Origin of the sequence: Mycobacterium lepromatosis (assembly GCF_000975265.2) — a bacterium.
Taxonomy (GTDB): domain Bacteria; phylum Actinomycetota; class Actinomycetes; order Mycobacteriales; family Mycobacteriaceae; genus Mycobacterium; species Mycobacterium lepromatosis.
On record NZ_CP083405.1, the window covers coordinates 2,883,245 to 3,113,930 of the forward strand.

The following is a 230,686-nucleotide window of genomic DNA, read 5'->3' on the forward strand; positions in this document are numbered from 1 at the left end:
TCTAGGAATAACGGTGCAGCATTATTGAGCCACTTCGCGACCTCATGTTCTTTTTACTGCTAATTGAATCACGTTGTTAAGGAGCCTGGTTATGCCTTGTTTTGTTAGAGAAACTCCTTCTTCCCGATGGTTGGCCCGATCAGATAGCGAAGCAGGTTAAGGATGGGAACTCGGTGGTGGGTCGACAACGCTGGCCACCATCCCCAGATCGAACAGTCGTCGGCAATAAATGCGTTGTTAATAAATGAGTTGTTGTTGGACTTTTCGGGGGATTCTCCGACGACTGGAGGCTGTAGTTAAGCAGGTTCGTCATTCTGGTTAAGGATCTTAGGAATCAAAATTGCAAGCGCTAAGAATTTTTGGCATGTCGTGTGCGTGGTTTAAGTATCCGCCGTGGTCAATCTGAATACAAGCTGGAGTGCCCAGTTTACACCACAAACTGACGTTGCGGGAAGCCCCAGTTCGGGTTAGAGACGACATAGTTCAGCAGGGTCTGCATACCGGATTCTTGATTCTAGGTGTTGTTGCAGTGGAACATCCGTGTTCCCGGGTTATTGACAACCAGCACGGCGTCGATTTTCCGTTTCTACGGCACAATGAGCTTATTCTTGTGGGGGTTGGGGCTACTGTCGTCCCTAGTTACCTGGAAGGCATAGCCGTGCAAGTACGTCGGATGCCGCATAATTGCGGTTTTATCGAACTTTAATGTGGGACGTTGGCCCAGTTAGTTGTACCTTCAGCGGATTAGTTTTGTTATACGGTTCGCTGTTGATTTGTCCAGTTGTGTCGCATCACGTTGTCATCCAAGACTACCGCCAGATTCAAGTTTGGTTGGGTGGGACCTAGGTTTGACGACTGTTGTCGAGGTGAACATCTCGATGACACCCACCTGTTTAGTGAGCTTTGTCGGCAGAAATTGCGGTCCCGAAGGTGTCGCCTGACTCGGTTACGGGTAATGCACGCGCAACGGCGTTTTTCCTTTCCACTGGTGCAATCGATGGGAAGACGCGGTCGGTGGCGGTCACGATGAGTTGTAGCTTTTGGCCATGCCGATTAACAGGGTGTCGATCTGGGTAGGAACCACGGGGTAACCGTCAGAGCGCGTGACCTTCATCGAATGCCTCACTTTGAGCAATGCGCAACGTGTTATTGGAGCCGGTTTTGATAAACCGGATTTGGATTTGCTGGCACTGACTCGCTTTGAATGTCTTCGTAGACAGCGGCATTCGTACGTTGAACAGGTAGTAGGGGTAAGCTCTATGTCCGACGTCACCATCCAGCGTCCCAGGTATTTTGGTTGCCGAGTTCGTACTGCTCGCCGCTGGCGCAGGTGAGATGGTCGACGTCGTCGGACTGGTTTTGGTCATGTTCGACTTGTTGGGCGAGGTTAGATCATCGTAGATGTTGTTGCGGGCTCTTCTCGACACCGTCGTCTAATCGTCGATGACGACAATCCATTTGGTGTCGTAGTTACCCGACTTGCGCGGATCGTAGACTATATAGTCATAGTCCTGTATCAGCATGCAGGCCTAGTGTGCGGATGGGCCCATTAAGTGCTCACGTTCGGTACCTAGAACCGATAAGTAAAGTTACGGCCAGTCGGGCTGCTCGGCATGGCGGGATCGGCGCCGTCCATGTCGTTGGGCAGCGCGACACCGTGTCAGTGCACCGACGTCGGATAGTCACGCCGGGTCGTCACGATGACCGTAAGTTCGTCGCCGATGTTGGCCCGGATCGCCCTTCCCAGGACAGTGTTTCCTTCGGCAAGTGTCCTGGCGGTCACCCCATCTAGGTCGATCTTCATCTGCTGGGGAGCCAAAGTCGTGGTCGCGGTGTGCTCACTGTGTGGCCAGGCTGCCTCGGCGGCCGCAATTGCATTAGCCATTTCGGCGGCCACCACGCTCTGTGGCAGCAGAATGTTAGATTGGCTGCAAGCGGCCAGCGCGGATCTGCCGGCGATGCTCGCGGCCATGAAGCTGTGCAGGGTGAGCTGCGCCCCATGAAGAGCAGCTCGCTCGTGGACAGCACAGGAATTGACTACTCCTTATCTATCGTCCGTAGATTCCGGCGCATTACACCCTGTTTGGATATCGCGTAAATCATAACCGCAACTGTGAGGTTCTTGATTTAATACCATCCTTTACATCATACCCATCTAGGGTATGTAGGAGGGGCAGGTAAAAGATTGAACGGGTGGTGTGGATGCGGGGATCCGTGCTAGTCGCGGTCGCCCTGACGTGGGTGCTTGCTATTAACGGGCGCAATGCGTGTTTCTGCAGTACCAGACCATGCAGGCCACCTGAAACACTCGTTGGCGATGTCGCTCGGTGGTGAGTTCGCGATCAATGTTTGCCATGTGCACCTATCGGACAACTCGAAGTTGGAGTGCCCAGATCGGTTCGGGACAGTTGTGCTGCCGAGGTCGACCACTTCGGCGATCGTATTGGCCGCCGTGTTAGCGGTTGTGAGCATCACAGCTGCGTTCATCAATCTCGTCGTGTCGAGTGGGCTCAGACCACCAGCCGCACTGGCGCGTATTCGCACCGGGCAAGACTTACTGACTCGGTCTACCTAACTCGTTGCTGACCAGTCAGAGCTAGACAGTGGGTCTTTATCCCGTGGCCGGTGACCGCTGACTCACATCAAAGTGAAACTGCCGCGATGGAATTTCGTGGCCCGATGCAGAAGCCACGATACCATAAACAACGTTTGGTCCTTCGACAGCTGCGACCCGAAAAACTCGCTAAAACTTGTTGCTGCGTAGTATAATATCGTCTTAAACCGGCTCCCGGCAAACCCAAGACCGGTATCACCTCACCCCCCCCCGGTCGGGCTCGCCAGCCAGGCACTACGATGGGCAACATCCCGGTGCTCTGGATGTCTGGGCTCTAGGGGATTGCCAATTCCTTGGGCGCAGCAAGCCGTGGTTTTTCGGCCAGGCTTTAAGGATGCACTCCCGGTGGCGTGAAAAACCGTCTTGCCATCCACATGGTTGAACGAGCCGACGCCCGAGGTGAGTTGTCTTTTGGGGTTTCGATAGTTAAATCAACCAGCGGAACATTCGCATTTGGGGCGTACTCTGGTCGGTAATGTCTACCGATACCCAGTCAAGTTGGTTACCGATCTGTGTCTAGAACTGACCATCCAGCGGATGCTGATTCCCTACAGGACCAGCGTCGCGGTAGTCACCGAGCCGTACTCGGTCGACGGATGGCAGCAGGTACGCAAATACCTTGTCGCGCAGCTTATGGCAGCCAACCCTGGATCCTGGAATCCCAATCAGTACAACTATCCTGATAACGTCAATGCTTACCAGCTGCTGACGCTGGAGTTGGCTTCCCCGCTTGGGTGCGTCGATGTGCTGGTGTGCTCAGTGGGAACCGGGGGCGTGGCCCAGGTTTGCGTGAGTTCAACCGGAGATGAGGTTGATAGGCGTGAACACTATCGGGTCGACAATCTTCGGGCAGCTAGCGTCGAGCGGGCTGATGTGTGGGCTGGTCTTGAGCTTTTATCCCAACCACGTTGATTACCGTATGTTAAACTTAATACACCGCGCTGCTGCCGAAGCGACCTGAGCGTAACGCACCCTGGCCGCGATACTCTATACTAGCGATTAATGGAGTGTAGGAGCAGTGGCCTTGGTGGTCCATTGAGTAGCATGCACGTTCCCGCCCGACACCACCACCATCGCCGCGGTCTTCGCGGTCTTCCTCGACAACCCGCAGCGCTATTTGGAGGCCATACTACAACGACGAGCACTGCAACCAACACCAACTGCTCAGCGGTGAAAACCCGACGGAGAACAACATGCTCGGACGCGGTGGTCACCCGATGGACACGTGACACCACGGTAATTAATCTGGCTCTGGCAGTGGTGTGGTGGTAGCGTGTTTTGATGTTGTTTTAATCTATTGATTGGTTTCATAACCATAACAACGGGTGTCAGCGATAGCTTTGATTTTATGCGGTCGCCGCCGATTAACTTGTTTTGTGGTCAATGCACTTGTCGGTAAGATGGTTATTGCCCCAACCGGTCGTCAGGTACCGGTCTGTGACACGGTGGAGCGATTTTCGGCTGAAGAGAAGCAGGTTGGTTGTCATGGCCGACGTGGAAAGTGACGAGGTTGAGGCCCGGGCGGCAAAGTTGGTCACCAACGCGCTTTGGACGTTTCCAATCCCGAATAGGTGGAAGCGGTGGTGGATACTGCCGTCGAGAAATTCGTTGTGCTGCAAGTTATGTGTGAACAACATGCGAGTTTCAAGCGCCATGCACAGACGATTCCTCGTCGACGGTGTTGGATGGTAATGATGGCAGCGCATCCAGGTCGATCTTGCCCCACGTGCGGGTAGGGCAGCTCGTGGACTCGAACAGTCGTGACACCAGTGCGGTGGACAGCTGCTAGGCGAGCTGGCTGCGGGCTTCGTTAATATTGAACGATGGGTCCGCGCTGACCACGTAGCCAACCCGCACCGGCGCGCCGGTAAAGGTACGGCGAACCGCGCCGAGCCGACGCGACACCCGGCAAGTGTACTAGCGCACCGTAGACCTCACCGAGCTCGATGCGGCGAAATCTATTTTCAACATGACTTTGATCGGTGGGATCCAAGCCGGCGGTGGTGTGATGACGTGCGGTGTTGCCAAAGCGGCGGTCATCTAATCCACCAAGTCTGTGGCAATCGAGTTGGCGTAATATGGTATTCGGATGAATGCCACCGCACTAAGCAACATAACTACGTCTCTGTTAGCGACGTCGGCGGCCACTATGGATCAGAAAGTGATTGAGCGTTAGACTGCGGGAATTCGTGAAACGATGCGAACTGACCGTCCACTGAAGCGCGAAGGTACACTCGATGACATCCCGGAGGCTGAACTGTATTTCGCCGGTAAACGGTCACGCTATGTTAGCGAGACCGTCCTGCCGGTGGATGGCGAGACTAGTGAAAGTAAAGCGATCCGGTCCAAGAAAAGCGAGGAAGACCGGCGATCTTGGGCGTGACGTTCGGTGTGGTGCCTCCATTTGATTAATTTACTCGCTTGATTGCATGCCTTTATGTGCGCCTCACATAGGTGTATGACCGCGGCTGGCAGGACTCTGCGTACTGAACGGGCCACTTTTCACCCAGGAGTCGATCTTGGCCGGTGGCCGAGCAATTGTATGTCGAGCACGGCATAATTTGCGGTGTCCAATCGGCAAATCAGCCAGCCCGCTGTTCAGGGCAATGTGCCGTGTAGGCTGCCATTTCGGCGCCAAGGTCGACCTGATCCGTGCGATCGACGAGAAAAATCGTGTGCTCGTCGAACCGCTACGCGACCACATGGTGGCCGAGCTGTTGGCGTCCAAGGCGTCCGCCGAAATGCAGGAGCGGGTGACCTTCCTGGTGCACCCGCTCACCGAGATTTAACCTGGTATGCGACGGTTGCGCGGCTCAAGCAGTAACTGATCCTGCCTAATATCACATTATCGTCAAGGGCGCGCTTGGCGCGTCGTAGCTGGTTCAGGTGGTCGACGGTGTCAACCGCTGTTTGTCCGCCTTGTCCACTGCGGTGCGCTACGAACGTAGCGTTATGCATGGCCCACAACCTGTTGATGCACACCTGCGCCGATCTTAAACGAGCGCTCGCCGTGAGCGCACCAATGCGGTCTTGGCGGACCGCTGGTTCCGGTCTGACCTACGCGATCGTGGGCCTATTACTAGCGCTGCTGACGCCGAATCGATGAAGGATCGAAGGATGAAAATAACTGTTGACCAAGGTAATCGCACGTAATCGGGTAGCTGTGTAATGAATGCAGCCGAGGTGTTCGACCAGTAAAATGAGGACGGAATCATTGTCCTACGAAATGCGCATCCGTCGGTCGAGTAAGTCGATGGCGCACACCGGGCCGCTGTGGCGTGCTTGTTGCCGGCCATGCACATTGAGGATGAAAAGATGCAGACACACATCCCTGAATGTGACCCGGACTGGAGCTACCTTCGCGGAGCTCGATCGGGTTGCAACCGCAGCCAACGACGGCACCCGGTCGGGGCTGCCGCATTTTTACTTGGGCCACGGAATCAGCTCCAGTGCAACTGAAAGGCCTATGGTTGAAACCGATCTCGGTGAAGAGTTTGACGAGAATTTTGTCCTCCAATCAGGGATGGTGTTGGTCTTGGAACCAGGGATATGGGAGGACGGCACCGATGGCTATCGTCGCTAAGAGGTCTTTGTGATCGCTGCGGAAGGCTGGACACGCTTGACCGGACTACCTCTATGGCAACTGAAGTTCTTCCCGACGATCGTGCTCTGTGCTCGAGTCGGCAGCGGGCGCTGGACCAGATGGCAGCGCACGATCTCGATATCCTGGTTCTCGGTCGCCAGCCAACGTCCGGTACATCTCTGGTGCGCTGCAACTGTGGGTTGCCGGGACCTGACCATTTGGCACGACATGTGTGCTGGCGCGCGACTGGCTCAGTACATGGGATGAAAGTGTCCCTGACGACGTCCCGTACGAGCATTTGTATAGCCTCTCGTGGAATCAATCTGATGAACACCATCTCGGTGCTGCAGCGCATTGATGGCGCGACCACCGCTCGGCGCGTCGGAACCGATGGGCTATCACCAGTTGTCTTCCACCTGCTACTGAGTCGGTCCAAAGACACTGCTGGGCCATTGGTGGAGGCGTGCAGCAGGGCTCACCAGCGGATAATTGCAGCTATAGCGCGCTATCGATTGCGCTAGGAATACTCTGCTAACGCGCTAACGTCGACTGTTATTGACATCTGTATGAACCGTTGTTTAGCCCCTGCTATTCGGGTGATCAGCGGTATATAAATCATAATCCAGCTGGATACAAAGTACGGCTGGGACGCAGCACCCACAAGTCAACTGGCTTGCCGTTTGCTGATGTGCGAACCGTGACCGGGTCGATACTAATGCACTCGTCGACGCTCGATCTCTTTTGGTAGATAGCTTCTGGCGGGACCCGAGAGAGAGAAGTCACGGATTTATGCCACCGAGAATGATTAATAAATTAATAAGTAGGGAAGTTGGTACCCGTGTTAGACGATGAGAGCACATCTGGATCTCCCATCAGTTCGTCGAAATGCCATAGTATAGTATGATATACACCGCTCAACTACATGTGAGGGATCACTATGGAGCATCGGCTCTGATCCTCACTCAGATTAGCATTTGGTGAAGTCCGTGCCGCGCAGATCGGCTACATCAAACCTAACGTTCCTCAAGTCCACGCCGGTGAAATTACCCACGACAAGTTCTTGCGGTTGGCTATCCAGCCAAGGCACCTGGCAGGGTGCCCCGCGTCCCCGGGTGCATAATATGTGCCACCCACTCAAATCTTCCGATGCGGCGACCACGCCACTAGAACCGGCCATTAGAGCAACAACGACACCTGTCCTCAACCCTGCAGAACCCCGCCGACTACCAAGCCCACCACTCATGTGACTCCTGCACATTAAATTTCTTTTGTCCCTTTTTAAATTTCTTTTGTCCCTTTTTCAAAACTATTTCAAACGCATTTGATCTCACATCGCACAGTCCACAGCGACAGCAGCGCTAGGATCACTCATAGGCAGTCGACATCGGGCACCTCCCCGAACTAAATCCAGCAGAACCCGGTCGACAGCACGCTCGCACGAGCCCAGCCGTCGTCGTTGTGTTGGGTTTTGTGGTCTTGCTGAGGGGTAGCGTGTCTTGGAGCAGTGAACTTGCCGTTACCAACGCCATTCGACCCGGTTGCTAGTTTTCGTATTTATTGACTGCTGGTGGTGTACTCGGCTGCTTGCTAACTACCTTGGTAGAATAAATTGGCTCCCTAGTACCATGTTGTCATTATGTTAATATTTTATGGATCAATGCATTTAAGTGATCACGGCATTGTGGATAGTCGCACACTGTCAGATCACGATCACCATCGTTGTTGCAGCCAAAGCCGAAGTACGATGCGGTTAAAGAATTCAAGATTATGTGAGAAGACATTGGGTGTTCTCGACTTGATCTTCCCAGGATAAACGTGTTGGTAACTAATTGCAGTCACAGTGTTGACGCTCAAGAATCGTACACAGCCTACGAGGTCGTCAAGTCGGTACAAGCCGGCATAGCCGATCGACAAAGATTCATATTCATCAACACGCGTATCACCTCGACCAAAGTCTAATTGCAAGTTACCTAATATACTTAGTTCTGAGCTTGATGTATTGCGGCACAACTTGTTGTTTTGATTTTGATTTCGTCCAAATATACGGCAAGTTACTAGGCTACTTCGATGGCTAACGATGCACGGAAGAAATCGATTTTCAGGCAGTTACCCGCATCGAAGGGAAGAGTGACTCCGTTGATGTAGCGTGATTTGTCGGCAACCAAGAACAGCATCGCATTGCTGATGTCCTTTGGCTCCATCTACAGAGTCGGCAGTGTATGGAACAGTTGATAGACCGGCGCCACGTCGTCCTGTCCGGAGTCTCCTAGATTCGAGTGGAGCAACCGAAAGGGGCCCTCGTTTATTGTCATCGGGGTTATAACGTGCTTGTGGTGCACCGAGTTGACTCGATTCCTATAACCAACTCAACTGTCAAGGCGGTCATCAGCCTGACAACACCATGTTTGGCGGACACATAATGGCGGGTATGCGGGTGAGACTTGAGTCTGCTGACCGGGCTGGCCAGAATATGCCGAACATCGGCTTCCACGCTTTGATGGCAATGATGTCGACTTCAACGAGGTGTTTTTCACAGAAGTGCATGCTCCGGAAGAGAATTTGATTGGTTCAGCTCAATGGGGTATAATGTTGGGGTAACAGATCCCTCGGCCATGAAGGCGGCATGTTGTGGACGAGGTACACTGACCTGCCGCATGATCTGACTATCGATTTCGATCCCTCGGAAGTGCTGAAGTGGGATAGCTTTACGCCACCTTGGTGATGGATTGGCAGGCGCTGCGCCTGTTTAGGTACGCGGCTTTGGTGTGGGTGGCTTGTGGGGAAGAGGATGTGTCCACTTAATCAATGCTTCCGCTCCTGGGCTCGGGGTTCTGCAACGTGCTTGCGAGCACGCGCTGAACGCCGCAAGCGTCAACGGGTTCGTGCACCGTGCAATCACCGCCCCGTTCGCTCCGCTGAACCTAGACCACTACTACGGTGGCTGGTTCGACCGTTACATCCGTAACTTTGCCACGACCATCGTCGTCGATACTTCTGATGAGAACCAGCCGAATATCATCCCTGAACGGATACTTGGTTACCGTGCAATTAGCGGACCTCAGCAGCGTGTGTACCGTCTAGTGACCAAACATTGGCGGTAGTAGCCAGTCTAGCCGGCGTTCGATTGAGCGTAGAGGCTCACTGCGACGAGCGTTGCCACCGATCGATACCGTACCTAGATCAATGCCGAGCATTGCAACTCGGGAGTTGTGGGCTTCGCCGCGTTGCACTCGTTTTCGGGCGATATCGCCAGTCAACACCGCTGCAATACCGAAGGCGATCCCAACCAGGAGCCAGTAGGTGATGAGCGGGACCACGCCCAAGATAAACGATGCGACACCGGATTCGTTACGCGGGAAGGATTGACTCAGCATGTGTCGATGTTAGACGCTGCAGCGCGCGAAGTGTTAGTTGGCCCAGGGCCAGTCGCAGCGTAGATCCTTTAGTGCACAACGTTGCTACGGCATCCTGGGTCAGTTCGGGCGCTGTCGAGCAATTCGTCTAAGGTCAGCGAACACTTGATATGTCGGTGCAGCTGGTGTTCGGCGGTGAAACCGATCCCGCAGAGCACCTGCTTGCAGTGCCGTGCGGCGATGAGCGCTGCTTGGTCGGCTGCGGCCTTATCCAGCAAAGCGGCTAGGACACCGGAATTGTCCGAGTTTTCTGGCATATTGCCGGCGGTGTGCACCGCCGCCTCGGCGCCTTCGATCGCGACATGCTTCTCGACCAGCCGGTGCCGGATCGCTTGACACGAGCCGATTGTTCCGGCTAAAACTTAAAATGTTCCAGGATGTTGCTGGTGCCGAATCGCTACCGAGCCAGGTAGTGCCCCTACGGCTATCGTGGTTAGCGGGACTGGATTCCCTTCTGGTGCGATGCATGGGACGATTGCTATCGTGTGCAGAACCGCAATAGTGGTTGCGTTTCCAGACCACCCAGTCGTCGTCCACGAACGGCATCGTCGTAGTTTTGGTGGTCCGGCGTAACGTAATTATGGGTGCCTGGGCCGCGGTAGCGCGCAGGGGTGACCTCTTCTTCGGCATCCACTACCGAGATGGGCATGCTGGCGCCGGAGCCTTACCCCTGGGAGCGGGTGTGATCCGCCGGGGATCGGGCACGTCCCCCCGAGTCGTCGCGCTGTTCGCCACACGGGTAGGCATCAGCTACCTCCGGCGAAGCGCCCGTGTCCGGAATCCATGAAGTGCTGAGCACGTGCTCGGCATGACGATAATGTCGTGTTCAAGGTTGGTCCACTCGGGCAATGAAGTGACGTGGCCACGATCAGCGTTGGCCGACTTGGAACGTCCACAGACCTTTGAGCGAACAGTGAGAGTTGTGGGGTGAGGGCATGACATCGACGAGAAGAATCGGGGCACCGGATGCTAAGAATCGCGGCCTGTTGCTCTATGCGGCCGAGCAATTGATGCCCGAAGCGGGGCTACGTCGCGGCGCTTCGGGAACAGGGCGTAGCTGAAGCCTCGGCTCGTGCATGACTACTTCTACTTCCGCACCATGGAGAGCTGTTTTGGCGGCCTTCTGCCCCTGTGTCGAAGAAGGTCTTCGGGTACAGGTCAAACGCTGTACTCTCCTCAGCTGTTGTGAGAGCTGTGGTTATTTGGTACCGATCCCGCATCGAATCCAGATTTCGATGGAATTTATGGACTTGGCAAATTACCGCAAGGAAATGGTGGCTGAAATTACTTACTAAGCTGAATATGTCCGCGATGAACAGTGCCGTGCGGTGACGGCTGCACTGCGGCGCTATGAATTAGATACCCGCGACATGCCACTAGTGGTGTGGGAGGTGCTCATGTCCAGATTGTCGCGGTTGCTAGTGCTCGAACAGGGGGTTGGAATGTTTGCTGGTCACGCCGAGATCTTTGCGCTGGTTGAAAATTATCTTCACGGCCTGGAAGGTGAGTTGCAGCTTATTCCGGATATACTCCAAGTCTGAGTGGTTTCACCAGTTTCGCAGCAAACAAAGCGTGCTTCGAGGACCGTTTTGGAGACGACGATGACCCCGTCTGCGCCGACATCGCAGCGAAACTGCGGCGCGCCCAGCGCAGCGCCGGTATTGACTTAGCCCATCGCCCACTTTCTTGAGGTTTGCCAAGTCGAGTTCGTATCGCCCCGGGCGATTTTGATGTTGATGTGTGACACATATACTGGTAGGGATTGTGGCTTCAGTCGGAGAAGATCAGAAGATCGTTGGCTCTTGATCCAGATAATATGCTGTTGGCCCAGATTGGCTTGGACGCGGTGATGGTGTATCGGACATGATGTATTATCGAGTCGTCGGCGTGTTACGCGCTCGAGTGTAGGGACGGAACCAGAGGTGCTGCGAAAAGCGTTGCCGCAATGCCTCTTGGGAAGGTAGCAGTCGGGCTATTTTTGGCGTTCATCATGGTCGGTGCTCCGTTTTGTCTGGGCACTGGTGCTATTCTGGCTTAGCACCCGATCGGTGGCGAGCTAGTGCGCATCGTCGACCCAATAATCGCGCGAACTGTGCAATCGCTTCGTCGGTGGACGTTCCTCTGATGATGTGTTTGATACCGCGTGCTGCCCGAGTCGAGAGCGCTGTGGCGATTTCGCGCCAAGCCCTGCTCGAAGGACCGCCGCGACAAAACCCGGTCTACAAGTCCGATGCGTTCGGCCTCGGTTGCGTCGAGGGCAGTGCCGGTGCCCGCCGAGCAGCAGTGTGCGGCTTTTGTCGACCAGTGCGGCCAACCGCTCCACGCCTCTCCAAGCTGGCATAATTCTCGAGTTTCACTTGTTTGAAGCCAATCTTGATGTCCTCGACGACCTCAGCACCTCCGCCGAGCGCGTGACCGTTGAGCACGGCGATCACCAGGCGAGAAACCCCGCCAGTCGATCGCAGATCGTCCGTATTTGCCAGGCCATGGCTGCGGATCTGCTTCAGTTAGGATTGTTCTGAGCTCCTTGAGGTCGCCGTCCGAAATCATTGCTCGATTGCCGGCACCTCTGATGACCACGACTCAGGCCCCTTCCGCGGCGTCAAGCTGCCCTATATTCTCTATTCTTCAGTGAAATGGCATTGTGGATGTGTGGATGGTCGATGGTGCAGACCGAAAGTCCGTAATTGAATTTCTAGTTAACCATGCGCGGCTCCTACGATATTCACATTCTTGTGCAGGGTGAATAATATCACCTGCGGATTTCCTACTCTTGCTTTGTTCCTAGCGTACACTATTATCGGAATGTATCTCCGGTCAGTCAGTCAAGAGTTTAACCTCTGTTCCGAAGTCTGGCGCGACAGTTCGCTACGACACTTTATTGACAAAATTTTTCTTGTAAATAGAAATGGAGGATTTTCTATTAGCAATAGACTCGATCTATTCGTTGCTCGACGCTGACAATCACCTCTACGAGACGTAGGATTCGCTACACCAATTAGTACCGCGACGCGATCCAGTACATACAGGTGAATGGTCGAGCCAATATCGCGATATATAGTCACATCGGTGACTAAATTCCAATTCTAAGTTCGAGGTGTTTGCCTATCCCCGAGACTATGTAGGAGTACTTCAAAGATGGCAATCTGGAAGGTAAGAACTGCCGGCAGATATTTGGCTAGCAGATACGCTTGATCCCGGCTTTTCACGAGCTCGGTCCCCGGCTAGAGCTGATGAATGATTTAGGCGTCGATCGCCAATTGATGTTCCCGACTCTGGCTCGTTTGGTTAAAGAGCGAATGCATGATGACGCGGCGTTAATGCGTGTGGTGGTGTATGCGCTCAACCAGTGGCTCGACGAGGTGTGGAGTTTTAGTTACCATGACCGCATTTTTCACCGTTCTGTTCGGTCAGTTTGCCGATTGTCGATAAGGCGATTGAGAAGCTGGACTGGGTGGTGCGACGCGGTGCGCAGGCGATCCTGGTGCGGTCGACCTCCGTTACCGGATATTGTGTTCCGCGCTCGTTCACGGTGCTGAAGTTTGATCCGTTTTGGTAGCTATGTGTCGACCATGACGTAGCTGGTAACGATGCATTCGTCGGATAGCGGCTATGCCCGATACACCCCGAATGGGGGCGGCGGCAAGGAGATGTTTCCGTTACAGACGAATGCGTTCGCCATGCTCAACAAGTGGCGACCGGTGCAGGACACTCTGGCGCTCTGAGTGATTCACGGCGCGTTGTATTGTTTCCTATGATTGAAGGTCGCGGTCATCGAGTTCGTATCGAAGTGACTGTTCCCCTTGCTGGATCAGCTGGTTGACGTTTACAAGAAAACGCCCGCAGGTTTCCCCGGCGGTGACTCGGTCGAAGAGGTCAAGCACCGCATCCACATCAATACGTCTACAAAGACGTCATCAGCGACCTGGTCGGTCTCATCGGGGTGGATCGGGTTTTCTACAGTTTGGATTTCCCGCGCCAGGATGGCCTTCCGCAGCCCGGGTATTACGCGGATGCACTGTGCAGTACTTGCGTGTTGATGAGCAAGCAAAGATCTTGGGCGGCAATTTCGCTCGATTCATGTCGGTATGACAACCGCGAACTGCTGCTATGAGTCGGTCTCGCAAAATTGGACAGCCATTCCTGCTATGGTATTAAGTGCGGAAGATTTTTTCGGTGGCGCAGAAATGGTCGCCGACGGCTTCTTACTCTTGAGCTTCACTCAGATCGTAGACCGAATCCGTTGTGCTGCCGTTTCTTGCGTGTCATCCTGTATTGACGAAGGTGATTGGCTAGCCATCTAGGCGTCCAATTCCGCCGAATGGATAGTTGCGGAGGTCGGTCTGCTAACCGTGGGAGCGGTGCTGGTTCCTGTCAATACCAGATTCAAGAAGATCGAAACCATCGACATCATCCTTTGCAGCGGGGCGAAGTTGGTTATGTTTGAAACATTCTTCTTGGGACATGATTTCGCTGTTCCCACCGATGTGGCAGCGATCGATGTCGAGTCGAATTTTCTGGCCAGTGGTTTGTCTTTCGAGCGACAGGTCAACGTCACCGACATCACGGATGTGATCTACACTTCGGTCACCACCTGACGGGCCAAAGACGTGATGATGAAACACTGGCAGAAAATAAAGTTCTACGCTGATTGGTGCGACCTTGCCGAACTCCGTCAAGGTGACCGCTACTTGATCGTCAACTTGTTCTTCCACACCAAGACGGGCTACATCTCATTAATGTTTCCGTATTCTAGATCAATCGTGTGCTGGAGCTGATTGAGCGTGAATGAATTACTAGGGTTCCTGGACCGCCGAAGCTCTAATCATTCGCTGCTGCCTGCCTCGGGCAACCACGATCTGTTGTCGTTGCAGGCAGTGGTGACCGACTCTTTTGACATCCCCGTGAAACTCATTCGTTGCTTAACCAACGAATGAGTTTCACGGCCATCCTGGCCGATTACGTCCTGACCTAAGCGGCAACGGTGACGGTTGTCACGACGCAGGGATTCCTTTGATTATATCGCTACAACCGCCGGTACGCCGTGCTATGGGCTCGAGGTACACATAGCCTACGGTGGAGAGGCCTTGATCTGTGGGTGCAGAGTCATGCAAGGCTATCTCAATTACCCGGTTGCCACCGTGGAGACGATTGATGACTAGGGTTATTTGCACACCGGCGATCTGGTCACCTTGGATTTAGCGATAACGGCTGAGGATTAACTGGTGTGAGAAGGGCGTGTTCATCGTAGACGGCTTCAACGCGTACTTAGTAGAGATCGAAGGTTTCCTGCTCGAACACCCAGCTGTCGCGCAAGCCGCAGTAGTAAGAATTATCGACGAGAGACTCGTTCAGGTGGGTAAGGCGTTTGTTATGCCGTAGCCCTACTCCCTCTGTCCCAGGTTGATTTGATTTCGTGGTTCCGAAAGCAGATGGTGGGATGAAGGATGCCGAGATCCATCGCTTTTCTCGACGAGCTTCCACTCAATGCCGTCTAAAAAGTGATGAAAGACTAGCTTCGGTGACAACCGGAGACATACACTCGGTGGTGATTGCCTCTGATTATCGCGTGCCCGATCCCACCCGGGTGTGAGCTGTTGCTGTAGCGTACTGGTTAGACTCTTGTCGGCATTGTTGCCCAACATGTTCTGGTTTACCTATCTATCCATGACTATGGCCGTGTCCTGATGATGATCAGTAGTCAGAGTCGTGAGCTGTCTTGGAGTTGCTGTGCTCGCAGGTATTGTTCGATTGGTTCGATGCTGTTGATGTTGAAGACATCCCGACCTTTTCCGCCGGTTAGATCATCGACAGTTTCGTCGCGGCGACTCCGATGTCTGAATTAGTTCCCACCGTGCCTGGGGTTGTGGTCACTATCGCATCTGTTGACGACGTGCAGACCATGACCGCGGAGGTCAGCTGTGCGATAGACAGGTTCACCGCGGCCGATATCCGAAAACATGGATTTTCTGAGATTTAGATGATGATCACGAAGTCTTGATCTTGCAAGAGTTTTCTGACGAATATGGGTACCAGAACTGGATCGATCATCCCAGCGTCGTGGCACAGTGGTTATTCAGAGCGGGAGTGTGTTACCACCCCCGCTGTTCGTTGTCCGGTTGTTCGACATGATGCGCATCGAGGAGGCAGAGTAAGCGGATCACTACGATGTTTGTCTATCGATGTAACCGAGCCTGTTTCAGTTGTCCCATTCTGGGCTGGGCAACTGAAACATCTGATTGCTGTCCCACGCTGGCCGTGTCAATTCAGTCAGTAGGCCTGGAAGATCCAGCCTCGGCACAACGACTTCGACGAAAACCATCTGATCCTTACGCTCGGCGGCGACAGTGAAGGCCTCGTCAAGCTCACCGTAGGTTTCTGCACGGAAGGCCGAGTGATTGGCTACCCCCAGCACACCGGGGATGTCGGTCCAACGCCAACTGACAATGTTGTTGTAGGGAGCCGTCTCTCCATGTATCGCCCGTTCGATTGTGTAGCCGTCGTTGTTGACCACCACAATGACCGGTGACAACCCCTCGCGGCAGAAGGAACCGAGCTCCTGGACCGTCAGTTGTGCGGCGCCGTCACCGATCAACAACACCGTCCTGCGGTTGCGATGCGCTAACCCTGCTCCGAGTGCCGCGGGAAGCGTGTAACCGATTGAACCCCAGAGGGGTTGACCGATGAAAGTCACTCCTCGCGGCAACCGGTGTTCCACTATGCCATAGAATGCTGTCCCTTGATCGGCTAGTACCACGTTTCCCGGTGTGAGCGCTGCACAGAGCCTGTCCCACAAGATCTGTTGGGTCAGTGGTCGATCGGGTGAAGGTGTGTCCGTATTCGGGTTTCTAGGAGGTAATTCCACTGGTGGCGAACTGATGCCGCGGCGCACTAAGATTGACGACAATGCCTCAAGCGCGGCGCCCATTTCCAGTGGAGCGAAAACCTTATCGGCCACGCTACTCTGGTACTGCCCGACGTCGATGGTCCGGGCTGGGTCGATTCGCTGGCTGAAGAAACCACTGACCATGTCGGTAAACACCACCCCGGCGGTCACCAGAACAGGTGCCTGTTCAATCGCCGCGCGGACCGCTTCGGTGCTAGCCGCCCCGGCATAGACCCCCAGGAAGTTAGGTGAGCTCTCGTCGAGCAGACTTTTGCCCCACATCAACGTGGCGTATGGTACTACATCGGCCGTCAGCAATGTCTCGAGTTCTTTGACCACTTGCAACCGATGGACCAGCAAGTCCGCCAGCACCGTCATCCGCTTATTGGCAATCATTTTGGTGGCGGCATCGATGAACAGCGACAGCGCACGCGGACTGGTGCCGCCGGTATGGCGCGGTAATGGGGCGTCGGGTGGTTCGGTGGGTAAGCGAGCTACGTCGGTGGACAGTAGTATGTAGCCGGGACGCTTGTGCTCCCGCACCTCGCTGAGTACCTGATCAATCTCTCCACATGCTTTCTCTGTTGTGAGATTAGCTTGTGCGCAAGTTATTTCACGGCTGATTCGAAAGAAGCGCTCGAAGTCCCCGTCGCCGAGCGAATGGTGTAGCGCTCGGTGGGTGCTTTGTGCGTTTTTGGGGGGAGCGCCGACAATGTGCACGACAGGTACATGCTCAGCGTAGCTACCCGCTATCGCGTTGGCTGCCGAGAGTTCGCCAACTCCGAATGTCGTTACTAAAGCGGATATTCCGCGCAAACGTCCATATCCATCTGCAGCGTATCCGGCGTTCAGTTCGTTGGCGTTGCCTACCCATCTGATGGTCGGATGAGCAACGATATGGTCGAGAAATTCCAGGTTGTAATCGCCGGGTACACCAAAGATCTCTGTGACGCCGAGTTCGGCGAGGCGGTCGAGCAGGTAGGCGCCGACGGTATAGACGGTTTCAATCTTGGTGGTGGTCACGAAGACGACGGTACGCTTGGTAGAAAACCACTCCCGACTGGGAGCCGGCTCTCTATTGTGCGAGCCACGGCAATCAACGGATCCCGCGACGTCGTAATCGAAGCAAGTCCTGATTAGGTTCTTGACTTCATCGCCGCTATCGAAGCGGTGCCCAGTTGTTGGCTACACATCAGAGCTCTTAGGTACCCGAGACTGGCGAGGACGGGCGACCCAGTAAAATGAAGATGAAAGTCAAGGACGTGGGCATCACCGACTAACGTAACAGGTGGGGTCATACACCTGAAGTGACAACGGCGATGAGCTGGATGCTGGTCAGCTCCTCGGCACAACGCTCGTAAACGCGAAGTAATTTTAAGTCGCCCCTCAAGGGTGATAGCACCGTAGTCAAGTTCGAGATCAGCATCAACCCGGTGTTACCATTGCCCGGCTTCGTACTCAAACGCGTGGTAAACGGGTCGATCGAGACGGCGATCGAGGCGATACGCAAGCCGGTGCTGCAGGTGATGAGGGGTCAATACTCACCGTGGCTTTTGGTAGGTTCCCTGGCCAGAGTCAAGTTAATCGAATTACGGTGGCATCGGACCGGGGCCGCACGCCGGGATGGTGCTGGCCGACCTAGGCGTTAAAGGGGTGCGGGTGCACTGTCCCAGCGGGCTGACGATGCCTTCCGAGAATCGCGATCTGCTGCACCGTGGAAAGCGGGTCGTCGACCTGGACGTTAAGACGCTATCGGGCGTTATTGACGCTGGGAGCCAAGGCCGATGTATCGTCAGATTGTTTCCAGCCTACACCTGCAAGCGATTTGGTATCGGTCCCGACGAGTACGCGGCGATTAACCTTTGACTGAATCTTCGCACGTATTACCGGTTGGGGACAAGACGGGCTGTTGGACTCAACGGCGGGTCACGACATAAACTACCTCCCGCAGACCGGTACGCTGTTGGCGCTGGGATACCGCGATCGGCCACCGATGCCGCCGCTGAACCTGGTCATCGACTCCGGCAGCGGCTCGATGCTGGTGCTGCTGGGCAGCGTGGTAGCGCTGTATGCACTAAAACGTTCCGGTAGGGGGCAAATCATCGACGTCGCGATGGTCGACGGGGTCAGCGTGCTTGCCCTAGATGAGGTGGACCATGAAGGTTGACCTGCGCTCTGCGTGATGAGCGCGAGTCATTTCTGCTCTCCGGTGTGCCTCGTTTGCTCGTTGCTATGAGACAGCTGGCGGCAGATACATGGCTGTCGGCGTCATCGGTCCTGCTTGACATCGCTTCGTATCAGCAGATGAACGAGATCACCTCGCACATCAGCCAGTGCCCCGGCCGTGCCGGTTCCGCGGTTTTCTCACATACCCACCTGACCGGTCGGTCCGCCTTCTCCGGCAATCGCATCGATGGCCGTAATTGGTTGGTAACAAAATCGTTGCCCATTCGTCCTGTGCAGGAAGGGCCTCGTTGTTAGCCTGGAAGTAGTGGCTGTACAAGCACCGCGGGAAATCATCATTTATGCTTCCCTGGAAAGGATTCTGGACACGCTAGCTTATATCGGATCAGTGCCATTGTGGTCGTTGGTGCACAAGAAGGTTTGAAGGCATCGACACCCAATCCCGATGGGCGGCCGCGCCATGTCAAGGTGATCAGGATCGCCGAATCGGGAACTGTTCGGATTCTTTTGGTGACCCGACTGGGTGGTTGTTAAATACCAGCATAGCCAGCACTTCGCGTACACCCTGCGATCGGTGAGGGAGGACAAGACGCGGGTACGTTTCACCATCACCCTAGACCCGTTGGCACCACTGTCGGAGTTTCTGCCTAAGTGAGGTCTTAAAGAAAGTTCTCAAAGCCGCAACGGAAGGCCTGCGGGACTTCGTCATGATGTCGGGATTGTACGGACGGGTCTTAAGTAGTGGATCCGTTGTTGAGCACGGGGAGTGGCCTGATTGCCTTATCGAGAGCATCGTCACTGTTGCAGAAGTTAAAGCTTACCAGGTGATTCCACACGTCGGCTTGTTTTGAGGTGTGCTCGGCTGCCGGATCGCAGAATGCCGACATCGGGATGGCGGCTACTCCAGCCTTTCCGGCAAGGCCGCGTAGAACGCCCCGCTGTCGTCGTAACCCAGCGTACGCGCGGGACGGCGCAGAGGAAGTACGTGCTGTAGCTGTTGTGCACTTCGAGACCGATCTCGGTCAGCCCCGACGCCAGCCCGATCGTGTATGGCTTGCAAAGAACTCCGAAGTGCGGCCACCTGGGTGTCTTCGGTGTCCAACGCCAGGGCGAACGCTGGATGAAACGGCGCGCCGCCAACGTAGTTCAGGCACTATTTTGCGAACCGCACGCCAGCGATGAGATCGAACGGGCCGCAGGCCACCCGATGTAGTTGAACATCTTGGCCGCGGTGGAAACGGTGATTGTTCGTTCAGCCATGCTGTCAAACCCTGCGAACGGCAGGTGCTTTCGGTTCTCGAACACCAGGTTTTCATACACCTCCTCGGTAATCACCAACAGGTCTGCCGCCACAGCGAGCTCCGCTATCTCGGCCAATTCCGTCGCGCTCAGCACCGCGCCGCTGGCGTTGCGCAGTGGTGGCCTGCCGCAGCCCAGCGATGCCTATCCTCGATGGGTACTGGTTCACTCCGCCGGTGATGACGTCTTGCACGGGCCTAAGCATCGCTGGCGATCCGTCCGCGTCGGGAAAGCCTTGCCCGAGGTTCACTGCGCCGATGCATGCGGCCAGAGCTGACATTTCGGCGAACATCGTGGTCGCGTAGGGCCGTAGAGCCGCTGTTATGTCAATTGAGCTTAGGGGTATCGCCGCCAGCACGACCGCAGCGCCATGTTCGGTCGCTGACCAGCACAGCCTTGTCCAACTAACAGGTTGGCCGAACCCCTTAAAAGTTTTTCAGTGTTCCTGTTACTGGCCCTAGTCTTTCAAGACGGATCTAACCTCCTATATACTTGACTAAATATAGTAATTTGTAGTCCTTAATAAATTTAACCCCTTCCATATTATAATAAAAATATATTTTTACGAACAGGAAGTTGACATGTCCGAAGAAGCTTTTATCTACGAGGCCATCCGCACTCCTCGCGGTAAACAGAAGAACGGATCGTTGCACGAGGTCAAGCCGGCAAGCTTGGTCGTTGGGCTAATTGAGGAGTTGCGCAAACGACACCCCGACCTCGATGAGAACCTGATCAGCGACGTCATCTTGGGGTGCGTCTCACCGGTGGGTGACCAGGGTGGTGACATTGCCCGCGCCGCGGTGCTGGCTGCTGGCCTGCCGGTCACTGCAGGCGGGGTGCAGCTCAACCGGTTCTGCGCATCGGGGCTTGAAGCTGTCAACGTCGCTGCGCAGAAGGTGCGCTCCGGCTGGGATGACCTGGTTCTAGCCGGCGGTGTGGAGTCGATGAGCCGGGTGCCGATGGGATCCGATGGCGGCGCGATGGGCTTGGACCCGGTGACTAACTACGACCTCATGTTCGTCCCACAGGGCATCAGTGCCGACCTGATCGCCACCATCGAGGGCTTCTCACGTGACGACGTCGACGTCTATGCGTTGCGTAGCCAGGAGAAGGCCGCGGCCGCATGGTCGGGTGGCTACTTCGCCAAGTCGGTGGTGCCGGTGCGAGACCAGAATGGCCTGTTGATTCTCGACCACGACGAGCACATGCGGCCCGACACCACCAAGGAAGGCCTGGCCAAGCTGAAGCCCGCCTTCGAGGGCCTTGCCGTGATGGGTGGTTTCGACGACGTGGCCCTGCAGAAATATCACTGGGTTGAGAAGATTAACCACGTTCACACCGGCGGTAACAGCTCCGGCATCGTCGACGGCGCGGCACTGGTGATGATTGGTAGCGAGGCTGTTGGCAAGTCCCAGGGCCTGACCCCGCGGGCGCGCGTGGTAGCTGCCGCTACCACTGGGACCGACCCGGTAATCATGCTGACCGGCCCCACCCCCGCCACCCGCAAAGTGCTCGACCGCGCCGGGTTGACTGTCGATGACATCGACCTGTTCGAGCTAAACGAGGCATTTGCGTCCGTGGTGCTGAAGTTCCAGAAAGACTTGAACATTCCGGATGAGAAGCTCAACGTCAACGGCGGTGCTATCGCGATGGGCCACCCGCTGGGTGCCACCGGTGCGATGATTCTCGGGACCATGGTCGACGAACTGGAACGTTGCAACGCGCGGCGTGCGCTCGTCACTCTGTGTATCGGCGGCGGCATGGGTGTTGCTACCATCATCGAGAGGGTTTAGTTTAATAGCATGGCAGACAATGCAATTCAGTGGGGTAAGGACGTCGATGGGATTGTCACGCTGACAATGAACAACCCGTCCGGCTCGACCAACGTTATGAACGAGGCCTACATCGAATCGATGGGCAATGCGGTGGATCGTATTGTTGCGGAAAAGGATTCGATTATCGGTGTGGTGATAACCAGCGCTAAGAGCACTTTCTTCGCCGGCGGTGACCTCACCGTGATGATCAATACTGGACCAGAAGAGGCCGAGCAGTTATTCGACACTGTCGAGACGGTCAAGAAACAGTTGCGTACCCTGGAAACGCTGGGCAAGCCGGTCGTTGCCGCTATCAACGGTGCCGCGTTGGGCGGTGGCCTGGAGATTGCGTTGGCATGTCATCACCGGATTGCTGCCGACGTCAAGGGCAGTCAGCTCGGTCTGCCTGAAGTGACGCTGGGGCTGTTGCCGGGCGGCGGTGGGGTGACCCGCACGGTGCGGATGTTTGGCATTCAGAACGCATTCGTCAACATTCTGTCGCAGGGCACCCGCTTTAAGCCTGGCAAGGCTAAGGAGATCGGGCTGGTCGACGAGCTGTTGCCAACGGTCGAAGAGCTGGTGCCCGCGGCTAAGGCGTGGATCAAGGCCAACCCGGAAGCGCACGAGCAGCCGTGGGACAAGAAGGGCTACGAGATGCCCGGTGGTACTCCGTCCTCACCAGGGCTGGCAGCCATTTTGCCGTCATTCCCGTCGCTGCTACGCAAGCAGCTCAAGGGCGCGCCGATGCCAGCCCCTAAAGCCATCTTGGCCGCCGCGGTCGAGGGCGCGCAGGTCGACTTCGAGACCGCTAGCCGTATTGAGAGCCGCTACTTCGTTTCTCTGGTCACCGGCCAGGTGGCCAAGAACATGATCCAAGCGTTCTTCTTCGATCTGCAGCACATCAATTCCGGTGGTTCTCGACCCGGCGGCATTGGTAAAACCCCGATCAAGAAGATCGGTGTGCTGGGTGCGGGTATGATGGGCGCCGGCATCGCCTACGTTTCCGCCAAGGCGGGTTACAACGTGGTGCTTAAAGATGTGAGTCTTGAAGCCGCGCAGAAGGGCAAGGGCTATTCGGAGAAACTGGAAGCCAAAGCGCTAGAGCGGGGCCGTACTACGCAGGAGAAGAGCGACACCCTGCTGGCGTGCATCGCCCCGACGGGCGATCCTGCTGATCTCCAGGGCGTCGACTTCGTGATCGAAGCCGTCTTTGAGAACCAGGAACTCAAGCACAAGGTGTTCCAGGAAATCGAAGACATCGTCGAGCTCAATGCAGTACTCGGGTCGAACACCTCGACGTTGCCGATTACCGGTCTGGCGAACGGCGTCAAGCGGCAGGAGGACTTTATCGGGATCCACTTCTTCTCTCCGGTCGACAAGATGCCACTGGTCGAAATCATCAAGGGTGAAAAGACCTCGGACGAGGCGTTGGCCCGGGTGTTTGACTACGTCCTGGCCATTGGCAAGACACCGATCGTCGTCAACGACAGCCGTGGCTTCTTCACTTCGCGGGTGATCGGCGCTTTTGTCAACGAGGCGCTGGCGATGCTCGGGGAGGGGGTGGAACCGTCCAGCATTGAACAGGCCGGTGCGCAGGCTGGCTACCCGGTGTCGCCGTTGCAGTTGTCTGACGAGCTCAACCTGGAGCTCATGCACAAGATCGCGACTGCTACCCGTAAGGGTGTCGAGGACGCCGGCGGCATGTATGAGGCGCACCTGGCAGAAGCCTTAGTGGAGAAGATGATTAAGCTCGGCCGGTCCGGGCGCTTGAAGGGTGCCGGCTTTTACGAGTATGTTGACGGCAAGCGGTCCGGGTTGTGGCTGGGTCTGCGGGAGACGTTCAAGTCGGGCTCGTCGCAGCTGCCATTGCAGGACATGATCGACCGGATGCTGTTCGCCGAAGCGCTGGAAACTCAGAAGTGCCTCGATGAGAACGTGCTGACGTCCACTGCTGATGCCAATATCGGGTCCATCATGGGTATCGGGTTCCCGCCGTGGACTGGTGGCAGCGTGCAGTTTATCGTCGGCTACTCTGGCCCGACCGGTACCGGCAAGGAGGCCTTCGTGTCCCGCGCCCGTGAGCTGGCGGCCAAGTACGGCGATCGCTTCCTGCCTCCGGAGTCGTTACTGTAGTCGCTTTGGTTTCTGGTAGCGTTCAGCCCGGCTCTAGCGTCGAAACATAAACTGGGGCGGCGCACGGAAATAACCATCTGCCGTTCGTCGGCCACGGTAGTCTCCGTTCGCCTACTAGGCTAGCACGTAGGGCGGCCGGGTACCGAAAGATTGGTGCTGCCACCCACCCGCCGGCCCCGGGCAGTAGCTGGCGTGACCGGTTAGCATGATTCGTCCGCGCGACCAGCTGGCCAGCTGCAACTGGGTGATCGATTCGAAGTAAAATGCGGGTATACGGTCGAGTTCGCTAAGCCAGCTGTTCACCTGCGTATGCATTTCCGTGAACGCCGCGCGCAGCAATTCCTGCTGAAACAAAGGTGTCTCGGTAGTGATACTCGAGTGTGTTTTCGTTGCGGAACAAGAATATTGCGCGCATCGTCTAGGGGTTGCGCGGTGTAGATCGCCGCTGGATGGTTAGAGTCGACGTGACTGATCACATTTGGTCTTCGTGGGCAAGCGTTTTTGGCAGTGACTCCACCGCCCGGTACCCGCCAAAGAACTGAGGGTTATACACTGTTCCCGGAATCCTCCCCGAAAACCAGGGGACGAGTGTTTGAGTGCAGTCTGCCGGCGCCGACCACGAGGGCGAACTTGCGTGGCGTCGTGCGCTCGAATGTCACCTTGCCATCGGAGGGATGCCGTGATCCAGAGTCACCGAATAGGTACTCGATGTGGTAGCAGTCGGTGTCGCGAGTAAGTCTTAGTTGATGTCGTCGCGCACGATTTCCACGTGACGGTCGGATACGGCGCCTACAGCCTTAGTGATATCGATGCGGACCGATCGGCACGTGCCCTCGCGACCAAATCGTCTCGGCGTTCGTTCCGGTGGTTAGTGCCTCGATCCGCGGCAGCACGCCCAACTTCGCCGAATCCTCCGACGAGTTCCTTTACCTACTTAAGGTTTGGTAGACTTACCATCCGTGCTTACCTATCGGTAAGTCAGTTACGCTCGTTGTAGCGAGTAGCCTCTGTGAGGCAACCGACGGCGCATCCAAGAAAGTCGTTCGGGACCTGTTTCTTCAGCAGGGTATGCAGCTTGCCTGCATGACATCGCCGACAAGCTGGGGATCATCGAACCCGCGTTGTACTATCACCTTGCCTCGCGAGAAGACTTGGTGCACAGCATCTTGGTTACGTTGATCGACGGTGGTGAGCAATTCGTTACCGACCCTAGGAAATCTCGGCTACACCGATGCCTGCGAGTTGCTTCAGGGCTATTTCAGTTTCCACTACCTCCACCGTGGAGGACCCTCGTGCTGATGCTGTCGCAGCCACCCGCTGCACCGTCTTACCCGACACCACCAGCGTCGACACCGCCGGAACAAGGCGCAACGCCGAACCAGGTGCCGGCATGAAGCCAGTTATTGTCCTAGTCAGTAGATATTTTAGGAAATCTTTTCTGGCACAATGATCCTTGTGCGATCGTACACCACGCTTCAGCTCTGCTTCTAGGCTGCGACGCTGAATAGTGCGAGCGTAGCACCGGTTAACACCGCTTGTATTAAACAGATTTTTTGCCGGCGAGCATCGGCTAAAGTGATTTAACTCCTATTGCTGATTATGGTTATACAGTATATTAATGGCAGCGCTGTCAGAAACTAGGTTAGGCTCTTGTTATCGATCTGCGCTGAGGCCCTGATGGCACAGATAGTTGCCTAGACTGTAGGCGGGTTCAGCCTAGATTGTCCACCTTGTGAAACGATCTCTGTATGGGTGTCATACTTAGCAGGCTAACAACAAACTAGGTCGCGCCTAGACTATCGATGACGCATCCTCGACGCTAGTTAGCGCTTTAGCCAAACCCGCAGCGTCGATGGTGACTGCGGACTGGAGCTCTACACGGAATTCGTTGCGCGGAGCGGCTTAAGAAACATTCCTGATGGTGGCGAGTTATACGTGTGCTACACTGTTGCTACCAGCAAGTTGTTGAGTAGCACGTTGGCAATATAGCAATTTGTCGTAATTGGAATCTGCCTTCTTTGTTGTAAGTAAGATCATTTGGTGTCCGGTGTGTTTCGTGGATTTCTCTGGTTCGGTCCAGCAACTGGTGGGCGGCCGGCGACATTGTTGAGTTGCGCGAGATATACGACGTCGTCATTGTGGAGGTTTAGGGCAATTACGGGGTTGTGGACTAGTACACCAGCACCGGAGCGTCCCATGGACTAGGGTCTCCGGCAAGGCCGATCTGGAATAGTCGGTATCCGGGTTGTGGGAAGTTTACAGCCCGACTTGTCACCCTCGGTGGCGCCCCAGGCCGCTAACGGTAACCATGAAGGCTGGTGCGCCGGCTGGACACGGGGGGCTGACGAGCCGCGATTTGTTTGGACACCGGATCCCACTATGCCGTGGCCATAGGCTGGGTTGGTGCTATTAGAGAAGGTTGTGAGCGCTATTGTTTATTGATACCAATACATTTTATGTCGGTTGCAACATTTACTAATACCACCTTAGCGTTGAGCCCATCGGGGTTGTGTAATAGTCTCGGCGTATACCGCGAGGTCGTAAAAGATATGTTGATCAACACAGTTGGGCCAGATTGCCTCTCGGGCAAATCTGAACTTTCTGTGAGGCTCGACAAATTCTTCAAAGATCATGCGAAGCCTCACTGGGCCAGTGTGGTCTAAAAGCTGAAACCGCGGCGGCGATAACCAAACAGACCGGAGTATCGAGCATCTCGGCTTATATGTCGCAGCAGTGCGCCAGAGTCAAAAATGAACTGGCCGTAAAGCATCTTCACGCTATCGACGAACTCTTTGGTTTCTCAACGTCTTACTTGATTGACCTTGACATCAATTCGTGTATAGATGTCAATACTAACCTCGTCTAAGTGCTATGTGATAGCGGGGTATGTGACCTGGCAGTGGCTTTCCTCCGGATTAACTCCCCAGTACCGCAACAGCTTGGCAGCAATGGTTGATCATGTGCGCCAACTTGAGTAACTTCTTCCGGTCGTCCCTTCCCAGGGAGGCTACTTCGATGGCAATGCCTAATGCCGATCTGATTCTATTCGCTCTATTAGGTACGTTGCCGATCCCTGTGCACTGGAACAGTGATGTCTTCATTGAGACCCGTGCCTGTCAAAGAGGTCGGCCCATCCAGCTAATACTCACCTATACCTCGGAATTAACCGAAAATCCTTGCGAGTTATGGTTACCCAGCGCCGCCGACCTGATCTTTTACCAAGCCAGGACGTCGAAGTACCACATAGATCAAATCATGTGTCACGAAATCGGACACATGGCGTTGGGACATGCCGGAGGTCGACAAGCCGATATCAAAAGCACACCAAACGTCGAAATGTTCCGCAAACTGCTACCTGACATCGATCCCACCGTCGGGCAAAGCGTGTTGGGGAGCAAAGTTTTTGTGGACGATCAAGAGCATGGGACTGAAGTGTGCGCGAATATGTTGGTGATCGCCGTAGTTGAAGCCGTCAACCAAACTTCGATGATGCGCAACGTTTTCTTCACAACGCGCTTGATTCAGGAAATCTATTGATGCTCTCGACAGTGTCAGGTGTGATCGCCTAGCCGTTGATCATGTTTACGGTGATCATTGTCGTCGCGCACTATCGATAGTTCAACAACAACCTGTATGGCGTATGCCGCAACAACCTGATGGCATTGACGCTATTGACTCAGCTTCTGCATGAGCACTTCGTGCAAAACACACTGTCCATGGTTCCTGTTGACTCCCCAGCAACATATATGACGTTGTGTTGGTTTGGCTGTCACTGAGATTTATTGGGTGCATTCTGCTTGGACGGGGTTGTCGCCGGCCAAAACGTGCTAAGGCAACGGTACTGTCCGCCTGGCCGTGCTGCCTCTGTTCGCGGCATATCTCATTTGTGGCAACCGCGCTCCGACCTTCAGCGAGTCTTTTGACGCCGCCGGTGGTTGGGACTGCGTAGTCGCCCGAGCCTTCTGCATTATTCTTATCATGGTCTTAGGCTTGAACCTGCTCTGGAATTCTCTGCTTGAGCCGTGTACTGTCACTCAGCGCCGCGAACGTCTCATCACCATCAGCACACTGCTACTACTGAGTGCACTGCTTGCATTGACCGTTCTGCAAGACGGTGGTCCTTGCAGATTTCCGACCAACTTGGCTGCACTGACACCGCTGATTACAGGCTGCGGTTCCACAGGTCTATTAACTTCTGGACGGTGTTCGGCATCTGCATGGCCAGTGCAGCTGTTGCGGCAGAGTATGGTAATTGCGGTCTCAGGATGTGCATTCACCTCGACATCGACGACCATTGACACCTTCAAACCACGTTGCAACGACACCAAACCGTTGTCGAAATTCGTGACGCCATCTTATAGCTGCTCTCTTTTTGCAGTGGAAATAGCCCGGCCTGAGCTAGTCCGGTTCCTCTAATGCTGCGCCGGCTCGAGAACATGACGCCGCAATTGAGGTTATGCATCTGACTCAGGCTGTCAGAGACAAAACCGCCGGAGCCACGCCTGAACCAGGCCACGTAGCGCTGATCGGGCCATAGCGGGCAACAACTTTGGCGGAGGAAGCACCCCTGCTATTGAAGTTGGCGAAATGGTGACCGGTCGCCTATGCCGCCACTGAACACATCGACACACTATCCGGACTCGATACGATGAAAGTGAGTCCGTCAGTATGACGCTGTCTATCGGCACGTCGATTCTGTGTTTGTGTTTGTCTATTGTTGGTGATGTATTTACCATCTGTTTCGCCAAACCCGCCCTAGGGACTGACCGTTGAGTTCGGCAGCGGAATCATCAAGCAAAACATCTCTGTCCTGTCGATCATCGTTCTGGCCGATCCCATTATTTAACTGATAAGATCAATGAATAAACTGTGTGGGAAAAGCACATCGGACCCGTTACACGCAAACTGTGCCTCCGTATGGGTGACGGGCTGTTTACCGCTTACAACGAGGAATCTAACTGGCGCAAGGCGCACAACATTCTAATGCCCGCTTTTACCAAAACAGCTATGGTGGTTAACAGAGCACCACAGCTGCTGCTGTGCGTGAATTCATCGAGTTCTGGGATACCGATAGATCCTGGATCGACATCCAAGCTCAAGCTAAACGGCTCACCATCGAAGTCATCACCAGTGCCGTACTGGACTACTCCTGTCCTGCAGCAAACTCAGTAACCCCAGTGGCAACGCATTTGTCGCCGTTGTTGCATGTGTACGCAGCTACTTCAAACTTACCTCCTGCACCGATACCGTACCGTTTTATAACAAACTCTTCGGACAAAACCCCACACAACAGCAATGTCACAAGCATGTCACACGACAATGCCTACATCCGTCGGCACGTCTGCGACATTGTCTAGGTTTGCTGTCGTCACCCGACAGCAGGTCAGTACGAAGACATGCTCGACATCATGTTGCATAGTGTCGATCCCAACATCGTCGAGTAACTCGACACTGAATAATATCGTTAACCAGGTCCTCGCGCTGCTCGCCAGCGGCAGTGACACATTGGCCAACGCCATCGCTTTCGCCCTGCACTCTCTCCTCACCATCCATCTTGACATCGCCGCTCAAATCCGCCGCGAAATCGACCAAAACCGGTCAGATCGTGGCATCGCCGACTTACGTATTGTGCGGCGATGTCGTTAGGCTGCGATGCCTACGCCGCGTCGTCAACGAAACTCTGCGGCTATGGCCGGTGGCGCCCTGCTACGTGCACCAGGTCGGCCATGACAACACCCTCGGAAACAGCACATCCCTTTTCCGCAAGGGCCAGTGGGGTGATCGTCCTGTTCACTGCGCCGATGCCTGGGGCCCCGACGCTAACGTAATTCAAACCCGACCGCGTCCTGCCAGAAAATTTGCACCAAGCTGCCCCCCTGATAGCTATCAACCCTTTGGGGCCGGGAGGCCCAGCGCCTGCATCGGTCGCCGATGCACCCTCACGAAATAGTGTTGGAGTTGGCGATGATCGTGCATCAATACGACCCAGAGCCGACCCGGATACTGTCTCTCGATCTCCGAAGCGTTGACACTTAAAAACGCCGGTCTGCAACTTCGGCTACACGTTCACAGTTGTTTCTAAACCAAAATTGCTGCTGACTGCATACAACGAAACTAGCGTTGAACTTGAGCTTTCTGGCTAAGTGGTTCTTGCGTTGAGCTAAATATCGGTCGTGATGTACTTCGTTTTGACCAGAAGCGCGACCAGTAATAAAGGCAGTTCTGTTCACCCTTCGCTGGCACGAAATATGCGGTATGCTTTGCTCTGCTCGATTGTGTCCCAGAGTTCGTAGATGATCCGGTGTGCTTCGTCGTCCTGATCGACGAGCACGCCTCGGTGCAGAGGTTCCCGTCGAACGCTTGAGTGTTCCTGCAACACCTAGCCTATGCCGTCGCGGGTCGCTTGCGCTGCTTCCGGCTTGAATTTCAGTTCGAATAGCACCTTAAACTGCATGGTCATCTCTATAAGTTGCAACTGCGATTTCAAGGTAGCTGTCGTTGTGCGGTTGCTTCATCGGCCTCGCATGCCCACATGGATATTGCGCGGGGGAGCATAATGCTATCTAGGAAATTGATATCCCTACTTCCGGGGGACACTTGTTAGTCGGCGCGGTGCGCCGAGACGGCGACCGGGCATGCGGGCTACAGCAAATAAGAACTCAATTTCTGTTTTTTTGTGTGACGCTGTTATACTTTTTCGTGAGCTTGTTTTGTGCTGTGGACGCTCCTTGGAGGATCTCTCGATTCAGAAGACACTTTGTCCCCCAAATCTCGATCTGGTTTGCCGAGAACTCACAGTTGATCGGCGGTCAGTGCGGTGACTGTGGCGCTACCGCCTTTTCTGCACAGCCGAGATGTCTGCGTGGCAGTGGCGGACAGGTGAGCGAGTTGTTGTTGCCGCACTGGCAGGACTGTGGTGGCTTGGACAACCCAGGGTTTCCTGACCGGATCGCCGTTATGCTTGCCCGGACTGGCACGAATTTCGTGCCAGTCGGCATAGCCCTGGTCCAGCTGAGCAGCGTGACCCGGGTCGGGGATCGGCAGACCTAGAACAACCCGGTCAAGTTACAATTTGGCTAGGAGCTAGAGCCCGCCATGGTGTCGCTCACCACTGACGAAGGCGGCAACGAAATCCTTACTATGTGTTCGCTCCGTTCGGGGCTGGAGATGACTAAATGATGTAGCTACCGTTGGCGTGGTTCTGCATCCCTTTGGGAGGTTCGACAAGACGCGATGCAGATGGGTGACACAAGGCTATCCAAGCCGCACTTACGGACACCGGGTGCGAGTGTGCGTCACAGCGGCTAGCGTTATTCAACAGGACGTCGACACTATTCGGTTGGGCAAGTACGACATCGGCGTCATCATAGGTCTGGACGCGTAAACCTCGCGGAGCCTTCGCTAAGGATCCCGCTAAGTTGGCGCTGCCGCAGTGGTACGCGCAGAACGGACAGGTCGTCACCACCAAGTTCTTCGGAATGAAGGCCAACAAGTACCTGCACTACTACAGCATTTCCCAGGCCACGCTAGCCAAAGTCGCCGCCAAGAACTACTGCAACGGTGCAACTGAATACAAATGTGTTTCGTCGCAAGCCGATTCTTGCGGACAAGATCCTTAACGCCATGGATGTTCTGTGTGCCCGATAAGGGTGACTCCGCCGTGATCGTGTGCTGTGGTGATATGGTGCACAACTTCACCGACAAATCGGTGCGTGTGCGTGTTACCGAGATCCGCACCCGGCGTTATGGCTCCTACGAGGTGCATGCCACGTTTGCTCCGTTAGTGGAAGACGCCTCGCCTACGGGTGTACGGCAACCAAGGCTGTCTAACGGGGACGGCAGGCATCGGACCCGAGGACATCGACCTCGTCCAGTTGCAGGAAACCAATGCCGGCGCCAGAGGTCATTCACATGTACGAGACGGTCCTGTGCGCCGACGGTGAGTAAGAAACACTGGGAGCTGGTGCGTCAAGTTGCAAGGCGAGGCGGGCGAGCGTCAGGTGCCCGGCAACTCGCGTGTTGCTCTGGTCCAGGTGTACGGCGTGCCTGGTACCTCGTTAGCGATCACCCTGTCAGTTTAGATTGCCGGGCCTAGCAGGTCGTCGGCGTCGCGGATGATGTAGCTGTAGCCTTGCTCGGCTAAGAATCGCTGCCGGTGTGCAGCGTACTCGGCGTCCAGGCTGTCGCGGGTAACCACGGAGTAGAAAATAGCTCCGCCGCCGGCTGCCTTAGGTCGCAGCAACCGGCCCAGCCGCTGCGCTTCCTCTTGACGTGAGCCAAAAGTTCCCGAAACTTGCACCGCAACAGCGGCTTCCGGTAAGTCGATGGAGAAGTTGGCAACCTTGGAGACCACCAGTGTGGAGACTTCACCGAGGCGGAAAGCGTCGAATAGCGCTTCGCGTTCCTTGATTCTCGTCGATCCCTGAATTACCGGAGCGTTGAGTTCGGAACCAAGCTCATCGAGTTGATCCAGGTATGCACCAATCACGAGAGTTTGCTCGCCGGGGTGTCGGCTCAATACCGACTTTACCACTGCAATCTTCGAATGCGCTGTTGAGCAGACACGGTAGCGTTCTTCGGCTTCAGCGGTGGCGTAGGTCATCCTCTCGTTATCCGTCATCGTGACCCGGACTTCGACGCACTCTGCTGGCGCAATCCAGCCCTGCGCCTCGATGTCCTTCCACGGCGTGTCATAGCGTTTCGGGCCGATCAGGGAAAATACGTCACCCTCGCGGCCGTCTTCGCGGATCAACGTGGCGGTCAGGCCCAGCCGCCGCTTAGACTGCAGTTCAGCGGTCATCCGGAACACCGGTGCCGGCAGCAGATGCACCTCGTCGTAGACGATCAGGCCCCAATCTCGGCTACTGAAGAGTTCCAGATGACGGTACTCACCTTTGGTGCGGCGGGTGATCATCTGGTAGGTCGAGATGGTCACCGGTCGGATTTCTTTGCGCTCTCCGGAGTATTCGCCGATCTCGTTCTCGGTCAGCGAGGTGCGCGCGATCAGCTCGCGCTTCCACTGTCGGGCAGCCACGATGTTGGTGACTAAAATGAGCGTCGTCGCACAAGTTTTCGCCATCGCGGCAGCCCCCACTAGCGTTTTGCCAGCGCCACATGGCAGTACCACCACCCCAGAGCCGGCAGACCAGAATGAATCGGCTGCCAGCCGCTGGTAATCACGCAGCTGCCAACCGTCTTGCTGCAAGATAATCGGGTGTGCCTCACCGTCCACGTAACCAGCGAGATCCTCTGCTGGCCAACCGATCTTAAGCAAAAGCTGTTTGACCCTGCCGCGTTCGCTGGGATGAACGACGACGGTGTCGTTGTCGATGCGGGCGCCCAACATCGGTGCGATCTTCTTGTTATGCAACACCTCCTCGAGTACCCCGCGATCCAGGCTTACCAGCGTTAGACCGTGGGCAGGGTTCTTGACCAGCTGCAGCCGCCCATAGCGGGCCATGGTGTCGACGATGTCGACCAGCAGAGATTGCGGCACCGCGTAGCGCGCATGACTGATCAACGTGTCGACGACTTGTTCGGCATCATGGCCGGCGGCGCGAGCGTTCCACAACGCCAGTGGTGTGATGCGGTAAGTGTGCACATGTTCGGGTGCGCGTTCCAGCTCGGCGAACGGTGCGATGGCTACACGTGCCGCATCGGCTAGCTTATGGTCCACTTCGAGCAGTACCGTTTTATCGGACTGCACTATCAACGGCCCGTCGGTCATTATCCTGCTCCTTCTCATCGTTTCGTGAGAGTCCATTATTGGCCGTCGGACGACACCACCGACGTGATGCGGTGGATGACAAAGTCACGTAGCCGCCCAGACCCCGAATCGAAAGCCACCAGCTGATCCCCCCGTATGGCGATCGGCGATATCACCCACTGGGTGGCAATGCCGACGGCGTCGAGATAGCCGATCACTAGCGTGGTCTTTTCTCTTGTGGCGCGTTGCAACAGCGATATGGTGACGGTCGGGTCGACGCGGATATTGTCAAACGGTGTAGCAGTCACTTTAATTTTAATGTAGTACCGCAATTTTAATGTAGTACCGCGATGACCGCGTTGAGGGTCTCAAGGTTGGGGCGCTGTAGTGGGCGGTATGGCCGCCCATGCTGTGGGGTGGGCAATCTCGCTCTGCGAGGTCGGACGTCGACGATGGAGCCGGAGGAGTCTTCGACTGCTGGGGCGAACCCTGCGGATTGTAACGCGACGAGGACTTCGACGATGGGGGCGGGAGACACCGCCACCGTCGGAGCTAGGGCCCGTAGCTGCAGTTCCTCTGTGGCCGCCACCGTCTGGGTTAGCAGCGCCGGGTCCTCGCACCGGACGAACGATGTGGCCATGCCAATTCGGAGCTGGCCATGTCGGCGCGCAACATCATCGATGAGATATGTGAGCCCTTGTGGAACCGGGGTTTTGGAGTGATTCGTGAAGAGTGCATGTATCCAGTCGCGAGTCTTGCCGATGTCGAGTGCATGCCGAATCGACCGTTCGCTGATGCGGTACACCATCGCCGTGCCGGCTGATTCGATGGTGGCCACCGTGCGCACCTTCTCCGCAAGATCACGTTGCAGTGGCCCGGGTACCACGACCGTCAGGTCGGCTTGCACGAAAAAGTGGTCAATTGGTTCGGGCAGCGCCCGCATCATCGCAGCGACCGTGGCGGCTGGGTCGGCGGAGGCAATGACCTCGTCCAACAGCGCGCGTCCAGGTGTGCTGATTGCACCGCGACCCACCAGGCCCATCGTGTGGCCCTCGGCTAACAGATCGGCGACCGGTCCGGGCTGCAGCCGCCTGGCCCAGCGCGGGCGCCGCCAGATCAGCGCCGCCGACGCTTCGGCTGCTTCGACACCGGCTCCGACTGGTAGTTCGGCGAGCATGCCGAGTAACAGCCTGCGATCCAGTGGTGCCGCCGTCGAGTACAACGAATCTGACAGGGCGCCGTAAGGCTTAGCGTCTGGTCCGCGGCTACCGATCAACGCGGGCCGGCATTGCAAGTCAAGCCAGGTGCTGGCCAGCAGGTGCCAACGCTCCGCGGGAGACATCGCGGTGAATCGGTCGGTGGCCATCGTCGGCGCCCAATAAGGGCCGTCGCCAGTGGTTGGCTCTGGGTCGGGCATGCCGCTGGCGATCAATCCTGCCGCGGCCGCGACCTCGAGGAGCAAGCCCAGTCGTAGTTCGTCGATGCCGGTAGCTTTGGCTAGCCGCTTGACTTCACGAATTCCCAATCCGCCGTTGCGTAGCTCGGAAACCGGTGCTCTGCCTAGGGTCTCGAGCAAAATATCGAGTTCGTGCAGCGCCTCGATGACTGTCCCGGCTGCCGCGGCGTCGGCGTCGTTGGGTGCGGTTACCGAAACCACCGGATACGGCTGCGTCAGCTGCGTTGGACCGGACTGCTCGCCGCGCAACACCTGCCCGATGTGGCGAGGCAGAATCACCGTTTCGGCATCGATGCGTCGTAGCAGACCCATTGCGAGCAGTTGTGGCACTGGTCGATCGTGTGGCGCTTCGGGCGCGGCATCGCGGGTGCGCCCCAGTGGGGACTCTTCGAGCAATTTCTGCAGTACGTCCCGTTGCGTTTGGTCGAGGCGAGCGATCAGCTCGGCGATTTGTTCGCCGGTGCGTGAGGTGTCTTCAAATGTGACTTGCCCCGGATGCCACGGCAACGCTACGGCAGCGGCAGCAGCTATCCGGACTGTGGTCTCACCCCAAGCCAGGGCCCGGTGCCGAAGGTGATCTAGTGCGCTGACCACGTCGGCCTGGGAAGCGCGATCGCCGATCAGCGCCTGTAGCTTGGCAGTCGATACCGGCGTGCTATCGGCCTGCAGTACCAGCAGTGCATCAATCACAGCGAGTTGCAGGAAATTGAGCTCGTCGGCGACAGCTTGGATTGATTGACGGGCCTGCGCCCGCGCAGCTAGTGCCGCGATACTGCCAGGTGGCGGTTGAACCAGGTCGGGCCGCAACTCCAGTAGCTGGATCAGCCGCTCGTCGGACAAGTCGGCCAGCCAGGACCCCAGCGGGATATCCGGGGTGTTGTCGGTCATTGCTGACTAGCGTAAAGCAGCCAAGTGTGACGCAATGTTCAGCGACTCAGCAGGCAAGCAAGACCTGCAGCGCGATGTTTAGCGTCACATGCGAGTATGGATCTGTAAGAATATATGTCGTGGCTGACATTGCTGAAAGCAAGGCGCATAAAAACAGATGCGTAGACAACAGCTGGCCGACGACTGATCCAGACGACCACGCGGTAAGCGAATTGGTGACCGATCGCACTGGTGCGTTGTCGCCATTTGGTGACCTGGACTTTCCGGTGCCCGCCGACGACTTGCCCTACGTGCACCCGGTCACCGTCGTCAACCGGTCGGGTCGCTGAGATTGCTAGGGCTTCAGAGGCGCTTAGGTCTGCTGCGACATGCGCGTGGAGGAATTCCGTTCGGGCCTGTTGTCTCAATCTTGAATGAACGGGGGGGCGGTGTTCATGGTCGGACGTTACCGAGAAGGTCGCCATAGGTGTACTGCTGTTGCCGCGGGAGCCTTGCACACCTCGGCGCATGTGGTGGTGATGATCTCAACCGGCACCCTGCCCAGAAGGCGATGCGCTGGCTACCAAGCGGGTGGCGAGCCTTCTGGCGGCCAAACCTACCGGTGACCTGATCCCACTATACCACCAGTTTGCCCTCACCGGTGTCGACGTGGATTGCACCGTCGTCGAATACGGATATCGAGATCACCGCGGACGGTGTACACTACTGACTGTGCAGGCGTGATGATGGAGGCGCTGACCGTCGTCAGTGTGGCCGGACTAACCACTCGACGACATAGCCAAAAGCGGTTGACCCCCCGCACGACAACATTCGGGTGCTTCGCAAGGAGGACGGCAAAAGCGGAACTTGGGCACGGTAATGTGCGGCTGATCCGCCCGGATGATACCCTACTCATATTCGGGGGTCGGCCGGTGGATATGACGACCAATGCGAGTTAATTATCGGTGGAATGTCTTGGACAACATGGTTTTTCGCCAGTGTAACCGTGGTTTTTGCCGACGAGAACCCGGTTTGACGAGGCACTGCGCGATGGGGTCGACGTGATAATCACCCCGGGTGGTACCGGTATCTCGCGTAGTGACAGCCCCTGGACCAGACTGCGGCTGTGCTGGATTACATGATCCCCGGGCTGGCCGACACTAGCTGTCGCAGCGGATTGTCGAAGGTACCGACGTCGGTGCTATCGCCCAGCGGGTGCGTGACGGTCTTGCCGTATTCGCTGATGTTCTAGACCACGTGCTCGATCAACTTGTCGGCGGAGATCGCCGCGATGACGCTGCTGCTGCGCGCCGCTATAAACGATCAGCCGATCTCACTGCCGAGCACGAGGATTTAGATGTAGTGAGTTATCAGTCGGTCGGAGCTATCGTCGGTTTCGTTGGAATGATTCGCTACTCTGACGACAGACGTCGGGTGTTGCCGTTCGGGTATTCCGAACATCCGTCGGCCGCACAGGTGTTCATTGATGTGGTGGTCGAAGTGGCTGATCAGTCCAACCCGGTGCGTGTGCCCGCGGCCCGCCCATCGACAAGGGGGCATTCGCCTAATCTGTTCGGCACTATTAAGGCGCGGCTACCGGTGTGGAAGCACTAGTTCTTTGATGATGGTACCGGGCGAGTGAGCGGGTTCGGCCTAGCGTTAGCTGAGGATGGCCGTCTGAGCTGGGCGCTACGTACCCGCCGCCTCCTGCGCCACCAGTCGGTAGTTCTTACCCGCTACCTCCGCCGCCCGGATCGTTTGCCACAGTTTCTGTGTGTAGCCGACGCTCGAGGTCTGCTGTGGTTGTGCGGGGGGCGGGGGCACGTCGGCCGGTGCCGGCGGGAAGTTGTTGGCCGACGGCTGGGGTGGAGCGGAGTCCGCAGGTGGAGGGGCGTCAACGGGTGGTGGGGCTAGCGGTGCGGGCGCACCGTTAATCCAGAGCGCGTCCATCCCGGCAGGAAGAACTTCTCGCGGGGTCGGGTCCGATAACCCGTGGCCGCAGGCAGGCCAGGCGCTGCTACCCTGGGTCGCCAGCACGCGCTCAGCGACGGCAATTTGCTGTTCCCTGGTAGCAAGTTGAGCCGATGGCGCGTACTCGCCACCACCATGCGAAGCCCAGGTACCTTGCGAGAACTGAAGGCCACCGAGGTATCCGTTACCGGTGTTTATTGACCAGTTCCCACCGGACTCGCAACGGGCGACCTGATCCCATTCGCTGTCGGTGGCTGCGCCCGCCTGGCCGGTCAGAGCGATGTTGCCGCCTAGCATCGCCCCGGTGAGGACGATTTTAGCGACGATGATGCTCGATTTAGTGGGTTTATGGTGACGTTCACTCATATGCCAGGTATTCCTCTCGATACGCGCCTGCGAAGTCAGTTGTCGGATTCGGGTTGGAGAGGCTGCCCGGCTGGCGTTGCAATCATCAGAGAAACGGCGTCGGCTTCATCCCAAAGGCCGTGAGCGGCCCCGGCCCGATCTCGGCGGACTGGTGAGTCCTCCGCCTCCATCCACGGTTTGTGTCTCCGCCTACCGTGGATGGAGCTCAGCGCTTCAGGGAGGGAGGAAAGCCACTGGATTAGCTTGGCGAGCCCTCGCAGTAAGGTAGCGCCTACAGGCGCTCTAGTCACGTGTTGAGCAACTTGGCGTTTCACGTGTTGTCATGCGATAAAATTTCAGTATCTGAGGTTATTAACCCAGCCTGCGAGGGGGTCGATGCCATCCTGTTTGCACGTCATTATTTATTATTTCCCTTATGTGCTGAAGGTCGTAGCCTCATCCGCCTGCAAAAGGCGGCAAAGCGTCAATTGTGTATTGAAGCGCAGTGCTATGGTCTGGTCGCGAACCGTGATGCCGTAGCGCAGACAGGATTATCGGCTCAAAATCTTGGCGAGGCGCGAACCCCTGGGCCACAAGGCTCGCTACCAGCTCGGTGACCGTGACGCCTGGCCGCAATGTCACTGTCTCCGATTCGGTACCTGTGGCTACCTGCGTGGGTGAGAATTATAGCGCATTGACTCGAATTTCGACAGATTGGCCGGGTGTCTTAAGCCATCGATTACACTCATCGGGCAATTGGGCTGGACGAAGTTGGGCTTGTGTATGCTCTGACCAGCAGGCTGCGAAGGTCGCTCTCCTGACTAGATAACGAAAACTGCGGATTTGGTTGTTGGCTGTCAGTTAGAGTGCAGTTACAGCTTGCGCAGAAAGCGGGCGGCACCGAGTCGATTACGCAAAACTTTCCGGACGGTGTGGCAGGGCTCGTGTTGAACAACTAGAGTTCGGCCGGAGTCGAACCGTGGGCGCTGGGTTCTGTCGCCGCTGAGGAAATGGGGTCGTAGTGCCGCTAGCACGTTATCAGAGGTCAGCGCGTCCTCACGTCGTCGTTGGTGCCCAGCGTCCAGCAGTATCTGCTTGATGACCCGCACCTGATAAGCTCTGGTTCAGACAGAACCGCAACCGCTCGACGATATCCTTGCTGTCCCTCGTCCGGTCCAACACCGACTTCGCCTTGACCAGCGGAAGATCTGCTTTATTGGCGGCGGCTAAGCCGGGCATCACGTCAGCGAGTTGGTCGCGACGGGTGGTGGCCGCAAAGTCGGTCTGGTCTATGCTGTTCATCGACACGTCGACCCGGCCCAGGCCTGCGTCAGCCCTTCCCGAGCCAGTCCTACACCACTGGTGGTTAACGAGCTCGCCGGGCCGGGTCGCAGACTGGCCGCTGCTGCGATTACCTCTTCGAATTGGCGGGCCAACACCCCGCTCACTACCAGTGAACCGAATGTTGGTGACGGCTAGCCCGGTGACCGCGATGCTCATGATCCTGGCATACTTGTCGAGCTGTGGCAAGTTACTGGCCCCGTCGTTATTCCAAGTCTGCTGTTGGTATTCAACTAAGTGCAATGCAGAGTTGGTGCGTGATATCTGCAGTTCGTTGGCTCTCTTGCCGCGTGTAGTCCATTAGTAGGTCATCGCAGCACGTCCCGAGCGGCGACGTGGTCGTTCGTCCGGTTCTGCGTGTGGCTACGTACTGTCGGCACTTCCAACGCGGTCAGCGTCATACGGGTACCCGTTCGAATCGAGTTTACGAGCTGATTTCGACGATGTCTTTGCCCGGCGGAACCAGCGAAACCGGGATGAACTTGGAGTTAAACAGCGTCAGCGGAATACCGACGATCGTGACCGCCGTCGTTGCGGCACTGAGCAGGTGCCCGATCGTCAACCATAACCTGAACGGCAGTACTCAGATGGTGTTGCTGACGAGAGCTCCCGTCCCGGCGCCCGGCTTGTTGACTATCGTCTGGTCGAATGGCCGCAATGCGTACGACGCTATGCTCAGAGCTGTGAAGCCGGCTGATAATTGCTGCGCGTAAGTGGCCGAAGACCAGCCAGAGGCTGCAGAAAGCCAGCTAGGTGACGTTCAGGACCAGGTGCAATTCCTTCAACGGTAATGCCATCCTACCGGGTAACGGTTTATCTGGGTGCTTCGCGGGCAACTGCCCGAGTAAGATTGCACACCAACGTTGTGTCCCGCCTATGCAGGCGGGACGTTTGTTCTGTTGTCCATCTTAGTGATCTGTCAGACAAGCAGGTGAGACCAGTGCCGACCGGCAAGGTGAAGTGGTATGACGCCGACAAGGGGTTTGGCTTCCTTTCGCAGGAGGATGGCGAAGACGTCTATGTTCGCTCGTCGGCGTTGCCCGCGGGTGTCGAGGGGCTCAAAGCCGGGCAACGGGTGGAGTTTGGCGTGGCTTCTGGCCGGCGTGGGCCGCAGGCATTGAGCCTCAAGCTGATTGATCCGCCGCCGAGCTTCGCTCGCCAAGCGCGCCGCGAAGCGCTGGCCGAGCACAGGCACAGCCCGGATGAAATGCACGGCATGGTCGAAGATATGATCACATTGCTGGAAAGTACGGTGCAGCCCGAGTTGCGTAAAGGCCGCTACCCGGACCGCAAAACGGCCAGACGGGTATCTGAGGTGGTTAAGGCGGTGGCCCGTGAGTTCGACGCATAGTGGAGATCCGACCGGGCTGATTATTATCAAGGCAGCACTGCGCAGTGTCGTGTGGTTCTCATCGTGGCTGGCTTCTTTTCTTAGCGTGCCCTGACCTCGTGTGCCGAGGACAGCCGGGTTGCGCCAACGTACCGAGTTGGCCTCCGATAGGTCAGCCTCATCGACGACAGCAATCTTTAGCGTGCGCGGCACCTGGCGTTGAACGTCTTTTCCCCGACTCAAAGCCCAGGTCTATCGGACAAGCCGTTTCCACAAAACTGGACTTCTACCACGAATTGCCGCCGGTGCTCGACGGTTACCGGCATCCGCTGATCTGGTTCTCGTACAGCCGCGGAAGTAGCGGACTGTAGTACGTGTGGTGTGTCTAGGCATTGGCCAGTCGTGGGTACGTGGTGGTTGCAATCAATTATTATTATTATCTTGCCAACACCTATGACTCCATCATCTAGTACCTAACCAACAAGCTGTGGCAGCGGCCAAAGAATTTGACCTTTACCGTGCATTTCTTTGTTGGCAAATCATTTTGGAAGTCTATTGGTGGACTCCAAACGGATTTGGGTGGCCGTACCATTCGCAGGGGGATCCCGTCGCTGTGGATCGGCGGTACGCGAGTCGACATCGAGAAATGCCTGCCCTTCCAGTAGGGCGTAAAAACCTTTGGTGATCCAAGCGGACAGCTACCGCTGGACGCCGCCCCAGCGTTTAACGTCGCATACCCACGAATCAAAGTAGTTTTTGTGATGGCTCCCGGTGTTCTCCAGGACTTAGGTATGGACGAGGCTGGACTTCATCGGTTGAGAGTGCCCGGCTATATCGCTGTTGGCGCCTATGACACCAGCCATCCCCCAGGTGGAACACTGAATTCGCGGCTTACAATTTTTTCCGGCTCCCTGCCTAATGTTCTACCCGGCGATGTCGACCACGAAGTTTTCGGCAATGAATGCACCCAGGGGGACGCGACGAGTTTTCTGAAGCATGTATCGATGCTCCGAGCGTGGACTGCCACGCAATCCACACCGAAATTGCCGAGGCTGAAGCCCAGTTTTTCGCCACCGCGTTCGGTGGCCGACTAGCTCATTTCTGGGCCTATGGCGGTGTGTCACAGTCCGTCGACTTCGGTACACGCAGCTTCGACACGACTTATCCACTCAGCTCGGCAGCGACACGCACCAGCTGACAGCTGGCGGAGGAACTCATACCTATCTTTTACCTATCTTTCGACATCGGTGCGTTGTAGTCTGCGGTCAGAGCGTGGGGTACCCAAACATTGCGCGAAGTCGTTAGTGATGGGGAAGCAAGCAGAAGTTCTTGCCGAAACATCCCGTGAAATTTTTTGGGATAAAATGCTCTTAGCCAAGAAACTTTTCCTTGGTCGCTTTTTGCTCCAACTCATACAACCGTAGTCTAAGCTGTTTCGATTTCTAAGGGGTGCGCACGGCCGCTTTTTGGACCAGCTGTAGCAGTTTCTTGTCACCGTTGACTGGAGTGTCATCGACCGCGATGCGCAGATTCTTGATAGAATACTTTAAAGACTTTGCCGGACTGGGTTTTTTCGGCATGAATATACAGACCGGAGTAATGGCGGTTTGTATATGTCGTAAGTCGACTACAGCTGTGCTCTACTGATGGTTATCAGCGTTTATCCCAGTGTCGGCGTACTGTTACGGTCCACTAGTTGATCGGAATAGCTGAACCACTCAAGCTTGCTGAGCTTTCGCAACAGAAGCGGAAGTGCGTGCTGTGGTGTGCCGCCGGTGCCGTTTCTGCTTACCGAACTGGACATGGGTTCCGATCCGACCCACCTGGCCTCGATGTCTACGCTGGTCTAAGCTAGGCAAGCTTATGACTTAGAAGGTGTTAAGTTGCGGAACATTGACGGTGTGGTTGCCGAATTGCTGGTGCTCATGGCCCGGGTATCCCGCAACGAAGGGCATCGAGAGGGAGTCCAGCCGTCTTCGTTTTCTAGGACGATTCACCGAGGAGCACCGTGGAGAGGCGTAACAAGTTCATGGGTACTACGGGGCATCGAAAGCGGGGTGAACCAGGATCCATCGTGTTAGCGTCTCCGTCGAAAAGTTAGTCGGGCAAGAAGGTGACGACTGAAGACTTGGCCGTCGAAATGGTCACTAAGGATCGCAGGAGAATGGTCTAGCTAGTGCACGAAATGGGGCAAGCCAGTTGGCAAACATGAAAAGGTTGCCAGTGAGATTGCATTTATCGCCGCCACCAATTACGCGCTGGAAGCGGTGGTGAAGCTTTCTGGTTAGTGGTCAACGAAGGATGTAACGACAATCAGGATCGAAGTGGCGTTGACCAAATTGTGCTTTAGCGAGATGGTCTGCCGTATTGCCGACGAGCTGATCCAAATCCGGGGTGGAAGAGGCTATGAGACTGCGGGATCTTTCGTGGCGCGTGGTGAGCGTGCGGTGACAGCCGAGCAGATGCTGTGAGCACTGCGGATCAATCGCATCTTCGAAGGATCGGGCGATATCACGGGCTGTTCATCGTCCGAGAGGCGCTTGACACCTAAATCTCACTACTGCAGGTGCCCTGGCGAAACGTAACGCCAAGTTGTGAGAAAAGGCTGCGGTTGGCGTGAGCAAGTTCTATGCAAAATAGTTGCTGGAACTGGTCTGTGGCGAAGGCCAACAGAACGCCGGGTATAACGAGTTCGGTCCGATCGCTTTCCACCTGATGGCATAGTTAACGCTACTCGAATAAGTTGGTCCGCAACGCATTCTACGGGATGGCGTGTTGACAAGCCGATTTGGAGCACAGGAAGGGATTTCTGAGTTGCATTGTCGGTATTGGTTTTGCGCTGTTCGCCATGTCGGTTGTGTGCGGCGATTTTCGATGTCTGGCAGATCCCATCGCCGGTCAACAAGTGTTCGAGCTGGACTAAAATTTTTATGAACAAGTCATTGTGCAGGTGGCGGCGCTCTTCTACGCGTTGTGGACTAATCTCTACAGCAGTCGATGTTCAACTGACAAAAGCCTTCTGCAGGGACGCCGCTACATCTGGCTGGAAGGATGGGACGATAGATTAGTTGAAGGACACTGGAACGTAAATCACGCGCTGGGAGGCGGTCGCTTCGAGTGAGTACAATCTGGTTCGATGGTTTCTGACGGTGTCCTCCTTAATGAAGTCTGCTCCCATAACATTTGTCACGGTATGTATGAAATCTGCTGGTAATGTTTATTCTTGGGTTCGGTTCATATCAGCTTGAAAGAGACGGTACCGCTCCGCGCGACATGGCCGGCGTCCCACGGGTTGGCTAAACGGCCACAACGATCACGAACCACAGCAGGGAATGCACCCAAAGGGCATCGCCGTCTCCCTGACAGTGTCTAGCTTCCAGAGCACGAATGCGAAAAAGGCGAGAACATCATTACGCCGCAAGGAATCTTGTAGATCGACTCGGCATAGTGCTGCGGGTAGCGGCGATGACAGACAAGGTAGCTGACGATGATCATCGCCCACACAGACATGAATAACGACGATGAAATAGTTGTGATGAGCGTAAAATGCTGATCACCTCACCTTCAGCGTAGAGCAGTGGTACGTAAGTCAACAACAGCGGAGCCATAAGAAGCAAGGCGACCGCCAGCACTGTTCCGCCGCGGTTAAGTCAGCGGAACAGCGCTGGAACACTACCTTTGTATGTAAGACCGAAAAATATTCTACAATAATAGGATATACAGGAATTTTTCGAGGAGGCGGCAGAGATCACGACGAAGTTGACTATCTACGCTGCAGCGGCAAATCGCTGCCAGTGAAAATATTGCTACGAATGGTGGTTCATCGCTTGTGAACTACTACCAAGGCAAGATAGTAAGGATTGCTAGGAGAGCTTCGACGTAAACGATCATCACCCGCAACGGTACTGCATTGACCGCTCGCGGAAGAGTGCGGCGCGGTTTTGCTGTCTCGGCGGCGGTACCGGCGAGTTCCACTTCGATGTATGAGAAGAACTCGATAGGGAAGCACCCTCTGTCTTTCTGGAAATTTTCAACCATCGCGTGCTTACTTTGCGATGAAACAAAGTTGGTTAACAGCAGGAACGCACCGACCACTATGAGGCAGCTAACCGCGGCTAGCTGGACCAGGAGAGAACAGAACTTAGTCTACCCGAAGTTTGTGCACACTTAACAAGTTGAACGTCAGGCTTAGACCGGCTGTGACCAGACCGGTAGTCATGCTGGCACGTCTGTCCACCAGAACCCGAGTAGTCAGTGATCGCTACCATGTCTGAGATACCGGTGACGATCCAGGCGAACCAGTACGATCACACCATGAGAAAGCCTGCCGATAGCCTCAAGAGGTCGGACGCGAAGTCGACGAACGACTGGTCAATTCAAGTTCGACAACAGCAACTCGCCCATAGCGAGCAGCACGAAAAACAGAAAGAATCCGATCATCTCGTACACCACGAGTACCTCCAGATTGGCGACGGAGATTGTTAACCCGAAGTCCATAAAGAGACTGGCGCCGATCGCTTCTTCGAAGACGATTAACTGAATATGATTGTTGGGCAAGGACCCGACGTAGGTGTGGCTACTCAGCTATCGGGTGCTCAACGGCGACATCGTCCGATATTTGTGGTGTCTTCATTAGGCAGCGGCTCTCGTAAGAGCGCCAATTGGACCGCGATTCGCCGGACAGCGTGAAAACATATAACCGGTGTTCGTTATGCGGCTTTTATTGTGTTGAAAATTTTTTTAACATGTGTTTTCATAGAGAAAACATCGTCGATTTGTCCTCCCATGTTGCCGGTATGTGCTAATTAATTTGTGAAAATCTCTCGCTATTAGCATCACTGCCGACGGATGTGATTGCTATCCGGTAGCGACCGTTCGGTACTGGCTCGTTGTCGTCAGCATTGGCGGCTACTGGAACCGGAAGACATTCTCTCCATTGGATTTTTCGGTCGAACCATGATCAATGCAGCTGGAAGTTCTATATCGATCAGGTACTCAAGATCCCCTGGTTGCGGCACGTTTATTGCAAGCGCTATTCTATACTATAACCCGAAGGCATAATAATCCCAGCGATCTGTTGACATACTAACTGGTGTTATGGCAGCTAGCGATTTTGTGTATATGGCGCTGAATTTCTCCACGGAGTGGACCGCTTACCATCGCAACGGTGCACCTTAGCTCTACCCGGATCGGCTGCGGGCCTAGGTCGATGAGGTGAGAAAAGGATCTAGATCTAAATCAACAACGGGGTGTACCGGTGTGGTTTTGCCGGCTCGCAACAGGCCTACAACCGGTTGTTTATTGTGCTGTACTGGGTGAGCGATTGCTTGACCAACCAGCGATACCTAATGGGTGACAGCATCACAGAAGCAAGCGTCAGGCTCTTTACCACACTGGCCCGTTTCGACTCTATCTATCATGCGCATTTCAAGTGTAACAGGCGCAAACTCAGCGCGGTGCCGCTGCTATGGTCCTACGCTCGTGATTTGTTCCAGACACCGTGTTTCGGCGATACCGTCGATTTCGGCCAGGTTAGGCACCACTAAATACAATAATGATACAATAATGCACGCTGATATCCAGCCTACCTGTATCGTGTCCACGGGCCTGAACTTTACTGTATATTTTACTTTACATGTACAGAAAGCTTTGGCGAGGTAGATTTTTCGGCTATATCACGTCACCCGGGTCGTAACCTGCGCCGAGATTGCCGTCAGGGCTGTGACTGGGTAGGCGAGTATGATCCATGGCGGCAATCTCAGCGTAAAGTCAGAACGTCAGCCGAATCAACCATTCCGTGTGCGGGACATCGTGTACTTCACCGGCGGGGTCGACCACCAATGTCAGCAACTGCACGACTATGCCGATAAGCCGCCCGCGGTGCGGGTCGAGGGTGGGGATGGTCACCGCTAGGCGAGTGTTTGGCCGATAGAGAGTGCTGGTGGTGCCGGTCGGGTCTTCATAGATTCGCAGCAGTCGCCAGGGCGCTCGACTAATCGCCTCAGGAACCGAGAGCTGCACTGGATCGTGTTCGTCCGCCGACAACACGCCTTGCGCTTGCGGTGTTTGGCAATCGTCGAGGTTGAGTACGTTGCAATACAAGTACGGCCCCACGCGGGTCAAGTGTCCGTGCGAATAGGCGCTGATCTCAGGTCGTTGTGGACTGGGCTTGCTCACCAGCATCCATGCGCCGAATCCGGCCGCAGCGGACAGCAGCATCACCACGGTCGGGAGCAGCACGGTTACCCGGCGTTGCACTGTGGCCTCATTGAAGGCCCACCGCCGCCGTAGCGCGTGCTCTCCTGCTCGACCATCACCGGACGATTACCTCCGAGGCCTGGAATTAACGAATCACCGCGGAAGCTTACGATGGTTTGCGCTAGACCTAGGATCAGCAAGACACTGACCGCGGTGAATCCAACCCACAAATCGGTGTACACCATCACGCCTAGCGCTCCGCCCAGCACCCATGCTAGTTGCAGCGCTGATTCTGAACGACCGAATCCCGATGCGCGCGACTCCTCAGGCAAATCGTTTTGCAATGAGGCATCCAACGAAGCCTTCGCAATCGCACTAGACCCCGATGTGATCAGGGTAGCGATGGTAGCCATCAGTAGATTGCCGGCCACCGACGCCGCTAAGGCTAACACAGTGACTGCGATTGTGCAGCGCACCACCAGCACGGCCGGCCTGCCCAGCTGCAGGCGTGCGCTGGTGAAGTTGCCAGCGAAGTTACCGATCGCGGCCGCGGCGCCGATCAAGCCCAGCATCCCTAGCTGAACCCAGCCGTTGGCTTGATGCTCTTTGGCGACAAAGGCCGGATATAAGAATAGGAAGCCGACCATCACCTTGATGGTGCAATTGCCCCACAAAGAGGTAATGATGTTGCGGCCCAATGGTTGTCGAATTCTGCCCCCGACCTTCTTGACTTTCTCCGGCCAGCTCCGTCGCAGTGGTTTGCGATGCAAGCGATAGCTCAAAGTGGCTGGAATTTCACCTTCGGTCACCTCGACCCAGCGCGGAATCCGCATTGACAGCAAGGCGCCGGAGATCGTGATCGCGGCGACGACGAACAACGCGCCAGGCAGCTTGAACATGTGGGCGCAGACGAACTCGACACCGGTCGCGATGGCGCCACCGGCTATGGTGCCGCCGAGCAGACCGAACACGGTCAGCCGGGAATTGACACGTACCAAGTCAATGCTGGGTGGCATCACCCGTGGTGTGACAGCGCTGCGCAGTACGCTGAACGACTTCGACAACACCATCATGGCCAGCGCGCACGGGTAAAGCACCATGGACGGGTAGCTGCCGGTGGCGCCATCGTAGTTCATGATCAGTAGTGTTGCTAGTCCGGTGCGTAGCACGAACGAGGTCGCCAGCGCGACGCGGCGGCCGTGCTGCAGCCTGTCTAGCGCTGGACCAATGAGCGGCGCGATCACCGCAAACGGGGCGATGGTGATCAGCAGGTACAGCGCGACTTTGGACTTGCTCTCCCCGCTGGCCGCAGCGAAGAACAAAGTGTTGGCCAGTGCAACGGCCATCGCAGAGTCGACCGCGAAGTTCGTGACCACCGGCCACGTCAGCGCAGTCAACCCGGATTTGTCAGCGCCGTCAGCGGTTGCGGCACGCTGAACCATCCAGTACATGCGATAGCCCATTTCACGGCTTCGCTGTGCGGCGGCGCGAGTGACCGTAATTCGTTCACCAGGGTCCGGACCGCGTGGTGGGGCGTTGTTGTGTTGAAGTTCTGGCTGCTGGCCCAGGGGTGGGAGATAGCGGTTGGCGCTGGGCATCGTCGGCGAGCGGCGCGCTGGGTCCAACTGTCCGGCTTCTTGTTCGCGCTGTTCCAGCGCTCTTCGTTGCTGGGTTGGCCGATAGACAGAGCTGTCGGCCGGGTAGTTCGCCATGCCTGGATGCTGGTTGCGCGAGCCGGTGCGGGTCCGGCGGCCTGGTGTAGAGGCCAAACGGCCCGGATGATCACGCCGCCGTCCAGACACGAATCAATTCTGTCCTATGTTGACTTCATGCGTGTGCAGGCGGCCGGGTGTCGCTTGCCAACCGTGTCTTCCGGCAGAATTGGCTGATGTGATGCGAAGAGGAGGTAGCGTGACTGGGCCCGTCGAGGATTCCGCCGTCGCGACCGTGGTCGAGTGGCCCGACGGATTGGCTGCGGTGCTCACTGCTGCGGCCGACGACGCCAGGGCGGCTATCGAGGAGTTCAGCGGTTCTGCGACGGTCGGGGACTACTTAGGGGTCAGTTACGAGGATCCGAACGCCGCCACTCACCGGTTCTTGGCGCATCTGCCCGGTTACCAGGGATGGCAGTGGGCAGTCGTCGTCGCTGCTTATCCTGGTGCCGAGTACGCCACAGTCAGTGAAGTGGTGCTGGTCCCCGGGCCTACGGCGTTGCTCGCACCAGAGTGGGTGCCGTGGGAGCAGCGGGTCAGACCGGGGGATTTGAGCCCGGGAGATCTGCTCGCGCCGGCATCGGAGGACTTACGGTTGGTTCCCGGTTACAACGCCAGTGGTGACCCGGTGGTGGACGAGACCGCCGCCGAAATTGGGTTGGGTCGGCGCTGGGTAATGAGTGTCTGGGGGCGGTCGGCGGCGGCCGAGCGGTGGCATGGCGGCGACTACGGTCCTGATTCGCCGATGGCGCGGTCCACCACGCGTGTGTGCCGCGATTGCGGTTTCTTTCTGTCGCTGGTGGGATCGCTTGGTACGATGTTCGGGGTATGCGGCAACGAAATGTCCGCTGACGGGCATGTTGTCGACAAGTTGTACGGCTGTGGTGCTCATTCCGACACCCCGGCTCCGGTAAGCAGCGGCTTACCCGTGGGTGAGCCGTACGACGACGGTGTCCTCGACATTTTGTAGCACCCTATAGTGTAGCTTCCAGAGTCCCCGGCGGACTAGCCTTTTCGACTGGCGGCGTTCAGTCACGGCTGGTTTTATGGCGTGTCCGGTTGAGTGGGCTGATCCGGTAGCGCGGGTATACAGGGTTCTTGACTTGCCGACCTTGGCAAGCTACTGGCGGGTTGAGATAGGTTTCGAGTCCGTCTTGTGCGCCTCGTGCACCGCGGCGGGCAGCGGCAAGTTGCCACACGAAAATCCCGGCACCAAGTAATCCGACGACCAGTCCGGCCACTGTCACTGGACGCCAGCTCTGTAGGCCTGGCACCACGAACGCAGCGGCCACAGCGATCAGCCAGGACAGCGCGCCGACCGCTATAACCGGCCACACCTCGAGCAGCATGGGCGGCAACGGGGGCGGTTCGCGGCTTCTGTCAGGTTCGACCAACATCTTGCCCAATTTAGCCCGGAAACGAAGTACACGGTGCTGCGGCCTGAGGTGATGTCCCCACGTTCGCGGGAGAGAGCTGGGCGCTTAGCTGGATCGGGCGTCAATGAAAAACCTCGGCAATTGCAGCAGCACAGCGAAAAGGATCGAAGTCCGTCGTTCGTCGTTTCTGATCCGAATTCTTCGGTTCCGATGTAACCTCGCGCCATGCTTGACAGCGATGCGCGGCTGGCCAGCGATTTATCGTTGGCCGTCATGCGGCTGGCCCGCCAACTGCGCTTCCGGAACCCGCAATCGCCGGTGTCGCTGTCGCAGCTGTCTGCGCTGACGACGTTGACCAATGAGGGCGCCATGACGCTCGGCGCCCGAGCGATTCGTGAACGAGTCCAGCCGCCGTCGATGACCCGAGTGATCGCATTGTTGGCTGGCATGGGGTTCGTGGATCGTGAGCCACACCCCGTCGATGGGCGACAAGTGCTCGTCTCGGTATCGCAGTCCGGTGCCGAATTGGTTAAGGCAACCCGGCGCGCCCGCCAGGAATGGCTGGCCGAGCGGCTGATGACGCTGGATAGCGATAAACGTAACGTCCTGCGCAATGCCGTCGATCTGATCTTGGCATTGCTTGACGAAAGTCCGTGAACTCACGCTTTTATTACGCTGACGGTCTGGATGGCCTCGATGTTCAAGGCGTCAACAATCCCGAGGATCCGCGATTTTATGATTCCGCGACCTGAACAGCATCGATAGTTGTTCGGATCTGCCGACCGGCAGAAGATCTGGTAATCACCGAGTGTGTGTTGGTTATACAGTCCATGCTAGCGTACCGATTCCACTGGGTACCGACCACAGATTGGTTGAGCCCAAGGACGATCTGGCCGATGTCAGCGAGGTTAAGGTGCCCTCAGGGTATAGTAGCGAGCGTTCGCCGATGTCATGTTCGGGTGGTTGGCTTCCACCTCAACTGTGGAATGCTGGCCGCCGTGAGACGGGTGCCCGAGCCAAGTGTGGCGCAGGTGGTCGCCAGAGCCCGGACGGTAGCAGTGCTCGAGGATGTCAGTCGCCCCGAGAACCCGGGTTCAATATTTCGCAGCACGGCAGGGTTGGGAGTGGACGTGGCGGTGTTCGGCCCCAGTTGCATTGATCCGTTACACTAACGTGCGGTCTAGGTATCCATGGGTCATGCTTTGCCAGTGTCGTATGCTCGACCAACCGGCTGGCTCGTCGATCTTGTGACGCTCAAAGAACGAGGCTTTCGCCTGTTGACGATGACGTCAAACCGCGAAGCGTGGGCGCCGCTGGAGGCGATGACGGCGGAGCGCGATGAACGGATTGCAGTGTTGGTGGGGCGCAGAAGGTTCGGGACTGGCCGCTAGTCATTCTGCGGTTAAGGCGTGTGCGGGTTCGTATCCTGATGTCGCGAGGGCATTGGACTCACTGAACGTTGCGGCGTCTATAGGTCTTCTACGAGAGGGTTCAGGCTCGGCGACGATGCACTCCGCGGCACGAAATGAAGGGAGTCGAGCGATAAGGCTAGGACGACTTGTGAGTGAGAAGGGCAGTAAGCACGACCAATATTAACCCTGGGCAACGATTTGACCGTGGCTGGGTTTGTTTACGTGGTTATTGCTTCCGGGCTTGTGGTGCTGTGATTCGGGTGCATCCGCTGTCGGCGGTCGGGTTCAACATCGTCGCGGATGACGAGCTGGCGCCGACGTTGTGGGGGTGGCGGCGCACCGCGATCCTGCGCTGGGCACGGGAATTGACTGTGACTGACTATTGTGACGGGGGTGTTGCTGACGCCGCTCGTATAGATCGTATCGGATTGGGCCTAACCGCTCTGGGCTGGTGGTGACATCCAGTCATCAGCGCTGTCCGGCTGAGCGCACTCCTAGCAGGACATCTTCCCAAGCTGGAATGGCGGGCTTGCCTCGTCGGCTGTTCACTCGTTGGTCGTTCGGCGCGACGGTTCCCGGTGTCGAGGATTCAACAAAGTCGAGGTGTGCTACCGGAGCCAGCGAGCGCAACGGACGATTGAAGTCCGGGTCAATAAGCTCACTGGCCGCGTCATCGCTTGCGGTGGCGGTTCCACCGTGAGCGCCGGGAGTGAAGCAGAAATATGCGAGGTTGTCGGAACGGCCGGCCTGCCACGTGAGTTGCACTGTCCAGCGGCCGTCTTTATTGCGCCAGGCGTCCCAGCTCAGCTTGTCCGGCTCGAGGCCACGCGTCACCAATGCGGCACTGACGGTCTCCAAAAGTGTCATCACTGCCGGTCCATCGGCGAGGATTGGATGTGCGGCAGTGGCCAGCTCAGCGGCGCGCGAACGTTCCAACAGCACCGGGTGGGCGAATCGGCGGATCCGCGCGATGTCGGACCCCGATGCCATGGCTACCTGTTCCACAGAGGCGCCAGCTCGGATCCGGGCCTGAATTTCTTTAGGGCTCAGCATGTTGGTGACTTGGATGTCGAGCTGCGGTTGATCCAGCAACGTCGCGTCGCCACGCATGGCTGCGCGTAGCCGGTCGTCGGCCGGCAGCTTGAACCGTTCACCAGAGATGTCATCTTCGCAGAGGATGGTTTTGCTGTCGGGATCGAGCCCGACGACTTTGAGTTCCCGCATGGCTTCTCCTCGCAGACTCCGTGCAGGGTCAGCACTGAACCTGTTGTGCATTCTAGGGCAGCGAATGCTCGGAGCTGTGGCTGACACGCTAGGTTATTGGGGGTTGATGAGCGCCGCGTTAAAGGCGCTCGACTACCCAGTCAACGCACTCGGTGAGGGCTCTAACGTCATCGGGCTCGACCGCGGGGAACATCGCGACACGCAACTGATTGCGACCGAGTTTGCGGTACGGCTCGGTATCGATGATGCCGTTAGCTCGTAAGATCTTCGCGACCGCTGCCGCGTCGACGTCATCGGTGAAGTCGATTGTGCCCACCACCTGAGAACGCAGTGCGGGGTCGACGACGAACGGAGTGGTGTAGGGTCGATCTTCCGCCCATGCATATAACCATTGCGATGAGTCTGCCGTGCGTTTTACCGCCCACTCCAGTCCCCCGTTGCCCAACAACCAGTCGAGCTGTTCGGCCAGCAGCACCAGGGTACCGATTGCCGGTGTGTTGTATGTTTGGTTTTTCAGGCTGTTCTCTACCGCGATTGGTAGCGACAGGAAGTCAGGAACCCAGCGACCGGACGCAGTGATAGATTCGACCCGGGCCAGTGCGGCCGGACTCATGATGGCTAGCCAAAGGCCACCGTCGCTGGCGAAGTTTTTTTGCGGCGCGAAGTAGTAAGCATCGGCTTGCGCAATGTCAACTGGTAGCCCCCCGGCGCCAGAGGTCGCATCGATGGCGATCAGCGCGCCACCCGAATCGGTTGGACGGCGGACTGGTACCGCGACGCCGGTAGACGTCTCGTTGTGTGCCCACGCGATCACATCGACTGATGGATCGCCCATTGGTTTGGGTGCGCTGCCTGGATCCGATTTGATGACGATGGGGTCGCCGATGAACGGGTTCTTAGCGACGGCGGAAGCAAACTTCGAGCTGAACTCGCCGTACGTCAGGTGCAGCGAGCGCTTGTCGATCAACCCGAAAGCCGCGGCATCCCAGAACGCCGTTGCGCCACCATTGCCCAGAATGACTTGGTAGCCGTCTGGCAAGCTGAACAGCTCGGCCAGCCCCGATCGAACCCGACCCACCAGATTTTTGACCGGATCCTGCCGGTGCGAGGTGCCGAACAACGCGGCCGTGATGCTGGTCAGTGCTTGCAATTGTTCGGGCCGAACCTTTGACGGTCCCGACCCGAAGCGGCCGTCACGGGGCTTCAGCGCGGCGGGAATGTCAAGCGAAGGGGTGAGCTGGTCGGCCATGCTACCAAGGTTAGTGAGCTGATCCAGCACGGTGACAAACCAGGTAGATTAGCCGGACTCGCCGAAAGTTGGTTTAGTTACGAGCTACGGCGCTGCAGAGTGAGACACATCACACTGTGGCACAGGTCCCGGTGCTCCGGAAAGATCTAGAGAATTTCCAGTACTTACGGTATCGTGTATTTCACACGCCCAAATTAATTTATGGACCTCATCGAGGAGGTTGTGATGGCCAGGACGCGAATGGTTCGGCGTTGGCGCAACAACATGGAGGTACGCGACGACACCGACTATGTGGGCATGCTAACCACATTGTCTGAGGGATCGGTGCGGCGAAACTTCAATCCGTATACCGATATCGATTGGGAGTCAACAGATTTCGCGGTAACGGACAACGACCCGCGATGGATCTTGCCGAACACCGATCCGCTAGGTCGCCATCCCTGGTACCTGGAGCAGACGGAGCAGCGCAAGATCGAGATCGGGATGTGGCGTCAGGCCAATGTGGCCAAGGTGGGGCTGCACTTCGAATCCATTCTGGTGCGCGGTCTGATGAATTACACATTCTGGGTGCCGAACGGATCACCGGAGTATCGGTATTGCTTGCATGAATGTGTTGAAGAATGCAACCACACGATGATGTTCCAGGAAATGATCAACCGCATTGGCGCGGACGTGCCGGGCATGCCACGCAGACTGCGTTGGCTTTCGCCGTTGGTGCCGTTGGTCGCCGGGCCGTTGCCGGTGGCTTTCTTCATCGGTGTGCTTGCCGGTGAGGAACCTATCGACCACATGCAGAAGAACGTGTTACGCGAAGGCAAGTCGTTGCATCCTATCATGGAGAGGGTGATGGCCATTCACGTGGCCGAGGAGGCGCGGCACATCTCCTTCGCCCACGAATTCTTGCGTAAGCGCTTGCTGCACTTGACCAAGCGACAGCGTTTCTGGGTCTCATTGTATTATCCACTAACGATGCGGATGTTGTGTAACGCAATCATGGTTCCGCCCAAGACGTTCTGGCAGGAGTTCGACATTCCACGTGAGGTCAAGAAGGAGCTGTTCTTCCGATCGCCGGAGTCGCGAAAGTTGTTGCGTGACATCTTCGCCGATGTCCGGATGCTAGCATATAACACCAGACTGATGGAAACGCGTTCTGCACGGCTGATGTGGCGGATATGCAAGATCGACGGCAAGCCGTCGCGTTACCGCGGTGAACCGCAGCGTCAGCACCCGGCGACGATATCTGCCGCGTAAGCTTTACCTTCTATGCCCTATGCCGCATATTATCACCCAGTCATGCTGCAACGACGGGTCTTGTGTCTTTGCTTGCCCGGTGAATTGCATTCACCCAACACCGGACGAGCCGGGGTTCGCCACCTCGGAGATGCTCTATATCGATCCGGTGGCCTGTGTGGATTGTGGTGCCTGTGTGAGCGCCTGTCCAGTTGGCGCGATTTCTCCCGACACCCGGTTGGCGCCCGAGCAGCTGCCGTTTATCGAGGTCAACGCGTCGTATTACCCGACGCGGCCCGTTGACCTGAAGCTTCCGCCGACCTCCAAGCTGGCTCCGGTCATCCCGGCCGCCCAGGTACATGTTCGTCGTCGACCGTTGACCGTGGCCATTGTCGGGTCCGGTCCAGCGGCAATGTATGCTGCCGATGAACTGCTTACCCAACCTGGGGTGTGGGTTAATGTGTTCGAGAAGCTACCTACCCCTTATGGTTTGGTGCGTGCTGGGTTGGCACCCGATCATCAGAACACGAAAAAGGTGACCGAGCTCTTCGACCGGGTCGCCGAGCATCGCTGCTTTCGGTTTTTTCTCAACGTCGAGATAGGCAGGCACTTGAGCCACGCCGAATTGTTGGTTCATCACCACGCCGTGCTGTATGCAGTCGGTGCTCCTGATGATCGCCGTCTGGACATCGACGGTATGGGTATCCCGGGTACTGGAACCGCTACCGAGCTAGTAGCCTGGATCAACGGTCATCCCGACTTTGCCTATCTACCAATCGATCTCAGTCACGAACGTGTGATAGTCATCGGCAACGGCAATGTCGCCCTCGATGTGGCACGGTTGCTCACTGCCGATCCAGACTACTTGGCCCGCACCGATATTTCCGAGTTTGCACTGCACGTGTTCGGCGGCTCCGCGGTCCGCGAAGTGGTGGTCGCCGCCCGGCGCGGCCCTGCGCACTCGGCGTTCACCCTGCCCGAGCTGATCGGGTTGAAGGCTGCGTCTGAGGTAGTACTTGACGCCGGTGGCCGCAAGCTGGTGGAAGGTGATCTCGCGACAGCATCAGACAGTTTGACCAGAAAGAAACTGGAAATCTTGAGTAGTCTTGGTGATAGTTCGAAGCTGACTTCGCGGCGGCGAATCCGGCTGGCTTATCAGCTCACGCCCAAGCGCGTGCTGGGTAACCAGCGCGCTACCGGCGTCGAATTCTCGGTCACCGGCACCGAAGAATCACGTCAGCTCGACGCGGGCCTGGTGCTGACATCGGTTGGTTACCGCGGCAAACGGATTCCCGATCTGCCATTCGACGAGGCAGCAGCGGTAATCCCGAATGACGGTGGCCGTGTGGTCGACCCGAGCCGGGGCCGTCCGATGCCCGGCGTCTATGTGGCTGGCTGGATCAAACGTGGGCCAACAGGCTTCATCGGCACTAACAAGTCGTGCTCGGTTCAAACCGTTCAGGCCGTGGTCGCCGACTTCAATGCCGGTTGGCTGACCGACCCGGTGGCTGAGCCGATGGCGCTGGTCAAGCTGGTGCAGGCCCGCCAACCCGATGCCGTCGACTCCGCGAGATGGCGGGCCATCGACGCCGCCGAGATCGCGCAGGGTAATGTCGCAGGCCGGCCACGCCGCAAGTTCACCGATGTTGCCGAAATGTTGGCGGTCACAGCCAGCGCACCGCCGCCGCGGCTGGTGGCTCGGCTGCGTGCCCTGTTGTAGTCAGCTCGAACTAACTAACTGTCTGCCCAGAGATCGCCGCTGCGATCTTATCCATGCCGACTTCGCGGACTGGCTATCCCAGCGACCAGGGCTAGCCGAACGGGTCAGCGGTCACATTCTAACGGCCATCCCAGAACTGGTCCGCCAGCGACACCACCACCGTGGCAGCAGTGTCCAACGCCCGCTGGAATTTGGTGTCCACGCCAGTAAATGTCAGGTGCATAGTGACCGGTGTTCCGCCCAGTGACGTCGGAGTCGTCGATTTGCCGCCACATGTTTCTGGGTAGTCGTCCTTGAGTGGCACCGCGAAGCTGTTGATGCGCACGGGGATATGGATCAGTTTGCCGTCGGGACTGGGCGCGCGCCCTAGTTCGATACCGCCAAAAGTTTGATCGCCCTGGCGTCGTCGTCAACCACCATATGTGGAGACAGTGCAGGTTCGCGTTGATGTCCCTGGCGGTCTCCTTTCCGTCGATTTTTGGGGTCCAGTCCCGGACCAGTCTCCGCATCGGGATCAATGTGTCTTGACCGGCGTGCGATGCAAATTTATCGCGCGCTGGTCATGTATTATGGTCCACCGACCGCTATGTGGCGCAAGCATCGCAGCTGGTGACACTCTCGATTCTTGGTGCTATCAGCGACATAGCGGTGACTAACAGAATCGACCGTCGCACCACGAGGCTGGATGAGCTCCGCAGGCTGGGAAAGGTTCGGCGAGTAGGCGAAACCGGGCATCCATCGATCGCAGATGTCTGATGTCGCTGAGGACTTCTAGGCTTGCGCGGAGAGTAAGCTGGTCCCAGCTGTTCACGGACTTTGGGCTGCGTTCCTGGGATCCCACATATAGAGGGCTGAAGGGCGGACGAGTTTGCCGAGTCGTTTCTGCTCGAGAATGTGGGCGCACTAGCCTGAGGTCCCCTCCATAGGTGAACATCGCCGGCATTACATTGGCCGGAAGCCGGGCGAAGTCCAGGATCACAGTTGCCCAGAATTCGACGTTGGTCTCGATGGCGCAATCCAGATGGCACTCCCGTAGCTCCACCAGTGCGGCTTGCTGCAGCGTGACCGCGACTTCGTGGCGTGGTACGCCCAGCTGTTCGCAGGTGGTCCGCAGTACTCGCGCCCGGGGATCCTCCGCGCTATGGATCCGGTGCCCGAACCCCATAAGCTTTTCGTTGCGGTCCAGGATCCCTTTGACCAGGTTACGTGCGTCGCTGTTGTGCTCGACCTCCTCTAGCATTGGCAGCACCCGGGCCGGGCACCCCACCGTGGGGCGGACCACTCATCGCACCGATTGCTCTAGACAGCGCCGCTGCTGCGTCCACGTCAGTCGAGGCGATGACCCTGGTGGTGAAGTCGACGTGTTCATGCTGTGCTCGGCGGCCACCACCCAATAGGCGTTGATGGCCTCGATATGTTTGGGGTCGGGATCGTCTTGCCAGTTAGTTATGCAAAATGCTGTGGCCGTTTGGCATTCATCGATTGTTCGTTGTGGTACTGCTCGCTGATAGATACCGCCTGCGGACTGTGCGTCCTAGGACAGAGCCATCGTCTATGCTCGCGACAGCTGTTCGCGAGCGGTGGCATCGTCGGTTGCTATATCCTACATCCTCAGACGAGCGCCAGCATTGCCAGGCTTGCCTGGACATCGACACTATAAACATAGCTGCTGTGGATCAACAGCGGGCATGGTTCTGCTGTTAGGGGCAAGCCGCTGGCGAATGTGCTGTTGACCAGCAACGCTCATACGTCACCGAATGTGACTTGGTGATGCACCGGATCCTCGATGACAACATCGCGGTAGCGCAGCGCGCCACCGTCTTTATCCGGCTCGGTGATTCGGTGGTAAAGACCACCACGCCACCCAGGTCAGGCACAAAGCCTGCTGGGACCACAGGTATAGGAAAAATTCTCCCACCTGGCCCCGGGCCGGGGTTATCGGCCGGTACCACCTCTGCGGGTAGCGTTGGCGCGATGGCAGGACCGGATGACCAGCATCTGTCGGGTATGCGGGTGGAGTACGGCTCCGTCGAGAAGGACGGCAGCCCCGATCTCGACACGAATTGGCTACATGACGGTTGGCTTACATTGTTCTGCGAGTGGATTGACGACGCCGAACGCGCCGGAGTTGCCGAGCCCAATGCCATGGTACTGGCAACCGTCGCTAACGGCAGACCGGTGAGCCGATCGGTGTTGTGTAAGAGCGCCGATGAGGCAGGAATCATTTTCTTCACTAATTATGATTCTGATAAGGGCAACGAGCTAGCAGCCACGCCCTATGCCTCGGTGACTTTCCCGTGGTATCAGCTGGGGCGGCAGGTGCATATTCGCGGCCCAGTTAGCACGGTCGATCCGCAGGTTAGCGAGGACTACTGGTCCAAACGGCCGCGCGGTTCGCAACTAGGGGCATGGGCGTCGCATCAGTCGCGGCCGATTGCCTCGCGGACGGCGCTACTTGATCAGCTGGTAGAAGTGACCGTGCGCTTTGCTGACTCAGAGCGCATCCCAGTACCACCGCATTGGGGCGGATACCTCATCGTGCCCGAGGTGGTGGAGTTCTGGCAGGGCCGGGAAAATCGTTTGCACAACCGGATTCGGTTGACCGGTGGGTGTATCGAGCGTCTGCAGCCTTAACCTGGTGAGGATGTGCGTCGGGTAATGGCGTCAGGAAGTGGCGGGCGATGGTAATCGCCTGGCTGGCGCCGGCGTTCATTCGCTACCGGGTGATGAAGGCCAGTTCACGCCTCGACGGATCGGGGCTTGCCTGGACGGACCGCTGTGAGACCTCTAGACTCGACCCCGGGCAGGCGCTCGGTTGAGGTAACGACTACCTTCACAGCTATATCAACAGGAATATCAGCCAGAGCGCAAAGGGGTTTTCGTGGCCGACACCGACGACACCGTCACCCTGAAATATCCGGGAGGCCAGATTGATCTGCAGATTGTCCGCTCCACCGAAGGTAATGACGGCATTGCGATCGTCCCGATGTTGGCCAAGACCGGGTACACCACGTTTGATGTCGGCTACGGCAACACCGCATCTACCAAGAGCTCCATCACCTACATCGATGGTGACGCCGGGATTCTGCGTTACCGCGGCTATCCGATTGAGCAGCTCGCCGAGAAGTCGACCTTCATAGAGGTTTGCTATCTGCTGATCTACGGCGAATTACCAGCCACCGATCAGTTGGCCGAATTCACTCACCGGATCCAGCGCCACACCATGTTGCATGAGGACCTTAAGCGGTTCTATGATGGATTTCCGCGCAACGCGCACCCGATGCCGGTGTTGTCCAGCGTGGTCAACGCATTGAGTGCTTACTACCAGGATGCCCTGGACCCGATGGACAACGGTCAAGTAGAGCTGTCGACGATCCGGCTCTTGGCTAAGCTGCCCACTATCGCTGCCTATGCATACAAGAAGTCGGTCGGCCAGCCGTTCCTTTACCCGGATAACGCGTTTTCTCTGGTAGAGAACTTCCTTCGAATGACTTTTGGTTTGCCGGCTGAGCCCTATGAACCCGACCCTGAGGTGGTCCGGGCCCTGGACATGCTATTCATCCTGCATGCTGACCACGAACAAAACTGTTCGACGTCAACCGTGCGTTTGGTGGGCTCGTCGCGAGCCAACCTGTTCACTTCGATTTCGGGCGGCATTAACGCGCTGTGGGGACCGCTGCACGGCGGCGCCAACCAGGCGGTGCTTGAGATGCTCGAAGGTATCCGTAAGAGTGACGACGACGTCGGTGAATTTGTCCGAAAAGTAAAGAACCGCCAAGCCGGTGTGAAATTGATGGGATTTGGTCACCGCGTCTACAGGAATTACGATCCGCGGGCCCGCATCGTCAAGGAACAGGCCGACAAGATCTTGGCCAAGCTTGGTGGCGACGACGATTTGCTGGACATTGCCAAGGGGCTCGAGGAGGCGGCGCTGACCGATGACTATTTCATCGAGCGCAAGCTGTACCCGAACGTCGATTTCTACACCGGCCTGATCTACCGGGCCCTCGGTTTCCCGACCCGGATGTTCACCGTGTTGTTTGCGTTGGGTCGGCTGCCCGGCTGGATTGCGCACTGGCGTGAGATGCACGACGAGGGTGACAGTAAGATCGGTCGTCCGCGCCAAATATACATCGGCTACACAGAGCGCGACTACACTGCAATTGAAACGCGATAGCTATCGTGTGGTGACTGCTTAGTTCATCCTGAGGGTTTGCGGTCGGCGACGTTGCGGGAAGTAATCTAAGCTGGCTAACCTCGGCCACCAGGATGTTCATCCCGGTGGTGTATGCCCTCAGTGGTCAATGAGCTGATCATAAAGTCGTCTAGTTGGCGGTGTCGACAGGGTGAGAACGATCCGGTCAGCTTAATCGAGCGTCGAAAGATGTGAATACGGGTGTCAAGAGATATCGCGTAGTGGAACCTGACGCAAGATGTGTGCATTTATGCACGATGGTTCTGCCACCGGCCACGAGTCGGAATGCTTGATTCAACGGCGTGGAAACTGTGCGGCTTGGCCGCATTGGCCAAAGCCTTAAGAGGTCCGGGGCGCTGATATCCGCTTCTGAGTGGAACGCCAGCATGTCGGTGAAGACACCAGCATCTGTTGTTAGCATTGTCCGCGACGGACTGGTAGCGCTCAGTGGTGGTTCATGCTCGGCTGCCAAGTCTGTGTTTGGTGCTACCGGGCAATGAAGCCTTCCCCGAGGGTCATGACCATGTAGCCTGCCTCCCATCTATATTTTTCCTGTCCTGGCAGGGTGGTGTTTACAATTATCGACGAGAGTGTCGGTTATACCGACAGGGTGTTCGTTGCAATTTCATTGCGGCAGCGTATGGGTGACATGTGGAATCCGAGTGCGTGGCTGGTGTGGGGGAGCTTACACATGCCGGATAGAGGCGATGAGTCCGAAGGGGAAGCGGTGTCAGTAGTGACGCTATGTGTGGTTCCTGAAGTTTTGGCGACCGTCCGTGCTGTGGTGCAAGCGCCGCCCGCTCGGCCTGGCGGCTCCACATGTTGCTACAGCGCCGGTGGCGCCGTCGGCGGCCGATGTAGTGTCGGTGCAGACAGCAGTTGAGTTTTAGCGCTTCGTGCAACGAGCATGCTGGAGGGGTCGAAGAACTTGGTTGTTCCGGGGTTGGTGTCGCTGAGGCCGGTATCAGGTGTTTGTTGCTATTGATGCCGCAGCTGTGTCGTCGTACGGTTGCTGTGTGATATGGAATGACCGCGCCGCTGTGTATCGCCTCCCCACCGGAGGTGCATTCCGTTGTTTAGTGCCAGTGCGGGCCCTGCTTCGCTGCTGATGGCTGCTTAGGTATGGAACTCGTTGATTGTCGAATATGCTTCCTCAGCAACAAAACTCACTACAAACCTGGTTGCGGTGCAGACTGGGACGTGGCAGGGTCAAAGTGCGGTGACTTGCGTGGCCGCGCACGCACCATATCTAGGCTGACTGACCCAAGCGAATGCCGACTGTGCGGGAGTGGCTGCGCAGCATGGGGTTGCCGGGGCGGCTTAGTTGTTGGCGACGAATTTCCTGGGGATCAACATGACCCCTGTCACGCTCGATCAGGCCGAGTATGCGCGGGTGTGGATTCAGGATGCCACCACAATGAGCACGTATCAGGCGGCTTCGACGACGGTGCCACACACTGTCTCGGCGTTGGTGATCGCCGAAGCCGATGCCGGCAATGCTGCGCCTACCGCAGCCCTGGCCGTTTAAGCGTCGTCTTCCTGGATTGTAATTCTCTATGAGTTGCTTACGGTGCTAATGGAATCGGATGTACGCGTTGATTCGCCTTATTGCGCTTCTTGGCTTCGATTGGCGCACCACGCTCTTGGGTATTTTATTGATTGGCTCGAGGCCTCGCTACAATTACTCCTCGGACTTTTGAAGCTGCTGGCTGCGGCGAATGTGTTCCTTCCGTCCAGGTCGTTTTGGATCTGAACTCTTTGGGTTTGTCCATACCCGAAGTGGGTGTCATGCCCCTCGCGCCGCCGCTGGGCATTGGCGGGTATGCGAACAGCGAGTCTTATGGTGCGGGGGAGTTTGTTTAGTTATATTCGGTTGCAAAGAGCCACGACTTGACGAGTGTGGTCTCGTGCGTTCACCGATTGCGTCGCCCCTTGGCGCGGCTGGTGGTGGCGTGTGAGGCGTCGCCGGTGCGGTTTTCTCATTGGCAGTGCTGTTCCGTTGGAGTTTGCTGGGACCGCGGGAAGCGAGACGGTCGCGTGACTTACCGGGCTGACGGTGTTGGGCGGTGGTGCGTTTGGTTGTGGTCCGCACGTGCCGATGCTGCCGGCTATCTGGGAGCCGAATGCGACTGGCCGGGGCGAGTTAGATGTTCCTGGTGGCCAGCACGGCCATGGCAGTGTTGTGGCCGCCGATGTCTGACATTGTTCCTGCCATGGCGGACGCCCGAGCTGCACAGCATGATCCGCCTCGTGGGCTGTGGCGACTTTCCATTGCTGTGCCGAGGTTGTTCAGTGGGTGCGTCGTCTTCGGCGAACAGTTAGCGTAACGCGCCGTGGAAGATGTTGCCTCCAGTCATTTGCAGTGTGCGTTGCAAATCAGGGTGGTCGTTGTTTCGATGCATGGTCGGCCGTGTGCGTAGGTTATCGGCATCTTCTGAATGGGTTTGTCCAGAAAGGAATTCGGTGACAACTGTACTAGCTCGGTCGGTTTGTCGCGTAAGGAATCCGAGCCTGCGGTGGCAGAACATCGAGTGCGGTGTGTATAAGCCGAACGCTGTCATTGTGTGCGCGTCCGTGTAAACCGGCCAACAGGATGCTCGGATCGGTCAACGACTGGGCAGTAGGCCTCGCACGGCAGTGGATTCGGTAGCTGCCCGCGAAACGCCTTATCCAGTTGGCTCCACATTTCGTTAACATGGAACATGTCGGCCTAGTGTGACACTGTTGTCACGCAAGCGAGGCAGTTGGCGCAGCACCATCTTTACTTTGACCTGCGTACCCCGGGCTAGTGGTGGCGCTGGTTCGCCTAGCAGGGTCGGCCATGACCGGCCGATGCTACGCTGGTCAGAACCAGCCGGACGCGGACTAGGTTTCTCTTCATCGCAGGTGCGGTAGTGCAATCTGCCATTCGGGTTCACAGCGTACAACGTCTGCACTGATGGCTATAACCCCGCGGACCAGGTCGTTGTCCACCGCGTCGGCAATGGCGTGCCTGATGGGTGTATTGACCATTTACTGCCACGTGGCCGCTGCAGCGTGTTAGCGAGCCTGCTCGTGGGTGCGCAGGGGTTCGAGCAAAGTCGACCCCAGTCTCGGTTTGGTCACCAGTCGACAGCTTCGGTAGAACTGGCGATTCCGCTCCCATCACCGGCTGCGTCGATCGCAGCGAATGTGTTGGCGGCATGCTCGGACCAGCAAGCCAGAGCGTCCGGCCGTAGCCGGTTGCCAAGTATACGACGAATAGCGTTACAGGGCTCAGAGCAACTCGGGTGCCCAGCTTGTCGACGATGTGTGACGGCAGCCAGCTGGCCAAATGGACAATTGGATCTCGACATCGTCGAAAGCCTGGGTCTGCACGGCGGCCCAGCCAAAGCTGGCCCAGCCTTTCTAACAACCGCACTACGCAGTCCCTCCCCGGCCCCAAGTAGGCCGCTGCGACGAGATCGTTGTAGTCGCCACCAATGGACGATGGATATCGAAATCTGCCGTGTCGAAGTCCTGCGTTAGTTCTTCTGGGGGTATTTTAGCCGGTACCTAACCGGTATGGCTCACGACCTGGCCAGCTGGACGCATCATCGCCCCGCACAGGTTACCGCCAGTTTCGCCAAGTGTCCGACGTTGCGCGGTCGGTTTCCTCCTTTCCCATCGCTTATTAGTTTCCTCGTGCCGACTCGGTAGGTGGCATATTGCTGCTTGCCGCGGGCGAGTAACGTCAAGCAATTCAGCGGAGAAGGCGATGGTGGATGATCAGGAGAATGTCGGCACAGCGGCCGCCATCACCGCCTCCTGGTCAGTTGCACGATTCGATCGGCGCTAGCCCGGTCTTCCGTGGTTGATCGGTGTGGTGGTTATTATGTTGTTGATAGCGCCAATCGTTATGGTGCGTTCGATTGTCCTCTGTACTGTACCTGGGCCAACCGGAGCGCTGCTTTCACTTACGCCGTTGAACGGTTTTGACTTTTCCAAGTTTCTCCTTGGCGCCGCCTTCAATATAACTCAATGTCAACAATACTACGTTCAGCGGTGAGTTTCCCGACGAATTAGCCGAAGCGGAACTACTGGGCGCGTTCAAGGGCTCTCTCGTCCCTGGTATTAGCGTCATCGACCAAGTCCAGATCAACCTTAATGTTGATACGCTCGATTTCTAAAACACGGGGCTGTTTTTAAAACCGAGCGCGTCCCTGATCGATTTCAGTCTCACGGTCAATGGTAACATCGTAACTTTGGTGGGAACGGCATTATCGATCGGCCAGAGAAATGCCCTCGGCTGTGCCGCAGTGCACATCTGGTCCGGTCTGAATATCGTTGACAACATTCAGGTTAAGGGGAAGATTTCGCCTCCTGGACCTCTCGGCTCCATCCCCGTCTAGACTCCCGCCAGCTGATCTATGTGCCGATTTGCAGCCTGCTATTAACGTAGTGACAGGCGGGCTGATTCTCTTTGGGAAAGAAACATTTAGCTTGACTCCGACTTACGACCATATCCTGACTCAGGTTGCTGGTAAGCGCAAGGCAGGTCCGAACGCTCATGTGACGCTCAATGGTTTTTTAGGCGCCTAGGGCATCGGTATTCCTTATGCGTGCCTACTGGTTCGGTACAGTCGCCGACCTCCTGGTGGTCCAGGTGTTACTTGCGACCATCTAGCTGTGAAAGGTATGGGTTTGGTCAACCCGATCGCCAGCACCGACACCCCCGACGGTCGCGCCAAGAATCGCCGCGTCGAAATCGTTGTCAGCTAAGGGGAATCCGGAATGGATTTAGTAGTCCATTGGTTGTCGTAACTACTTGTTTTCGTCGCAGGATCGGTGGTTGCCTGGGTGGTTATCACCTTGTCGATCAAACGAGCGAGCGACAACAAGGAAAGAAAAACAGCGCCTATGGATGTCTCTGGCTCGAATGATATGGGCGTACAGTGCTGATCGACCACGCACACCTGGGGTTAGCCGCGTTGTCCTTTGTCATCAGGCTGGTATTGACCTTGACGCTGATGGTTCTTAGTATAAAACATCAAGTATAAGTAACAACGTCGACGTGTGAATAGGGAGCTGAGTTTGGTTCACCAACGACAAGGATCCCAGTTGCAGATAGAGTCGCCGAAGACGAAGATTTCCGTGGCTTCAGCCGCGTCTTTTGGCCCGGGCTCCGTTCGTGCCCGTGCCGACAGCAGTGGGATGGCTGGTAAAGGGCCGGTTGTATACCAGGCTCTACTACACACTCGACGACCGAACATATGATTCAGCCGTCTCTTAGATCGGTTGCAAGGGTGTGTAATACGCGAAAAGTGTCTACTTCACGCTGTGGAGCAAGAGCTCACGGAAATAAAGGCATTCCGCGAGGTTGTTCCGGTTAGCTGGGCGCGGGTATGCGCAGCAGTAGCCGCGCGCCGCCCAGCGGGCTCGTTTCCAATGAAGCCGTTCCGCCATGTAACTGGGCCTGCTGGGCCACCAGCGCCAGCCCCAGACCCGATCCCGAGTGGGAGGCCGTCGATCCTCGAGAAAACCGTTCAAACACCACTTGGCGCTCGTCCTCGGGCACTCCACCGCCGTTGTCGTCGACAGCGATTTCTACCCCGAACCGCGAACTGACAGCGGACAGCTGGACTCGGGTGGCGCCTCCATGTTTTACGGCATTGGCGACTGCATTGTCGACGGCAAGTCGCAACCCGGCTGGCAATCCCACAATGATGCAGGTCGGCGACGGCACCAGCGAGACGTTAAGGTCAGGGTAGCTTCGAGTCGCGTCGTGGGCTGCACGGTCGAGCAACTCGGTGATGTCGACTGGCACATGATCGTCCGACGTAGACAGTTCTCCCTGGGCCAACCGTTCCAGCGCGCTGAGGGTGGCCTCTATCCGCGACTGGGTGCGGATCACGTCGCCCAGGACTTCTTTGCGTTGGTCGTCGGCCAAATCCAGGGTGGCCAGCACTTCGAGATTAGTGCGCATCGCGGTCAATGGTGTGCGTAGCTCATGGGAGGACACCGCAGCGAAGTCGCGGGCCGAGGCCAGCGCCTCCTTGGTCCGGTTTTGTTCATTCCAGATACGTTGCAGCATTCCTCTCATCGCCTCGGCGATCTCAACGGCTTCGGTGGCGCCGTGCACTTCCACCCGTGGTGCCTCGCCGCCGGCATCGACTGATCGGGTCTGCTGAGCGAGCTGTTTGAACGGGCGCACTGCGAATGCGGCCAGCAGCCAGGCGAACACGGCCGCCGCGGCGATGGCGAATCCACAGATCAGTAGCACTCGGCGGTGTAAGTTGTTGGTCTCGGCGACGGTGGCGTCGTACGTCGCTCCGACAGCAATTGATGTCGGCTCCGGTGCCGGGATCTCCACCGTGCGTACTCGGTAGCGCACTCCGCGGAGATAGGTATCGGCGTAGTCGTCTGTCAGTTTGGGCAGCGTGATGCCGGAATTCGACTTGACCAGGTTGCCGCGGCGCACGGTGATGATGGCGTCCTGGTCGTTGGGTGAGCGCGGAATTTCGTCAAGGCCGCGCGGCACGAACGGGATCGCGAAACCCGCTGCCTCATCCAGCTTGCGGTCCAGCCGCTCTTTGCGGTCGTTAGTGATCCCGACCCAGACGACTGTGCCGACGATGAGCACCGGAATCGCTGCACCGATGGCCGTCGCGACCACCACCCGGGTTCGCAACGACGGCGTACGGGCGAAGATTCGCGACAGGATATTCATGGCCTGCTTCGATCCGGTTACTGCATGCGCAGTACGAACCCGACTCCTCGAACGGTGTGCAGCAGCCTGGGCCTGCTGTTGGTCTCCAACTTTCGGCGCAGGTACCCGATGAACACGTCGACGACATTTGTGTCGGCGGCGAAGTCATAGCCCCACACCAGCTCCAGCAGCTGGGCGCGTGACAGAACGGTGGTCTTGTGTTCAGCCAGCACTGCCAGCAGATCGAACTCTCGCTTGGTCAGGTCGACATCGACGCCATTGACTCGGGCCCGCCGACCGGGGATGTCTACCTCCAGCGGGCCCACGGTGATGGTTTCCGAGGAAGACGTTGCGGTGGCGCCGCGGCGGCGCAGCAGCGCCTTCACTCGTGCCACCAGCTCGGCCAGCACGAACGGTTTGACCAGGTAATCATCGGCGCCGGCTTCTAGGCCTGCCACTCGATCGTCGACTGAACTGCGTGCGGACAGCACGCAGACTGGGACGTCGTTGTCCATGGCTCTTAATGCCGTGACGACGCTTACACCGTCCAATACCGGCATGTTGATGTCGAGCACGATTGCATCCGGCCGGGTCTCGGTGGCGCTGCGCAACGCCTCGGCACCGTCGATGGCGGTCGATACCTCGAATCCGGATAGCCGCAGGCCGCGCTCCAGCGAGGCAAGCACATCGGAATCGTCGTCGACGACCAACACTTGAGGTGAGCTGACACCGGTGTCCATGCCGCCTATTTTGCCGGATCTTTTCCGACAGCGGTGGGAGGATCAGCCGCCGGGTCACGGGAGAGTACTCCACCGCACGGCCGCTCCAAGAGTGTCTGCTTTTCGACATGGCAGCCTGTCGATTAAATGGTTACTGTTTCTGAGCTGGCCAGGTGATTTTCGGAATCAGGTGATAATTTTGTATTCATAATCGATGGTTTGCGGGATTTGAACTTTGGTGCGCAGTTTTGCTTACCTGGATCGGTAAACGGCTTCGGCGAGGGCCAGGGCGTAGTGCTGGTGTTTGGATGCGTCGACGCAGTTTGTCGGAGACATGCGGGTTAGGTCGGAGGGAGTTGATGTCGGTGATTACGGAGAAGATGCAGCCGCTGTTGAACGTGCCTTCCAGTGCGTTGTAGTCGTGCATTCCACCACCGCCGAATCTGGTGACTTACCCGGCAGCATACAGGCCGAGGATGGGTTTACCGTCGGTTCCTAGCTACTGGGAGGCTAGGTAGCTTTGGGTGTTGCCCAAAATTTTTCGTGTCAGGATGTGCAATTTCACTCCAATCAACGGTTCCGTGTTAGGCGTGAGGGCGCGATGCGGGTCGGCGACCCGGCCGAGCCGTTTGGCCGGTAAGCGTTGCGGGTATCCTGGACTTGAGAGTTCTTGCTGAACGGGTTGGCCATTTGTAGGGTCCGGGATTCGATCCGTGCGCGGATCACGACCGCGTCCCAAGAGGGGTTCGTCGGTGAGGGTATTGATATTGATTTTGCGCGACGAGTTCTTCGAGGCTTTTGGCTGTTACGAAGTTGGCGCCGTGGGTTTTGAACGCTTCAACTGAGGCCCGGCTTCTGCTTATTGAAGATCCGTTCCCACAGAACTGTTTTGCGGCTCTTGGGGGTGATGTTCGGGGGTGTGTCCGAGCCAGATAGCTCGAACTCTTTCTGGATGATCTGATGGATCAGGATGAACCAGAAGTGGTCAAACTGCGCGATGTCGGGAGTGATGCGGCCGATACCACAGGGTGCCCAGGATTGTCGTAGCCAGGAAGGTAGGGGCTGGCAGCCGCCGGTCCAGTGCGTCGAACCGCATCGATGATGGGCCGGAAAAGATTCGGATGGTGTGCTTAAACCAGATCGGGTCCCAGTTGACTGCGCTTTCGGTGTATTATCTACATCTGGTCGCGGTTTATTAGCCGCACGCCGCTGGTGGTGCCCATTCGCTTCGGCCAGTGGCTACGCACCATGTCGTGGTTGTTGCCAGTCCTGCCGGTGGCGGTGATAAAATGTCACCACTTTAGCGCGCCGCGCCTTGGGAGGCCGAATGCACTAACGGCTCCAGGACTATGGTGCCCTTTGCTATGTGCAAGAGGGACACCGAGTTGGAGTTGTCGTGCCGTTGGCGCGTAGATCCACACGTTCATCCCACCCCACGGTGGTCATGAACTGGATGGTCTGCTCTGGCAGATAGTGCGCTTTTCGCCGTGGTGCGTTCTAACGTAGCACCGAGCCCACTTCACTACCCAAAAGTTTTCATCGTCGATCCAGTTGAATGTTGCACTCCCCGACCGGTCGTTCCAGGCCAGTGTGTAAGGAGTCCGTGATCCTCAGCTACCGCTGATCGGGACTTTCGACCAGAAAGATCTCACCGAACGACCCGAATGCCTGACTGCCCAGGTTGGTTTCGCTCTCATGGTCTACCAGCGTGCCCTTCTTACCCCGAGCAGTCAGTTCGTGAGTCGGGGCCGACCAGTCTGGCCAAACCGCTGCCGCTGCCGATGACATCAGCGTCCATGTAATGGCCTCCCTACTGATTGGTACTGATGCCGTCCTGAGTGCCTAATCGGATACGTCATTGAATCCGATTTTCTTATGTATTGGATTGTTATAGTAGGTAACATCCACAACTACCGACGTCGCCAAGCCGGTGCGGGTGACAAACCGTCATGCACAAACTCGCGCCCGGTTATCGATGCTGCATTTCAGGTGTTCGCCGACAAGGCATTCGGGCATGTACGCATCGAAGATGTGTGTACGGTGGCCGGCTAAACCCGCGGGGGTGTTTTACTCGCCGTTCGATCGCCTTGAGGAATTGTTCTTCGCGTTTTACGACCAGCACGCGACCATGAACAGCTCAGCCCGCCATCGCGGGCGCCGGCGAGTCCGCCGATCTGGTCAAGCTTGTGGACAGAGTTGTGGCCACCCTGTTGCTCGATCGCGACTGGCTGCTCATCAAAACCGACTTCCTGATGCACGCCGCGCGCCACCCCGACCTTGTCCAATGCCTGGTTGCCCACCGCGCTCAGCTGCGAACCGCCATCGAAGATCGTCTTAGCAGCAGCGCTATTGAGTTACCCAATGCAATCGGGACAGTGGGCGACGCTGCCTGCGTTGTCGTCGCCGCATACGACGGGGTGAGCATTTAATTTCTGCTCGTCTGCTCAATAGCGACCAGTCCGCCGCCCGCGGCTGGCTCAGTCAACTTCTTAACCTTGTAGCCGGTCCGCTGACCGCCTGGCTGGATCACGGTAGGCTCGAGTGTGCTGGTTCGTGCTGCGGCGGCCGCCCCTGGTTGGGATGATCCGCGACGGTAGAGCGCCTCGCGTAACCACCCCAAAACATCCTGGGTGATCACTCGGACAACGATCCACCTAGTTGTGTGAGGCTTACGTAGCTGCCACTGGCTCCGGATGTCTTGGCGTCGGTTGGTGCGGTGGTGTTTCCCATCATATTCTATTCGACGGTGACCGTCTGCTCAGGCGTCATCACCAAAGGTCAGTCGATGCGAGTAACCTCGTCATCCATCGGTACGCTGATTTCGGGTGGTCACGTCGGTTGGTGAGTGTTGGTTACGCCAGATCAGCTTGACTGGTTCGTCTTCGCCGATTCAATCCGAGCCATGCAGTGCTGCTGCGGCTGGCTCAGCAATGACGCTGTGTCGGACTGGACCACAGCCACGTGGCTTCAGCACGTCCTCGCAGTCGATAGCAGCCCAGCGCTCCACGTCACAGAGCTTGGTCGCCTACGAAGCGTCATCCATGGGCAAAAGTTGCCATGACCGACTGGACACGTTTACCCAGACATAAACTACGGTCACGCGTTACGGCGAGTTGTGTGCGTAGGTAGTTTAAGTGTGGTGAGGCAACCCGATGCGGCGGTAACGCTGTAGCCGCGTCGCAAGACGTTGAGAATCGGGTATCTCTCGTAGCGCGTGTAGCTCGGTGGCGATAGCACTGCACAGTCGTTGGCAAAACTCGACCGGCTCGTCGGCGGCATCAGGATGCTCGGGCACGATCACATCGACTATTCCGGACTTGAGCAGGTCAGACGACCGGATGCCCTGGGCTGATGCAAGTTCGGCGGCATGAACGATATCACGGAAAACAATCGCGCTGGCGCCCTCCGGCGGAAGTGGCGCCAGCCAACCGTGCAGCGCCGCCAGTACCCGGTCGGCGGGCACCATGGCAAGCGCCGGTCCGCCACTGCCCTGGCCTAGTAGGATTGACACTGTCGGAGTATCCAGCGTGACGAGCTCAGCCAGACACTGGGCGATCTGGCCGGCCAGCCCGCCCTGCTCGGCTTCGGCCGACAACGCTGGGCCGGCGGTGTCGATCACCAGCACGAGCGGTAGGCGTAACTCGGCGGCTAGCGCCATACCGCGCCGGGCCTCTCGCAACGATGCGGGCCCGACGAGCCTGCAGGCCTCCCGTTGCTGACCGAGTACCACAGCGGGCTGGCCAGCAAATCGGGCCAGTGCCAGCAAGGTGGTCGCTGCCTCGCCGTGACCGGTTCCGGACAGCAGCACTCGGTCGGTGGCGCCATGCCGCAGTACTTGTTCGACACCTGGCCGTTCAGGCCGTCGCGACGCCATCACCGAGTTCCAAGCTGGCACATTCGGTATCGGTTCGGGTCGCCGCGGCGTCGGTATTGGTTTGGGTATATCGGCGATCACCGCCAGTGCACGATCCAACGTCAGCCGCAGTCCATCCAGCGTGACGATAGCGTCGATTACCCCATGCCGCTGTAGATTCTCCGCTGTCTGGATGCCGGAAGGGAAGGGTTCGCCATACAGCAACTCATACACCCGAGGCCCCAGGAAGCCGATCAGAGCACCTGGTTCGGCGAAGGTTACGTGGCCCAGCGAGCCCCACGACGCGAAGGCCCCGCCGGTGGTCGGGTTACGCAAGTACACCAAATAGGGAAGGCCAGCCCGTTTGTGGAGTTTGACGGCCGCAACGATCTTCACCATCTGCAGGAACGCGACGGTGCCTTCTTGCATGCGGGTGCCGCCGGAGCTTGGCGAGGCCAGCAGTGGCAGCCGCTCGGCCGTCGCCCGCTGCACGGCGGCGGTGATCCGCTCCGCGGCTGCCACCCCTATCGAGCCACCGAGGAAGCTGAACTCGCAGAGAATTATCGCTACCTGTCGCCCGAATACGCTTCCCTGGCCGGTCAGTACCGATTCGTCTAAGCCGCTGGCGACTCGGGCGTCAGTCAGCTCCCGCGCGTAGGATTCGGTTACCGGCAGCGTTAGCGGTTCGCGGTCCCAGCTGACGAATGAGCCAGCATCTAGCACCGCCTCGCGCAGTTGATCGGTCGTGATACGACTCATCCAATAAGGCTATATAGGCTAGCCCAATGATAGGTATTACTCAGGCCGAAGGCGTTATGACTATTGAGCTGCAGCGTCCCGAACGTCGCAACGCCCTGAATTCGCAACTTGTCGAGGAATTGCGGGAGGTTGTGCAGAAAGCTAGCGGCACCGACAGCGAGGCGTCTACCCGCGTTATTGTGTTGACTGGCCAGGGCACGGTGTTCTGCGCCGGCGCGGATCTGAGCGGAGACGCGTTTGCCGCTGACTATCCTGACCGACTGATTAAGTTGCACAGGGTCATGGACGCTGCTCCGATGCCGGTAATTGGCGCTATTAATGGTCCCGCCATCGGTGCTGGTCTAAGGTTGGCCATGCAATGCGATCTTCGGGTTGTCGCACCGGATGCGTATTTTCAGTTTCCTACCTCGAAATATGGTTTGGCCCTTGACAATTGGAGTATTCGTCGACTGTCTTCATTGGTTGGCCACGGCCGGGCCCGGGCTATGCTGCTGACGGCGGAGAAGTTGACCGCCGACATCGCGCTGCAGACCGGGATGGCCAATCGCATCGGTGCATTGGCCGACGCCCAGGCTTGGGCCGCCGAAGTCACCGGCCTAGCACCGTTGGCGATCCAGCACGCCAAGCGGGTACTCAACGACGACGGTTCCATCGAGGAAGCGTGGCCGGAGCATAAGAAGCTCTTTGACAGGGCCTGGGCCAGCCAGGATGTCATTGAAGCGCAGGTCGCCCGGGTGGAGAAACGGCCACCTAAGTTTCGGGGTGCATGATATTCATGCTGCGCAGAGCGCTGTGATTGGCTGCTGGTACGTTCGTTTTGGCAGTTGGCTGTTTGTGAGCATTGCACGCGCCGGCCCCTTTCGGTGCCGACCTAGTTGCGATCCAGGCGGCGGCGAGGGTCTCCGAACTGCCGAGACGGCGTCTTTATCGGCCTCGAATCCACCTTGGTGTTCGACATGGATCACAAGCAACTGCGGCTCATCGCATGGGATTTTATCGGTAAATGCGGCGCGAACCGGCCGGCAGCGCCGATCCCATTGGCTGCACCGAATATTTTCAAGACTGCGCCCGGTCATCTCTCGGTCACTCCATGACGCTGCTGGAGATCGACGGCTACCGTGTGCTAACCAATCCGGTGTGGCGTGACCGATGCTCGCCCTCGGACGTGGTTAGACTGCACCGGTTGCGTTTGCCGGCTGATACAACTGAAAACACTGCCTGCCGTTCACGTGGTGATCATAAGCCACGACTACTACGACCATCTCGATATCGACCCTGTCGTCGGGTTTGCCCGCACTCATTGGGTCCTGTTTTTGTGTCTTCTGGTGTCCGGTGTCCACCTTAGCGCGTGGGGCATCCCTGGGCATCGCATCGTTGAACTTGACTGGGATCAGAGTACTCCGGTCGACGAGCTCACCCTGATCTGTGCGCCGGCACGGTACTTCTCCGGGGTGCTTCCTGCACCGAAACACCACGCTGTGGGCGTCGTGGGGGTTGCTCGGTTTAAGTCGTCGCGCATATTTTGGTGGTGACACCGGCTACACCAAGAGCTTCGCGCAAGTCGCCGCTAACCACGGACCGTTCGACCTGACGTTGATGCCCATCGGCGCCTACCACCTGGCTGGCCGGATATTCACATGAACTCCGAGGAGGCGGTCCGGGCGCATCTGGACGCCACGAACTCGCGGTCAGGATTGCTGGTGCCGATGGGACACCTTCCGGCCGGCGCTTCCCTCGTGGGCTGAACTTGTTCAATGGCTGTTCGTTGCCGCCGAAGCTGCACAGATCCATGTCGCAACACCCACCTCCGGTCAACGTCTCGATCCAGCAGCGCCGTTGAAATTCAATCCCTAGTAGCGGCTGTAGCTTCGCTAGCAAATCCGGTGGGGTCTCGCCGCTGGAAGGCCCTCTTTTCGGTGTTTTTCGGTTCGCTCGGAAGTTTCGGGTTCCCACTCTAGAGTCTGCGGGCATGACGAAGCGCGTGACAATAGCCGCTGTTGTGATGGTCTTGTTAGCGTTGAGCGGATGTCATTCCGCCTAACCACTGTCTAACCCGCTGTCCACTTTGTCTGATGCTTCTCCCAACGAGATGTCAGGGTTTGCATTCTGGTCTGTCGTCTCGACGACGCCGTATCCAAGGTCGACGTTCTGGTCAGCGACCTGATGAAAAGTAACAGCATACCGGGCATGGCCATCGTTATCGTTAACAGTGGAAAGAAACTTTACGCTAACCGTTTTATTGTCAATGGAATAAGCAAATTTGACGGTCAAGACAACAAGGTTGACGCGGAGACGTCTTTCAGTTGGCCCCGGGTCGGGGCAGTGACGAACTTTGCGGTGCCGCCATCCGAGGACATTGACATCATCGTGCTGACCAATGCCGCTACGTACGGCGCGCCGGAAAAACTGACGGTAGAATTCGTAGATCTGTTGCAGTAAGGTTAGATTCACGAGAACTAGGTGGTCCTGTCCAGCCATGCGGCCGGCTCGATGAACAACCCGGAAGGTATGTTGGTCAGCAAACAGCCCCCCAGTCAGTCCTGCGCCGGCCAGACCGCTGAGCGACTACTTCGGCGTGTACGCCAAGTGACTACTGGGGTCCGGCCATTAATGACCACACGACACGGCACGTTACAGCTGACTATAGGAACAGAAGGGTACTCTAACACACTGGGACGTTGATACCTTCACATCCCCGTTGATGAACGAAATTTTCGATTCCGGAATGATTTCCAAGACGGTTTTCTCCCAGTTTCCTTGGAGCCGTATCGAGTCTTGAGTACTACGACAAAGAAAAACTGGGTACGTGCACACGATGACCTCATCGTCGTCCGGTGGATTGATCGGCGCCGAGGTGACGTGACGCATTGCCGAGGTCAGGAGCAAAGCCCTTCTGCGACGTGCCGCCTGAAACATCGAAAAAATCCTGCGGGCCAAAGTATTTAACCGAAACAATGTGATCTTGTTCGTGTTGCTGATGATACTGTTGGCGACGGGTTTGGCGATCAACGAGTTGCTTGGCTTGCTCATTGTCGCCAACAGTATCATCAGCATGATTCAGGAGATTTGGGTCAAGCAGAAGCTGGACCAGCTAGCGATCGTTGGGTAGAGAAAACCTTTGGTGCGCAGGTAATCAGGGACTCGAATTTTCTGTCCGGCGAGGCGGAGCCGTTTACCAAGGCTATCGGCAATGCGGTGATGTCGGGTAGTTTTGTCGTAGCTGGTACTGGTTCCTATCGCGCCACCATGGTGGTCCTGCAAGCCTATGACGTCCAACTGACAGAGGAGGAGAGCAAGTGCACTCTGGTGAAATTCAAACTGCACAAAGTATTAGCCGGATCCTGCAGTTCATCATCTGCCTATTAGTGCCGGCGTGTCTGCTGACTAGTTAAAGATGTTGTTCACCACACCTGCAGGGGGGCGATTGTCTGTGTTGCGGATGGTGGGGTGCGCTGGAATCTCTGGTGTCAGAAGAACTAGTGGTGATGACGTCGATTGCTTTCACGGTCGGCTTCGTCAGGCTAGGTCAACGTCAGTGCCTGTTACAAGAGTTGACCGCTATCGAAGATAGCCCGGGTCGATGTGATCTGTGTGGAGAAGAATGATACCTTGACTGAAACCGGTATTGCATGTCTGCTTTGTTTAGGATCTGACTGTCCAACGGTCTTAACGGGAAGATGGTGCGGAGAGGGTGTCCTCGTTGGCCGTTGCCGTTGCCTACCCCAATGCCAGCATGCGGGCGATCGTTGAGACCTATCAGCGACCGCCTGGCTGGACCTCCACCGCAACAGCACCTTTCAAGTTGGCCACCAAATGGAGTGGCATGTCCTATAGCGACCACGGTAATTGGGTGATCGGTGCGCCCGATGTGCTGCTCGATCCGGCTTCCACTTCTGCTTACCAGGCCGAACGGATCGGCGTGCAGGGGTTGCAGGTCCTGCTGCTCGATGCCTGCTACGTAGTCCTCGATCATCCGCAGAAGCCGGGCCGTGTCACCCCGGTGGGGCTGGAGCGAAAAGTGCGAACAAACTCCCTAGATATTATGAAATCTATTCCTGATATTATGAAATCTATTCCTGATATTATGAAATCTATTCCTGTCCAATATTTTTCGGTATAAGAAATCGTAGGAGACAACACTGTATCTGTCAGTGTCGTTGCCAGCATGCTCGGGTTTCATGGCTATATGCTAAGCTTTTTAGCTTACCTCCACGCCAAAACGAGCTGGCTGAGTCGCCGGAGAGTCACATCATGTTCGGTAGGGTGCGACCCGAGCAGAAACGCGTCGTCATTTGTGCCCTGTTATCGCGCAGTCATATCGTAGCGATGGCCGGTGACGGCGTCAACGACGTGTTGGCGCTCAAGGATGTCGATATCGGTGTTACGATGGGTGCGGGCAGCCTCGCATCCTGCACGGTTGCTCAGATGGTGTTGCTGAACGACATGTTTGCAACGCCGCTTTACGTTGTTTGCTAGGGACGCCGGTTAAGCGGCAACATCGAGCGTGTGGTCAATCTGGTTTTGACTAAGACGGTGTATTTGGTGCTGTTAGCTTGGTCCCGAATGCTTGTTTCTAAACTACTCTAAAATGGACTTGTTGTATCCGTTTCCGCCAGTCCACGCCACCATCGTGGCGTGGTGCACGACCGGAATCTCGTAATTCATTCGTTGGTAACCAACAACTAGCATGCTGACCATGGCTTCGTCCGGTGGGTGCGGACGTCGGTGTAGTGGTCGGCGACGCGATTTTCTTCTCCTGCTTCGTGGTTTACCACGGTAGTCACGCTAGTTGGTAGTAACAGGATCAGGTGTCGACAGCGGCGCTGTTCACGTTGCTGGTGACTGGCACTATGGGTATTTGCTGTGTTGGCGCGTCACTACCGCTGGTGGCGGTTGGTGTTGATCATTGGGTCGGATGTGGCCTATGCGGCTATCTTCAGGGTGCCGTTGACTCAGAAAAGTTCTTCCTGGATCCGTCGAATCTCGTGGTGACATCAACCGTGCTGGGGATCGGCGTGCTCGAAGCCACATTGATCGAGGCAATATGGTGGATTTGGGCCAAGAAGTTTGGTCTACACCCTCGGTTGTTGCGGTAGTTTGGCCGGGGCCAATAACAATCTGGCAAGTAGGATTTCATCAGTACTAAGAGTCTCGGAGGAATTGATGGAAAAGGACATAGATAGGTAGGAATGGGAATTCTGGACAAAGCAAAGGACCTACTGGTGCAGAACGCTGACAAGGTCAAAACGGTGCTCGACAGGGTCGGCGAGTTCGTCGACGAAAAAACGAAAGGCCAGTATATTGACGCTATCTATAAGGTAGCTGAAGAGGCCAAGAAGGCTGCTAGTTCTGACACTTCGAGTGACCAGCAGGACTAAGAGTATGGCGAAACTCACCGGATCTATCGACGTACCACTACCACCGGATGAGGCGTGGATGTGCGCTTCCGATCTGTCCCGCTTCGACGAATGGCTAACGATTCACCGGGTGTGGCGCAGCAAGTTGCCCGAAGTGGTGGAGAAGGGCACGGTCATCGAGTCCTATGTTGAGGTCAAAGGCATGTCCAATCGGATCAAATGGACGGTCGTGCGTTACAAAGCGCCCGAGGCCATGACGCTCAACGGCGACGGTGTTGGCGGTGTCAAGGTCAAGATGATTGCCAAGGTTGCGCCTAAGGACGACGGCTCTGTCGTCAGTTTTGATGTGCATCTGGGTGGCCCCGCGCTGTGTGGACCGATCGGCCTGATCGTCGCCGTTGCGCTGCGAAGCGATATCCGCGAATCGCTGCAGAACTTTGTTGCGGTGTTCTCGCGACCGGAACGGGTCTGATCCGGAGTCGTGGCGCTCGTCGTTGACCAGCCCGGTGGGGCCGTCGTCGAACAGCGGTTAGCATCGGTCGGGCTGTGACTTTCTGGTTTGGCGCGAGTCGATCGTAGTCAACCTTCATTGCCAGAGACAGGTACTACGAGGTGGTTATCATGCCCATCCGTAACAGCGTGCCGCTGGGCGTTCCCCGTTGGGTCGATTTGATGTCGTCGGATGTTAAGCGCGCCGAGGATTCTACGGCACGGTATTTGGCTTTAAGTTTGATTTTGCCGGAACAGAATATGATGGATACATCAATGCCGCAAAGGACGGTCACCGGGTCGTCGGCCTGATGGTCAACCGGTCTGAGATGTAGTCCCCTGACAACTGGGCCAACTATTTCCGTACCAGCGATATCAAACAATTGTGTCCGTGGTTACCGCGGCGAATGGCCCGATAGGGTATAGTATCGATGGAATACTTGCTAAGGGTTTCATGGCGACTGACCCGTCGGAAGCGTCGTTTGGTTTGTGCAAACCACTGGAACACCGCGGCGTCGAGTTAATTAGTGAAGCTGGGACGTCCGTTTGGCACCAACTGTCCACACACGATTACCTAGTCGCTTTCGGGTTCTTTCGCGAGCCCTTCAGCTGACGGACCTAGCAGATTTTTGGCAACGACGAATTTCGTTACACTAAAGCATGTTTTCGGTGACCAACAACTTCTCAGCGTGATGGACGGCACTGCTTTTCTGTCGGGTGGTATCTCGTCGAATTGGGCCATCTTTTTGATGTTGAGGATGTTGACAAAACGGTGCAAGTGATAACAGAACATGGCGGCGCCGTTTTGCGTGCGGATGAAGACACCCCTATGGCCATCTTGCTGCGGTGACTGAACCGACACGGTGTGGTTCTAAACTGGTCTTTGTTGCACAGCGTAGTCACACACGCCGCGCACCGACCAGGCACCCTACTAGGGTCGCAACTATGACCCACCGACTGCGCCTTGGTTGGCTGGTAGCGTTTTTTGCCACGATCGTCTTGATCAGCGCCTGGATACCGTGGCTTACGACGAAGGTCAATGACGACGGTTGGGCCAACGCTATGGGCGGCACACACGGTAGCCTGGAACTTCCGTCTGGCTTCGGTGCGGGCCAGCTCATCGTGTTACTGTCGTCGACGCTGCTGGTGGCCGGGGCGATGATGGGTCGCGGACTGTCGGTCAAGGTTGCTTCGATTGCCGCGCTGATTATTTCATTGCTCATCGTGGTTCTCATAATGTGGTATTATCAGCTCAACGTCAATCCGCCGGTGGCCGCCGAATACGGGCTATATCTTGGTGCAGCGGGAGCGATATGCGCTACGGTGTTCTCGGTATGGGCAGTAGTCGCGGCATTGGTCGCTGGTCGGTCCAGACTGTGAAGTCTCAGGCCGAGAGTAATCCGTGTTTGCCTGCGATGGCGTTGTCGCCAGGCTTGTTGCCGCCGAATGCGAAGGGCGTGAGCATGACTTCGTAGCTATCCAGGCCACAGATAGGTGACGGTTTCCGTCGCTTCCCAGTACGGATGCTGCTGCACGGGTTCGATCGTAGTTTGCCGCAAGCGAGCGGATCGTATTCTGCTGCGCCTTCTTGTCCGGGAAAGACCGGCACAGGTGTTCGTGGTGGTCTATGATGGCCGCTTCGGTCTTCTCCGCAATTTCTAGCGCTAGTTTCCAGCTGGGCTGGCCACATATCGCACCGTTGCTGTCGTAGCTTGCCTCGAACGTATGGTAAAAAGGCAGTCTAACCAGCTTACGGTAAAACTACACTGTCTCTTTGAGATTTGACGAACAGCGAGCAAAAAGGTTGGCGTCGACTGACACGAGCTCGCGGGGCCAATGTGTTCTCCGTTGCGTTTTCTGGTTGTTCACTGTTACTCTAACTCGCTGAGCCTGTACATTTGCAGGTCTCTAATAGTTCGATTGTTCCTGCCGCGGAGTCTGCGGCATTCCGTCGCAGCGATTTGAGCCGGGTATCCAAGCGGAACGCGTGCTGTTGGAAATGGTTTTCGGCAGTTGAAGTTTGCTCACCTGGACGTCAGTGGTCCGGGTTGCGTCGAATACCATATGAGTAAGAAGCGTCAGCATTTAAGTCGGTGGTCTGGGTGACCAGTTAGCCGTCGTCTTCACCGATATTACCAGACCGCGGAGCCATCGCACTTACACTTCCGTAGATACCGTCGCCGAATGAGTAGCGCTCCTGGTTTACGGTCCAGCAGAAATTGTTTAGCCAATCCGTCTAAGAAGAACTAGCCCGGTTGGCCGGTGGCGGCATAAGCGTAGCGATACTTGCGGGCGGGATAGTCGGCACTGATTATACCACACTCAGTGATCGATTCCGACAGTTACTTTTCTGTTCCCACATTGGTGACCAGGGTGAATCGCCAACGGTGCAGCCAGGATTGCGAACGATTCAGCGCCAAGAAGCGGAAGAGCCGATCCCATTTTCCGCCAGTGGCTCCGCATGCAAAAGGGTGTGGCCAACTTTCGAAAGATCTATCATGCATGATCTTGTCACCCTTTTCGTAAGCGTTGACGAAATATGGTACGGAACGTAAGTTCCGCCTCGAACCACTGGATGTCGCCGGTGTCTGGAGCACCACGAAGCGAGACGGTATGTCGGGATAGAATCATGGCAAGTACACGTTGTGCTCGAGCAGTCTTGGACCCCAGAACAATGGGCAATTGTTGAGGATCGTGTAGTTTTTGTTGAACGCCGTATCGTGTGGCGGCCGCAGACCGGGCAGCGGGATGTCGACGTTGTGTGCCAGCTCGTTGCTTGTCTTGTCGATGCTATAGTGTATGTACGGGTCCTGCTTGCTGTATTAAAGAACAGCAGTTCTCCGGTCTTGTTGTCCACTTCGAGATTTGCGAGAAGTTCTAGTCACCCACAAACGGCCGTTCCCGGTCTCCTTGCCGAGCGTATTGGCGGGATAGGGTTCTATGGGGTACAGATTGCACTGGTATAAGCTGGTTAGCGCTATGCGCCGATGGACAGTGACGTTGGTGCTCAACGCGTCCTTCATCTGGGTACGGATCACCATTCCTGTTCATGCTTAGCCGATTTCACCGGTTCGGCCCAACCAGGCCACAGCGGCTCGCTTACGGCATGATCGGACAAAATTCTTCTGTGTGTATAAAGCTTTTGCGAAAAAGGCTTTTCCATCGCGGAAGCCGACCATGTGCAGCATGCTGTCGCTATCGAACGGCTGATAGGCCTTTCGAACTCCGGGTGCAGTGGGTTTTCAGTGTTTTGTCGGTAGATAAGCGTTTAGATCGTTGGGTATTTCTCCCGCTACAGCGGTGAAGTCGTTGGCGTTCTATTCGATCTTCTGCAGTCGCCACGGGCTAATTCGGTAGAGATGGCCGTCGTCTTAGGGCAGGGTAAACAGGAACGTGCTAACAATTTTTAACATCCATGTCAGGATTCCTCTACAGTGCTGACAACGAAACTGACTGTGGTGGCGTTACTGCTGCTAAAATTCAACTTAGTGAAACTCTTTGCGTTCGGTACGTGGTAGTCATCGGCCGGACCGTTGACCTGCTCGCCGCGTCCAGCGGCATCCGCACGCCAGATTCCTCCACCGGATGGCTGGCTCTGGGATTGATCGGCAACCGGTAACAGATCTCGATCTCACTGCCTGCGATAGCCTTCCACGATTCGCCGAGGTCGGTCAGCCCGATGTGGTTGATGGCCAGGTACTCGCTAGGGGTACAGTATGTTGTGCACCTATAGAAACCGTCGACGTCGTTCCGGCTCACCTATGAGCGGTTCAGTGTGTTCTCAGTACCGCAGCCCGCATATGCGGAAGCACGTATGGGTCGTTAGGAGCGTGGTCGGGCTTTTGCCACAGGTCCAGCCGACGGTGCGGTGTCCCCAGCCATTGATGCGACCGATCGGTGTGCACCAGGATGAGCTCGCATATATGTGTCGCCGACGAGAACCAATCCGGAGCCGCCGTCGATCATCTGATTACAGTCTAACCGCTGCAGTCAGCCTTCGATTACCGGGTTGACGGTGTCATCGACCTGAGCCAAGTCGGGATCGTTCAACCCCGGGTGTGAGCGTTGGAGGTGCGGCGCGCGTTGGCGAAGTTGAGCTGCCCAATGGCTCGCAGATGGGAGTTGTTTTAGCCCGTAATATGGTCGTATTCGTTGGCAATCGGCGCGACCGTCTCCTATGGCTACCGATAGCGCACTTCGGCCTCTCAGGACTGGTCTACGCTGCGGCGCCGAGATGCTAGTCGACAGTGTCACTGGGAACTGTTTTCTCTAGCTAGCTCCAGGTTTTCTCTGTTGAAGTTGCGAGTGAAATCAGTTTGTTAGAGGCCGAGAATTGGCACACCAGTCGAGCCGTCTATATGCCGCACGTACTGTCTATTCGATCCAATCTGAGACCTTAGCCGGTGTTTACGGCCGGAAGTTGCACCAAACTTGGTTGCTGCGTTGCAATCGGTAACGGGAGACAAGCCTGAATGTCCAACCTGGAGGTGGTCAAATTGGGCAGGGGAAACCCAAGAAACTGTCAGATATCAGCCGAAACACTGCCGCGCGTAGCCTGGTGCCGAAATGTCAATCGGCCAAGGTAGCACACTTGACAGTGCGTCCAGCGGGGAGTCTAAGCAGCCCGCTGACATCACGGCCATGGTGGAGAGCTCCGGTCCAATCTGTCACGAATTTCATTTATCTCCAAGGTATTTCAAGAATGATCGTGGTATCAGAGCTTCGGCAATGACAGGCGTAGTATCATTACAGTTGCTTCCATGCAACGGAGCATCGCGGCAAGCTCGTCGTAGATACTATCAGCGACTTACCGCCCCTGCGGCGCTAGCCGGAGGCGCAGCATCAGCAAACCTGAACACCATGTGCCGGGGCACATGTCAACGATCTCATTTAGTTGGTGGTCAGGCCGGCTAGATTTGGGGAATATCCTGGACGGTCGCAACCGCTATACGTCGTACGGGTTATGGGGAATGTCGGCCGTGTTTTCCACCGGCATTCTGTAGAGGATTTGTCGTTCCTCGGCTTGCGCCTTTACGGCCAGGTAGCCCATTGTCCATTAGGGAGGTGCCCCAATGGCCACCTGGATGGTCGTCATCCAGCTCTGCGGCACCGACAATCAGCCGACCGAAACTGCCTGATCCAAACCGGCGGTCACCGGACTGTCTAGGCCCGGTCCAGTTGGGTAACAACCTATAAAGTCAGCGGCAGCCCTCATATGACAGGCGCTGGTCGGGTACTCTGCCTCTGATCAAGCCGTCTGGGCGCCGTAATTGTCCAGGTCACCAGACTGGTAGTTGGTCGCCATGTCCGATTGCTTTTCACATGGCAAAGTGCGGCTGCTCGACACCTGTGGCGAGGTCCCGCTATTGCTACTGGCAGTTGTTGGCGTTACGAGCCACTTCGTCACACACCCCGTATCGGACGATCACTATGGCCTGAATGTTTAACCATCGGAATCATCGAGGTCGCCGTTATTGGCATGCTAGACTGCAATGGCCTCTGGACCAACCCGGTTTGGTCGGTGATCTCTGGTGGTTCCTGTTACGGAGTTAACTCTGGCAGCGCATCCAACACCTTAGCGGCATCGGTATCCATCCTCTGGGCGTCCTGGTCTCAGAAGTCCTGATACTGATTAGTAAACTGTGATCTCTGTGGCGTTTTCCCCGAACCTATTGAAGTGTCATAGGTATCCACCGGTGCGGAAGGCGTTTCCGACGGTCTACGCGATCTACTGCGAGGGCAGTGCGTCACGCTTGATGCGGAGCGGTCTCTTGGGTCATCGGTAACGCTGACGGACTTAACCAGTCCGTGTTCAACTTCATGAGCACTTCTCCGAACCACTCAGATGTTTGACGAATTTCATCAATCGGTTTCCCACCTCTTGGCAGCGGCATACCTCGAGTTAGATCCCGCTCTACCAAAGATGTTGACGGAATTAGCCTCTGGGTAGTGCTCTGGCTATGTATTTCTTTGTTCGTTGTTCCTTTCGGGTAGTAACGATTGCTGCTGGTGCTGCGGTTTGCTGTGCTGGTATCATTTTTGGTGAGATCAGGCGCAGGTTTTGCTGGTGTCGCCTTGATGGTTGAATGCACAGACGCGCTTGTCGATAAGGCCGCAGAAAACCGATCAAGAATAGCTGCGGTGTAGTGATGGTCTCCTGATACTTCTGCGTGTACATATATCAGATATCCCCGCTGTCGTCTTCGATACCGCGTAGACAGCCAAAAGCAAAATGCCGCTTGTCGTCCCGCGGTCGTCTCGTTATAAATCCCTACTGCACGATGCCGAAGGGTCTGCACCCTTCGGCCGCTGTAGTTAATACCTTGGTGACTTTGACTACAAACGATACGTCAACGCCTTTTCAAAGAACACCAGCAATTGCTAGGAGATGATCAAGTAACCGTTTGCTAGCGCTATCGACACCACTGGAATTTGGTGATGCTAAGCAGGAACCACTGTACAGGCTGTCGGTGTTGAGACTTGTATCCTTTTTAAGCGCTCACTAAAAGAATATGGCTACCAAGACTGAGCATCTTGCAGCGCGTCTTACCTCTGAGCAGGACGCGGTGATTTCTTGTCCGCTGAGGTCGAGGGGATTGACCTCAGCAATTTCACGGTTACGGTGATATTGGCGCACGCGCGCGACTTGTTGGCCGATCACCGACTCTTCGTGCTCCCCGACGCCGTTGATCGGTAACGGCACGCTATAGCCGCTCACGCCTAGGTATCGAAAATGGACCACTCGGCAAATAGCTTCTCTAACCGGGGTTTGTGTAAGACGAGCCGGTCCAACACGGCCATGAACTCAGTCCACACGGCGTCGGGGAGCACGAAGAGTCGGTGATCGGCTTATACACTTAGTGTCAGGGTCGGGTGCGCGTGTCGATACTCCAGAAAAGGTGCGTCAGAATATGCTTGATTCGGTGCCGGTGGTCCTGTTGTAGTGGTTGGCAGTTGACCGCAAATAACAAATACAAATAACAGGGGCGGGAGCCTGGGTAGTCATCGGGCTGCGTGATGCGATCGGTCGCTGTGTCCAGGCTACGGATTCGATCGGGGATGTGGGCTATTCTTGTGTGTGCTATACAATCAACTCCGTGTGTTCCACGCCCACTTCGAGTTCGAGGCCTCTCCGACCGATCTTTTGTAACTGATGCCGTTAATGAAAGACGTGCGCTCGTCGGCGACTGATCACCTAAGGACTTGCGATGAAAGGTGGCAGGGCTACAGCGATGGGTGTGGTTTGGCGTTGGTAGTTACTGGCGTTAGAATAAACCACCATTGTGTTCGATGGCGTTGTTGACTTTTTAGGTGTGACTCAGTGGCGACTACACTGAATCGCTATACGACTCTGTTTCCGACAGATCCGGACGATTTTGCTTATCGACTCGATCTTACGGCGCGATTGATTGTCGCCAGTCGGGCTGGATAGCCTGATACGGAGCTATAATTTCCCTCTCCACGATCAGGGTAAGCCGAATCCCGGTGAGGGGTTACTGAAAAATGTCGCTGGCCTGTGTCAATCCTGCGTTCCGTACCAGTGCCCCCGACAGGATTCGAACCTGTGACACCGGCTTTAGGAGAGCCGTGCTCTATCCCCTGAGCTACGAGGGCTAGGGATGGTTCTGATTACGTGGCTAAAACCCTAGCCGATGGAGGCTGTGGGCGGGCTTCGGTGGTGTTCTTAGAGTCCTGGCGATCGGCCTGGGTCGTCGTCGGCGTGCGGCAGGTGTGAGTATAGCGTGCACTCTCATAGCCATGCGACGCTTTGCGCGTGCTATATGTTGAGCATAGCGGCAAGTGTAAGGTGGCTCGCTCTTCGGTTGTTGTCGACAGTGTAGATATGCCACTATTGCGTTGCGGGCCAAGGAGAATCCGAACGTGAAGGTCGGCTGGCGAACAGCGTTGCAGGCGATCATCCGTTCGCCGTAGAGGGTGCGATTGGATCGAGTGTGTTGTTGACGTATTTACTGTCTTCGCGCTGTCGGCATTGTGGTGCGAGAGGTCTTGGTGCCTGGCGGGGCTGTAGATATGTTTCGCGGTGTCGAGGATTTGGTGTTCGCAGATGCGTCCCTCGCGGGTCCACAGGTTGTGAACCTCGCCGCAGGAGCAGTTCGAGCGATCAGAGGTCGCGGGCTTGCGGGTGTTGTCTTGTAGGGGCGAGAGCGCAGTCAGATCGAGAGTCATGGCGTGGTCGGTGTGGTTGCCGCGGAATGCGTCGCCTTAGCCCGTGCTCACTGGTACCATGTCGATATCAAGGACGACCCTGTTGTTGTGGATGGTGTTGGGCAGAGCAGAAAGTATGCTGTAATGTGGTGCTGTACGGAATTATTATGTGCTGCCGGGAGCCGGGGAACCTTTGGTGCGTGGTGGATGGCGCGCCAATAGATGAGGGCTCACACGACGCGGGATACCGTGCCGTGTGAGCCGAGTACCTCCGACGCAGCTAAGCATCGATTGTGTTGCGGTCCGAGGTGATTTTTATACGTACTTAATCCGTTACGGTCATGATTGTAGTTTGAGATCGTTGTCGAGTTATTGGGCTTTGTTTGTTGCGCTAACTCGTGGGTCGGTTATCGACCGTGATATTTTGCCATTACTCCGTACGGTGAAGTGAATATCTTTGCTGATGAACACCTTTGGCGCGCCGACCGTTAGCAGTTCATAGATGGAGCTATCCTATATTCGTTGTCCTCAACGTGGTCTCTAATTTGGATCCACATTTTTCATAATGAAGGTAATCCTTCGCATCGGTCGATCGGGGTTCTTGAAGCTACCGCTGCGACGTTGAGATTGCCGGAGTCAGAGGCTCTGCCCATCGGGGTCACAAGTCCCAACAACACGGTCGTTCGCCCGCTGATGAGCATACATAGTAGGATCCATTCTGTATCTGGTTCGATGACTGCAAAAGACGGTGCTGTGTAGGTGTGCACGTAGCTTTTGGTGAACAGGTGCGCCAGTTCGGGCCACGCGGGGATGCTTCATGCGTTCGAATGACGCCCTGACCTTTGCTCCGCATGATCTGGCCGATTGTTGCCATCTTTGGTGGCGATCCATACCGGGTGCGCTGGTACAGAAAGGCCGCCCGTTCGGTCGCCGGTGACCCGCTCGATTTGGACACTTTGGAGTGAAGGGGTTTGATAGCGATTTTGGCGATCGGCGCGCACACCGCCGACAAGTTGTTCGAGTTGCGACAGACGTACCGTATCGCCGCCCTTGAGGAACTGCACACATGTCGGCGCGTTCTGTTGGGAATCTCGGCTCGGACCAATGGCCGTGATGGTGAGGCCGGGGAAAGGAGACGCCATGGCCGCTGACCCCACAGTGCGGCCGTTGCAAACAGCCCATCGGTCCAGGATGACTCTACTTGGTCGTGCATAGCTGCTGCCAAGCCGACACGGTCGACGATGACGCTGTATTTATTCACGCTCAACTGCCCACAGCCAGGGGGAACACGTTCCCCCTGGGCTAGGAAGCTAGGAGAATGGTGCTGCCCTGATGGGTGCTCTGCCAAAGCTTTTCGTGGGTTTGTTTTAGAGGCTTGCAGTGAGTCACCCGGCTCAGGTGATCAGTGCACCGGTTGCATGCCAACACCGCGACCCACTCGAGGGTGCCTGGTTCTTCGAAGAGGTTGGTGGAGCCGGGAAACCACGACGATTTCGTGCATGCCCGGTATCACCGACCCCACCAGATGACCCAGGACGAGGACGACTTCGTCACATCCGCCCATAATCAGCAACGTGGGCGAGCGAACCTTGATACGGAACTCGCCTGCCCGGTCAGGTCGCCCGCCCCGCTACACCACCGCCGCTACCCTAACAGCGGGGATCCGCCACGGCGACCAACCCGGCGCCTGCCCCGATGCTCGCACCGAAGTAGCCGAACCACGAAGCGCAGCGGCATCGGGCTGGCTAGTCAGTCGGTGACATTTACCCAACCGTCGCTCCAGCAATTCGACATCAAATACGTTGGCGCGGTCGCGCTCCTCTTCAGGGGTGAGCAGATCGAATAGTAGGGTGGCAAGACCTGCTGTATTCCAGACTTCGGACACGCATTGGTTGCGGGGGCTGCTGCCATTGCCGTGGGCGAAAATGACGTACCGATCGGATGCTCCGGAATTGTCAGATGTCCGGCCATCGACTACCGGTCCAGCGCTCACCAACCCGCCTCGTCACGTATCTGCGGGTCGCTGGGTGTGGCAGTGGCCGTGGACTCGCCAAAGCCTTCCCGAGCGCGATCGAGCAGCGCGATTACTTCAGCTTCGGACGTCTGGGTGAAATTGCAGTATCCCTGGCCGACGGCGAAGAAGAACGCAGGTGTATGTAGGCAGACCACCTCGTCGGCGTATCCTGCGAATCGTGCGAAGATATCGCGTCCGCCTATAGGAACTGCCAGCACCACCCTGCTGACGCCCTGGGCGCGGGCCACCTGGCAGGAAGCCTTGGCGGTCGCGCCGGTTGCGATACCGTCGTCGACGATCACCGCAATCCGCCCTCCGATCGGTGTGCGGTCGTGCCCGCGGTGGAACCGTTCCGAACGACGCACTAGTTCCGCCCGTTGCTTCGTTTCGATGGCGGCCATCTCGTCCTGTGACAGGTTAGCTGCGGCCACCACGGAATCGTTGGTCACCCGCACACCGCCCTCACCGACGGCGCCGAAAGCCAATTCGGGCTGAAATGGCACCCCCAGCTTGCGCACTACCAGGACGTCCAGCGGCGCCCGCAGTGCCTTGGCGACCTCGAAAGCCACCGGCACCCCGCCCCGCGGCAGGCCCAGCACAACCATGTCCTTGCCGCGCAACGACTGCAAGCGCTCGGCAAGGCGCCGTCCAGCGTCGACACGATCGTCGAACAACCTCATACTGTCGCCCAATGAAGCCAGCCGCCCGGCCAACGGACACCCGCTATCATTGTTACCGGACCGTTCTGTCATTCCTCGAGTGTGCTATGACGACGGGTCGGCCTGCCGAAGGGCCGTAAGGCCACTGCTGTGGGGACCAAAGCCTCCCGACTGACAATCGTCGATCCTACTACCGTCGACGAGATGGAGACGTCAATGTCGGGGGCTTCGGGTAACTCTGATGCGGTTACGGTGCTACTGGGCGGTGACATGATGCTTGGGCGAAGTGTCGACGTATTCTGGTAAACTGGAGTTACGTGAGCAGCATCTGCGTTATGCGTGGGGATACGTTCAGCTGATCGAGCACGCGAACGGTTCGATTCCGCTCCCGGTGGATTGGCACTAACCTTGGGCCGAGCTGCTGAGACTCCTCGATGCGGCCGCCATCGATGCGCGATGGGGTCGACTTGGAGATAACGATCACCGCTGGCGGTGAATTCACTGAGTACAAAATCTGTTATCGAATACAATAGGATAACCAGACACCGCTACGGCTGAACGTGTGTATCCTAAAAAAACAACCACATTCTCGACTTCGACTATCAGGGGTTGACTGACACCGTAGCGGCTTTTCACTGCGGCGGAGATTCAGGGTGTCGGAGCGGGAGCCGACCTGCCTGCCGCATGCCACCCTGCGGTGGTCAGCGCTCACGGTAAACGACGGGTACTCGTCGGCTCGGTGGCGATGAAATCGGCTGGCGTTCCTGATTCTTGAGCCACACACTACGACTGGCCCGGGGTATGTTTGATTCACGATTCGTCGCTGCGGGATGTTGCCGACGGGATTGCCGTAGAGGTGCTGACGCATAACGAGACAGCGATGTCACCATAGTCTCAGTGCTTTGGGGGATCCAATTTGAGGCCATGTAGTGCGAGCATCGGGGCAGGCGCCGGGTTGGTCGCCGTGGCGGATCCCCGCTGTTAGGGTAGCGGCGGTGGTGTAGCGGGGCGGGCGACCTGACCGGGCAGGCGAGTTCCGTATCAAGGTTCGCTCGCCCACGTTGCTGATTATGGGCGGATGTGACGAAGTCGTCCTCGTCCTGGGTCATCTGGTGGGGTCGGTGATACCGGGCATGCACGAAATCGTCGTGGTTTCCCGGCTCCACCAACCTCTTCGAAGAACCAGGCACCCTCGAGTGGGTCGCGGTGTTGGCATGCAACCGGTGCACTGATCACCTGAGCCGGGTGACTCACTGCAAGCCTCTAAAACAAACCCACGAAAAGCTTTGGCAGAGCACCCATCAGGGCACCGTATTGTGCTGCACACTGCGGATCTTCGGATCGAGGCGTGGGTGCCGACCAGCGATGGCTGTATCAGGAAGGCCGTGCTCGTCACGGTAGAAAGTTTCCTGGATTCCTTGCAGGTTCTAGCCGTGCCACACCTGCCTACGCCGGCTGACTGTCGACCGGGACGACGATTTGCTGGCGGTGGTACTTGATGAGTTATGGACGCTGAGGGTGAGGTGCCGGTTGATGTCAATCTGAACGGTGCAGACGGCGCCATCGACGCCAACTCTTTGATGGTCGATGCAACGACAATGTATCAGGTCTGTTCCGTGCTGAAGGTGTTGTCGATCAGTGATATTCGCTTCTCGTACGGCGCGCATGGCCGGCATTGCGGGCACCAATGGTGTGTGGCTGTTGTCCAACTGCGTTGTGCTGGGAGGATATTTTGACCGACGGCGCCAGGTTTGTGGTGCAACGGGGACACGGCGACGCGCGCGACCTTATAGTGCTTCTAAGACGGCTGTATGCTCATGGTGACCGATGCGGCGGAGGTTAGCTAGCGAGTGATCGAACGAGGGCTTGAGCAGATTGGCTGCCTGGGTTCGGAAGCCGCATCTTGGAAGTGCAGGCCGTGGAACGTGTTGATGACACCACCCACCGCCGCCACACAGATGGGTCTTTCGTCAGGCGCCGCGCGCGTCATGATCCATACCTGCTCAAGTGGCCTGGGCCACCAGATCTGTACCAATCACGTACACCAGATGGGCAACTGCCTTGGACAGCTGCAGTATTCAAGTACAAGACCCCTAGCTGACGGTTGGCCCGTTCACTCACCTGAAGGCCAGGTCTACCTGGCCATGGTCGGCCGAATACGGACGCGCCAACCGGTCAGATGCTCACCGGAGCGACTCGTCGGGTGTTCGAGAAGCAAACCACGACATTGCTAGACTTGTTTTACAATGCATCGCACAACCTAGCCCAGCTGCGAAGAGCACCCCGTCGACAACCAGATACACGCCCTGTGCGTGCATCGCAAGGGCGCGAACCAGCTCGCTACCGCTGTACCAGCCTGATGCGCCGGCCGAACTGGCCTTGGCCGGTCAACCGGTGCTTATCCCCGGAACTATGTACACCGTCTCGTACGTGCTGGCCGGTTCGGCCGGATAATCCCGCCTTCTTTTTCACCGCACAGGGCGTCGGCAGAGTGCAAAGCCGCCACCGAGTCGTCCGTCACACCAATGTCGAGGTGTTGAGCAGAAGTCTCGAGGATGACGGCATATTCGTGCGTGGCAAGTTCAACAGGGAAAAGCCTAGGGCTATAAGGGCATCGACGCTGTCATCAAAACCAGCCACCTCGCCGGGCTAGCCCGCAAGGTCGTCCGCCTTATCCTCTTGGTGTGGTAAGAAAGGTTGACCACCCTGTTCGCAGGCCGGTAGATCCAATCTGTGGCATCACAGGCTGAACGGCGCTCCGGTGCAGCCTGCCACTGGGGCTGGGGAGCTCGGAACGTGCTTTCCGGACTGTGTGCATTCGTTGGGTACGTGACTAAACTACTGCGCCTGCGCCGTCAAGTGAAGCCATCCCGGGCCGATGCCGGCTCCCGGGGCGCAGCCGCCATATTGTGGGTCGGCCGGACGACTATGGTTTCTTTTTCTCGGCTTCGTTATCTCGGCCCCATCCTCCGCATTTTCCAAGCATAGTTGAGCCGCTATTGACCAAAAATAGCCGTAGCTGCGTCCAGCTCCACGAAAGTAACATGGCCGAAGATCATCAGGGTCGGCGACCGGTTGTACGCAAAGCCGAACGCGATTCCGATCGCCTGGTTGGGCCACCCGATTGACCCGCCTATGCTGACCTCTTCGAATGAATCTGGACAATACTCCCGGGATGCATATTGCGTGATATCCTACGGTGCCAGGCCAGCGATAGGAAAAGGTTGTGGTTGGGCTACAGGCTGGGTCTGCCGGTTAAGCCTGATAACCGTCCGGGCGACAATAAGACGGTAACTGTATTTCGTCGAGCTATTCCCCCGTTGGTGATCACACCATAGACGCTTGCCAGCGCACGTGCGGTGCACACTCAATTAGCTGCTGTTACCTCACCGTTGAGTACCGTAATGTTTTCTTGGCCAAAGGCTTTCATAGCAGGGAAGTATCTTTCCCCGACAGTGGTCGAGAACGAGAATGCGGATATTTTCGGTGCCACGAAGTTGAACAGCGGGTTTGCTCTGGTGCTCTTCGCAGGCTATAATCCGTGTTGTGTAGGTCGGTGCGTCGGCTGGCCCAGATGCAGTAACGACCTTTGTGCGTGACTGCGCGCACCAGGTCGAGGATCAACGATCCGTAGTCAAGGCATGGTAGAACCGGCTGATCTAGTGGCCGTTCTGCCGTCGCTGCCGCCAGTTGAACCTTCCATAAGGTTGTGGCACATCAGTCGGCGGTACTTGCGCCGTCCAAGTGGGACAGTCCGGTGCTGTATTATGTCGCCAATGGGTTATGGCTGATTTGTAGTTCGTGCCGAACGTGGGCCAGTATTCGGCGACCGGCACGTCGTAGGTAAGTACGTCCCTGGTCGACAAGCCGATGGATGACTAGGGATGCTAGGCTCTTGGTCACGGAAAACACCATCATGCTGGTGTCGGTCGACCACGCCACGATGACATGGCTCTTGGCTCTACCCGGTCTACCCGTCGACAACCGGTGTGCCGTCAAGGTTATACCTACAGCGCGCTACCGCCGAGTTGGTGTACCGGAAATAAGCTGGCTAATTGCGGATAGCGCACGCGAAGTTGTCGTCAGTCGCGCTGTGGACACCGTCAGGTAGCCAGTTATCTTTAGTGTCGAGCACCTGTGCTTGTTATTTTGTTATGGAGTTCAGAATTGACTATTAAACAAGACAGACGCGTGCCGGACGTCCGGGGCGTCGGCGTTCGTAAGTACCTTCTCGAAGGGGTCATAAGCCACTATCGCACACGGCCACAGCCTGAGCGTGTCGTTTGGGTGCGTAGACGGCCACAAGCAGTGGCAGTGAACAACAGCGCCATAAGAGACAACATTCGTTGAACTACAACGCAATCACCCGCGGTAAGCTTGATCGGTGATCAGCGACTCCGGTTACGGGCTGGTCGCGGCGTGCATCGCTGCTGGCCTGCCGGTGGGGTGTCTACTTGGGTCGACGGCGCTGGCCGCGCTTAACCGTGTCGTAACCGGCCCCAATGCGGTCCGGTACTGACACGGTGACGCTGGTTGAGCAGCTTGACCATGTTGGAATCGGTGTCGTTGTGATCGTCCATGTGATTTCCTCAGCAGCTTCTTTTAGGACTTCGGCTCGGTTTAGTGGTGCACCATCAGCACCGAACATAAGTTAACAATTTATATGGTTTATTTGGTCGCAACGGCACCAAGCCGCATTGGCGAAGCGATTTAGCCGCTACCGATGAAAGCCAGTTGAACGGGTTCTGTGCCGGCCCCGAATGCCAAGATCGGGGCGCGGTACAGCCTGGCTGTGAGGAACTTGTTTTCAATGGGGAAGTCGCTGTCGGGTGAACGGTCAATGCTGATAGCAATCCATTCGCCATCTGCCACCCACGTGCCGTCGATCCCGGCAAGTCGCCTGCGCGCTCTAATTCGAGTGACCCCACGCATATAATTTTTGCCGCATACGATTCGTTAATTGGCGCTGGGTGCGGTCCCGCTCCGACAATGTCGGTTTCGATCGTTGACTGGCTTGCCTGCCGCTGCGGCGGTTCAGCTTTGCGATCTGCAGCCTGAAACCCCCGCTCGAGTAGATAGCCACGATATCGGCGGTGTACGTCAAGGAAGAGCTATATCTCGGGTGATTCGCTCGTCAGCAGCCCACCGGGCTGTGGTGTTAATTGTGTTTGAGCTATCGATGCTCACGCTAACCACGGCGCATACACTTTGGGTGGGTTATGTTTCTCTGTCCGTGGTCTCAGATGTCGGTGAATAAATTTAGCGAGCGTTTAGGACCACCGGCTACGGTGCTGCGTGGGGGATGTGGACAGTTTCGCCGACCGGATGATGCCGATACTGCGGCCCGATGATAAGCTGAGCATATGCGCTCACATTAGCGCGTCTCGCGCGGTGTATCGCATCCGGCTCGTTGAAAAGATAAGCTTTTGGGGCCCCTTCCTGGGGCCTGGGAACACGCCGCACCGTCGAGTGCGGCGCTGTGATCGGCGCTCGCTCTTAGAGCGGTCGAGTTCAAAGATCACCCCATCGTGGACTGTCAACCGAGACAGCAACGGATCTTTGGTCATCCAAGTTGGTGACTGTTGCACGTCTATACTGCCTCCGCGGAAGGGCTGAACGTGTGCATGATGGAATTCCCGAAGATACGGAGAAGCGCCTGGAGCTAACGGGCGGTTACTGGTTGGTGATCAAGGACACCACAATCGATCAATTAGACCACCGGGGTCTGATTAACGTGTTTCACCTCCCAGATGGGCACTACCGTATGTTCTAGCCACCGACCATGAGGTGATCGTTGTTCCTGGCGTCGACGCAGTCGTCATCAGGGTTGCGGAGCAGGCGGACACCGACGAGCGTGCCCAACATCGGTTTCGGTGCTGTGCTTTGCAGCCAGCCATTTCTCACGATATAGAGCCAAGCAAGTAGGCGTTTTCGGAGCAGATTAAATCGGCGTAGCCGGTGCCGGTTCGGTGCCGTGATGGGACGCTCCTTCGTTTTCGACGTCAGACGGATTGAGGCAACGGTCGCGCGCCAGCCGTTAGGCGGGGTATGATAATCTGAACCTGTCGGCTACACTGGTCCGCGCTGTCGCTTATTCGCCGGAGTCCGGAGTTATACCCATCGAACGGATGCACGATTTGCTGATGTGCGGGCTCGGCGCACCCCAGCTGGACGACGTCGTTCGGGTCTAGACAATTTATCGGTAGCGGCGCAGCGAGCTGCACATGGCAAAAGCCCTGCTCAGGGTGCTTGACGAGCCGAAGCTAGGCTTGTCTGCCATGGTGGTCCTGTGGAAACGTTTTTCCTGTGCGACGAGCACGTTAGGTCGACCGAGCCGACTGGTGAGATTATGGACTCAGCGGCGCGCTTCGTCGCGGGTGCCAAGGATTGGTACCGGAGCGTCACCTCGGTGTGGTGGGCCGAGCGCTTCTTGTTGGCGTTGCTACGTAATCTTGAATTTCTGCCAAACTCGCCCACGCTGATGAACGCGGGCACCACCATCGGCCGGCTATCCGGATGTTTCGTTCTGCCCGTGTAAGATTAGCTGCACTCGATCTTCGTGACGTATCCATGCACTATCGACAGCCGACGCACTGGCGGGGGGCGTTGGTTACACTTTCGCTTATTTGCGACCCGCTGGGATCGAGTATCCACTGTGGTCGGTGACCAGCACCGCGAGCGGATCGAATTCGTTTCTTAAAACTGTTTAACACGGCGGCGTATGTTGTCTCGACCGGTGGTCGTCGCTGCAGCGCATGCATGGCGGTCCTCGACGTGTCACACTTGGATGTTTAGTTACTAATTATTTCGTCACCACCAAAAGCGCAAGACACAGTAAGCTTTCGCTTTTCAACCTGTCGGTCGGAGTCGCCGACGCGTTCCTGCATGCCGTCGGATGCAACGCCACATATTGCCTGATTAACTCCCGAACTGGTAAGACCGTAGAGTGGGTACCTGCCGTCGAGCTGTTCGGTACCATCTGCCTCACACAGGTGCGCCCGTATGCGAAATACTTATGCCGGCAGGCAGTTAACTGGTCACGGTCAGATAGATCAGCACCACGTTAAGCAGACTAACCAGTACCGCGACGACCCAGCCAAGAACAGTTGTGGCGGGATGGTTGGTATCGTTACCCATCAGTCCGCGGTTGTTAGTTAATTTGACCAGCGGAAGCACCGCGAATGGTATACCGAAGGACAGCATGACCTGGGACAGCACCAATGAGCGAGTGGGGTCAAAACCGAGCGCCAGGATCAAGATCGCGGGGCCCAACGTGATCAAGCGCCGTATCAGCATGGGAATGGACCGCTGCAGCAATCCTTGCATGATCAAGGCACCGGCGTAGGCGCCCACCGATGCGGATGCCAAGCTGGAGGCGAGTAACCCTATCGCAAACAGCACCGCGATCGTCGTTCCTAAAGTGTCCTGTATGGCGGTGTAAGTGCCCTCGATGGAAGCGGTTGCCTGATGGTGCTGCAGGTTGATCGCGGCCACTAGCAGCACCGCCGCGTTCACGGTTCCGGCGATCGTCATCGCCAGGATGATGTCTAAGCGGGTGACGCGGAGTAGTCGACGCCGGCCACGGCCCGCGTGGGGGTGTCCGTGCCGGTCCAGGGCAAGGCCGGAATGCAGGTACACCGCGTGCGGCATCACGGTGGCGCCCATGATCGCGGCGGCTAGAAGCACGCTTTCGGTTCCCCGGAAGCGCGGCAGTAGGCCATTCACCATGTCCTCGGGGGAGGGTGTGGCCACGAAGAAACTGGACGCAAAGCCGACGGCAATGACGAGTAGCAGTCCAGTGATGACGCGTTCGAACCAGAGTTGGCCTCGACGGTCCTTCACCGTCAGTATCAGCAACGACACCACCCCGGTGATCATCCCGCCGAGGAGCAATGGCACACTAAGCAAGATGCGGAAGGCGATGGCCCCGCCTACCACTTCAGCAACATCGGTTGCCATCGCTACCAATTCGGCCTGCACCCAAAAGCTCAATCGGAGCGGGCGACTCATTTGTTTGCTGACTGCTTGGGGAAGGGACTGGCCGGTCACTAGCCCAAGCTTCGCCGACAGGTACTGCACCACACCGGCCAGAACATTGGCCACAACAATCACCCACAGTAGCAGATAGCCAAATTGCGCGCCGGAGCTGACGTTGGCTGCCACATTTCCGGGATCGACATAGGCGATCGCGGCGACGAAAGCCGGTCCGAGTAAATACCAGCTCGTCTTAAGCTCGGCCTGGATGCTTTCCGCCAACGCTTTACCCCTCGATACCATTACTCTGCCGATAGGCAAGTGAGGTTAACGAATAAGTCTTGCTCCGGTGAACCGGGCTAGCGGTAGTTGGGATTGGTCCTGGGCGCATACCGAGGGTCTGTCAGGACAGGTTGGTCACCGCGTTGTTGGGGGACGTAGCACCCCCGACCGGTGGTGACCAATCCGACGCAATTGTAATATCCCTGAGCCGGCTGCGCAGGCAGATGCTTACCGCGTGAGACAGTCTTGTGGGTGGCTTCGATGCGATACGAACCGCCAGGCTGAGCGGATTCCAGCGAATCGGGGGATACAAGGTCTTCGCGTAACCGGGTGGCGTGTTCTAAGACTCGCCGTTGACCATCTCTAGCACCTCGAATCGTACTGTTGCAGCGCTGTCCTTGGGAATGTGGGGAATGTGGTTAGAGGCGATGTCGACGGCTTCGGTTGTCGCTTCCCGAACGTGCTTCTTGGTGAGCTTGTCGAACGAAAATATCCCGGCCCGCAGCCAGTTGTCGGACTACCGATCCCCATGCCAAGCTCAGTACACCTGGTTGCAACAGTATCAGCATCTCGTCGAGTGGCTTACCAAACCCCATCGCGTCGACCATGACGATGGCGTTGTCGTAGGTGGCGTAATCTTGTAGTCCACGGTTTTCTTACAACGCACCTGCTAGATGCTCTAGGTAGGTGACGGGCAATGCCATTGGCAGTAGGTTGTTCGCAAAGCCCGGATTAACTTGATTACGCACGATGTCTTCCAAGGGGTCGATGAGAATGTTGGGATCACCTTGTCACGGATACTGCAGGAAGACAGAATCGCTGCCGACAATGTTGACTCCTGTGGCCAGCTCACGCCGATAAGTCCGCCAAAGTCCCTCAAGCCGGTTATCAGTCATAGGCTGTAGACGGCGCATCGTGGCCCGGTGGCGGGTATCGCGTCCAGATCGGTGTATGCTCGAACATACATCGCGTAGGCAAACTATGGCGTCCTTAACTGCATAGCTTCCGATGACACCCAGACGTCGGTGGGCTCGATCTTCGATTCGTGATTTAAGTGCTTTCAGCGCATGGGCGGCCGACATTGCCGGTACACAATTGGATGACGGGTATGGGCATGATTGGCTCCCTCATGATGGGGTCACCGGTCCGAGATGGGTAGGTCAAAATTCGAGAAGGTGAGGCTAGCATCGACTTCCAGATCTTGCCAGTTAGGTAGATGACGTCCGGCAACGCCAAATACACTGTCGCGAAAGCGATGTCGCTGGGATCGCCGAAGCGGCGTATCGGTGTCACCTGCTCCATCGGGGTCCGCAGCTCGTCGTTGGCGGCAAATACATCCAATGCGGAGGTGCGGGTGGACCCAGGTGTGATGGCGTTGACCCGGAATAGGTCCAGTGCCGGCCCACGCGTGTACTGCGACAACGTGGCTTTGGCAGTGCCGTAGGCGGCAGAAACCATGTGTTCGGCCAACCGACCCCCATCATGGAGCTGATGTTGATCACGCTACAGCAGTCGGAGCGCTCGAACATCAACGGCACCGCTGCGACGGTCAACGCGTGGGTAATGCCGACATTGAACGTGCGTGCGTTTTTCAGGTCCTTAGTTGAGGTGTTCGGCATGGTCCCGTCGACGTTGTTGACGACAATGTTCTAGTCTCTCGGACGCCGAGACGGCCTAAACCGGTCAGCTGTGCGCTGATGTCGGGATGTGCCAGGCCGCTGCTGCCGGTGTGTAGAGCGGCGACCGGCGGACCGGACTTGTTCGGCGACAGCATCTAGTTCGGATTGCGTTCGCGACGCGATTACGACATCGGTGCCGGCCTCGGCGAAAGCTACCACGATGGTTGCATCGAGGCCGTGGTCGTCACCGGTTATGATGGCACCTTTGTTGTCGCCACGGAACCTGTCAAGGAGCATTGTGGTCCTTCTCATTCAATTGTCAACCAACAGGGCATGTAAACCGACAGGGCAGCGCACCTCACCGTCTCGTTGAGTGGCCTTATCTGGAATAGGTTCTAGTTGTTGTATGGGCGTGCCAATGCAATGCTTCGCTTTGATGACTACCCGACCCAACGAAAAGTTTGTCGAAATTATGTTCGATTTGAGTGTATGTGTGGGCCCGGAGGGTTCTGCTGTCTATACACAACGGCCAGTCAAAATGTGCCGCAGGTAAACCTTGTTAATGTAGCCCCATGACCTCGGGGAAGACGGCTAGTTAGAGTGCCGGCTCTACTGAGGGCGGTCAGATTTACGCTACCGTGAGGAACTAGATTGAAGTTCAACCAGTTTGGTGCCACGATTGGGCTCCTGGCTACTGGTGCACTGATGTTGTCGGGCTGCGGCAGCGACAACAACGCAGCTGCAGGAAGTGCTCGGACAGGTCCATCGTCAGGTCAGGTGAGTTGCGGTGGGAAGCCGACACTGAAAGCTAGTGGGTCGACAGCCCAAGCCAATGCGATGACCCGCTTTGTTAATGCGTTCGAACGGGCCTGTCCAGGCCAGACGTTGAACTACACGGCTAACGGTTCCGGCGCGGGGGTTAGCGAATTCAACGGTAACCAAACAGATTTCGGTGGCTCAGACTCACCGTTGAGTAGAAAGGAGTACGCCGCAGCAGAGCAACGCTGCGGTTCGCAGGCGTGGAACTTACCAGTGGTTTTCGGCCCCATTGCGATCACCTACAACGTTAACGGCCTGAGTTCACTGAACCTGGACGGTCCGACAACTGCGAAGATCTTCAATGGCTCCATCGCCAGTTGGAACGATCCCGCGATCCAAGCGCTAAACGCTGGCGTCGCCCTTCCGGATGAGCCGATTCATGTCGTGTTCCGCAACGACGAATCCGGGACAACGGATAATTTCCAGAGGTACCTTGATGTCGCATCAAACGGTGAGTGGGGCAAAGGCATCGGCAAGACCTTCAAAGGCGGTGTTGGTGAGGGCGCCAAGGGCAATGACGGCACGTCGGCAGCCATCAAGGCCACTGAAGGGTCGATCACCTACAACGAATGGTCGTTCGCTTCGGCGCGGAAGCTGAACATGGCCAAGATCGCTACGTCGGCCGATCCAGAACCCATCGCGATCAGTGTCGACTCGGTCGGCAAGACGATTTCTGGGGCTACGATCATTGGAGAGGGTAACGATCTAGTGCTTGACACGGTCTCGTTTTACAAGCCGGCGCAGCCCGGCTCCTATCCAATCGTGCTGGCGACCTACGAGATTGTTTGCTCAAAGTATCCCGACGCCCAGGTCGGTAGGGCCGTGAAGGCATTCCTGCAGAGCACCATAGGCGGAGGCCAGAATGGCCTAGGGGACAACGGATATGCGCCTATTCCGGATTCTTTCAAATCCAGATTGTCGACTGCGGCTAATGCCATCGCTTGATATGATGTCGTCACGGCGACAAGCTCGCTAGTACCTACGATTGTGATCAAGCCCACGTCAGCAGCAGTCAGTGCACACGTAACACGGCGGGGCGATCGACTGTTTAAATTGGCCGCTGCCGCGGCTGGTTCGACGGTCGTCGCCGCGATCCTGCTGATTGCGATATTTCTGTTGCTTCGTGCTGTGCCCTCGTTGCGCGTGAACCATGCGAATTTTTTCACCAGCGCAAAATTCGACACCGCTGGCGATAAAAGTCTCGCGTTTGGTATCCGCGACCTTTTCATGGTGACGGTGCTGAGTTCGATATGTGCTCTGGTGTTGGCTGTGCCGGTGGCGATCGGAATCGCGGTATTCCTCACCCAATATGTGCCGGTACGGCTGTCGCTTCTGTTCAGTGCGATGGTTGATCTGCTGGCTGCGGTGCCATCGATTGTCTTCGGGTTGTGGGGGGTATTCGTGTTAGCGCCGAAGCTTCAGCCGATCGTAGTGTTTCTCAACCGCAACCTGGGATGGCTGTTTCTGTTCAAACAGGGCAATGTGTCGTTAGCGGGCGGCGGTACCATTTTCACCGGCGGCATCGTCCTTGCGGTGATGATCCTGCCCATTGTCACCTCGGTGTCACGCGAAGTGTTTCGCCACACCCCGCTCGTTCAGATCGAAGCAGCTCAGGCGCTGGGCGCGACCAAGTGGGAAGTGGTACAGATGATCGTACTGCCGTTCGGCCGTAGCGGCGTTGCCGCGGCGGCAATGCTCGGTTTGGGCCGTGCTTTGGGAGAAACCCTGGCGGTGCTGATCATCCTGCGCTCGTCCGCTCGCCCGGGCAATTGGTCGCTATTTGACGGTGGTTACACTTTCGCTTCCAAGATCGCCTCCGCGGCATCAGAATTTAGCCAACCGCTGCCTACCGGGGCGTATATCGCGGCAGGATTTGCACTGTTCCTCCTGACGTTCGTCGTTAATGCGGCTGCTCGAGCAATCTCCGGCGGAAGAGTGAACGGATAAGCTGCGATGAGCCCTCGATGAATTTTGATGCCCTCGACCGTCCGGTCAAAGCGGTGGTGTTGCGCCCTATCAGCGTGCGACGGCGGATCAAAAACAATGTTGCAACAATGTTTTTCTTTACCTCGTTTCTCATCGCGCTGGTTCCGCTAGTCTGGTTGTTGTTGGTCGTGGTCACGCGAGGCTTCTACGCTGTAAATCGGTTTGCCTGGTGGACCCATTCGCTGCGCGGTGTGATGCCAGAAGAGTTTGCCGGTGGGGTGTACCACGCCCTGTATGGGTCGCTAGTGCAGGCTGTGGTGGCCGCCATCATTGCCGTGCCGCTGGGATCGATGACCGCGGTATATCTGGTAGAGTATGGTTCTGGCCGGTTCGTACGGGTGACCACGTTCATGGTTGACGTGCTCGCCGGGGTGCCCTCGATCGTGGCGGCGTTGTTTATCTTTAGCCTGTGGATCGCCACCCTGGGATTCCAACAGTCTGCCTTCGCTGTGTCGTTGGCGTTGGTTTTGCTGATGTTGCCAGTGGTGGTGCGGTCTAGCGAGGAAATACTGAGGTTGGTTCCTGACGAACTGCGAGAAGCCGGCTACGCGTTGGGTGTTCCTAAATGGAAGACAATTGTTCGCATTGTCTTTCCAATCGCGATACCGGGCATCATCTCCGGTGTCTTGTTGTCCATTGCGCGCGTCATTGGCGAAACCGCGCCGGTGCTTGTCCTGGTTGGGTACAGCCGTTCCATCAACTTTGACATTTTTGACGGCAACATGGCCTCATTGCCGCTGCTGATCTACATCGAACTCACCAATCCCGAATGCGCGGGTTTTCTGCGGGTTTGGGGCGCGGCACTGACTCTGATCATTGTGGTAGCCGGGATCAATCTCTTTGGCGCGGCGTTCCGCTTCCTGGCTACTCGACGGCGCAGCGGGTGCCGGTGACGCCGGGCGTGTGTTAGGTCCTGGTCGTCTCGCTCGGCAACCGTGCTGCTGCGATCCCGAACGCCACCATATAAGCGAAGTCCTTGCCGGTGATCAGGGTGATTTCGCCGTAATCATGGGATGGGACACGATACGCCTCTGGGTAGACCACTCCGCCGTATCAGCCTCAAGATTTCAGGAATTCAGAGCTGTAGGTTGGAATCTGGACGCCACTTTCAAGTCGGTCTTCTTGGCAGCAGTCTTCTTTGCCAGGGACTTCCAGTCACCGGAGCACGCCTTTACTCTGGCCTCCAGTTTTGTGAGAAGGTCAGTCACCTCTTCGGTCTCGTCAAACTTTGTCGGCTGTTCCTCAGCGGTAAATGCTTATTCACATTCAAGTTCTGCGTCGACTAGTTCCTGCATCTGTTCCTGGTAGGTGTCGCGGTAGCAGTCCGGGCTGAACTCGTGGACTATCGATTCCACTACCTGCCTTACCATCTTGAGCTCTGCGAGTTTGATACCAATCTTACTTCCTAGCACAGGTAAGTTGGGGTAGCGGATTTAATCTGGCCACAACAAGGTGTGTAGCACTATAGCCTCGCGCTTGACGAAGTACCCTGACGCGCAGCGTCCCCAGTCTGGTCTTGTTACTCAGAGCGAAATGCACGATCGCCATCTGGTCGTTTTCGGTAAGTTTCTTCGCTAGCAGCACATGCGATTTAGACGGCCTCGAATCCTGCTCTAAGAAGTAGTGGCGGTCGAACACCATGAGGCGACGTTGCGGACCGGGACGAACTCCAGGACATCGATCTCGCTGCTGTGCTTTTCGAGCAGCGTGGCAATATCGTCACTGTGGTCACTACCAATTGGCCGTTGTCGGATTCGTGAGCCTGGGAAAATTATCGCATTCGACTACTTAGCCACATACCTCGCACACTCGTTTGTATCGGATCCGCCCATTGTCTTTGGTGTGCACCTAATGGAACTTGATACCGTGGTCCTGGGTTAGGGCTGTACGCCCGGAGCTGGATGTTCACCTGCCCGAAAGCAATCGAACCCTATCAAGATAGAGCGCATAAAATCAGTATGTTCACACTCTAGGTCGCGCAACAGCACGCCAGGCAGCAAAATACGGATAGTGCATTTGTCGGCTGGTAATCCGCATCTCTGCTATAGAGTTACTGATGGGTAAAAACGTACTGGGGTATAGGGTGCTTTGGGTATCCATAGCCGCTCGGTCGGGTAGATCGGGGCGATATTCAGCGTCGACGACAGGTCCGCTGCGTCCAGCCGCGGACGACAGCGTGTCGAGCCGGATTCGCTGAAGATTGGCCCATCGATCGGCGCCTAATAAGCCATATCCCCATAACTCGTCGAGCAGTCTAACCATGAACACATCACTGGCGCCGACGGTGTCCACGATCTGGACGTGCCTGGCGTCCACCCGGGCCTGTCGGCCGCGCATAACACCAGCGCGCCTTATTCGCCATGGTCACCGCAACGATCGCCGGTCCAGATGCCAGCCAGGTTCGGGTGGTTCACTCCAGTGCGTGGTTGGGATCGATCCAGCTAGGTTCTCGCAGCTGACCTTGATGATGTCGCTGCGCTCGACGAGATGTTTGATGCGCTCGCGGTCCAGATCCTGGTCCACGATTAGCGACGGATGGACAGTGGATTCGAAGCTGACTGTGGCGACACTCGGTAGGCATCTGAGCAGAGTCGTGACCGCCAAGCAACCCGGTTCGCGCACGGCGGCGGTAGATGCCGGTGTGTACAAACAACGGTAGGGCGGGACAAGAGGTGTCCCGGCGAGAAGGCTCCCATGCCAGGTTGAACGTGTAGGTGGCCGACCTGTAATCGGCCAATTGTGGCCACTGCGGTTGGTGTCTTGGTGGCGCCGTACTGGCGACAGCATGTCAGCGTGACCCACCGGTCGGGAAACCACCACCTATCCGATTAATCGACGGTCCCACCGCGCTAGCTTGGATGGCACAGCAGGCCACGCCGGAGATATTAAGTGCCGCAGTGGCGGTTTGTCGGAGATCCTGGCAGGCTACAACCTGGCCTGGTAAACCGATTGGTGTTCGACCTGGACTCGGTGACGGTATGACAATAGCTCAGCTGGCCGAAAGAGCTCGCACGGTCTGGGTCTGATCGTCGATATCGAGCTGACCACTTTCCCGCTAAACAGCGACAGCAAAGGGGTTGAACCGCATACACACCGCTTGATGATCCGGAGAGTAGTCGAGGGCCGTGTTGTTAGCCAAATGCATTGCTCAGCAATTGGAAAACCCCGTTCCTACTCTGGTGACGTTGATCATGACGCGAAGGTGCCGGGCGAAGAAGGTTTTTGTGGACTGGAGCCAAGCAGCGGCTCGAAAACCACCGTTGCTCCGTACTCACTGTGCAACTAAGAGCCCCGATGGTCGTGGCGTTACGCAGCTGGAAATAATTCGACGATCCCGCACTATGACAGCTGCACTACGACGAGGTACTTGGTCGGGTCGCTCCTTACGTTGGCCTGCTGGCGCGGCTGGACACCGCGGAGCCCCGAGCTCCCAGCCCGGATCGGCTGACGAAATACCGTAGCATGTGTGACACATCGAAGATTTCCGATTCGGTACCTTCAACGAAACCAGTGAAACCGAGAACTTATCAAGGAAATACGTTTGTCATCCAGTAGCACCACGACCGCCGGTTGTACTACGACTTCCGGCTGGAACGAGATGGCGTACTGGTGTTGTGGGGCGGTGTTGAACAGTCGTCCAGACACCGCGTCAGTGAACCCCTGGCGGTACACACTGAGGATCATCCGTTGGACTACGCCATGTTCGAGGGTGAGATCACCGAAAGGTGAATGTGGCGCTGACCAGATGATCCTCTGGGACTCGGGAACCTACGACACCGAGAAGTTCCGCCATTTCCCTGAAAAGGGTTAGGTCATAGTAACCTTGCACGGCAGTCGGATCATCAGGATCTATGGACTGATGCAAAATAACGGCCATCAGTGGCTGACGCACAGGAGGATGAAGGACGAAAAGTCTTCGCGTTCGAAGAGATCGTCCCTCGTACTCGCAGCGCGGCTTGGTGGTGGTGGTCCTGAAGGCAGGCTAGCGGGCTTGTCCAAGACAATGGGAAGGATACCGACTCCTGATCGAGGCTGACCACGGATCGATACGGTTGTTTTTCCAGCAACGGATGTGACGCTACCGAAGAATATTCCCATTGTGTTCACTGGCAGCCGATCTCACAGAGCACCATGTGGTGCTAGACGGTGAAGTTGTTGCTCTCAACAAGTCCGATGTGCTCATCTTCAACGCGATGCAGAGCCGCAACTGCGCCACCAGCATCGGGTTTTGGATGTTCGACTAGCTCTAGCTAGACGGCAGTTTGTTGCTGCGAGTGTACTATCTTTACCAGCGTAAACTGGTGAAAAACTTTGCTAATGCAAGCAGTTTCATTTTACTTGAGTTTCTTCCCGGAGACGGCGCCGAAATGCTCGATTACTCCCGCCAGTAAGGTTGGGAGGGCTTGGTTGCCAAGCGGCGTGACTCCGGCTGTGAGCAAGGTCGGTGCTCTGCGTCGTGGGTTAAAGACAAACACTGGAAAACCCAGGAAGTCGTCAGCGGTGGCTGGTGCGCCGGGGAAAGCGGACGTAGCCGTGGCATCGGTGAACTGCTCATGGGTATCCCTACTGTCGGTGGGCTGCATTTTGCCGAGTGGAGTGGTGCCGGCTTCGCTGAATGTACCCTCGCCCACCTCAAGTGGATTATACCACTCCTGCGCAGCGACCAATCTCCGTTTGGTGACTTGGTTCCCACACGTGACGCTAGAGGCGTGACGTTTGTCAAGCCGGTTTTGGTCGGCGAAGTGCGCTATAGCGAATGGACCGTGGATAACGGTTTGCACCAAACGAGCTGGTGTGGGCTGCGGCCGGACAAAAACCAAGTGAGGTGCTGCGGGAATGCAATGGGTAACGTATCAGGGCGACAGCGAACCCATTGGCGTGCTCGCTGGGGGGATGTGATCTACGTGATGTCGCCGAACGCGACACTAGTTAATCTGGTAAGGATGTAGCGTTGACGGGCTGCGAACAGCTGGCGAAGATGTGGTAGCGTTAGCCATTGGGTGGTAGCATAACGCGCCGACGTTTGGTTGATGACCCCGATCTCGCCCCCTTGATCCGTTACTCGTTGTTTTTATAACATTATACGCAATTGCCTAGCTAGGCTCGGCGTCTGATGGGTGTTTAGCGATACCTGGTACTGGTATCTTGGGTTTTATTTCGTTTGTCCATCAACTATTTAGTATAATGCGGCAGCGCGTCGACGTCTACCGGAAGTGCTTGGCAGGGCTTCGAATTTGGAAATTTCTGCGGTCATCGGATCCAGCGGTAAAGACTTCAGTGACCTGACTGCCGATGAAACTGAACATGCCATCGTGGGCTACACCCATCTTTAATAAATAATTGGGCCGCACGCGACTTGCAACAGATGGAGAATCGCCTAGGGATCGGGCAGGGCAAAGCCCAGCATAGTCCACACTGAGCCCCTGCCTGGCTACGTCCGATGATCGCGGGCTGTACCGCCGCGACGGCAAGCTCGACTATGGGATCTGCGCTCTGGTCGACAACACCGTGATCAGATCGGGTTTGACCACCCAGATGGACTGGGACCCTCGGCGAAGTCATCCCCTACTTCTCACGTGGGGTGGAGCTGCGTCTTGGTGAGGTTATTGGCTTCGGCGTGGTACCCACCTGCACATTCGTCGAACACTTGAGTCTGACGGCGCGGGAATCGTTCCCGGGATGACTGCACGATGGTGACGTCGTCACCTTCCAGATGCAAGGGCTGGGTTAGATCCGCCAGACCGTCCGGGTTAGCCTTTTACCACATCCGTTAGAGGCAATGCCACGGTCGCTTCCGATCGTCGGGTCAACCGAACTCTGCCACGGATACTCTAACACCACATCCATGGGCTGAACGAGGTCGCCAACTTGAGCATAGGCGTGGACGCTGTAGGACAGGGGGTATAGCTGGAGCAATACTGGGCTGATAACCGTTACGGTGCGTTACTGCTTGTCGATACTCTGTGTTGACCTGCGGGATGCTCACCGTGATGGAGTCCATCATCTTGTTCGCGCCCTTCGCTCATGCGTTGATCAACCACTCCAACGGTGCCCACATGCACGGCAATTACCTGCTGGACCGATTGGTGCGAATCATTCGCCGCCAAGGGCACTGCTGACGAGACCGCACACGGCGGGGCGCTCGAGATGCTAGCCATGATGCAAACTGGCAATCTTGGCTTGATTGCAACGTCGTACACGCGAGACTGTTTCGAGCACTTAGGTTTCAGCGGAATCAAGTTCTGCAACGCAGATCAGACGTTCGACTATAACCTCATCGTTCTCATTGTTGGAGTCGGCTACCGGCAGGTCAATCTGCTGAACCTGGAGTCAGCCTATGCCGATGTGGACTCCGTGGCGTACGTGACTGCCATTGGCGTGTTACTCGCCTGGGATCTGCTATTCATCGGGTGCACCCAGATTGTGTGGGCCGGGCCGACTGCCAACCAGGTCACCGCGTGCGCTAACCAATGTATAGCATTTGATGCGTCGACGGTGGTACCTAGCCACTGTCCAGTCAACGATTCGGATGGGGATAAGGGGGCGCGTCGGAGCTATAATTGTTTTTACGTCTCCGAACAAGCCGAAGCCTCTATATTGCAAGGGTTTGTCGTCGGTTGAGTCTTCTGAGACCATCGATCTGGGCGAGTACGTGATCTGGCTGGACGCTGAACGGGTGGTCGTCAATGTTTATCGTTTATCCGCGTTACCATGAACTCGACCCTGCTACCCAGCAGTTACAATATAGCGGCACTGCTGGCGATGTGGACCGCATGGTTGGTTAAACGCTGCTCTTGATCGCGAAAGTGCAACTGCAAAGCGGTTAAAACGCGTATGGCTTGCACGAAGCTGATGGTGTTGACCGGGTCCTGTCGGTCAGTGGTTTGAAGTTCGGACAGGCTCGCAGCTGTAAAGAGGTTAGGTGAGTTTGGACTGTGCTGCCGTCCGTCCATACGCTTGCAGTCATGTGGCCATGTTTGTCTGTTCATCCGGGTAGATCAAGCCAGCGATGTCCATGTCGAGTCCGTGTCACTGCCCGCCCTTGATAGTGGTCTGGGTTTTGCTGTTGTGCGGTCCCTATGATCGTGCTGCAGTCGGCGGCTAACCAGCTGGTCACGGCGCTAAGCGTGCGTAAGGGTTGGTTCCGACCATACATTCTATGGCGCAATCGCAGTATACGTGCAGAGCAACACCGTTGAACAGGGCTCTAGAATCTGTCTCAAACACTGACGGCTTGGCTCGTAGCGATAAATACGCGTTCACCGTGCTCGGCGGTGTTCGGCTAGCCACCCTCAATCTCAATGATGCGGACGTGCGCCCCAACTCGTACATCCGTGTACGTGTATACATCCATTGAGTGCCTGAGTCATAATCGACCGATGGGACATAACCCGCCATCGCTTGTTGAGGCACAAATGCTGTTGCTGAGATTGATTGATCCGGGCACCCGGGCGGATCCGTTTCCGGTGTATCGCGCGTTAATTGACTACGGGCCTATGCAGCTACCAGGTATGCCGTTGACAGTATTCTCGTCGTTTTCTGATTGCGATGAGGCACTGCGCCATCCGTTGTCGGCCAGCGACCGGCTCAAGGCAACATTAGCGCAACAGGCCATTGCTGCTGGTGCAGAACCGCGACCGTTCTATGCCTCGTCGTTTATGTTTCTCGATCCGCCAGATCATACCCGGTTACGTAGGCTTGTCAGCAAGGCGTTCGCCCCGAAGGTCGTTCAGGCGCTGGAAGGCGATATTGTGACATTGGTGGATTCCCTTCTGGATAAGGGGGCCGCGGCTGGCCAGTTTGACGTCATTGCTGACCTAGCCTTTCCACTAGCAGTGGCTGTGATTTGTCGGCTGCTGGGGGTGCCGTACGAAGATGCGCCGGAGTTTGGTCGTGTCTCAGCACTATTGGTGCAGTCAGTCGACCCGTTCATTACCATTACCGGTGAACCGCCGGAGGCCACTGAGGAACGGCTGCGGGCCGGTGTGTGGTTGCGGGATTACTTGGAGAAGTTAGTTAAGTGCCGACGCGGCACACCCGGTGAGGATCTGATCTCCAGGCTGATTGAGTTGGACGAGTCGGGTGATCAGCTGACCGAGGAAGAAATCATCGCAACGTGCGGTCTGTTGCTCGTTGCTGGTCATGAGACCACGGTGAATCTGATTGCCAATGCGGTTCTGGCGCTGTTACGCAACCCGTCGCAGTGGAAAGCGTTAAGTAACAACCCGCAGCGCGCGCCGCTGGTGGTTGAGGAGACGCTTCGCTATGACCCAGCAATCCATCTAATCGGTCGGGTCGCTGCTAAGGACATGACGATCGGTCAGACGACTTTAACCAAGGGTGACACAATGGTATTGTTGCTTGCCGCCGCCAATCGCGATCCAGCGGTCTATTCACGCCCCGATGAATTTGACCCTGACCGCCCCAGCTCCCGACATTTGGCATTTGCCGTCGGCTCACATTTTTGCTTGGGAGCGGCGTTGGCTCGGTTGGAAGCGACCGTCACATTATCTGCAATCAGTGCGCGTTTCCCACAGGTACAGCTGGCCGGTGAATTGGTCTATAAGCCTAACGTGGCAATGCGCGGAATGTCGGCACTGCCCGTGCAGGTCTGATACGCCGGCTCGTGTTGTGTGTTGGTGATTGTTGTAGCGTGTGATTGTGTGGGGGGGGTGTCTGTGGTTTTGGTTTCGGTGAACGGTGTGGTGTGTTTGTTGTAGCTATTGCTGTAGGTGGGGATTGCGGTTTCGAGGTTGTTGACATCGGTGAACGTGTTGTGGCCGGTGGTGGTGAAAAAGATTTCGGTTATATCTCAGCCGTGAGCAGCTTGTCGGTGTAAAGTGCAGTCTGGCTTGCTGGTTATTGTCTGGCCAGGTCCGGCTGCTGGGGGTTTGTGGGTGGCGTAGTTGTCGCAGATGACGCGCAACTGGATGTGTGGGTGTGTTTTGGTGGCGAGTTTGAAGGTAGTAGCCCAATCCGGCTTGGGTGCGATCCAGCTGCTTGGATCTGGGGCTTCATTGTTGACGTTGAGCACAACCACCGCCGCGGGTTGAGTGAGCCTGGGCGTGGTGCCGCGGATACTTTCGATCCGTTTCCCAGACTGCTTGCCGACCCTGGTGCACGCGTCTTTGCCCACCAGGCTCTCCACGGTTATTGCTGTTAGGAGGTGGGACGCTGGTCCAAGGGATGAGGATCGTGGTGCTTCGGTAGTGGTACCGGTCTGGTACCGCGGCCGGGTTCAACCGGGTGCTCTCTTTTGCCTCAATCGGTTTTCACCGTTCTTCGGAGGTGGTGAACCGACGATGAATGTCTTTCCACCTCCAGCGATACCGTGCTCGAAACCATCGAATGACCCGTTACCACGCGAAGTGGCACCGGCGGCTAAGGGTGTGTTTGCAGGCCATGGACCGGACGTAGTTGGTCCACCTGCGCAGGATCTGGTTTGATCGTGTGCCAGCACACCACCGGATTGCGCTGTGATTTCCTGTTCGTCAGGGCACGGATCTTGGCTTGCACACACCGTTGTGTCCGGTCGGCGATAGAAGTCTAGACATGCCACTTGGTCGTTCTGTTCTTGCGTTTTCACCCGGTGTGTCAGCTGCGAAAGTCCACACCGTTACCGAGATGCATGATCTGTGTCTTTGCAGCCGACAACTGCAGACCCAAAGACGTAAGCACCGAGTCGATTTCATTTGCAGGGCTTCAGCGTGTTTGATTGTGTTGTCCTCGGCAGGCCTTTGGATGAGCCACCGACTACACAGGTAAGCAGTTGACATCGAGCCGCCCGGCTTCCATGGCCCGCATCAGATGTTCATCGAGCGCAGACAAGGCGATGTTGGTCAGCAACGACGACAAGATATCGCCCTGAGCCGTTTCGGTGTGAGTGTTCTCGTGCTCACCAGACTTGGTGAGCACACCAGCCTGAAAAACGTCTTCACCAGGACCAGTACGTGTTTATCCTTGACTTGCAATCACATTCCGCTCCAGCAAGAGCGGAATGTGAGCTGAAGTCACGGCGCACCTCGATGTCTGGCAATACAGCACCCATCGATAGCCTTGAGTGCTGTATTGGTCAAGCTCGGCGATCGCGTCCTGAGATCGCCGCTTGGGGTGGAACCCAGGGGGACTGGCGCGAAATCGGTCTCGAAGACAGGACCCAGCACCAGCTTCAACGTATCCTGAACGATTCGATCCGCGATAGCCGATGTACCGAGCTTTCACAGTTTCCCAACCTCCGGATTCGGGAATCTTACGTTTCCGCACCAGCAGCGGTCGCAACGAACCGTCCTTCAACCAGTCCGCAGGTGGTCAAAACCCGCTACCCCGACGATTTCTTCGCCGTGGGCGACGGTCTAGTCCCCACGCCAGCAGTTATTCGCCCCCATGGTCGCCTGTGACCGGGTCAAACACCACCAACAACGTCGCGGGATCACACACGAGATTGAACAGGTCATCGAACTTGCCAGCCACGATCGACCGCAGCCCCACGATGAAGTTTGACTGTATCTACGATACCCGTCACCAAGGCCCCAACCGGGCCGGTTGATCAAGAGCGCCGACAATCACCGGCGTGTCGTCGACAGTACAGCATCTTTTCCTTCCTCCAACCCGCTGCCATCCTTTCTCCACGCGCACGGGCCTTTCCCCGGCTCAAAGTACTACGGTGACCCCGCCTCTGACCCGATCGACCGACGATGAACCCAACCCGATCAAGCGTGTTGGCCGCACAGCACCCAGGCAGGACCTAGGACGGTTCCCACCCTCCCCGGCGTCACCCAGGCCAGGCTGCTACCGCTTCACCGTTCTTGCTGCGACAGGACCGGCGGCGAAGATCTCTCACCTTCACGTTCAATCATCAAGGCTGCGTAGCGCACATAGATCCAGGTAGAGCCCGACCACATCACACAGTCTGGCCTCCCGCCCGGGAACTTGACAGTCTCCACACGATGCGGCTGGATGCCCCTATTTACGCCAAATCCACGCGACCGAGGCGAATGCGATCCCCAGCCGATCAGCCATCAACCGCGCCGCCCAATGCGTCACACCCAGATAAACGAGCGATTCACCCGTACCCACCAACATCTCTTACAAGCACCGAAGCACATCCCGTCCCCGGCGTGCCCGAACCAGGATATCAGTATTTAGCCACCCCACCGGACACCACCAACCCAATCCACGCCCGCGTCACTTGCCCCACCAGCACACACGACGCCCTCGTCAACCACTCCAGCCGACCCCGATCACCAACGCGCAACTCCAAGGCGGCAACCACATACACCACCCACTTACCTCAACCAACCAAACGTACCCACCCAATAACACACACCACTAAAGCGCCCGAATTGTCTACCGTGTGCGAGAAATGGTTTAAGGTGAAAATAACAAACGATCAACGCGACCGACTATGCCCTAACCTGTCGGACGTGGCTTGCATGTCTGCACACCCACGAACGAATTACCCGCGGTTTCCACTAGTCGGCGAGAAAAGAACACGGTCATCACGCGCGCTACATGGACACTTCAGCCCGTCGATTTGAGCTCGGGCATAAGTGATACCGGTACCCGTTAATTTCTGCAGCGTGCTGCCTGTTAGTGTCCGTTAGCGCCGCGCCAGCTAGACATGCAGCGGCTTCTTTTCCACCGGGCCCAGTCGCCACTGGCCGTCGCCAAGCAGTTCCAGCTGTCGTTCGTGGAGCAGCTCGACTGCGCGCCGATGACTAACACTGACGACGATGCAGTCTGGCAGTTCGATTCGCAGCATCTGGTAGAGCGCGAATTCCAGCCCTTCGTCAAGCGCGGACGTACTTTCGTCGAGGAATATCGCCTTTGGTTTGGTGAGCAAGATACGGGCAAAGGCAATGCGTTGCTGCTCGCCAGGGGATAGTACCTTGGCCCAGTCCTGTTCTTCGTCTAGCCGGTCACACAGCGGGTTGAGGGCTACCTTCGTCAGCGTGTTCCGCACGGTGTCTTCAGGGATGTCGGCGGACGAATTTGGGTAACACACAACGCCGCGTAGGTTGCCCAGCGGCACATAGGGCAACTGCGATAAGAACATCGTTTCGTTCTTGCCGCCGGGTCGGCTTAGGGTCCCGGAAGCATATGGCCACAATTCGGCCAGGCTGCGCAGCATTGTAGTCTTGCCGACCCCGGAGCACCCTGTTATTACCAGTGAGTCACCGCAGTTAAGTTGCAGGTCGAGCGAGTAAATCAACTGGTCGCCTGCCGGCGTGCGCACCTCGACAGCGGCAACATGAACCGTACCATCGTCCGTCGATTTAGCTGTTACGTGGGGCAACTCTCGGCTGCGAGCATTTGCAACGACGAGCCCGTGCAACCGGATGATTGCGGCCCGGAAAGCCGCAAATGCGGCGTAATTGTTGCGAAAGAACGATAACGATTCGTGAATATTGCCGAATGCGGTCGCGGTTTGACCGACGTCCCCCAAGTTAATTTTCCCGGCGAACAGCCGCGGTGCCTGAAGAATCCACGGCAGCGGAACGATGATCTGGCTGACCGAGGTGTTCCAACCTAGGAACCCTATAGTGCGGCTGACGTATTTGCGGTAATTATCGATGATCGGTGTGAAGCGCCGCTCCAATTGCTTCTGTTCAGCCTCCTCACCGCGATAGAACGCAACGGCCTCGGCGGCGTCGCGCAACCGTACTAACGCATAACGGAAGGCAGCGTTGAGCTTTTCGTTGGCAAAGTTCAGTCCGATTAACGGGCGGCCGATCCGGAACGTCATGATCGTTGCTAACAGCACATAGACAATGACGATCCAGAACATGGCGCGCGGTATTTCGAACTCAAACACGTCGAGCCGGCCGGAAAGGTTCCACAAGATCGCGGTGAACGAAATCATCGATATCACCGATTCGACAGCCCCAAACAACAGTGTGCTACCCGTTCCGTTGGAGGGAACGTTGGGGGTGCCGCCGCCTCCGGCGGTGAAGATATCGATGTCTTGCTGGATACGTTGGTCGGGGTTGTCGATCGTATTCTCGATGAATTGTTCCCGGTAATAGGCGCACTGGTCTAGCCAGTCAGTTGTGAGGTGGTCGGTAAGCCACACTCGCCAGGCGATGATGAACCGCTGGGTCAGGTAAATGTCGGCCATCACGCGGGTGATGAATATGACTGCCAAAATGGAGAAGATCCCGAGCGACATCCAAAAGCCATGCATTCCTGACTGTTTAACCAGGTCGTTCTGTGCGCCGGCGCCTTCGAAGGCTGCTTGCAGCGCGTTATACAAGTCTTTGCTTTGGTAGCTGAACAAAACGTTCAACCGCACGTTGGTGACGACCGAGAGTAGCAGCACAGCCAGCATCAGCCACACCCCGACCGACTGCGGTCCGGTGAAGTAGCCGCGGGTAATCCGCCAGTATTGGCGACCCCAGCGGGTGGTGAAGCTGAGCACTACCAAGACAAAGACGCAAATGGCACTGATCGCCCATGCCTTGGCGATCCACCACAACGAGTCTGGCAGTGCGTGGCCCCAGTTGACAGATGGATGGAATGGTCTTAACTCCACGTTGATGTCTCCTCGCGATTGAGGCGCTGAAAGTACCTCAATCAGAAATCTCTCGGCGAAGGTATCCGAAAGTCGCGGATAGGCTGCCGATATGAGCACCGACTCTGTCCTGGCCCACAGCATTCACGCCGGCCGGCTCGTCGCACGCCGACTCAAAGCCAGTGGTGTCGACACCGTCTTTACGTTGTCAGGCGGGCATCTGTTTTCCATTTACGATGGTTGCCGTAGCGAGAGTATCAGGCTCATAGACACACGCCACGAGCAGACGGCAGCCTTCGCTGCCGAGGGTTGGTCGAAAGTGACCAGGCAGCCAGGTGTGGCGGTACTAACCGCGGGGCCGGGCGTCACCAACGGTATGAGCGCGATGGCGGCGGCGCAGCAGAACCAGTCGCCGCTGGTAGTCCTCGGCGGCCGAGCACCCGCACTGCGATGGGGTATGGGCTCGTTACAGGAGATTGACCACGTGCCGTTCGTGGCTCCGCTAGCCCGTTTCGCCGCCACCGCACAGTCGGCGGATGCCGCCGGCCGGCTTGTCGACGAAGCATTGCAGGCCGCGGTGGGTGCCCCGTCCGGAGTGGGTTTCGTTGATTTCCCGATGGACCACGTGTTTTCCATGGCTGACGACGTTGGCAGTGGCCCTGGCGCTTTGGCTGACTTGCCCGCGGCTCCCGCTCCCGACCCCGAAGCCCTGGACCGGGCTGCCGGCCTGTTAGCCGCGGCGCACCGGCCGGTGATCATGGCCGGGACCAACGTCTGGTGGGGGCACGCCGAGGCCGCGCTACTACGTCTAGCCGAAGAATGCCAGATCCCTGTGCTGATGAACGGAATGGCTCGCGGCGTAGTGCCCGCCGACCACCCGTTGGCTTTCTCGCGGGCGCGGGGAAAAGCATTGGGTGAGGCAGATGTGGCATTGGTTGTCGGGGTGCCGATGGACTTCCGGTTGGGCTTCGGCAAGGTGTTCGGGTCGCAAACACAGCTCGTGGTGACGGACCGTGCTGAACCCGATCGCGACTATCCGCGACCCGTCGCGGTCGGGCTCTACGGAGATTTGCAGGCTATCCTCTTGGCGTTGGCTGGAGTCGGTGCGACCGACCGTCGGGACTGGATCCGCGCGCTGCGGACGGCCGAGACCGCCACGCGTGAACTCGAGAAAGCTGAACTGGACGACGACCGGCTCCCGCTGCATCCTATGCGAGTGTATGCTGAGCTCGCGTTGCTGTTGGATCGCGACGCGATCGTCGTTATCGACGCCGGTGATTTCGGGTCTTATGCCGGCCGGGTGATCGACAGCTATTTGCCGGGCTGCTGGTTGGACAGCGGGCCGTTCGGTTGCCTGGGTTCGGGCCCTGGCTACGCTCTGGCCGCTAAACTGGCCCGGCCCAACCGTCAAGTTGTCCTGCTGCAAGGCGACGGCGCGTTTGGCTTCAGCGGCATGGAATGGGACACCCTGGTTCGGCACAATGTTCCTGTCGTGTCGGTGATTGGCAACAACGGAATCTGGGGTTTAGAGAAACATCCGATGGAAGCGCTGTACGGCTACTCGGTGGTAGCGGAGCTCCGCCAGGGTACTCGCTACGACGAGGTGGTTCGTGCCCTCGGTGGTCACGGCGAGCTGGTGTCAGCGCCTGGTGAGCTTCGGCCCGCACTCGAACGTGCTTTCGTCAGTGGTCTGTCGTCGGTCGTGAATGTGCTGACCGATCCGAGTGTCGCCTACCCTCGCCGGTCCAACCTGGCTTGATCACGCCGGACCGGGCCAGCGAACGTCCGCAGATTGCCAGGGTGTGCGGCGTGTCGGTGTACAGACGAGCTTGCTCGAGGTGGTCGGTGGCTAGCTGTACCGTTAACCTGTGTCTAAGACGCCCCGCACTCAGTTTGGCCGTCTGAGTGGTCGATTTTGGCGGCTACTCGGAGCCAGCACGGACAAGAACCTAAATTTCTCTTTCGCTAAGGTCACTGCTGCGGCGGCTTACCACAAGGAAGCTGCCGATCTAGGCGATGAGCAGCTGCGCAAGGCGTGCGGGTTGCTCAATCTCAACGATCTCGCCGATTCTCGCGACGTCCCCCAGTTCCTTGCCATTGTCCGGGAAGCGTCTGAGCGGTCAACGGGTTTGAGGCCCTTTGATGTACAGTTGCTCGGGGCGCTACGTATGCTTGCTGGTGATGTCATCGAGATGGCCACCGGTGAGGGTAAAACTCTCGCCGGTGCGATTGCGGCGGCCGGATACGCTCTTGCCGGCCGGCATGTGCACGTCGTGACGATCAACGATTATCTGGCCCGCCGTGATGCGGAGTGGATGGGTCCGCTGCTCGAGGCAATAGGCCTGACGGTGGGCTGGATCACCGCGGAGTCAACAAGTGAGGACCGAAAGAGTGCTTACGGCTGCGACGTCACCTACGCCTCGATCAACGAGATCGGCTTTGATGTGCTGCGCGATCAATTGGTGACCGACGTAGACGACCTGGTATCGCCCAATCCTGATGTGGCCCTTATCGACGAAGCCGACTCCGTGCTGGTCGATGAAGCGTTGGTGCCGCTCGTGTTAGCCGGCGCCACGCACCGGGAGAAGCCGCGGTTTGAGATCATCAAGCTGGTCGGCGAGCTGTCCGCCGAATCCGATTACGACACCGACTCCGACAGCCGCAACGTCCATCTGACCGATGTCGGGGCGCGCAAGGTCGAAAAGGCTCTCGGTGGCATCGATCTGTATTCCGAGGAACACGTTGGCACCACGTTGACCGAAGTCAACGTCGCATTGCACGCGCATGTGCTGTTGCAGCGTGACGTGCACTACATTGTCCGAGATGACGCGGTACACCTAATCAATGCTTCCCGCGGTCGCATTGCACAGTTGCAGCGCTGGCCTGACGGCCTGCAGGCCGCGGTCGAGGCGAAGGAGGGCATCAAGACTACCGAGACCGGCGAGGTGCTGGATACCATCACGGTGCAGGCACTGATCAATCGTTACGCCACCGTGTGCGGTATGACCGGCACCGCCCTGGCCGCTGGTGAGCAGCTACGCCAGTTCTACAAGCTCGGTGTGTCACCAATACCGCCGAATACTCCCAACATTCGTGAGGACGTATCAGACCGAGTCTACATCACCGCGGCCGCCAAGAATGACGCGATCGTGGCGCACCTCGCTGAGGTGCACGAAACGGGTCAACCGGTGCTGGTCGGGACTCGCGATGTTGCCGAATCCGAGGAGCTGCACGAGCGACTGCTGCGCCACGGCGTGCCCGCGGTTGTGCTCAACGCTAAAAACGATGCTGAAGAAGCGCTGCTCATCGCGGAGGCCGGCAAATTCGGTGCGGTCACTGTGTCCACCCAGATGGCCGGGCGCGGCACCGATATCCGCCTTGGTGGATCTGACGAAGCCGACCATGACAGGCTTGTCGAGCTAGGTGGGCTGCACGTGGTCGGCACCGGGCGACACCATACCGAGCGATTGGATAACCAGTTGCGTGGCCGGGCCGGGCGCCAGGGCGATCCAGGATCGTCGGTGTTCTTCTCCAGCTGGGAAGACGATGTCGTTGCGGCCAACCTTGACCGCAACAAGTTGCCGATGCAGACCGACGAGGATGGCCGTATTATCAGCTCTAAAACCACCGGTTTGCTTGACCATGCCCAGCGTGTCGCGGAGGGTCGGCTGCTGGACGTGCATGCAAATACCTGGCACTACAACCAGTTGATCGCCCAGCAGCGCGCTATCATCATGGATCGGCGAAACACGTTGCTGAGTAGTGCAACCGCGCGGGAGGAACTCGCGGAGCTGGCACCCAAGCGTTACGAGGAATTGGGTCGGGCACTGCCCAAGGAGGAGGCCGAAGAACAGCTCGAGACGATCTGCCGATTGATCATGTTGTATCACCTCGACCGTGGCTGGGCCGATCATCTGGCGTATCTGGCCGACATTCGTGAAAGCATCCATTTGCGCGCGCTCGGCCGACAAAACCCGCTCGACGAGTTTCATCGGTTGGCAGTCGACGCGTTTGCTTTGCTGGCCGCCAACGCGATCGAGGCGGCCCAGCAGACGTTCGAAACTGCGAATATCCTCGAAGAGAAGCCGGGACTGGATTTGTCCAAACTAGCTCGGCCGACGTCGACGTGGACCTACATGGTCAATGACACCCCGCTATCCGATGACACGCTTTCCCCTCTGAGTCTACCCGGGGTTTTCCACTGAGGTCCGATTGCTTTCGACCCGTTACCCGGACTGTGACGTTGCCGGGCTAAGGTCACCGCTCATGGAATCGGTGCGTCTGCCCAATCGGGTGCTGACAGTGCCCAATTTGCTCAGCGTCGTTCGCCTGGCGCTGATCCCGGTGTTTGTCTACGTTCTGCTGTTCATGCACGCCGACGGCTGGGCGGTGGTGATTCTGGTGTTCAGCGGTGCCTCGGACTGGGCCGACGGCAAGATTGCCCGGCTGTTGGATCAGTATTCGCGGTTGGGTATGTTGCTTGACCCCGCTGTTGATCGGCTGTACATGGTGACGATCCCCGTCGTGTTGGCTTTGAGCGGGATCGTGCCGTGGTGGTTTGTCGTCGCTCTACTGGCACGTGACGTGATACTGACCACAACGCTGCCGTTGCTGTGGAGTCGCGGACTGCTGGCATTACCGGTGACCTATATCGGTAAGGCGGCGACTTTCAGCTTGATGGTCGGCTTTCCATTCGTTCTTCTAGGAACTTGGGACACGTCGTGGAGCCGTGTTCTGGGGGCTTGCGGTTGGGCTTTTCTGATCTGGGGGACCTATGCGTACCTGTGGGCATTTGTACTGTATGCGGTGCAGATGACGATGGTGGTGCGGCGGATGCCCAAGATCAAGCACCAAGCCCATCGGCAGCTTGCGGGAAAAGTCATTGAACATGGCTGAACGTGAGCGACAGCTCGGCGGTTATGACCCGAATGCGGGCTACAACCTCCACGCTGCAGCCTGGCCCAAGAAAGTCCCGGCGCCTTCGCTGCTGCGTGCTCTGTTGTCCGTATATCTCGCTCCCGGCTACTCCCCGGCAGCTGCCGAACGTGGCTGCTCAACCACGCCGCGCGCCCGCGCGTTCACGTGGATCTGGCAAGGGTTGGCAGCGGCCCTGGTTACCACGGTATTTGCTGCCGCGGTTGCACAAGCCCGCTCGGTCGCCTCTGGTGTGCGCGCCGCCCAGCATTTACTGGTGGCAAGCATGCATTCTATCCAGACCGTTTCGGCCAAGCTGGCTCAACAGCGCAGTGTGCTTTCGGCTCAAGTCGACGCTGTGCAGCGGCTCGCGCTCGCACAAAACGCCGAGGGTCAGTGGCTGCTGAACCTCCTCGACGTGCTCAACCTAGCGGCCGCCAGCACACCAATTATCGGGCCTAATTTTAGGGTGAGTTTAACCGAATCGTTTTAGGCCCTAATCTCATTCTTTCCGATGTGTCCAAGCAACGTATAAGGGCAGTCAGCAAATCATTCTGGACCGCTACCTGCAGCTCGTCGTTAACCCGTTGTGGGCGAGCGGCGCTGAGGCAATCCCAGTTGATGACGTACGGATTGGGCCTAATGTGCCGATTCGGCTAGGCCGGTGCAGCGATCCTGATTGACAACGATCCCGCCAGCAGCCCCTAACACCATCCTCGCGGTGGAGCCGCCGCACTCCATGCTGGACGTGTTCGACGACAGCCCCGGTCGTCAGCGTCTTAGGCTGCTGGAAGCCTCCTACGGCTTCGTTATCAGTGTGAACATCGCCGACGGTCTCACGTTGTCCGCTGGAGCGCTCTTAGATGTCAAGTTCGCCAAACAGCAAACAGATTGGGCCCTAGTGAGAAAAGTTCGCGTGAGAAGATTCCCGTCGGGGCAACTCGTAGGGTAATGCGACCATCATGATCGGGTCTCGTAGCGCTTGCGATTGACATCGTACTGGGCCTGGTTTTTGCATCCCAGCGTACTTGAGCTTATCCAACCCGTATTTGCCGATTGCGGTGTTCACTGCGCTCGACGCGGTGTTTGGCGGACCTCGTGCTTATCTTGAGCGGACCTTTGACCCGAAGGTTTTCGTTGTTTTGTTCATATTCAACGTCTTGTTAGCTGCCCTGATCGTCTATGTCGACGATCAGCTGGACGTTGTGAGCAACTATCCACGGCGATACATTGTGGTGCTGGGTATTCGTATCTTTGGCAATGCCGTCGCGCTGCGGCGCAGGCTGTTCGGAGCGTGACACGCGCCGGTGACGATGCAGAGCGAAAGAGCGATATGAAGGAGAGAAGCGGCGCGCCATGGGCGTCACGAAATACCAGCCGACTATCCGCGACAACCTAGCTGGTCGCTGCGCCGGACGGGACTGTCCGGGTCGCTGCGGAGTGGTCGCTCGCGTCTGGCGTTTAGAACGCTAGAGATCCTGTCGTGCTTGCTCTTGGGGATCGCCATTGTCACCCAGGTCGGCCATACCGAGTCCGGTGATTCCTTGAAAACGGCGCGTTCCGCCGACCTTTTGGTACTGCTAGATTCATTACGGCAACGCGAGGCCACGCTGAACACCAAAGTGACCGAACTACAGAACATGTTGAACGCGTTGCAAGTATCAAGCAATATCGATCAGGCCGCCATTCAAAGCGCCCAGGCTCGATTGGTTGTGCTGTCCATCTTGGTTGGTGCCGCCGGCGTTGCCGGGTCGGGTGTCACGTTGACGATCCCGGCTCCGGGGTCGCGCCCGAAGCCATACTTGACGTGATTAGCGAGTTGCGTACTGCCGGCGCCGAGGCAATCGAGATCAATGATGCGCACCAGTCGTTATGGGTTCGGTGTCGATACCTGGGTGGTCGGTGTTCCTGGGTCGCTGACTATCGACAGCAAGGCACTATAGGAGTCCTCGTATTCGATTCTGGTGATTTGCAATTCGCCTATGCTCGCCTCGGCGATGAACATCCCCGTAGCGCGGAGCGCAGCGTCAAATGCGTTGGCCGCGGATGTCGATGCAACAAGTCGATCGAGTGGACGTGACCGCCTTGCGGCCACCAAAATCACACCAATACGCTCAGCCCGTCAAGTCGACCACACACAGAACAGGATTACCGTGAGCGATATCCCGTCCGATCTGCATTACACTGCCGAGCATGAGTGGATTCGGCGCAGTGGCGAAGCTACCGTCCGGGTCGGGCTTACTGACTTTGCGCAGTCGACACTGGGTGATGTGGTGTTCGTCCAGCTGCCAGAAGTAGGCGCTGAGCTAGCGGCGGGCAAATCCTTCGGCGAAGTGGAATCGACGAAATCGGTGTCGGACCTGTATGCACCGGTGTCGGGTACAGTGTCGGCGGTAAACACCGATCTGGAAGGCAGTCCGCAACTAGTGAACTCCGACCCATACGGCGCTGGCTGGCTCCTGGATGTTCACGTCTCCGACGTTGGTGTTTTGGAGTCAGCTATCGCAACGCTGCTTGACGCCGAGACTTATCGCGGCACACTAACCGAATGACGCTTGCTAGGGTGCTTGGCAATCCCATGTGACGATGATGCGGACGCCAGGCGGCTCGAGGAGGAGCTGGGTAATGGGGGTCCGATCTTGCGGTAGTTGGCGAATTGCATACCGCCGCGCGGTACGGTCGACACATGAGCCCTAGACGGCTGTAATCGGTAGTACCAGGTGGAGAACCTAGCGGAAAGCCGGGCGAGTGGCCCGGGTCAGGCAACGCCACAGCGGCTAGTAAGGAGCAGCGGGTGACGGACATGGACTCAAGAAGACAAGAAGACCAGACTTCTGACGAAGTCACCGTGGAGACGACTTCGGTCTTCCGCGCCGACTTCCTTAACGAACTGGACGCTCCAGCACAGGCAGGTGCTGAGAGCGCGGTATCCGGGGTTGAAGGACTTCTTGCGGGCTCGGCGTTGCTGGTCGTCAAACGTGGGCCAAACGCCGGATCGCGCTTTTTGCTTGACCAGGTCATCACCTCCGCCGGCCGACACCCCGACAGCGACATCTTCCTCGATGACGTTACGGTGAGCCGCCGTCATGCCGAATTCCGGTTAGAGGGTAACGAGTTCCACGTCGTCGATGTTGGCAGCCTCAACGGCACCTACGTCAACCGCGAGCCGGTGGATTCTGCGGTATTGGTAAATGGTGACGAAGTGCAGATCGGCAAATTCCGGTTAGTCTTCCTGATCGGTCCCAAGCCGGATGACGACGGGGGAACCGTAGGCAAGTGAGTGCACCCGATAGCCCGGCACTGGTCGGGATGTCGATTGGGGAGGTCTTGGATCTGCTTAGGTCGGATTTCCCCGATGTCACAATTTCCAAGATTCGTTTCCTGGAGGCTGAAGGGCTCGTGACCCCCCAGCGTTCTGCGTCGGGGTACCGGCGGTTCACCGCGTACGATTGTGCACGGCTGCGGTTCATCCTAACTGTACAGCGCGATCATTACTTACCGCTGAAGGTCATCAGGGCGCAGCTGGACGCCCAACCTGATGGTGAGCTGCCACCATTCGGTTCTCCTTACGTCGTACCGCGATTGGTTTCGATGACGGGCAGCTCGGGTGCCGGTGTCGGATCGGGGGTCGGCTCCGACACAGCTGTGGTGTCGTCCGCCGGCATCTGGCTGAGTCGAGAAGACCTCCTGGACCGCTCAGGAGTGGCAGAAGACCTGTTAACCGCACTACTCAAAGCCGGTGTGATCACCACCGGGCCGTGCGGATTTTTCGATGAGCATGCAGTCGTGACCCTCCAATGCGCGCGGGCGCTGTCCGAGTACGGTGTTGAGCCGCGGCATCTGCGAGCCTTCCGGTCAGCGGCTGACCGCCAGTCCGACCTGATCGTCCAAATCGCCGGGCCTATAGTCAAAGCAGGTAAGGCTGGCGCCCGTGACCGCGCTGACGACTTGGTACGTGAGGTTGTTGCGCTCGCCATTACTTTGCATACCTCGTTGATCAAGTCTGCGGTTCGCGGCGTTCTGCACCGCTGAGGATTAGACTTCGTTCGACAGCTTGGTGTTCGGCGGCGTGGCAAGGCACGGTGTCTACCGTGTCGTCGTGCCGAGCGTGAATTGAACACAGCGGTAAGTGCGGAGGGCGGGCAAAGATGGGCGAAGTTCGTGTTGTCGGCATTCGTGTCGAGCAGCCGCAGAACCAGCCGGTGCTATTGCTGCGCGAAGCCAATGGTGACCGGTATCTGCCAATCTGGATCGGCCAATCGGAGGCCGCCGCGATTGCGCTCGAACAGCAAGGCATTGAACCACCCCGTCCGCTTACGCACGATCTGATCAGGGACGTCATTGCCGCGCTTGGGCATTCGCTCAAAGAGGTGCGGATCGTTGATCTGCAGGAAGGCACTTTCTACGCTGATCTGATCTTTGATCACAATATCAAGGTGTCGGCGCGTCCCTCGGACTCGGTGGCGATCGCTTTGCGGGTCGGTGTTCCGATCTACGTCGAGGAGGTCGTGCTTGCCCAGGCCGGCCTGCTGATTCCCGACGAAAATAATGAGGATGCCGGCGGCGCTGTTCGCGAAGACGAGGTAGAGAAGTTCAAGGAGTTTCTCGACAGTGTGTCTCCTGACGATTTCAAAGCGACCTAGCCCAGCGACGATGCGCGCCGTGCAACGGCGTGAGGGTGGGTACGACGCTTGCGCTAACATCACGAATAGGTCTCATATAGCACTGTGATGCGACACGCCTAGCGGATAGTGCTGACAGATATTCGCGACGGTCATACTTTGATGACCCTTCAGGTAGGGCAACTACCGAACAGCGTATGCTTTCTAACACTCGGGCCTGATCAAATATGGCTACCGGGGGGCCAATGACGCAGCTAGTGACCAGAGCGCGATCGGCGAGAGGAACCACCGTGAGCGAGCAGCCACGTCAAGGTCAGCTGGACCTTGCGGACTACCGGGACACCCCGACCGCTACAACCCATGGTGACGTTGGCCTCAATGGCCCCACCGCAGTGAGCGGACCAGTTCAACCCGGACTCTTCCCTGACGACTCCGTGCCTGACGAGTTGGTTGGCTACCGTGGGCCCAGCGCCTGCCAGATCGCCGGAATAACGTACCGCCAGCTGGACTACTGGGCACGGACGTCATTAGTGGTTCCATCGATCCGGGGTGCGGCTGGCTCCGGCAGCCAGCGCCTGTACTCGTTTAAGGACATCCTGGTTCTCAAGATCGTCAAACGATTGCTCGACACCGGTATCTCGTTGCACAACATTCGGGTTGCTGTTGACCATTTACGCCAGCGTGGCGTTCAGGATCTAGCCAACATCACCTTGTTCTCCGACGGTACTACGGTTTATGAGTGTACGTCGGCTGAAGAGGTCGTCGACCTGTTACAAGGCGGGCAGGGCGTGTTCGGTATTGCCGTGTCCGGCGCTATGCGTGAGCTGACCGGCGTGATCGCCGACTTCAGTGGTGAGCGCGCCGATGGTGGCGAGTCGATAGTCGCGCCGGAAGACGAGCTGGCCTCCCGGCGCAAGCATCGCGACCGCAAAATCGGCTAACTCTGCAGCGTAGTCAGCGGCTCCATGTTGTTTACCTTCGCGTGCGACGCGGAGGGTAAAGTTGGATCTGCATCGCCCTCACGCGGGAGAGTTCTGTGACCGCCAGTTACGGACGCCGAAGGAGCAATACCTCTCCGTCAATCTCTCAGGCACCCGGACCGCGCGCGGCCCCGATGCCTCTGGAAAGCGGTGGTCCGTTTATTCGGCTCACCCGCCCATGGGGAAAGCCAACCCCACCGCACGGTGATCGGGTTGTCGAATCTCTCAGGCGCCCGGCTTGGGTGGACGACAGAGGGAGAGGACTGCAACGCGGACGTTGGCGACATCATCAGCGTTGCGCTCTGACCTTACATCAGGCTTACATCAGGAGTCTCCGAGTGTTGGTACCGAACTCATCGAACAAGCAGACCTGCTTTGCAGCCCGGCATATTGGCCCTAACAGTGAGGACGTTGCTGCCATGCTTGCAGTCATTGGCGTCGAATCGCTCGACGACCTGGCAGCCAAGGCGGTTCCTAGCGGCATTCTCGATAATGTAACCGACACAGGTGTTGCACCGGGACTGGACCGGTTGCCGCCGCCGGCTACCGAGTTCGAGGCGCTAGCCGAGCTAGGTGCGCTTGCTCGTTCCAACACTGTTGCCGTATCGATGATCGGTCAGGGCTACTACGACACCCTCACGCCCGCGGTGCTGTCACGCAACATTTTGGAGAACCCAGCCTGGTACACTTCCTACACACCGTACCAACCCGAAATCAGTCAAGGTCGGCTGGAAGCGCTGCTGAATTTCCAGACTCTGGTCAGCGATCTTACTGGCCTGGAGATCGCGAACGCATCGATGCTCGATGAGGGCACCGCAGCAGCCGAGGCCATGACATTGATGTACCGTGCCGCGCGCAGTACGGCGAACTGCCTGGTAGTCGACGTCGATGTGTTAACCCAGACTGCTGCGGTGTTCGCCACTCGGGCCAAACCGTTAGGTATCGACATCGTCGTGGCCGACCTACGCGAAGGACTACCGGACGGTGAGTTCTTCGGCGTCATCACTCAACTGCCCGGAGCCAGCGGCCGGATTACCGACTGGACCGCTTTAATTGCCCAGGCCCACAGCCGCGGCGCATTGGTCGCCGTCGGCGCCGATCTGTTGGCGCTGACGTTGATCACACCACCGGGCGAGATCGGCGCCGATCTCGCATTCGGTACTACTCAAAGGTTTGGTGTGCCAATGGGATTCGGTGGACCGCATGCAGGATACCTCGCCCTCCACACCAAGCATGCCCGTCAGCTGCCGGGTCGGCTGGTCGGTGTTTCCGTCGACAGCGACGGCATACCGGCCTACCGGTTGGCGCTGCAGACCCGCGAACAGCATATCCGCCGCGACAAGGCGACGAGCAACATCTGCACCGCACAGGTGCTGCTGGCGGTGATGGCTGCGATGTACGCCAGCTACCATGGTGCCGAGGGGTTGACCGGTATCGCGCGACGGGTGCACGCGCGGGCACGCGATCTGGCGGCCGGTCTGTCCGCAGCTGGCGTCGAAGTGGTACACCAGGCGTTCTTCGACACCGTGCTAGCCCGGGTAACTGGCCGGGCGGCGCAAATTCAGGGCGCTGCGAAGGAGCGCGGGATCAATGTGTGGCTCGTGGACGGCGACCATGTTTCGGTGGCCTGTGACGAGGCCACCACCGATGAGCACATCATGGCCGTGTTGGCGGCGTTCGCAGCGACGCCGGCGCGGGCGAGCTTCGCCGGACCGGATATCACGACCCGAACCTCGGCGTTCCTGGCGCATCCCGCATTTACCCGGTACCGCACCGAAACTTCGATGATGCGGTACTTGCGTGCCCTGGCGGATAAGGATATCGCTTTGGACCGCAGCATGATTCCGCTCGGTTCGTGCACGATGAAGCTCAACTCCGCCGCCGAGATGGAGTCGATTACCTGGCAGGAATTCACGCGCCAGCATCCGTTCGCGCCAATATCAGACACTCCCGGGCTGCGTCGTCTCATCAGCGACTTGGAGAGCTGGCTGGTGCAGATCACCGGCTACGATGCGGTTTCCTTGCAGCCCAACGCGGGCTCTCAGGGGGAGTACGCTGGTCTTTTGGCGATTCATGACTACCACGCCAGCCGAGGAGAACCGCACCGCGACATCTGTCTGATTCCGTCAAGCGCGCATGGCACCAACGCCGCATCGGCGGCGTTGGTCGGTATGCGCGTGGTTGTGGTGGGCTGCCACGACAACGGTGACGTTGATCTTGACGATCTACGTACCAAGGTCAGCGAGCATGCCAACCGGCTGTCCGTGTTGATGATCACCTATCCGTCCACGCACGGCGTCTATGAGCACGACATTGCCGAGATCTGCGCGGCGGTGCACGACGCTGGCGGTCAGGTTTATGTCGATGGGGCCAACCTCAACGCACTGGTCGGCCTGGCCCGGCCGGGCAAGTTCGGCGGCGACGTTAGCCACCTGAACCTGCATAAAACGTTCTGCATACCGCACGGCGGCGGCGGACCAGGAGTCGGGCCGTTGGCGGTTCGTTCGCACTTGGCATCGTTTCTTCCGGGTCACCCCTTTGCTCCCGAACTGCCGCAAGGTAAGCCGGTGTCGTCGGCGCCGTACGGGTCCGCCTCGATTCTGCCGATCACGTGGGCCTATATCAGGATGATGGGCGCCGACGGTCTGCGAACGGCATCGCTGACCGCAATCGCCTCGGCCAACTACATAGCCCGTCGGCTCGACGAGTATTTTCCGGTGCTGTACACCGGCCAGAACGGAATGGTCGCCCACGAGTGTATCCTGGACCTGCGGCCGATCACCAAGTCGGTTGGTGTTACTGTCGAGGATGTTGCTAAACGCTTGGCGGACTATGGTTTTCACGCTCCCACGATGAGTTTCCCGGTGCCTGGAACGCTGATGGTGGAGCCCACCGAGAGTGAGAGCCTGGCCGAAATCGATGCATTCTGCGAAGCCATGATCGCCATCCGTGGCGAGATCGCCCGCGTCGGTGCAGGGGAGTGGTCTGTTGAGGACAACCCACTACGTGGCGCACCGCACACCGCTGAGTGCCTGCTGGCCTCCGACTGGGATCATCCGTATACTCGAGAAGAGGCCGCCTATCCGCTCGGCAAAGCGTTCCGGCCGAAGGTGTGGCCGCCGGTGCGTCGTATCGACGGCGCCTACGGCGACCGCAATTTGGTGTGCTCGTGCCCACCGGTGGAGGCGTTCGTCTGAGTCGGTCCAGAACCGTCAGCCGAAGCGCTCGATGATTGTCGCGGTGATCACTGCGGACTCATCCTCCTGGATGAAATGCTTGGCAATGGGCATGTTCGACCAGGATGTGATTCAGGAATGTCTCGCGCATTCGTGACAGCTTAGGGCCGAGTCTGAAGGCAAAATCCTTCATGTCCCATACAAACAGGACGAGTTTGGCACCGCGTTTGGTTGACACTTTTACACCTGCCGTGCCCGCGGCGGATGGGCGGACAGGATCTACTTGGGCATTTCGGCTATGCTCAACCGTGCCGCGGTGTTGGGTTACACTGCCCAGTAGCGTGCCATCACCGCGGTGATAGGTCGGCGTTCTGTTCTGGCGGGGATCAGTTGCTCGACAAAGGAATTTCGTTGCAGGGTCGGGTGGGATGGCATCGGTAGGCGGTACACTACCCTGTTGACGGCCGTTGTTGTCTACGTGTTTGCCGGCCAAAACCAGGTATTGCCTAAAATGATTCCGCGCACCCGGTTAGTACGCTCGACCGCGACCGCCATGCCGATCGGTTCCACTCCAGTTCTGGTTCATCGTCAGATAGTTGTCTGCAGTCTTGGTTCAGGTGAATAACCAACTCATCCACCACTTGGGCGTGTTCGTGGATTTTGTAGCTGAATCTCGCGGGACGCTTAGAGAACCCGAAACCGAGATAATCGGGTGCGATGTGCGATGAAGTTAAACCGGTCACGCAATGCGACCACAATGTTGTGGGTACCCGAAGCTCCAGGTGGGATTGGCGTGGCACAACAACGTTGGGCCGGACCATCTCCATCGTCGATGTAGTGGATACACCCTCGCGAGCTGTCGAAACAGCGCGATGGAAATAGATACAGCTGGGGGTCTAGAATGTATTCAGCGTTCATCGCGTTCCTTACCGCGTAGACGAGCTCAGCTCAAGAATGTATCGATCGCGGTAGCGAGGTCAAGAGAGGCTGACGTCGACAAGTTCTGGTAGCTTCCGCCGCTGATCTGGGCGACAGCTTTCCAGGTTGCCTGGTCGGGGTCGGTCCCGAAGTCGATGACATTTACCGCTATCGGTTTAGCTGGGTCGGTGCTAGTGCGGATGAAATCCTGCAGACCCGCCCCGTCCAGGGTTTGGTCGGTGTGCGGTCCAGCAGTGATCACCAATACCGAATTCGTTTGTCCGGCATGGTAATTGGCTAGCATCTCCTGGTAGATCATTCGTAGCGTGGTAAATGACACTGCACCGCCGTTGGATGAATACTGCTTGTCCAGCGCAGCCGTCAGAGCTGCCGAGCGGGGTTGGCCGTTGACCGGTTCGGTTAGCTGACCTGTTGTCACCTCCGTTCGACCCTTGTGGCCGTCGAATGTCCACAGGCCCATGACCGAGGTGGGCGACATCGCATTGATCTTGTCGCCGAGGGCCGCTATGACGTTGGCCAACCGGGTTTTGCCGCCTTCCTTGGTGGGCATCGACTGGTCTAGCATGATAGTTGCTGCCACCCCGCTAGACGGCTGGATCATCGCTTCGACCAGCGTGGCGCGCATCCCGTCGTCACCTATCGAGACGGTGGAAGGCACCGCCGCGAAACTGGTAACGGAACTGCTCGGCGGTGTGATGCCGTTAACTCGAAAACCAGCTTTAGCGAGCTTCGCCAGTTGGTCGGGTTTTTGCACGAACCGAGCAAACTCACTGGCCGCCGCGGCTTGCTCCTGTGTCAGCCACGAGCCGTTGAGCAGCACCGCGGGATAGTCAGCAATCGGCGCAGGACCGTGCGGTAGCCAGGATCCCAAAGTGTTCTTGGCGTCTGACAATGACTGGCCGCGCTGGAATAGCTGTTGCTCGGTGGTGATCACAGCGTGCACCGGTGCAGTTGCTATGTCACCGGGTTTGAGCAGTGTGCTCATCGCTTCTGCCCAGGTGTTGTCGGCAAGTTTGGGTTGAGCGCTCATTAGAGTGTGCACTGCTCCCACGCCCTGTGTTGCAGGTGCACCAGCAGGTACCGACGCAGCCGCTATCGCCTCGCCGGCTAAAAACGTGGCGTCGCTGTTGCCGTTCATCGGCAAGGCCAGCCGGAGTGATCCCCAGGCCGGCAGGTTCAAATCAGCCAAGGAGTTCGGATTGGTTTGCAGGCTGGGCAGTGCTGCCCAGTCTTTGTTGATGAGGGCCTGCTCGAATTCTGGCCGAACCGCCAGCAGCACTGGCGACGTCACCAGCGAATGGCTTTCGCTGATTGTCTTCTGACCTGCGGTCACGGCGAGTCGTGCTGCGGAGATCGAACTGCCCGGGATCCATAGCGCCGGCTTGTCCCCTAAGTCAGCCGGCCACTTGTCGTTGAAACCGGTGAGCGCTGCCTCCGAGCCGACGGGTTTGACAGTCACCGTCATGCAATGGTCGCCCACCGGCCGGGCGGATGCGTTGTAACTTTGGGCGAACTCTTGCAGGTAATCGGCGATCGACGGATCTGCGACAACAGCGACCGTCTGGTGACCACCTACGCAGCGTGCGGCTGCCTGGTGCTTGCGATTGTCCAAGATATGGCCGAGGAAACTCCACATGATCACCGCGCCCACCAGCACCACGACCGCGGCAAGGGTCGCGATCACGCCGATGCTGACCCCTCGTCGTCCGCCGTCACTGCGGTGTCCGCCTTGCCATTTGTCGACGCTACGGTGGCTAGCTCTGAATAGGTGCGACAGGCCGGTCGGTACCTGTGCGCTAGTCGATGAGCCTGCAGGTGGGGGCGGAAAGTCTGGGTAGTCGTCGGCTGCGCCAGCGGCAAAAGGGTCCTCGTTGCGGTCTTCGGCCCAGTAACTCTGGTAATCGATGGTTTCGTCGAGAGTCTGGGGTGCGGAGTCAGCCGGATGCTCTGCTCCGTGCGGGTAGCTCTGGTCGTTCGGCGAGTCGATAGCCGCTGGTTCAAAAGCATGCTCTGGGTAACCCATCCTGCCTTGGTAGCCGTGATCTATCTCGTCGCCCTGATCCGGCCCGAATGCAGCGAATTGGTCAGATGGCTGATCCATGGAATCCTCAGGGCCGGGCATGCTGTGCCTACCCATACCGGTAATCCGCTGCCTTTCTGTTGATCCGTGTCTGATCTGCTTTGAACTCGGCGCCGAGTCTAGTCATCGACCACATCACCGTATGTTGAGCCGGCACAAGGCAGCGGTTCTATCTAGATGGACCTGCTTCTGTCCCTCGCCGCTGTGCGGCTGGTAGTGCCTTCACAGCTGACCGCAAGCAGGTCGCATCGTCACCGGTTCTGTGCCTTGAATTCGCGACGACGGCGATGCAGGATCAGCTCTGTATAGCCGTTGGGCTGTTGCGCGCCGGACAGTATCAGTTCCTGCGCCGCCAGGAACGCAATACTGTCGTCGAAGTTGGGCGCCATCGGGCGATATACCGGGTCGTCGGCATTTTGCTGATCGACCAACGGGGCCATCCGTTCCAAGCTAGCCCGCACATCCTCGCTGGTGATTACGCCATGGCGCAGCCAGTTGGCCAGCAACTGGCTCGAAATCCGTAGGGTGGCGCGATCCTCCATGAGTGCCACATTGTGGATATCGGGCACCTTCGAGCAACCGATACCCTGGTCTACCCAGCGCACCACATAACCGAGGATGGACTGACAGTCATTATCGACCTCCTCGCGGATCTCCTCGGGGGCCCAGGCCAGTTCCTTGGCCAACGGAATTGTCAACAGCTGGTCAACGGTGGCACGTCTCTGGCCAGCCAGTTCTTGTTGCACGGCAGCCACGTCGACCTGGTGGTAGTGCATCGCATGCAGCGTGGCCGCGGTGGGCGAGGGCACCCATGCGGTGGTAGCGCCCGCCTTAGGCTGGCCGATCTTCTGCTCGATCATATCAGCCATCAGTTCGGTCATTGCCCACATACCCTTGCCGATCTGTGCTTTGCACTTGAAGCCCGCGGCTAGCCCGATGTCAACATTGGCGTCTTCGTAGGCCTTGATCCAGGTGCTGTTTTTCATCGCACCCTTACGAATCATCGGACCGGCCTCCATCGAGGTGTGGATCTCGTCGCCGGTGCGGTCCAAGAAGCCAGTGTTGATGAACACGACCCGATCTGCGGCGGCCTTGATGCACGCCTTCAAATTTAGTGTCGTACGCCGCTCCTCGTCCATGATGCCGACCTTCAAGGTGCCCTGCGGCAACCCCAGCACGTCTTCGACGCGGCTGAACAGCTCGCAGGTGAACGCAACCTCCGCGGGACCGTGCATTTTCGGTTTGACGATGTAGATGGAACCGGTGCGGCTATTGGTCAGTGGGCCATTAGCTTTGCCGGTTTTGAGTCCGTGGATTGCGGCCAGACTGGTGAACACTGCATCTATAATGCCTTCGAACACTTCTTTGTCCTGGCCGTCACTTCCGTCCACGAGAATCGCGTCGCTGGTCATCAGATGGCCCACGTTGCGTACGAACAACAGGCTGCGCCCGGGCAGGGTCAATTCACCGCCGTCGGGCGTGGTGTAGCTGCGGTCGGCGTTGAGCACACGGGTGAAGGTCTTGCCGTCCTTGTTGACTTCCTCGGTTAAGTCACCTTTGTTCAGGCCGAGCCAGTTGTGGTAGCCGAGTACTTTGTCGTTGGCGTCGACGGCCGTGACTGAGTCCTCGAAGTCCATGATCGTGGTGATGGCCGATTCCAGGATCACGTCCTTGATGCCGACGGGGTCGGTCTTGCCTATCGGTGACTCCGGGTCGATCAGGATTTCGATGTGCAGACCGTGATTGGCTAGCAGCACCGACCAGTTGGGAGACCCCAACTCGCCGCTGTAGCCGACAAACTTTTCGGGACTGGCCAATCCGGTGGAATTCGCGCCGATGGCTATCTGAAGTTGGCCGTCTACGATGCTCACTCCCGTAGCGTTAATCCATGAATCAGATGCCAGCGGGACGGCCTGATCCATAAACTTGCGTGCGTAGGCAATCACCTTGTCTCCGCGAACCTTGTTGTACCCAGAGCCCTTTTCGGCTCCGTCGGTTTCCGGTATGGCGTCGGTGCCATATAGGGCGTCGTAGAGGGAGCCCCAGCGGGCGTTGGCGGCGTTGAGCGCGAACCGTGCGTTAAGTACCGGCACCACCAGCTGTGGGCCGGCGGTCGTGGTGATCTCGTCGTCCACTCCTGAGGTGGTGATGGTGAAGTCATCGGGTTCAGGCAGCAGGTAGCCGATATCGATGAGGAACTGCCGATAAGCATCCACGTCGAATGGCTCGATCACACGATGGCGGTGCCATTTGTCAATCTGGGCCTGCAGCTCATCGCGGGAGTTCAGCAAACTCTGGTTTTGTGGAGTGAGGTCGGTGACAACCTTGGCGACGCCCGACCAGAAGCTGTTCGGGTCGATGTCGGTGCCAGGCAGGGCTTCGTTGTTGACGAAGTCGTAAAGCACACGGGCGACGCGCAAATTCCCCGCCGACACGCGATCAGTCATGGTTCTCCTCCAGTATTGGGCTTACTGGCCCCAACGGTCCCCGATATGGCTCTCATGGGCTACGTGCATAAGCCTACCGGCCAATAGCCTGACGAGCGTATTCCGGGCCGACTCGCAACAGCAGGTCAACAGCTTCATCGGTCGGTCCTACGCTTGGTTTTGCGAAACGTGTGCCGGTAAAACACCTACCGACTAGTAGGCGTAGCCGTTAAAGCTCATAATGGGCTACTGGCGGCTCTACCCGGTGCTTAGTTTCAGTGTGTCCCGTCGTGCATGGTGCCGACCAGATCGGCTACGTAGATCCGTCATAGCCACGCAATAGCCACGCACGGAACTACCTCGCCATCACCGGCAATCACCGGTGCCAGATGGCTGTTTCTGCGACGCATCTGCGACAAGGCGTCGGCCAACGGCAGTGATTCGGGCACCTCGGGCAGTGGACATAAGAGTGCCAGCTCGATCACGGTCTGCGGATAGTCGCCGAGCGTCAACACATTTTTGATGTGGAGATGTCCTACGAACTCGCCGTCGATATCAGCAACCGGAAACCGGGAATAGCCAATTTGGGGCTAGGGCCTGTTCGACCGCGCCAACAGTTGAGCCACAGCCGGCTGCCGCCACCGGCACTGCCCGGATATCGGCCAGCGGCCGTGCAACATCGGCGACCACCCTGGTGCGAATCTGCAGCGCTCGCGTCAGCCGTTTGTGTTCTTCTTGATCCAGCAGACCCTCTTATACCGATTCGGAAATCATCTCGCTGAGCTCGGCTGTGGGAACAGTAATGTTGAGTTCGTCTTTCGGCTCCACGCCCAGCCCGCGCAATACCGCGTTGGCGCATGTGTTGTAGAGGACGATGAACGGTCGGGCAGCACGCACGTAGATCAGGTAGGGCGGTACCAACAACATGCTGTTCGTTCCGGACCGGCCAGGGCGATGTTCTTGGGTACAATCTCGCCAAACAGCACATGCAGAGCCACCACCAGCGCCAACGCAATCACCAGCGACAGCGTGTGCAGCAGCGGTGGCGACGTACTGGTCAGCTGACACGACGTCCGCAACAGATTGGCCGCTGTCGCCTCGCTAATCTTGCCGAGCAGGATCGAGGTCACGGTGACACCAAGTTGAGTGCCTGCCAGCATCGGCGAGAGCTGTTCGCTGGCTCGGATCACGGTGATTGCGCTCGTTCTGCCCTGTTCGGCCAACGCTTAAAGGTGGTCGCGACGGGCCGAGATCAGCGAGAAGTCCGCGCCGACGAAAACGCGTTGATGCCGATCGGCACGATAGCCACCAGCAGTACCAGAATGTTTTGCATTAGCCCGGTCTTCTGCTGGATTTGTGATGATCACCCGGGTGACTGCCCCACTTGGTCAGCACAAGGTCAGCACAAGCAGGTCGATCCGATGGCCGTCCTATGTGGACCACGGTCGCTTGCCAACACGCCGAGGCATCTGACGGGCCATTTGCGTTTAAGGAGGTCAGCTCTAACGTTTCCCTAACTGCCGGAATGTGACCGGGCTCCCCGGAGCACAAGTCCGCCAATTGTTTCGTATGATCCTTTCAGAGGTTCTATACTCGGTGGCGCTGGTCAGCTCGTCAATACGCAGCAAAACCCCATACTTGCCAGTCGCCACCACGTCTGGCGTGACGTCGGCACGTTCGTCGCGGACATCGCCCGCGATCTCTTCAATCAAATCCTCGACAGTTACCTAATACTAGCAGTGCCGCCGTATTCGTCGACAACCAGCGCAGTCTGCAGACCACCTGCACGGATATGTGCCATCACCGCATCGCCGTCCAGCGTTGACGGCACCACCGTGACCAGCTTTGCGACTGTGGTCAACAGCGTGCTGGCGCTATCGGTGGATGGAATTTCGAAAACCGGCTTTACGTGTATAATACCAACGGTTGCGTCGAGGTCACCGTCGACAATTGGAAAGCACGAGAACCCGGATGCGGCGGCGATCGCAACCGGGTCGGTGACGGTGTGGTCGGTTTGCAGCGCCACGATTTTGGACCGGGGGGGGGTGTCATCAAATTCCGCAGCATTCCGGGTGCCGAACTGCAAAGATCGTCTCACCAGCGACGCCGTGGCTGCGTCCAGGGCGCCGTTGCGCGCCGAAGTCCGCACCAGTGATAGCAGTTCCTGCGGTGAGCGGGTCGACCGCAGCTCCTCGGCCGGTTCGATGCCCAAGGCTGAGCACAATGCAGTTCGCCGCCCAGTTGGTCAATCGGATGATTGGGGTGAGCAGCAGCTGCAAGCCCACGACAGCGCGGGCGGTGTTAAGCGGACGCGCAACGGCGATATACTTCGGTACCAGCTCGCCGAAAACCGTTGACACCGACGTTACTATCACCAACACCAAGTAAGGTGGTGATCCAGTAGACCACTCGGTCAGGTATTCCGATCGCGTCTAACGCCGGATGCGGTAGGTCGGCCATCATCGGATCGGTCAGGTAGCCTATTGCTAAAGTGGTGATCGAGATAACCAACTGAGCCCCTGAAAGCTGGAACGACAACTTATGGTGGGCGTGCCGAATACAGCGATCTTGGCGGGTACCGTCGCGAGCATTGGCCTCGACCGTGCTGCGGTTCAGGGCGGTCAACGAGAATTCCGCTGCGACGAACATCGTGTTGTCGAAAATGAGCAACTCGATGGCCAACAAGTTGCTCACGGTTCACGGTGACGGCCATGTTCATGACATGCTTGGTCTTCGCTATGCTGGAGGAGCCGACAACGATGCGAAAGATGCGGGGCCGCTCACCCCGGGAGCCAACGGTTTCAACCGGTGCCTGCGGCACGTCGTCCCTTTCGCTCTTCGACGGTTTGGGCCACCTAGCAATGCACTGCTGCACGGCCTGAAATCCAGCAGTTCACATCTTAGCGACTTTTGCCAAGGTCAGGTGTCACCACCCCGAGGGCAGCGGATGGCCCTCGGCAAAACCCGCTGCCGACTGCACCCCGACGATAGCCTTTTCATGCAGCTCCGCCAGGGTTGACGCGCCAACATAGGTGCAGGTGCTGCGCACACCGGAGGTGATGTGATCGATCAGGTCTTCGACACCACCGTGGTCGGGATCCAGCTCCATCCGCGAGGTCGAGATGCCTTCCTCGAATAACGCCTTGCGAGCGCGATCGAATGGGCTGTCGGCGACGGTGCGGGCGACCACCGCTCGCTTGGACGCCATGCCATAGTTTTCCTTGTACGGTTGGTTGTCGCGGTCCCGCATGAAGTCCCCGGGTGATTCGTAAGTGCCGGCGAACCACGACCCGATCATCACGTTCGATGCCCCTGCGGCCAACGCCAGCGCCACGTCACGCGGATGGCGGACACCGCCATCCGCCCACACGTTCCTATTGAGCTGCCTTGCGGCAGAAGCACATTCGAGCACAGCCGAGAATTGCGGTCGACCAACACCGGTCATCATCCGAGTTGTGCACATTGCTCCCGGGCCGACACCGACCTTGACGATGGTTGCCCCGGCGTTGAGTAGCTCGCGGGTACCTTCGGCCGACACCACGTTGCCTGCGACTAACGGCACACCCAAGTTCAGCGATGCGACGCATCTGATCGTCTCGAGTGTCTTGACTTGGTATCCGTGTGCGGTGTCGACGACCAGCACATCGACGCCTGCCTCGGCGAGAGATTGGGCCTTGTCGGCTACATCGCCGTTTATGCCGACGGCAGCACCGACGCGGAGCCGTCCGCGGGCGTCGGTGGCTGGGGTGTAGATGCTGGCGCGAATCGCTCCGGTGCGGGTCAGTACTCCGGCCAGCGTGCCGTCGGCGTTAGTCAGCACCGCGACGTCGATCGGGGCATGTTCGAGCAGGTCGAAGATCTTGCGTGGATCGGTGCCCACCGGGGCGGTCACAAAGTCGGTCGTAGCGACATCCCTTACCCGAGTGAAGCGGTCCACACCTAGGCAGGACGATTCGTGCACCAGACCAATTGGGCGACCTTCGAAGGCTACCACCGCAACACCGTGCGCGCGCTTGTGGATCAGTGTGGTCGCGTCGGACACCGAATCGTTAGGTGTCAGTAACACCGGGGTGTCGATAACTAGATCACGGCTCTTGACGAATTCCACTGTCTGCTGCACTGCTGCAATCGGCAGATCCTGCGGCAGGATCACCAGGCCGCCCCGGCGTGCCACCGTCTCTGCCATCCGTTGCCCAGCCACCGTCGTCATGTTGGCGACCACCACAGGAATAGTGGTGCCGGAGCCGTCATAGGTTGACAAATCTACGTCGAATCGCGACGCAACATCTGACCGGTGTGGCACGATGAAAACGTCTTTATATGTCAGGTCAAATCCGGGCTGGTGCCCGTCCAGAAACCTCATCGCTCTCGCTTCACTTTAAAAATATTTTGATACAGATATAGCGGGAAGCCACTGGATGCCTCTTAGCTTGGCCAACTAAACTGTGATTTCGCTGCGGTCTTCGCTCCATAGTGTGTGAAATTTGCCCCGCGCGTCGACGCGTCCGTAGCTGTGCGCCCCGAAAAAGTCACGTTGAGCCTGGATCAGTGCGGCCGGCAGTCGCTCGGTGCGCAGTGCGTCGTAGTACGACAACGCGGACGAGAAGCCGGGATTTGGGATACCTAGCTGAGTAGCTGTGGACACCACACGCCGCCAACTATCAATCGCCGATTCGACAGCACTGCGGAAATACGGGGCAACGATCAGGCTAGCCAAGTTGGGGGCGGCGTCGAAAGCATCCTTGATGCGGTTGAGAAACTTCGCACGTATGATACAGCCACCGCGCCAGATGGTCGCCAAGTCACTCGGTGTTATGTTCCAGCCGAATTCGGTGCTACCGGTCTGGATGTGATTGAAACCCTGCGCGTAGGCCACAATCTTGGAGGCATACAGGGCCTGGCGGACGTCTTCGATGAATGTCTCGCGATCTGTGGGTTTGTTGCCCAACTTGCCGGAGGCCAGCCCGATGGCGGCCTTGCGTTGCGGCACCGAACCCGACAGCGCACGCGCGAACACCGCCTCGGCTATTCCGGTTATCGGCACGCCCAAGTCCAGGGCGGACTGTACAGTCCACCGGCCGGTACCCTTTTGTTCGGCCTCATCGAGGATGACATCGACGAGCGGTTTGCCGGTCTTGATATCGTTCTGGCGCAGCACTTCAGCGGTGATTTCTACCAAGTAGCTGTTCAGATCGCCCTTGTTCCACTCGGTAAACACGTCAGCGATCTGCGGTGCACTCATGTCCAGCCCGTCGCGTAGCAGCTGGTAGGCCTCGCCAATGAGCTGCATGTCGGAGTACTCGATGCCGTTGTGGACCATTTTGACGAAGTGGCCCGACCCGCTCGGCCCGATGTGGGTGCAACATGACACCCCGTCGACGTGCGCGGCGATCTCCTCAAGCAGCGGGCCTAGCGAAGTATACGATTCGGCAGGCCCGCCGGGCATGATCGACGGTCCGTTCAGTGCACCCTCTTCGCCGCCGGAGATCCCGGCGTCGACGAAGTGCAGGCCACGCTCGCGCATTGCTTTCTCGCGGCGAATGGTATCGGTGAACAGCGAATTGCCGCCGTCTATGATGATGTCGCCGGGCTCCATGACGTCGGCGAGTTCGTTGATGACAGCATCGGTGGCGTCACCGGCTTTGACCATGATCAGCACCCGTCGTGGAGTCTGTAGTGCGGCAAGGAACTCGGGGACCGTTTCGGTGCGCACGAAATTCCCTTCGGATCTGTACTCTTTGAGCAGTGCGTCGGTCTTGGCGATTGATCGATTGTGCAACGCCACGGTATAGCCGTGTCGGGCGAAATTCCGGGCGATATTCGAACCCATCACGGCTAGCCCGGTTACGCCGATTTGCGCAATGGCCGTCTTCGATTCTGGCGAGCTCATGTCCTTCATCTCCTTAGGCCTCTCAGGTGGGAGAACTTGTGCGGCAAATTGTCGCCAGCGCTATTCCGACACACTGTGGCAAGCGTACTTGTGGTCATCCGTAAAGTGTTTCGCGCAGTGCTTGCCGCTAGACCGGGGTTAAATATTGAACCGGGTTAGATATTGAACAGCCGTTGCAGCTCTGTCAGCCACGGTACGACTAGCGCGACAGTGGGCACTACCAATAAGACTGTCGCGGCCAAATATGCAGCCGCGGACAACACCGCGCTGTTACCTCGCCCCGACAGTCGGCGTACGCGCAGCACGGTGGTGGTGCCGCCCGCGGCTAGCGCGCCTGACGGCGCCTGACCGGACGCGCAAGCAACCAGTGCCCGGGCGAGGGGAGTGCGTCCCACAGCACGTACCGCGGCGTCATCGGCTAGCAGCTCAACGAGTAGCCGCACCGCACTCAGCGCGGCGGAGCTACGGACCAGCCGTGGAAAGGCTGCATGTACTGCGGTGAATGCCTCCAAAACCAAGTCGTGCCGGGCACGCAGATGAGCCCGTTCGTGGGTGAGGATCGCCGTGACTTCTGCATCGTTCAGCTTGGTCAGCGTCCCTTCGCTGACCACTACTCGGCTACGCATGCCCGGTAGACAGTAGGCGAGCGGTTGCGATACATCTAAGATCCTAAGGTCGCGCGCGCGGGCGCACGGCTGCGTGAGGGCCGCGTCGTGTCCGACCCCGACCAGGTCGACCACCATGCGGTGGTGGGCCCGCCGCCGCCGCGTGGCGATGGCTACTCGCACTATCGCAACGATCAGCCGTGCACCGACTAGCACTGTCAGCGCGAAGGCGGCGACGTATGCCGCCCACAGTGGCCAACCGAGTCGACCGGCGGCGCCGATAATGCTGGCAGTTAGCCGCCCGTCCGGGCCGGGCATGAGCACCCGACTGGCGATCGCAATGCCGGCGCTGAACGTCGAAAGCACCGCGGCCAGAGCAATGGTCTGCCACAACACCATCGCGGCGCGTGGAGCGCGCAACGGCCATGTCGAACGTGCTACTAATACCGGTGTGGGGCCGACCAGCAGCACCGCGAGGATGGTAAAGGCCAGCGCGGACACGTTGCTAGCCTCCCTCAGTCATCCGCTGGAGTGCCAGCAGATGACGGACATGGCGTTGATGTGCTTCCAAGTCTGCAAGTGCGCGTCGCAGCGCGTCTGCCTCGTCGGCCCCGACCCGCTCGACGAAGTGCACCAGCGCGGCTTGTCTGCTGTCGGAATCCTCGGCCTGGGCTAGTGCGTCGACCATTAAGCCAGCTACCAGTTCGTCCCGGCCGTGCACTGGCGCGTATTGGTGGGCCCGGTTGTTGCGGATCTGCGAGACCATATTCTTCTTAGCCAATCGCTGCAGCACGGTCATCACAGTCGTGTAGGCGAGGTCGCGTCGTGCTGACAACGCTTCATGGACCTGACGAACTGTTTGGGGTTCTTGTGTGGACCATAAATGATCCATCACGGCACGTTCTAGATCCCCCAGCCGCGTCAGCTTGGCCATAATTCGTTCATCTCCTGAGTATTGAAACCAACGTACTCCGTATTAACTACCGAGTATTAACTACCGATCGTCGTATCTAAGTCGGCTGCCGCCAGCTGGGCGGCAGCCGACAGATGTGATTTAGTAGATCAACTGCTTGGCATTCTATGTGACCCTGATCACAGCGACCATCGTTGAGGTCCATCGCCGCGACTCAAATCCAACTTTTGCTAAATTAGGGGAACCCCTGCCTATATATTTTTGGCTGGTTGAGTCGCATCGACCGCGCTAGTGTCCTGAGGGCTGCCGTGACCCTCGGTTTATTCGTTCATTATCTGCCTAAACAACTTCATAGCATCTGTCGGTTGTGCCTTGACGGGCATACGCGCTATAAGTGGATCCAGCGATGGTGTAGACACGAGAACGTGCAACCGCAAGACACGGGTCGGTATTCCGAAAAGTTCGAGCACTACCGCAACCATTTGATAGCGCGTTGGGACTGCAGTTCACCGAATTTAGCCCCGATGACGTCCAGGCTCTTGCAGCCTGATAGGCCTCGTGTCCGGCGGTATCTACTGCTCGATCGTACGAAAGTATGGTTTAGCATGGCGGCCTACACCTGGCTCAATAGTTGCGGCAGCGGCGAAAATGTCGTGGGTGTCAACCAATACAACAACACTGACTTCCTTCGCTCCATCGGCTCCAGGATGGTGTACATGGCTGATCCATCGTGTCTGGTGTCAGCAGCTACGGCCAGTCACATTCACCGACGATACCCAATGCGAGGGTGACTCGCGGCCAGGTGCGTCTCCAGGAGCTGTCCAGCGATAGCCAAGCTTGGTTGCCCACAGCTTAATCAGGGGGACAGGTTAACTGTCTCGCTCGCCCGCATGGTGGTCTTGTGAGCCGCCGCTGTACCCTGCGCTTCGGCAGTAAGCTCCGCCAGCTGTTCGAGCCGCGTTCGCGCGAAAGCTTGCTGGTCGGTAATGGTCAGCTGGCCCCGCCGAGTGCTCAAAAAAGTCACCGTCCACGACAACAATGTGGTGATTTTGGTTTTGAAGCCGATTAAGTACATCAGATGCAGCACTAACCACATCAGCCAGGCAATAAAGCCACTGAACTCCAGCGGACCGATTTTGGCTACCGCGGAAAACCGCGACACTGTGGCCATGGAGCCCTTGTCGCAGTACTGGAACGGTTCGCGTTCGGCTGGGTCGGCCTCGCCGAGTTCAGTCTTAATGTTGTTTGCTACGTACTTAGCACCCTGAATCGCACCCTGCGCAACTCCCGGCACTCCGTCGACGGCGGCCATGTCACCGACCACGAACACGTTCCGATATCCAGGGATGGATAGATCGGGCAGCACTTTCACCCGGCCAGCCCGGTCGAGTTCGACCAAGGATTGCTCGGCAAGGTCTCTTCCCAGCCGGCTTGCTGAAACCCCCGCCGACCACACCTTGCAAGCCGATTCGATGCGCCGGACCGTGCCATCGGGGTCTTGGACCGTAATGCCATTGCGGTCCACATCTGTGACCATTGCACTCAGCTGGATCTCTACGCCCATCTTCTGCAATCGAGCGGCCGCACGCTGACCCAGTTTTTCGCCCATCGGCGGCAACACCGCGGGGGCAGCGTCGAGCAGAACTACCCGGGCCTTGGTTGAGTCGATGTGACGGAAGGCGCCTTTCAACGTATGATCGGCCAATTCGGCGATTTGTCCAGCCATCTCGACACCGGTGGGGCCGGCTCCGACCACAGTGAATGTTAGCAGCTTCTCTCGCCGTTCCGGATCGTTTGACCGTTCGGCCTGCTCGAAGGCGCTCAAAATCCGTCCACGCAACTCCAGCGCGTCATCAATTGACTTCATACCGGGTGCGAATTCAGCGAATTGGTCATTCCCGAAGTACGACTGGCCAGCTCCGGCGGCGACAATAAGGCTGTCATAGAGCGTTTCATAGGTGTGACCGAGTAACTCCGACACGACGCACTGGTTAGCCAAGTCAATGTGGGTGACATTGCCCAGTAGCACTTGGATGTTGCGCTGCTTACGCAAGACGACTCGGGTCGGCGGCGCGATTTCCCCCTCGGAAATGATTCCGGTGGCTACCTGGTACAGCAATGGCTGGAACAGGTGATGGGTGGTGCGGGCGATTAACTTAATGTCGACGTTGGCCCCTTTGAGCTTCTTCGCCGCGTTCAGACCACCAAACCCTGACCCGATAATGACGACTTGATGCCGGCGGTTCTGAGCAGCTGTGGCTGCTGGCTGGGCACTCATGTTCCGCTGCTCCTGACGGGGCTCCGTGATGGTGACTGCAGTTAGCTATCACGGTAGTCAAGCCGCTCTTCAGAATCCCAGGTGAGGGTGTGTGCAATTAGCCACACCAGCAGAGTAGGCGGCCTGTGGTCACGGTGACTTGACACGCTTGATGGCCTTGCTGACACGGCGCCCCCGCGCCAGGCTGACTCGCGTACGCAGCGCCTTGCCAGCTTCGTTGATGACACCCGGAGTGTAGCTGGCATGTTTATACTTGAGACTGTCGATTCCCGCGTCGAGAACCTTGGCCTGGATCGGGTCGGAGATCGGCATCGATGATGCCGATCTCCATTACTCTGAGTCATCTGGGAGGCGATTTGGCCCGCTTTCATGTTTGTCAATAATGGCTGTGATAAGCGTGTTGATTTCCAGCGTCACCGGATTGCGGCCGATTTTCCTCACACTGCCGCTGCACCACATGCACTTTGCCTTGTAGTGCGTAGAGCCCGGCGATCGCGTTGAAGCGGTTGCAGTGTCGTGCGGCAAGAAGGATCGTCTTCTCCTCACCGCTGCCACCGACCATCAGCGGAATGTTCTCGCGGCAGGGGGGGATTGGCCAGCGTCTCATTGGTTGTGGTAACAGTTGCCGCTAGAAGCGGGGTCGTTCGTCCTTGATCATCGGCAGGGTGAATCTGTAACACTTCGAGCCGGTTGAGTTTATCGGCGAAGGTGCCGAATGCGAAGCCAGGTTGATCATGCTCGAGTTCGAGTCAGCCGGTGCCGATGCCTAAAACCGCCCGGCTTTGGCTGACCGCGCCCAGTGTGGTGATGACCTTGGCCAGCAGGGCTGGCTTGCAGTTAGGTGTTGCTGGCTACCAACCGGCTACCACGGTGCCCAGCTGCACGCTTTCGGCAGTAGTAGCCAGCGCGCTGAGGGTGGTGTAGGGCTCGAACATTGGCTGGCTAGGTGAGCTCAACCACCATTGTGTAGTTGGTAGAGTTTCTCTATGACTAAAGCCGAGTCGAATCCAGCCGACTCGGCTTCACCGGCCTGGGCGACGACCCTTGGAGAAATCTGTTCTTCCCAGTTCCGTAGGAGTTAAGATGAGGACCTCCAGACCAAGCCGAATAACCACAGTGTACCCTATGACTAAGGGTTCACTTGTATTCCACTAGGCCCGCAGAGCTTTTCAGTTAAAATGAGCTAGTTCGTCGTGGCTAACGTGCAGTGTCTGGCCGGTGATGTGGCGAGACGCCGGGGTAGTTAGGAACAACGCCAACCGCGTGATTTCTGCTGCAACGTCCGGAGGCGTGCGTGAAAGGCCTTCATATCCGGCTTGGAAGCTACGGCCACGGGCGATGGCATTGACCGTGATGCCACGAGTGCCGAAAACGCTCGCCTGGCCGGCCACCCAATTCGACAGTGCAGCCTTGATGGCGGCATCGACGCTGCCCGCTGGCGGGTTTTCCGCCAGCACCCCGATGATCGAACCGCCGGAGCGTAGATGATCACCAACGGACTGCACCGTCAGCACCGCTGAGAGCACCGTCGCGTCCAGTGCATTGCGCCATGCATTGGCTGTATCGGATAGTGAGAAAGTGCGTGGGTCCCCGGCATCAAAGCCTGGCGTCGGAATATTGACGATGGTGTCTAGGTGATGGGGGAACAGTCCGCGGGCTTCATTGAGGCTGGCTGGGTCGGTAGTGTTGCAGACGATTGTATTCACGTCTAGCTCCTTGGCGACGACCTCGAGGTCGGCTCGGCTTGCACCCACGAGGGTCACCTTGTGACCGTCGTTGCGAAAACCCTCGGCGATTGCGCGCCCCAGATTGGTGTTTCCACCAGTGACCAGTACCTCCACTGCCATGACCTCCTCGTGTTCACCGCGGAACGCAGACCCTGACAGGGCACCGACACTTAAAATATATCTTAATATATTTTGCACTCAGCGCGGCGAACTTGGCTCTGGTAGTGCCAGCATCGCACTGTGCCGGGGATCTCAGCGTGTTGTGGCGTCTATCCTGCCTAGAGGTTATCGGACAGTAACCACTGGAGCTACTGGGCGAAATTCCGAATTGCCGCAAACCTTACACAAGTTGGGTAATTATTCACGCTGCCTCCTCGCGCTGTCGCACACCCAGAGGAGGAAACGGGCTAGGGTTCACCCATGCGTCGTATCGGGGTGTTCGCCGGTTTGAATCGACGATGCTGGTGGGCGGATTGCTAGCTGGAACAGCGGCGTGCAATTCGCACTTGCACTCGTCGTCACCATCCTGGCCACCCCAAACTCCAGTTCATTTGTGGTGTTTGCCACGGCCTTGCTCAAGTCTGCGTTGTTCAGATCAGCAGCCAGTTCAAAGCAGACAATTCGGGTGTCAGCGTCGATGTCGAGTTCGCGGGTTCTCGGAGCTTGCGACTCAGTTGCCCCAAGGTGCGAACGCGTGGACACCGCGAGGATAGACACTGCCGCCAAGGTCCGATTACTGGCTGGCACATCGACAAAACCTTTACTTCGAACATCCTGACCATCGCGACCGTGGTGGGCAATCCGAAAAAGATCGGATCCTTCGTCGAATCTCGCTCAGCCGGAGCTCAACGTGGTTGTGTGCCGGCAGCCGGTGCCATGTGGGTCAGCGACCCAGTGCATCGAAGACGCCACCAGCGTGCACTTCAAACCAGTCGGTGAAGAACCCAAGCGCGACCGATGCCCTTAACAAGATCACCACCGGATAGACCGACGCCGCGCTGGCCTACGTTACTTACGCGCTCAGCGTCGCGAACAAGGTGATCACTATACAACTTTCTAGAGGCTGCCGGTGCAGTGAATGTTTACCCCATTGCGGTGCTCAAGAAGGCGTCCTTACTCACGCTGGCGCAGAAGTCTTTAATCGATGGTCACGGGGTGAGGCAGATCAGCGGAATTCTGGCCCAATCGGGCTTCGTCAGACCGTGACGACCAAAGTGCACCGGCGCACCGATGTGCCCCGTTGAGCGTATGTTCCCCGCCGCGGCGGGGAACGTCTTTGTGGCATTGCTCCTGCTGGTGATCGCGATTACGGTGGACTGGCCAGAATTTCTGGTCGTTGATCACCAGTTTTGCATCGACGACGGCGCTGTTGTTGAGTCTGAAACCGTCGTTACGAGCACCGTGCTGTGTGTGCTGCTTGGGGTGCCCATGGCGCTGGGACTAGCTCACTGCGCGGAACGGCTTGTGCGGTTGCTGCGACTGCTGATTTGTTACCTTGGTGTTGCCCACCCGTGGTTAATGGCATTGCGTTGCTCTATAACATTCGGTCGACTAGGATTGATCGGGAGGTATTTGGAGGGCGCCGTCGTCAGCATCACGTTCAGCACGACCGCTGTGGTGATGGCGCAGACTTTACGTTTTGTTGTCGCTTCTTAGGGGATCTCCCTCGAAGGTGCTGCCTACACCTCGGGAGCCGATTATTAATATGACGTGGTGGCAGCGATGCTAAGGGGCGCGGTCCAACACCGCCTGATGGTGGGTCGCGCTGCAGCTACTGCCGGGATGGTGTCGAGGGCAGTGACTGGCATTCGCCCGTTCGCTGGGGGAGTTTGGTGCGACACCGCGCTCCTTGCCGGCTATCGGCAAGGAGTTACTCGCACGCTGCCGCTCGAAATCTAACTACAGTGGGTGACCTACGCGGACGCGGCTGTGGCATTGTCGATCGTGCGTGGTAGTGGCAGCGCTGGTGGTGCTGGGCTTGGGTGTTCGCGGAATGACCATGGCCGAACGAGTTAGCCACCTGTGAGCGAATTACAGCTTCCGCTGATTGTGTACAGACTGCCATCTGAAATGTCGAGTCCTCGGTAGCTCAGGGGGAGGTGCTTGCCGTACTCGGACCCAACGGTGTGGGGCAAGTCCACCGCCCTTCAAGTTATCGCCAGCCTGCTTGCCCCGTCGTGAGTCTGGTGCGCTTGGGGGACTGCGTGTTGATCAACACTGCAGCTGGGGTGAACGTGGCAACGCATGATCGTCAGGCCGGGTTGCTCTCGCAGGATCAGCTGCTATAATTATGCATGATTGTCGTGGCCAACGTGGCTTTCGGACCGCGTAGCTATAACACGGTATTCGGCATGCTCCGGACTGCCGGCGTCCAGGACAAGGCCTATAACCGTCATAAGGCGCTGGGTTGGCCGCGTCAGGTGAACGCTGAGCAGTGCGCCGAGCGCAAACCACGGCAACTGCCGGGTGGTAAAATGCAGCGGCTCACGCTAGCATGTTTGTTGGCTCCTCCACCGGAGTGCTTATTCCTCGACGAGCTGTTGACTGGGCTTTATGTGGCCGCATCCACTGCTGCATATCCGCGCGGTGATGCCCAGCCCGGCTACTCAGAGCAGCTGCGCCGTCGTCCTGATAACCCACCAGCTGCTGGACGTGGTCATCATGGCTGATCGAATGCTAGTATTTGAATCCAGCAGGATTTCCGAGATCGGGAAAAGGTCGTCGATGTGCTTTGGTGCGCCGTGCAGTCATTTCGGCTCCTGGATCGCAGGGTGTCAACCTGGTTAATGGTACCGTCGACACCGACGGTACCATTAACCTAATCTGGCGTGGGCCGGCACGGGACACCGGACCAAGACTTCGGTTATCAGCTCTCCAACGGTCAAGACCTAATCGCTGTGTTCGCGCCCACCGCGGTTGCTGTATAGTGCGATCCGCTGCATGGCGGCCCACGCAATACCATCGCACTGACCTTGGTAGCACTAGATTCCCGGGGATCCGCCGTCTTGATGCGCAGTCCGGAGCAACCTGATCCTGGCCGTGGAAATCATCGTCGACGCCGCCACAGAGTTACCGCTGGATGCTCGGAGAGCGTTTGTAGGTCAGCATCAAAGCTCATACAGTGGCGCTGCAGCGACGTGTCTAATCGTGAACTGACACGTCTCGAACTAGCAAACCTCCATCCTACAATATATCAGCAAGCCGTCCTTGCGTCGCAGTAGTAACACGGTAGGTTCGTCGCCATGAATCAGGTTGACCCGAACGCGACACGTCGCAAAGGATTGTGGGCGACACTGGCGATTGCCGCGGTGGCCAGCGTCAGTGCCGTCACGATGCCGTTGCCTGCGGCCGCCAACGCCGATCCAGCGCCCCTGCCGCCATCAACGGCTACCGCAGCCCCCTCACCTGCACAAGAGATCACCACATCCCTTGCAGACGCCCCTGTCTCGTCCGAAGCCCAACAGGGTGATTCCGATGCGTCGCCGCTCGATCTGAATGCGCTATCCCCACCTGCAGTCGACTCTAATGCTGGCCGAATCACCAACGCTGTCGGTGGATTTAGTTTCGTCCTTCCTGCCGGTTGGGTAGAGTCAGACTCTTCACACCTTGACTACGGCTCGGCGCTGCTCAGCAAAGCCATCGAGCAGCCGCCCATGCCCGGTCAGCCGCCGCCGGTCGCTAGCGACACCCGTATAGTGCTCGGCCGGCTGGACCAAAAGCTCTACGCCAGTGCCGAAGCCGACAACGTTAAGGCCGCGGTCCGACTGGGCTCGGATATGGGCGAGTTTTATTTACCATACCCCGGTACGCGGATCAACCAAGAAATTATTCCGCTCAACGCCAACGGGATAGCTGGAAGCGCGTCCTATTACGATGTCAAATTCAGCGACCCCAACAAGCCAATTGGCCAAATCTGTACGAGCGTAGTCGGCCTGCCAGCGGCGAGTACACCTGAAGCGGGGCCCTTGCAGCGCTGGTTTGTGGTATGGCTCGGAACCTCGAATAACCCGGTGGACAAGGGTGCAGCCAAAGAGCTGGCCGAGTCTATCCGGCCAGAGATTGCTCCGGCACCGGCTGGATAGGCCAGTCCGACGTCTACTCCGCTGTCACTGCAGACCGTGCTTGCTTGACCCGCAGCCAGCGGGGCAAACCACTGTCGACAATAAGCACTCATCGGGGTATACCGAAATTACAGCCCTGGATCTGCGCTGAACTATGCCATTGAGTGCAAGGAGATACGCATGGACGTCATGGCAGCTACCGAGTACTTCGCCCGCTCAACGACGTTGACCAGTGTCAGCTGGATCGGCTATATCATCATCGGTGGCATAGCGGGCTGGATCGCCGGCAAAATCGTTCAAGGCGGCGGGTCGGGCATCTTGATGAACATCGTTATTGGTGTCGTAGGAGCGTTGATTGGCGGCTTTTTATTGAGCTTCTTCGTTAACACGGCCGCCGGTGGTTGGTGGTTCACTTTGTTCACCGCGATCCTGGGCTCGGTGATCCTGCTCTGGGTTGTCGACAAGGTACGAAAGACCTAATTGGTCTAACTTGGCTGTGATGATTTCAACTGGTCGCCGACGGATCACGGCATGATGGCGTGGTGGCCTCGAAAGTGACCACTATGATGAACGCGTGGCGGGTGCGTCGGCCCGGCCCGATGCAAACCAGCCCGCTCGAGTGGGTTACTACCGAGGTGCCACGTCCCGAACCGTCTGAACTGCTGGTCGCCGTACGCGCGTGTGGGGTATGTCGTACTGACCTGCACGTCGCTGAGGGCGACCTCCCCGTGCACCGCGAACACGTGACTCCCGGTCACGAGGTGGTGGGGGAGGTCTTTGGGGTAGGCTCGGACGTGGATACGGCCGCAGGGTTCGATGTGGGGGATCGGGTAGGCATCGCCTGGTTGCGCGACACATGCGGCGTGTGCAAGTATTGTCGTCAAGGTGCCGAGAATTTATGTCTGAAGTCTCGCTATACCGGCTGGGATGTAGACGGTGGATACGCAGAATTTATTACTGTTCCTGCGGCTTTCGCACATCACTTGCCGAGCGGCTATAGCGACTGCGAGCTTGCTCCTTTGTTATGCGCCGGCATCATCGGGTACCGGTCATTACTGCGAGCCGAATTACCGCCGGGCGGTCGGTTAGGTATCTACGGCTTTGGGGGTAGCGCTCACATCGCGGCACAGGTTGCCTTGGCGCAAGGCGCAGAGGTACATGTCATGACCCGCGGAACTCGGGCGCAGGAGCTGGCGTTAGAACTCGGCGCTGCGTCGGCTCAAGGCGTCGATGATCTGCCGCCGGTACCGCTGGATGCCGCAATCCTGTTCGCTCCGGTTGGTGATCTAGTGCTGCCCGCATGCGAGGCGCTGAACCGTGGCGGCACCCTGGCGATCGCAGGGATTCATCTTTCCGATATCCCGCAGCTGAACTACCATCGGCACCTGTTTCAAGAGCGTCAGATTCGGTCGGTGACATCGAACACTCGGGCCGATGCCCGTGTGTTCCTCGACTTTGCGGCCCAGCATCACATCGTGGTCACCACCTCGGAATATCCGCTTGGGCAAGCTGATCAGGCGCTGACTGACCTAAGCGTCGGCCGCATCACAGGTGCCGCTGTGCTACTAGTGTAAACGAGGTCAAGTCGATCGACGCCGGATCAGCGCAGCCACTAGCGCACCCAAATTCGTTCAGTGACCAATGCAGCGGCTATCGGCTCAAGAGGCTGTCGCTACGTCGGCGCAGCCAGCTGAAGACGAACCCTGTTACGCCGGTAGCCAGCGTTACTCCGGCGAGCATTCCGACGATCCCGCAGCCGAGTAAAGTCGATGTTGCTTTCGTCAACTCCAACGACGTCGCGATTACAAACAGCAGCGATCCCGCAACCGCAACGCTATGGAATCCCCAGGCCCGATTCAACGCGCCGTGCAGTACATCGAGAAGGGCCAACTCTTCCGGGATCACGGTTTGCAGTGGAATGAAGACCATCGAGGCGATCAGCTGTGTCGGATATCCCAGAGATCCGAGCGTAATGATTGTTTATGAACGTCGGCCGGGTCGTCGTGAACAGGACACCGACGGAAATCACTAACGCCATGATGACCACGGCGGCCAGCGTATAACCCAGGACGGAATTCCAGTGTTCCCAGGCAAGGCCTAATTCAGCCCAGTTCAAACCATTGCAGCGCACCAACGCCACCAGTACGAACGCGGCAATCGGGACGGTAGTGATGCTTTGTCTATGCTGTGGTGAAGTGTGCGATCAGGTTCGTTATCACCTGCACCAGTACCTACGATGACGGCGACGGTGACCTGGACCCGGAACTGATGCAGCGCTGAGATTGCGACATTAGCGGGTAGGTATCAACGGCAACTGTCGTGTCAATCATTCGGCAAGTTTACCTGCTATCCGCCGTCTCCCAGATCCTTTGACGCTAACGCTCGGTCGATGTGACCCTGTGGTGCGCGTTGGTCCTCGAGGTCGGTTGCAAACTTGTCCGCCACCAACAACCGAGGAATTAGCTCCGGTTCAGTCGTAATGGCGCGAAAGACAAGTTCGACGGTCACGTTGTTATCAGGGTGGGTGGGTAATCGATCGTGATCGTGTTGCCGACGCGCACTGTTGCGAACAATATCATCCGCACGTAGGAATCAGGTTTCCCCGTTTGGGTTAAGGTCTTGATCCACTGGCTCAAATTCAGGCATTCCTGAAACATGCTCACAGTATCCGCGGCGCAGAGATTTCCAGCATCAAGCCGTTGGCATTCCGGCCACCACGGGTTGGTTGAGCGCATTTGCCCAGTGTCCGGTGTGTATCCGGATGGTAAACATCGGGTGTTCGGTAAAAGTGAGATAACCGATCGCTTAGACGTCAGGATCGCTGGTACGTAGCGGACGCGTCGACGAGCACGCCACCGCTATCTATGGATGGCCCCGGCTTGTTCGACGAGTTCTATGTTGGTTTTGGTGCCGACAGCGACGGCCACCAGCACCGCATTTGCGGCAACCGTAGATCCGTCGCGCATCTTGAACCCGATGGCTTTGTCATCCGTTCCGGTCGGCTCTGGTGATCTCCTGGACCTGCTTTGTAAGCGTAGATTCACTCCGTGATCGCGATGCGGGGGGCAGCGAACATTTCACCTACGGTTTCGTCGAACGCAGCCACCAGTGGTTGTTTGGCTGTCTCGACGACAGTGACGTTGACCCCGCGCCGCCGAGCGACGGCGGCCACTTCCAGCGCAATCTACTTGGTGCCCAGTACGGCGAGCGAATAACCTTCGAAAAGAGCAGAATTCATCGAGGAAGCGTCGTCATAGATGCGTAGATAGTGGACTCCGGCCGCGTCGGCTCCAGGTATAGCTGGGTGCCGGGACACCGATTTGGTTGCCAATAGCAGCTTGTCGTACTGCATCGTGGTTTCGTCGGGGAGTCCGATGGTGTGTGGCGGGGTCTAACGACAATACTCGTGTGCCGACTCTCAGGTTGACATCGTGCTGGCGGTACTAATCGACCGTCTGCACGCTGAAGCCGCTTAGTGCCTCGGATGCTCTTTGGATAGTATGAGGTCGCTCGTAGGGAGCTGCTGCTCCTCGGCGAGGAAAATAGACCTGCCGTCAAAATCGCTGTCCTGCAACGTCTACCGCTTTGGCCCCAGCAAGTCCGTCGCCAACAATGACGAGTGTGGTCGAATTGGCCATGGTTGCTGCTCCATATCTGTTGTCCAAGCCCCAGTCTACTGTGGGTCGCAGCCAAGGATTATCCGGCCACGTGCTGGCGCATGTTGGGGTCGAGCGTCGACCTGGTGAGATCGGCAATCAGACAAGAATTGACGCGTGGCGCCAAGGCGCCCAGTTTTGCCGGGTTGGTGGGCAGTCCTGATATTTTGGTTGTAGCTATGGCGCGTTCGTCGAAATACGGCCGTACCCATGTCCATGCATCCTGGACTTCGCTTAGGTAAATGCCAACACTAAATTATTGCTAATCCCTTTGAACTGCTTGACGAGTCGCTTCACTTAGCCGTAGGACATCGTTGCGGCTACAATTGTGATTCCCGAAGATTATTGTGTAATTCGTCTTGGACATCCTACACGATGTCGCTAGGTCGGATGGACCAGCTTTCGTCGTAACGTACTGTAGTGAACCCGATCAAATGCGCTGATCATGGTGGGCTGGCCGGATGCGAGGACGGTCTGCGTACACCGCAGGCCGGCTTCGAACAGTGCCTGCGTGGCGCGCACCGCCACCGTCGCATCAATAGGCTTGCTGGCAAACATGCACAGCATCAGCAGCTGGATCAGTGGTATTGGCTTGCCGCTGATCCGGATTCCCGCTTCGGCCGCGTATGTGGTCCAACTGACCTTCAGCAGTCGTCGTACCCAGTGCTGTTCACTGCCCACGTAGTGCTCTAGCACTCTGATGCCCATGTTTACACACATATGGTACCGGTCTGGTGGACGTGAATTTCCCGAAGGTATTATTTGGTATTATTTTGGTTTGAGTGATCTCGCATAGTTTGCTTCGAGACTAACTCAGGATTGGAGTTAGTGTTTGGTCTTCACGCCGTCAGAGTCAATGTGTAACCAACCTCGGGCTTCCCGACCGGCCATAACCATCGAGATGACATGTACCCAGTCAAGCAGCTGCTCGGTATCTTCTGGCAGCACCCGCACCAGCAATTCTCCCTGACCGCTAACGGCCACCGATTGTATTGCCGTTAATCCAGAATGCCAGCCCACTGAGCATTCGCTTCTCCTTAACGCCGCGTTCCGGACAAAACAGTTCGCGGATCCTGGTTGGCTAGATCTTCGTTGTATGCCATACGCCGACAGTAATGCTGGAACAAACGTCAGTCCAGATCCACCCGGATGGTCCAGCAGGCTGGTGCTCATTCGCGAGCACACCTGAGCTGTTGAGCCGAGGTAGGTTCCGCAGCTGTGGCCTCGGGTCGTAGTCCGGTAGCAGGGAGCGGTCCCGCTACGTTACTACCCGCCAATGCGCATCCGCACAGCGGTGTTTAAGCCTTTGCCGTTGTAGATGTCATCGGAATACGCACTGTGCTCGGAGACCATCTTGAACTGGTTGTCCACGCGGAACCCACCGACTGCTGTGCGCCACGGCTGAGCAGTTTTACGGCCCATGGCTTCCAGCACGTCCTCAGCAGCTGACGACCTAATGAATTGACTACTAGCCGCTGAATACGGTGAACTACCTACTGTTGCAAATCCCGCAAATTGATCATAACTGTGACTGTCTGCGATCCTATGCTGAAGCGGCGGCAAACGTGTGGCGGCCTGAGTTTCAGCGACACGCTATTCATGGCGTTAATTACCGGGATGGAAAACGCCAACGAAAATATCAACCCAGCAACGTGGCAGCGGAAGCTGGAAAGCGTGGAGGAGGTTTTCTGAAAAGCGGTTCGAGCTTGACGGCCGAGCTACGCAACCATCGTTACCAAGATGATCCCGAACAGGGGTTCGGTAGTAATCGCCGAAAGTGGATAAAGACGATTGATTTAGGTCAAGGGTAGAACACGCGACGAAGTCCACAGTCGACCTTCGTGCATCAATACCAGAGATATATTTCTGACTAAACCGGTCTCTTTGCAACGTAACAAATGCCGTAACGCTAACGACCGAATCACGTGGCAGTCCCGCTATGAACTTAAGTAAGAATATCTTACTTATTCATGGCTGGCAGCTTTACGTTAGGACGCGATCACAGTGGCAAGACAACTCGCCTTGTACAGATCGGATTGGATCACGACCACCGGGACGACATTTGCCACGTTTTGCTACTGGGGGCGCACCGAGATCGGCCCAGTAGATCGGGCCAGATCTCACCCGCGGCAGATCACCACTCGTCGTTCACGCTGTCTACCACCTGGTGCCCGACAGCCATCAGAACCTTCCATGTCATTGCTGTCATCAGACCCCATCGCCCAGGTAAGCTAAAGCGTTGTCAATCTACCTGGTAAACGATTGGCTGTCCCACTTGTCCAGGTAGCGCTGTGCGGCTCGCGTAAAGAACTCCAATCGGCTCATGCGAAGATCACACGCGCTCGCAGCGAAACGTGATCCAGCGTATCATCTGGTATGGAAATGGCGATCCTGATAGCCTACTTTATTATACTCTAACTTAGAGTATAATGCGTTCTTTGACTAAAATTAGACGAAGCCCAGTTAGCTCTGCGATGGTTAAGGCCGGTGGACTCAATGCGGGGTAATAAACACTGCGGTGCCCGCGTCACGTCGGTTACGTCATGCTGGCGGTTCAATGGGTCTTAGTTGTTGCAGCTGCGTAACATGCCTGGGTAAAAGTTCTTCCAAGCAGGTCACACCCAGCAGTCGCATTGTGCGGATCACCCCGTTGTCCAGGATTTCGATCGCGCGCCTGACGCCCGCTTCACCGCCGGCCATCAACCCGTAGAGGTAGGCTCGCCCGACCAGTGTGCAACGGGCGCCTAGCGCAATTGCGGCCACGATGTCGGCGCCGGACATGATACCGGTGTCCAGCAGTATCTCCGTGTCCTTGCCGAGTTCACGCGCCACCGTCGGTAGTAGATGGAAGGGGACCGGTGCCCGGTCAAGTTGGCGCCCACCGTGATTGGACAACACGATACCGTCGGCACCGCGCTCGACGACGGCGCGAGCGTCGTCGAGCGTCTGGATTCCTTTCACCACGAACTTGCCGGGCCATTGGGCTTTAATCCACGCCAGATCGTCAAAAGTGACGCTGGGGTCGAACATGGTGTTTAAGTACTCGCTAACGGTGCCCGACCAGCGATCTAACGATGCGAATGCCAGCGGCTCGGTAGTCAACAGGTCAATCCACCAGCGCGGGTGTGGCAGCGCGTCGAACACAGTTTGTAATGTCAACGCCGGCGGGATCGACATGCCGTTGCGGGTGTCACGCAACCGCGCGCCGGAGACCGGAACGTCGACCGTGACCAGCAGGGCATCGTATCCCGCGTTGGCAGCGCGCTCGACCAACGCCATCGAGCGCTCACGATCACGCCACATATACAGCTGAAACCATTTGCGGCCCTGCGGAACAGCCGCCACTACATCTTCGATCGCAGAGGTGGCGAGAGTGGATAGCGAAAATGGGATCCCGGCCGCAGCAGCCGCCTGCGCGCCGGCAATCTCACCCTCGGTATGCATCAACCGAGTGAATCCGGTTGGCGCGATTCCGAACGGCAACATGACCGGATGCCCGAGCACATCCCATCCGGCGCACACGTTCGTGACGTCACGCAAGATAGCCGGGTGAAACTCGATGTCGCGGAAGGCTTGTTGGGCTCGTTTAATGGATAGCTCGTCCTCGGCGGCGCCGTCAGTGTAGTCGAACGCGGCCTTTGGGGTGCGTTGTTTGGCGATGCGCCGCAGATCCTGAATGGTTAGCGCGGCCTCGAGGCGGCGTTTGGTCGCTCCGAACTCGGGCCGTTTGAACTGGATAAGCGGGATCAGGTCATGGACTCTGGGCATCCGCCGTTTGGCTGCCATCGCTTCCCATCCTTACTGTCGTACGCCCCGTACTCGCCTGGGCAATCTAACCTATGCTAGTTGCAAGATCCATCAGCTATGGGCGACGTTGATCTCCGGCCCGGCGCGGGTGTACAGTGCCGCGTCCCGCAGTTTCCGGCCATTGCGGAGTTGATAGACATAGTTTCGGTTGTCCAGCCGCAGGGTTACAGTCGATGCAGAGTGCAGCCACAGGTGGCGCCGACGCAGCCCGATCAGATACTGGTGCAGCGCCCAAACATGTACGTTGAATGCATCTAATTGCACTGGGGAAGAGGAAAAACTCCCGATGCACTGCGTTGTTCACCGCCGTAGCGCTCTTCCGTGACACTGCGAAACCCGAACTCACCGCCGGCGTACACGTTGGGTACGACCCCCGACAGTCAGCAGGATGACTAGCGCATGAGTCAGATGTTCAGGACGTTCAAGCTAGCTGGCGATACGGCTCACATCGTGATTGCCGATGAAGGTCAGCAGCGCAAAGCTCGCCAGCAACTTGTTGTTTCGTTGCAGTGACCTGGTCCAGGAAGTTGCCATCGTTGAGGCTGCTCCAGAGTTCTCTTTTCCACAGCTCGTATTGTGTGATGGAGTTGCATCCGGCGGAGTGGACCACTAGATGCATAATTGCCATGAATGAACTCGCCCACAAAACCACGCATCCGGATGCAGTTCGCGGACTTTTGGTAACATTCTAATCCAGAATGCTTGCTGTACAGCCTAAGCTGCATCTAGTAGTCAACTGTCAGCGCCACGCTGCAATCAGTGCACCATGACGTGGGTGATGTACTTGCCACCTCTGTGGTTATCGTGGTATTGAGGGTAGCGAGGCCGGAATGTCCCTTGAGCTTGTGTTGAACGTGTGGAAACGACCCTGGCACCCTCTGAACCAGCGTGCCGGTGTGTTGTTGTGGGGTGTATTACTGATACTGTCCGCGCAGTCCACGCCGACGTGATTGAACATGCCGTTAAGCAGAGCATGCAGACCCCAGCGGTGCGCTTCGGTTAACAGGTAGTCGAAGTCGGCGTCATCACCGAGCCCGGGATCGATATAATTGATACAGTAGTGGTCAGTGGTATCGTAGCCACGTGTGACCGAGGGAAAGATCGGCCCTAACGCCATCCCAGATGCCCCCAAAATATTTGATGGCGTGATCAAATCAGCCGACCAGCCGCAGCCGGTGTTCGTCTTGGCCCGGTAGCCCCAGTGACGGGGCGCGAGGAAGGCGCCTACGAAGCCCAGCGTATAGACCTGCTACCCGATCACGTACTGGAAACCACGTGGGCACCTTCACCACGCTATGACCAGCCCAATCGTGGACAGTGTCTCAGTGGTGCAAATCGACTGTGCTAAAACGGAAAAGATAGCTGCGCGAACTTACAACGCTTCCAATACTGCTTTTCGATCGACACTCGCTTCACACAGCGTGTTGCTCGTGGTTTACAACACAGTGCGAGCACCCGTTGATTGACGACACTGCAAGGGACCACAGTTCGAAAATCGTCTTGTGTCGACGCCCGGCTTGGATATGGATATTCATCCGCAAACCAGAACAAAGACCGTTATGTTGACCGTCGAGGAAGACGTGGCCACGGTAGAACCCGTTATTCATGCCCAATGGATGGCTGGCCGCTTCCAGCTCCACGTTGTATGATTAGTTTAAGAGACAATTGGATGCCTCTGTGCTGACTTCTAAGTCAGGAACTTGCGAATTCCGCATCGCCGCAAAGTTAATCAGCAGCATGCCCCACAGCTGCTCCTCGTTCAGTACGGTGTTGCGGGCGATCGAGCCCAGGCCGGTTTTTGAAGTTCTCGATGCTCAATTATGCCATTATTCCTCCCCAATCGAGTTGGAGATCAGGCCTGCCGGTCAGGCTGACGTCTTGAGCAATTCAGTGGCGTTCAGAGTCGGGTCGCCCTTGCGCCAGTTGCATGCACACAACTGGTTGGATTGCACGGCATCGAGCACCCGCAGCACCTCTTCGACGTTGCGTCCCACTGAACCCGCGGTCACCGAGACGAACTGGATATCGTTGTTGGGATCGACGATGAACGTCACACGGTCAGCAACACCATCGGCGTTGAGTGCTCCGGTGGCCTCAGAAAGCTCACGCTTGATGTCCGAGAGCATCGGGAAGGGAAGCCGCTTGAGGTCCTCGTGCTGTGCACGCCAATGGAAGTGCACGAATTCGCTGTCGATCGAAACCCCAAGAATTTGCGCGCCCCGGCCTTCGAACTCTTCGTTCAGCTTGCCGAACGTCGCGATCTCGGTCGGACAGATGAAGGTGAAGTCCTTCGGCCAGAAGAACACTACGCGCCATTTGCCTGGGTGGCTGTTACTGGAGACGGTGGTGAAGTAGTCACCAGGTTGTTGTGCGTCAACCTTTGACAAGTCGCCGCCGATCAGCGCAGTAAGCTGGTAGGCGGGGAACTGCTGGCCAATTGATAGCAATGACATGTCCGATCCTTGCTTGGATTGATTCAAAATCAGATTTTTACACCACCTAAGGTTGCCTTGAGCTCGGTCTGAAGTAAAAGTGATATATCACACTATAACTTATCGGTATGAAGGATATAGAGTTATCAGCTCACCATTGCTGGGCTTCGCGCTTTTGTTGCAGTGGTGGAGAAGCGTCACTTCAACGCCGCGGCAAGCTTTCTCGGCGTGAGGAAGTCGACGTGTCGCAGGCGTTAGCGGCGCTGGAGACCGTACTTGGTGTGCAGCTAAATTGAACGGTCCGCCCGGCGGGTTTTCGTGACGGCGCAGGGCAGGCCTTACTACCACGTGCCCAGGCCGCGGTCGGGGCGATGGACGCGTTCACCGCAGCAGCCGCCAGCGAATCGGATCCGCTGCAAGGTGGCATGCGCCTTGGACTGATTCCCACCGTGGCGCCTTATGTGTTATGTGCTGCCGACGATGTTGGCTGGACTCACCCATCAGCTTGCCGACGCTAACCTTTCGGGTGGTCGAGGACCAGACCGAGCGCCTTGCTGACCGCGTTGGGTAAGGGGGCATTAGATGCTGCAATGATCATTTTACCAGTTGAAACTGCCGGGATTGCCGAAATACCAATCTATCATGAGGATTTTGTTCTCGCGCTACCCCCAAGGCATCCGCTTTCCGGCAAGCGCCGGGTACCGACAACGGTACTGGCACAATTGCCGCTGCTGTTGTTGGATGAGGGCCACTGCTTGCGCGACCAGGACCTCGACATCTGTCGGAAATCAGGGGTGTAGGTCAAGTTGGCTAACACCCGCGCGACATCGTTGGCGACCGCTGTGCAATGCGTGAACGGCAGGTTAGGCGTGACATTTATCCCGCAGAGCGCCGCGCCTGTCGAGTCGGTGCGCAGCCAGCTCGGACTTGCCCAGTTCGCTGTCCCCTGCCCTGGACGACGGATTGGTCTGGCGTTCCCCTCCGTGAGCAGTCGAGTGCATCCTATCAGCAGATTGCCAAGATCATCGGTGAATTGATTAGCACAGAGCATCAGGTGCGGCTGGTCGCATAGCAGTCTGGGTGCAGGCAAACCGGAGATTATCCTCATGTCTATGCCGGCGGCGGTAAGTTCGTTCCATAGAGCAGGTGATCGCCCTGCGCGTGCGTGCTGAGCCCGATGATGATTTGGTGCGCCCGTCAGTGTGGCGCGGTCGCCGATGCGCTGTTAGGTCCGGTCTTCCCGGGCTCTCGATCAACGTCCGTATATAGCGCGGTTCGCCATTCAAACTCATGACGTTTAAAAACGTTGGTGCTGGTGGCGGTGGGGGTGACTCTGTGGACCCAGCAATGCTACGCCGATCAGACGGCGGCAGCGCTTGAGCGGCTGGCTCAGGAGTGCGATCAACTCGGGGTGTATCTGATGACAGAATCTATCTCACTGACGTCAATTGTTACCGAATCATGTATTCGTACAACGCTTTTAAGAAATATTGTTCTGCTAAACTGGCTCAGTCCCCTAGACCAGGGGACTGAGCTGAATCGTTGGTGACGCGGCCACACGTAGGTGGTCATCGACATAGTCGCATCGAGGATTATGTCGTACGTACCCTCATTTCACACGCGACACACGCCGGAAAGCACGGGCATCGTCGAAGATTTGTTCCCAGCAGAGGCGAGCACCGATCTAAAGGCTTTCTTCGACGACGCTGACGACAACGGTCTGCAACATAGGCTAAATTAGATGGTTATTAGCACAACTACATTTGGCGCCAACTGAAATATCGACACTGTTCCAACTAGCCGCTATATGTTCAAAACACCGTTTCAGATGAGCGAGGACCTAACTAGGAAGACGCCAGCAACATTTAACAATGCTGTGGTGCTCCAGCGAGAGAAAACGATCTGGCGGTGGTCTCCACAGTGCGCTCCGACGAAATGGTGTAGACTTCGTTAGTTAATGCCGGTCTGTTGCTACATCCCGTGAGTGGCGCATCCTCCTTAGGCTCTATCGTCTACTATAAGTAGAGCGAAAATCGCCAACATTGTTGCAGGCCCGGCCGCAGTTGGTCATCAGAATGGCAGTGGGTGACTGTCAAAGATCGAGCGGAACTGGTCAGGCCGGATAAAAAATAGCCGTGGCTGGCCGATGTCGACCAAGTAAGGCTTTATTACTTACGTTAAGACCTTCACCGTTACGAACGGCAGCAATGACAACTGGCAAGGGTATGACTAGGTGATGGCCAAAGGAACGGTGCGCTGTGGCGTTGATTGCGTCGATGCGGATGTACGGCAACGGTTAGACGTCACAGTTGAGAGACCAGTGGTGGGCTCGGCGGCCGCGTGGCTGTTGATGCCTTCGGTATGGATTGACGCTCACGAAGCGTTGCTCATGGGGTTGGTCTGGCAGGGGTGCGATCCGGGAGCGCTGCTTCCTGAAGCCAGCTGATGTGCTGAAATCCTTGCCGCTAGGCCAATGTCAGTTTTGACGGCAGTTAAGCGCACGAAGATCGAACCGATCTGTGCTGAGATCGCGGCAGTGACCGCGCGAGTAAAACGCGCACTTCGCCGATTTGATGGGCGCTCAGGTCAACGCTGTAGCCACCGACCGCCACGTAACTGAGTTGTTTAGCTAGTCACATCGAATTGGGCTTCACGTCGGGCTGAGGCGGCGATGATCGCCCGCAGTGTGCGTCGACAGCGTCCGCAGTCGTTGCCCGCCCCGCAGGCGGCTGCGACCTCCTTGGACGTCGTCGCACCACGTGCGACGACGTCGCACACAGTTTGGTTGGTGGCACCGGCACACAGACAGACATACATCAGCAAATCTCCCGACCGCGGGTGACATCCCTCATTAGATTTGCGCGCATCGCATCCCGTGTGATCAGAATCCTGGGCAGCGCCCTCGGGCAAACAGGTCGCATGTTAGTGGAGTCTAACTTACAATAGGTTAGTGCAGTCTAGCCTAAAGAATGTGACTTGCGATTGATGTTCGCTTGCGCGTGATGCGTCGACAGTGCACCAAACGCTACGTTGACTCTCGTACCTGCTGCACTAGATATCCCAACCAGGACCGGCATAGTGTGTTGCTATTCGTCGCGGTAAACTAAAATTTGGAGTGTGCCGCAGGCCACTTTGAGCGGCTCTACATGATCTCTATACTCACACCTAGGAGTGTTCATGCAAGGTGATCCGGATGTCTTGCGATTACTCAACGAGCAGCTGACCAGTGAGCTCACCGCTATCAATCAGTATTTTCTGCATTCAAAGATGCAAAACAACTGGGGCTTTACCGAGTTAGCACAACGTACCCGTGTGGAGTCCTTCGACGAAATGCGGCACGCCGAGGCGATTACCGATCGCATTCTGATTCTGGACGGCTTGCCGAACTACCAGCGTATCGGGTCGTTGCGCGTTGGTCAGACGCTGCGTGAGCAGTTCGAGGCCGACCTTGCTATCGAATACGAGGTGTCGAACCGGCTCAAGCCCGGCATCATCATGTGCCGGGAAAAGCAGGACAGCACCAGCGCCGTACTGTTGGAGAAAATCGTGGCTGACGAGGAAGAACACATCGACTACCTGGAAACGCAACTGGCGCTCATGGGCCAGCTGGGAGAGGAGTTGTACTCGGCGCAATGCGTCTCCCGGCCGCCGAGTTAACATTCCGAGGCTAACGCGCTAGTCCACGGGCAAGCACAATACGTCCGGAACAGCGACCCAGTCGAAGCCTGCCAAGGATCCCTCATTCGGTAGCGCGCTGATCGGGTCGCGATGGCAGTTGTGATGTTCTGTGTTGTCGGACTACTGGGTATCCGCTGTATTGAAGGCGCCCAACTGTGGCTGTTCTCGTCTAGGGATGTCACCAGTTAGCTACGTATGCTCGTTGCCTGCTGGCCTGGATTGTCGACAAGCTCGCCCGCTCACTCAGCTACCAGGGTCGGCCTGGCCGCCGTGAAGTTGCAACTGCCCTGCAATGCGTAGCGCATCGTGTTATGCTCCAACGCGATTGGCACGACGATTCGCCGATCATGGCTCTCGGGCGATCACAGGCAGCAGTCGCAAAACGATTCTGCGGAGATGCGCGGCGTATCATCACGCCATGAGCCGAATCGGTGCAGTTACGGATGACGACTTGACGGGGTTGGAGTTTGTACTTGCCCTATCCGGCCGCACTAGCCGGGTTCAGTCAGGAGGTCTACACGAGGAACGGGCTGCCGATGCGCACGCGAACTGGCACGAGCGGTGATTGCCCACGACAACGAATGCGTCGTCTGCGTCAACACTGCGCGATGCAGAAGGTACCGCCGAAGGGGTTGATGAGAAGCTGTACGACCAAGCGATGGAGTGGCGTACCTGGTTCGGTTACAGTGGATGGGAGTGGTTGGCCGCTGAGTTCGCCACCGGGTACCATCGAGTCCTAGGGGGTTGCATGACGACGAGGAATTTTGGAGCCGGTGCGCTAAGCACTTCTCCGCCGAGTTGTTAACTGGCCTGGCTATATCGTCTACGCTGTGTATCGGCATGGGGCGGGTTCTGCGGACTCTGGATATAAGGCAGTCCTGCAAGCTGACCTTGTCCAGCCAGGCGTAGCGGCAGCCATACGACCCGCATACCTGTCGTCGACATGGAGTGGTTAGTTGGCGATGCAGAATGGCCGCCATGACAGCTACCTCGTTCGCCGCTGAAGGCCTGTTGCCCGACTGGATACAGTAAGGTGTCGACACTGTCATCGACCTATTAGCACTACGCATCGTCGGCGACGGGTTGGTCTAGGCGCTCGCCGCGTTTTTCGAGTAGGAAGATGTACTCGTTTCCGTGTGCAGCCGCGATGCGCTGAGCTGGGTCGAGGCTGCTGCTTGTTGTAGCCGGCAGTGACGCGGTGATTGGCCGCGAAATTGAATTCCTGCTGGTCGATCCAGAAGGTGGCTAGCTGCCGTCGGCGAGGTGGTTGTAGTACGGTCCTCCCGATTCTCGGGATTACGTGATTGCTGCACTTAATAATTCGCAGTTTATGCGAGATATGCATCGGCGATGCTGCGGTAGACATGGTGGTTGCGATTCGTCTTCTAGAGCAGGAGCGCTACACGACCCTGGACCCCGAGCAGCTGGCGTATAAATTCCGGACGGTCTGGAGCCTGTCATGGTGTCTGATGTGTTGGCCTTGGCACAACACGTCGGCGAAGTGGTGTTGATCGATCAGCGTTTCTAAGGCTGCTGGTTGACTGCAGGGACTGGGGTGATTCGAAATGCTTTCAATGAGGCTAACACCGAACTGCTTGCAAAATTTTACTCTACGTCCGATGCGCGGATCGGTTTCGCTGTGTGCACCCACTGCAGTCCCATCCTGGATCTAGCCAAAAACATTGATCCCCAGTTATAGCGGGATCCACACTGCCAGTTCAGCGAAGTCGAATTGAATCAGTTGTTTTTCCAACCGCTAGAGTGAATGACTGACTGATCGACATCGGAATCGGTAAGGGCTGCAGGCGCAAGGCTTCTTACAGCCATAGAATAGTCCCACCAGCTGTGCTGTTGAACCGATCTGGATCGGGAAAAACGGACGGGTCCCGGTTGGCAGCGGCCAAAAAGCACCACCACCTGGCCGCGCTTGATTGTGTTACCCGCCCAGTCGACGTCCTTGCGCGCTATCCGAGCGGTCATCTGAATCGGTGAATCTAGCCGCAGGATCTCTTTAACCGTGTTGTGCTACGATTTAGGCTAAGCACGTAGCATCACCAGATTCTCTGGCGTAGCCGGCAACGTACCAATACCGCTGCCAAGCAGGTTAACCGTGGTTTCAAACCCGACAGCCAACACTAGCCTGGCGATTGCCTGAAGTTTGCTTCTGTTGAGAATTATTTCGATAGGCTTGTTGTTGTCCTAGTGGGTCAGGTGACTCACCAGATCATCGCCTGGGGTACGCGGCCGCATTGCTGTAAGTGTTTGACGAGCCAGGTGTTGAAACCAGCGGCCCCTCGTTGTGCCTGCTCGTACTGCTGCTATGTCAGTTCAACATCCAAACTGGGTGCGGCCTAGTTCGCCAAACTCAAGAAATGTGGCCTAGGTCGCGATCGGATACCTCAAAATGTCGCTGATCACCGCTACCGAAAGCTGCGAACAATATCGGTTGATCACGTTAACGACACCACGTTAGTGGGGGAATTGATCCAATAGAGCCAATGCGTTCTGCTCGACCTGATCCCGTAATGTGGTGACTGCCCTGGGCATGAACATGAATGATATCATCTTACAGTAGCGGATGTAATAAGTTGATTCAACAGCCAGCAACGAGGGTGCTCGCAACGGATGCAGCAAATTGTCTTGGCTGTTGGTTCTCCAGCCAGTACAACGGCTCCGGCAAGGTTACGTCGAGCGAGATCACATGGAAGTTCTCTGATCGCAGCAGTTCATGTGAGATCGCAACGGTTGGCGGTCACATAGCTGATGTGGCTCTGTACTAACGGGCCTTGGGGACGCAGTTCGTGGTAGTAAGGGCACGGGGTTCGCCTTGACGGCCAGATCGATAACCGAGCGGGCTAACGGGTTATTTCGCTGCATGGCGTGCCGTCGAGCAAACCGTCGACGAGTCCATATTGTGCGAAACAGTGCAAACGCTGCTGTACAGATCCTCCATCAGTCGGCCGGATTACAAATGCTAATCCACCAGCTTTCTTCAGTGGGAGCCCGACCGTTTACGGTCCGGAGGAAGCCGATCCCGTCTGTTCGCCCGTGTTAGCCGGCCGCTCTTGAGTTGTTTGTCTGGGGTGGTTCTGCCTCTCAGCCGGTGTGGTTACTGTTGAAGAAACGCCGCCGCAAGTAAGCAGCGGTTCGCTGTTGATGTTAACCAGCAGATTTTCCAACGTATCGTGGCCGCGGCTCGACCCACCAGGCGCGGTATCGCCGTTGAAGAATTGCCGGGGCTCCGGGCTTGGGTACGGTTTTGTTAGCCCCAAATGAGCCGAGGTGCTTCGCTCAACTGGCGGGTTTTGGATTTACAAGGCTCAAGCCGCTGATGGTGTTCGTTGAAGTCGATCTTGTCTACGGAAGCTGAACCTGCCATGTGTGCGGGTGTGAGTCGACAAACGGGATCGTCGCTCTAAAAGCGGTTTTGAGTGTGGCGGGTGTCGTTTCGTTGGGCGCGCCAATTGCCCATACTGACAGCCCTTAGTTAGGGCAGCAGCAAGAATGTGGCGGGTTCAACGCTTCAAGCGGGTGATCTTGAACTCTGCGGGCACGGCTTTGTTGGGATAGCTGCTGTTGCTGTCGGAGTCACTAGCGGTGAGGGTGTACGTGTTGTTGGCAACCTCGGCGGGTGCATCTCCCACTCCACCTGCCCAGAAGCTGCCAGTGAACCCGTCGACATTGCGGATCTTGAACCATGAGGAGTGGCCTTGCCGTCATTGAAAAGCACGACGGCCTCGACTTGGCTGCCACTTTCGCGGATATTGATCGTTCGACAAGATGGTCTTAGCTGCATGCAGCGGAACGCGTCGCATGAATGTTGCCGTCGATGGTCAGTTGTGCGGCTCGTCGGAGGATTCCGTGCACGCCAAGATGGTGGTGACGATAACCACAACCACCCCGGCTGCTCTGAACTATCAGTTCTGCACCAGTCCGTCTGATTCCGACACATCACGGCTGCTTTTGCATAAGCTTAGATACGGCCGTAGCGATACGGTTACGCACCAACTTCGGGCTAGAGCCTCGAGCTGGTTAATCCAGCGGACGCTACTTGCTGTTGGACGGACCGTCAGCCCACCTCGACCACATCTTTGATGCGCCGCAGTGTCTTGGTCATATCACGGATGTTGCGGCGCTTCCGCAGAAAACCGCCAAGCAACCAATACACGGTGAGCAGTGGCGAAGGGTTGAGCCGAAATGACTCGGTCACGTCCGTGCCATCGTCAGATGGCGCCAATCGGTAGTGCCAATTGTTTACGGCTTTGTTGCCCAGCAGGACTGCGAAGCCGAACTCACGGCCGGGTTCGCACGCGGTCACCTTGCACGTCGTCCAATACACAGGTCCGATTTCATTTCGCCGGACATGACCACGGAATTTGGCGTTGAGAGCTGGGCCAGTCGTGTCGCCCAGCCACTCGGCCTCAAAAGTCTCCGGGGAGAATCGTCCGATGTTGCGGACATCCGCGATTAGATTCCAAACCTTGTCCGCAGGTGCTGCCATATGAACAGTCACCGAACCTTCCATGGCTTGATTTAAACACAGTTTCCTGCTCGTTCATAGACCGTCGAGAGCGATCGCCGCTAGTGCGGTATCGCCCATTTGCATTATGTCGTTGATGATCTGCTTCACGCCCTGTGCGGTATGCGACCACAGCGCGATCGGCAGGCCAGAGGCGGCGCTGCATTTCGGCCATGCTTCCAGCCCTTGATCAGCCAAAACCCGGTTGGCCACCGCTATTTGCTGCTCTCTGGACACGGCGGCAGGATTGCCGACACCGCCGTATCGGGCCCAGGTGGTTGGTTTAAATTGCAGTCCACCGTAAAAGCCGTTTCCGGTGTTAGCTCGCCAGTTTCCACCGGACTCGCATTGCGCGATCGCATCCCAGTTAGGCCCCTTAGGAACGGCGTTCGCCACACCAGTGGGTAGTGCCATAGACGCCGCAATCATCCCGCCGACTACAGCGGACTTCACGAACGGCTTACAAAGTTTTCTCACGTCAAGCATGTCTTAAATGTTACTCTTTTGCAAAGCTTGCGAGATCGCTCATATATCGTGCCGAGATCGGCGCCGTAAACTAGCTCAACGAGAGGTCGCTGTGCATTAGGTGAGCGGTGAACCCTAGCAATACGACTGAGTCGTCAACGAGAAGGTTTGTTGATAGAAGCCGGCAATTTGGTGATCCCGGATGATGTCGCTTCGAGCGGTATCGAATTGGATGACGCACGCTGGCAAATGCGGCAAGTCCCAGTTGAGCGTTATCTGGGTCGGTATTGTTTCGTTGAAAACAGCGATCAACGACCACGACGCCAAAGGCTCCGGTGATGCGGCTGATGCACTGGACGGATTGAATTTCTCAAGCCGCGACCGGCTGTATTCGATGGCCTTCGTAGTGTTGATCTGGTCCCTGAAGACCCGTGCGATGTACTCTGGGTCAATGGTTTCGTGCTGGCTTCGGCGCGCATTTTGGTGAGTATCTGCTGGACGGTGATCTGGATCCTCAATTCAATGTCGCCGTGATCGATCCATTTCAAGGTGGCGGCCGGCTCGGCGACCACCAACTGTTGTGCGGCGATGTCGATCAATTCGATCAGCAAGTTACCGCTATTGGGTCTCGTCTCCGCTAAGCCGGCAATCAGCGTTAAAATGAGCGCGGCCAGCACGCCTAAGCACTCCGGGCGAGGTGGCCCAAACGGCGCAGCATCTATCTGGGCAAATGCGATCGCTAATTGCTGTCCATCATCATCATCCGCTCCGGATTCTGGAACCTGTTCTGGCCCGGATGCCCGCACGCACTGTGTTGAGCGTGACCGGGATTGTGCAAGATCCGTTGCAGGAGAGCTAGTCTGACTGACACACGGACTTCTAGATACCGCAGTCACACCGACAGTAACGGGCAAACGCGAGCAATGATCCGAACGTGGGAGTGCTACGTCTCTACAGTCCAGTGTCGGAACCTTAACAAACTAGCGCCATGCCCACGACACAACCGAATGGATTGATATCACGGGTAAAATTGCGGGTGACCAGTGGCAACGATCAACCAGACAGGGCAGGCTAACCGCTGCGGTGACCAGCCATTAAGGTGCTCTGTAGGTCGGGCTTCATGGCGTTGAGCTGAGCCCCCCAGTACTCCCAGCTGTGTGTTCCGTTGGAATTGAGGTTGAACACGGCGTTGTGGCCACCAGCACTGTTGTAGGCGTCCTGGAACTTCAGGTTGCTACCGTGCACGAAGTTCTCCAGGAACTCCGCGGGGACGTTGGCTCCACCCAACTCTGAAGGTGTGCCGTTACCGCAGTAAACCCATAGGTGGGTGTTGTTGGCGACCAGCTTCCCAACCTGCAGCATAGGGTCGTTTCGCTGCCAGGCCGGGTCATTAGGCGGTCCCCACATGTCCGCGGCCTGATAGCCACCGGCATCACCCATCGCCAAGCCGATCAGCTGGGGCTCTATACCCTGGGAGGAGTCCATCAGCGCTGACAGCGAGCCGGCGTAGATGAACTGGTTGGGGTGATAAGCTGCTAGTATTAGGGCCGAGGAGCCTGCCATCGAGAGGCCAACCACAGCGCTGCCGGTGGCTTTGACACTCCTATTAGCGGATAGCCACCGAGGCAGCTCACTGGTCAGGAATGTTTCCCACTTGTAGGTCGTGCAGCCGGCTTTGCCGCATGCTGGGCTGTACCAGTCGCTGTAGAAGCTGGATTGCCCACCGACCGGCATGACGACCGACAGCCCCGACTGGTAGTACCACTCGAATGCGGAGGTGTTGATGTCCCAGCCGTTGTAGTCATCCTGCGCGCGCAGGCCATCCAGCATATACACCGCCGGAGAGCCGCTTCCGCCGTTTTGAAACTGGACTTTGATGCTGCGCCCCATCGCCTCTGACGGCACCTGTAGGTACTCGACTGGTAGGCCTGGCCGCGAGAACGCGCCTGCGGTAGCTGCTCCGCCAGCAAGGCCGATTAGGCTCGGCAGGACCGCAGCTGTACTCATCAAAAGCCAGCGCCCCCAGGCCCGGATCTTCCCGCTCACGTCAATCATAACCTAATACCCCTTGTTGTATGTCGTCTGGTGCTCTCGCAGAACTTACCCTGCGAATAGCCCAGATGTCGATCAAGACGCGAAGCGATCTCAGTTCTGTATCGGTTACCTGTCTCGTATATCGCAACTGTTTGGTTGGTGCAAGTAACCCATTCCTGCCAGAGCATTCTTGCTTGATGCGGCCCCACTTGCATCGAACGCTTAGGTGCCCACGGAGCAAGCCGGATGGACATCATGCTAATCTCGCTTCGATCCAGCTTTCACGAACCACCGCACCAGCAGGCTGTAAGGTGGGCGGGGGTGCGGCCGGGGGGCGTTGGAAGCCGGGCAAGATTGAGGTACAAATTTTGGATTCGGTACTAGGGCTATACTGATGACCCCGACCACCGTAGGGGTAGGGTGGGTCCTCGCTGAGGTACACTGCGCAGACGGCACCATCCTGGACAGCCATGAGTTTGAACTGTGCGGGGCCGCGGTGTGTGTGTGTGCACGGTGAACATCGCCAAGCAGGTTGCAGGCGAGGTTTGGCGGGTAAACGCCATGGCGGCTGCGGATAGCTAACGTCTGCAGGTCATCGGAGTGACCTCGAGCGGCGAAGCCTCAGCGCAAGCCGCTCTAGCTGTTGGAGTTATTGACAGATGCGGGTGTCGACAACGTTGTGCCGGTGTGCTTTCTTGAGTCTGTTGAGACCCTAGCGCGAGCTGTGGCACCCGTCATCGGCTACGCGCAGACCGCGGTGTGCCTGCTTGAGCATGACTGGGAGACCGTCGTCATGGTTTTGACACCTCTGCTGGCAAGAGCCGAACGGCAATCAAGCAGGTGTGTGGCGGTTTCGACGGGTTGACTTCGTAGCTGGCTGGAATGTTCGATCGTAATAAGCTGGTGCCCGGCCGGCGTGTTCGTCGTCGGCGCACACACCGACATCGATGGATTGTCATGGCAACTCGAAAAAGCTTTGCCAATGTCGTTTTGCGTAGACCCTGGCGTAGGTGATGATCGCACGAGGTGCCGCTCTGGCGGCGGCTCAGAACATCGAGTTCACCGACGAGCGGAGCGGCTGGTGGCATTCATCAGCGAATCCATCTGCCGGCACGGTCTCAGCGGTTGTCCTACGCTGGGGTTGTTACCGCTTGGGCCGCCGCAGCGGTTATTTTCGTAGCTTTGTTGTCATTTAGCAATGGTCCTCCAGTTGGCTTCGGACGTGAATTCCGCTGAATTCAAGCATGCGATGCGTAAGTCGCTGCTACAGATTGCAGAAACTGCTGCGCCTGACCATACCAGCGCCCGTCAAGGCGGTGGCGTCGGCCGGTGATAGCAACATAGCAACCCGTGTCAAAGGTGCAGCCGCCGATCAGCCTCGCCTCCGCTGAACCGGGAACAGAACCCACTGCACTGCTGGAACAGTTTAGAGCGTTACTGATGATCCCAAACTGGATCCAAATAGTCAGCCACTATAATACATAACGAAAACTCTTGAGCACATTTCCGGCAGTTATCGCGATCAAGCGCCAGACGACCCGACATAACCTGAAGCCTGAACATCGATTCGAACGGCGGCAAAGCACACCGCCACTTCCGGTGCTAACTGTATTGGGCTCAGTAATAACAAATCGGGCTTGATGCTACGGTCGGATTGGCTAGCCGTGGACTGGGGGAACATTCGCTATGAGTCGCTGGGATCTTCTGTGCACAAGTCAATTACGTGCTCCCGCGCATGCAATCTTCAGGTGAGACGGTGGCTGTTGCCGATCATTACACTCTTGTTGCTGGTGTCAGCAACAAAGAGGATCTGGGGAAAGCGGCCGGCGTTCAGTGACCTCAGCGCGTTTGTCTGAACTAGAGCCTTTTCCGGCTCGTACAGCCTGTTGACCCTACCCTGTGCAGTATCTCGAACGAATTCGTCTTGACCGTAAGCTCCGCGATTACCGGGTCGGCATCGGTCCAGTCTACCGTGACCCGCGAGTGTGTCATAGCAATGGTGAGACGATGACCTGGTTGTGCGGCTCTGCCCGTAACACCGTCTCGAACTTGCAACTCACCGTCGGATGTCTTCGGAGTTTACACCACGCCGTTACCGCTTGGGGCACAGACCGGCCTATATTTAGTTTCGCACTACACTTCAATCCACGCCCGACACGACAGCAAATGTATGTTCTCTTCGACGTCGCGCGCCGTTCCGGAGGGATAACTGGTAACGCTGCACCGCGGCATATTGCATATTGAGTGGCGGCACGGGACCGATCGGCAGCGGGTACATTGTTACACCGATGGTGACGAGTTCGTCTTAGAGAAGTTAAGTCGCCGATCGTTTCTGTCATTGCCATGGAGAATTACCGGCAGGGCCCAGAATTACTACTCCTCCGCCCAAGGTGGGCATGTCTTCGGCGACGTCGTAACTGGTGGAATCGATGTAGTTATGCGTGCCCACTTTCCTAGCCTCTGCCGCTTTGTCAGCGCCGCAAGCGACCGTAATGGTCTCGAGATCATTGCCCGGGCAAACTGGATCCCAAGATGGTCGAGTCCACTAATGTCAAGGCTCGTCACTCGGCCACTGGGCAAGGGGTTGGTCTTGTGCAGCACGTCGCAAGTGGTGACGTCGGCGTAGCCCATTGGAGTGGCTTCGACAAAGGACAGCCCGGTCGGAATCCGAGCCAGCGTATTGGCTGATATTGTCACCGACTCCACATATCCGCCGGGCTAATGCCAGCTAGATACTTGTATGTTCGCATAGCGGATGAAAATGCTTTTGCGGTAGGGGAGCAGTAGTTGCAGTGTCCGCCGAACCAGTCGACAGTTGACGTGGTCGTCAACCGCTGAATCATCGAATTCTCCTATCGTTAAACTGATTTCGTTACCTATACTTAACGGACACACATGCTACACACCGAGACCGCTAGCCGAACTTCGTTTCGACACGGTGACAGTGTTCCAACATCGACCAACCGCAAGGGCGCGCCAGCAGACTGTATGTGGATGGCTTTAGGAGTAGCCATCAGCTTGCCTGTTTAATTCATGTCCTAATGCGCCACAGGGCATTTGGCGTAACCTTGGCTATGGTTGGTAGACTTGCCAATGCTTAATCCTATTGAGCCAGCCCGACCGCAGCAGCCCGGGTTTGCCGATCGATTACAGCTTCGGCATGTACTCGGCGATCGCATGGAGCATCCGGTCAATGGTCATCCGTGCTAAGTTGGCCACAATGCAGTAATGTATGCTGGTGTCATTGAATCCCACATGGGGGTTATTATAGGATGCTGAAGACAAACGGATTGTCGAACATCTCCTCATCGAAGTTGGTTGAACGGCAAAATGATAACCACCAACTGGCCCTTCTTGATCGACAAGCTGGACAGTTCGTAGTACTGCAGCGTGGTAAGCTGGAAAGATCATAATCGGGGTGGCCTACCGGACGATCTTCATCGGCTGTGGTGCTGGGGGTGCTGTTGCTTGTACAATTCCCCCCTGATCGGGGAAGTCGGTAAGGTCATCATACCCTGCGTGATGGAATTTTGGGTGGTCTCGCTACCGGCCACCGCAAGCAGAATGACCGAAGAAGCCAAACTCGTATTTGGAGTTGGAGAGCTTGTGGCCCTCGATATTGGCCCTCAACCAGGTTGGTCACAATGTCCTGACCGGGAGGCGTGACCCTATCAGCGGCCATCTGCATGGCGTACATGGTCAATTCCACAGATGTGGCCATGGGGTCATTCGTGGCGAACTCGGGATCCTGGTCACCAACCATCTGGTTCGACCGATGGAACAGTTTTCTTGTTTCTTGCGGTCTTCCTGGGGTACACTCAGCAAGTCGGCGATGGCGGCTTGCCGTGACAATTCGCAAGACACATGTTCGACGAAGTCGCCAGAACTCTCAGATGCCGCAACCGCGACGATGAGGCAAGCACACTCGGTCAGGTCATCACTCAGCTGCTCCACGGCTCAGGGAGTGAAACCGCGCGAGATGATTTTGCCCAACCGGGTGTACTGCGAGGCGTTCATGTTGAGCAGAACTAAAAACTAACTTGCCCTTGCTGATTTGCTAGTTGTTCATGCCTTCTCTGAAGCGGGGCAGGGCGGTCTTCTCCAGGCTGGAGAAGGTGCCGCTGCGACAATAGAAACTTCCTTGTGCCTGGACACCACTCTGAACAATCATCGTCATAAACCCTGCCTCTTCCGGTTGGCTGCTCGTTTCACCCAATCGGCTAGGCACATCTCGGCTAGTTCTTCCACCGGCAGCCGTTCGGTGTAGATGTCTGGGTCAGTAAAATTGAAGCCGGGAGATTTAGGTGAGGGATCGGTTAGGTGGATTGCCCGGTTCGTAGCATGACCCACTTATCGATACAATTCGATACAACAATTTTATTGTGCCAATAAACCATTGTCACACCCGGTTGGCAAGTGTTAGAGCAAGATCACCAAAGCAAATGGCAAGCGTTACCGGTGAGTTTTTGGATACGTCGTCCGACTCCATAAGAAAAGCAAGTTAACAGCACCAACCTCCCATCTATCGACATCGTTGCGCCGGTGAACCGGTTCTCCAAGTCGGTCTTGTAGCGTGCTCGATATGCTTGGTGCACGCCATCGTCGGCTTGGTGGGGGTCCGGTAGCATTAGTGCGAAGGGTGGAGCATGATTTACGAACTACTCGCCATCGCTGTGATCGCGAGTGGCGCGGTCAGTGCGGCGCCGCATGCGGCGGCTAATCCGCGTTACGACGGTGATGTACCGGGCATGAGTTATGATGCTTCGCTAGGTGCGCCGTGCTTTAGGTGGGGACGATATATTTTTGGACGAGGTCCCAGCGGCCAGGCTGAGGCGTGTCATTTCCCTCCTCCCAACCAGTTCCCGCCAGCAAACACCGGATACTGGGTGATTTCGTACCCGTTATACGGAGTCCAGCAAGCTGGTGCGCCGTGCCCGAAGGCCCAAGCAGCGGCACAGTCAGCTGACGGTCTGCCCATGCTCTGTCTGGGCCATCAAGGGTGGCAGCCGGGATGGTTCATCGACACCGGGTTTTTCCCGCCTGCCGGCTAACGACCGGCCTATCTTGGCGATATGCGCAACGGTTCACCGATCCCGAGATGGCTACGCTTTGCACAAGTGTCGATTGATCTGGCTTGGCGTGGTATATTGGTACCAGTTTCTTCGTGTCGGTACTTGCCTGTTGTCCCCATGGCAGATCGTTAACGCCATGGAGTCATGGGGCTAGTAGGGTTATGGACGAGCTTTGCTCGGAATTGTCATGGCCTTACTTTGGGCTGAAACGAATATTTCAAATATTGCGGTGCAGTGCCGAGTATGCCGGAAGAGTATTGGCTCACCCTGGTAAACCGACTGATGTCAGCTCTGGACCGCACCGAAACCCCGATGCGTTGCATGGTCTAAAGTCGTACCGAAGATCCTGCAACCAAAGGAGACGCCGATGACCTTCGAACCTAAAGACGCAGTCAACGCGGTCAGGGACGTTGCGACTAATGCCGTCGAGAGGGCTTCAGCCCTAGTCGCAAACGCTAGCGACATCATCAAGGGTGACATCGCAGGTGGCGCCAGCGGTATCGTCCAGAATTCTATTGACATCGCCACTCACGCGGTCGATAAGGTGAAAGAGATCTTCACCGGCAAAGGTGAAGACGACGAGTAGTACTCCTTGCTAGACGGCGGCAGCAGCGACGTTGAGTGCGTCCACCCCCTCGTCGTAGCTTCTAGGTACTCCTGAACCCACCGCATGATGACCGTGACCGTCTTCTCCACCATGGTGAATTGTCCGACTGGGTTGAACGCGACGTCGACGGTCTCGTTCGGGTAATTGTGCGTGGTCTTAACGGCGATACCGGAAGCCATGTACTGTGTAGTGGCGTACACGAGCGACTGCGTGTTGTTTCCAGGCCTCGGTCCAGTCATTTCGCAGCATCCGAGCCGGTTTGTCGGTGAAAGAACGGCTGCGGACTGTGTCGCCACTGGTGGCAGATGTAAATATATGCCGCTTGCTGGCTTGGGGTCCGCGGCCTTTCCCATACATCAGCCACTGTGAGCCTATCCACGCGCCTTAGGTGCCCCAGGATCAGGGCCGCAGCGATCTGCTGGCCGCTATTTGATACCATGCCGCCAACACCGGTATCGGGGCAAGACCTTCTTGACGACTTGTGGCCACAGCACAACTGGGTCTACTTCACCGCCGTATTCAACCCATCTTGCCTTCCTAGGTGATGATGATGCCGACGCCCGTGTCGGCTTGCTTTCGGGTCTGCATGGGGGAGCCGCATAATGCGGCCACTTTGCGACTGGAGGCATGAATGTGCTTGATCATGTCGCGTCGGGTCGGGTGCCGGGCGTGTTGGCGACCATTGTCATCTTTGGGTGCTGCAACGTCACTTCAACCTGAGGGGGTGGCGATTGCCTCGGTCCAACCCGCACAGCTGCGAGCTGTCCTTATCGTTGTCTTCGACCGGGCCACCATGATCGGCGAGCATCTTGCGTGTAAAATTCAATTGTCCTTGCGACACCATCGATCGCAGCATATTGGCCAATTCATTCGGCGAAAGGTGGAATTCATGCCCTCCTCCTTGTTCGAGGTGACGATATCGCCCCCGCAGGGGATGGTTATGGACGTGCTCAGCTATCCAGTTGAGCTCGGTCTCTAGCTGTTTGACTGTGAAACCGACCGTTCCCAAGGCACCTCGAAACCGTCGACCGTGCCGACAGCGGCGACATCGCCGCAGTGGGTTAAGGCGAAATCGGAAACTCGATGCCGAGTTCGTTACCAATGGCAGTGTGTATGCCGGGCTCTTGGGGCGTTGATCGATGCTAAATAAACTGAAATATGTTCTAGGTTAGTGTGGAGTGTCCTGACGGGACCAGTGGTTTTGGTTCCAACGTGTCGAGTATTATGGTCTGTTATCGCGACCGCGTCAAAACACCGGAGGGGTGTATGCGCAAACCGGGTTTTGTCGGGGGCAGACTGTCGACGCGGTGTCCTAGTCGAACCGCCCCGGCCCTGATCCTGACCACGAGCAGCCTGAATTCCTAAGAGACTTCGTCATCGAGTTGCCTTTATATATTGGGAGCGCATGAAACTGTCCATCTGCACATCCACGTCCGGCGGAGTCATGCCGTAGCTAGTCTGCAACTCCAGCGTGTTACGAACGGGCTCTACGGCCCATCCGTGCGCAGCCAGCCATTGCGCCGGGTTAGTCTTTGGCTTATAGGTGAGAGCGGAAAAGTCCACGTCACCAGAAATATTTACCCCCGGATGGGTCGTTTCCAGTGCGGCGAGTTGTTTGCGGTCCAAACGCGACCCCAAAGCGCCCACAGCAATTCGGCTGCTCAGTGCACACAACTCACCTATCCGAGTCAATAGGGCGCTTTGTCCGTCGTCGGTTAAGTAGGGCAACAGCCCCTCGACCGACCAGGCGCTGGGTCTTTGCGGATCGAAGCCGGCCGCTTTCAACGGTCTGGGCCAATCGGTGCGCAGGTCGGCTGCTACCTCGCGCCTGTCGGCGTTGGGTGTAGCGCCATGCTCGGCTAGCACGCGAGCTTTGAATTCGAGGACTTTCGGTAGATCGATTTCGAAAACCGTTGCATCGCTTGGCCATTCGAGACGATATGCTCGAGAGTCTAGCCCGGCAGCGACGATCACCGCCTGTCGTATGCCTGTGTCACCAGCGGAGCTGAAGAAGTCGTCGAAGAACCGAGTTTGCACGCCGTAAAGGCGAGGAAATGCGGTCTCATCGAGGGAGGTTCCCGGGTTGGCCAGCAGACCCATCAAATACGGGTCTCGTGAAGCGGTGATGAAATACTTCGCGTATTCGTCGCGAACCACTGGTTGCGGTCCTACCGCGTGCAGCGCGCGCCAGCCTGCCACCAGTAGAGCGGTGTAACCCACACTGCTGACGATGTCCCAGTGGTCGTCGTCGGAACGAAGTGACCCAAATTCAGGTGCGGCTGCCATCAATACCTCGACCACCGGGACAAGCTTCTAATGCCTGGCAACTTTTGGCTTTCTCTTCGCGTATTCACCACCGCCTCCAACGATACGATACGATCACAGCTCTAGCATCAGGGTGACTGGGCCATCGTTGACCAGTTCGACTTGCATGTTGGTGCCGAACACACCAGTTTCTACCTGCGCACCCAATGCCTGCAATGTTGCAACGACGGACGAAATGAGTGGCTCAGCGGCAGCGCTCGGAGCGGCTGCGTTCCATGACGGCCGACGCCCCTTTACAGTATCAGCGTAGAGGGTGAATTGACTGATCACCAGGATCGGCGCGTTAATGTCGGCCGCGGACTGTTCGTCAGCGAGGACCCGTAGATTCCAGAGCTTATCTGCCATCCGTTGCGCCGTGTGAAGATTGTCGCTATGGGTGATACCCACGAACGCGAGCAGGCCCTGGTGGTCGGGCTGGATAGCCCCGACCACCAGGCCATCGACCGACACCGCTGCTGAGGAGACTCGTTGTACCAGAACCCGCATGGGAGTCGATACTGCCAGGCCTTCCTCGAGATACAGAGTTACTGGGTAGGCTAAAATTAGGTCTCTGTGCTGGCTGTATGATCGAAGGTGATACCTGGGCAAGTCATGGTTGTGCAGCGTGCGATGAAGGCTTTAGCTGATCGTGAACCGCAGTAATTAAGGTCGACCCCCTATCCGGGGTTACTGATGTTATGACGCAAAAGTGGATTCCATCGAGCGTTATCTGTCTTAGGTCGTGGGCGATCGACCCGCAACACCCGACCGACGCTATACCCCTAGAATTGCCCGGAACGCCCGCTCAGCCTCGTCGCCGTGCACGGCGAACACCACCCCTTGCAGTGAGCTGGCCTGCTCTGCCGAACAGCGTTGATCATCAGCCGCTCAGCGTCTTCGAGCGGGAAGCTGCCCACACCAGTGCCAAACGCCACCAGCGCCAGCGAGCGGCAAACGAGCATATCGGGCCCCGTGCGCAAGGTCGAGTCGGTAGCTCAGGTGAGGAGTTCGGCTGAGGACGGACCGCCACCAAGGATCTAGTAGGCGGTGTCCATGTCGCTGCACTTGGCATAGCGAATCCTGTGATTTCGGGGCGCATTCGCCACGGCCCCGGGCTAATTCATGCGTAGTCTAATGGTGGTGAGCGTACGCGCAGGCATCGTGATCACTGGAACGGAAATCCTCACCGGCCGGGTCCGAGACAGAAACGGCCCCTGGATCGCTGATCGGCTGTTCGAGCTGGGCGTCAAGCTCTCACACATTACAATCTGTGGGGATTGCCCTGCTGACATCGAGGCGCAGCTGTGCTTCATGGCGGAGGTGGGCGTAGACTTGATTGTTACTAGCGGCGGCATGGGTCCCACCGCCGACGACATGACAGTCGAGGTAGTGGCACGTTTCTGTGGCCGTGGGATGGTGTTGGATGTCGAGCTCGAGAACAAAATTGCCGCCATCCTCAATTCACTGATGACGCGCTTCAATCCCGGTGACTTTGAGGCGGTCCGAGTCGCCATCCGCAAGCAGGCTATGGTTCCCGCCGGTTCGCAGGTGATTGACCCGATCGGCACTGCGCCGGGTTTGGTGGTGCCAGGTAAGCCGACGGTGGTGGTGCTTCCCGGTCCGCCACGTGAGCTGCAACCGATGTGGCGCCGCGCTGTCATGACCGCAGCCACTCGGGAAGCGATCGCCGGCCGAACCATCTACCGGCAGCAGACCCTGCGGATGTTCGGGTTGTCCGAGTCGGGGCTAGCCGAAACGTTGCGTGATGCGCAAGCCTCCATCCCTGGCTTTGATGCGCTCGAGATCACCACCTGCTTGCGGCGCGGGGAGATCGAAATGGTGACGCGCTACGGACCTGACGTCGTCAGTGTCTATACGGAGTTAACGCAGTTATTGCGTGACCGGCACGGACATCAGCTCTACTCCGAAGATAGTGTGTGCGTGGATGATCTGATCGCCCACCTGCTGGCCGGCCGCCGGATCGCGACAGCCGAGTCATGTACTGCAGGGCTACTGGCGGTACGGCTGACCGAGCGGCCTGGCTCATCTGACTACGTGGTGGGTGGCTTGGTTGCCTACTCCAAGGAGGCCAAGGTTGCGTTACTCGGCGTCGACCCGGTGCTGATCGCGGAGCATGGGGAGGTTTCTGAGCCGGTGGTCGAAGCGATGGCGGCGGGTGCGCTGCAGCGCTTCGATGCCGACACGGCCGCCGCGATCACCGGAATTGCTGGTCCGGGAGGGGGGACTGCGGAAAAGCCAATCGGAACGGTCTGCTTCGCCGTGATGCTTGCCGACGGAGGTCCGACGCTCACCCGGACACTACGGCTACCCGGGAACCGGTCCGACATCCGTGAGCGCTCGACGACCGTGGCGATGCATCTCCTGCGCCATGCGCTCAGCAATACCGACTCAGTACTGTGACTTCTGTTGGGAAAAAGCGGTTTTAGCAATACCAAACTGGACTCCAGTCACGTCTTTGCCGGTCAGTGTAAGTATCGCGACGGCAAGTAACACTGGCACTATCGTGACGGTCAACGCGAAAAGGGGTAGCCGTGGGACTCGGCTAGATGCTCCTGGATGGGCAGATTGAACGTCGCGAGCAAATTGTCGAGCTGGTAGGTAACGCCAGGTTAGGGGTCACGAAAGGCGTTCGGTGACATTTCGGTCAGGTGCGCGGGGGATGACACTCCACGCAGACCTGCATCAAGAAGGAGCCGAGGCACAACATCACCGCGGCATGTGAGTAGGCGCAGAGCGGCACGATCGGCAGTGCTAGCAGCGTGCAGAACACGACGGTGTTGCGTCGGCTGAACCACTGTAACAGCGTACCGAAGTACAGTCCTCCGATGATGGTGCCGACGTTTTAGATCATCATGACCCACTTGACGGTCGAGCTGGACAGGCCGGCACCGTGGTTGGAAGTGGCTCTCAAGAATGCCGGTTAGACGTCCTAGGTGCCGTGGCTCATCCAGTTGAAGGCGATCATCAGCAGCACCAGATATAGATTAACCGGCGGATGATCGCCCCGTTGCGCAGCACGTTACGGATTCTGTTGTTAATCAGCTGCATCCGGTCTTGGGTGGCTTCCCATACCTCAGATTCCTGCACCCGGCAAAGGATGATTAGGGTCGGGATGATGCTTAGACTGAACAACCATCGCCATGATAAGTGCAGCCAGTCCATCATCACCAGCGATGCCATATTCGCCAGTAAACAGCGAAACGCGTAGCTCTCCCACAGCAGACCGGAGAAAAGCCGTGACGTTCGACGGGAACCTTCTGCATCGCAAGCGTTGCACCCAGTCCTCTCATTCGCTGCCCATACCAATGCCGTGGAGCAACCGCCGGATCACCGGCACGGTGAAGTTTGGCGCGAACGCGCATAAGAATCCCACCAAGGAATAGAACATCCCGTCCACCATAAGTGGGAGTCGCCGACCGACCCGGTAGGCCCAGAGCCCAAACAACAATGCGCCCAACGGACGCATGGCTAGGGTGGCCATGGTAATGAACGTGAACTTCGGCTTTGCTGTGGTGGAAAGTTTTTTGCGATGTCGTCATAGACGAACACCACGATGAAGTAATCGAAGGCATCCATCGTCCAGCTAAACATTGCCACAATGAACGAGTTACGTGGATCACCAGTGATCCGTTGAATTTTTACGGAAGCATCGTGGCGTACCCGAAGCGATGGCACATGCGCGACCTGCTCGAGTACGTTCCGGATACATGAGCATCATGGATGCCTAAGGACACGTCGGCCAAGGGTGTGTTGGGAGACGTCGACTGCGAGCACATCGACACGATAGTGTTGTTGTATCCCAGCCTCGGTCTCTGCATACTTAGCTTCGAAGACCGTGATTTCGCTTCCAGATTAGCTCGGTTCTACAACCAGTGGATAGCGGACTGTTGCGCGCCGACAAAAGGTTGGTTGCGCGGTGTTGGTGTGATCTGGATGGAACACGGCCAGGTGGTTATCGACATCACGAGAAATGCCAAGGAACTTGGGATCGCTGCCACTTTGGTCCCGCCAGTTCTAAACGCTCGCAACCTCGAACACCCTGACCTTGGCCCGTTTTACGCAGCCATCGTAGAGCGTGGGATGCCGCTCAGCATGCACGGGGCGCCCAGTGTTCATTTACCGCAGATTGGTGTTGACCGATTCAAGAACTACATCCAAGTGCCATGCATTAGCTTTTCGTTCGACCAGATGACGGCGATAGCCGCGCTCGTCTCAAACGGAGTGGTCGAGCGTCATACGCAGTTGCGAGTCGTTTTCATGGAAGTCGGCGCGGGCTGGCCTCATTCTTCATCGATCGCCTGCACGAGCATTACGAGAAGTGGGGAAATTGGATTCGAGCGCGGTTGGCGCCATGATCCGCGCGATTATCTGGCCGAAGGCAACATCTAGGTTACCTGTGAGCTGGAAGAGCCGATCCTGCCCAGCGTGATCGACGTGCTCGGTGCCAACTTAATCATGTTCGCCAGCGACTGCCCGCATTGGAGGGGCGAATGGCCGGAAAGCACCAATCCGCTGCGTACCCGCACCGACATTAGCGACGGGGCGCGCGTAAAGATTCGCGGGTTTGAACGCGCAGCGTTTCTATGCCCTGCATTAGAACGTTCGATGGCAAGATCTCCCGGCGTGGGTCTTTTTGTTGTTCGCGTTGCGTTGACCAGTTTGGCGTTGTGGGTGGTCACCCAGTTCGTCCACGGCCTGAGTTTTGTCGGCGGCAACACGGCCTTGCAGAGAGTAGGCATCATTTTCGTGGTGGCGATGATCTTTAGTTTCGTCAACGCGATCATCAAGCCAATCGTGCAAATTTTGTCGATCCCTTTGTACATCTTGACCCTTGGCTTGTTTCACGTCGTCGTCAACGCGTTGATGTTGTGGATTACGGCCCGAATCACACAGCACACCACCCGCTGGGGACTACAAATCGACCACTTCTGGTGGACTGCAATCTGGGCTGCGATCGTGTTGTCAGTCGTGAGCTGGGTGTTGTCGATGCTGATTCGAGGTGCCGGATGCCGCACTCGCGGCTGAGAACTCCTAGTTAGCGATCAGCCACTGACCAGGAGCGCCACATCGCGTGCACACCCCCACGATAAAGTCACGCCGCTGCTGCTGTGGCCGTAGTTGTGAATGTACCGCACGGCCCCGCTCAGCTCAACCTCCACTCGCGGCGACGGACGGTCGGGCCGCAGTCCGGTAATTGTCTCGATCACCGCCGCCTCGCCGAGCCGTGGTTCGATTCTTCGGCAGCGTTGCAGGATGCGGTCAGTCACCGCGGGGTCTGGGGTGCGGTCCCAGCGGTCGGAGATACTGATGCCGCCGCACACCACGCGCAGAGGGTGGGGGAAATAGCAGGTCCACTCCGAACTGCTATTGACTTCCAAAAATAGTTGCTGCAGACCGGTATTGGTGAGGACTACGTGTTGACCAAACAACGGGCGCACCGTGTCATCGTCCGCGAGGGCTGCTGCGCCGAGACCGGTGCAGTTAACTACTATCGATGCAGTGTCTGCGGCCTCGGCCAGCGACCGTACTGAACGAGTTTCTAGTTCGCAGCCGGCTGCACCCAGTCGCGCTGTCAAGTAGTCGAGGTATTGGGGCATATCGATCATTGGCATGGTGCCGAAAAATCCGGAACTGAAGCCGTCAGGGAGATCGGCCGGGTCTGCCGGCCGCAGGTCGGGGATCAGCTTGGCTGCAAGCCCCATCCCGTTCGCCCCAGGCAAGTCGCCAACGGTCAACGCTGGCGCCATACGCACTCCAGTTCTGGGGTCGTTAGCCAGTTCACTAAATATCCGCAGCGAGTGTTCGGTCCAAGCCAGCGATGTAGCGGCACGTTCCTCTGGCCGTGGCGGCGCCCATACCGCACCGGCCACCGCGGAGGTCGTCTGATGCGGCATTGCGGTAGCCCACAGTCGCACTGGCCACCCCGCTTCGGCCAGACAGACGGCCGATGTTAAGCCACTCACGCCGGCACCAATGACGACAATTTGTTGCCTGTTACTTGCCATGGCAGCACCGTAACCGAAAAACCGGTTCAGCTGTTTGGGTGTGGCCAGTAGCGATCAAGACTGCGGCACTTGCTGTCTGTTTGAGGTGAGCAGCCCATTGAGGATCCCGAGATTGTGTTCCAGTTGCACTCCTGCGGCCGGCCCGGGGAGATCCGTTGATGCGGTGGCGTCGCTCGTCTGCTGCCAGGGCTGGCAGCCGGTGGTCTTGAATGCTTTGTTACTCGCCTCAATTTGCACCACCTGCGGCTTTTTGCTCATGGCGTTATCGATGAGGGTGCCATCGGGGTTGTTGATCCGCTTCCAATAACATGTCCCGTTGCCGACAGGCCCGGCTGAGCTGTACGTGCCGGGTGCAATGTCGGTCCCCACCGCATATGTACCATCGTGGTCGATTGTCGTCTTCGGTGCAGCCGACGGCTCCGGATCGGCACCGGCAACACCCGTCGACGCAGCGTAACTCGCGGCTACCACTCCCGCGATGACAAATCTCGTCGCAGCAGGCGCTGATGTCGACCACATGGGACCCTAGCGTACCTGGTGTGCGGAGGATTTCGAACCGCTGGGGCGCCAGGAGCAGTTCGCGCGGCCCTGTTTGGCCGTCAGGCCAGATCTAGCCGGTCAGTATTTATCAACTTGTTTCATGCAGCGACGAAGTTCCTGCACACAACTTCTGCTGCGCGTCATCAGCGTCATAGACCTCGGGAATCGCGTGCGACTCTGAATTTGACCCGAATACCAAGTTCACGCGGCTTCCCGTCCATTCATGTTTCCGTTGGCATCCTTGCCGTCGTCGCCTACCGCCGATGACCACTTCGTGCGCATGTCGAGCAAATTCACGAAGAAGTCGTTGGTCAAGGCGACTTGTGAGGACCCAGAGGTCTTGGTAAGCAAGTCTAGTTCGTGCCGAGTACGTGCAAACCCCAGCCAACATCGTTATTTCGGGAGTGTTCAGCGTCAACCGATTGAGCCTTGTCGATTAGCATGTACTCCGCTGGTAACGGGTTACTTTTTTTGAGGTAGTTGTGGAAGCCATCTTCCTTCGGCTCGAGTATGGCAAAGGATTCCACATCGGTCTGCTCTAGTGACGCATCCGCGCGGTTTAGCCAGAAGGGCACCATACATAACGGGAGGTTCAGCGTTTAAGGCCCCCGTCTCCACCGCGGCGCACCCGCCGAGCACAACCAGACCAGCGAATGACAGCTTGGTGTTATCGGTCGCCGAGGAATTGCAAGACTCCTGAATCCCTTCCAGTGTGCGTACCATCCGTGCTAGCTTGTCGGGCCCCCGAGACCTCCCTACCCAGCTTGTGGCTGCAGGAGGATACGACCGCCGTTGGCACCGCCGCAGTTATTGCTACCGCGGAACGACGCGGACGCCCATGCGGTGGAAACTAGTTGCCAAACAGTCAAACCCGACGACAGGATCTGGCTCTTTAGGTCGGCCATGTCGGCTGCATCGATGAGGTCGTAAATGATTGCAGGGATGGGGTCCTGCCACAACAGGACTTTTTTGGGAACTAGCGGTCTGAGATAGCGGACGACCGGCCCCATGTTGCGGTGGGTCAGCTTATGCCAGGCCTTGACAAACTTGTCGGCCAACTCCTCAGGATGCTCTAACCAGTGGTGCGTAATTCACTCTTAGAGCGGGTTGAACCGCATCGACAGGTCGGTCGTCAGCATGGCTGGGAGCACGCTTCCACGCTTCTTCGATGAGTTGAACAGGTCGGGCATGGTGCCCGCACCGGCACCGTACTTTGCGGTGTACTGCTAAGTGTCAGCGTGACTTTTCGTCAATTCCACACTTGTCACCGTACAAGGATCTAAAGGAAGCTGTTGTCCCACTTCGTCGGGGTGGATGTCCACATCACCTCGATGCCGCTGGTGATCGCGTCCTTGCTCACACCGGTGCTAAAGGAGCTTTTCCAGCCGAGGCGCATTTCCTCCAAAGGAGTGGCTTCGGGCTCAGTGCCAACCAGTTCGGCGTCGCCGGTTTCGTGGGTCTTGTCGAACGTGTGGCTTCCGACAATCAGCGCGGCCGTTTAGACATCATTATTTACCGCCATCCGGCTTACCGCCATCCGGCCGAATGTATCGCGGTATACCCACCGCCACGGAATCGGGTCCTGGTTGCCGTTGGGACTCTTCGGGGTCACGCAACCAGACCCCATTTGCACTGAGCCGAAGGGCTTGTACAGGTCCCGGATACCGGTAGCGGCTTTTACCGCGCCAAGCGGCTTCTTTGCACCAGTAGGTGTTATCGCGGGTTATCATTAATCTTCTGCGTCGAAACCAAAGATCTCTTGAGGCCCATACATTCCACTGTGCAGTTGCCGGCTAAGAGGATCAGATCGGCCGACGAGAACTTCTTGCTGTATTTTTTGACCAGCCACAGCAACCGATGAGTCTTGTTCAGGCCGGCGTTGTCGGGCCAGCTGTTGAGCGGAGCGAACCGCTGCAGGCTGGCCCCGGTGCGCCGCTGCCTTACTTTGATGCGGTAGGTGCCTACAGCGTGTCACGCCATCCGGATGAACAACGGTCTGTAGTGGCTCGCAGTCGGCTGACCACCACGGCTGCGAGGTGGTTCATCACTTCCGCGATGTCTCGTTTGAGTGCATCGACGTCGGTGGTCGTGCCCTCCTTGGCGTTAGTCGTACACCTCGCCCATAGGGTCGGCTACGGCAGGGTGTTGATGCAGAATCTTAAGATTGAGCTTGTTCGGCCACCAGTCCTGGTTCCTGCCGCCCTCGACGGGATACTTGATGTGACCGACAACCGGGCCCGCCGCTATCAGTGGCTTCCGTGTTGGCTTCATAAATGGGGGTGTTCCTCGGGTACGGCATTCCTTCTGGGATTGGGCTTATCCGACCGCGATCACGGGTGGGATCGCGGAGTGTCTGATGTCGCAAAGTCCGGGCATAGGACCTAGTGGATGACCTCGGCCTCATTAATAAGAAAGCTGTTAGGTTCTGAGGCAGGCAGACACGGCGCCTCACTAAATCGTATAATTTGTGTCTGCGATTGCTCTGCAGGACCGACACACAATGTTATGGTGGTTGTTGCCGACCTGTGACTCGTAGCGAGCAGCCGAACCCGAGGACGGGGATTCGCTTCGTGTCAGACTTGCTACAGTCAGGGGATGCAGTACGTCGTACACAGTCTCCCGGGACACTGCGGGCAATCCAACACGAAACGACACCACAGCTCGTTTCGATGGTTCGTGTGACGGCGATTTGTGGACGGGTCACACGCAAATAAGCCATGCGCAACTGCTTTGCGTAGTTTGATATTGAGGACAGCACGGACCGATATGACTCTAACTTTTCTGGAGCAGATCATAGAGTATGCTGTGGCCCGCACACCTTAGCACCGGCTGGATACTTCGACCATCGTTGAAGCCCGGTCCCCAGGGCCCGCGACTATGTCTGTTAAGTCCACGCCATCGGTGCTTTGAAAGTGCTGCTGTGAATCACAATCGCGGCGTCCATGTGTGCGTCGGGATGCTCAATCGCGACGACTTCCACCACCGGCTGATGCTTAGCCCTAGTCGCTCACAGCGATGCGGCGGGCGCAGACCGGTAGCTGATCGGGCAACGCCGCTCAACATCGCGCAGCTTGCTGGGGTGAGGCGCTACATCATCAGGAATGCGGGCAACCCATGATGGATCAGCACGACGGTATACGCGTAAGGCACGGGGCCGTTTTCCACGTATTTTACACTGTTCAGCTACGCTTGCAAAGCGTTGTCCGTAGGTGGTCAAAGTAATTGTCTTTGGTGTTGCCTTGGTGGTCACATTATCCAGCACATTGTTGTCCCTTTCATGTGGCGGTCATCGTGCTGACACCACCTTGCCTGTAAAATCTGACATTTCACCGACAACGGTGGCTACGTGACGAAAAATGTTGCGAGAAAAGGGAACAAGAAGACGATGTGCGGCTCTGACGGCTAGGTTAACCGCCGCACGTTGCCGGCTTAGCCAAGCGTGCGCTCATGGATCTCGTTGAAGATCAGCACCGTGATGCCGTCGAGCTACTCTTCGAGTTGGTAATAGCCCCCCGGCACGGGACAACAGTGGCGCGCCGGCCGCCACATATCGTGACAGCTTGTCGGTCTCCGCTTCAGGCACGGGCTTCCCATGACCGCCCCTTGCCGCTGGACAGCAAAATACTTGGGCATTTCGAAGATGCAAGTGCGGATCAGAACTGCCAGCCTAGTTGCCTCTTTCAGGATTTTCACGCTAATCAGTTGGCCACATGATGACCCGTGGCTGCGGTGCGTTCGGCGGCGCCGGCGGATGCAGGACCTGCCACATTTTCTTCGTTAGGTGCGTCGATGTGGAACCACACCGTGCTGGATTGTATCAGTTTTTATCCCGCTGTCCCAATAGGTGATCTCGCCGTGCCCGAACAGCAGATCGGCGTCATCGACGCTGCAGGCAAGGTGTGACGTGTACGGAAATGGGGTCCGGAAATTTTACGACTCACCACGTTGCTATACCCCTGTCGGGTCTGCGGATCCGAGGCGGTTTCAGCGATATACCCAGCGCCGATACTGTCCTAGATGTCGATCGATCGCCGTACGTTTGTCGGCATCGGTGATCACCAGCCAGCGCCAATCCTGCGGGTTGCTTGCGGTAGGTGTCTGCATCGCCCGGCGCGCGTACTCGAGTATGACGTTGTGACCGGCTGGGTCGGGTCAAAGCGTTTGCGCACCAACCGTGTGGTGACGAGCAGTTCGTCGACCGATGCGATGTCCACGCAATCTATACCGCGACCCACGGCGTGAGGTCGAGAATTTCCTCGTCGGAGAACACATCCCGCGTAGCCGCACGAAGAACGTGTTATCCATCGAGGCGATGTTGGCGTAAAGCTCCGCCGAGACATCGGCTGTTCAGCATCAATTGAGCACGAAAGCTAGAGCACGCGACGCAGTCGTTGATCTGTGCGATTCACCTTCGGGCTAACTTACGTTCTTCGGTCGGCAGGGCGGCTTTGCTGGTATGTGCTGCGGATCATCCGTTCGACCATGCCACCGAGCTGCAGCCGTAGTGCCTAGATCATGGCGGCTTCGCCACCGGGGACGTCGGGCACGTCGAGTCGAGCCATGAGGAACTTCTGCTACGTGAAGATCGATATCTACTTGAGGAAAAGGATTCTCAACACACCGGTCTAAGTCACCACTGTGCATTGTTGTGCATATGTAGACCCAGCTTCGACACCAAAAACGGTGAGCGTATACCGTCCTTTTGAACTATGTATGGTGTTCTCCAGTTCCAGAGCCAGGGGGGTGGGAGGTCACAGCGTACTGTTCATGCACAAGGCGCGCGGAAGATGAGTTCGAGAAAGCTAGATGCCCATGTTCGCCGAGGGTGACGAGGCCCGGCTGTTGTGGTACACCAATCAAGCGTACGGCAGCGGCCCCACGTACACCGCTATCACGGTAGCCGTGGTTCGCGACGGAACGGCATGGGAGTGCTTGACCCGGCGGGTTCAGAAAGGTGATCTCAGGGCGTAAACGCGCAGCCTGGACACCCTTCGCCATGAGGTCGAGACGAAGCTGCTGGTAGCGTTTCTGTAGTTGCCATTGTTCGAAATCGGTTCGATGAGATGTCGGTCGATGGACGAGAACACGATATAAGTCTTTACGTGGAAGGCGCCATGTGGCCCTATGAGGACAAGTTCGAGAAATACATTGTCTCAGATGTGGCGACGTGCACAAAAGGAGCCTCGAGCTAACGTCCATGCTGACAATGCACGCTGCATGACAGCTCATCCTCGGCAGCTACATGCCGCTGTGAGGTGATTCTCGTGCAGCGCATTATGTTTAGGTGACCATCCGGCTGTTGCGAACCTCCGAGTGATCTAACTCTGCATTAAGGGGTTTATTGTGCCGCCATGAACACGGGAATGATCTTCGACCCCGCCGCGGCTGGCGATCTCGTACGGATCGCGCTAATCAGCTACGAACGGTTGATCAGCTATGGATAGCTGGTGATAGTAGTGCGGCGGTGCGAACTTCGTGAATGAGTCCCGTCCCTTCGCCAACTAGTGAAATGACGACATCGCAGTATTGTTCGACGACCGCTTTCTCAAAGGCGCTCACCGACTCCGGTAGGAACGTCAACAGTCCATCCTTATTGCCATGCTTGGATCAACGGGTTAGTAGCCAGCTGCGCGTCGTAAATGTGGGTTAAATCCAATTGTCGCACAATGTCATAGACTCAGGGCCGGACAGTGTCTTCTCTGCCGTCCTGAATAATTGGCTACTGAGCTTACAGCATCACCGAAGTCTCAGTACTGGACCATAATCGGGTGCCGACCAGCTGTACCGTTGGCACCGAGGGTTGGTGCAGTCTCGGGGCTATGACCATCGGCGATACCGCCTGCGGCCAACACAAGTGTTTTGGCCGACTGTTTGGCGACTAAGTCGACGACGTCGGGCACCACCAAGGTGAAGCTCGAACGAGCGCCTATTTCGTGTCCGCCTGTATCGTCACCTTGGACTACGACGATGTCCGCTTCGGTTTTTTTAAGGCGTGGCATGACTGCTTGAGCGTCTGCACTTGGCAGATGAGCAGGATGTATTGGTTTGGTGAATGCGGCCGGCGAATGCCTCTGGATCAGTGTAAGACAACATGACCGTCGCTGGTTTCCGCGCTAGGGTCGCGTCGGACAGCTTAGGGTTACGGGCGAGGCTCCACTTGATGAATCTTACTCCGACCGTTACCCGCTGCGTTTCGCCGGATTGGCGCAGCAGCCAGTCCACGTCGCCCTAGTCTCCGCCGATGACACCGAGGCCGCCAGTCGCTGTCACGATCGCGGCGAGCCGGCCCCCCGGACACCTCGGTCGTTGGTGCAAGCAGGATCGGGTGTTCGATCTCGAAAAATTGTGTAAGATGGGTGTTAAGGGGCATCGCTATACTTAGTCGGTTCTCAGCTGAGCCTGGGCTGAGCTAGTCACTCAGGCGCATGAGCGCTGAACGATTGAACGCATCAGTGATTAAGACGATCGTGTGCAGCACGAACGATTGTAGAAACGGCTCGGCGACCGCGAAGAAGCCGTCCGGATCTCACGAGAAAGCCACATGGCCGTTCTCGAGGATCTCGACCGAGATCTAGCAATCGCGTTACGGGTGGCGCACGCAGCGCTCAGTGCATCGCGATGTCTTTCTTGCCTCACACGACACGATGAGCGTGGGTGTAGACAGTACGGCAGCACGACTGCACAGATCGCACTCGGGTGTAGTGAAACTGTGCCACAGCAGGGGAATCAGATTCCGCGCCAAGGTCGAGCCGTGGTGTCCAACCTAGCGCCGGACGTTGCTCTTACCGAGCTCATCGCTCCCGAACGTGCTTCTGCGGAACTGTCTTGCATGTGTCCTGCCGCGATCACCACGCCTCCTTCGTGCAGATCTTCTTGGTCATGTATGGGCTACCTGAATGCACTCCGCCCTATGAGCTGTTGAATGAGGCAGGTCTTGACTCTTCCCGGTAAGCACGCCGCAAGTGTGTTTGCTTACACTTTTCCATCGAAACCAGTCGCTAACAGCACGAACGACTTGAAAACGATATGGCGCAAAGATTATCGAAAACATAGTCAGGTTCACTATAACAATTTCAAAGCTACTATATTTAGTAATAGATTTGCTCCTTAACACATGCAAACTATGTTTAGCTGTTTCCACTGGTGATTTCTTTCATGGTCTATTGCCCCCGGATCTGATGGTATCCAATTTCCTTGGCCCCAAAGGCTTCTTGTATCTTCCTATTCCAATGCACGGATGCTACTTCGATGGTGCGGGATGCCATGGAATCCAGGTCGTTACCGTTATACTCGACCACAACCTCGTCCATTAGGCACTCAACGATCGGGAGCTGCCGGTGCGCGGCTGCGTTAGCCGCCGAACGTTCTGGTAAGTTGGATTTGTTGGATTGTGACCTCTTTTATCCCCTACACTTCTGCCAATCCGGGCGGGAGTGTGACGGTGTCCGAAGGTTGGTCAAGAGTAGACCGGTAGTGGTGTGTCCCCGTGCCCTCCGGCGGGCACGGACCGCTGTACACAGGTTATCCCGTGGTGTTAGGCAAGACGCTATTTCCGGGAGGAGTCTGACCATACGCGGTATTTCCGGGACCGGGGGGCGATTCTGATTACGATCCAGTGGACGTACGTTTCGCCAGGAGCGTCCGGGTCGTCCACCACAAGGGCCGCTCCCGACGACGCCACCCTGGTTAACGGTGGCGCCATGTTGGTATCCTACTGCACTGGTATCGATATATCGTCGGCTCCGCAGGCGATTGGCATCGTAGAGCGACCGGCGCTGTCGAATCTGCTCAAGCTGACCCCCGACTCGTCTGGTAAAGTCTCAAAGTGACGGTTGTGGTTTTCGGTGTGGACGGCGATGTAATCCGGTTAATATGGTTGTCTAGAGTAGCCGAGCACTACCAGGAGTAGCACAGGACCGCGATGGCCGACTTGATCCGGTGCGGTGTGCTCGTCATAGCGGTTTTCACGCCGGACATTGCTGAAAACCGTAGTGCGAGAGGGTAGCATCTTTGATATGCGGTGTAACTACTACTTACGGCACCAGCCACAACTTTAACCCGATGTTCTTTCGTGGCCGCCAGGGATTTGGTGTGCTTTGGGCGCTTCAGCGAACGGTATGGCCGCGTGGACGATCGGGAAAACGTGTCGTCCTGCAACGCCTTGGTCAGCGGCGTAATCCATGACTCAAGCGTGCTACGATCGTCCCACAATCGCGGCACGCTTAGGTCACTCACCGTTTTCGTTTCCTCGAGTTGGGTGAGTAGGTTAAAACCACTTAGCATCGACTACGCGTGTGTAACTACCCTGCTCAGCGAACGCTTTTCGCTCTGCTGTATCGCAGAAATCCCATAGCCGACAAGCCTTCCACCGGAGTGCAGCAGATTCATAAGAATGCCGCAGCGAGGTGCCGTCAAATGCGTCAAGCACAAGACCGTAGGGGACGAGGCCTTTCCATTAGTCGTTGCAGCGATAGTTGATGGTGCGGTCCACACCCAACTCGGCAAGTTTTTGGTGCTTTCCTGGCGACGCAATGCCGTAAACTTCGGCGACGGCGGCTTTCACGAGTCGAATGGTCGCGATGCTGACACTACCCGACGCTGCGTGAATTAGTACTTGCTCACCAGCACGTAGGATCGATAGTCGGCAGCGCTGCCTATGCAGTCGTGTAGTTGATCGGGATCGCGGCGCCTTGTTCGAATCACCCCTTCGGGGAAGACTATCGTATCGCCCGCTGCAATGTTGACGGTTTTCGCGTAGCTGCCGAATCGTCTAACGGCTAAAACTCGTTCTTCGACACGGTTCGCATCGACGCCGTCTCCGACGGCCTACACCGAACCGGCGACTTCGTAACCGACTATTGTTGGCAATTTTGGTGCTTCTGTATATAGGCCGATATGGGTGAGATGGTTGGCAAAGTTTACTCCAGCGGCACGTACAGTGACCCGCAGTTGGGCCCGGTCTTGGCGGGGGCGGGCTGGGCTGCTGCTGCACCTGCAAGACCGATGAGTCGCTGTGCTTGGTGATGACGACTGCACGCATCGTTTCCTCTCCGGATACTGCTAGCAGGATTATCTGGTGATCGTTGCACACGCGTCGCGTTGTACAGCAATAGCGGTGAGTTGATTGCCCAAGTGGCCCTTGCAACGGCCTGCGAAAACAGCCTCGGTGAAACAGGGGAGGACGATGTCGCGCCTACCTAGAGTCCATGCGATTGAAGGCTGCGGTTATCCGTTTGTCATTCAAATCAAAGCCCATGTTTTCCAGAAATACTCTGGTCCAGCACCTTCCATGGCACGGTGCCAAGCGAGCTTCTAGGCTGAGGTGAAGGTGTACGCAAAGCGTTGGGGTGGAACCACCTCAAGCACTTTGCAGGGTTGCTTGCCGTAACCGGTTATTTCGAAGGTAAATTGGTGGTCAACCGCCGTAGCCACTTTACCCGCTGCCCATCAGATTCTCTTTAACACTGGTTTGTTCAGCAGCCGCTACGCCTTCGCCGGAGGCGCTGCCATGAATTTGGTCGACTACGGATTGTAACAGGCTTTGATGTCTCGGCCATCCCAGGTCCTTTTGTTATTTCGGTGAGTACATCCAGTCTTGTCCGTCAGAACTTTTCTAACGGATGCAGCTATTCACCTAGTTACGCCAAACGGTCTCGCGGCCAGTCGGTAGATGCGTTGACGACCCTGTGGTTCGTTAGCAACCAGCCTCCCTGTACAACGGCTGGCCTGGTCAAGATGCGGTGAGACGTGGATACGATGTCGGAAACACTCGACATATCGACTCTTTCCGTTAAGTGCACGCCAGGCTGGCGGCTACTTTATTCTTTGTACATTTCGCCTTGGAGCAGCTGACAAAAAACGTGTATCGTTATTTGTTATCGTTCTGCGACATCAGAGTCGGGCTGGTGCTGTGGGTGCAGTGCTGGTCGACACGGGAACCAAGCTCGCTGAAGCAGATGCGATCGACGCCGAATTTAGGCAGCTTGTCAGCAGTCCGATCGCTCTTGTTGTGTTGAAGTACAAGAACTTCGAACACATCCTGGGAGGATCGGTGTTTGCATGAGTTGAAATGCACTGTGCACATCAGGTTTTCGAATACCTGTCTTCTGCTACCGAACTGCTATGCGGCGATGCGCCCGCTGTACCACGGACTCTACGACGCTGTCATCAATCTCGGTGACCGGGGTGTGACCATTGCTCATCTGGGCCGTGGACGCACCACTTTGAGCCCAGTTACCTAGTTGTGGTGGTACCTGGCACAGAATCGGACGGCGGCACGGTCATGGTGTTCACTGATCATCTGGTCGAGGAGTCCGCCGACCCCGTAGTCGACGCTGATTCCGATGTAGCCGAGTGGCCGACTACGTTTAAACGGTTAGTCGCCACTAGTGGCCTCGATGCCATCTATGTCCCGGGTCATGGAATGTCGTCGATGCGGCATTGTTCTTCGCCAGCGGGAGTGGTTGTGGGAACGTGCGGACCGCGGGCCCGGCCAACCACGGGCGCTTTGTCAAAGTGCCCGTGGTTGTGCTTGTAGGATTATGGTGCGCAATACACCGATATTTGATGAGGAGAGTCGTGACGGCTCCGTTTGTGGAGGACACTAACCGTGAGTCCGTGCGACGTATTCAGCTGGATGTTGCAGGCATGTCGTGTGCGGCCTGTGCGAGCCGGGTCGAAACGAAGCTGAACAAGGTTCCCGGTGTCCGCGCATCAGTCAACTTCGCTACTCGAGTTGCGACCATCGATGCTGTCGACGTGGCGGTCGATGAGTTGCGCCAGGTGATTGAACAGGCTGGATATCGTGCGACTGCGCACACGGAGTCTGCCGTCGAGGCAACGGATCCTGACGCCGACTATGCCCGCAATCTGCTGCGAAGGCTCATTGTCGCGGCGCTGCTGTTCGTTCCGTTGGCCGATCTGTCGACCATGTTCGCGATTGTGCCGACGAACAGATTCTTCGGCTGGGAATACCTGCTTATCGCGTTAGCAGCCCCGATTGTGACATGGGCCGCGTGGCCTTTCCACCGTGTTGCGCTGCGCAACGTGCGTCATCGGACAGCATCCATGGAAACGTTGATTTCGGCTGGAATCGTAGCGGCCACCGGTTGGTCGCTGTCGACGATCTTCGTCGCCAAACAGCCCCAGCAGAATTACGGAATTTGGCAGACTACGCTGCACAGCGACTCGATCTACTTTGAGGTTGCCGCGGGAGTCACCGTCTTTGTTCTTGCGGGTCGGTTCTTCGAGGCTCGCGCCAAATCCAAGGTCGGCAGTGCATTACGCGCGCTTGCTGCCCGGAGTGCCAAAAATGTGGCGGTCTTGCTGCCCAATGGGGCAGAGCTTGTGATACCGGCTGGAGAGCTCAAACGGCAACAGTACTTTGTGGTACGGCCCGGTGAGACCATTGCCGCCGACGGTGTGATCATCGATGGCACTGCAGCAATCGATATGAGCGCTATCACTGGCGAGGCCAGACCGGTACGCGCGTCGCCGGAGGCCAGCGTGGTGGGCGGCACCACGGTGCTCGACGGCCGCTTGGTGATCGAGGCCACCGCAGTCGGTGGCGATACCCAATTTGCGTCGATGATCCGTCTCGTCGAGGACGCACAGGTGCAGAAGGCTCGCGCGCAGCACCTCGCCGATCGCATCGCGGCCGTGTTCGTGCCGATGGTTTTTGTCATCGCAGGATTGGCGGGTGTCGCTTGGCTGTTGGCTGGAGCCAGCCCGGATCGCGCTTTCTCTGTGGTGCTCGGGGTCTTGGTGATCGCATGTCCATGTACGCTCGGGCTTGCTACCCCCACCGCTATGATGGTCGCCTCCGGAAGAGGCGCTCAATTGGGGATTTTCATCAAAGGTTACCGAGCTCTGGAAACCATCCACGCGATTGACACTGTGGTATTCGACAAGACCGGCACGTTGACATTTGGGCAGCTGCGCGTTAGCACGGTAACGTCAACCGGCGGGTGGGGTTCTGGGGAAGTTCTGGCGCTCGCCTCCGCAGTCGAAGCGGCCTCTGAGCATGCGGTGGCAACGGCTATCATGGCCGCTTATTCAGATCCACGTCCGGTTGCCGACTTCATGGCGTTTGCTGGATGCGGTGTATCGGGAGTTGTCGCTGAGCACTATGTCAAAATTGGCAAGCCGTCCTGGGTAACCCGAAATGCACCATGCGACATCGTTCTCGAATCCGCACGAAGAGAAGGCGAATCACGCGGCGAGACAGTAGTTTTTGTATCGGTCGATGGTGTTGCATGCGGAGCTGTCGCGATCGCCGACACCGTCAAGGATTCAGCAGCCGACGCTGTCGCAGCACTGTGCAGCCGCGGGCTGCACATAATTTTGCTCACTGGTGACAATCAGGCTGCCGCGCGTGCGGTTGCAGCACAGGTAGGAATCGACACCGTTATCGCCGATATGCTGCCCGAAGCTAAGGTTGACTTTATTCAACGACTGCGTGATCAGGGGCACACCGTCGCTATGGTCGGAGACGGCATCAACGACGGCCCTGCCTTGGCATGTGCCGATTTAGGCTTGGCGGTGGGGCGCGGTACTGATGTCGCGATCGGCGCCGCCGATCTCATTCTGGTCCGCGACAGCCTGGGTGTTGTTCCGGCGGCATTGGATCTGGCACGTGCTACCATGCGGACAATTCGGACTAACATGATTTGGGCGTTCGGATACAATGTTGCTGCAATCCCCATCGCCTCCAGTGGCCTGCTCAATCCTCTGATCGCCGGTGCTGCCATGGCTTTTTCATCGTTTTTTGTGGTGTCAAACAGCTTGCGGCTAAGCAATTTTTGTCCTTCCCGCACGTCAGTCTGAACAGGCGTCTTTTATCAAGGGACCCCACTGCCAGAGATGCGTAGCAACCGTTACCCATGCCTTGATCGTCTCGACCATAAGGATTTGCACCGATATCGAGCTAACCAGCAATTTTTCGATAGTTGGCTAAAGTTAGCTGTAGGGGCTGCGCGATCGCTTTTGCAGCGCAGACTCTCCCCGCTGCAAGCGGTAGCAATCTTTGCTTTCGTGATGGTCACAGTGCGAAGTAAAGACTTTGACTATAAACTCCTTTATTTACTTCGGTCGGGTCATGCCGGGGTCTGCTGATTATCGTTATGCGGTGGAAAGTTTGAAGTCGCTGTTGGTGCGCTAGGACCTGCTGGTGGTACCCGGTTCCCGGGATAGTTTGGCTGCCAGAATTTTTCAGTGGTCCGGTTTTTGTGTGGTGTAGGTGCCGATGACCGCTGATGCTTACATCGGCTACGGCAACCGCGACAATGTCGCGTGTACTGTGTGGGAGTACGGAGCCAGTGACGTGGCCGGGATTCCATCTGGAGGATCAGGTCTTCCCTAAGCTGTGCGGTGCAATGGGTGGAATCGAGTTGATCTTCGCTGAAGGTCACGCCACCAAGATTCAGGCCGTGAACGCCGCGCGTAGTAGTGCCGAGCTTCTTGATAACTTGGTCGCATCAATGCCCGGTTGAACAGCGGGTTTGACAAGGCTCTGCCCCCGAGCCCGCTACTACGCTTACACTGGGGCGACCTGATCGTGATCGAGATGCTACAAACGCCGAAAGAGATCGAAACCTCGCAGTTCAGGTTATTGATGCGCCTATATACATGTTTAACGCAGGTCGCCTGCGAAACGTCTGAACTAACGTCACGTCAGTTCGTTGACCTCAGTGCCAAAGTAGTTTGGTCTACCCGCTGGTAGCTATCCTCGTTTATGCCGCCCTATGCGGGCGTGTTGCCCACCACTTCGTGGTGGGCAACACGCCCGCAACGTTTTAATCCGCAATCTTGGGCCTGACCGAGTCCAGTGACATCCTTGACAATAGCCACCACATACCTGGGCGTCGGGTCGCATCATCGACAACGGGTGGTTTTGTCTATCGACGCATCCGGGACAACTCCCGTAGCATCGCGTTGTATGCATCTAGGTCGTCATCGGCGTAGCTGTTGTCCGCATGCCGGTCCTCGCGGACGGCGACTCTGTGGTCCTGACGCGCCCACTGGGCCATCAGCGCCACTATGACGATGACTACAGGTAATTCTGTTGCGCCCCAGGCGATTGCTCCACCTATATGCTGGTCGGCGTCAATACTTGTCAGCCAGGGCAAATTGACAGAGCGGTAGAATTCGGCACCGATTGCCGATGTCATTGTCATCAAAGCGATCCCGAAGAAGGCGTGGAATGGCATCATTGCAAACAACAATCCGATTCGTGCCAGGTATGGGAGTCGTCGCGGCCCTGGATCGATACCAATGATTGCCCAGTAGAAGAGATATCCTACCAGCAAGAAGTGGATGGTCATGAATTCGTGGCCCCAGTGATAGCGAACCAGGGTATTGAACAGCGGTGTGAAGTAAACGATGTACGGTGACCCCACGAACCCGATGAAGGTCGTGATCGGGTGGGAAAGAAAGGCCGTAACGGAAGAGTGCATTAGCCATGCTAGCCATTCACGCGGTCCGGGTTGTTGTCCATCACCAGCCGCGGACAAAGCACGAAGTGCCAAGGTGACTGGCCCGCCCAGAACAAGGAGGATGGGGATGAACATATTCAACGTCATATGTTCGGCCATGTGCACGCTGAACATTGCCGAACCGTAAGTTCGCACACCTGAGCTGCTGGTGAATATCAGTGCGATACACCCGGTCAACCACGCCACCAGTCTCCCCACTGGCCAGGCGTTGCCTGCACGCCGCACACGGACAAAGCCCGCTATATATCCGATTCCGAGGGCGATGGCAGCAGTTCCGACGAGGCTGTCGAATCGCCACACGGTGAGAAATCTAACAATGTTAGGTGGCTGCGGCAGCTCGTAGCCCAGAAAAACGTCCCAGGCTGTGAACCTGTGGGTGAGGAATCGCGGCGCAGTTTGAACAGACATCGCCGCCGTCGCCGCCGTGACTGCCATCATGGCCAGCGCGGTAAGACGTGTCTGGTGATCGGAGTACGGCCGACCCACGATCAACGCCCAGCAGTCAGACAAGCACACCAGAGTCACCAGCACTCCGGCCACCAGGCCGAGGCGACCGAAGTCCGAACCGGTCATCGCCGCGCCCGGGCTAAGTAGATAGGCCAGCTCGGCTCCATATGCTAGCGCGAGCACTCCACATAAAACCTGAACAATCAGCACAGCGCGGCTTGGTGTTACCCCCGTCATCGCCGCGGTAATCTTGAGTCCGCTTAATGCGGCAACGGCGAGCGCGAAGGCAATCACAGCGCTGGTGGCGTAGTCATGGTCCGGTCCCTGCTCGGCGTTACCGGTCACCGCGGTCGCGATAACACCAATCACTGTGGGGATCAGCAGCACAAAGTGGTCGGAACATCGGATGATCACGCGTAGCGTCAACGTAACAAGCAACGCACAGATCGCCACAACGATCCACGCCCGTGAGGTCTCTGAAGCTGCAATGGCATTGGATAGTTTTGCGCCAGTTCGAAGCTCCGCCAGCGTCACACCGGAGTCGTTAGCAGCCTGAACCACCACCATCGCCAGTGCAAACGCCAGCCAGCCGATGGAAACACGCTCTTCAGCAAGGTGAATCCGAAACGCCTGAGCATCGATCAAGCCGTCTGCTTGCGGCCAGACCGTCATCACGAAGTAAATCAATGTTCCAAGACACAGCGCACTTGACAGCAACGCGCCGAAGTACCCCACGGGTTCGGCAACGCCGATGAAACTGCCGGGATCCGGATTGCCGACAGCGCCGTAGCGGTCAGCTCGCGAAAACAGCCCGTAGGCGGCAATGGCGACCACGTTACCCAGCAGGCCAGCCACCATCAGTGTGGTTCTCAAGGAGATCAGCGAGGGAATCCGTACAGGTGACGTCGCCGTTCCAGTCGGCTCGTCAGTCTGCATTGCTCGAGCTTACGGACGTTAGCGGCAGACCACGTAAGTGGTCGGCAAGCGTCGGTTGGTCAACGCCAGCTTACAGTAGCCAGATGTCTCCCCCGAAAGACGACACCTCGTATAATTGATGACTTGCTGCTGCGTTGGGTTGTCACCGGGCTGTTCGTGCTGAGCGCTGCCGCATGCGGCTTCGCATGTTTGGCCTGCCGCCGACCGTGGACGTTGGTTCCGAGCAACGGACTGCATTTTGCGATGACAGTGATGGCCTGGTCACGGGGTGCTCACCTACCAACGACAGGGGCCGTGGTGTTTTGCGGGCTAGCTGGGCATGGTTTATACTATTAGCTACCGTTTCGCCCCGAAGGATCGTCGAACAGGCGGCATATGCATATCCGGCTCTCGTGATGCTGGCGATGGTCTGGATGTACGTCATCATGGACAGTCGTTTTCACGGCGGCTGTTGGGCCACCGGCCATCACACATTGCTTCATATGTCGATGCCGGGCATGGCCATGACTACAGCGGTGGTGCCGGCAAGCGGAATAATGGATCATTACTCTACACTGCCTCTGGTTCGTGTTCTTCTGTATCGTGACGGTTTTCTGGACATACCGCTCTTTCGCAACGCCCCGAAAGAGCGCAGGCTTCAGTCGGTATCGTTCGCTGTATCACGCAGGTCAAGCTATGATGTCGACCGGGATGGCTATTATGTTCGGTGCTCTGCTGTTTAATGTTTAACAGCTGCTATCTATCAGCATATTTCAGTGGCTGTGAACATTCGTGTGCTATCAGGGCCCGAATCGACTCTGGTGGTGCGGCAAGCTCGGCGACGGACTCGATGCCGAGGGCCATGGTCGGATAGTCTGCGTAGGATCGCATCTCGAACATCATGCCCAAGGTGAACCATGCATCGATAACCGACCATCTTCGTGGATTTCTCTTCGCCCAGTCACTTTGATCCAGTCGATACTTCCACTCCGCCATATCGAGTTCATCGCTAGCGAACTCACTGACAAAATCCGTGTATGCTACCGCCTCGCCGCGTACCACGGAAATTCCGCGCCCCAGCTCCTCCGATCTAGTTAACGCTGGCACCACGCCCAAGATCGCCTTCGCCGCGGCTCGGCCGGTAGTGACTTCTTCCATCACTGATGTGGCAGGGTAGGCGCGCAACGCAATACAGGCATCAACAATCGAGAGTAGAATGTCAGCGGAATTGCGTAATTGATAGTTTTCGCCAAGTACCCGGGGCAGGCGCACGATGGTGAAATCGAGCGCAGGTGGTGATCCGGCAACGACTAACTCCGCGAGTGACTTAGATGCCGCATACGGATAAGGCGTTTCACGGGGATCGGTGACCCGAGGCACAGTGACATCCGCATTGACGACGAACGACGACAAATGCACCAACCTGGTATTATGCCTGGCGCATGTCTCGACGATCGTGGAAACCAGCTCTATGTTGGCCAACCGCAGTTCACGGTATGGCACCAGCATGTTGGTGTTGCCGACACCATTCACCAGGGTCCCGGCGTCGGTGTCGCGTATCAGTACCTCCAGTTCTGCAGGGCCACTCTCATAAGAGATATGTTCGATCCGTACCCCCTCAACTCCTTGCAGCGCTGTCCACGGATCGTCTTCGGGGAGCCTCGCTCTCGTAGCCAAGACCACCTCGGGATACAACACTCCTGACCGTCTTAGGTCGAGGACCGCTTGGGCAAAGCCAGTGCCCAAAATTCCCGATGCGCCCAACACGATGATAGCGCGCTTTTGGCTGCTATTCCGGGGCTGTTTGACGCTGAACTCCGTGGCGTTTCGTTGCCTGCATAGTGAAGCAAGATCGCGTTCTATCTCGGCAGCGGTGCCGACATCCATCCATCCATTGGCTGTCTGCGCGGCAGTCAGGTTGGCGGCGGTATCGGCGCTGATTAGATCCAGAAGCGAGAGGTGCCGACCCAGATGTTTACGAGTGTCCGGAAGTATTCTGATGAGATCCACTGAGCCAATCCCCTCATCGAGTAGCGATGAGTCCGGTCGGATAGCTCTGCCTAGGTACCGACTCCAGATTTCCGCGAGACCGGCTGCTCCCTCACCCGATCCGGCAGAGTTTCGCACAGAGTCGACAAGTTGTGGCATCGTCAGCAGGTTATCGCGGTCAATTTTCCCGTTCGACTTCCGCGGAATACACGGCACGCCGACCACGAAAAACGAGGACACTCCCAAGCTCGTAAGAATTAGTCTGCTCCGTGTCTCTGCCGCAGCATCGTCGGCACCTTCGCGGGTCCGCTTCGTCTCCAACCACACTCCGAGACGACCGTTGTAAACTTCAACAGCAATATCAGAGACGGTAGGGTCCGCAGAGATGCGCCGAATTAACTCGGCGGTATCGACGCGCTTGCCGGAGATTTTGACGACGGAGTCTTTGCGTCCGGAGAACACCGGAAAACCCTCGTCATCGAGAATCACACAGTCGGCAGTAGCAAACGCTCGACGGCACGAGCCGTCCGTGGTGGTTACCGTGCCGAAGTTGCGGCTGTCGATCCCGAGATAGCCAACAGAGACTAAATCACCAACGATGACGAGTTCGCCGAAGGCGATGAAGACCGTGTTGGGCACTATCGGCCGGCCCAGCCTGAGGCGAGTGTCACTCGCGACGGTCATCGGAGCGCAGACGAGCGGCAAATACGTTACAACGACCGTAGTCTCTGTCGGACCATAGGTCGATACAAGTGAAATACCTTGTGAAGCAAAGGAATCAATCCACTTGTCGACAGCACAGGAACGAACTGCTTCACCGCCAATGACGATCTGGCGAAGGCAAGAACGGCTGATCTCGTCAATCGCGTCGCTGTTGTCGCATAGCAAATGCCACACTGCGGTCGGTAGATCGATAACTGTTGCCCTCTGCACGAAGAGATCTCGTGCGAGTTCTGCCAGGTCACCCATTTTCATGGCGGTGGATCGGACCAACGTCGATCCACAGATCGCGCCACCAAAGATCTCCTCGACACTGATGTCCGATGTCAATGGCGCGCACTGGAGGATGGTGTCGTGTGTTCCCCACCCATAGGCGTTTCTCACCGCGTCACAAAAGAGCGCAAGCGACCCGTGTGAAATTTGGACAAGCTTGGGCTGCCCGGTTGAACCTGATGTCGGCATGATGTACGCGGTTTTGTCGGCAAGTGAAATATCTTGTTTTGCTTGCTTAATACGCTTTTCTGCGAACCTACGTTGCTCGTCATCCAGGTCCACCTCGAGGTGGGTAGCAGCTACATTGATCACGCGGGCCGAAACACCACCACCGTGGTCGGTAATCGCCTTTGCCCGCAAGGGAACCTCGTCGAGAGTGTCGCAGACACTGTAGCCGCAGCCTGCAAGGTGGCACGCGATCAAGAGGTCGATGGTCTTGTCCGTGTTGTCGTCAGTGAACACTAGCACATCACCTGGCAAGACGTTGTCCCGTACCAGCCGGGCAACCCATGGATGGACGTAGCGACGTCTGTCAACAGCCAGGTGAACGCTTCCCCCAGGGTCCAGAAACCATGCTGGCGCTATTGGTTGCGTTGTCTGGGTGACTTCATTGCCTAGGCAGCGGGCACCGTCCGAACTGATCCCAAACCACTCGTTGACAATCATGGCGATCGGCTGATCCCACGCCGCTACCATCAATTCCAACGCCGCAGCGATTCGTTTTGCGACACGGGTGCATGACTTTCCCTGGGGCAGATCTACTCTATTCCAGATCGACAGTTCAAGTGTGCGCTCGTCTTTGTCCAGAACACAAGCCACGGTCATGCCCTCGACAGGACCAATATCCGTCACCGTCGGTACTTCCAACAAGAAACGGCGAAGGCCGGGCGCGCATGGCTCGCGTATGAAATTGAGTGTCAATGCTTCAAGGTGACGAGTCTGGTTGAGCGCCAAATACATTCGTCGGTACTGTTCCTCGCGAAGCCAGCGGAGTCTAATTGCCTTGACATAGGATCGGTCAAGTGTTCGGACGACATCTTGCACCGACGCAAATGGAGGAAATCGGATCGAGTGTGCAACCGAATTGACCAGGCATGTAGCAACATCCAGATTGGGCTCCCCGAAGCGGTTGTCCACAGTGTGAACCAGCAGGGTCTCGGTGCTCTGCCTAAGGCTAGCGTCCACTGCTACTGTCGCCGCAGCCACCAATATGTTGAGTGGGATCTTTTTAGCCTCTGACAAGGCGATAATTTCATCAAATGCTTTGCCGAAGAGTAGTATTGATTCGTAAAGAACTCCCAGGGCAGCGGTCCCGGAGGCGTCGTTTGAAACTTGACTATACCCACCGTTACGCACTTCTTCGGCCAGCTCACGTTGCACGACATTGGCCAGACGCTGTAGCGATTCCTCCACCCTGGTCGCCTCACGACGGTGTGCTTCCGCAAGCTTGGCCAGAGCTTGGCGGATACCAGGGATCTCGACCCGATTATCAGTGTCAAGGTGATGTGCCAAATCGGCCTCAATGATTCTAATCGCGCCGCCATCAAACAGGATGTGATGGGTGAAGACATCGAGGCGTGCCACAAAGCCGCTCTCGTCGGTCCGCACGGTGTACCGCACGAGTGGCTTGGCGAGGATGTCAGGAGACCAAGCGCGCATCAGATCGTAGTCACGCCGGTCTGTCCGCGATTGTTCGTCGGACCGCACACGCACGATGTCGCCGAACTGCAACCGCGGCACGAGATCCGGATAGTCACCCTCCGTTGAGGGTGACTCAAGAACGCAAAGTTGCAAAGGGTTTTTGAGGATCGTTGCTTCAAGTGCCGCCAGGAATCCCGACAGCTCCAGCTGGTGGAATCGATAGCTTTTGCCGATAAAATACAAGGCGGGATCGTTGTCCTGTAATACCCCGTTGTAAATGTTCTGCTGAGATCGACTCAAGGGAACACGATCAACGCGAGGTGTGTTTGGCGCTGTCACGTAGAACTCTCCAGCTGGCGAACCCAGCTCGCAATCGACAGGTTGTCCATTAATTTGGATTGTATCTCAGCTTCCTGGCTCAGGCCGAGTTGCTTTATTAAGAGCGTGAACCGAACAGAGTCCAGTCCGAGGTCGCGAAGATCGGTTTCGTCGCCTTCAACCAGATCTGATTCTGCGACATACAACACCTCACAGACAGCCGTGAGAACCCTTTCCCGTACTGTCTCAGTCACGAACGACCATTCCCGAGTTGCTCTCCGTTCAGCGCCGCTGCCAGTGTTGCACGCATGACCTTGCCGGACTGCGTTCGAGGAATATCCCTGACGATCACAATCTTCGACGGCCGCGCCATCGATTCCGACTCACGTCGATAACGAGCCGCAATTCTTCGTTTAAGCTCGATCGTGGTTGACTCGTTCAGCTCTGCCGACGGGACTACTGCCAATCCGACTAGCGCTCCGAAATGCGCATCGGGTATTTCGTAGCATGTGGCCTCACGAACTCCCGAAACGCTTTCAGCGATGCGATCAACCTCGTCGGGCACGATGTTTACGCCACCGGAAACGATCATCTCCGAAGATCTTCCCTTGATATAGAAGAAACCGTCCTCGCGTCGCTCCACAAGGTCCCCGGTGTTCACCCACCCGTCAACTAGAATTTCTCGGGTGCGCTCCGGATTATTCCAGTACCCCAACATGTTTGCTGGTGATTTAATCCACAGCGTGCCGAAGGATGCGGAAGAAGAAGATGCGGAAGAAGAAGCGGTGTCTGCGATGGTGGGTCCGCCACCATTTGGATTTGCCAGATAAACTTCCACGCCAGGATATGGACGTCCGACAGCGCCCGCCTCGATTTTGTAGATTGATCCATTATCGGTTGGTAAACACAAGGCGGTGCAGCCCGTTTCGCTCAAACCGTAGAACTGTGCGGTGCGCACACCCGCAGCTTCAATAAATCGAACATCAGATGCAACTCCCCGCGAACCACCGTAAACAATTAGTCGCAACGGCGGAACTACCACGTCGCGGAACTTCAGTTCGTAAACCAGTTTCGAAAGAAGGGTTGGAACTAGGCATGTCGTCGCGACTGTATTCGCATTGAGAACCTCCGTTAACGACGACGTGTCCGCACCGCCGGTGATACATAAACCTCCATGCATTAGACAGTTGAGTATCCACCAAAGGCCGCCGATATGCGTCGCCGACAGAGGCGAGTAGGTGGTTTCGCTGACGACCCAATCGATCCAGTTCAGATCTTTTTCCCGTAAAATGTCCGGGATAGCAAAGAAGGTGCGATTGGGTAGTAGCACGGCTTTTGGCTCGCCGGTCGTACCGCTGGTGAAAATCATCGCCAATGGGTCATCGGCGCCATGGTTTAGGTTCCCGGCTAAATAATCCGCATCCAACGAGCAAGCGGAATACGTTGCATCAGTGGTGGTATTGACCGTTATTGCCGGTATCGAGTGGAGTACTTCCGGCAGCGAGGAAGAGTCTATTTTGCACTTTCGTGCGACAAGGACCGCACTGGGGTCACTGATTTCGCTGAAACGACTGATGGTTGCGGGAGGCAGATTGCCGTCCACCATGACTGCGATCGCCCCGAGCTTCGCGCAAGCCAGCACCGACAGGTATGTTTCGGGACCGTTGTCCGAAATGATGAGCACCCGGGATCCTTGAGAAATCGGCTGAGCACTAAGACGCGCGGCAAGCCCATTGACTTCGGCAATAAGCTGACCGTATCGTAGTTCGCTTGTCCCGTCACTGCGACGCAAGGCGATTGCCCCCGGACGCTCGTGCGCCTGCTTCAGTATTCGTTCTAGCACGGTAGGCGGTAAGGGTGACATAACTGTAAAGTGAATCTCCTATGCATAAATTACGGGATGTTAAGTATCGCGACTTCGAATTCCCCTATTGCAGAACCGCCGTTGTCGTCCCAAAATTCTATGGTGTTCGATAACTGGAGATAGCGCCATGTTCGCTCGACGATGTGTAGATCATAGACATGCAAACGTGCGGAAAATTTTTGAGGGTTGATCAGCTTTTTAAATCGCGATGATGTGTTTTTAATCAATATGTTGGAAAGCTGGTTCCTGCAATAATCTGCGATTGACCAACCTCGGAGTGCGGAAATATCTTTGTTGACGACACTTTGGGCGTACGCGCTGTAACCTAGTTGATTGAAACACAGCATCAACTCTACCGCATTGAAGTGCCCCGTACCTCGAATGTAGGCGGATTCCTCAATACCGAAATTACCATACGCAAGGACCGAATCAGGGCTGGCTCTGTACTTTGCGTCAATGAGATAGCGGCATCCCTTGTAGGAGTAGGGTTCCAGTATGCTACCGAGCAAATCTTCTGCCATCGGAAAGGTGTTTGTGGATTCTGCCGCGCTCTGCAGAGAAGGGGCCAGCTCGGCGCTCATGCGGCATATCCCGGCGTCTTGAGGCCATCCAGCAAGGTCAGACGGTACGTGATTAAGGTGCCCGAGACCGTGCTGTGTTTTGCCCGGTGCACAAGAGCCCGGTTATCCCACAAGATGACGTCACCAACCTCGTAGTGTTGAGTGTGTATAAGCAACGATTTGCAGTCAGGGTCGAGCTGACCCGACGCGGTTAGGAGCTCTTGCAGCACCATCGGGTCAAGTAGATTTCCGTTTTTGCCCTCGACCGAAACGGTGGCTGCCTCGCAAATGTAAAGGATTTCTTGCCCGGTCTTAGGGTGTTTAATCACTGTAGGCCACTTCTGCGGGGGAGTGACTTCTTCGATTTCTGCTAGGACTTCTCCTATAGGTCGATAAACATCGCTTGGGCGTATTTTGATGTAGCGCCGAGGAGAATGTGTACTATACGTTCCTCGCACCGAGTTTTTCGTAGTGCTGGGAAGCGATTCCCAAGCCTGGCTGAGGTCGATAAAATGAGTCCCGCGGTCGTTTCCGGGCATCGCAAGAGGCAGAGTCATAGAAAATGCAAAAGGTTTCGGCATGAATATATAATCGACATGCCAGAAAGCGCCGGTGTTCGGAACACCCTGCCCTTCCTCGGTAGAAGAAACAAATATTTCAGGATAATCTTTATGACGATAAATAGGTTCGTAATAAGGAACGATTTCTCCAATTATTCTGCCAAGTTTTATAAATTCTTCTGGAGTTGGGTGTACGTTTTTTAACACAACAAGCTTATTGACATAAACTATTTTACGGATTTCGGCGGTGGATATATTGTCTAAGTTTTTGGGGTCAACTCCCGTGACCTGTGCACCAAGTCCCTCACCTTTCACATGGAGCGTCATCGATTCTTTTCTTCTCCTTATTTACTTGCTGTTTTCGGTCCGCATCTTCGAGCATCTCTCACCGTCGCGATCCGCACCTCCTGGATGAAAAGTTGGTTATATTTTGATCATGCGAAGAGTGAGCAGTCGCATAAGCTAGCGAAAAAATTTCCCTATTCGTGCACTGCCGTTTCGTTGGTTCCAGTTATCCAGGTAGTGGGGAGTAGCGGGACACTGCTGCTTGTACTGGCAGCCATTCCGGCGGGAGTGCTGACGGTTGTCGGTACGGTGCCGGCAAAGCCGATGGGGCCAGCGCCGTGGTTACTTGTTGTGTGCGACATGGGTTCGGAGTGGGGGGGGGTATCTATGGCATCGGCTATGGTGGCGGTTGCTTCAACGAATTCGTAACGGTAACCGCGTGCGCCACCTCGGGTGTTGTTTCCTCGTTGACGCTGTGCTCGGGCGGAAGGCGAGCTTGTTCTTGCTGCGGCAGTGATCCCGATCGTGTTAGTGGCAGTGTCAGGTGACTTTGTGTCGGCTTTGGGGCCAGAGCTGACCCCTGGTGGCGACAGGCCGGGCACGGCGTAGTTGATGCTGGGTGAAGGTGGAGGGTTGTCAGCCGTAGCCGAGGTGGATGTGCTGGGTGCGGAGTTGCTCGTGTATAAGTTTCCGCTAGAAGTAGCCGCGACGGGTGGCGCGACTACAACGCGGATGTGTGGGCCCGCGTTATTGTCGTTATTGTCAGAGTGAGATCCTGCGGGAGTGGGAGATACTCCGACTGGAAGCTGTCCGTTCCATAACATGGCCAGCGTACCCAGGACGCTCAATGCTGGCGCAAAAAAGGGAAGTAGGAGCATTCCGTACGAAGCATAATAGGGGTACCAAAGAAAGTCGTACAATTGCAAAGAAATAATGGCAAGGATAACAGCAACGGCGGATCCGAATCCCAATCGTTGGAAAAACTCTAGAAAATATTTGTATGGATCTGCGATAAAATCTAAGATGTCCGTCAGTAGTTGAACAATCCAACTCGGTACGAACTGCAGGACGTTTTGGGTTGCGCTACCCGGTGCAAGGATGGGTGGCGCTGCTTGGGTATGTAGTATTGTTGCCGTTGCCGCCTCGCTGATGGCCTGGTAGGCCGCCATAGTGTCGGCGGCTTGTACCCACATCCGAACGTAGTCGGCTTCGTTGAGGGCAATGGGAATGGTGTTGATCCCGAAAAAGTTGGCGGCAATCAAGAAACCACGAGTTGCGCGGTTGGCGGTAAGTTCTGCCAGCGTGGGCATGGCGGCTAGCGCGCTGCTGTAAGCGGTTGCCGCGGTTTCATGCTGCTTAGCGGTGATTGCGTTGTTGATCGATGTTTGCTCAAGCCAGACCAGGTAAGGGCCATGCGCCGCCACAAACCGTGTGGCGCTAGCTCCCCGCCAGCCGGTGGCCTGAACATCAGTCATCAGCCGAGTCAGCTCGGCAGCTGCGTCGGTGTATTGATTGCTAAGCTCCTGCCATTGCGCAGCGGCAACAAGCAATGATTCCGCCCCCTGTCCGGTACTTAACAGAACCGAGTTCACCTCCGGAGGTATGGCCATCCACATCGGGCCTGTCAGAGCTCCAACTCCTTTCATGGGCGTAGAGCGCTCGGCTTTATGCACTCAAAGCATGACTTCAAGCCGTCACTTCCCGGTGTTGGTCGGCGAAAGCGCGCAGAAAGTTCCCCCCTGCCCAGGAATAACGTATGTGATGCGCAGCACTCGATTGTCTGCTGGGGTACGCTGACGCTCGCCATCAACCTATGGCTGGGCTGATGCTGATGGCGCTCCGTCGCCGCAGCTGGGGGGCAGCCTAAGACGCCAGCGCATTCCCGGCCTAAAGTAGATCGATTGAAACAACGGCTCAGGTGAGCTGCACCTGCGTCTAGCAACGGAGTTGGCAAAACTCGTTGGAGATTGTCGCCTCGCGGACGCAACTAACTCCACTTTGGATTACCACGTTCAACAAATTATTTTACGTGGCCTCGGGCATCCGTTGTTTGAATACCCTAACTGATCCTGGCTCTAGACGATGCAGTGTCGACCCTAGGGGTGGCTATCGATCGAGCCATGATTAACTCATGTATTAAATTGTATGCCGAATGACAATGACAGGTGGCAAGAATTCAGCGATTACCGCTCCGTTTTCTTTGACTGTATTCCTTTATTCATTTCGTTGATTCTGCGACCTGTGTTGCTGGATCTGAGTGTAACGGAAAAACGGTTGAGTAGTTTGCCGATTTTTGTGTTGCCAAGCTGTGCTCTAATCAAAACCGAACGGTACAGGGGCAAGCATTAATGCATTAATCAAGCGTTAATTGGTCACTTTCATGGCTATGCAACGAAAGCTGCTGTATGCATTCGGCGAATTGGCAGTAATTTCTGAACTTGGTACCTTAATTTCCTCGTAGGGTAAATTTGGATCAAGCGATCCGATGTCTCACATTATATAGCTAGAGTTAGCCTATTCTATCGTGGCTGTGAGCACAATAGTCGATCTAAATTTTGAAATAGGATGCGTGATCGAAGGAATTACGTACTCAACCATCCGGTCAGACCAGCATTACATATTCCAGATCATCGGAAGTCGCTGCGACGACGGCAATTTTCTACAATCGCTCCTCTGATATTTGTTTTCCGTAATGCTTTAATCATTATATGAATTCGACAGTACACAAAAATCCAGATCGGTGTACTGCTACTACCAGTATAACAGTGGTCGTTGTCGGATGTCTAGCACAGGCCACAACGGTTTCCATTGCTACCATTGTGGAAGGAACTGGACGACACAACGCTTTAATTTTAATATTGACACTGTCGGATTCGTCAATGCATGGAGCTTGCTGCTCCTACCCTGCCCTGTCACAGGGGGAGAGTCCATAGCTGTTCCAGCACCACACGGCTACTTGAACAATTGCGTCTCGACAGATTCTTCCGCCAGCGCCGCGGATTGCTGCTGCTGTAACGCGATCTGATAACTGCTTGTTTGGAGATCGTGTATCTGGGCGCATGACAATCTGGTGAGCAATCGCTCCCGATATTTACTCTACCAGACCGTCGTCGCGGTTCGCGACTGCATCACTGATTCTGTTCTGTTACGCTGGCCATCAAAACGAAGTTGCGATCCGTGCAGCTGACGGCAATCCGCTGCTTGAACAAATGGTTCGGCTCGCGTTGATGTGGTCAGCGAAAACCACCAGCAACAGTCCATCCGAAGATTGGTTGCACAGCAATACCCAGCCAGAGATCTACTGGACAAAATCCACGAATTACGCGAATTTTCCGACCATATGGAAGAAAGCCAAAATATAGTTGCCTACGTTGCCCATTCAACTGTCGCAGCACAATACCTAAACTAGCACAGCACGACCCCAGGTGGACTTGGATCTGGTGTGAACGGCACGATGCTGGTTTCGGCCTAATCCTGTACGATTACGCCGGTATGGTCGATGCAGTCACAGTGGATGCGGTGGCGAGAATAGGTGCGGGGTGAGCAGTCACCTCAACCGGCGATTCTGGGATTGGTTCGAATGAAAGCCGAATGAAATTTGGCGGAACGCTCCTGCTATCTCATAGTATCTTACGTGTCGACATGGGTACCGACGGGACATTCTGTCGACGTTGCGCGACGATAGGGACATGGATTGCGAGGTGGCCCGCGAAGCGTTGTCGGCCCGACTCGACGGCGAGAGAGAGGCCGTGCCATCGGTGCGTGTCGATGAGCATCTTGGTGAGTGCAGCGCGTGTCGTGCGTGGTTTGATCAGGTAGCTGACCAAGCACACGACCTGCGTCAGCTGGTCGATTCCCGCCCTGCTATCATACCCGTTGATGCTCTTGAGATCGTGACGCCGCCGCGGCGGCGACGTCCATTAATGACCTGGCAGCGTTGGGCGTTGTTTTGCGTGGGCATCGCACAAATCGTCCTGACAACCGTGCAGGGGCTCGGCCTAAGTGTCGGACTGACCCACGATCGCGCGATGATTTTCGGGAGCCACCTGCTCCACGAGTCAACGGCGTGGTCGGCTGCGATCGGTGTGATCATGATGGCAGCGGTGCTGTGGCCGGGTGTCGCTGCCGGGCTTGCGGGCGTTTTGACGGTGTTCGTCGGTTTCTTGACAGTTTACGTCGTCGTAGATGTAGTCGCCGGCGCCACCACCATACTGCGAATTCTGTTGCATCTGCCGGTGGCGATCGGTGCGGTCCTTGCTATCGTGGTGTGGCGACACAGTTCGGCTCCACGGCCGACACTCGATGATGCGGTCGACGTCGATCTCGATATCATCTTGCCTCAAAACGCTTCTCGTGGGCGACGACGTGGTCATCTGTGGCCTACCGATGGGTCGGCGGCCTAAACCGTCCTGGGTGCGACGGCTCGCATTAGGGGGCGTCCACAGGGTTACACGCAGTCGAACGGAGCCGAGTGTGCCGCGGACAACGCCATCGTTTGACTGTCCGATGACGACTGGTGCCACAGCCCAGTATGGCCCTGAAGTTCCGCAATCGCAGGCTGTTTGAGACGACAAAAAACGACGAGAACGCCATGGTCGCACCGGCTACTAGTGGGTTGAGCAATCCAGCGGCGGCAATAGGTATGGCGGCGATGTTGTACCCTAATGCCCAAACCATGTTGAGTTTGATAGTGTGCATCGTTGCAGCGGCCAGGTCGAGTGTTATGGGTACGACATCGAGATTGTCGCGGACCAAGATAATGTCGGCGGCGCCAATCGCGACGTCGGTCCCTGCACCGATGGCCATGCCGAGATCGGCGCGTGCGATTGCTGGCCCGTCGTTTATGCCGTCACCGACCATAGCGACTACGTGTCCGCGGTCGCGCAGTTGCTCGATGACGTCGACCTTGTCTTCGGGCAAGATGTCGGCGATCACCTCGTCGATACCGAGACGGGCCGCCACAGCGGCCGCTGATGCTGGGTTGTCGCCGGTCAACAACGCGGTGCGAAAACCACGATCGTGAAGTGCGGCGATAGCTTCTACCGCCGAAGCTTTCACGGCGTCGGCGACCGCGATGACACCGCATTGTTCACCGTCGATTTCGACGAAAACTGCTGTTTCACCGCGCAAGTCGGCGTTGCGTCGGGCCGTGACGAGTGTGTCCGAGTCGCACCGCGAAGCGATCCATGATGGTTTGCCAACTCGCACTGCCCGCTCGGCCACGGTGCCGCTGACTCCGTGGCCGGGTACTGCACGGAAGTCGGCGATCTGTTCTCGATGAGTCGTTGACGCGGCGATCGCTAGCGCGACAGCGTGTTCGGACGCCGATTCAACTGTCGCCGCCATTTGGAGGACCTCGTTAGCCTGCCAGCCCGGCGCAGCCGTTACAGCGCTGACTTTCAATTGGCCCGTTGTTAGCGTACCGGTCTTGTCGAACACGATAGTGTCCACGGCGCGGGTGGCCTCGAACGACTCATGGCCTTTGAGGAATATCCCCAGTTGGGCGCCGCGGCCGGAGGCCACCATCATGGCGGTCGGGGTCGCCAATCCCAGCGCGCACGGGCAAGCGATGACGAGAACGGCAATTGCGGCCGAGAACACCCGGTCGGGTCCGCCTCCGGCGATCAGCCATCCACCGGCGGTTAGGGCCGCGATAGCGAACACGCAGGGTACAAAAACTGAAGCGATGCGGTCAGCAAGCCGTTGGGCGTTGGCATTCTGTTGCTGTGCCTGTTCGACCAGACGGACCATGCCGGCAAGCTGTGTCTCGTCACCTACTGCGGCGGCTTCCACAATCAGCCTCCCATCAAGCACCACGGTGCCACCGATGACTTGTGCGCCCGGGTCCACCCGGACTGGCTTGGCTTCGCCAGTGATCGGGCTCATGCCGACGGCGGCTGACCCGTCGATGACGAGCCCGTCTGCGGCTATCGTTTGCCCGGGGCGCACTACGAAACGTTGCTGTTCATTGAGTTCGTCGGCCGGAATGACCATTTCTGAACCGTCAGGCTGCAGAACAGTGACGTCCTTGGCGCTCAGCGCTGCCAGGGCCAGCAGCGCACTGTTAGCGTGTGACTTGGCGCGAGCCGTAAAATACTTACCTGCCAGCACGAATACCGTAATGCCTGCGGCGACTTCGAAGTAGATGGCGTCGGTGCCCAGCAGTGCCCGCCAAACGCCGCGGTGCTCTGTGGGCTGGTGATGGCCGAACACGGTGTAAAGTGACCATATCGTGGCGGTGGTGATCCCGATCGAGATGAGCGTCTCCATGGAAACGCCGTGATAGCGCGCGTTGTGTATCGCGACTCGATGAAATGGCCATGCTGCCCAAGTTACGACCGGCATGGCCAGCGTGGTAAGCGCCCATTCCCAGCCGGGGAAGCGGGTGCTTGGTAGCACAGCGAACATCACCGACAGGTGGGCTAGTGGCACGAAGAGTGCGGCAGCGACCGCTAACCGAATCAGTAGATATCGCTCGTTATCGGCGTCGGCTTGCCTGCGCTGCAAGACCTCGCCGCCATTTGCGCACAGTGCTGCTCGACGAACTGCCTCACATAACTCAGGGGGCTGGGTGGCTTCGTGGATGTTGATCGCCGCCACTCGGGTAGCGGAATTAACTAACGCCGAATAGCCAAACAGCTTGTTGGAAAACTTATTCCATCCGTTTGGCGCACGTAACACAGGACATCCCGGTGATGTCGAGCTGTATCCGCTGCACAGATAAAGGGTGTCCCCCAATTGCGGTGGTCATCGCCGACATCCTAGCTTTTCACCTCCTGCATACTATCTTACTGGAAGACCTTACCCAGAACTTAAGGTTGTCACGACCTGACCACAAGTTTTCGGGAATCGTCGCCTATGCGTTATGCATGTCGACATATGACGACAATATTACTCAGCTCGCCAAATCCTCCGGACAGGGCGATCGGCCACATTGTCAGAGCTCATCACCGCCACAAAGCGCGATGCGTGGAGGATGGTCGGCCAGTCTTACCGGTTCTGCCAGCGTCGATGACCTACCCCAGGAAACGTTTCTGCGGGCAATCCGTTTCCTGCTCCTGCTTCGCAGGTCGATCGACGGCTCGGACGTGGCTGTTGTCCGATCGCTCGCCGCGTATTCGTCCGATCAGATACGCCACAACGCAAGCCAGGTCACGAACCGCGCACGTGGCCAATTTCGACGACGTGCTTAAGCGGAGCCGTCACGGCGGCCGGATCGAGAACACTGTGGAAATCCGCATTTTGCTTGACGAGCTGGGGTGGGAGCGTCGCGAAGGGCTGATTTTCAGCAGGTGCTGGGTCTGTCCTATACCGAAGCGGGCGGGGTCTGTGGGTGCCCCGTCAGCGCTATTCGTTCCCGGGTGGCACGCGCTCGCGATAATCCACTGCCGGCGATCAACCGCGAAGCCTACGCTGAGTTAGCGTAGCGCTCGCCTTGCGCCTTGGAAATTTTCTCGGTCATGTCACGGTTGATGGTTAGCGCCACCTGTGTGATATTTTGGCCCATCCTGGACAGAGGAAGCCCTTGTGTGTTTGTGGTTGCCGAAACCCGAGTTAGAGGAGACTTCTGGTCCAGTGTGGCAGTCGACCGACATCTAAGGTGTATATGGCGCACTGCACCAACTATCGGCCAGCAACATTACCTGGCGAGAAAAGCAGAGTGTGGCGGTCGCATGCGCACTGACACCCCACTGGAAATCCGTTGCCGCCGTTCAAATACCAGCTCCTAGGCGGTGTGTCTTAGCGCTTGTCGAGTCTATCTTAGGCACTGCAAATTGGGAACCGCCGGCGCATAAACATCCGGGTGCATTATCTAGCACCCCGTCTTCCAGTTACTAAGGACAACCAAAGTGATGTGATGGAGTTGCCCCGACACCCATTGGCGAGCATACTGGCCGCGGTCGTCCGGTGATGTAGCTCAAGTAACCTAAACGATATACTACACTAGGGGCTGGGTTAAGGAGGAATGCAATCCCATGGCTACCCTGGACACGAACACCGAGTTCCACACACTGTTTACGCAGGAAGTCGCCTCAACTCGGCAATACTTTGACGATCCACGCTTTGCCGGGATCATGCGCCTTTATACAGCCCGCCAGGTCGTAGAACAACGCGGCACCATCCCCACCGATTACACTGTGGCACGAGACGCCGCGATAGCGTTCTACGCTCGCTTGCGCGAGCTATTCGCGGCCGGCAAGAGCGTCACGACGTTCGGCCCCTACTCGCCAGGGCAGGCAGTCATCCTTAAGCGGATGGGCATCGAGGCGATCTATCTCGGCGGCTGGGCAACCTCAGCTAAGGGTTCCATCACCGAAGATCCCGGTCCTGACCTCGCCAGCTACCCCCTGAGCCAGGTGCCAGACGATGCTGCGGTACTGGTGCGCGCCCTGCTGGCTGCCGATCGCAATCAGCAGTACCTACGATTACACATGACTGAACAGCAGCTCGCCGCCACCCCGGCGTATGACTACCGCCCATTCATCATCGCCGACGCCGACACAGGACACGGTGGCGATGCGCACGTACGCAACCTGATCCGCCGATTTGTTGAGGTCGGAGTTCCAGGCTACCACATTGAGGACCAGCGTCCGGGTACCAAGAAGTGTGGCCACCAGGGTGGCAAGGTTCTAGTGTCTTCGGACGAACAAATTAAACGCCTCAACGCCGCCCGTTTCCAGCTCGACATTATGCGGGTGCCCGGCATCATCGTCGCGCGTACAGATGCCGAGGCGGCCAACCTGATCGACAGCCGCGCCGATGAGCGCGACCAGCCGTTCTTGCTGGGCGCCACCAATCTGAAGGTTCCTGCCTACAAGGCTTGCTTCCTGGCGTTGGTGCGGTGTTTCTACGAGCTGGGAGTCAGGGAACTCAACGGCCATCTCCTCTACGCGTTAGACGATGGCGAGTATGCCGCTGCGAGCGCATGGCTTGAGCGCCAAGGCGTGCTGGCCCAGGTCTCCGGCGCTGTCAATGCGTGGCAGGAGAACGGAAAGCAATCGATCGGCGATCTTTTCGACCCAGTTGAATCTCAGTTATTGGCCGCTTGGGAGAAGGACGCCGGGCTGATGACCTACGGCGAAGCCGTGGCAGAAGTGCTCCAATTCGGCGAGAGCGAAGGCGAGCTGATCGGTACGAGCCTCGAGGAGTGGCGGCGATTCGTTGGGCGGGCATCTTTGTACGCCGCACGCGAAAAGGCCAAGGAATTGGGCGTCGACCCCGGTTGGGACTGCGAGCTGGCGAAAACCCCGGAAGGTTACTACCAAATCCGCGGCGGTATTCAGTATGCGATAGCCAAGTCGTTAGCTGCAGCGCCGTTCGCTGACGTCCTTTGGATGGAGACCAAGACCGCTGATTTGGACGACGCCCGGCAGTTCGCCGAGGCGATCCACGCCGAGTTTCCAGAGCAAATGCTGGCTTACAACCTCTCGCCATCGTTCAACTGGGATGTCACCGGCATGAACGATGAGGAGATGAAGCGCTTTCCCGAAGAGCTCGGGAAAATGGGCTTCGTCTTTAACTTCATTACCTACGGTGGGCATCAGATCGACGGCGTCGCTGCCGAGGAGTTCGCCACCGCGCTGCGACAGGACGGCATGTTGGCGTTGGCTCGGTTGCAACGCAAGATGCGTCTGGTCGAATCGCCCTACCGCACACCCCAGACCCTGGTCGGCGGCCCGCGTAGCGACGCAGCGCTGGCCGCGTCCTCCGGGCGTACGGCGACAACAAAAGCCATGGGCAAAGGCTCGACCCAGCAGCAGCATCTTGTGCAGACCGAGGTGCCGAAGAAGCTGCTAGAGGAATGGCTGGCACTGTGGAGTGAACACTACCAGCTTGGTGAGAAACTCCGCGTGCAACTTCGGCCACGCCGCGCCGGCTCGGATGTGCTCGAACTCGGGATCTACGGCAACGGTGACGAGCAGCTGGCCAACGTCATCGTTGATCCGATCAAGGATCGCCATGGCCGCAGCATCCTTCAAGTGCGTGACCAGAACACCTTCGCTGAAAAGCTTCGGCAGAAGCGACTGATGACCTTGATCCATTTCTGGCTGGTGCACCGCTTCAAGGCCGACACGGTGATTTACGTGACTCCTACCGAGGACAATTTTTATCAGACCTCTAAGATGAAGTCCCACGGCATCTTCAGCGAGGTTTATCAGGAGGTAGGCGAGATTATCGTCGCTGAGGTGAACCACCCGCGGATTGTTGAGCTGCTTACCCCCGATCGCGTTGCGCTGCGGCGGTTGATCGCCAAGGAAGGGTGAAGAATACCATTAACCATCGGTTGGGGCAGGCCAAGCGGAATATCGGAGTATGGAGTCTTGAAACGTGCGATAGTGGTGCTGATCCGGTGATATGGGGTCCACTCGATCTGCAAAGTGTCCCGTACCAATTGCTTGTATTTTTTAGCAGCCCAAAATCCTTTGCTCACGTCCAGTAGGGGGCTGGGAAAAGTTAGGCGGAACGGAAGTGGGGTTTGATGGGAACTAACCTTAGGACGGCGTTCGCACTTCTTTCCAGTGCAGCCATGCTCGGTTGGTAGCAGTCCTTGGAAGCGGTAGGGTGGCGACAATAAGATAAGGTGTCAAGCAGCGCCACAGCGCCAACAGCAATCACGATGACGCCTCTGTTTAGAGCTGTGTCGACGCCATCCATAACGCCAGAAACCGGTGGCCCCAATATGCGGTAGACGGGGCACCACCCTCGGCGTCAGTGGTGGCGGTTGCATTGGCAACGTGTGTGGCGGTTGTCCTTAAACGCGCGACGTGTCGAGCTTGTTAAGCACACGCGCGGCGACTATTTGCTCGTGGCTGAGCACACCATGAGGTCGGCTGTTGGACTTTAGGGCCTAGCCCCGTTGCGTTGGGGTTATGGTTCGGTCACCTAGAGTGCCAGAGAGCTGCAGTGGCCAAGCTCGGGTTTGTATATTAGTCGCTCCATTCCACCGCGCGGGCACAAATCCCATCCTTGCGCTACAAACGTGACCTGGAATTCATTTCATAGAGCATATTGCACCCTCGGCTTCGACGAGGTATACTGCGTAGTAACCACGTGACTGGTAGTGTTATCATTGGCTTATCGCTGAGTTTAACCGCCGCTGTTGCGCAGTTGCCTGGGCTGGTTCGCCTTGGTATCGAGATCATCTCATTTGTGTTGTGTGGCCGTCTCTGGGTAGCCGGGCTGTTGATGCTTGTTGGATCGGGTTAACTCCCACTGACACGTATGAGCTTCTCGAAACCAACCCCGATATCCTCGTGTGTCTCCTGGCCGTGGCCGGGGAAACTGTTACTGCCGAGACCGCCACACATCAGTTATTCGACGCTAAGCTACAGCTCGCCGCGTACTTAAACAGCGGCATTCCAGTGGCCGGTTGCTGTAGTCGCCTCACTTACCACTACCCGGGTGGTGGGCAAGTACGGCATCGGTCTGTTATCCATCAGACAAACATTGGAAATTGAAGGTTTCTACGCACTTGCCTACCGCTGGGGCGTCGTTGAAGAGTGCGCCGCAGCTGTTGGAACGAAAATCGACCGCACGAACTAGTCTCTAGTCAGTCTTTTTATATCGCCGAGACGGATGAGCAGGCTTGATCCTACGTGAAATTCGGCATCGAGTCGTGGTTCCGGTACTTCCAGAGGGTAGTTGCATTCCTGCAGATGACTATGCCGGGTGATTAGCCTGACGAAACGATCGACATCATCAATAACGTGGTAACCGGTGTGATGTACCCTGGAGCGGAAACGTGCGGCCAGTACAGCGGCTGTGGGATGAGTCCAGCGGATTAGGTTGGATGCTACAGATGAACCATCTACAGCATACAAATGCTATGTCGAGCTGTTCACCGTTGAAGTGATGCTGCGCTTTCAGGGCTAGGCCGAACCGACACATGATGCCGCTGCGGGAGCCAACCAAGCACGGGATAACTGGGCGCAGTCTCAGCTACAGGTTATCGAGCACATGACCAAGAAATACCAGGACTAGGTTGGCTGCACGTAATTGCTCAAATGGTACACCACTGCCGGGGCAATTCTCTCAGACCCACCCAACTGAATCGGCGACTGAACTAAATGAATGTAACCCGTTAATCTTGGTTACTAAGACTAACAAAACGAATAACCTTGACCCTGAAGGTAAACGTTACCCCCCACCATCCGACTCGCGTTCAGCCGTCTTTACCAACCGGCCTGTTAAACACCGAACCACACCCTCTAGCGCTGCCCGCATAATCGGCCCCGTTCCAGGAACGCTCTCGGTAAATGAACCACTCCAGCGGATGTCGGTACCACCTGTTGCATTCGGTGCTAAAAGTACCTCGCCAAAGTAGTCTTTGGTTGGGTTCGGAGGTCCGATCAGCTTGTAGAGGTGTCGACGATCCTGCTCGTATTCGACGGTCTCCTCGCGTACCAGCATGGGCCATATCCCTACCTTGCGGACTGCTCCGATGCCGCCTGGTGTAAGGTCGCCAACGCGTACCCAACTCGATTGAAGGACGATCGGCTTGGCCCACGTCGCCCAGTTGGCGCCATCTGTTACAAGTCGGAATAAGATTGCGGCAGACGCGTTACTAGTACGGGTGACCTCGAATGAAAATGCCCGATCCGACATGTCTTACTCCCTGGTGAGAAAGCTGAATGGTGTTGCTGGGTAACTTACTTCGGAAGATGAAATCTATTCACAGTATAGTGAAGCCGTCTATCCTCAGCCGTATGAATATTCACATGTTGGCGATGTCGGCCGCCGCATCTGCCCTTACTGTTAACGGTTCACCATGAAATGTCGATGTGCTGCGGCAGAGTGCATACGAAGACCCCTGCTGCCCATACACGCCGCCGCGATGAGATAGCTGAAATATGCGCCCACTAGTCGCTTCGTGGCCTGGCCGGTGACCAGAGCACCCGATACGCGACCGAGCTCTAGGTTCAGCAAGAAAAGGGTGGCGTTGAGGGCGAAACACAGGAGGGTGCCTTGCACCTGATTCTTCAGGTTTACTCGGATATGGACGATAGTGCTCTTCAGAGCAGGTGCCTCGGCCAGCGCGTGGCCAATCACGAGGATCAGCACTATCTGGAACGCGAAGGTGAAGATATTCTGTGATCCCCATACTCCGCCGTACCGCGCCTTGAACATGCTGGCTACTGTCGTGTCTCTGACGAGCGGCGCGATAAGCATGACCACAATGATGGTAAGGATGACAGCGAATAGGTCGGATCTGGTATAAAGCGTTTGATTTAGCGGACACATAGCCTGGTGAGGTGCGGCATCAGGTCGTGTCGTGTGTACTGTCGGGCCTTTCTCCTCGTGTCAGTTGGACCACCTTTGCCGTATTTCTTGCGCTCTGAGGAGCCTCTGGATGTGTATTAGGGAGACCCCAAGCCAAACTGCGACATTGGACAAAACTTGTAGACGGTCTATTACACGAGTGCAGCTGCAATGAGCAAGCCGATCAGGATTGCCACGCGGACACGTTGTGGTGATTGTCGGTGGAACCAGTTACTGCAGCTGGGCAAAGCGCCAATCCATCCACGCATAGGCGCGTTACCAAGCTAATTTAGGGCGCAGGAAAGTGAAGCGCCACCAACAGCACCGGGATATGCCGAATTCGGGAAGCAACACGACCACCGGACGTGAGGCAACGAGCAGTACGTCACCAGGAACGGCGAGGATCGCTTGCACTAGCTTGGACCGATACAGCTCGCGGTAGACGAATACCCAACCAGCGTGCTTTCGATGGTCGTGGTTGAGGTGTTGTGGTCGTTGGAGCCCAAAGATGCGTCTGCTCAGCGCCCATCTGACGCTGATGCTGTGGCGAGTTTGGCACAGGCTCTAGTTCGACTGGATCTCGAAACTCGAATGCACGAAACAAAGTGTCAAGTCTGTCGCGTCACAGTTAGCGCCTCATTGGCGAGTTTATAGTTGCGTCTATGGATTGCGGTTACAGGGCAGGACTCCGTGGCTCCAAAAGGCCTGTTAGTGATCGAGGACTGTCTGGATGCCGCTGGTAACATTGTGTTGTCGCCTGACACCACGTTGATCTCTCTCATCGAACGCTAAAATGTGGCAAACGTAGATAACGCGACAGCGTAATCGGGTACCTGGACTACGTCCGTGCTGATGGACAGGTCATTGAAGTGAACGGGGCCTAATGCGGTACACCGCTTGCAAGCTATCGGTGTACATATACAACAATTCGCAGGTCACGACGATCGGGTTGCCACCCTGCGCACCGCAGAGCATCGACTACGTTGCCGGGCTCTAAGTAGCGATCAAGGCGGGCACTATAGTGGTGCCCTTGTTCGCGTCAGCGCTGCCGGTGCCACGCTGAACGGTTGGCTCGATACTGTGTTGTGTGATTCGCGAGCTCGCCGCTGTACTTACTACCGCAGCAGCCAACGAGGCGGTTGAAGGTTTTCTGATGCGCCTCCCGTACCTGCGGAGGCGGTAAATCATCGTAATCGATCCGATGTCGAACTCTACGCGGGAAAGCTTCGTCCCTGTCAAGCTAGACATCGACGGTATTTTTTACTTGCAATACAACATCATGGTTCCACTCGATCCCCGGTCAGAGTGGATATTACCCATCGAACGGCCTGTCCAATCTGGTGCAGATAATTCCGTCCATCGACCTACTGACTCGGAACATCCGCGGTTTCAAGTGGTTACCACTCCACCAGACATGGGCTTGTCGATGATCGGTTTTCCTGCAGTATACGGTGGACACTCCACGCCGATGGGAGTCGACTATATTTGTCCATAGGTTGCAGCGGTGGATTGATGCGTTAGTTGTTGAGTCGTGCCACGGCGGCGTGGTGACCGTGGCACTAAACTTCGCCTATGAGTGGGCCGCGCAGCCTGAGCTACCCGCACAGGTCGACTATGTCGACCTGTGCAATGTCGTGCTGATCATCGGTTCCGAACCGGTCAACAGCGAGGCGGTTATGACGTTCAATAAAGCTTTCGGGCCGTAAGGATTACCGCGTACGGCGTTCAAACCCTCATATTGCATCGCGACGGTCATTCTATTCGTCGCAACGATCGAGCCGAGCGCTCAGACAACGGTTGTGTACTTGGACCGAGAACCTTGGGCGTTGTCCAGGTAACATGCGTTGCCAGCGAAGCCGTTAACGCGGTGGCGCAGCTTTCGTGTGGTCGGATCGCTCGTAGACAGTGGGGTGTGATTGTCGACCTTGAACACCAGATGGAACTAACCGACGGCTAGGGTTGGCCAAATCTGATTGCGGAGCAACAACGTTGGCCACTACTACTGGCGACGGTTGGACGAAAATCGGGTGGACTTCGGAGCCAAAACGGCTCGGCCGTCGCAGGCGCATGGCTACGCACTGGAGACCTCGGCGTGTATCTCGATGGCGAATTCTATGTCACTGATCGAATCGTGGATCTGATTACCATCTATGGCCGCAACCATTATCCTCAGGAAGTTAAAGGTTCTTGCTGTGAACGCATCGCCGATGGTGCGGTGGCGGATATGTGACGGCGTTCTTCGTGCCGGTCAACGCAGTTCTCCGAGTAACTGATGACGACACGAATCGCACAACTCGTGATCATCGCCGAATGTGCAGTGATCACCAGCAGAGCTGACCTGCATCCAGCGATCGAGGTCATCGAGGAAGCGGTATTTCGTTGTCACGGATTGTGTCTCCGATATATGCTTTCCTACTGACCGGTGCTATTCTGCGTACCACCAGCGGCAAGCCGTCTCGCAAAGCTTGCCACGTGCAATACCTCAGCGGCGAGTTGGGTGTGCGCTAGATACCGTCTATGGCGTGCCATTCAGAGGCGCGTAGCCTGCTCGACGACGAGTGGCGGGGGTCCCCCCGCTTGGGTTCGTGTGGGTCGGCCTGCGTTCTTGTAGAATGGCCGTAGCGTGTTTGCACATAGTCCTAACGGGCTCTGTGCTCCGCGTCGGAGGTCAACTGGTACCATTGAATTCCGAACGACGCTGACATATGCAGGTCAGCATGGAAAGCATTGGTCACCTCAGTCGCTCGCACGCACTTTATCCGTTGACGCATGATCGACGAGAACTCCTACAGGCTGTCCAAGTCTTGATCGGGCGGTGTTTCCCTATACATTGCGCGCATCGTCCGTCCTAGATAGCTCCACGTGGTTACGTAGTCCTGATGGTTGACCGCCTTGAAAGAGTTAACAGTCATATGCTGGCCCTGGCGTGGTGGCGGGCAGCCTGTTACCGCACGGCCGGATTGGACGTGCTCGGTCCGGCCGACTAGGAAGCCGATCAGCGACACGACGTCCGTGGTTTTTGTGACGAGCCTGTTTTAGCACTGTGACAAACCCACGCCGGCGCGTTGCATTATTAGCTACCGCCTACTGTGGCGATCGCCGAGGTGGCATCTTGGCCATGTGAGTTTGCTATTTTGGTTAGCGGAGTTGTTGATTGTGATCTCACCGCTGGCAGGTGTGGTCGTCGATGCGATAAGAGCATTCGCCGCAAACAAGCGGCGAGTCGAGGAATCACTAGGTTTCGATTGGTACGAATGCGACATGTCGCCACTGTGCCGCCCAGGCACACAGACAACAATCAAACTACGCAGTGGCGGTCGCTCAAACGCGTGCTTGACGAACATCGCCGTACCGACACACTCTGGCTGGAGTATGAACTCGTTGCGCCCAGTTTCTCGACTTCCCGCTCATGGCTGATATGCCGAATCCACTCATGACCGGTTTCCACAAAACCAAGCTCCGGTCTGACTTCTTGTGTTCCGTGCCACAGCTGAAGATTTCCTTGATGACCGCGAAGGTGCGTTGCCGTATCAGGCTGCCGTTGAGGACTATGTGACGGCTTTCAATGTCGTTGAGGAGGAGGCAATACGCAGACTCCGTAACGATTTCTCACGAGACGAGCAGCAGCGGATGGCCTGCTCTCAGAGTCTGTTGCGGGTGGAGTCGGACTCTGCTGCGGCGCCGCGGGAACGCCAGAATTCTTACGATCTATATTGATAAGGAACTCGATGGCATTATCGTGTTGCTAACCGCGCGCAGTCCAGTATCGAGCGTGGCATCTTCGGTCAGATAGAGCGGCAGTCCGCACACCGGGCAGCGACCCTGTATGCCACGCGCTTTGGCCGTCCTTGCTTCGTTCGTTAACTGTGCCTTGTGACTGTACGGGCAGTTGTATCTACCGTTAATCACTATGTCGGAGCCGGTCACATAGCTGGAAACCTCGCCGGTCAAATAGACGTAAAGGCCGGTGAGTTCTTCGGGTCGGCCCAATCGGTTCATCGGAATCTTCGGTTCCCACAGAGGGTCCAGTTCTGTCTAGGGCTCAACGAGCTCGGTGATGCTATCGACTGCGAAGACGTGCTGACCCGGGTCTTATTCGGCGCGAACTCCATAGCCATGGCCTTGGTCAGGTGAATGACCGCCGCCTTGGAGGCACAGTAGTAGCCTACTTGCTGCGGAATGTTGCTAATGCTGCCGGACATCGAAGCGGTGTCGATGATGACCCCCGCTTCGTTCCTGTCTGACCCGCGACCCGGGCAGTTACTTGGTCCTTTAGGAACACACCCGTCATATTGGTGTGCTGGATGATCTGGAATTCTTCGAGCGGCCTATCCAGCATCGGTGCGACTGTGGTTATCACGACATTGTAAACTGCGGTATTGATCCCACCCAGCTATGCGGTCACCTGGTGCGGTGTGGGTAACGTCGCAGAAATCGGTAAGCCCTTGCCGCCAGCCGAGGCGATCTAGGCGGCGAACTTGCGCAAAATTTCAGAATGCCGCGCCGTCAAAGTTCTTGGGCCCAGACCTGGACATACGCCAGCGCTCAATTCTTGTCGATGCTATTCGGACACCCAGGTCACCAATGTGGTCTTACTGCGCAAATCGAACATAGCTACCTGCTCTAATTGTTCGTTACCTCATGACGCTTTTCTGTGTCGGCTATGGGCAGGTAGGTAGGTCTGAGGTCACGTGAGTCGTCAGGAAACTACACAACAATTGCCAAAGATCCCTACGACGGGATTGCCTACGACGAGGACCATGACGCTGTTGTCTTCAGGATCAAGAATTTGCTTATCATCTGCTGCTATAACCTTACATCCTCGTATATCTGGAATTTCACACAGTTCCGACCAGGCGACTGGTACTGTCTTTGCCAACACGACCGCACCGCCGTCAGCGCCTGCTACCAGGCGAGCGTGGTTTTGGCCATGTGGTTGCTCGGCCTGACGTCGTCTTTGGATCACAATGCGGTAGTGTCGGCTGTCGTGCGCCGACGCCTTAGACATGTGGCCGTAATCGAAAGGTGACTGTCAGTCGTATTCCATTGTGTGCTAAAGCTTTACTCTCGTCCTGTATTGCCGATTTTTTCGGCTAGCCATAGCGCGAGTTCCAGCCCTGCCTACATGCCTACGCATCGTCACGATGCGGTCCTACCGCAGGATGTGCTTGTTGTTGACAGAGATAGAGCTGAATCCTCTCAGCAGAGGCATGGTCAACCAGTGTGATGTGGCGTGCCGGTCTTTCAGCAGGTCAGCAGCCAGCTAAGAGCACCGAATCCGAACACACCGCCGTAATTCAGCTAGCAGTCTCATGAAGCCGGCGCAGCCAGTCGAGCAGTGCCTCATCGCGTGCATGCACCGCGGAGTTAGCGGACCGCCTGACACGAGAAGCATGTCAGGCGAAGGTGCTTCATCCAGCGTGTACATGGCGCAGATGATGATTATGCCGGCGTCGGCGATGATCGGTCCGGTTTAGCGCCAGACGAGCCGCACCTCGGTGTTCGGTAGGTGCCGCAGTACATCGTATTGTCCGATCCGGTACAGCGTGGTGAATCCGGGATAAGTGACGAATACGAATCGACTCATTGGCGTTTCCCTTTCTCGTGGTGTCTTATCTAGGTGAACGTTGTGCAATGCTTATCTGGCGGTATGCCGAAAAGACGAATAAAGTTGCTCCACATAATTTCTGCGGTACCGAAACCATAACACGACGCGATCGTCACAACAGTGTTGCCGGATTCCTCCACTTGTCTTCGGGCAGCGTCGGTCCGGATGCGTTCGACGTACTGGCCGGGTGATTCATCGACTTCATCGGTGAAGACTCGGGTGAAGTAGTGTGGTCTTCTTGCCGCTTTGCGCGCCATTTTATCGATGTTGTGCAAGCCACCCGATTCAGTTTCAATAGCGTGCTGCACCTCGCGAATTGACATCCGTTTGGCCCGCGACATCCACACTGGCGCCACAAACTGTGCTTGTTTGACCGGGGCCGGAGCAAATAGAGTTACGAGCCAGCTGGCGATCGTTTGCGCAACCTCGGTTCCATGGTCATCGCTCGACCAGCGACAGCGCGAGCTTGATTCCGGCTGTGATGCCGGTGGCTGTTCGCATTCTCTCAGCGCTACGGATGAAGATCGGGTCGGAATCGACGTCGATGGTGGAGAATGTACTGGCTAACTGCACGACAAAAGCCCAGTACCTGGTCGCACGATGGTTGTTCAACAGCCCAGCTTCGGCTGCGAAAAATGCTCCCGTGCAAGTGGTTACTAGGCGGTGGGAATTGCACGACATGGACTTGATCCAGACCACAAGCTCGGCATTGGCTTGTGCGGAATCGACATCACTGCTGCCGTGCAATAGGGCTGTAGCGACGGGATTGCTCGGGTCTGGCAGCGGCACCGTCATGAAAGCCAAGCCGGTCGCAGTGGTCACCGGTTTGTCATCAATCGAGGCTATGGCGACGTCGTATATGCCTCTGTTTAGTAACGATGTGTCGCTAAACACTTCATGAGACCTTACCAAATCAAGCGACTGCACGCCGGCCCATTCAACGATGACCACCTTGCGAGCCATGAACTCCGTGTCAGCTCGGCGATCGTATGTCGTCTACGTTGCTTACCTCACCAATTAGGACACGCGGTCTATCGGCAACCTACCGGAGTCCGCTCGGGCTGACCTGGCCCGAGGCTTCCTTGGCAGACTGTGCATATGGCACAGATGACCTTGCATGGAAACCCGGTCAACACAGTTGGTGAGTCGCCTGTCGTCGGATCTCGCTCCTCTGAGTGCAAGCTCATCAGCGCTGACCTGGGCCCGGTCAGCAGCGGGCAATTCCATGGTCAGTCCGTGTTGCTGAACATTTTCTGTCCATGAACACCCTCGGTATGCGCGATTAGCGTGCAAGCCTTTGACGAATGTGCTGTCGCGATTGGTCTGATCGTGGTGTGTATCTCGAAAGATTGGCCGTTCGCGCAGAAAAGATTTTGCAGTGAGGAGACGTCGATAACGTCACAACGGCTTCGGTATTCCGCGATAGCTTGGGTAAGGACTACGGCGTTACCATCGCCGATGGCCCGATGGTCGGGCTTCTGTTCGGGGCTACCGTGGTGATTGACGCCGACGGCAATATGAAGCGGCGCTTGCCGCGTCCCGCGCACATAGCGCAGTTCTGCGAGCTCGACACAGCTGTCATTAAATCATCGATAGTCTCGAATAGTGAAGCGGTTTCCGGATTGTTCCTCAGCTTGTTCACACCCACAGCCAGTGAGCAAAAGACTAGGAAAATCGTGGTTGGCAGCTGTCTTACGGGCTGTAAATCGGGACAGGTTCTCGTCAGACGCTAGACCATCTTCTGCTTTTCCGGTACCGCACCAAGGGTGTTAACCATCTCTAGGCGCGAAATGAGGATCAACCCGTTCAACTGCTGGAGTTCTTCTGGGCTCTTTGGCGTAGCCTCTGCGTGCTCGAGTAAGAAGACACAGA

The 230,686-nt window shown here is 57.0% G+C and carries 147 protein-coding genes, 1 tRNA gene, 74 pseudogenes and 2 riboswitches; of the genes and pseudogenes, 118 read left to right on the forward strand and 104 right to left on the reverse strand.

Going from position 1 to position 230,686, the window contains the following annotated elements:
• Nucleotides 1–586: 586 nt before the first annotated feature.
• The 3 genes from MLPF_RS16580 to MLPF_RS13630 all read right to left on the reverse strand — a co-directional run bounded on the left by MLPF_RS16580 (nt 587) and on the right by MLPF_RS13630 (nt 1,972).
• On the reverse strand, nt 587–724 hold the full coding sequence (locus MLPF_RS16580) for a multicopper oxidase domain-containing protein (protein ID WP_337588838.1): 138 nt from the start codon (nt 722–724) through the stop codon (nt 587–589).
• Nucleotides 725–1,094: 370 nt separating this feature from the next.
• Complete coding sequence (locus tag MLPF_RS13625) at nt 1,095–1,427, reverse strand: cupredoxin domain-containing protein (RefSeq protein ID WP_236685163.1); 333 nt, start codon at nt 1,425–1,427, stop codon at nt 1,095–1,097.
• 233 nt (nt 1,428–1,660) lie between these two features.
• Nucleotides 1,661–1,972: a cupredoxin domain-containing protein gene (locus tag MLPF_RS13630; RefSeq protein WP_236685162.1), complete on the reverse strand. Its 312-nt coding sequence runs from the start codon at nt 1,970–1,972 to the stop codon at nt 1,661–1,663.
• 291 nt (nt 1,973–2,263) lie between these two features.
• Here MLPF_RS13630 and lpqS point away from each other — a divergent pair, with 291 nt between their 5' ends.
• The 6 genes and pseudogenes from lpqS to MLPF_RS13660 all read left to right on the forward strand — a co-directional run.
• The gene (lpqS, locus tag MLPF_RS13635) at nt 2,264–2,575 is read left to right on the forward strand and encodes a putative copper homeostasis (lipo)protein LpqS (protein ID WP_082082418.1); all 312 of its coding nucleotides are present in this window, start codon (nt 2,264–2,266) and stop codon (nt 2,573–2,575) included.
• Nucleotides 2,576–3,067: 492 nt separating this feature from the next.
• The gene (locus tag MLPF_RS18060) at nt 3,068–3,526 is read left to right on the forward strand and encodes a PALP domain-containing protein (protein ID WP_427901941.1); all 459 of its coding nucleotides are present in this window, start codon (nt 3,068–3,070) and stop codon (nt 3,524–3,526) included.
• Nucleotides 3,527–4,571: 1,045 nt separating this feature from the next.
• A pseudogene (locus MLPF_RS13645) lies at nt 4,572–4,997 on the forward strand (SDR family oxidoreductase); the annotation flags it as partial.
• A 75-nt stretch (nt 4,998–5,072) separates the two neighbouring features.
• Nucleotides 5,073–5,720 (forward strand): annotated as a pseudogene (locus MLPF_RS16585) (TetR family transcriptional regulator).
• Between the two features lie 147 nt (nt 5,721–5,867).
• Nucleotides 5,868–6,194 (forward strand): annotated as a pseudogene (locus MLPF_RS13655) (M24 family metallopeptidase); the annotation flags it as partial.
• Nucleotides 6,195–6,250: 56 nt separating this feature from the next.
• Nucleotides 6,251–6,619 (forward strand): annotated as a pseudogene (locus MLPF_RS13660) (M24 family metallopeptidase); the annotation flags it as partial.
• A 545-nt stretch (nt 6,620–7,164) separates the two neighbouring features.
• On the opposite strand, the gene MLPF_RS18065 reads toward MLPF_RS13660, so the two are convergent.
• The 5 genes from MLPF_RS18065 to MLPF_RS13680 all read right to left on the reverse strand — a co-directional run bounded on the left by MLPF_RS18065 (nt 7,165) and on the right by MLPF_RS13680 (nt 10,259).
• The gene (locus tag MLPF_RS18065) at nt 7,165–7,455 is read right to left on the reverse strand and encodes a pentapeptide repeat-containing protein (protein WP_156146942.1); all 291 of its coding nucleotides are present in this window, start codon (nt 7,453–7,455) and stop codon (nt 7,165–7,167) included.
• A 796-nt stretch (nt 7,456–8,251) separates the two neighbouring features.
• Entirely contained in the window at nt 8,252–8,398 is a 147-nt protein-coding gene (locus tag MLPF_RS13665) for a hypothetical protein (RefSeq protein WP_156147236.1), read from the reverse strand.
• Nucleotides 8,399–9,274: 876 nt separating this feature from the next.
• Nucleotides 9,275–9,571, reverse strand: coding sequence for a DUF4190 domain-containing protein (locus MLPF_RS13670; protein WP_237756024.1), 297 nt, complete (start codon nt 9,569–9,571; stop codon nt 9,275–9,277).
• Nucleotides 9,572–9,639: 68 nt separating this feature from the next.
• The gene (locus MLPF_RS13675; RefSeq protein ID WP_420329638.1) at nt 9,640–9,957 is read right to left on the reverse strand and encodes an acyl-CoA dehydrogenase family protein; all 318 of its coding nucleotides are present in this window, start codon (nt 9,955–9,957) and stop codon (nt 9,640–9,642) included.
• Nucleotides 9,958–10,088: 131 nt separating this feature from the next.
• A complete protein-coding gene (locus MLPF_RS13680; protein WP_156147235.1) occupies nt 10,089–10,259 on the reverse strand; it encodes a hypothetical protein in 171 nt (56 codons plus the stop codon).
• 286 nt (nt 10,260–10,545) lie between these two features.
• On the opposite strand from MLPF_RS13680, the pseudogene MLPF_RS13685 reads away from it, so the two are divergent.
• Nucleotides 10,546–11,280: pseudogene (locus tag MLPF_RS13685) on the forward strand (TetR/AcrR family transcriptional regulator).
• 386 nt (nt 11,281–11,666) lie between these two features.
• Here MLPF_RS13685 and MLPF_RS13690 read toward each other — a convergent pair.
• Nucleotides 11,667–12,275 (reverse strand): annotated as a pseudogene (locus MLPF_RS13690) (enoyl-CoA hydratase/isomerase family protein).
• 750 nt (nt 12,276–13,025) lie between these two features.
• Between MLPF_RS13690 and MLPF_RS18070 the strand changes: the two are divergent.
• The 4 genes and pseudogenes from MLPF_RS18070 (at nt 13,026) to MLPF_RS16600 (ending at nt 15,765) form a co-directional block, all read left to right on the forward strand.
• Nucleotides 13,026–13,169, forward strand: a complete 144-nt coding sequence (locus MLPF_RS18070; RefSeq protein ID WP_420329637.1) for a hypothetical protein — start codon at nt 13,026–13,028, stop codon at nt 13,167–13,169.
• Between the two features lie 31 nt (nt 13,170–13,200).
• Nucleotides 13,201–13,335, forward strand: a complete 135-nt coding sequence (locus MLPF_RS18075; protein WP_420329636.1) for a hypothetical protein — start codon at nt 13,201–13,203, stop codon at nt 13,333–13,335.
• A 363-nt stretch (nt 13,336–13,698) separates the two neighbouring features.
• Nucleotides 13,699–15,108, forward strand: a pseudogene (locus tag MLPF_RS18080) (AMP-binding protein).
• A gap of 23 nt (nt 15,109–15,131) precedes the next feature.
• Nucleotides 15,132–15,765 (forward strand): annotated as a pseudogene (locus MLPF_RS16600) (fatty-acid--CoA ligase).
• A gap of 44 nt (nt 15,766–15,809) precedes the next feature.
• Here MLPF_RS16600 and MLPF_RS13710 read toward each other — a convergent pair.
• Nucleotides 15,810–17,519, reverse strand: a complete 1,710-nt coding sequence (locus MLPF_RS13710) for an alpha-keto acid decarboxylase family protein (RefSeq protein WP_045843638.1) — start codon at nt 17,517–17,519, stop codon at nt 15,810–15,812.
• Nucleotides 17,520–18,022: 503 nt separating this feature from the next.
• Here MLPF_RS13710 and MLPF_RS13715 point away from each other — a divergent pair.
• A pseudogene (locus MLPF_RS13715) lies at nt 18,023–18,775 on the forward strand (CoA transferase); the annotation flags it as partial.
• A gap of 639 nt (nt 18,776–19,414) precedes the next feature.
• On the opposite strand, the pseudogene MLPF_RS13720 reads toward MLPF_RS13715, so the two are convergent.
• Nucleotides 19,415–20,271 (reverse strand): annotated as a pseudogene (locus MLPF_RS13720) (aminotransferase class I/II-fold pyridoxal phosphate-dependent enzyme).
• Nucleotides 20,272–20,560: 289 nt separating this feature from the next.
• Here MLPF_RS13720 and MLPF_RS13725 point away from each other — a divergent pair.
• Together MLPF_RS13725 and MLPF_RS13730 are read left to right on the forward strand one after the other, a co-directional pair.
• Entirely contained in the window at nt 20,561–21,772 is a 1,212-nt protein-coding gene (locus MLPF_RS13725; RefSeq protein WP_045843631.1) for an acetyl-CoA C-acetyltransferase, read from the forward strand.
• Between the two features lie 9 nt (nt 21,773–21,781).
• Nucleotides 21,782–23,926 carry a 3-hydroxyacyl-CoA dehydrogenase NAD-binding domain-containing protein gene (locus MLPF_RS13730; protein WP_045843630.1) on the forward strand — a complete coding sequence of 715 codons (2,145 nt, stop codon included), beginning with the start codon at nt 21,782–21,784 and terminating at the stop codon, nt 23,924–23,926.
• Nucleotides 23,927–24,040: 114 nt separating this feature from the next.
• On the opposite strand, the gene MLPF_RS13735 is transcribed toward MLPF_RS13730, so the two are convergent.
• The gene (locus MLPF_RS13735; RefSeq protein WP_050039293.1) at nt 24,041–24,280 is read right to left on the reverse strand and encodes a hypothetical protein; all 240 of its coding nucleotides are present in this window, start codon (nt 24,278–24,280) and stop codon (nt 24,041–24,043) included.
• An 855-nt stretch (nt 24,281–25,135) separates the two neighbouring features.
• Nucleotides 25,136–25,318 (reverse strand): hypothetical protein, encoded by a 183-nt coding sequence (locus MLPF_RS18085; protein ID WP_045843629.1) that lies wholly within the window; start codon nt 25,316–25,318, stop codon nt 25,136–25,138.
• Nucleotides 25,319–26,947: 1,629 nt separating this feature from the next.
• Here MLPF_RS18085 and MLPF_RS13745 point away from each other — a divergent pair.
• The 5 genes and pseudogenes from MLPF_RS13745 to MLPF_RS13770 all read left to right on the forward strand — a co-directional run bounded on the left by MLPF_RS13745 (nt 26,948) and on the right by MLPF_RS13770 (nt 32,007).
• The gene (locus MLPF_RS13745; protein WP_162196968.1) at nt 26,948–27,463 is read left to right on the forward strand and encodes a hypothetical protein; all 516 of its coding nucleotides are present in this window, start codon (nt 26,948–26,950) and stop codon (nt 27,461–27,463) included.
• A 1,502-nt stretch (nt 27,464–28,965) separates the two neighbouring features.
• On the forward strand, nt 28,966–29,283 hold the full coding sequence (locus tag MLPF_RS13755; protein WP_156147231.1) for a hypothetical protein: 318 nt from the start codon (nt 28,966–28,968) through the stop codon (nt 29,281–29,283).
• Between the two features lie 61 nt (nt 29,284–29,344).
• On the forward strand, nt 29,345–29,572 hold the full coding sequence (locus tag MLPF_RS13760) for a cytochrome P450 (RefSeq protein WP_237756023.1): 228 nt from the start codon (nt 29,345–29,347) through the stop codon (nt 29,570–29,572).
• A gap of 1,233 nt (nt 29,573–30,805) precedes the next feature.
• Nucleotides 30,806–30,976 (forward strand): hypothetical protein, encoded by a 171-nt coding sequence (locus MLPF_RS18090; protein ID WP_427901942.1) that lies wholly within the window; start codon nt 30,806–30,808, stop codon nt 30,974–30,976.
• A gap of 145 nt (nt 30,977–31,121) precedes the next feature.
• Nucleotides 31,122–32,007 (forward strand): annotated as a pseudogene (locus MLPF_RS13770) (thiolase family protein).
• Here the strand turns inward: MLPF_RS13770 and MLPF_RS13775 are convergent.
• Together MLPF_RS13775 and MLPF_RS13780 are read right to left on the reverse strand one after the other, a co-directional pair.
• Nucleotides 32,004–33,653 (reverse strand): DNA repair helicase XPB, encoded by a 1,650-nt coding sequence (locus tag MLPF_RS13775; protein WP_045843626.1) that lies wholly within the window; start codon nt 33,651–33,653, stop codon nt 32,004–32,006. The pseudogene MLPF_RS13770 and the gene MLPF_RS13775 sit on opposite strands and share 4 nt — an antisense overlap.
• Before the next feature lie 35 nt (nt 33,654–33,688).
• Nucleotides 33,689–35,976: pseudogene (locus MLPF_RS13780) on the reverse strand (helicase-associated domain-containing protein).
• 119 nt (nt 35,977–36,095) lie between these two features.
• On the opposite strand from MLPF_RS13780, the gene MLPF_RS13785 reads away from it, so the two are divergent.
• From MLPF_RS13785 to MLPF_RS13800, 4 genes and pseudogenes are all read left to right on the forward strand, one after another.
• The gene (locus tag MLPF_RS13785) at nt 36,096–36,305 is read left to right on the forward strand and encodes a hypothetical protein (protein ID WP_162196967.1); all 210 of its coding nucleotides are present in this window, start codon (nt 36,096–36,098) and stop codon (nt 36,303–36,305) included.
• Between the two features lie 84 nt (nt 36,306–36,389).
• A pseudogene (locus tag MLPF_RS13790) lies at nt 36,390–36,835 on the forward strand (cyclic pyranopterin monophosphate synthase MoaC).
• 36 nt (nt 36,836–36,871) lie between these two features.
• Nucleotides 36,872–37,248: pseudogene (locus MLPF_RS13795) on the forward strand (molybdopterin-binding domain-containing protein); the annotation flags it as partial.
• Nucleotides 37,247–37,569, forward strand: a pseudogene (locus MLPF_RS13800) (molybdenum cofactor biosynthesis protein MoaE). The pseudogenes MLPF_RS13795 and MLPF_RS13800, both read left to right, overlap by 2 nt.
• 75 nt (nt 37,570–37,644) lie before the next feature.
• Here the strand turns inward: MLPF_RS13800 and MLPF_RS13805 are convergent.
• The 3 genes and pseudogenes from MLPF_RS13805 to MLPF_RS13815 all read right to left on the reverse strand — a co-directional run bounded on the left by MLPF_RS13805 (nt 37,645) and on the right by MLPF_RS13815 (nt 40,361).
• Nucleotides 37,645–38,292: a transglycosylase family protein gene (locus MLPF_RS13805; RefSeq protein WP_045843624.1), complete on the reverse strand. Its 648-nt coding sequence runs from the start codon at nt 38,290–38,292 to the stop codon at nt 37,645–37,647.
• 8 nt (nt 38,293–38,300) lie between these two features.
• Nucleotides 38,301–38,512: riboswitch (cyclic di-AMP (ydaO/yuaA leader) on the reverse strand.
• Between the two features lie 815 nt (nt 38,513–39,327).
• Nucleotides 39,328–39,771: a GTP 3',8-cyclase MoaA family protein gene (locus MLPF_RS13810; RefSeq protein WP_175266470.1), complete on the reverse strand. Its 444-nt coding sequence runs from the start codon at nt 39,769–39,771 to the stop codon at nt 39,328–39,330.
• 265 nt (nt 39,772–40,036) lie between these two features.
• Nucleotides 40,037–40,361: pseudogene (locus MLPF_RS13815) on the reverse strand (YccF domain-containing protein).
• A 191-nt stretch (nt 40,362–40,552) separates the two neighbouring features.
• On the opposite strand from MLPF_RS13815, the gene MLPF_RS13820 reads away from it, so the two are divergent.
• From MLPF_RS13820 to MLPF_RS16605, 3 genes and pseudogenes are all read left to right on the forward strand, one after another.
• Nucleotides 40,553–40,963: a cold-shock protein gene (locus MLPF_RS13820; RefSeq protein WP_045843622.1), complete on the forward strand. Its 411-nt coding sequence runs from the start codon at nt 40,553–40,555 to the stop codon at nt 40,961–40,963.
• Nucleotides 40,964–41,957: 994 nt separating this feature from the next.
• Nucleotides 41,958–42,140, forward strand: a complete 183-nt coding sequence (locus MLPF_RS13825) for a hypothetical protein (RefSeq protein ID WP_045843621.1) — start codon at nt 41,958–41,960, stop codon at nt 42,138–42,140.
• Nucleotides 42,141–42,249: 109 nt separating this feature from the next.
• Nucleotides 42,250–44,097: pseudogene (locus MLPF_RS16605) on the forward strand (acyl-CoA dehydrogenase family protein); the annotation flags it as partial.
• Between the two features lie 62 nt (nt 44,098–44,159).
• On the opposite strand, the pseudogene MLPF_RS16610 reads toward MLPF_RS16605, so the two are convergent.
• Nucleotides 44,160–45,518 (reverse strand): annotated as a pseudogene (locus MLPF_RS16610) (APC family permease); the annotation flags it as partial.
• Between the two features lie 252 nt (nt 45,519–45,770).
• Here MLPF_RS16610 and MLPF_RS13845 point away from each other — a divergent pair.
• A pseudogene (locus MLPF_RS13845) lies at nt 45,771–46,637 on the forward strand (glutathione S-transferase C-terminal domain-containing protein).
• Nucleotides 46,638–46,711: 74 nt separating this feature from the next.
• Here MLPF_RS13845 and MLPF_RS13850 read toward each other — a convergent pair.
• Together MLPF_RS13850 and MLPF_RS13855 are read right to left on the reverse strand one after the other, a co-directional pair.
• Nucleotides 46,712–47,161: a DUF2771 domain-containing protein gene (locus MLPF_RS13850; protein ID WP_236685160.1), complete on the reverse strand. Its 450-nt coding sequence runs from the start codon at nt 47,159–47,161 to the stop codon at nt 46,712–46,714.
• A 23-nt stretch (nt 47,162–47,184) separates the two neighbouring features.
• Nucleotides 47,185–48,909: an MFS transporter gene (locus MLPF_RS13855; protein WP_156147234.1), complete on the reverse strand. Its 1,725-nt coding sequence runs from the start codon at nt 48,907–48,909 to the stop codon at nt 47,185–47,187.
• A 142-nt stretch (nt 48,910–49,051) separates the two neighbouring features.
• Between MLPF_RS13855 and MLPF_RS13860 the strand changes: the two genes are divergently transcribed.
• A complete protein-coding gene (locus tag MLPF_RS13860; RefSeq protein ID WP_156147230.1) occupies nt 49,052–49,822 on the forward strand; it encodes a DUF3027 domain-containing protein in 771 nt (256 codons plus the stop codon).
• Between the two features lie 157 nt (nt 49,823–49,979).
• Here MLPF_RS13860 and MLPF_RS13865 read toward each other — a convergent pair.
• Nucleotides 49,980–50,249, reverse strand: a pseudogene (locus tag MLPF_RS13865) (DUF2530 domain-containing protein); the annotation flags it as partial.
• A gap of 204 nt (nt 50,250–50,453) precedes the next feature.
• On the opposite strand from MLPF_RS13865, the gene MLPF_RS13870 reads away from it, so the two are divergent.
• The 3 genes and pseudogenes from MLPF_RS13870 to MLPF_RS13880 form a co-directional block, all read left to right on the forward strand.
• Nucleotides 50,454–50,885: an Rv0880 family HTH-type transcriptional regulator gene (locus MLPF_RS13870; protein ID WP_045843618.1), complete on the forward strand. Its 432-nt coding sequence runs from the start codon at nt 50,454–50,456 to the stop codon at nt 50,883–50,885.
• Nucleotides 50,886–50,911: 26 nt separating this feature from the next.
• A pseudogene (locus tag MLPF_RS13875) lies at nt 50,912–51,824 on the forward strand (TrmH family RNA methyltransferase).
• A pseudogene (locus MLPF_RS13880) lies at nt 51,825–51,996 on the forward strand (DUF2537 domain-containing protein); the annotation flags it as partial.
• 112 nt (nt 51,997–52,108) lie between these two features.
• Here MLPF_RS13880 and sepH read toward each other — a convergent pair.
• Both sepH and serC read right to left on the reverse strand, forming a co-directional pair.
• Nucleotides 52,109–52,864, reverse strand: a complete 756-nt coding sequence (sepH, locus tag MLPF_RS13885) for a septation protein SepH (RefSeq protein WP_045843617.1) — start codon at nt 52,862–52,864, stop codon at nt 52,109–52,111.
• A 118-nt stretch (nt 52,865–52,982) separates the two neighbouring features.
• A complete protein-coding gene (gene serC / locus MLPF_RS13890) occupies nt 52,983–54,113 on the reverse strand; it encodes a phosphoserine transaminase (RefSeq protein WP_045843633.1) in 1,131 nt (376 codons plus the stop codon).
• 225 nt (nt 54,114–54,338) lie between these two features.
• On the opposite strand from serC, the gene MLPF_RS13895 reads away from it, so the two are divergent.
• On the forward strand, nt 54,339–55,364 hold the full coding sequence (locus MLPF_RS13895; RefSeq protein ID WP_045843632.1) for an AurF N-oxygenase family protein: 1,026 nt from the start codon (nt 54,339–54,341) through the stop codon (nt 55,362–55,364).
• A gap of 19 nt (nt 55,365–55,383) precedes the next feature.
• Nucleotides 55,384–57,063 carry an FAD-dependent oxidoreductase gene (locus MLPF_RS13900; protein WP_045843616.1) on the forward strand — a complete coding sequence of 560 codons (1,680 nt, stop codon included), beginning with the start codon at nt 55,384–55,386 and terminating at the stop codon, nt 57,061–57,063.
• A 73-nt stretch (nt 57,064–57,136) separates the two neighbouring features.
• Here MLPF_RS13900 and MLPF_RS13905 read toward each other — a convergent pair.
• A pseudogene (locus MLPF_RS13905) lies at nt 57,137–57,483 on the reverse strand (VOC family protein).
• Nucleotides 57,484–57,841: 358 nt separating this feature from the next.
• Nucleotides 57,842–58,964, reverse strand: a pseudogene (locus MLPF_RS13910) (citrate synthase 2); the annotation flags it as partial.
• 73 nt (nt 58,965–59,037) lie between these two features.
• Here MLPF_RS13910 and pdxH point away from each other — a divergent pair.
• From pdxH to MLPF_RS13930, 4 genes and pseudogenes are all read left to right on the forward strand, one after another.
• Nucleotides 59,038–59,697, forward strand: coding sequence for a pyridoxamine 5'-phosphate oxidase (gene pdxH, locus MLPF_RS13915; RefSeq protein WP_045843615.1), 660 nt, complete (start codon nt 59,038–59,040; stop codon nt 59,695–59,697).
• A 247-nt stretch (nt 59,698–59,944) separates the two neighbouring features.
• Nucleotides 59,945–61,240: a citrate synthase gene (locus tag MLPF_RS13920; RefSeq protein ID WP_045843614.1), complete on the forward strand. Its 1,296-nt coding sequence runs from the start codon at nt 59,945–59,947 to the stop codon at nt 61,238–61,240.
• A 1,150-nt stretch (nt 61,241–62,390) separates the two neighbouring features.
• Nucleotides 62,391–62,786: pseudogene (locus MLPF_RS13925) on the forward strand (PPE domain-containing protein).
• A gap of 522 nt (nt 62,787–63,308) precedes the next feature.
• Nucleotides 63,309–63,458 carry a hypothetical protein gene (locus tag MLPF_RS13930; RefSeq protein WP_272946128.1) on the forward strand — a complete coding sequence of 50 codons (150 nt, stop codon included), beginning with the start codon at nt 63,309–63,311 and terminating at the stop codon, nt 63,456–63,458.
• Here MLPF_RS13930 and MLPF_RS13935 read toward each other — a convergent pair.
• Nucleotides 63,402–64,574, reverse strand: a pseudogene (locus MLPF_RS13935) (phytoene desaturase family protein); the annotation flags it as partial. The gene MLPF_RS13930 and the pseudogene MLPF_RS13935 sit on opposite strands and share 57 nt — an antisense overlap.
• A 697-nt stretch (nt 64,575–65,271) precedes the next feature.
• On the opposite strand from MLPF_RS13935, the pseudogene MLPF_RS18095 reads away from it, so the two are divergent.
• A pseudogene (locus MLPF_RS18095) lies at nt 65,272–65,406 on the forward strand (channel-forming protein ArfA/OmpATb); the annotation flags it as partial.
• Between the two features lie 1,199 nt (nt 65,407–66,605).
• Here the strand turns inward: MLPF_RS18095 and MLPF_RS13940 are convergent.
• On the reverse strand, nt 66,606–67,946 hold the full coding sequence (locus MLPF_RS13940) for a sensor histidine kinase (RefSeq protein WP_045843612.1): 1,341 nt from the start codon (nt 67,944–67,946) through the stop codon (nt 66,606–66,608).
• 17 nt (nt 67,947–67,963) lie between these two features.
• Entirely contained in the window at nt 67,964–68,674 is a 711-nt protein-coding gene (prrA, locus tag MLPF_RS13945) for a two-component system response regulator PrrA (protein ID WP_175266472.1), read from the reverse strand.
• Nucleotides 68,675–68,978: 304 nt separating this feature from the next.
• On the opposite strand from prrA, the gene MLPF_RS13950 reads away from it, so the two are divergent.
• Nucleotides 68,979–69,143: a hypothetical protein gene (locus MLPF_RS13950; RefSeq protein WP_236685148.1), complete on the forward strand. Its 165-nt coding sequence runs from the start codon at nt 68,979–68,981 to the stop codon at nt 69,141–69,143.
• 1,115 nt (nt 69,144–70,258) lie between these two features.
• On the opposite strand, the gene MLPF_RS13955 is transcribed toward MLPF_RS13950, so the two are convergent.
• On the reverse strand, nt 70,259–70,432 hold the full coding sequence (locus MLPF_RS13955) for a hypothetical protein (protein WP_236685147.1): 174 nt from the start codon (nt 70,430–70,432) through the stop codon (nt 70,259–70,261).
• A gap of 87 nt (nt 70,433–70,519) precedes the next feature.
• Here MLPF_RS13955 and MLPF_RS13960 point away from each other — a divergent pair, with 87 nt between their 5' ends.
• Together MLPF_RS13960 and MLPF_RS13965 are read left to right on the forward strand one after the other, a co-directional pair.
• On the forward strand, nt 70,520–70,696 hold the full coding sequence (locus MLPF_RS13960; protein WP_156147227.1) for a hypothetical protein: 177 nt from the start codon (nt 70,520–70,522) through the stop codon (nt 70,694–70,696).
• Between the two features lie 146 nt (nt 70,697–70,842).
• Nucleotides 70,843–71,073 carry a hypothetical protein gene (locus tag MLPF_RS13965; protein WP_236685146.1) on the forward strand — a complete coding sequence of 77 codons (231 nt, stop codon included), beginning with the start codon at nt 70,843–70,845 and terminating at the stop codon, nt 71,071–71,073.
• On the opposite strand, the gene MLPF_RS18100 is transcribed toward MLPF_RS13965, so the two are convergent.
• Nucleotides 71,070–71,282, reverse strand: a complete 213-nt coding sequence (locus tag MLPF_RS18100; RefSeq protein WP_045843610.1) for a hypothetical protein — start codon at nt 71,280–71,282, stop codon at nt 71,070–71,072. The genes MLPF_RS13965 and MLPF_RS18100 overlap by 4 nt on opposite strands.
• 492 nt (nt 71,283–71,774) lie before the next feature.
• Nucleotides 71,775–73,256: an acetyl-coenzyme A carboxylase carboxyl transferase subunits beta/alpha gene (locus MLPF_RS13975; protein ID WP_045843608.1), complete on the reverse strand. Its 1,482-nt coding sequence runs from the start codon at nt 73,254–73,256 to the stop codon at nt 71,775–71,777.
• A gap of 26 nt (nt 73,257–73,282) precedes the next feature.
• Between MLPF_RS13975 and MLPF_RS13980 the strand changes: the two genes are divergently transcribed.
• The 8 genes and pseudogenes from MLPF_RS13980 to MLPF_RS14025 all read left to right on the forward strand — a co-directional run bounded on the left by MLPF_RS13980 (nt 73,283) and on the right by MLPF_RS14025 (nt 80,482).
• Entirely contained in the window at nt 73,283–74,026 is a 744-nt protein-coding gene (locus MLPF_RS13980; protein WP_045843607.1) for an enoyl-CoA hydratase, read from the forward strand.
• A 26-nt stretch (nt 74,027–74,052) separates the two neighbouring features.
• Nucleotides 74,053–75,110: pseudogene (locus MLPF_RS13985) on the forward strand (MBL fold metallo-hydrolase).
• A gap of 309 nt (nt 75,111–75,419) precedes the next feature.
• The gene (locus MLPF_RS13990; RefSeq protein WP_236685145.1) at nt 75,420–75,695 is read left to right on the forward strand and encodes a hypothetical protein; all 276 of its coding nucleotides are present in this window, start codon (nt 75,420–75,422) and stop codon (nt 75,693–75,695) included.
• A 427-nt stretch (nt 75,696–76,122) separates the two neighbouring features.
• A pseudogene (locus MLPF_RS16615) lies at nt 76,123–78,352 on the forward strand (HAD family hydrolase).
• 93 nt (nt 78,353–78,445) lie between these two features.
• Nucleotides 78,446–78,634 (forward strand): antitoxin, encoded by a 189-nt coding sequence (locus MLPF_RS14015; RefSeq protein WP_045843606.1) that lies wholly within the window; start codon nt 78,446–78,448, stop codon nt 78,632–78,634.
• 4 nt (nt 78,635–78,638) lie between these two features.
• The gene (locus MLPF_RS14020; protein WP_045843605.1) at nt 78,639–79,085 is read left to right on the forward strand and encodes a type II toxin-antitoxin system Rv0910 family toxin; all 447 of its coding nucleotides are present in this window, start codon (nt 78,639–78,641) and stop codon (nt 79,083–79,085) included.
• A gap of 149 nt (nt 79,086–79,234) precedes the next feature.
• Nucleotides 79,235–80,051, forward strand: a pseudogene (locus tag MLPF_RS18105) (VOC family protein).
• Nucleotides 80,048–80,482 carry a hypothetical protein gene (locus tag MLPF_RS14025; protein WP_045843604.1) on the forward strand — a complete coding sequence of 145 codons (435 nt, stop codon included), beginning with the start codon at nt 80,048–80,050 and terminating at the stop codon, nt 80,480–80,482. The pseudogene MLPF_RS18105 and the gene MLPF_RS14025 overlap by 4 nt, the downstream one beginning before the upstream one ends.
• Before the next feature lie 496 nt (nt 80,483–80,978).
• On the opposite strand, the pseudogene MLPF_RS14035 reads toward MLPF_RS14025, so the two are convergent.
• Nucleotides 80,979–82,452 (reverse strand): annotated as a pseudogene (locus MLPF_RS14035) (carotenoid oxygenase family protein).
• 68 nt (nt 82,453–82,520) lie between these two features.
• A pseudogene (locus MLPF_RS16620) lies at nt 82,521–83,268 on the reverse strand (beta-ketoacyl-[acyl-carrier-protein] synthase family protein); the annotation flags it as partial.
• A gap of 2,355 nt (nt 83,269–85,623) precedes the next feature.
• On the opposite strand from MLPF_RS16620, the pseudogene MLPF_RS14045 reads away from it, so the two are divergent.
• Nucleotides 85,624–85,787, forward strand: a pseudogene (locus tag MLPF_RS14045) (type II toxin -antitoxin system TacA 1-like antitoxin); the annotation flags it as partial.
• Nucleotides 85,788–85,822: 35 nt separating this feature from the next.
• On the opposite strand, the pseudogene MLPF_RS14050 reads toward MLPF_RS14045, so the two are convergent.
• Both MLPF_RS14050 and MLPF_RS14055 read right to left on the reverse strand, forming a co-directional pair.
• Nucleotides 85,823–85,951, reverse strand: a pseudogene (locus MLPF_RS14050) (type II toxin -antitoxin system TacA 1-like antitoxin); the annotation flags it as partial.
• 692 nt (nt 85,952–86,643) lie between these two features.
• Nucleotides 86,644–86,716: transfer RNA gene (locus MLPF_RS14055), tRNA-Arg, on the reverse strand.
• A gap of 1,523 nt (nt 86,717–88,239) precedes the next feature.
• Between MLPF_RS14055 and MLPF_RS14060 the strand changes: the two genes are divergently transcribed.
• Nucleotides 88,240–88,419, forward strand: coding sequence for a hypothetical protein (locus tag MLPF_RS14060; protein WP_050039282.1), 180 nt, complete (start codon nt 88,240–88,242; stop codon nt 88,417–88,419).
• Between the two features lie 151 nt (nt 88,420–88,570).
• Here MLPF_RS14060 and MLPF_RS14065 read toward each other — a convergent pair.
• Nucleotides 88,571–89,962, reverse strand: a pseudogene (locus MLPF_RS14065) (phosphoribosyltransferase family protein).
• Between the two features lie 129 nt (nt 89,963–90,091).
• Between MLPF_RS14065 and MLPF_RS14070 the strand changes: the two are divergent.
• From MLPF_RS14070 to MLPF_RS18110, 4 genes and pseudogenes are all read left to right on the forward strand, one after another.
• Nucleotides 90,092–90,247 (forward strand): hypothetical protein, encoded by a 156-nt coding sequence (locus MLPF_RS14070; protein WP_156147223.1) that lies wholly within the window; start codon nt 90,092–90,094, stop codon nt 90,245–90,247.
• Between the two features lie 625 nt (nt 90,248–90,872).
• A pseudogene (locus MLPF_RS16625) lies at nt 90,873–91,180 on the forward strand (phosphoribosyltransferase); the annotation flags it as partial.
• A gap of 266 nt (nt 91,181–91,446) precedes the next feature.
• On the forward strand, nt 91,447–91,677 hold the full coding sequence (locus MLPF_RS14075; protein WP_193386766.1) for a hypothetical protein: 231 nt from the start codon (nt 91,447–91,449) through the stop codon (nt 91,675–91,677).
• Between the two features lie 114 nt (nt 91,678–91,791).
• Nucleotides 91,792–92,175, forward strand: a complete 384-nt coding sequence (locus MLPF_RS18110; RefSeq protein WP_162196965.1) for an RtcB family protein — start codon at nt 91,792–91,794, stop codon at nt 92,173–92,175.
• Between the two features lie 1,531 nt (nt 92,176–93,706).
• Here the strand turns inward: MLPF_RS18110 and MLPF_RS18115 are convergent.
• Nucleotides 93,707–93,883: a serine hydrolase gene (locus tag MLPF_RS18115; RefSeq protein WP_156147221.1), complete on the reverse strand. Its 177-nt coding sequence runs from the start codon at nt 93,881–93,883 to the stop codon at nt 93,707–93,709.
• 442 nt (nt 93,884–94,325) lie between these two features.
• Here MLPF_RS18115 and MLPF_RS15995 point away from each other — a divergent pair, with 442 nt between their 5' ends.
• Together MLPF_RS15995 and MLPF_RS14080 are read left to right on the forward strand one after the other, a co-directional pair.
• A complete protein-coding gene (locus tag MLPF_RS15995) occupies nt 94,326–94,460 on the forward strand; it encodes a hypothetical protein (RefSeq protein ID WP_272946126.1) in 135 nt (44 codons plus the stop codon).
• Nucleotides 94,461–96,230: 1,770 nt separating this feature from the next.
• Nucleotides 96,231–96,479 carry a ribonucleotide reductase N-terminal alpha domain-containing protein gene (locus tag MLPF_RS14080; protein WP_050039281.1) on the forward strand — a complete coding sequence of 83 codons (249 nt, stop codon included), beginning with the start codon at nt 96,231–96,233 and terminating at the stop codon, nt 96,477–96,479.
• Nucleotides 96,480–96,970: 491 nt separating this feature from the next.
• On the opposite strand, the gene MLPF_RS14085 is transcribed toward MLPF_RS14080, so the two are convergent.
• Together MLPF_RS14085 and MLPF_RS14090 are read right to left on the reverse strand one after the other, a co-directional pair.
• Nucleotides 96,971–98,218 carry an Nramp family divalent metal transporter gene (locus tag MLPF_RS14085; RefSeq protein WP_082082414.1) on the reverse strand — a complete coding sequence of 416 codons (1,248 nt, stop codon included), beginning with the start codon at nt 98,216–98,218 and terminating at the stop codon, nt 96,971–96,973.
• Nucleotides 98,219–99,335: 1,117 nt separating this feature from the next.
• Nucleotides 99,336–100,113, reverse strand: a pseudogene (locus tag MLPF_RS14090) (SDR family oxidoreductase).
• 354 nt (nt 100,114–100,467) lie between these two features.
• On the opposite strand from MLPF_RS14090, the gene pstS reads away from it, so the two are divergent.
• Genes pstS through pstA form a run of 3 tightly spaced genes read left to right on the forward strand, consistent with a single transcriptional unit; the run spans nt 100,468 to nt 103,514 of the window.
• Nucleotides 100,468–101,580: a phosphate ABC transporter substrate-binding protein PstS gene (gene pstS, locus MLPF_RS14095; RefSeq protein WP_045843595.1), complete on the forward strand. Its 1,113-nt coding sequence runs from the start codon at nt 100,468–100,470 to the stop codon at nt 101,578–101,580.
• Nucleotides 101,581–101,622: 42 nt separating this feature from the next.
• Nucleotides 101,623–102,582, forward strand: a complete 960-nt coding sequence (gene pstC, locus MLPF_RS14100) for a phosphate ABC transporter permease subunit PstC (protein WP_045843594.1) — start codon at nt 101,623–101,625, stop codon at nt 102,580–102,582.
• A 17-nt stretch (nt 102,583–102,599) separates the two neighbouring features.
• A complete protein-coding gene (pstA, locus tag MLPF_RS14105) occupies nt 102,600–103,514 on the forward strand; it encodes a phosphate ABC transporter permease PstA (RefSeq protein ID WP_045843593.1) in 915 nt (304 codons plus the stop codon).
• A 13-nt stretch (nt 103,515–103,527) separates the two neighbouring features.
• On the opposite strand, the gene MLPF_RS14110 is transcribed toward pstA, so the two are convergent.
• The 4 genes and pseudogenes from MLPF_RS14110 to MLPF_RS14125 all read right to left on the reverse strand — a co-directional run bounded on the left by MLPF_RS14110 (nt 103,528) and on the right by MLPF_RS14125 (nt 105,243).
• Complete coding sequence (locus MLPF_RS14110; protein ID WP_162196963.1) at nt 103,528–103,665, reverse strand: hypothetical protein; 138 nt, start codon at nt 103,663–103,665, stop codon at nt 103,528–103,530.
• Between the two features lie 23 nt (nt 103,666–103,688).
• Nucleotides 103,689–104,545, reverse strand: a pseudogene (gene ku / locus MLPF_RS14115) (non-homologous end joining protein Ku).
• Nucleotides 104,546–104,583: 38 nt separating this feature from the next.
• A complete protein-coding gene (locus MLPF_RS14120) occupies nt 104,584–104,937 on the reverse strand; it encodes a hypothetical protein (RefSeq protein WP_236685139.1) in 354 nt (117 codons plus the stop codon).
• Between the two features lie 48 nt (nt 104,938–104,985).
• Complete coding sequence (locus MLPF_RS14125; protein WP_052696468.1) at nt 104,986–105,243, reverse strand: carbohydrate kinase family protein; 258 nt, start codon at nt 105,241–105,243, stop codon at nt 104,986–104,988.
• A 987-nt stretch (nt 105,244–106,230) separates the two neighbouring features.
• On the opposite strand from MLPF_RS14125, the gene MLPF_RS18120 reads away from it, so the two are divergent.
• The 6 genes from MLPF_RS18120 to MLPF_RS14145 all read left to right on the forward strand — a co-directional run bounded on the left by MLPF_RS18120 (nt 106,231) and on the right by MLPF_RS14145 (nt 111,236).
• Nucleotides 106,231–106,350, forward strand: coding sequence for a hypothetical protein (locus MLPF_RS18120; RefSeq protein WP_427901956.1), 120 nt, complete (start codon nt 106,231–106,233; stop codon nt 106,348–106,350).
• Between the two features lie 368 nt (nt 106,351–106,718).
• Nucleotides 106,719–106,865 carry a hypothetical protein gene (locus MLPF_RS14130; RefSeq protein ID WP_156147220.1) on the forward strand — a complete coding sequence of 49 codons (147 nt, stop codon included), beginning with the start codon at nt 106,719–106,721 and terminating at the stop codon, nt 106,863–106,865.
• A 309-nt stretch (nt 106,866–107,174) separates the two neighbouring features.
• A complete protein-coding gene (locus MLPF_RS18125) occupies nt 107,175–107,570 on the forward strand; it encodes an ATP dependent DNA ligase (protein ID WP_420329633.1) in 396 nt (131 codons plus the stop codon).
• Nucleotides 107,571–108,587: 1,017 nt separating this feature from the next.
• A complete protein-coding gene (locus MLPF_RS18130; protein ID WP_427901943.1) occupies nt 108,588–108,740 on the forward strand; it encodes a hypothetical protein in 153 nt (50 codons plus the stop codon).
• A 28-nt stretch (nt 108,741–108,768) separates the two neighbouring features.
• Complete coding sequence (locus MLPF_RS18135) at nt 108,769–109,242, forward strand: MBL fold metallo-hydrolase (protein ID WP_427901944.1); 474 nt, start codon at nt 108,769–108,771, stop codon at nt 109,240–109,242.
• 794 nt (nt 109,243–110,036) lie between these two features.
• Entirely contained in the window at nt 110,037–111,236 is a 1,200-nt protein-coding gene (locus tag MLPF_RS14145) for a cytochrome P450 (protein WP_236685137.1), read from the forward strand.
• Between the two features lie 197 nt (nt 111,237–111,433).
• On the opposite strand, the gene MLPF_RS14150 is transcribed toward MLPF_RS14145, so the two are convergent.
• The 4 genes from MLPF_RS14150 to bacA all read right to left on the reverse strand — a co-directional run bounded on the left by MLPF_RS14150 (nt 111,434) and on the right by bacA (nt 116,152).
• The gene (locus MLPF_RS14150) at nt 111,434–111,769 is read right to left on the reverse strand and encodes a hypothetical protein (RefSeq protein ID WP_237817196.1); all 336 of its coding nucleotides are present in this window, start codon (nt 111,767–111,769) and stop codon (nt 111,434–111,436) included.
• Between the two features lie 605 nt (nt 111,770–112,374).
• Nucleotides 112,375–112,536 (reverse strand): hypothetical protein, encoded by a 162-nt coding sequence (locus tag MLPF_RS14155; RefSeq protein WP_193386758.1) that lies wholly within the window; start codon nt 112,534–112,536, stop codon nt 112,375–112,377.
• Nucleotides 112,537–113,755: 1,219 nt separating this feature from the next.
• On the reverse strand, nt 113,756–113,899 hold the full coding sequence (locus tag MLPF_RS14160) for a hypothetical protein (RefSeq protein ID WP_156147023.1): 144 nt from the start codon (nt 113,897–113,899) through the stop codon (nt 113,756–113,758).
• Between the two features lie 336 nt (nt 113,900–114,235).
• Nucleotides 114,236–116,152, reverse strand: coding sequence for a vitamin B12 ABC transporter pemease/ATP-binding protein BacA (gene bacA, locus MLPF_RS14165; RefSeq protein WP_045843587.1), 1,917 nt, complete (start codon nt 116,150–116,152; stop codon nt 114,236–114,238).
• Nucleotides 116,153–116,243: 91 nt separating this feature from the next.
• Between bacA and MLPF_RS14170 the strand changes: the two genes are divergently transcribed.
• The 12 genes and pseudogenes from MLPF_RS14170 (at nt 116,244) to gcvP (ending at nt 129,844) form a co-directional block, all read left to right on the forward strand.
• Complete coding sequence (locus tag MLPF_RS14170) at nt 116,244–117,890, forward strand: acetolactate synthase (protein ID WP_045843586.1); 1,647 nt, start codon at nt 116,244–116,246, stop codon at nt 117,888–117,890.
• Nucleotides 117,891–117,999: 109 nt separating this feature from the next.
• On the forward strand, nt 118,000–120,336 hold the full coding sequence (gene secA2, locus MLPF_RS14175; protein ID WP_045843585.1) for an accessory Sec system translocase SecA2: 2,337 nt from the start codon (nt 118,000–118,002) through the stop codon (nt 120,334–120,336).
• 61 nt (nt 120,337–120,397) lie between these two features.
• Nucleotides 120,398–121,027 (forward strand): CDP-alcohol phosphatidyltransferase family protein, encoded by a 630-nt coding sequence (locus tag MLPF_RS14180; RefSeq protein ID WP_045843584.1) that lies wholly within the window; start codon nt 120,398–120,400, stop codon nt 121,025–121,027.
• Nucleotides 121,020–121,997, forward strand: a pseudogene (locus tag MLPF_RS14185) (DUF881 domain-containing protein). The gene MLPF_RS14180 and the pseudogene MLPF_RS14185 overlap by 8 nt, the downstream one beginning before the upstream one ends.
• 35 nt (nt 121,998–122,032) lie before the next feature.
• Nucleotides 122,033–122,343 (forward strand): annotated as a pseudogene (locus tag MLPF_RS14190) (DUF1290 domain-containing protein).
• A gap of 72 nt (nt 122,344–122,415) precedes the next feature.
• Nucleotides 122,416–123,202 (forward strand): annotated as a pseudogene (locus MLPF_RS14195) (DUF881 domain-containing protein).
• On the forward strand, nt 123,199–123,597 hold the full coding sequence (gcvH, locus tag MLPF_RS14200) for a glycine cleavage system protein GcvH (protein ID WP_045843583.1): 399 nt from the start codon (nt 123,199–123,201) through the stop codon (nt 123,595–123,597). Before MLPF_RS14195 ends, gcvH begins: the two are co-directional and overlap by 4 nt.
• A gap of 251 nt (nt 123,598–123,848) precedes the next feature.
• Entirely contained in the window at nt 123,849–124,325 is a 477-nt protein-coding gene (gene garA, locus MLPF_RS14205) for a glycogen accumulation regulator GarA (RefSeq protein WP_420329631.1), read from the forward strand.
• A complete protein-coding gene (ftsR, locus tag MLPF_RS14210; RefSeq protein ID WP_045843581.1) occupies nt 124,322–125,077 on the forward strand; it encodes a transcriptional regulator FtsR in 756 nt (251 codons plus the stop codon). Before garA ends, ftsR begins: the two co-directional genes overlap by 4 nt.
• A 116-nt stretch (nt 125,078–125,193) precedes the next feature.
• On the forward strand, nt 125,194–125,688 hold the full coding sequence (locus MLPF_RS14215) for a bifunctional nuclease family protein (RefSeq protein WP_045843580.1): 495 nt from the start codon (nt 125,194–125,196) through the stop codon (nt 125,686–125,688).
• A gap of 269 nt (nt 125,689–125,957) precedes the next feature.
• A complete protein-coding gene (locus MLPF_RS14220) occupies nt 125,958–126,608 on the forward strand; it encodes a MerR family transcriptional regulator (RefSeq protein WP_045843579.1) in 651 nt (216 codons plus the stop codon).
• Between the two features lie 73 nt (nt 126,609–126,681).
• Nucleotides 126,682–126,779, forward strand: a riboswitch (glycine riboswitch).
• Between the two features lie 206 nt (nt 126,780–126,985).
• On the forward strand, nt 126,986–129,844 hold the full coding sequence (gcvP, locus tag MLPF_RS14225; protein WP_045843578.1) for an aminomethyl-transferring glycine dehydrogenase: 2,859 nt from the start codon (nt 126,986–126,988) through the stop codon (nt 129,842–129,844).
• Between the two features lie 15 nt (nt 129,845–129,859).
• Here gcvP and MLPF_RS16630 read toward each other — a convergent pair.
• From MLPF_RS16630 to MLPF_RS14265, 9 genes and pseudogenes are all read right to left on the reverse strand, one after another.
• Nucleotides 129,860–130,741, reverse strand: a pseudogene (locus MLPF_RS16630) (alpha/beta fold hydrolase).
• A gap of 25 nt (nt 130,742–130,766) precedes the next feature.
• Nucleotides 130,767–132,785 (reverse strand): substrate-binding domain-containing protein, encoded by a 2,019-nt coding sequence (locus tag MLPF_RS14230; RefSeq protein WP_420329630.1) that lies wholly within the window; start codon nt 132,783–132,785, stop codon nt 130,767–130,769.
• Between the two features lie 308 nt (nt 132,786–133,093).
• Nucleotides 133,094–135,289: a malate synthase G gene (locus tag MLPF_RS14235; RefSeq protein WP_045843576.1), complete on the reverse strand. Its 2,196-nt coding sequence runs from the start codon at nt 135,287–135,289 to the stop codon at nt 133,094–133,096.
• Nucleotides 135,290–135,594: 305 nt separating this feature from the next.
• Nucleotides 135,595–136,601, reverse strand: a pseudogene (locus MLPF_RS14240) (hemolysin family protein).
• Between the two features lie 55 nt (nt 136,602–136,656).
• Nucleotides 136,657–137,917 (reverse strand): annotated as a pseudogene (locus MLPF_RS14245) (hemolysin family protein).
• Between the two features lie 277 nt (nt 137,918–138,194).
• The gene (locus tag MLPF_RS14250; protein WP_045843575.1) at nt 138,195–139,631 is read right to left on the reverse strand and encodes a GuaB1 family IMP dehydrogenase-related protein; all 1,437 of its coding nucleotides are present in this window, start codon (nt 139,629–139,631) and stop codon (nt 138,195–138,197) included.
• Nucleotides 139,632–139,706: 75 nt separating this feature from the next.
• Complete coding sequence (gene gndA / locus MLPF_RS14255) at nt 139,707–141,158, reverse strand: NADP-dependent phosphogluconate dehydrogenase (protein ID WP_045843590.1); 1,452 nt, start codon at nt 141,156–141,158, stop codon at nt 139,707–139,709.
• A gap of 155 nt (nt 141,159–141,313) precedes the next feature.
• The gene (locus MLPF_RS14260) at nt 141,314–142,264 is read right to left on the reverse strand and encodes a M56 family metallopeptidase (RefSeq protein WP_045843574.1); all 951 of its coding nucleotides are present in this window, start codon (nt 142,262–142,264) and stop codon (nt 141,314–141,316) included.
• A 4-nt stretch (nt 142,265–142,268) separates the two neighbouring features.
• Nucleotides 142,269–142,697: a BlaI/MecI/CopY family transcriptional regulator gene (locus tag MLPF_RS14265; RefSeq protein WP_045843573.1), complete on the reverse strand. Its 429-nt coding sequence runs from the start codon at nt 142,695–142,697 to the stop codon at nt 142,269–142,271.
• Between the two features lie 472 nt (nt 142,698–143,169).
• Between MLPF_RS14265 and MLPF_RS14270 the strand changes: the two are divergent.
• Nucleotides 143,170–143,532, forward strand: a pseudogene (locus MLPF_RS14270) (esterase).
• Here the strand turns inward: MLPF_RS14270 and MLPF_RS14275 are convergent.
• From MLPF_RS14275 to MLPF_RS14285, 3 genes are all read right to left on the reverse strand, one after another.
• On the reverse strand, nt 143,533–144,954 hold the full coding sequence (locus MLPF_RS14275) for an NAD(P)/FAD-dependent oxidoreductase (protein ID WP_045843572.1): 1,422 nt from the start codon (nt 144,952–144,954) through the stop codon (nt 143,533–143,535).
• Nucleotides 144,955–145,083: 129 nt separating this feature from the next.
• Nucleotides 145,084–145,266, reverse strand: a complete 183-nt coding sequence (locus MLPF_RS14280) for a hypothetical protein (RefSeq protein WP_236685136.1) — start codon at nt 145,264–145,266, stop codon at nt 145,084–145,086.
• 64 nt (nt 145,267–145,330) lie between these two features.
• Nucleotides 145,331–145,561 carry a hypothetical protein gene (locus MLPF_RS14285; RefSeq protein ID WP_236685135.1) on the reverse strand — a complete coding sequence of 77 codons (231 nt, stop codon included), beginning with the start codon at nt 145,559–145,561 and terminating at the stop codon, nt 145,331–145,333.
• Between the two features lie 155 nt (nt 145,562–145,716).
• Between MLPF_RS14285 and MLPF_RS14290 the strand changes: the two genes are divergently transcribed.
• Nucleotides 145,717–145,878 (forward strand): hypothetical protein, encoded by a 162-nt coding sequence (locus MLPF_RS14290; RefSeq protein WP_237817216.1) that lies wholly within the window; start codon nt 145,717–145,719, stop codon nt 145,876–145,878.
• Nucleotides 145,879–146,123: 245 nt separating this feature from the next.
• Here MLPF_RS14290 and MLPF_RS14295 read toward each other — a convergent pair whose 3' ends face one another.
• On the reverse strand, nt 146,124–146,801 hold the full coding sequence (locus MLPF_RS14295) for an SDR family oxidoreductase (protein ID WP_045843571.1): 678 nt from the start codon (nt 146,799–146,801) through the stop codon (nt 146,124–146,126).
• 300 nt (nt 146,802–147,101) lie between these two features.
• Between MLPF_RS14295 and MLPF_RS18140 the strand changes: the two are divergent.
• The 6 genes and pseudogenes from MLPF_RS18140 (at nt 147,102) to MLPF_RS14325 (ending at nt 152,316) form a co-directional block, all read left to right on the forward strand.
• Nucleotides 147,102–147,887: pseudogene (locus tag MLPF_RS18140) on the forward strand (substrate-binding domain-containing protein).
• A gap of 8 nt (nt 147,888–147,895) precedes the next feature.
• A pseudogene (locus tag MLPF_RS14305) lies at nt 147,896–148,707 on the forward strand (ABC transporter permease).
• Between the two features lie 268 nt (nt 148,708–148,975).
• On the forward strand, nt 148,976–149,350 hold the full coding sequence (locus tag MLPF_RS14310) for an ATP-binding cassette domain-containing protein (RefSeq protein ID WP_175266464.1): 375 nt from the start codon (nt 148,976–148,978) through the stop codon (nt 149,348–149,350).
• A gap of 573 nt (nt 149,351–149,923) precedes the next feature.
• The gene (locus MLPF_RS14315) at nt 149,924–150,763 is read left to right on the forward strand and encodes an alanine and proline-rich secreted protein Apa (protein ID WP_045843569.1); all 840 of its coding nucleotides are present in this window, start codon (nt 149,924–149,926) and stop codon (nt 150,761–150,763) included.
• Nucleotides 150,764–150,922: 159 nt separating this feature from the next.
• Nucleotides 150,923–151,222, forward strand: a complete 300-nt coding sequence (locus MLPF_RS14320) for a GlsB/YeaQ/YmgE family stress response membrane protein (protein WP_045843568.1) — start codon at nt 150,923–150,925, stop codon at nt 151,220–151,222.
• A gap of 83 nt (nt 151,223–151,305) precedes the next feature.
• On the forward strand, nt 151,306–152,316 hold the full coding sequence (locus MLPF_RS14325; protein WP_427901957.1) for a zinc-binding alcohol dehydrogenase family protein: 1,011 nt from the start codon (nt 151,306–151,308) through the stop codon (nt 152,314–152,316).
• Between the two features lie 6 nt (nt 152,317–152,322).
• Here the strand turns inward: MLPF_RS14325 and MLPF_RS14330 are convergent.
• The 5 pseudogenes from MLPF_RS14330 to MLPF_RS14355 form a co-directional block, all read right to left on the reverse strand.
• Nucleotides 152,323–153,025: pseudogene (locus MLPF_RS14330) on the reverse strand (CPBP family glutamic-type intramembrane protease).
• Between the two features lie 426 nt (nt 153,026–153,451).
• Nucleotides 153,452–154,380 (reverse strand): annotated as a pseudogene (locus tag MLPF_RS16635) (NAD(P)/FAD-dependent oxidoreductase); the annotation flags it as partial.
• Nucleotides 154,381–154,438: 58 nt separating this feature from the next.
• Nucleotides 154,439–155,106, reverse strand: a pseudogene (locus tag MLPF_RS14345) (endonuclease).
• A 117-nt stretch (nt 155,107–155,223) separates the two neighbouring features.
• Nucleotides 155,224–155,501 (reverse strand): annotated as a pseudogene (locus tag MLPF_RS14350) (TfoX/Sxy family protein).
• 27 nt (nt 155,502–155,528) lie between these two features.
• Nucleotides 155,529–155,879 (reverse strand): annotated as a pseudogene (locus MLPF_RS14355) (nitroreductase/quinone reductase family protein).
• A 46-nt stretch (nt 155,880–155,925) separates the two neighbouring features.
• On the opposite strand from MLPF_RS14355, the gene MLPF_RS14360 reads away from it, so the two are divergent.
• Entirely contained in the window at nt 155,926–156,090 is a 165-nt protein-coding gene (locus tag MLPF_RS14360; protein WP_156147218.1) for a hypothetical protein, read from the forward strand.
• Between the two features lie 849 nt (nt 156,091–156,939).
• On the opposite strand, the gene MLPF_RS14365 is transcribed toward MLPF_RS14360, so the two are convergent.
• From MLPF_RS14365 to MLPF_RS14380, 4 genes and pseudogenes are all read right to left on the reverse strand, one after another.
• A complete protein-coding gene (locus MLPF_RS14365) occupies nt 156,940–158,184 on the reverse strand; it encodes an alpha-hydroxy acid oxidase (RefSeq protein WP_045843567.1) in 1,245 nt (414 codons plus the stop codon).
• 138 nt (nt 158,185–158,322) lie between these two features.
• Nucleotides 158,323–159,442 (reverse strand): annotated as a pseudogene (locus tag MLPF_RS14370) (alpha-amylase family glycosyl hydrolase); the annotation flags it as partial.
• A 48-nt stretch (nt 159,443–159,490) separates the two neighbouring features.
• Nucleotides 159,491–159,995 (reverse strand): annotated as a pseudogene (locus tag MLPF_RS14375) (carboxymuconolactone decarboxylase family protein).
• 75 nt (nt 159,996–160,070) lie between these two features.
• Entirely contained in the window at nt 160,071–160,658 is a 588-nt protein-coding gene (locus MLPF_RS14380) for a peroxiredoxin (RefSeq protein WP_045843566.1), read from the reverse strand.
• Nucleotides 160,659–160,793: 135 nt separating this feature from the next.
• Here MLPF_RS14380 and MLPF_RS14385 point away from each other — a divergent pair.
• From MLPF_RS14385 to MLPF_RS14395, 3 pseudogenes are all read left to right on the forward strand, one after another.
• Nucleotides 160,794–161,709: pseudogene (locus MLPF_RS14385) on the forward strand (hydrogen peroxide-inducible genes activator).
• Between the two features lie 65 nt (nt 161,710–161,774).
• Nucleotides 161,775–162,414 (forward strand): annotated as a pseudogene (locus MLPF_RS14390) (EthD domain-containing protein).
• A 558-nt stretch (nt 162,415–162,972) separates the two neighbouring features.
• Nucleotides 162,973–163,270: pseudogene (locus tag MLPF_RS14395) on the forward strand (enoyl-CoA hydratase/isomerase family protein); the annotation flags it as partial.
• On the opposite strand, the gene MLPF_RS14400 reads toward MLPF_RS14395, so the two are convergent.
• Complete coding sequence (locus tag MLPF_RS14400) at nt 163,263–163,454, reverse strand: (2Fe-2S)-binding protein (RefSeq protein WP_045843565.1); 192 nt, start codon at nt 163,452–163,454, stop codon at nt 163,263–163,265. The pseudogene MLPF_RS14395 and the gene MLPF_RS14400 overlap by 8 nt on opposite strands.
• Before the next feature lie 360 nt (nt 163,455–163,814).
• Between MLPF_RS14400 and bfr the strand changes: the two genes are divergently transcribed.
• From bfr to MLPF_RS18145, 3 genes and pseudogenes are all read left to right on the forward strand, one after another.
• The gene (gene bfr / locus MLPF_RS14405; protein ID WP_045843588.1) at nt 163,815–164,294 is read left to right on the forward strand and encodes a bacterioferritin; all 480 of its coding nucleotides are present in this window, start codon (nt 163,815–163,817) and stop codon (nt 164,292–164,294) included.
• 439 nt (nt 164,295–164,733) lie between these two features.
• A pseudogene (locus MLPF_RS14410) lies at nt 164,734–165,224 on the forward strand (carboxymuconolactone decarboxylase family protein).
• Nucleotides 165,225–165,600: 376 nt separating this feature from the next.
• A pseudogene (locus MLPF_RS18145) lies at nt 165,601–165,826 on the forward strand (hypothetical protein); the annotation flags it as partial.
• Nucleotides 165,827–167,830: 2,004 nt separating this feature from the next.
• On the opposite strand, the gene MLPF_RS14415 reads toward MLPF_RS18145, so the two are convergent.
• From MLPF_RS14415 to ag85B, 5 genes are all read right to left on the reverse strand, one after another.
• Entirely contained in the window at nt 167,831–168,004 is a 174-nt protein-coding gene (locus MLPF_RS14415) for a lipoprotein LpqH (protein ID WP_420329628.1), read from the reverse strand.
• Nucleotides 168,005–168,384: 380 nt separating this feature from the next.
• Entirely contained in the window at nt 168,385–168,858 is a 474-nt protein-coding gene (locus tag MLPF_RS14420; RefSeq protein ID WP_175266471.1) for an SRPBCC family protein, read from the reverse strand.
• Nucleotides 168,859–168,870: 12 nt separating this feature from the next.
• Nucleotides 168,871–169,320 carry a resuscitation-promoting factor RpfC gene (gene rpfC, locus MLPF_RS14425; RefSeq protein WP_045843562.1) on the reverse strand — a complete coding sequence of 150 codons (450 nt, stop codon included), beginning with the start codon at nt 169,318–169,320 and terminating at the stop codon, nt 168,871–168,873.
• Nucleotides 169,321–169,607: 287 nt separating this feature from the next.
• A complete protein-coding gene (locus MLPF_RS14430) occupies nt 169,608–170,105 on the reverse strand; it encodes a chorismate mutase family protein (protein WP_162196960.1) in 498 nt (165 codons plus the stop codon).
• 265 nt (nt 170,106–170,370) lie between these two features.
• Nucleotides 170,371–171,354, reverse strand: coding sequence for a diacylglycerol acyltransferase/mycolyltransferase Ag85B (gene ag85B, locus MLPF_RS14435; RefSeq protein WP_045843560.1), 984 nt, complete (start codon nt 171,352–171,354; stop codon nt 170,371–170,373).
• 622 nt (nt 171,355–171,976) lie between these two features.
• Here ag85B and MLPF_RS14440 point away from each other — a divergent pair.
• Nucleotides 171,977–172,198, forward strand: coding sequence for a DUF7159 family protein (locus tag MLPF_RS14440; RefSeq protein WP_082082412.1), 222 nt, complete (start codon nt 171,977–171,979; stop codon nt 172,196–172,198).
• Nucleotides 172,199–174,371: 2,173 nt separating this feature from the next.
• On the opposite strand, the pseudogene MLPF_RS14450 reads toward MLPF_RS14440, so the two are convergent.
• Nucleotides 174,372–175,659, reverse strand: a pseudogene (locus MLPF_RS14450) (cytochrome P450 family protein).
• 320 nt (nt 175,660–175,979) lie between these two features.
• On the opposite strand from MLPF_RS14450, the gene MLPF_RS14455 reads away from it, so the two are divergent.
• Both MLPF_RS14455 and MLPF_RS14460 read left to right on the forward strand, forming a co-directional pair.
• The gene (locus tag MLPF_RS14455) at nt 175,980–176,384 is read left to right on the forward strand and encodes a hypothetical protein (RefSeq protein ID WP_045843559.1); all 405 of its coding nucleotides are present in this window, start codon (nt 175,980–175,982) and stop codon (nt 176,382–176,384) included.
• Nucleotides 176,385–176,772: 388 nt separating this feature from the next.
• Entirely contained in the window at nt 176,773–176,991 is a 219-nt protein-coding gene (locus MLPF_RS14460; RefSeq protein WP_045843558.1) for an Rv1893 family protein, read from the forward strand.
• A 53-nt stretch (nt 176,992–177,044) separates the two neighbouring features.
• On the opposite strand, the pseudogene MLPF_RS14465 reads toward MLPF_RS14460, so the two are convergent.
• From MLPF_RS14465 to MLPF_RS14480, 4 genes and pseudogenes are all read right to left on the reverse strand, one after another.
• Nucleotides 177,045–178,127, reverse strand: a pseudogene (locus MLPF_RS14465) (nitronate monooxygenase); the annotation flags it as partial.
• A 259-nt stretch (nt 178,128–178,386) separates the two neighbouring features.
• Nucleotides 178,387–179,298: a class I SAM-dependent methyltransferase gene (locus MLPF_RS14470; protein WP_045843564.1), complete on the reverse strand. Its 912-nt coding sequence runs from the start codon at nt 179,296–179,298 to the stop codon at nt 178,387–178,389.
• 93 nt (nt 179,299–179,391) lie between these two features.
• Nucleotides 179,392–179,823 carry a D-aminoacyl-tRNA deacylase gene (dtd, locus tag MLPF_RS14475; protein ID WP_045843557.1) on the reverse strand — a complete coding sequence of 144 codons (432 nt, stop codon included), beginning with the start codon at nt 179,821–179,823 and terminating at the stop codon, nt 179,392–179,394.
• 267 nt (nt 179,824–180,090) lie between these two features.
• Nucleotides 180,091–180,344: pseudogene (locus MLPF_RS14480) on the reverse strand (macro domain-containing protein); the annotation flags it as partial.
• A gap of 112 nt (nt 180,345–180,456) precedes the next feature.
• Between MLPF_RS14480 and MLPF_RS14485 the strand changes: the two are divergent.
• Nucleotides 180,457–181,737, forward strand: a complete 1,281-nt coding sequence (locus tag MLPF_RS14485; protein WP_475032061.1) for a competence/damage-inducible protein A — start codon at nt 180,457–180,459, stop codon at nt 181,735–181,737.
• Here MLPF_RS14485 and MLPF_RS14490 read toward each other — a convergent pair.
• Nucleotides 181,712–182,928, reverse strand: a pseudogene (locus MLPF_RS14490) (MFS transporter). The gene MLPF_RS14485 and the pseudogene MLPF_RS14490 sit on opposite strands and share 26 nt — an antisense overlap.
• A 144-nt stretch (nt 182,929–183,072) precedes the next feature.
• On the opposite strand from MLPF_RS14490, the pseudogene MLPF_RS14495 reads away from it, so the two are divergent.
• Together MLPF_RS14495 and MLPF_RS14500 are read left to right on the forward strand one after the other, a co-directional pair.
• Nucleotides 183,073–183,934, forward strand: a pseudogene (locus MLPF_RS14495) (amidohydrolase family protein); the annotation flags it as partial.
• Nucleotides 183,935–183,942: 8 nt separating this feature from the next.
• Entirely contained in the window at nt 183,943–184,362 is a 420-nt protein-coding gene (locus MLPF_RS14500; RefSeq protein WP_045843555.1) for a phage holin family protein, read from the forward strand.
• 17 nt (nt 184,363–184,379) lie between these two features.
• Here the strand turns inward: MLPF_RS14500 and MLPF_RS14505 are convergent, their stop codons facing one another.
• The 4 genes from MLPF_RS14505 to MLPF_RS14520 form a co-directional block, all read right to left on the reverse strand.
• Nucleotides 184,380–185,342 carry an FAD-dependent oxidoreductase gene (locus tag MLPF_RS14505; protein ID WP_045843554.1) on the reverse strand — a complete coding sequence of 321 codons (963 nt, stop codon included), beginning with the start codon at nt 185,340–185,342 and terminating at the stop codon, nt 184,380–184,382.
• Nucleotides 185,343–185,396: 54 nt separating this feature from the next.
• The gene (locus tag MLPF_RS14510; protein WP_045843553.1) at nt 185,397–185,861 is read right to left on the reverse strand and encodes an Rv1352/Rv1906c domain-containing protein; all 465 of its coding nucleotides are present in this window, start codon (nt 185,859–185,861) and stop codon (nt 185,397–185,399) included.
• A 222-nt stretch (nt 185,862–186,083) separates the two neighbouring features.
• Complete coding sequence (locus tag MLPF_RS14515; RefSeq protein WP_236685127.1) at nt 186,084–186,233, reverse strand: hypothetical protein; 150 nt, start codon at nt 186,231–186,233, stop codon at nt 186,084–186,086.
• Nucleotides 186,234–186,637: 404 nt separating this feature from the next.
• Entirely contained in the window at nt 186,638–186,940 is a 303-nt protein-coding gene (locus MLPF_RS14520) for a hypothetical protein (RefSeq protein ID WP_236685124.1), read from the reverse strand.
• Between the two features lie 234 nt (nt 186,941–187,174).
• Here MLPF_RS14520 and MLPF_RS14525 point away from each other — a divergent pair, with 234 nt between their 5' ends.
• Nucleotides 187,175–187,384 carry a hypothetical protein gene (locus tag MLPF_RS14525; protein ID WP_237817217.1) on the forward strand — a complete coding sequence of 70 codons (210 nt, stop codon included), beginning with the start codon at nt 187,175–187,177 and terminating at the stop codon, nt 187,382–187,384.
• Between the two features lie 211 nt (nt 187,385–187,595).
• Here the strand turns inward: MLPF_RS14525 and MLPF_RS14530 are convergent, their stop codons facing one another.
• Entirely contained in the window at nt 187,596–187,832 is a 237-nt protein-coding gene (locus tag MLPF_RS14530; protein ID WP_345790346.1) for a peroxidase family protein, read from the reverse strand.
• On the opposite strand from MLPF_RS14530, the gene MLPF_RS14535 reads away from it, so the two are divergent.
• Entirely contained in the window at nt 187,740–188,267 is a 528-nt protein-coding gene (locus MLPF_RS14535) for a hypothetical protein (protein ID WP_236685123.1), read from the forward strand. The genes MLPF_RS14530 and MLPF_RS14535 overlap by 93 nt on opposite strands.
• Here MLPF_RS14535 and MLPF_RS16645 read toward each other — a convergent pair.
• Nucleotides 188,264–188,601: pseudogene (locus MLPF_RS16645) on the reverse strand (transcriptional repressor). The gene MLPF_RS14535 and the pseudogene MLPF_RS16645 overlap by 4 nt on opposite strands.
• 1,001 nt (nt 188,602–189,602) lie before the next feature.
• Between MLPF_RS16645 and MLPF_RS14545 the strand changes: the two are divergent.
• The 3 genes from MLPF_RS14545 to MLPF_RS14555 all read left to right on the forward strand — a co-directional run bounded on the left by MLPF_RS14545 (nt 189,603) and on the right by MLPF_RS14555 (nt 190,853).
• Nucleotides 189,603–189,785: a hypothetical protein gene (locus tag MLPF_RS14545; protein ID WP_045843552.1), complete on the forward strand. Its 183-nt coding sequence runs from the start codon at nt 189,603–189,605 to the stop codon at nt 189,783–189,785.
• A 114-nt stretch (nt 189,786–189,899) separates the two neighbouring features.
• Nucleotides 189,900–190,124, forward strand: coding sequence for a hypothetical protein (locus MLPF_RS14550; RefSeq protein WP_045843551.1), 225 nt, complete (start codon nt 189,900–189,902; stop codon nt 190,122–190,124).
• Between the two features lie 570 nt (nt 190,125–190,694).
• Nucleotides 190,695–190,853: a hypothetical protein gene (locus MLPF_RS14555; protein WP_156147215.1), complete on the forward strand. Its 159-nt coding sequence runs from the start codon at nt 190,695–190,697 to the stop codon at nt 190,851–190,853.
• 776 nt (nt 190,854–191,629) lie between these two features.
• On the opposite strand, the gene MLPF_RS14560 is transcribed toward MLPF_RS14555, so the two are convergent.
• The 4 genes and pseudogenes from MLPF_RS14560 to MLPF_RS14575 form a co-directional block, all read right to left on the reverse strand.
• A complete protein-coding gene (locus MLPF_RS14560; RefSeq protein WP_236685117.1) occupies nt 191,630–191,881 on the reverse strand; it encodes a nitronate monooxygenase in 252 nt (83 codons plus the stop codon).
• A 1,459-nt stretch (nt 191,882–193,340) separates the two neighbouring features.
• Nucleotides 193,341–193,587 (reverse strand): annotated as a pseudogene (locus tag MLPF_RS14565) (YbhB/YbcL family Raf kinase inhibitor-like protein); the annotation flags it as partial.
• Nucleotides 193,588–193,915: 328 nt separating this feature from the next.
• Nucleotides 193,916–194,922: pseudogene (locus MLPF_RS14570) on the reverse strand (zinc-binding dehydrogenase).
• Nucleotides 194,923–194,951: 29 nt separating this feature from the next.
• Nucleotides 194,952–195,439, reverse strand: a pseudogene (locus MLPF_RS14575) (SRPBCC family protein).
• A 353-nt stretch (nt 195,440–195,792) separates the two neighbouring features.
• Here MLPF_RS14575 and MLPF_RS14580 point away from each other — a divergent pair.
• The 4 genes from MLPF_RS14580 to MLPF_RS14595 all read left to right on the forward strand — a co-directional run bounded on the left by MLPF_RS14580 (nt 195,793) and on the right by MLPF_RS14595 (nt 199,372).
• Entirely contained in the window at nt 195,793–195,945 is a 153-nt protein-coding gene (locus MLPF_RS14580) for an MBL fold metallo-hydrolase (RefSeq protein WP_193386764.1), read from the forward strand.
• 183 nt (nt 195,946–196,128) lie between these two features.
• Nucleotides 196,129–196,419 (forward strand): MBL fold metallo-hydrolase, encoded by a 291-nt coding sequence (locus tag MLPF_RS14585; protein WP_193386763.1) that lies wholly within the window; start codon nt 196,129–196,131, stop codon nt 196,417–196,419.
• A gap of 41 nt (nt 196,420–196,460) precedes the next feature.
• Entirely contained in the window at nt 196,461–198,707 is a 2,247-nt protein-coding gene (locus tag MLPF_RS14590) for a heavy metal translocating P-type ATPase (protein WP_045843549.1), read from the forward strand.
• A 491-nt stretch (nt 198,708–199,198) separates the two neighbouring features.
• Nucleotides 199,199–199,372 carry a hypothetical protein gene (locus MLPF_RS14595; protein WP_156147214.1) on the forward strand — a complete coding sequence of 58 codons (174 nt, stop codon included), beginning with the start codon at nt 199,199–199,201 and terminating at the stop codon, nt 199,370–199,372.
• 405 nt (nt 199,373–199,777) lie between these two features.
• Here MLPF_RS14595 and MLPF_RS14600 read toward each other — a convergent pair whose 3' ends face one another.
• Nucleotides 199,778–201,757, reverse strand: coding sequence for a cytochrome c oxidase assembly protein (locus MLPF_RS14600; RefSeq protein ID WP_045843546.1), 1,980 nt, complete (start codon nt 201,755–201,757; stop codon nt 199,778–199,780).
• A gap of 185 nt (nt 201,758–201,942) precedes the next feature.
• On the opposite strand from MLPF_RS14600, the pseudogene MLPF_RS16005 reads away from it, so the two are divergent.
• Nucleotides 201,943–202,206, forward strand: a pseudogene (locus MLPF_RS16005) (DUF5134 domain-containing protein); the annotation flags it as partial.
• Between the two features lie 133 nt (nt 202,207–202,339).
• Nucleotides 202,340–202,486: a DUF5134 domain-containing protein gene (locus MLPF_RS16010; protein ID WP_236685116.1), complete on the forward strand. Its 147-nt coding sequence runs from the start codon at nt 202,340–202,342 to the stop codon at nt 202,484–202,486.
• 6 nt (nt 202,487–202,492) lie between these two features.
• On the opposite strand, the gene MLPF_RS14610 is transcribed toward MLPF_RS16010, so the two are convergent.
• The 6 genes from MLPF_RS14610 to MLPF_RS14635 all read right to left on the reverse strand — a co-directional run bounded on the left by MLPF_RS14610 (nt 202,493) and on the right by MLPF_RS14635 (nt 211,556).
• Nucleotides 202,493–206,698, reverse strand: a complete 4,206-nt coding sequence (locus MLPF_RS14610) for a thioester reductase domain-containing protein (RefSeq protein WP_045843545.1) — start codon at nt 206,696–206,698, stop codon at nt 202,493–202,495.
• Complete coding sequence (locus tag MLPF_RS14615) at nt 206,695–206,931, reverse strand: acyl carrier protein (protein ID WP_045843544.1); 237 nt, start codon at nt 206,929–206,931, stop codon at nt 206,695–206,697. Before MLPF_RS14615 ends, MLPF_RS14610 begins: the two co-directional genes overlap by 4 nt.
• A complete protein-coding gene (gene fadD10 / locus MLPF_RS14620) occupies nt 206,928–208,541 on the reverse strand; it encodes a fatty acid--CoA ligase FadD10 (protein WP_045843543.1) in 1,614 nt (537 codons plus the stop codon). The genes MLPF_RS14615 and fadD10 overlap by 4 nt, the downstream gene beginning before the upstream one ends.
• A 29-nt stretch (nt 208,542–208,570) precedes the next feature.
• On the reverse strand, nt 208,571–209,122 hold the full coding sequence (locus MLPF_RS14625; protein WP_045843542.1) for an FcoT family thioesterase: 552 nt from the start codon (nt 209,120–209,122) through the stop codon (nt 208,571–208,573).
• Nucleotides 209,119–209,988 (reverse strand): (3R)-3-[(carboxymethyl)amino]fatty acid oxygenase/decarboxylase, encoded by an 870-nt coding sequence (gene scoE, locus MLPF_RS14630; protein WP_045843541.1) that lies wholly within the window; start codon nt 209,986–209,988, stop codon nt 209,119–209,121. Before scoE ends, MLPF_RS14625 begins: the two co-directional genes overlap by 4 nt.
• A 152-nt stretch (nt 209,989–210,140) precedes the next feature.
• Nucleotides 210,141–211,556 carry a PPE family protein gene (locus MLPF_RS14635; RefSeq protein WP_045843547.1) on the reverse strand — a complete coding sequence of 472 codons (1,416 nt, stop codon included), beginning with the start codon at nt 211,554–211,556 and terminating at the stop codon, nt 210,141–210,143.
• Between the two features lie 2,079 nt (nt 211,557–213,635).
• On the opposite strand from MLPF_RS14635, the gene MLPF_RS14640 reads away from it, so the two are divergent.
• Nucleotides 213,636–214,349, forward strand: coding sequence for a zf-HC2 domain-containing protein (locus MLPF_RS14640; protein ID WP_045843539.1), 714 nt, complete (start codon nt 213,636–213,638; stop codon nt 214,347–214,349).
• Between the two features lie 25 nt (nt 214,350–214,374).
• Here MLPF_RS14640 and MLPF_RS14645 read toward each other — a convergent pair.
• A pseudogene (locus MLPF_RS14645) lies at nt 214,375–216,697 on the reverse strand (heavy metal translocating P-type ATPase).
• A 541-nt stretch (nt 216,698–217,238) separates the two neighbouring features.
• On the opposite strand from MLPF_RS14645, the gene MLPF_RS16650 reads away from it, so the two are divergent.
• The 4 genes from MLPF_RS16650 to MLPF_RS14665 all read left to right on the forward strand — a co-directional run bounded on the left by MLPF_RS16650 (nt 217,239) and on the right by MLPF_RS14665 (nt 221,490).
• Entirely contained in the window at nt 217,239–217,373 is a 135-nt protein-coding gene (locus MLPF_RS16650) for a hypothetical protein (RefSeq protein WP_345790348.1), read from the forward strand.
• 549 nt (nt 217,374–217,922) lie between these two features.
• A complete protein-coding gene (gene aceA, locus MLPF_RS14655) occupies nt 217,923–220,211 on the forward strand; it encodes an isocitrate lyase ICL2 (RefSeq protein WP_045843536.1) in 2,289 nt (762 codons plus the stop codon).
• A gap of 787 nt (nt 220,212–220,998) precedes the next feature.
• Nucleotides 220,999–221,154 (forward strand): hypothetical protein, encoded by a 156-nt coding sequence (locus MLPF_RS14660; RefSeq protein ID WP_237756015.1) that lies wholly within the window; start codon nt 220,999–221,001, stop codon nt 221,152–221,154.
• A 198-nt stretch (nt 221,155–221,352) separates the two neighbouring features.
• On the forward strand, nt 221,353–221,490 hold the full coding sequence (locus MLPF_RS14665) for a hypothetical protein (protein WP_237817218.1): 138 nt from the start codon (nt 221,353–221,355) through the stop codon (nt 221,488–221,490).
• Nucleotides 221,491–222,084: 594 nt separating this feature from the next.
• On the opposite strand, the gene MLPF_RS14670 is transcribed toward MLPF_RS14665, so the two are convergent.
• Both MLPF_RS14670 and MLPF_RS14675 read right to left on the reverse strand, forming a co-directional pair.
• Nucleotides 222,085–222,552: an SRPBCC family protein gene (locus MLPF_RS14670; RefSeq protein ID WP_045843535.1), complete on the reverse strand. Its 468-nt coding sequence runs from the start codon at nt 222,550–222,552 to the stop codon at nt 222,085–222,087.
• Between the two features lie 150 nt (nt 222,553–222,702).
• Nucleotides 222,703–223,116 carry a TIGR00366 family protein gene (locus tag MLPF_RS14675; protein ID WP_236685157.1) on the reverse strand — a complete coding sequence of 138 codons (414 nt, stop codon included), beginning with the start codon at nt 223,114–223,116 and terminating at the stop codon, nt 222,703–222,705.
• Between the two features lie 756 nt (nt 223,117–223,872).
• Between MLPF_RS14675 and MLPF_RS14680 the strand changes: the two are divergent.
• Together MLPF_RS14680 and MLPF_RS14685 are read left to right on the forward strand one after the other, a co-directional pair.
• Nucleotides 223,873–225,714: pseudogene (locus MLPF_RS14680) on the forward strand (AMP-binding protein).
• 966 nt (nt 225,715–226,680) lie between these two features.
• On the forward strand, nt 226,681–226,923 hold the full coding sequence (locus MLPF_RS14685) for a hypothetical protein (protein WP_237756014.1): 243 nt from the start codon (nt 226,681–226,683) through the stop codon (nt 226,921–226,923).
• 165 nt (nt 226,924–227,088) lie between these two features.
• On the opposite strand, the pseudogene MLPF_RS14690 reads toward MLPF_RS14685, so the two are convergent.
• Nucleotides 227,089–227,818: pseudogene (locus MLPF_RS14690) on the reverse strand (SDR family oxidoreductase); the annotation flags it as partial.
• 1,004 nt (nt 227,819–228,822) lie between these two features.
• Nucleotides 228,823–229,777 (reverse strand): annotated as a pseudogene (locus MLPF_RS14700) (GlxA family transcriptional regulator).
• Between the two features lie 135 nt (nt 229,778–229,912).
• Here MLPF_RS14700 and tpx point away from each other — a divergent pair.
• A pseudogene (gene tpx, locus MLPF_RS14705) lies at nt 229,913–230,334 on the forward strand (thiol peroxidase); the annotation flags it as partial.
• Nucleotides 230,335–230,686 lie beyond the last annotated feature (352 nt).

Bases quoted from the DNA above. Each gene is read 5' to 3' on its own strand.
- MLPF_RS13630 (WP_236685162.1), bottom strand. From the start codon at position 1,972: ATGGCCGCGAGCATCGCCGGCAGATCCGCGCTGGCCGCTTGCAGCCAA.
- lpqS (WP_082082418.1), top strand. From the start codon at position 2,264: ATGCGTGTTTCTGCAGTACCAGACCATGCAGGCCACCTGAAACACTCG.
- MLPF_RS18065 (WP_156146942.1), bottom strand. From the start codon at position 7,455: ATGTGCAGGAGTCACATGAGTGGTGGGCTTGGTAGTCGGCGGGGTTCT.
- MLPF_RS13665 (WP_156147236.1), bottom strand. From the start codon at position 8,398: ATGGAGCCAAAGGACATCAGCAATGCGATGCTGTTCTTGGTTGCCGAC.
- MLPF_RS13670 (WP_237756024.1), bottom strand. From the start codon at position 9,571: ATGCTGAGTCAATCCTTCCCGCGTAACGAATCCGGTGTCGCATCGTTT.
- MLPF_RS13680 (WP_156147235.1), bottom strand. From the start codon at position 10,259: ATGCCCATCTCGGTAGTGGATGCCGAAGAAGAGGTCACCCCTGCGCGC.
- MLPF_RS18075 (WP_420329636.1), top strand. From the start codon at position 13,201: ATGCATTCGTCGGATAGCGGCTATGCCCGATACACCCCGAATGGGGGC.
- MLPF_RS13725 (WP_045843631.1), top strand. From the start codon at position 20,561: ATGTCCGAAGAAGCTTTTATCTACGAGGCCATCCGCACTCCTCGCGGT.
- MLPF_RS13730 (WP_045843630.1), top strand. From the start codon at position 21,782: ATGGCAGACAATGCAATTCAGTGGGGTAAGGACGTCGATGGGATTGTC.
- MLPF_RS18085 (WP_045843629.1), bottom strand. From the start codon at position 25,318: ATGCCGGCACCTGGTTCGGCGTTGCGCCTTGTTCCGGCGGTGTCGACG.
- MLPF_RS13745 (WP_162196968.1), top strand. From the start codon at position 26,948: ATGCCTAATGCCGATCTGATTCTATTCGCTCTATTAGGTACGTTGCCG.
- MLPF_RS13775 (WP_045843626.1), bottom strand. From the start codon at position 33,653: ATGACCGACGGGCCGTTGATAGTGCAGTCCGATAAAACGGTACTGCTC.
- MLPF_RS13805 (WP_045843624.1), bottom strand. From the start codon at position 38,292: ATGAGTGAACGTCACCATAAACCCACTAAATCGAGCATCATCGTCGCT.
- MLPF_RS13810 (WP_175266470.1), bottom strand. From the start codon at position 39,771: ATGAGCATCGCGGTCACCGGGCTAGCCGTCACCAACATTCGGTTCACT.
- MLPF_RS13850 (WP_236685160.1), bottom strand. From the start codon at position 47,161: ATGCTGCTGTCCGCTGCGGCCGGATTCGGCGCATGGATGCTGGTGAGC.
- MLPF_RS13870 (WP_045843618.1), top strand. From the start codon at position 50,454: ATGCTTGACAGCGATGCGCGGCTGGCCAGCGATTTATCGTTGGCCGTC.
- sepH (WP_045843617.1), bottom strand. From the start codon at position 52,864: ATGCGGGAACTCAAAGTCGTCGGGCTCGATCCCGACAGCAAAACCATC.
- serC (WP_045843633.1), bottom strand. From the start codon at position 54,113: ATGGCCGACCAGCTCACCCCTTCGCTTGACATTCCCGCCGCGCTGAAG.
- MLPF_RS13895 (WP_045843632.1), top strand. From the start codon at position 54,339: ATGGCCAGGACGCGAATGGTTCGGCGTTGGCGCAACAACATGGAGGTA.
- MLPF_RS13900 (WP_045843616.1), top strand. From the start codon at position 55,384: ATGCCGCATATTATCACCCAGTCATGCTGCAACGACGGGTCTTGTGTC.
- pdxH (WP_045843615.1), top strand. From the start codon at position 59,038: ATGGCAGGACCGGATGACCAGCATCTGTCGGGTATGCGGGTGGAGTAC.
- MLPF_RS13940 (WP_045843612.1), bottom strand. From the start codon at position 67,946: ATGAATATCCTGTCGCGAATCTTCGCCCGTACGCCGTCGTTGCGAACC.
- MLPF_RS13950 (WP_236685148.1), top strand. From the start codon at position 68,979: ATGCGGGTTAGGTCGGAGGGAGTTGATGTCGGTGATTACGGAGAAGAT.
- MLPF_RS13955 (WP_236685147.1), bottom strand. From the start codon at position 70,432: ATGTCATCGGCAGCGGCAGCGGTTTGGCCAGACTGGTCGGCCCCGACT.
- MLPF_RS13960 (WP_156147227.1), top strand. From the start codon at position 70,520: ATGTATTGGATTGTTATAGTAGGTAACATCCACAACTACCGACGTCGC.
- MLPF_RS13975 (WP_045843608.1), bottom strand. From the start codon at position 73,256: ATGAGTCGTATCACGACCGATCAACTGCGCGAGGCGGTGCTAGATGCT.
- MLPF_RS13980 (WP_045843607.1), top strand. From the start codon at position 73,283: ATGATAGGTATTACTCAGGCCGAAGGCGTTATGACTATTGAGCTGCAG.
- MLPF_RS13990 (WP_236685145.1), top strand. From the start codon at position 75,420: ATGAAAAGTAACAGCATACCGGGCATGGCCATCGTTATCGTTAACAGT.
- MLPF_RS14015 (WP_045843606.1), top strand. From the start codon at position 78,446: ATGGGAATTCTGGACAAAGCAAAGGACCTACTGGTGCAGAACGCTGAC.
- MLPF_RS14020 (WP_045843605.1), top strand. From the start codon at position 78,639: ATGGCGAAACTCACCGGATCTATCGACGTACCACTACCACCGGATGAG.
- MLPF_RS14025 (WP_045843604.1), top strand. From the start codon at position 80,048: ATGACCCACCGACTGCGCCTTGGTTGGCTGGTAGCGTTTTTTGCCACG.
- MLPF_RS14075 (WP_193386766.1), top strand. From the start codon at position 91,447: ATGGACGCTGAGGGTGAGGTGCCGGTTGATGTCAATCTGAACGGTGCA.
- MLPF_RS14085 (WP_082082414.1), bottom strand. From the start codon at position 98,218: ATGGTATCGAGGGGTAAAGCGTTGGCGGAAAGCATCCAGGCCGAGCTT.
- pstA (WP_045843593.1), top strand. From the start codon at position 102,600: ATGAATTTTGATGCCCTCGACCGTCCGGTCAAAGCGGTGGTGTTGCGC.
- MLPF_RS18125 (WP_420329633.1), top strand. From the start codon at position 107,175: ATGGGTATCCCTACTGTCGGTGGGCTGCATTTTGCCGAGTGGAGTGGT.
- MLPF_RS18135 (WP_427901944.1), top strand. From the start codon at position 108,769: ATGCTAGCCATGATGCAAACTGGCAATCTTGGCTTGATTGCAACGTCG.
- MLPF_RS14145 (WP_236685137.1), top strand. From the start codon at position 110,037: ATGCTGTTGCTGAGATTGATTGATCCGGGCACCCGGGCGGATCCGTTT.
- MLPF_RS14170 (WP_045843586.1), top strand. From the start codon at position 116,244: ATGAGCACCGACTCTGTCCTGGCCCACAGCATTCACGCCGGCCGGCTC.
- MLPF_RS14180 (WP_045843584.1), top strand. From the start codon at position 120,398: ATGGAATCGGTGCGTCTGCCCAATCGGGTGCTGACAGTGCCCAATTTG.
- garA (WP_420329631.1), top strand. From the start codon at position 123,849: ATGGACTCAAGAAGACAAGAAGACCAGACTTCTGACGAAGTCACCGTG.
- MLPF_RS14215 (WP_045843580.1), top strand. From the start codon at position 125,194: ATGGGCGAAGTTCGTGTTGTCGGCATTCGTGTCGAGCAGCCGCAGAAC.
- MLPF_RS14230 (WP_420329630.1), bottom strand. From the start codon at position 132,785: ATGGGTTACCCAGAGCATGCTTTTGAACCAGCGGCTATCGACTCGCCG.
- MLPF_RS14235 (WP_045843576.1), bottom strand. From the start codon at position 135,289: ATGACTGATCGCGTGTCGGCGGGGAATTTGCGCGTCGCCCGTGTGCTT.
- MLPF_RS14250 (WP_045843575.1), bottom strand. From the start codon at position 139,631: ATGAGGTTTCTGGACGGGCACCAGCCCGGATTTGACCTGACATATAAA.
- gndA (WP_045843590.1), bottom strand. From the start codon at position 141,158: ATGAGCTCGCCAGAATCGAAGACGGCCATTGCGCAAATCGGCGTAACC.
- MLPF_RS14265 (WP_045843573.1), bottom strand. From the start codon at position 142,697: ATGGCCAAGCTGACGCGGCTGGGGGATCTAGAACGTGCCGTGATGGAT.
- MLPF_RS14275 (WP_045843572.1), bottom strand. From the start codon at position 144,954: ATGAGTGCCCAGCCAGCAGCCACAGCTGCTCAGAACCGCCGGCATCAA.
- MLPF_RS14280 (WP_236685136.1), bottom strand. From the start codon at position 145,266: ATGCCGATCTCCGACCCGATCCAGGCCAAGGTTCTCGACGCGGGAATC.
- MLPF_RS14285 (WP_236685135.1), bottom strand. From the start codon at position 145,561: ATGAGACGCTGGCCAATCCCCCCCTGCCGCGAGAACATTCCGCTGATG.
- MLPF_RS14290 (WP_237817216.1), top strand. From the start codon at position 145,717: ATGCCTAAAACCGCCCGGCTTTGGCTGACCGCGCCCAGTGTGGTGATG.
- MLPF_RS14295 (WP_045843571.1), bottom strand. From the start codon at position 146,801: ATGGCAGTGGAGGTACTGGTCACTGGTGGAAACACCAATCTGGGGCGC.
- MLPF_RS14310 (WP_175266464.1), top strand. From the start codon at position 148,976: ATGATTGTCGTGGCCAACGTGGCTTTCGGACCGCGTAGCTATAACACG.
- MLPF_RS14315 (WP_045843569.1), top strand. From the start codon at position 149,924: ATGAATCAGGTTGACCCGAACGCGACACGTCGCAAAGGATTGTGGGCG.
- MLPF_RS14320 (WP_045843568.1), top strand. From the start codon at position 150,923: ATGGACGTCATGGCAGCTACCGAGTACTTCGCCCGCTCAACGACGTTG.
- MLPF_RS14325 (WP_427901957.1), top strand. From the start codon at position 151,306: ATGATGAACGCGTGGCGGGTGCGTCGGCCCGGCCCGATGCAAACCAGC.
- MLPF_RS14365 (WP_045843567.1), bottom strand. From the start codon at position 158,184: ATGGCAGCCAAACGGCGGATGCCCAGAGTCCATGACCTGATCCCGCTT.
- MLPF_RS14380 (WP_045843566.1), bottom strand. From the start codon at position 160,658: ATGTCATTGCTATCAATTGGCCAGCAGTTCCCCGCCTACCAGCTTACT.
- MLPF_RS14400 (WP_045843565.1), bottom strand. From the start codon at position 163,454: ATGTATGTCTGTCTGTGTGCCGGTGCCACCAACCAAACTGTGTGCGAC.
- bfr (WP_045843588.1), top strand. From the start codon at position 163,815: ATGCAAGGTGATCCGGATGTCTTGCGATTACTCAACGAGCAGCTGACC.
- rpfC (WP_045843562.1), bottom strand. From the start codon at position 169,320: ATGCTTGACGTGAGAAAACTTTGTAAGCCGTTCGTGAAGTCCGCTGTA.
- ag85B (WP_045843560.1), bottom strand. From the start codon at position 171,354: ATGATTGACGTGAGCGGGAAGATCCGGGCCTGGGGGCGCTGGCTTTTG.
- MLPF_RS14455 (WP_045843559.1), top strand. From the start codon at position 175,980: ATGATTTACGAACTACTCGCCATCGCTGTGATCGCGAGTGGCGCGGTC.
- MLPF_RS14460 (WP_045843558.1), top strand. From the start codon at position 176,773: ATGACCTTCGAACCTAAAGACGCAGTCAACGCGGTCAGGGACGTTGCG.
- MLPF_RS14470 (WP_045843564.1), bottom strand. From the start codon at position 179,298: ATGGCAGCCGCACCTGAATTTGGGTCACTTCGTTCCGACGACGACCAC.
- dtd (WP_045843557.1), bottom strand. From the start codon at position 179,823: ATGCGGGTTCTGGTACAACGAGTCTCCTCAGCAGCGGTGTCGGTCGAT.
- MLPF_RS14500 (WP_045843555.1), top strand. From the start codon at position 183,943: ATGGCAAGATCTCCCGGCGTGGGTCTTTTTGTTGTTCGCGTTGCGTTG.
- MLPF_RS14505 (WP_045843554.1), bottom strand. From the start codon at position 185,342: ATGGCAAGTAACAGGCAACAAATTGTCGTCATTGGTGCCGGCGTGAGT.
- MLPF_RS14510 (WP_045843553.1), bottom strand. From the start codon at position 185,861: ATGTGGTCGACATCAGCGCCTGCTGCGACGAGATTTGTCATCGCGGGA.
- MLPF_RS14535 (WP_236685123.1), top strand. From the start codon at position 187,740: ATGAGTCTTGTTCAGGCCGGCGTTGTCGGGCCAGCTGTTGAGCGGAGC.
- MLPF_RS14550 (WP_045843551.1), top strand. From the start codon at position 189,900: ATGTCGATCGATCGCCGTACGTTTGTCGGCATCGGTGATCACCAGCCA.
- MLPF_RS14555 (WP_156147215.1), top strand. From the start codon at position 190,695: ATGTTCGCCGAGGGTGACGAGGCCCGGCTGTTGTGGTACACCAATCAA.
- MLPF_RS14560 (WP_236685117.1), bottom strand. From the start codon at position 191,881: ATGCCACGCCTTAAAAAAACCGAAGCGGACATCGTCGTAGTCCAAGGT.
- MLPF_RS14600 (WP_045843546.1), bottom strand. From the start codon at position 201,757: ATGCAGACTGACGAGCCGACTGGAACGGCGACGTCACCTGTACGGATT.
- fadD10 (WP_045843543.1), bottom strand. From the start codon at position 208,541: ATGTCACCCTTACCGCCTACCGTGCTAGAACGAATACTGAAGCAGGCG.
- MLPF_RS14625 (WP_045843542.1), bottom strand. From the start codon at position 209,122: ATGAGCGCCGAGCTGGCCCCTTCTCTGCAGAGCGCGGCAGAATCCACA.
- scoE (WP_045843541.1), bottom strand. From the start codon at position 209,988: ATGACGCTCCATGTGAAAGGTGAGGGACTTGGTGCACAGGTCACGGGA.
- MLPF_RS14635 (WP_045843547.1), bottom strand. From the start codon at position 211,556: ATGGCCATACCTCCGGAGGTGAACTCGGTTCTGTTAAGTACCGGACAG.
- MLPF_RS14640 (WP_045843539.1), top strand. From the start codon at position 213,636: ATGGATTGCGAGGTGGCCCGCGAAGCGTTGTCGGCCCGACTCGACGGC.
- aceA (WP_045843536.1), top strand. From the start codon at position 217,923: ATGGCTACCCTGGACACGAACACCGAGTTCCACACACTGTTTACGCAG.
- MLPF_RS14670 (WP_045843535.1), bottom strand. From the start codon at position 222,552: ATGTCGGATCGGGCATTTTCATTCGAGGTCACCCGTACTAGTAACGCG.
- MLPF_RS14675 (WP_236685157.1), bottom strand. From the start codon at position 223,116: ATGCTTATCGCGCCGCTCGTCAGAGACACGACAGTAGCCAGCATGTTC.